The 230,686-nt window shown below is 63.1% G+C and carries 194 protein-coding genes, 2 tRNA genes, 1 pseudogene and 1 riboswitch (2 of these 198 running past the window's edge); of the genes and pseudogenes, 112 read left to right on the top strand and 85 right to left on the bottom strand.

The annotated features are described in order from the left end of the window. The 8 genes from ToN1_RS24380 to ToN1_RS24345 form a co-directional block, all read left to right on the top strand. Nucleotides 1-559 carry the end of a hydantoinase/oxoprolinase family protein gene (locus ToN1_RS24380; protein WP_169206742.1) on the top strand. 1,538 nt of this gene lie to the left of the window's left edge, so 559 of the gene's 2,097 nt are visible here — the last part of the coding sequence; the start codon falls outside the window, past its left edge; its stop codon occupies nucleotides 557-559. A 10-nt stretch (nucleotides 560-569) separates the two neighbouring features. Further along, a complete protein-coding gene (locus ToN1_RS24375; RefSeq protein WP_169206741.1) occupies nucleotides 570-2,378 on the top strand; it encodes a hydantoinase B/oxoprolinase family protein in 1,809 nt (602 codons plus the stop codon). 162 nt (nucleotides 2,379-2,540) lie between these two features. Further along, complete coding sequence (locus ToN1_RS24370) at nucleotides 2,541-4,049, top strand: NCS1 family transporter (protein ID WP_169206740.1); 1,509 nt, start codon at nucleotides 2,541-2,543, stop codon at nucleotides 4,047-4,049. Between the two features lie 39 nt (nucleotides 4,050-4,088). Next, the gene (locus ToN1_RS24365) at nucleotides 4,089-4,898 is read left to right on the top strand and encodes a DUF5020 family protein (protein ID WP_169206739.1); all 810 of its coding nucleotides are present in this window, start codon (nucleotides 4,089-4,091) and stop codon (nucleotides 4,896-4,898) included. Nucleotides 4,899-5,191: 293 nt separating this feature from the next. After that, nucleotides 5,192-5,878, top strand: coding sequence for an isochorismatase family protein (locus ToN1_RS24360; RefSeq protein WP_169206738.1), 687 nt, complete (start codon nucleotides 5,192-5,194; stop codon nucleotides 5,876-5,878). 154 nt (nucleotides 5,879-6,032) lie between these two features. Beyond that, a complete protein-coding gene (gene dctP, locus ToN1_RS24355; RefSeq protein WP_244860897.1) occupies nucleotides 6,033-7,058 on the top strand; it encodes a TRAP transporter substrate-binding protein DctP in 1,026 nt (341 codons plus the stop codon). A gap of 76 nt (nucleotides 7,059-7,134) precedes the next feature. After that, complete coding sequence (locus ToN1_RS24350) at nucleotides 7,135-7,662, top strand: TRAP transporter small permease (RefSeq protein WP_169206737.1); 528 nt, start codon at nucleotides 7,135-7,137, stop codon at nucleotides 7,660-7,662. Beyond that, complete coding sequence (locus ToN1_RS24345) at nucleotides 7,659-8,948, top strand: TRAP transporter large permease (RefSeq protein ID WP_169206736.1); 1,290 nt, start codon at nucleotides 7,659-7,661, stop codon at nucleotides 8,946-8,948. Before ToN1_RS24350 ends, ToN1_RS24345 begins: the two co-directional genes overlap by 4 nt. 154 nt (nucleotides 8,949-9,102) lie before the next feature. Here ToN1_RS24345 and ToN1_RS24340 read toward each other — a convergent pair whose 3' ends face one another. Beyond that, nucleotides 9,103-10,014, bottom strand: coding sequence for a LysR family transcriptional regulator (locus ToN1_RS24340; RefSeq protein WP_169206735.1), 912 nt, complete (start codon nucleotides 10,012-10,014; stop codon nucleotides 9,103-9,105). Between the two features lie 150 nt (nucleotides 10,015-10,164). Here ToN1_RS24340 and fabF point away from each other — a divergent pair, with 150 nt between their 5' ends. Next, nucleotides 10,165-11,478, top strand: a complete 1,314-nt coding sequence (gene fabF, locus ToN1_RS24335) for a beta-ketoacyl-ACP synthase II (RefSeq protein ID WP_210147928.1) — start codon at nucleotides 10,165-10,167, stop codon at nucleotides 11,476-11,478. A 109-nt stretch (nucleotides 11,479-11,587) separates the two neighbouring features. Continuing rightward, nucleotides 11,588-12,928: an MFS transporter gene (locus tag ToN1_RS24330; protein WP_169206734.1), complete on the top strand. Its 1,341-nt coding sequence runs from the start codon at nucleotides 11,588-11,590 to the stop codon at nucleotides 12,926-12,928. Nucleotides 12,929-12,942: 14 nt separating this feature from the next. On the opposite strand, the gene ToN1_RS24325 is transcribed toward ToN1_RS24330, so the two are convergent. After that, nucleotides 12,943-14,091: a cytochrome P450 gene (locus ToN1_RS24325; RefSeq protein WP_169206733.1), complete on the bottom strand. Its 1,149-nt coding sequence runs from the start codon at nucleotides 14,089-14,091 to the stop codon at nucleotides 12,943-12,945. A gap of 313 nt (nucleotides 14,092-14,404) precedes the next feature. Between ToN1_RS24325 and ToN1_RS24320 the strand changes: the two genes are divergently transcribed. From ToN1_RS24320 to cobD, 11 genes are all read left to right on the top strand, one after another. Further along, on the top strand, nucleotides 14,405-17,299 hold the full coding sequence (locus tag ToN1_RS24320) for a bifunctional diguanylate cyclase/phosphodiesterase (protein ID WP_169206732.1): 2,895 nt from the start codon (nucleotides 14,405-14,407) through the stop codon (nucleotides 17,297-17,299). A 195-nt stretch (nucleotides 17,300-17,494) separates the two neighbouring features. Beyond that, nucleotides 17,495-18,757 (top strand): serine hydroxymethyltransferase, encoded by a 1,263-nt coding sequence (gene glyA, locus ToN1_RS24315; protein WP_210147905.1) that lies wholly within the window; start codon nucleotides 17,495-17,497, stop codon nucleotides 18,755-18,757. 22 nt (nucleotides 18,758-18,779) lie between these two features. Next, the gene (locus tag ToN1_RS24310) at nucleotides 18,780-20,159 is read left to right on the top strand and encodes an L-serine ammonia-lyase (RefSeq protein ID WP_169208892.1); all 1,380 of its coding nucleotides are present in this window, start codon (nucleotides 18,780-18,782) and stop codon (nucleotides 20,157-20,159) included. Nucleotides 20,160-20,177: 18 nt separating this feature from the next. Further along, nucleotides 20,178-21,428 (top strand): sarcosine oxidase subunit beta family protein, encoded by a 1,251-nt coding sequence (locus tag ToN1_RS24305; protein ID WP_169208893.1) that lies wholly within the window; start codon nucleotides 20,178-20,180, stop codon nucleotides 21,426-21,428. A 16-nt stretch (nucleotides 21,429-21,444) separates the two neighbouring features. After that, entirely contained in the window at nucleotides 21,445-21,744 is a 300-nt protein-coding gene (locus ToN1_RS24300; RefSeq protein WP_169208894.1) for a sarcosine oxidase subunit delta, read from the top strand. Next, nucleotides 21,741-24,770 carry a sarcosine oxidase subunit alpha family protein gene (locus ToN1_RS24295; RefSeq protein WP_210147927.1) on the top strand — a complete coding sequence of 1,010 codons (3,030 nt, stop codon included), beginning with the start codon at nucleotides 21,741-21,743 and terminating at the stop codon, nucleotides 24,768-24,770. The genes ToN1_RS24300 and ToN1_RS24295 overlap by 4 nt, the downstream gene beginning before the upstream one ends. Continuing rightward, nucleotides 24,763-25,458 (top strand): sarcosine oxidase subunit gamma, encoded by a 696-nt coding sequence (locus tag ToN1_RS24290; RefSeq protein WP_244860894.1) that lies wholly within the window; start codon nucleotides 24,763-24,765, stop codon nucleotides 25,456-25,458. Before ToN1_RS24295 ends, ToN1_RS24290 begins: the two co-directional genes overlap by 8 nt. A gap of 176 nt (nucleotides 25,459-25,634) precedes the next feature. Next, the gene (locus ToN1_RS24285) at nucleotides 25,635-26,027 is read left to right on the top strand and encodes a dihydroneopterin aldolase (RefSeq protein ID WP_169207002.1); all 393 of its coding nucleotides are present in this window, start codon (nucleotides 25,635-25,637) and stop codon (nucleotides 26,025-26,027) included. A gap of 53 nt (nucleotides 26,028-26,080) precedes the next feature. Then, a complete protein-coding gene (gene pabB, locus ToN1_RS24280) occupies nucleotides 26,081-27,247 on the top strand; it encodes an aminodeoxychorismate synthase component I (protein ID WP_169207001.1) in 1,167 nt (388 codons plus the stop codon). A 127-nt stretch (nucleotides 27,248-27,374) separates the two neighbouring features. Then, entirely contained in the window at nucleotides 27,375-27,665 is a 291-nt protein-coding gene (locus ToN1_RS24275) for a hypothetical protein (protein WP_169207000.1), read from the top strand. 16 nt (nucleotides 27,666-27,681) lie between these two features. Further along, nucleotides 27,682-28,719, top strand: a complete 1,038-nt coding sequence (gene cobD / locus ToN1_RS24270; protein ID WP_244860892.1) for a threonine-phosphate decarboxylase CobD — start codon at nucleotides 27,682-27,684, stop codon at nucleotides 28,717-28,719. Between the two features lie 179 nt (nucleotides 28,720-28,898). Here the strand turns inward: cobD and ToN1_RS24265 are convergent. From ToN1_RS24265 to ToN1_RS24245, 5 genes and pseudogenes are all read right to left on the bottom strand, one after another. Beyond that, a pseudogene (locus tag ToN1_RS24265) lies at nucleotides 28,899-29,039 on the bottom strand (IS110 family transposase); the annotation flags it as partial. Nucleotides 29,040-29,555: 516 nt separating this feature from the next. Next, a complete protein-coding gene (locus ToN1_RS24260) occupies nucleotides 29,556-29,927 on the bottom strand; it encodes a hypothetical protein (RefSeq protein ID WP_169206999.1) in 372 nt (123 codons plus the stop codon). After that, nucleotides 29,924-30,409, bottom strand: coding sequence for a hypothetical protein (locus ToN1_RS24255; protein ID WP_169206998.1), 486 nt, complete (start codon nucleotides 30,407-30,409; stop codon nucleotides 29,924-29,926). The genes ToN1_RS24260 and ToN1_RS24255 overlap by 4 nt, the downstream gene beginning before the upstream one ends. A gap of 3 nt (nucleotides 30,410-30,412) precedes the next feature. After that, the gene (locus ToN1_RS24250; protein ID WP_169206997.1) at nucleotides 30,413-31,138 is read right to left on the bottom strand and encodes a hypothetical protein; all 726 of its coding nucleotides are present in this window, start codon (nucleotides 31,136-31,138) and stop codon (nucleotides 30,413-30,415) included. Next, nucleotides 31,135-31,272, bottom strand: a complete 138-nt coding sequence (locus ToN1_RS24245; protein ID WP_169206944.1) for a hypothetical protein — start codon at nucleotides 31,270-31,272, stop codon at nucleotides 31,135-31,137. Before ToN1_RS24245 ends, ToN1_RS24250 begins: the two co-directional genes overlap by 4 nt. Before the next feature lie 163 nt (nucleotides 31,273-31,435). On the opposite strand from ToN1_RS24245, the gene ToN1_RS24875 reads away from it, so the two are divergent. The 8 genes from ToN1_RS24875 (at nucleotide 31,436) to ToN1_RS24215 (ending at nucleotide 36,400) form a co-directional block, all read left to right on the top strand. Then, nucleotides 31,436-31,651 (top strand): hypothetical protein, encoded by a 216-nt coding sequence (locus ToN1_RS24875; protein WP_244860890.1) that lies wholly within the window; start codon nucleotides 31,436-31,438, stop codon nucleotides 31,649-31,651. Between the two features lie 84 nt (nucleotides 31,652-31,735). Beyond that, entirely contained in the window at nucleotides 31,736-31,966 is a 231-nt protein-coding gene (locus tag ToN1_RS24870; protein WP_244860889.1) for a hypothetical protein, read from the top strand. A gap of 51 nt (nucleotides 31,967-32,017) precedes the next feature. Next, nucleotides 32,018-32,233, top strand: coding sequence for a hypothetical protein (locus ToN1_RS24865; protein ID WP_244860887.1), 216 nt, complete (start codon nucleotides 32,018-32,020; stop codon nucleotides 32,231-32,233). A gap of 79 nt (nucleotides 32,234-32,312) precedes the next feature. Then, nucleotides 32,313-33,938, top strand: coding sequence for a cbb3-type cytochrome c oxidase subunit I (locus ToN1_RS24235; RefSeq protein ID WP_169206996.1), 1,626 nt, complete (start codon nucleotides 32,313-32,315; stop codon nucleotides 33,936-33,938). A gap of 3 nt (nucleotides 33,939-33,941) precedes the next feature. Continuing rightward, complete coding sequence (locus tag ToN1_RS24230) at nucleotides 33,942-34,547, top strand: cbb3-type cytochrome c oxidase subunit II (protein ID WP_169206995.1); 606 nt, start codon at nucleotides 33,942-33,944, stop codon at nucleotides 34,545-34,547. After that, complete coding sequence (locus tag ToN1_RS24225; protein ID WP_244860886.1) at nucleotides 34,544-35,155, top strand: c-type cytochrome; 612 nt, start codon at nucleotides 34,544-34,546, stop codon at nucleotides 35,153-35,155. Before ToN1_RS24230 ends, ToN1_RS24225 begins: the two co-directional genes overlap by 4 nt. 19 nt (nucleotides 35,156-35,174) lie before the next feature. After that, nucleotides 35,175-35,792 (top strand): SCO family protein, encoded by a 618-nt coding sequence (locus tag ToN1_RS24220; RefSeq protein ID WP_169206993.1) that lies wholly within the window; start codon nucleotides 35,175-35,177, stop codon nucleotides 35,790-35,792. Beyond that, nucleotides 35,789-36,400 (top strand): hypothetical protein, encoded by a 612-nt coding sequence (locus tag ToN1_RS24215; RefSeq protein WP_169206992.1) that lies wholly within the window; start codon nucleotides 35,789-35,791, stop codon nucleotides 36,398-36,400. The genes ToN1_RS24220 and ToN1_RS24215 overlap by 4 nt, the downstream gene beginning before the upstream one ends. 457 nt (nucleotides 36,401-36,857) lie before the next feature. On the opposite strand, the gene ToN1_RS24210 is transcribed toward ToN1_RS24215, so the two are convergent. Together ToN1_RS24210 and ToN1_RS24205 are read right to left on the bottom strand one after the other, a co-directional pair. Next, nucleotides 36,858-38,057: a CaiB/BaiF CoA transferase family protein gene (locus ToN1_RS24210; RefSeq protein WP_169206991.1), complete on the bottom strand. Its 1,200-nt coding sequence runs from the start codon at nucleotides 38,055-38,057 to the stop codon at nucleotides 36,858-36,860. A gap of 192 nt (nucleotides 38,058-38,249) precedes the next feature. Next, nucleotides 38,250-39,773: an alanine/glycine:cation symporter family protein gene (locus ToN1_RS24205; protein WP_169206990.1), complete on the bottom strand. Its 1,524-nt coding sequence runs from the start codon at nucleotides 39,771-39,773 to the stop codon at nucleotides 38,250-38,252. Between the two features lie 271 nt (nucleotides 39,774-40,044). On the opposite strand from ToN1_RS24205, the gene ToN1_RS24200 reads away from it, so the two are divergent. The 3 genes from ToN1_RS24200 (at nucleotide 40,045) to cbpB (ending at nucleotide 43,461) form a co-directional block, all read left to right on the top strand. Then, on the top strand, nucleotides 40,045-41,568 hold the full coding sequence (locus ToN1_RS24200; RefSeq protein WP_169206989.1) for a sigma-54-dependent transcriptional regulator: 1,524 nt from the start codon (nucleotides 40,045-40,047) through the stop codon (nucleotides 41,566-41,568). A gap of 94 nt (nucleotides 41,569-41,662) precedes the next feature. Next, a riboswitch (cobalamin riboswitch) is annotated at nucleotides 41,663-41,852 on the top strand. A 56-nt stretch (nucleotides 41,853-41,908) separates the two neighbouring features. After that, the gene (gene cbpA / locus ToN1_RS24195) at nucleotides 41,909-42,085 is read left to right on the top strand and encodes a modified peptide precursor CbpA (RefSeq protein ID WP_244860884.1); all 177 of its coding nucleotides are present in this window, start codon (nucleotides 41,909-41,911) and stop codon (nucleotides 42,083-42,085) included. Next, nucleotides 42,082-43,461 (top strand): peptide-modifying radical SAM enzyme CbpB, encoded by a 1,380-nt coding sequence (gene cbpB, locus ToN1_RS24190; RefSeq protein WP_169206988.1) that lies wholly within the window; start codon nucleotides 42,082-42,084, stop codon nucleotides 43,459-43,461. The genes cbpA and cbpB overlap by 4 nt, the downstream gene beginning before the upstream one ends. 229 nt (nucleotides 43,462-43,690) lie before the next feature. Here the strand turns inward: cbpB and ToN1_RS24185 are convergent, their stop codons facing one another. After that, on the bottom strand, nucleotides 43,691-44,032 hold the full coding sequence (locus ToN1_RS24185) for a CPBP family intramembrane glutamic endopeptidase (RefSeq protein ID WP_169206987.1): 342 nt from the start codon (nucleotides 44,030-44,032) through the stop codon (nucleotides 43,691-43,693). A gap of 80 nt (nucleotides 44,033-44,112) precedes the next feature. Continuing rightward, entirely contained in the window at nucleotides 44,113-46,212 is a 2,100-nt protein-coding gene (locus tag ToN1_RS24180; RefSeq protein WP_169206986.1) for a DUF1631 family protein, read from the bottom strand. Between the two features lie 282 nt (nucleotides 46,213-46,494). Here ToN1_RS24180 and ToN1_RS24175 point away from each other — a divergent pair, with 282 nt between their 5' ends. After that, the gene (locus ToN1_RS24175; RefSeq protein WP_169206985.1) at nucleotides 46,495-47,379 is read left to right on the top strand and encodes a DMT family transporter; all 885 of its coding nucleotides are present in this window, start codon (nucleotides 46,495-46,497) and stop codon (nucleotides 47,377-47,379) included. A gap of 38 nt (nucleotides 47,380-47,417) precedes the next feature. On the opposite strand, the gene ToN1_RS24170 is transcribed toward ToN1_RS24175, so the two are convergent. Further along, nucleotides 47,418-47,966 (bottom strand): gamma carbonic anhydrase family protein, encoded by a 549-nt coding sequence (locus ToN1_RS24170; RefSeq protein WP_169206984.1) that lies wholly within the window; start codon nucleotides 47,964-47,966, stop codon nucleotides 47,418-47,420. Nucleotides 47,967-48,064: 98 nt separating this feature from the next. Between ToN1_RS24170 and ToN1_RS24165 the strand changes: the two genes are divergently transcribed. Genes ToN1_RS24165 through ToN1_RS24150 form a run of 4 tightly spaced genes read left to right on the top strand, consistent with a single transcriptional unit; the run spans nucleotide 48,065 to nucleotide 51,268 of the window. Beyond that, entirely contained in the window at nucleotides 48,065-48,910 is an 846-nt protein-coding gene (locus tag ToN1_RS24165) for a 23S rRNA (adenine(2030)-N(6))-methyltransferase RlmJ (protein WP_169206983.1), read from the top strand. Further along, complete coding sequence (locus ToN1_RS24160) at nucleotides 48,907-49,263, top strand: nucleotide pyrophosphohydrolase (RefSeq protein WP_169206982.1); 357 nt, start codon at nucleotides 48,907-48,909, stop codon at nucleotides 49,261-49,263. Before ToN1_RS24165 ends, ToN1_RS24160 begins: the two co-directional genes overlap by 4 nt. A 60-nt stretch (nucleotides 49,264-49,323) precedes the next feature. Further along, the gene (locus ToN1_RS24155) at nucleotides 49,324-50,907 is read left to right on the top strand and encodes an inorganic phosphate transporter (protein WP_169206981.1); all 1,584 of its coding nucleotides are present in this window, start codon (nucleotides 49,324-49,326) and stop codon (nucleotides 50,905-50,907) included. Between the two features lie 31 nt (nucleotides 50,908-50,938). After that, complete coding sequence (locus ToN1_RS24150; RefSeq protein ID WP_169206980.1) at nucleotides 50,939-51,268, top strand: DUF3301 domain-containing protein; 330 nt, start codon at nucleotides 50,939-50,941, stop codon at nucleotides 51,266-51,268. 16 nt (nucleotides 51,269-51,284) lie between these two features. On the opposite strand, the gene folE is transcribed toward ToN1_RS24150, so the two are convergent. The 3 genes from folE to fabI are packed head-to-tail and all read right to left on the bottom strand — an operon-like array spanning nucleotide 51,285 to nucleotide 53,346. After that, nucleotides 51,285-51,926, bottom strand: a complete 642-nt coding sequence (gene folE / locus ToN1_RS24145; protein ID WP_169206979.1) for a GTP cyclohydrolase I FolE — start codon at nucleotides 51,924-51,926, stop codon at nucleotides 51,285-51,287. 29 nt (nucleotides 51,927-51,955) lie between these two features. Next, complete coding sequence (locus ToN1_RS24140) at nucleotides 51,956-52,552, bottom strand: hypothetical protein (RefSeq protein WP_169206978.1); 597 nt, start codon at nucleotides 52,550-52,552, stop codon at nucleotides 51,956-51,958. A gap of 14 nt (nucleotides 52,553-52,566) precedes the next feature. Further along, a complete protein-coding gene (gene fabI / locus ToN1_RS24135) occupies nucleotides 52,567-53,346 on the bottom strand; it encodes an enoyl-ACP reductase FabI (RefSeq protein ID WP_169206977.1) in 780 nt (259 codons plus the stop codon). A gap of 182 nt (nucleotides 53,347-53,528) precedes the next feature. On the opposite strand from fabI, the gene ToN1_RS24130 reads away from it, so the two are divergent. Further along, on the top strand, nucleotides 53,529-54,032 hold the full coding sequence (locus ToN1_RS24130) for an HAD domain-containing protein (RefSeq protein ID WP_169206976.1): 504 nt from the start codon (nucleotides 53,529-53,531) through the stop codon (nucleotides 54,030-54,032). A 9-nt stretch (nucleotides 54,033-54,041) separates the two neighbouring features. On the opposite strand, the gene ToN1_RS24125 is transcribed toward ToN1_RS24130, so the two are convergent. Further along, the gene (locus ToN1_RS24125) at nucleotides 54,042-55,034 is read right to left on the bottom strand and encodes a serine/threonine protein kinase (RefSeq protein ID WP_169206975.1); all 993 of its coding nucleotides are present in this window, start codon (nucleotides 55,032-55,034) and stop codon (nucleotides 54,042-54,044) included. 149 nt (nucleotides 55,035-55,183) lie between these two features. On the opposite strand from ToN1_RS24125, the gene ToN1_RS24120 reads away from it, so the two are divergent. From ToN1_RS24120 to paeA, 4 genes are all read left to right on the top strand, one after another. Continuing rightward, a complete protein-coding gene (locus tag ToN1_RS24120) occupies nucleotides 55,184-55,963 on the top strand; it encodes a hypothetical protein (RefSeq protein ID WP_169206974.1) in 780 nt (259 codons plus the stop codon). A gap of 54 nt (nucleotides 55,964-56,017) precedes the next feature. Further along, a complete protein-coding gene (locus ToN1_RS24115) occupies nucleotides 56,018-56,563 on the top strand; it encodes a YaeQ family protein (protein WP_169206973.1) in 546 nt (181 codons plus the stop codon). 135 nt (nucleotides 56,564-56,698) lie between these two features. After that, a complete protein-coding gene (locus ToN1_RS24110) occupies nucleotides 56,699-57,637 on the top strand; it encodes a hypothetical protein (RefSeq protein WP_169206972.1) in 939 nt (312 codons plus the stop codon). Between the two features lie 182 nt (nucleotides 57,638-57,819). Continuing rightward, the gene (gene paeA, locus ToN1_RS24105; RefSeq protein WP_169206971.1) at nucleotides 57,820-59,124 is read left to right on the top strand and encodes a polyamine export protein PaeA; all 1,305 of its coding nucleotides are present in this window, start codon (nucleotides 57,820-57,822) and stop codon (nucleotides 59,122-59,124) included. Between the two features lie 15 nt (nucleotides 59,125-59,139). Here the strand turns inward: paeA and amaB are convergent, their stop codons facing one another. The 4 genes from amaB to ToN1_RS24085 all read right to left on the bottom strand — a co-directional run bounded on the left by amaB (nucleotide 59,140) and on the right by ToN1_RS24085 (nucleotide 62,524). Further along, on the bottom strand, nucleotides 59,140-60,660 hold the full coding sequence (gene amaB, locus ToN1_RS24100) for an L-piperidine-6-carboxylate dehydrogenase (protein ID WP_169206970.1): 1,521 nt from the start codon (nucleotides 60,658-60,660) through the stop codon (nucleotides 59,140-59,142). 54 nt (nucleotides 60,661-60,714) lie between these two features. Beyond that, nucleotides 60,715-61,002 (bottom strand): hypothetical protein, encoded by a 288-nt coding sequence (locus tag ToN1_RS24095; protein ID WP_169206969.1) that lies wholly within the window; start codon nucleotides 61,000-61,002, stop codon nucleotides 60,715-60,717. Between the two features lie 95 nt (nucleotides 61,003-61,097). Continuing rightward, on the bottom strand, nucleotides 61,098-61,967 hold the full coding sequence (locus ToN1_RS24090) for a class I SAM-dependent methyltransferase (protein WP_210147926.1): 870 nt from the start codon (nucleotides 61,965-61,967) through the stop codon (nucleotides 61,098-61,100). Further along, nucleotides 61,964-62,524 (bottom strand): DUF1415 domain-containing protein, encoded by a 561-nt coding sequence (locus ToN1_RS24085; RefSeq protein ID WP_169206968.1) that lies wholly within the window; start codon nucleotides 62,522-62,524, stop codon nucleotides 61,964-61,966. The genes ToN1_RS24090 and ToN1_RS24085 overlap by 4 nt, the downstream gene beginning before the upstream one ends. 88 nt (nucleotides 62,525-62,612) lie before the next feature. On the opposite strand from ToN1_RS24085, the gene ylqF reads away from it, so the two are divergent. After that, entirely contained in the window at nucleotides 62,613-63,521 is a 909-nt protein-coding gene (gene ylqF, locus ToN1_RS24080; protein ID WP_169206967.1) for a ribosome biogenesis GTPase YlqF, read from the top strand. Here the strand turns inward: ylqF and ToN1_RS24075 are convergent. Then, entirely contained in the window at nucleotides 63,487-63,696 is a 210-nt protein-coding gene (locus ToN1_RS24075; protein ID WP_169206966.1) for a dodecin, read from the bottom strand. The genes ylqF and ToN1_RS24075 overlap by 35 nt on opposite strands. A gap of 239 nt (nucleotides 63,697-63,935) precedes the next feature. Between ToN1_RS24075 and ToN1_RS24070 the strand changes: the two genes are divergently transcribed. The 6 genes from ToN1_RS24070 (at nucleotide 63,936) to ToN1_RS24045 (ending at nucleotide 73,179) form a co-directional block, all read left to right on the top strand. Further along, the gene (locus tag ToN1_RS24070) at nucleotides 63,936-65,135 is read left to right on the top strand and encodes a YbfB/YjiJ family MFS transporter (RefSeq protein WP_169206965.1); all 1,200 of its coding nucleotides are present in this window, start codon (nucleotides 63,936-63,938) and stop codon (nucleotides 65,133-65,135) included. A 55-nt stretch (nucleotides 65,136-65,190) separates the two neighbouring features. Next, on the top strand, nucleotides 65,191-66,816 hold the full coding sequence (locus ToN1_RS24065) for an NAD(P)/FAD-dependent oxidoreductase (protein ID WP_169206964.1): 1,626 nt from the start codon (nucleotides 65,191-65,193) through the stop codon (nucleotides 66,814-66,816). Beyond that, on the top strand, nucleotides 66,813-67,016 hold the full coding sequence (locus ToN1_RS24060) for a SlyX family protein (protein ID WP_169206963.1): 204 nt from the start codon (nucleotides 66,813-66,815) through the stop codon (nucleotides 67,014-67,016). Before ToN1_RS24065 ends, ToN1_RS24060 begins: the two co-directional genes overlap by 4 nt. A gap of 79 nt (nucleotides 67,017-67,095) precedes the next feature. Next, on the top strand, nucleotides 67,096-67,341 hold the full coding sequence (locus ToN1_RS24055) for a CDGSH iron-sulfur domain-containing protein (protein WP_169206962.1): 246 nt from the start codon (nucleotides 67,096-67,098) through the stop codon (nucleotides 67,339-67,341). A 130-nt stretch (nucleotides 67,342-67,471) separates the two neighbouring features. Continuing rightward, on the top strand, nucleotides 67,472-71,980 hold the full coding sequence (locus tag ToN1_RS24050; RefSeq protein WP_244860882.1) for a PAS domain S-box protein: 4,509 nt from the start codon (nucleotides 67,472-67,474) through the stop codon (nucleotides 71,978-71,980). Between the two features lie 8 nt (nucleotides 71,981-71,988). Beyond that, complete coding sequence (locus ToN1_RS24045) at nucleotides 71,989-73,179, top strand: EAL domain-containing response regulator (RefSeq protein WP_244860880.1); 1,191 nt, start codon at nucleotides 71,989-71,991, stop codon at nucleotides 73,177-73,179. Nucleotides 73,180-73,258: 79 nt separating this feature from the next. Here the strand turns inward: ToN1_RS24045 and ToN1_RS24040 are convergent, their stop codons facing one another. From ToN1_RS24040 to ToN1_RS24030, 3 genes are read right to left on the bottom strand one after another with little or no spacing between them, the layout of a single operon-like run. Next, the gene (locus ToN1_RS24040) at nucleotides 73,259-74,290 is read right to left on the bottom strand and encodes a CobW family GTP-binding protein (protein WP_169206960.1); all 1,032 of its coding nucleotides are present in this window, start codon (nucleotides 74,288-74,290) and stop codon (nucleotides 73,259-73,261) included. Nucleotides 74,291-74,313: 23 nt separating this feature from the next. Next, on the bottom strand, nucleotides 74,314-74,508 hold the full coding sequence (locus tag ToN1_RS24035; protein WP_169206959.1) for a YbdD/YjiX family protein: 195 nt from the start codon (nucleotides 74,506-74,508) through the stop codon (nucleotides 74,314-74,316). A 4-nt stretch (nucleotides 74,509-74,512) separates the two neighbouring features. After that, complete coding sequence (locus ToN1_RS24030) at nucleotides 74,513-76,582, bottom strand: carbon starvation CstA family protein (protein ID WP_169206958.1); 2,070 nt, start codon at nucleotides 76,580-76,582, stop codon at nucleotides 74,513-74,515. Nucleotides 76,583-76,822: 240 nt separating this feature from the next. On the opposite strand from ToN1_RS24030, the gene ToN1_RS24025 reads away from it, so the two are divergent. Both ToN1_RS24025 and ToN1_RS24020 read left to right on the top strand, forming a co-directional pair. Beyond that, nucleotides 76,823-78,193: a cache domain-containing protein gene (locus tag ToN1_RS24025; RefSeq protein ID WP_169207006.1), complete on the top strand. Its 1,371-nt coding sequence runs from the start codon at nucleotides 76,823-76,825 to the stop codon at nucleotides 78,191-78,193. Continuing rightward, nucleotides 78,190-78,834, top strand: coding sequence for a response regulator (locus tag ToN1_RS24020; RefSeq protein ID WP_169206957.1), 645 nt, complete (start codon nucleotides 78,190-78,192; stop codon nucleotides 78,832-78,834). Before ToN1_RS24025 ends, ToN1_RS24020 begins: the two co-directional genes overlap by 4 nt. 15 nt (nucleotides 78,835-78,849) lie before the next feature. On the opposite strand, the gene ToN1_RS24015 is transcribed toward ToN1_RS24020, so the two are convergent. The 10 genes from ToN1_RS24015 to ToN1_RS23970 form a co-directional block, all read right to left on the bottom strand. Then, nucleotides 78,850-79,692, bottom strand: a complete 843-nt coding sequence (locus ToN1_RS24015) for a DMT family transporter (protein WP_169207005.1) — start codon at nucleotides 79,690-79,692, stop codon at nucleotides 78,850-78,852. A 59-nt stretch (nucleotides 79,693-79,751) separates the two neighbouring features. After that, entirely contained in the window at nucleotides 79,752-80,462 is a 711-nt protein-coding gene (locus ToN1_RS24010; protein WP_169207004.1) for an ABC transporter ATP-binding protein, read from the bottom strand. After that, complete coding sequence (locus ToN1_RS24005) at nucleotides 80,462-81,292, bottom strand: ABC transporter ATP-binding protein (protein WP_169206956.1); 831 nt, start codon at nucleotides 81,290-81,292, stop codon at nucleotides 80,462-80,464. The genes ToN1_RS24010 and ToN1_RS24005 overlap by 1 nt, the downstream gene beginning before the upstream one ends. Beyond that, nucleotides 81,289-82,590, bottom strand: coding sequence for a high-affinity branched-chain amino acid ABC transporter permease LivM (livM, locus tag ToN1_RS24000; RefSeq protein ID WP_169206955.1), 1,302 nt, complete (start codon nucleotides 82,588-82,590; stop codon nucleotides 81,289-81,291). The genes ToN1_RS24005 and livM overlap by 4 nt, the downstream gene beginning before the upstream one ends. Continuing rightward, on the bottom strand, nucleotides 82,590-83,504 hold the full coding sequence (locus ToN1_RS23995; protein WP_169206954.1) for an ABC transporter permease subunit: 915 nt from the start codon (nucleotides 83,502-83,504) through the stop codon (nucleotides 82,590-82,592). Before ToN1_RS23995 ends, livM begins: the two co-directional genes overlap by 1 nt. A gap of 157 nt (nucleotides 83,505-83,661) precedes the next feature. Beyond that, nucleotides 83,662-84,759: a branched-chain amino acid ABC transporter substrate-binding protein gene (locus tag ToN1_RS23990; protein WP_169206953.1), complete on the bottom strand. Its 1,098-nt coding sequence runs from the start codon at nucleotides 84,757-84,759 to the stop codon at nucleotides 83,662-83,664. Then, nucleotides 84,756-85,454 (bottom strand): GntR family transcriptional regulator, encoded by a 699-nt coding sequence (locus tag ToN1_RS23985; protein ID WP_169206952.1) that lies wholly within the window; start codon nucleotides 85,452-85,454, stop codon nucleotides 84,756-84,758. The genes ToN1_RS23990 and ToN1_RS23985 overlap by 4 nt, the downstream gene beginning before the upstream one ends. 129 nt (nucleotides 85,455-85,583) lie before the next feature. After that, nucleotides 85,584-85,796 carry a hypothetical protein gene (locus tag ToN1_RS23980; RefSeq protein WP_169206951.1) on the bottom strand — a complete coding sequence of 71 codons (213 nt, stop codon included), beginning with the start codon at nucleotides 85,794-85,796 and terminating at the stop codon, nucleotides 85,584-85,586. 30 nt (nucleotides 85,797-85,826) lie between these two features. After that, the gene (locus ToN1_RS23975) at nucleotides 85,827-86,225 is read right to left on the bottom strand and encodes a thioredoxin family protein (RefSeq protein WP_169206950.1); all 399 of its coding nucleotides are present in this window, start codon (nucleotides 86,223-86,225) and stop codon (nucleotides 85,827-85,829) included. A 136-nt stretch (nucleotides 86,226-86,361) separates the two neighbouring features. After that, nucleotides 86,362-86,973 (bottom strand): hypothetical protein, encoded by a 612-nt coding sequence (locus ToN1_RS23970; RefSeq protein ID WP_169206949.1) that lies wholly within the window; start codon nucleotides 86,971-86,973, stop codon nucleotides 86,362-86,364. A gap of 265 nt (nucleotides 86,974-87,238) precedes the next feature. On the opposite strand from ToN1_RS23970, the gene ToN1_RS23965 reads away from it, so the two are divergent. Further along, a complete protein-coding gene (locus ToN1_RS23965; protein WP_210148162.1) occupies nucleotides 87,239-88,351 on the top strand; it encodes a PQQ-dependent sugar dehydrogenase in 1,113 nt (370 codons plus the stop codon). Nucleotides 88,352-88,366: 15 nt separating this feature from the next. Here the strand turns inward: ToN1_RS23965 and ToN1_RS23960 are convergent, their stop codons facing one another. Beyond that, entirely contained in the window at nucleotides 88,367-88,795 is a 429-nt protein-coding gene (locus ToN1_RS23960) for a thioesterase family protein (protein ID WP_169206948.1), read from the bottom strand. Nucleotides 88,796-89,003: 208 nt separating this feature from the next. Here ToN1_RS23960 and ToN1_RS23955 point away from each other — a divergent pair, with 208 nt between their 5' ends. Both ToN1_RS23955 and ToN1_RS23950 read left to right on the top strand, forming a co-directional pair. After that, complete coding sequence (locus tag ToN1_RS23955; RefSeq protein ID WP_169206947.1) at nucleotides 89,004-91,169, top strand: DUF1631 domain-containing protein; 2,166 nt, start codon at nucleotides 89,004-89,006, stop codon at nucleotides 91,167-91,169. 113 nt (nucleotides 91,170-91,282) lie between these two features. Further along, nucleotides 91,283-92,218, top strand: coding sequence for an HDOD domain-containing protein (locus ToN1_RS23950; RefSeq protein WP_169206946.1), 936 nt, complete (start codon nucleotides 91,283-91,285; stop codon nucleotides 92,216-92,218). Between the two features lie 9 nt (nucleotides 92,219-92,227). Here ToN1_RS23950 and ToN1_RS23945 read toward each other — a convergent pair whose 3' ends face one another. After that, entirely contained in the window at nucleotides 92,228-92,737 is a 510-nt protein-coding gene (locus ToN1_RS23945; RefSeq protein ID WP_169130841.1) for a helix-turn-helix domain-containing protein, read from the bottom strand. A gap of 200 nt (nucleotides 92,738-92,937) precedes the next feature. Here ToN1_RS23945 and ToN1_RS23940 point away from each other — a divergent pair. The 4 genes from ToN1_RS23940 (at nucleotide 92,938) to ToN1_RS23925 (ending at nucleotide 95,955) form a co-directional block, all read left to right on the top strand. Beyond that, a tRNA-Val gene (locus ToN1_RS23940) sits at nucleotides 92,938-93,012 on the top strand. Between the two features lie 27 nt (nucleotides 93,013-93,039). Then, nucleotides 93,040-93,114: transfer RNA gene (locus ToN1_RS23935), tRNA-Val, on the top strand. A gap of 138 nt (nucleotides 93,115-93,252) precedes the next feature. Then, nucleotides 93,253-94,650 (top strand): glutamate--tRNA ligase, encoded by a 1,398-nt coding sequence (gene gltX, locus ToN1_RS23930; protein ID WP_169206945.1) that lies wholly within the window; start codon nucleotides 93,253-93,255, stop codon nucleotides 94,648-94,650. Nucleotides 94,651-94,764: 114 nt separating this feature from the next. After that, nucleotides 94,765-95,955 carry a nuclear transport factor 2 family protein gene (locus ToN1_RS23925; RefSeq protein ID WP_210147925.1) on the top strand — a complete coding sequence of 397 codons (1,191 nt, stop codon included), beginning with the start codon at nucleotides 94,765-94,767 and terminating at the stop codon, nucleotides 95,953-95,955. A gap of 94 nt (nucleotides 95,956-96,049) precedes the next feature. On the opposite strand, the gene ToN1_RS23920 is transcribed toward ToN1_RS23925, so the two are convergent. After that, nucleotides 96,050-96,517 carry a DUF4124 domain-containing protein gene (locus tag ToN1_RS23920; protein ID WP_210147924.1) on the bottom strand — a complete coding sequence of 156 codons (468 nt, stop codon included), beginning with the start codon at nucleotides 96,515-96,517 and terminating at the stop codon, nucleotides 96,050-96,052. A gap of 199 nt (nucleotides 96,518-96,716) precedes the next feature. Here ToN1_RS23920 and ToN1_RS23915 point away from each other — a divergent pair, with 199 nt between their 5' ends. The 23 genes from ToN1_RS23915 to ToN1_RS23805 all read left to right on the top strand — a co-directional run bounded on the left by ToN1_RS23915 (nucleotide 96,717) and on the right by ToN1_RS23805 (nucleotide 119,665). Then, the gene (locus ToN1_RS23915; protein WP_169205569.1) at nucleotides 96,717-97,613 is read left to right on the top strand and encodes a helix-turn-helix transcriptional regulator; all 897 of its coding nucleotides are present in this window, start codon (nucleotides 96,717-96,719) and stop codon (nucleotides 97,611-97,613) included. A 579-nt stretch (nucleotides 97,614-98,192) separates the two neighbouring features. After that, a complete protein-coding gene (gene bzdN, locus ToN1_RS23910; protein WP_169205570.1) occupies nucleotides 98,193-99,332 on the top strand; it encodes a benzoyl-CoA reductase, bzd-type, subunit N in 1,140 nt (379 codons plus the stop codon). Between the two features lie 26 nt (nucleotides 99,333-99,358). Further along, nucleotides 99,359-100,663, top strand: coding sequence for a benzoyl-CoA reductase, bzd-type, subunit O (bzdO, locus tag ToN1_RS23905; protein ID WP_169205571.1), 1,305 nt, complete (start codon nucleotides 99,359-99,361; stop codon nucleotides 100,661-100,663). Between the two features lie 28 nt (nucleotides 100,664-100,691). Then, nucleotides 100,692-101,501 (top strand): acyl-CoA dehydratase activase, encoded by an 810-nt coding sequence (locus ToN1_RS23900; RefSeq protein ID WP_169205572.1) that lies wholly within the window; start codon nucleotides 100,692-100,694, stop codon nucleotides 101,499-101,501. Between the two features lie 38 nt (nucleotides 101,502-101,539). Then, nucleotides 101,540-102,445, top strand: a complete 906-nt coding sequence (gene bzdQ / locus ToN1_RS23895) for a benzoyl-CoA reductase, bzd-type, subunit Q (protein WP_169205573.1) — start codon at nucleotides 101,540-101,542, stop codon at nucleotides 102,443-102,445. 62 nt (nucleotides 102,446-102,507) lie between these two features. After that, on the top strand, nucleotides 102,508-102,792 hold the full coding sequence (locus tag ToN1_RS23890) for a ferredoxin (RefSeq protein ID WP_169205574.1): 285 nt from the start codon (nucleotides 102,508-102,510) through the stop codon (nucleotides 102,790-102,792). A gap of 40 nt (nucleotides 102,793-102,832) precedes the next feature. Further along, on the top strand, nucleotides 102,833-103,132 hold the full coding sequence (locus ToN1_RS23885; RefSeq protein WP_244860879.1) for a hypothetical protein: 300 nt from the start codon (nucleotides 102,833-102,835) through the stop codon (nucleotides 103,130-103,132). Nucleotides 103,133-103,183: 51 nt separating this feature from the next. After that, the gene (locus tag ToN1_RS23880) at nucleotides 103,184-103,636 is read left to right on the top strand and encodes a GNAT family N-acetyltransferase (RefSeq protein WP_018991502.1); all 453 of its coding nucleotides are present in this window, start codon (nucleotides 103,184-103,186) and stop codon (nucleotides 103,634-103,636) included. A gap of 30 nt (nucleotides 103,637-103,666) precedes the next feature. Beyond that, complete coding sequence (locus ToN1_RS23875) at nucleotides 103,667-104,308, top strand: CehA/McbA family metallohydrolase (RefSeq protein WP_169205576.1); 642 nt, start codon at nucleotides 103,667-103,669, stop codon at nucleotides 104,306-104,308. 58 nt (nucleotides 104,309-104,366) lie between these two features. Then, nucleotides 104,367-106,916, top strand: coding sequence for an FAD-dependent oxidoreductase (locus ToN1_RS23870; protein WP_244860877.1), 2,550 nt, complete (start codon nucleotides 104,367-104,369; stop codon nucleotides 106,914-106,916). A gap of 12 nt (nucleotides 106,917-106,928) precedes the next feature. After that, on the top strand, nucleotides 106,929-107,111 hold the full coding sequence (locus tag ToN1_RS23865; protein ID WP_018991499.1) for a hypothetical protein: 183 nt from the start codon (nucleotides 106,929-106,931) through the stop codon (nucleotides 107,109-107,111). 47 nt (nucleotides 107,112-107,158) lie between these two features. After that, nucleotides 107,159-107,938, top strand: a complete 780-nt coding sequence (locus ToN1_RS23860; RefSeq protein ID WP_169205577.1) for an enoyl-CoA hydratase/isomerase family protein — start codon at nucleotides 107,159-107,161, stop codon at nucleotides 107,936-107,938. Nucleotides 107,939-107,995: 57 nt separating this feature from the next. Then, nucleotides 107,996-109,063: a 6-hydroxycyclohex-1-ene-1-carbonyl-CoA dehydrogenase gene (gene had, locus ToN1_RS23855; RefSeq protein ID WP_169205578.1), complete on the top strand. Its 1,068-nt coding sequence runs from the start codon at nucleotides 107,996-107,998 to the stop codon at nucleotides 109,061-109,063. Between the two features lie 35 nt (nucleotides 109,064-109,098). Continuing rightward, nucleotides 109,099-110,232: a 6-oxocyclohex-1-ene-1-carbonyl-CoA hydratase gene (gene oah, locus ToN1_RS23850; protein WP_169205579.1), complete on the top strand. Its 1,134-nt coding sequence runs from the start codon at nucleotides 109,099-109,101 to the stop codon at nucleotides 110,230-110,232. A 155-nt stretch (nucleotides 110,233-110,387) separates the two neighbouring features. Then, nucleotides 110,388-111,134 carry an SDR family NAD(P)-dependent oxidoreductase gene (locus ToN1_RS23845; RefSeq protein ID WP_169205580.1) on the top strand — a complete coding sequence of 249 codons (747 nt, stop codon included), beginning with the start codon at nucleotides 110,388-110,390 and terminating at the stop codon, nucleotides 111,132-111,134. 145 nt (nucleotides 111,135-111,279) lie between these two features. Then, nucleotides 111,280-112,881: a benzoate-CoA ligase family protein gene (locus ToN1_RS23840; protein ID WP_169205581.1), complete on the top strand. Its 1,602-nt coding sequence runs from the start codon at nucleotides 111,280-111,282 to the stop codon at nucleotides 112,879-112,881. 63 nt (nucleotides 112,882-112,944) lie between these two features. After that, nucleotides 112,945-114,132 (top strand): ABC transporter substrate-binding protein, encoded by a 1,188-nt coding sequence (locus ToN1_RS23835; protein ID WP_169205582.1) that lies wholly within the window; start codon nucleotides 112,945-112,947, stop codon nucleotides 114,130-114,132. A gap of 180 nt (nucleotides 114,133-114,312) precedes the next feature. Beyond that, nucleotides 114,313-115,179: a branched-chain amino acid ABC transporter permease gene (locus ToN1_RS23830; protein WP_169205583.1), complete on the top strand. Its 867-nt coding sequence runs from the start codon at nucleotides 114,313-114,315 to the stop codon at nucleotides 115,177-115,179. Nucleotides 115,180-115,181: 2 nt separating this feature from the next. Beyond that, on the top strand, nucleotides 115,182-116,159 hold the full coding sequence (locus tag ToN1_RS23825; protein ID WP_210147923.1) for a branched-chain amino acid ABC transporter permease: 978 nt from the start codon (nucleotides 115,182-115,184) through the stop codon (nucleotides 116,157-116,159). Continuing rightward, nucleotides 116,152-116,913 (top strand): ABC transporter ATP-binding protein, encoded by a 762-nt coding sequence (locus tag ToN1_RS23820; RefSeq protein ID WP_169205584.1) that lies wholly within the window; start codon nucleotides 116,152-116,154, stop codon nucleotides 116,911-116,913. The genes ToN1_RS23825 and ToN1_RS23820 overlap by 8 nt, the downstream gene beginning before the upstream one ends. Next, nucleotides 116,906-117,622: an ABC transporter ATP-binding protein gene (locus tag ToN1_RS23815; RefSeq protein WP_169205585.1), complete on the top strand. Its 717-nt coding sequence runs from the start codon at nucleotides 116,906-116,908 to the stop codon at nucleotides 117,620-117,622. The genes ToN1_RS23820 and ToN1_RS23815 overlap by 8 nt, the downstream gene beginning before the upstream one ends. A gap of 73 nt (nucleotides 117,623-117,695) precedes the next feature. Further along, nucleotides 117,696-119,054, top strand: a complete 1,359-nt coding sequence (locus tag ToN1_RS23810; RefSeq protein ID WP_169205586.1) for an MFS transporter — start codon at nucleotides 117,696-117,698, stop codon at nucleotides 119,052-119,054. Nucleotides 119,055-119,308: 254 nt separating this feature from the next. Further along, nucleotides 119,309-119,665 carry a DUF423 domain-containing protein gene (locus tag ToN1_RS23805; RefSeq protein WP_169205587.1) on the top strand — a complete coding sequence of 119 codons (357 nt, stop codon included), beginning with the start codon at nucleotides 119,309-119,311 and terminating at the stop codon, nucleotides 119,663-119,665. 9 nt (nucleotides 119,666-119,674) lie between these two features. Here the strand turns inward: ToN1_RS23805 and ToN1_RS23800 are convergent, their stop codons facing one another. The 8 genes from ToN1_RS23800 to ToN1_RS23765 all read right to left on the bottom strand — a co-directional run bounded on the left by ToN1_RS23800 (nucleotide 119,675) and on the right by ToN1_RS23765 (nucleotide 126,013). Continuing rightward, nucleotides 119,675-120,214 (bottom strand): TPM domain-containing protein, encoded by a 540-nt coding sequence (locus tag ToN1_RS23800; protein WP_169205588.1) that lies wholly within the window; start codon nucleotides 120,212-120,214, stop codon nucleotides 119,675-119,677. 31 nt (nucleotides 120,215-120,245) lie between these two features. Beyond that, entirely contained in the window at nucleotides 120,246-121,139 is an 894-nt protein-coding gene (locus ToN1_RS23795) for a TPM domain-containing protein (RefSeq protein WP_169205589.1), read from the bottom strand. Nucleotides 121,140-121,182: 43 nt separating this feature from the next. Further along, on the bottom strand, nucleotides 121,183-121,803 hold the full coding sequence (locus tag ToN1_RS23790; RefSeq protein ID WP_210147922.1) for a LemA family protein: 621 nt from the start codon (nucleotides 121,801-121,803) through the stop codon (nucleotides 121,183-121,185). Between the two features lie 151 nt (nucleotides 121,804-121,954). Beyond that, complete coding sequence (locus ToN1_RS23785) at nucleotides 121,955-122,383, bottom strand: hypothetical protein (protein ID WP_169205590.1); 429 nt, start codon at nucleotides 122,381-122,383, stop codon at nucleotides 121,955-121,957. Between the two features lie 97 nt (nucleotides 122,384-122,480). Next, the gene (locus tag ToN1_RS23780; RefSeq protein WP_169205591.1) at nucleotides 122,481-123,140 is read right to left on the bottom strand and encodes a peroxiredoxin; all 660 of its coding nucleotides are present in this window, start codon (nucleotides 123,138-123,140) and stop codon (nucleotides 122,481-122,483) included. Between the two features lie 16 nt (nucleotides 123,141-123,156). Next, the gene (locus ToN1_RS23775; RefSeq protein WP_169205592.1) at nucleotides 123,157-124,125 is read right to left on the bottom strand and encodes a PLP-dependent cysteine synthase family protein; all 969 of its coding nucleotides are present in this window, start codon (nucleotides 124,123-124,125) and stop codon (nucleotides 123,157-123,159) included. Nucleotides 124,126-124,148: 23 nt separating this feature from the next. Continuing rightward, nucleotides 124,149-125,600, bottom strand: coding sequence for a molybdopterin-synthase adenylyltransferase MoeB (gene moeB, locus ToN1_RS23770; protein ID WP_169205593.1), 1,452 nt, complete (start codon nucleotides 125,598-125,600; stop codon nucleotides 124,149-124,151). Further along, nucleotides 125,597-126,013, bottom strand: a complete 417-nt coding sequence (locus ToN1_RS23765; protein WP_169205594.1) for a M67 family metallopeptidase — start codon at nucleotides 126,011-126,013, stop codon at nucleotides 125,597-125,599. The genes moeB and ToN1_RS23765 overlap by 4 nt, the downstream gene beginning before the upstream one ends. A 420-nt stretch (nucleotides 126,014-126,433) precedes the next feature. Here ToN1_RS23765 and ToN1_RS23760 point away from each other — a divergent pair, with 420 nt between their 5' ends. The 3 genes from ToN1_RS23760 to ToN1_RS23750 all read left to right on the top strand — a co-directional run bounded on the left by ToN1_RS23760 (nucleotide 126,434) and on the right by ToN1_RS23750 (nucleotide 129,505). Continuing rightward, nucleotides 126,434-128,461 (top strand): DUF6351 family protein, encoded by a 2,028-nt coding sequence (locus ToN1_RS23760; protein ID WP_244860876.1) that lies wholly within the window; start codon nucleotides 126,434-126,436, stop codon nucleotides 128,459-128,461. A 445-nt stretch (nucleotides 128,462-128,906) separates the two neighbouring features. After that, a complete protein-coding gene (locus ToN1_RS23755; protein WP_169205596.1) occupies nucleotides 128,907-129,176 on the top strand; it encodes a ribbon-helix-helix domain-containing protein in 270 nt (89 codons plus the stop codon). Beyond that, nucleotides 129,173-129,505 carry a type II toxin-antitoxin system RelE/ParE family toxin gene (locus ToN1_RS23750; protein WP_169205597.1) on the top strand — a complete coding sequence of 111 codons (333 nt, stop codon included), beginning with the start codon at nucleotides 129,173-129,175 and terminating at the stop codon, nucleotides 129,503-129,505. Before ToN1_RS23755 ends, ToN1_RS23750 begins: the two co-directional genes overlap by 4 nt. Nucleotides 129,506-129,613: 108 nt before the next feature. Here the strand turns inward: ToN1_RS23750 and ToN1_RS23745 are convergent, their stop codons facing one another. After that, the gene (locus ToN1_RS23745) at nucleotides 129,614-130,720 is read right to left on the bottom strand and encodes a DNA-binding protein (RefSeq protein WP_169205598.1); all 1,107 of its coding nucleotides are present in this window, start codon (nucleotides 130,718-130,720) and stop codon (nucleotides 129,614-129,616) included. Between the two features lie 179 nt (nucleotides 130,721-130,899). On the opposite strand from ToN1_RS23745, the gene ToN1_RS23740 reads away from it, so the two are divergent. Then, nucleotides 130,900-132,084 carry a tyrosine-type recombinase/integrase gene (locus ToN1_RS23740; protein ID WP_169205599.1) on the top strand — a complete coding sequence of 395 codons (1,185 nt, stop codon included), beginning with the start codon at nucleotides 130,900-130,902 and terminating at the stop codon, nucleotides 132,082-132,084. 286 nt (nucleotides 132,085-132,370) lie between these two features. Here ToN1_RS23740 and ToN1_RS23735 read toward each other — a convergent pair whose 3' ends face one another. From ToN1_RS23735 to ToN1_RS23725, 3 genes are all read right to left on the bottom strand, one after another. Further along, nucleotides 132,371-134,683, bottom strand: a complete 2,313-nt coding sequence (locus tag ToN1_RS23735; RefSeq protein WP_169205600.1) for an ATP-binding protein — start codon at nucleotides 134,681-134,683, stop codon at nucleotides 132,371-132,373. Then, the gene (locus tag ToN1_RS23730) at nucleotides 134,680-136,149 is read right to left on the bottom strand and encodes a metallophosphoesterase family protein (protein WP_169205601.1); all 1,470 of its coding nucleotides are present in this window, start codon (nucleotides 136,147-136,149) and stop codon (nucleotides 134,680-134,682) included. Before ToN1_RS23730 ends, ToN1_RS23735 begins: the two co-directional genes overlap by 4 nt. A 289-nt stretch (nucleotides 136,150-136,438) precedes the next feature. After that, a complete protein-coding gene (locus ToN1_RS23725) occupies nucleotides 136,439-143,062 on the bottom strand; it encodes a DUF3320 domain-containing protein (RefSeq protein ID WP_169205602.1) in 6,624 nt (2,207 codons plus the stop codon). 479 nt (nucleotides 143,063-143,541) lie between these two features. Between ToN1_RS23725 and ToN1_RS23720 the strand changes: the two genes are divergently transcribed. The 4 genes from ToN1_RS23720 (at nucleotide 143,542) to ToN1_RS23705 (ending at nucleotide 151,676) form a co-directional block, all read left to right on the top strand. Continuing rightward, nucleotides 143,542-144,663 (top strand): helix-turn-helix domain-containing protein, encoded by a 1,122-nt coding sequence (locus tag ToN1_RS23720; RefSeq protein WP_169205603.1) that lies wholly within the window; start codon nucleotides 143,542-143,544, stop codon nucleotides 144,661-144,663. Between the two features lie 13 nt (nucleotides 144,664-144,676). Then, entirely contained in the window at nucleotides 144,677-145,198 is a 522-nt protein-coding gene (locus ToN1_RS23715) for a hypothetical protein (protein ID WP_169205604.1), read from the top strand. A gap of 220 nt (nucleotides 145,199-145,418) precedes the next feature. Then, nucleotides 145,419-149,606, top strand: a complete 4,188-nt coding sequence (locus ToN1_RS23710; RefSeq protein WP_169205605.1) for a DEAD/DEAH box helicase family protein — start codon at nucleotides 145,419-145,421, stop codon at nucleotides 149,604-149,606. A 12-nt stretch (nucleotides 149,607-149,618) separates the two neighbouring features. Beyond that, complete coding sequence (locus ToN1_RS23705; protein ID WP_169205606.1) at nucleotides 149,619-151,676, top strand: hypothetical protein; 2,058 nt, start codon at nucleotides 149,619-149,621, stop codon at nucleotides 151,674-151,676. Between the two features lie 345 nt (nucleotides 151,677-152,021). Here ToN1_RS23705 and ToN1_RS23700 read toward each other — a convergent pair whose 3' ends face one another. Next, nucleotides 152,022-152,273 carry a hypothetical protein gene (locus ToN1_RS23700; protein ID WP_169205607.1) on the bottom strand — a complete coding sequence of 84 codons (252 nt, stop codon included), beginning with the start codon at nucleotides 152,271-152,273 and terminating at the stop codon, nucleotides 152,022-152,024. Nucleotides 152,274-152,889: 616 nt separating this feature from the next. On the opposite strand from ToN1_RS23700, the gene ToN1_RS23695 reads away from it, so the two are divergent. The 7 genes from ToN1_RS23695 to ToN1_RS23665 all read left to right on the top strand — a co-directional run bounded on the left by ToN1_RS23695 (nucleotide 152,890) and on the right by ToN1_RS23665 (nucleotide 163,367). Further along, nucleotides 152,890-155,487 (top strand): putative bifunctional diguanylate cyclase/phosphodiesterase, encoded by a 2,598-nt coding sequence (locus tag ToN1_RS23695; RefSeq protein WP_210147921.1) that lies wholly within the window; start codon nucleotides 152,890-152,892, stop codon nucleotides 155,485-155,487. Between the two features lie 435 nt (nucleotides 155,488-155,922). Further along, nucleotides 155,923-156,132 carry a DUF4926 domain-containing protein gene (locus tag ToN1_RS23690; protein ID WP_169205608.1) on the top strand — a complete coding sequence of 70 codons (210 nt, stop codon included), beginning with the start codon at nucleotides 155,923-155,925 and terminating at the stop codon, nucleotides 156,130-156,132. Nucleotides 156,133-156,596: 464 nt separating this feature from the next. Further along, nucleotides 156,597-157,196 carry a riboflavin biosynthesis intermediates N-glycosidase gene (locus ToN1_RS23685; protein ID WP_169205610.1) on the top strand — a complete coding sequence of 200 codons (600 nt, stop codon included), beginning with the start codon at nucleotides 156,597-156,599 and terminating at the stop codon, nucleotides 157,194-157,196. An 11-nt stretch (nucleotides 157,197-157,207) separates the two neighbouring features. Then, the gene (locus ToN1_RS23680; protein WP_169205611.1) at nucleotides 157,208-159,178 is read left to right on the top strand and encodes an HAD family hydrolase; all 1,971 of its coding nucleotides are present in this window, start codon (nucleotides 157,208-157,210) and stop codon (nucleotides 159,176-159,178) included. Then, nucleotides 159,171-160,277, top strand: a complete 1,107-nt coding sequence (locus ToN1_RS23675; RefSeq protein ID WP_169205612.1) for a phosphoribosyltransferase-like protein — start codon at nucleotides 159,171-159,173, stop codon at nucleotides 160,275-160,277. Before ToN1_RS23680 ends, ToN1_RS23675 begins: the two co-directional genes overlap by 8 nt. Beyond that, nucleotides 160,277-162,193 (top strand): ORC-CDC6 family AAA ATPase, encoded by a 1,917-nt coding sequence (locus ToN1_RS23670; RefSeq protein WP_169205613.1) that lies wholly within the window; start codon nucleotides 160,277-160,279, stop codon nucleotides 162,191-162,193. Before ToN1_RS23675 ends, ToN1_RS23670 begins: the two co-directional genes overlap by 1 nt. 1 nt (nucleotide 162,194) lies before the next feature. Beyond that, a complete protein-coding gene (locus ToN1_RS23665; RefSeq protein ID WP_169205614.1) occupies nucleotides 162,195-163,367 on the top strand; it encodes a hypothetical protein in 1,173 nt (390 codons plus the stop codon). A gap of 382 nt (nucleotides 163,368-163,749) precedes the next feature. Here the strand turns inward: ToN1_RS23665 and ToN1_RS23660 are convergent, their stop codons facing one another. Then, on the bottom strand, nucleotides 163,750-164,067 hold the full coding sequence (locus ToN1_RS23660; protein WP_169205615.1) for a hypothetical protein: 318 nt from the start codon (nucleotides 164,065-164,067) through the stop codon (nucleotides 163,750-163,752). Between the two features lie 145 nt (nucleotides 164,068-164,212). On the opposite strand from ToN1_RS23660, the gene tnpA reads away from it, so the two are divergent. From tnpA to ToN1_RS23640, 4 genes are read left to right on the top strand one after another with little or no spacing between them, the layout of a single operon-like run. Then, on the top strand, nucleotides 164,213-164,623 hold the full coding sequence (gene tnpA / locus ToN1_RS23655) for an IS66-like element accessory protein TnpA (RefSeq protein ID WP_210147920.1): 411 nt from the start codon (nucleotides 164,213-164,215) through the stop codon (nucleotides 164,621-164,623). Beyond that, nucleotides 164,620-164,967 (top strand): IS66 family insertion sequence element accessory protein TnpB, encoded by a 348-nt coding sequence (tnpB, locus tag ToN1_RS23650; RefSeq protein WP_169128055.1) that lies wholly within the window; start codon nucleotides 164,620-164,622, stop codon nucleotides 164,965-164,967. Before tnpA ends, tnpB begins: the two co-directional genes overlap by 4 nt. Nucleotides 164,968-165,019: 52 nt before the next feature. Further along, nucleotides 165,020-166,540, top strand: a complete 1,521-nt coding sequence (gene tnpC, locus ToN1_RS23645; protein WP_169205616.1) for an IS66 family transposase — start codon at nucleotides 165,020-165,022, stop codon at nucleotides 166,538-166,540. Continuing rightward, the gene (locus ToN1_RS23640) at nucleotides 166,492-166,797 is read left to right on the top strand and encodes a hypothetical protein (RefSeq protein ID WP_169205617.1); all 306 of its coding nucleotides are present in this window, start codon (nucleotides 166,492-166,494) and stop codon (nucleotides 166,795-166,797) included. Before tnpC ends, ToN1_RS23640 begins: the two co-directional genes overlap by 49 nt. Nucleotides 166,798-167,503: 706 nt before the next feature. Here ToN1_RS23640 and ToN1_RS23635 read toward each other — a convergent pair. From ToN1_RS23635 to ToN1_RS23615, 5 genes are all read right to left on the bottom strand, one after another. Continuing rightward, nucleotides 167,504-167,974: a hypothetical protein gene (locus tag ToN1_RS23635; protein WP_169205618.1), complete on the bottom strand. Its 471-nt coding sequence runs from the start codon at nucleotides 167,972-167,974 to the stop codon at nucleotides 167,504-167,506. A 298-nt stretch (nucleotides 167,975-168,272) separates the two neighbouring features. After that, the gene (locus tag ToN1_RS23630) at nucleotides 168,273-170,201 is read right to left on the bottom strand and encodes a di-heme-cytochrome C peroxidase (RefSeq protein ID WP_169205619.1); all 1,929 of its coding nucleotides are present in this window, start codon (nucleotides 170,199-170,201) and stop codon (nucleotides 168,273-168,275) included. Nucleotides 170,202-170,511: 310 nt separating this feature from the next. Beyond that, complete coding sequence (locus tag ToN1_RS23625; RefSeq protein ID WP_169205620.1) at nucleotides 170,512-171,084, bottom strand: DUF1353 domain-containing protein; 573 nt, start codon at nucleotides 171,082-171,084, stop codon at nucleotides 170,512-170,514. A gap of 281 nt (nucleotides 171,085-171,365) precedes the next feature. Then, nucleotides 171,366-172,307, bottom strand: a complete 942-nt coding sequence (locus ToN1_RS23620; protein WP_169205621.1) for a hypothetical protein — start codon at nucleotides 172,305-172,307, stop codon at nucleotides 171,366-171,368. An 11-nt stretch (nucleotides 172,308-172,318) separates the two neighbouring features. Then, nucleotides 172,319-173,767, bottom strand: a complete 1,449-nt coding sequence (locus tag ToN1_RS23615; RefSeq protein ID WP_169205622.1) for an alkaline phosphatase D family protein — start codon at nucleotides 173,765-173,767, stop codon at nucleotides 172,319-172,321. Between the two features lie 619 nt (nucleotides 173,768-174,386). Here ToN1_RS23615 and ToN1_RS23610 point away from each other — a divergent pair. Further along, nucleotides 174,387-174,758: an integration host factor subunit alpha gene (locus tag ToN1_RS23610; protein WP_018990567.1), complete on the top strand. Its 372-nt coding sequence runs from the start codon at nucleotides 174,387-174,389 to the stop codon at nucleotides 174,756-174,758. A gap of 278 nt (nucleotides 174,759-175,036) precedes the next feature. On the opposite strand, the gene ToN1_RS23605 is transcribed toward ToN1_RS23610, so the two are convergent. From ToN1_RS23605 to ToN1_RS23575, 7 genes are all read right to left on the bottom strand, one after another. Next, nucleotides 175,037-177,370 (bottom strand): EAL domain-containing protein, encoded by a 2,334-nt coding sequence (locus tag ToN1_RS23605; protein WP_210147919.1) that lies wholly within the window; start codon nucleotides 177,368-177,370, stop codon nucleotides 175,037-175,039. Beyond that, complete coding sequence (locus tag ToN1_RS23600; RefSeq protein ID WP_169205623.1) at nucleotides 177,367-177,750, bottom strand: response regulator; 384 nt, start codon at nucleotides 177,748-177,750, stop codon at nucleotides 177,367-177,369. Before ToN1_RS23600 ends, ToN1_RS23605 begins: the two co-directional genes overlap by 4 nt. Then, nucleotides 177,747-178,142 (bottom strand): response regulator, encoded by a 396-nt coding sequence (locus ToN1_RS23595; protein ID WP_169205624.1) that lies wholly within the window; start codon nucleotides 178,140-178,142, stop codon nucleotides 177,747-177,749. Before ToN1_RS23595 ends, ToN1_RS23600 begins: the two co-directional genes overlap by 4 nt. Continuing rightward, nucleotides 178,143-181,454, bottom strand: coding sequence for a response regulator (locus ToN1_RS23590; protein ID WP_169205625.1), 3,312 nt, complete (start codon nucleotides 181,452-181,454; stop codon nucleotides 178,143-178,145). A 376-nt stretch (nucleotides 181,455-181,830) separates the two neighbouring features. Then, a complete protein-coding gene (locus ToN1_RS23585; RefSeq protein ID WP_244860874.1) occupies nucleotides 181,831-183,054 on the bottom strand; it encodes an EAL domain-containing response regulator in 1,224 nt (407 codons plus the stop codon). Continuing rightward, nucleotides 183,051-188,231, bottom strand: a complete 5,181-nt coding sequence (locus tag ToN1_RS23580; protein WP_169205626.1) for a PAS domain S-box protein — start codon at nucleotides 188,229-188,231, stop codon at nucleotides 183,051-183,053. The genes ToN1_RS23585 and ToN1_RS23580 overlap by 4 nt, the downstream gene beginning before the upstream one ends. A 293-nt stretch (nucleotides 188,232-188,524) precedes the next feature. Further along, nucleotides 188,525-189,886: a sensor domain-containing protein gene (locus ToN1_RS23575; RefSeq protein WP_244860873.1), complete on the bottom strand. Its 1,362-nt coding sequence runs from the start codon at nucleotides 189,884-189,886 to the stop codon at nucleotides 188,525-188,527. Nucleotides 189,887-190,893: 1,007 nt separating this feature from the next. On the opposite strand from ToN1_RS23575, the gene ToN1_RS23570 reads away from it, so the two are divergent. After that, nucleotides 190,894-191,511: a response regulator transcription factor gene (locus tag ToN1_RS23570; RefSeq protein WP_169205627.1), complete on the top strand. Its 618-nt coding sequence runs from the start codon at nucleotides 190,894-190,896 to the stop codon at nucleotides 191,509-191,511. A gap of 388 nt (nucleotides 191,512-191,899) precedes the next feature. Further along, nucleotides 191,900-193,957 carry an ATP-binding protein gene (locus tag ToN1_RS23565; protein WP_169205628.1) on the top strand — a complete coding sequence of 686 codons (2,058 nt, stop codon included), beginning with the start codon at nucleotides 191,900-191,902 and terminating at the stop codon, nucleotides 193,955-193,957. A gap of 27 nt (nucleotides 193,958-193,984) precedes the next feature. Here the strand turns inward: ToN1_RS23565 and ToN1_RS23560 are convergent, their stop codons facing one another. The 11 genes from ToN1_RS23560 to ToN1_RS23510 form a co-directional block, all read right to left on the bottom strand. Next, the gene (locus tag ToN1_RS23560; protein WP_169205629.1) at nucleotides 193,985-197,359 is read right to left on the bottom strand and encodes an EAL domain-containing protein; all 3,375 of its coding nucleotides are present in this window, start codon (nucleotides 197,357-197,359) and stop codon (nucleotides 193,985-193,987) included. Nucleotides 197,360-197,388: 29 nt separating this feature from the next. Next, nucleotides 197,389-199,419, bottom strand: coding sequence for a sensor histidine kinase (locus ToN1_RS23555; protein WP_169205630.1), 2,031 nt, complete (start codon nucleotides 199,417-199,419; stop codon nucleotides 197,389-197,391). Nucleotides 199,420-199,423: 4 nt separating this feature from the next. Further along, nucleotides 199,424-200,320: an ATP-binding protein gene (locus ToN1_RS23550; protein ID WP_210147918.1), complete on the bottom strand. Its 897-nt coding sequence runs from the start codon at nucleotides 200,318-200,320 to the stop codon at nucleotides 199,424-199,426. A gap of 13 nt (nucleotides 200,321-200,333) precedes the next feature. Then, nucleotides 200,334-202,574, bottom strand: a complete 2,241-nt coding sequence (locus ToN1_RS23545) for an ATPase, T2SS/T4P/T4SS family (protein WP_169205632.1) — start codon at nucleotides 202,572-202,574, stop codon at nucleotides 200,334-200,336. A gap of 6 nt (nucleotides 202,575-202,580) precedes the next feature. Continuing rightward, nucleotides 202,581-203,768, bottom strand: coding sequence for a sensor histidine kinase (locus tag ToN1_RS23540; protein WP_169205633.1), 1,188 nt, complete (start codon nucleotides 203,766-203,768; stop codon nucleotides 202,581-202,583). After that, nucleotides 203,765-204,418, bottom strand: coding sequence for a GTP-binding protein (locus tag ToN1_RS23535; protein ID WP_169205634.1), 654 nt, complete (start codon nucleotides 204,416-204,418; stop codon nucleotides 203,765-203,767). Before ToN1_RS23535 ends, ToN1_RS23540 begins: the two co-directional genes overlap by 4 nt. Continuing rightward, nucleotides 204,418-205,014, bottom strand: coding sequence for a response regulator (locus ToN1_RS23530; RefSeq protein ID WP_169205635.1), 597 nt, complete (start codon nucleotides 205,012-205,014; stop codon nucleotides 204,418-204,420). Before ToN1_RS23530 ends, ToN1_RS23535 begins: the two co-directional genes overlap by 1 nt. Nucleotides 205,015-205,043: 29 nt before the next feature. Further along, nucleotides 205,044-206,369 carry a response regulator c-di-GMP phosphodiesterase, NosR family gene (nosR, locus tag ToN1_RS23525; RefSeq protein WP_169205636.1) on the bottom strand — a complete coding sequence of 442 codons (1,326 nt, stop codon included), beginning with the start codon at nucleotides 206,367-206,369 and terminating at the stop codon, nucleotides 205,044-205,046. 985 nt (nucleotides 206,370-207,354) lie between these two features. Beyond that, nucleotides 207,355-210,549, bottom strand: a complete 3,195-nt coding sequence (locus ToN1_RS23520; RefSeq protein ID WP_169205637.1) for an EAL domain-containing protein — start codon at nucleotides 210,547-210,549, stop codon at nucleotides 207,355-207,357. A 315-nt stretch (nucleotides 210,550-210,864) separates the two neighbouring features. Further along, nucleotides 210,865-212,541 (bottom strand): ATP-binding protein, encoded by a 1,677-nt coding sequence (locus ToN1_RS23515; RefSeq protein ID WP_169205638.1) that lies wholly within the window; start codon nucleotides 212,539-212,541, stop codon nucleotides 210,865-210,867. Then, on the bottom strand, nucleotides 212,538-213,914 hold the full coding sequence (locus ToN1_RS23510; RefSeq protein ID WP_244860871.1) for a cyclic di-GMP phosphodiesterase: 1,377 nt from the start codon (nucleotides 213,912-213,914) through the stop codon (nucleotides 212,538-212,540). The genes ToN1_RS23515 and ToN1_RS23510 overlap by 4 nt, the downstream gene beginning before the upstream one ends. An 835-nt stretch (nucleotides 213,915-214,749) precedes the next feature. Here ToN1_RS23510 and ToN1_RS23505 point away from each other — a divergent pair. Continuing rightward, nucleotides 214,750-215,361: a response regulator transcription factor gene (locus ToN1_RS23505; protein ID WP_169205639.1), complete on the top strand. Its 612-nt coding sequence runs from the start codon at nucleotides 214,750-214,752 to the stop codon at nucleotides 215,359-215,361. A 366-nt stretch (nucleotides 215,362-215,727) separates the two neighbouring features. Here ToN1_RS23505 and ToN1_RS23500 read toward each other — a convergent pair whose 3' ends face one another. The 7 genes from ToN1_RS23500 to ToN1_RS23470 all read right to left on the bottom strand — a co-directional run bounded on the left by ToN1_RS23500 (nucleotide 215,728) and on the right by ToN1_RS23470 (nucleotide 222,325). Beyond that, nucleotides 215,728-218,424 (bottom strand): NEW3 domain-containing protein, encoded by a 2,697-nt coding sequence (locus tag ToN1_RS23500; protein WP_210147917.1) that lies wholly within the window; start codon nucleotides 218,422-218,424, stop codon nucleotides 215,728-215,730. A gap of 55 nt (nucleotides 218,425-218,479) precedes the next feature. Next, entirely contained in the window at nucleotides 218,480-219,286 is an 807-nt protein-coding gene (locus ToN1_RS23495) for a fimbrial biogenesis chaperone (protein ID WP_169205560.1), read from the bottom strand. Nucleotides 219,287-219,295: 9 nt separating this feature from the next. Continuing rightward, nucleotides 219,296-219,760 carry a hypothetical protein gene (locus tag ToN1_RS23490; RefSeq protein ID WP_169205559.1) on the bottom strand — a complete coding sequence of 155 codons (465 nt, stop codon included), beginning with the start codon at nucleotides 219,758-219,760 and terminating at the stop codon, nucleotides 219,296-219,298. A 50-nt stretch (nucleotides 219,761-219,810) separates the two neighbouring features. Continuing rightward, nucleotides 219,811-220,314, bottom strand: a complete 504-nt coding sequence (locus ToN1_RS23485; RefSeq protein ID WP_169205558.1) for a hypothetical protein — start codon at nucleotides 220,312-220,314, stop codon at nucleotides 219,811-219,813. 332 nt (nucleotides 220,315-220,646) lie between these two features. Then, nucleotides 220,647-221,264, bottom strand: coding sequence for a response regulator transcription factor (locus tag ToN1_RS23480; protein WP_169205557.1), 618 nt, complete (start codon nucleotides 221,262-221,264; stop codon nucleotides 220,647-220,649). A 387-nt stretch (nucleotides 221,265-221,651) separates the two neighbouring features. Then, a complete protein-coding gene (locus tag ToN1_RS23475; protein ID WP_169205556.1) occupies nucleotides 221,652-221,939 on the bottom strand; it encodes a hypothetical protein in 288 nt (95 codons plus the stop codon). After that, a complete protein-coding gene (locus tag ToN1_RS23470) occupies nucleotides 221,936-222,325 on the bottom strand; it encodes a hypothetical protein (RefSeq protein WP_169205555.1) in 390 nt (129 codons plus the stop codon). Before ToN1_RS23470 ends, ToN1_RS23475 begins: the two co-directional genes overlap by 4 nt. Nucleotides 222,326-222,399: 74 nt before the next feature. Here ToN1_RS23470 and ToN1_RS23465 point away from each other — a divergent pair, with 74 nt between their 5' ends. After that, the gene (locus ToN1_RS23465) at nucleotides 222,400-222,846 is read left to right on the top strand and encodes a hypothetical protein (RefSeq protein ID WP_169205554.1); all 447 of its coding nucleotides are present in this window, start codon (nucleotides 222,400-222,402) and stop codon (nucleotides 222,844-222,846) included. Nucleotides 222,847-222,968: 122 nt separating this feature from the next. Here the strand turns inward: ToN1_RS23465 and ToN1_RS23460 are convergent, their stop codons facing one another. After that, a complete protein-coding gene (locus ToN1_RS23460; RefSeq protein ID WP_169205553.1) occupies nucleotides 222,969-223,469 on the bottom strand; it encodes a hypothetical protein in 501 nt (166 codons plus the stop codon). A gap of 588 nt (nucleotides 223,470-224,057) precedes the next feature. Between ToN1_RS23460 and ToN1_RS23455 the strand changes: the two genes are divergently transcribed. The 3 genes from ToN1_RS23455 to ToN1_RS23445 all read left to right on the top strand — a co-directional run bounded on the left by ToN1_RS23455 (nucleotide 224,058) and on the right by ToN1_RS23445 (nucleotide 225,506). After that, on the top strand, nucleotides 224,058-224,324 hold the full coding sequence (locus tag ToN1_RS23455; RefSeq protein ID WP_280516657.1) for a type II toxin-antitoxin system MqsR family toxin: 267 nt from the start codon (nucleotides 224,058-224,060) through the stop codon (nucleotides 224,322-224,324). A gap of 36 nt (nucleotides 224,325-224,360) precedes the next feature. Beyond that, entirely contained in the window at nucleotides 224,361-224,762 is a 402-nt protein-coding gene (locus tag ToN1_RS23450; RefSeq protein WP_169205552.1) for a type II toxin-antitoxin system MqsA family antitoxin, read from the top strand. Between the two features lie 375 nt (nucleotides 224,763-225,137). Next, nucleotides 225,138-225,506 carry an integration host factor subunit alpha gene (locus ToN1_RS23445; RefSeq protein ID WP_169205551.1) on the top strand — a complete coding sequence of 123 codons (369 nt, stop codon included), beginning with the start codon at nucleotides 225,138-225,140 and terminating at the stop codon, nucleotides 225,504-225,506. Nucleotides 225,507-225,891: 385 nt separating this feature from the next. Here the strand turns inward: ToN1_RS23445 and ToN1_RS23440 are convergent, their stop codons facing one another. Next, complete coding sequence (locus ToN1_RS23440) at nucleotides 225,892-226,452, bottom strand: phasin family protein (protein ID WP_169205550.1); 561 nt, start codon at nucleotides 226,450-226,452, stop codon at nucleotides 225,892-225,894. Between the two features lie 216 nt (nucleotides 226,453-226,668). Between ToN1_RS23440 and ToN1_RS23435 the strand changes: the two genes are divergently transcribed. After that, nucleotides 226,669-227,283, top strand: a complete 615-nt coding sequence (locus tag ToN1_RS23435; protein ID WP_244860870.1) for an H-NS histone family protein — start codon at nucleotides 226,669-226,671, stop codon at nucleotides 227,281-227,283. A 92-nt stretch (nucleotides 227,284-227,375) separates the two neighbouring features. Continuing rightward, nucleotides 227,376-227,543: a helix-turn-helix domain-containing protein gene (locus ToN1_RS25055; RefSeq protein ID WP_425305841.1), complete on the top strand. Its 168-nt coding sequence runs from the start codon at nucleotides 227,376-227,378 to the stop codon at nucleotides 227,541-227,543. An 83-nt stretch (nucleotides 227,544-227,626) separates the two neighbouring features. On the opposite strand, the gene ToN1_RS23430 is transcribed toward ToN1_RS25055, so the two are convergent. Continuing rightward, a complete protein-coding gene (locus ToN1_RS23430) occupies nucleotides 227,627-228,781 on the bottom strand; it encodes a hypothetical protein (RefSeq protein WP_169205549.1) in 1,155 nt (384 codons plus the stop codon). A 107-nt stretch (nucleotides 228,782-228,888) separates the two neighbouring features. Between ToN1_RS23430 and ToN1_RS23425 the strand changes: the two genes are divergently transcribed. Further along, nucleotides 228,889-229,143: a helix-turn-helix domain-containing protein gene (locus ToN1_RS23425; RefSeq protein WP_169205548.1), complete on the top strand. Its 255-nt coding sequence runs from the start codon at nucleotides 228,889-228,891 to the stop codon at nucleotides 229,141-229,143. A 516-nt stretch (nucleotides 229,144-229,659) separates the two neighbouring features. Beyond that, nucleotides 229,660-230,052 carry an antitoxin Xre/MbcA/ParS toxin-binding domain-containing protein gene (locus ToN1_RS23420; protein WP_169205547.1) on the top strand — a complete coding sequence of 131 codons (393 nt, stop codon included), beginning with the start codon at nucleotides 229,660-229,662 and terminating at the stop codon, nucleotides 230,050-230,052. Between the two features lie 389 nt (nucleotides 230,053-230,441). On the opposite strand, the gene ToN1_RS23415 is transcribed toward ToN1_RS23420, so the two are convergent. After that, nucleotides 230,442-230,686: the 3' portion of a helix-turn-helix transcriptional regulator gene (locus tag ToN1_RS23415; RefSeq protein WP_169205546.1), read on the bottom strand. 250 nt of this gene lie beyond the right edge of the window; only the last 245 of its 495 coding nucleotides appear in the window; the start codon falls outside the window, past its right edge; its stop codon occupies nucleotides 230,442-230,444.

The following is a 230,686-nucleotide window of genomic DNA, read 5'->3' as shown; positions in this document are numbered from 1 at the left end:
ACCCGCAATCGACAAGCTCAATCGCGTCATCGACGAATTGACGTCCCTATGCCGTGAGCGTCTCGACGACGACGACGTGCCACCCGACAACCAGCATTTCGTGCGCATCGCCGAGTGCCGCTATCACGGGCAAGGCTTCGAGTTGCGTGCGGAAATCCCCGACGGCCGGGTCGACGGCGAGAAGCTTGCCGCGGTCAAGTCTAACTTCCAGGCGCAGCACAAGCGGGACTATGGCTGGTCCTTCGACGACGTCGATGTCGAGATCGTGACGATCCGCATCATCGGCATCGCCCGCACGCGGCCCCTTGCGTGGCCGGAACTCGAGGATGCCGCCGGCACCGGACCCGAGGCCGCCCTCATGTACGAGCGGCCGACGATCTTTGATGACCGGAAGACCTACGCAACGCCGCGCTATGACCGCAAGAAACTGAAGGCCGGGCATGAACTCTCCGGGCCCGCGATCATCGTGCAGCACGACTCGACGACGCTGGTGCCGCCGGGTTACGTGGCGAAGGTGTCGACGAAGGGCAACATCCACATCAATGCGCAGCGCGTCTAAGGAGAACGAGATGAATCCGTCGAGCACCAAGGTCGACCCGATCACCCTCCAGGTCATCAGTGGCGCACTGCACACCATTGCCGAAGAGATGGGCCACGTCCTCTACCGTATGTCTTTCTCGTCGATCATCCGCGAGTCCCAGGACATCGGTGCGGGGCTCTTCGACCTGCAATTCAATACGCTGACCGAGTCCGAAGGCTCGCCACTGCATATCGGATCCATTCCGGCCTACCTGCGCGGCATCAGCACCTGCCTCCAGGGCGGCACGTGGAACGAGGGCGACGTCGTCATCCATAACCACCCGTACTATGGATCGAGCCACAGCCCCGACCTGTGCATCGTCGTGCCGGTGTTCTGGCGCGGCGAACTCGTCGCCTTCGCGGCGAATACCGCGCACCACGTCGATATCGGCGCAGCCACGCCCGGGCTCATCATCGACATCCCCGATGTCTTTGCCGAGGGGATGCTCTTCGCCGGTATCAAGCTCTACGAGGGGGGCAAGCGAAACGAAGGTTTGTGGCAGTACATCAGCCACAACAGCCGCACCGCGAAGCAGACCAAGGACGACATCGACGCGCAGATTGCCTCGGCGATGCTCGGCGCGCAGCGCATGCAGGAGCTCCTCGACTCCTACGGCAAGGCAACCGTCTTCGGCGCGGCGAACCAGCTGATGGACTACACGGAATCGATGATGCGCAGCCGCATCGCCGAGATTCCCGATGGCGAGTACTTCGCCGAAGGCTATCTCGACGACGACGGCGCGAATCGCGACAAGCGCCTGCCGATCAAGGTCTGCGTGCGTGTCACCGGCGACAGCGTCGAGGTCGATCTCACCGGCTCGGCCGATCAGGTGCCGACCGGCTTCAACGTCCCGTTCGAAGGCTCGACGAAGCCGGCCTGCTACTGCGCCTTCCGCGCGATGCTGACTGACACGGCATTGATGGAGGTGAAGCTGCCGCCGAACGAGGGCTCCTTCAGACCGATCAAGGTCACCGCGCCGAAGGGTTCGATCTTCAATCCGATCTACCCGGCGGCGGCCGAGGCGCGCTTCACGCAGTGCAACCGCATGATCGATCTGATTATCAAGGCGCTTGCGCCGGTGATGCCGCAGCGGGTCACGGCCGGCAACTCGGCGACGCTGTCCTTCGCGGCGTATTCGGGCATCAAGCCCGACGGCGACTACTGGGTGTTTCTCGAGGTAAATGAAGGCGCCTACGGCGGCCGGCCGCATTCGGACGGGCCGGACTCGATCGACAACCTGATGGCGAACACGCGCAACAACCCGATCGAGGACCTCGGCATGCACCTGCCGATGGTATGCGACCGCTACGAGCTGCGCGACGACGTGATGCCCGGGGCGGGGCAGTTCCGCGGCGGCATCGGCGTCGTCAAGACTCAGCGCCTGCTCACCGACGGGGCGATCACGCACGAATCCGAGCGGCACCTCGACGTGCCCTGGGGCGCCTTCGGCGGCACCGAAGGCGCGGCGGGACGGGTGGAAATCTTCCATGCGAACGGAACGAAGTACGACACCTACGCCAAGTTCTCGAACCTGCGCGTGGCGGCGGGTGGCGGCATGTCGTACTACGCGCCCTGCGGAGGCGGCTATGGCGATCCGCTCGATCGCCCCGCGAGCCAGGTGCTCGAGGACGTGATGGACGATTTCTGCACCATCCAGAATGCCCGAGATGTCTATGGCGTCGTGATTTCCGGGGACCTCGTCCTCGATGTGGCGGCCACCCAGGCCCGCCGCACGCTGCTCCGCCTGGAGCGGCAGATGGCCGCAAATCCGCGGTCCTCCGAGCCGTCGCCCGCCTGATCCGCGCGCCCGGCTCAACTTCCTAGCAAGCAGTCAGTAGCTCCGCAACTCACCCGGCCGAAAGGCTGGGTGGGGAGGCGTGCGCGCGTGTTCCGGCGCCTGCCTCCCGGTTTTCGTTCGTCATTCAAAAAATACGTCCCATCACCAAGGAGGAGTTGCATCATGCACAATGTCGAAGCGGCCATTGCCCCGGCCGCGGGGGCCACCCGGTCCCACCTTCTCGAAGAGTCGATCCTGCCCGTTCTCAGCACCCAGCGCACGATCGGTACGCTTGGCTTCGTGTGGATCTGGATAGGCTTGGCGGTCATCATCGCGACCTTCCAGCTCGGCGCTACCGGCGTCGAATCTCTGCCACTGTGGCAGGTCGTCGCCGTGATCCTCGCGGCCAACGTCGCTCTCGCTCTGCTGATGACCTTCACCGCCGATATCGGTACCGAGCACGGCCTGTCGTTCGCAGTCTATCTGCGCGCCCCCTTCGGGACATCGGGCACGCACCTCCCGGCGCTGTTTCGCGGCGTGGTTGCGGCGGTCTGGTTTGGTATCCAGACTTACTTGGGCGCGCTCGCGATCAACGGTATCGTCGAGTATCTGACCGGCTTTTCGAGCTGGCCGTTGTGGTATGCGGTGTTTGCGGTCGTGCAGATATGGAACACCGCTTGCGGCATCAAGGCGGTGGAGAAGCTCGCGGATATCGCGGCGCCGGCGATCATCGCGATCTCGATCTGGATGTACTACACGCTCGACGTGATGGCGCAGACCAAGGGTCTCAACATCTGGAACTGGGTCGGCGGCAAGGACACCACGATCCTCACGCTATTCCTCGCCAATATGGCGTTCTGGTCGACGCTCGCGATCGACATTCCCAACATTACCCGCTTCCTGAAGGTGGAGGAGGGCACGAAGAGCTTCGTGCGGCGCAACCGTCATGTCTTTCTCGCCCAGCTCGTCGCGTTGCCGTTGACGCAGACGTGGGTGGCGGTGATCGGTGCGGCCTCCTTCGTCGCGGCCGGCAATTGGGATCCGATCACGGTGATCCAGGGCAGCGCGACGGGTTTCTCGCTCATCGTGCTGCTCATCATGGTGGTGCTCGCGCAGTGGTCGACGAACAATGCAGCGAACCTGATTCCTGCTGCACTCACGTTCGTCAATGCGGGCGCGCCGCGGCTCGGGTACCGCACCGCCATCGTGCTGGCTGGGATCATCGGCACGCTGTCGATGCCCTGGCTGATCCTCGACAACCTGTTCAGTTTCCTGTTCTCGTACGGATCCTTCCTGTCCACGATCGGCGGGATCATGGTCGCGGACTACTTCGTAATCCGGCGTCGTCGCTTGAATGTACCGGAGCTCTACGAAGTCGATGGCCAGTTCCGTTTCCTCGGTGGGGTCAATCCGGCCGGCGTGGTGACGTGGCTCGCCGGTGGTGCGGTGGCGTTCTACTCGGGCTCCTGGGCCTTCATCGTCGGCTTTGCGCTCGGCTTTGCCCTCTATCTGTTGCTGATGTGGGTATGGGTCCTGCCGCGCTACCCACAGGCCGAGGTCACGTCCCGGTACAGCGACCGCTTCCTGGCTACAAGCGTCGGCCACAACTGGACCTATGCGCCCTCTCGCGGCTTTTCGCGTGTGCCCTCGTATCAGCTGAGCGACGCCCTTTCGCGCCGCGAAGACCTGTAAATCCCTGGCTGCCCAAAAATGAAAACTGGAGAATATGAAATGAGACAGCTCTTGGAAGGCCGTAAATCCCGCGGTTTGACTGCGGCGACCGCGCTGGCCTTCGCACTGGCCGTTGGAGCGGGGCAGGCGACCGCTGCGGACTGGAGCGAGACCGACGTGCAGATGATGAACGGGACGAGCTTCCGCGATCCGGGGATTCACGACGACGTCACGAAAACCACAATCACGCTGCAGCACGTGAGCGGCTATGCCTACGGGCGCAACTACTTCTTCGTCGACTCCTATTGGGGAACGAAGAATGCCCCGCGCTCGAACGACATCTACGGCGAGTATTACCACTACCTCAGTCTTGGCAAGACCACCGGTGCGACGTTCGGCGGTGGCATTCTCAAGGACGTGAGCCTGACTGCCGGCGTAAACGCGGGCGCGTCGACCGGCGGCGCGGGTACGCGAATCCTGCTGTACGGTGTGACGCTGGACTTCGCGGTGCCCGGCTTCAGCTACTTCAACGTGGATCTGCTCGCCTATGACGACCGTTCCCAGTTCAACGGCGTGCAACCCCATTACCGGAACAGCTACCAAGTGACCCCGGTATGGCGGCTGCCGTTCAGCATCGGCCCCACGCAGTGGACCTTCGAGGGCTTTTGCGACTACATCGGAGCGCGCGGGCAGGGGACGGTGAATCAACTGCTATGTCAGCCGCAGCTGCGTCTGGATGTCGGTCAACTCGTGTCGGGTCGCCGAGATGCGTTCTACGTCGGTACCGAATATCAGTACTGGCGCAACAAGTACGGCATCGATGGTCTCAATGAGAGCTTCCCCAACATCATGGCAGTCGTGAAGTTCTAAGCGGCCCTTGGCGGCACGGCCGGATCCTTGGCGATCCGGCACTCGCGAGCGCGACGCGCGACGACCCGGTCGTCGGCATCGCGCTCGCGCCTCTTTATCCGGGCATCGAATCATTCACGGCAGCGCACGCATCGGTCGGAGCCTGGCCAAACCTGTCGATGATTGTAATTGTCGTTATGGGCAATAATTGAATCTTAACTGTAAATAGATCAAGCAATAGTATTGGCTAGTATTCCTCCAGACAAAGACGCCTTTGTCGCAACCCCGAAACCCACACTGTCTGGAGACGACACATGGAAAGCCAACTCAACGACATGCTCAAGCAAGCCTTCGCCGAAGCCACCAAGCTGTACCAGGACCGCGGCTTCCAGCGCCGCGTGGGCTTCGGCAAGAAGCCGGCGCTGATCAACGTCGACCTCGCCAACGCCTGGACCCGTCCCGGCAACCCCTTCACCTGCGAGAAGATCGACGACGAGATCATCCCCGGCGTGCAGCGCCTGCTGAAAGCCTGCCGCGAGAACAACCATCCGGTGATCCACGTGACGACCTGCTACCAGGTCACCGACCGCAAGAATCCGCATACCGACATGGGCCTGTGGCACAACAAGATCCCGGTCGACGTCGTCAATCAGGAAGACGAGAACATCTGGGCGATCGACTCGCGCATCGCGCCGATCGCCGGTGAGCAGGTGCTGATCAAGAAGCGCGCGAGTTCCTTCCACGGCACCTATCTCGCGGGTTTCCTGCGCGCGGCGGGCGTCGACACCATCCTCGTGACCGGCGTCACCGCGTCGGCCTGCGTGCGCACGACGCTGTGCGACGGCCTCGCCGAAGGCTTCCGCACGATCGCCGTGCGCGAGTGCATCGGTGACCGCGTGCCTGGCGCGGTCGAGTGGAACCTGTTCGACATCGACGCGAAGTTTGCGGACGTCGAGTCGGTCGACCGCTGCGTCGATTACCTGTACTCGATGAAGGGCTGATCGGGTACGCGGCGGGGGCGCACAAACCCCCGCCGGCCCGCCGTGTTTCACCGCCCGCGAGCCGGGACCCGCAATAACGAAAACAAGCGACGACCGACGCGTGGCGGCAGGCGCGCGCGATCGGCGCGCGCCTGTCACCAAAGGAGTGTTTGTCATGAGTGGTTTGTCGATTTTCAGGAAGCTGCTGCTCGGCGCGCTGTGCATCGTGGCCGGCAGCGCGGCGGCGACCGAGACGATAGAGCTGAAGATGCACAGCCAGATCGTCGAGTCCCGCCCCGAGGCGAAGTACCTGCAGCAGTTCGCTGAGGACGTTGCGGCACGGTCGAACGGCCGGCTCAAGATCAACGTCTTCCATGCCGGCTCGCTCGGCCTGAAGGATGCGGATCTCCTGCGCATCATGCAGGCGGGCGCCGTCGATATGGCGATGCTGTACGGCGAATACTTCACGCGCGATGCGCCCGAGCTGGGCGTCGTGTACGTGCAGGGCGCGATCCGCAACCCGCAGCAACACCTGCAACTCCTGCCGACGATGCGCGCGATCTACGAGGAAGGCTACTCGAAGTGGCGCATCCACACCGTCGGTGGCGTCGTGAGCCCGGTGTTCAACGTCGGCGTGCACTGCAAGGAGCCGGTGAACAGCCTCGCGCAACTGAAGGGCAAGAAGCTGCGCGTGTGGGGCAGCCACCTCGTCGGCACCTTCCAGGGCCTGGACGTCGCGGCGCAGGTGATCCCGCAGAACAGCATGTACATGGCGCTGCAGACGGGCGTCGTCGACTGCGCCTACTACCTGTCGACGGTCGCCAAGACCGTGTCGATCCAGGAGGTGGCGAAGTACGAGGCCTACATGCACCCGTGGGCAGCGGTGCCGTGGATGTTCGGCGTCAGCGACAAGGCGTGGTCGCGCCTGCCCAAGGACCTGCAGGCGGTGCTGGTCGAAGCGGGCGAGGCGATGTGGGCGAAGACGCGTGACGCCGCGGTGAGCGCCGATCGCGAAAACGCCGCCATCGAGGAGCGCAAGGCGCTCGGCATCACGATGCTGCAGCCCTTCTCGCAGGGTGACGTCAGCACCTTCGTCGCCGCATCCGACAAGGCCTGGGCCGACATGGCGAAATCCGCCGGGCCGAAGGGCATCGAGTACTACCAGCGCATGAGGGAGGCGATCGCGAAGCTGACGCCCTGAGCGGCGTCGCAGGGGCGGCTGCCGCGATACGTGGTGGCCGCCCGGATCGTTCCGGAATCAATCGCTGGAGACCAAGATGCATTTCCTGATCCGCTGCCTGGAAGGGCTCGCGCTCGGCATGAACCGGCTCGCCGCCGTCGCCGCCGTGCTGATGAGCGTGTTCGTGTTCCTCGGCGTCGTAATGCGCTACTTCGTCGGCGCGCCCTTCGCCTTCTCCGATGAATTCATCGGCCTGCTGTTCGCCACGATGGCCTTTCTCTCGATGCCGCTGGGCCTTGTGATGCGCCGTCACATCATCCTCGACATCGTCACGCGCGGGCTGCAGGGGCCGCTGCGCCACTTCGTCGACATCGGCGCGACCGTGATCCTCACGACCTTCAGCGTGTGGTTCCTCGCGCTCTCCTACGATTTCGCCGATTACTCGCGCCTGCTCGACGCGCGCTCGGACATCGGCTCGATGCTGCTGTGGCCGTGGATGGCAATGCTCCCGCTGTGCACCGTGGTGCTGGTGCTCGTCAGCGTCGGCCAGTTGTTCGACAGCCTGCGCCAGCTTGCCGGGCACGACTCGCTGTTCGCGCTTGCCGGCGAGGAGGAAGGGCTATGACCTGGGGCATCCTTTCCACGAGCATGCTGGTCCTGATGGTGACCGGCGCGGTGCTGGGGGCGGCGCTCGGGCTCACGGGCCTGATCCTGCTGCAGTTCCAGGTGGGCGACGCGAGTTCGCTCGCGGTGCAGGCGGTGTGGAACACCTTCACCGACTTCACGCTGAGCGCCGTGCCGCTGTTCATTTTCCTCGGCGACATCCTGATGGCGAGCGGCATCTCGGGGCGCATCTACAACGGCCTCACGCCGTTGTTCCATCGCTTCTCGGGCAAGCTGCTGCACACCAACATCGCGGTGTGCACGGTGTTCGGCGCGGTCAGCGGTTCGAGTTCGTCGACGGCGGCGGCGATCGGCTCCGTCGGCTACCCCGAGCTGGTGAAGCGCGGCTACGACCCGGCGACCGTCATCGCCTCGCTCGCGGCCGGCGGCACGCTCGGCCTGCTGATCCCGCCCAGCCTGTCGCTGCTGATCTATGGCGCCACGCAGGACGTGTCGATCGGCAAGCTCTTCCTCGCCGGCATCGTTCCGGGCCTGCTCATTGCCGGCCTGTTCTCGGCCTACATCGCGGGTCTGTGCTACTTCCGCAAGGACCTCGCGCCGCGTACCGACGAACGTCCGGGCTGGGGCGAGATCCTGCATGGCCTGAAGGCGATCTGGCCGCTGCCCATCCTCATCTTCTTCGTGCTCGGCACGATCTACATGGGGCTCGCGACGACGACCGAGGCGGCCGGGCTCGGCGTGGTCGCGGCCACGGTGCTGGGTTTCCTGTGGGGCGACCTGACGCTGCCGAAACTGTGGCAGTCGTTCAAGACCTCGGTGCTGATGTTCGGCACGATCGCGATGGTGCTGCTCGGTACGCTGATCCTCGCGCAGGCGATCAGCGTCCTGGGCCTGCCGAAGGAGCTCGTCGACTGGGTCGCGAAGATGGGCCTGAGCCGCTACGAGGTGCTGCTGGCGATCGTGTGCGTGTATCTGGTGCTGGGCTGCTTCTTCGACGGCATCTCGCTGCTGCTGATGACGCTGCCGATCGCCTTCCCGCTGATGATGTCGATGCAGTTCGACCCGATCTGGTTCGGCATCGTCGTCACAATCCTGATGGAGGTCGGCATGATCACGCCACCGGTGGGGCTCAACCTCTTCGTGCTGGTGACGATCTCCAAGCGCAAGGTGAGCCTCGGCGAGGCGTCGTGGGCGACCGTGCCCTACTGGCTGATCATGCTCGGCGTGATCGGGCTGTTCACGGCCTTCCCGGAGATCGTCACCTTCGTGCCCAACCGGTTCTTCTGAGTCCGGACATCTTTCTCCCCCCTTGGCGATCCGCGGGTTCTCCAGGCCCGTGGGTCGCTTTTTTCGTGCAGGGGCGGCGCGAGACGACTATTGCGTCCTGGAATAACAATAGCGACACAAGCGGCAACAGTCGCTGTGCGGTGCGCCGCTATCCTCATCCCTCCTGCGCGATGCCGAATTCCTCGGCGTTGTCGTTCAGGAACTGCGCGAATCGGTCCACGGTGGGAGTCGGAATGTCCTTGCGCCAGCACACGAGCGTCTCCATCGGCGGATTGCGGCCCGCCAGCGGCCGGATCACCAGTCCCTTGCGCTGGATGTTCTCGACACAGCGCGCGTACAGCGCGACGCCGATGTTCGCGGCGACCAGCCCGAAGATGCCGTCGCTGGTCGAGGCTTCCTGCGCGACGAGGGGCGAGAAATTGGCCGCGTGGCACAGCGCAAAGAAGTGCGCGCGGAAGGCTTCCCACGAATCCTTCGAGCCGAGGATGAACTTCTCGTTGGCCAAGTCGCGGATTGAGATCGACGGCTTGTCGGCGAGCGGATGCGCGGCCGGCAGCAGCACGACCAGCTCCTCGCGCGCGACCAGCAGCTGGCTCACGGTGGGCGACTCGAACGGGCCGATCAGGAAGCCGATGTCGATGCGCGATTCGAGCAGCGCGTCCTTCTGCTTCGAACTCGGGATGTGAAACAGCTCGACCTTGATGCCCGGATGGGTGTGCAGGAACTTCTCGATGATCATCGGCAGCTTGCCGTTGATCGCGAAGTCCATGTACGCGATGCGCAGGTAGCCGACCTTGCCGTCGGCAGCCGCCTGCGCGAGCAGCGATGCCTTCTCGATGTGCCCGAGCGCGAGGCGGCATTCGTACAGGAAGGTGCGCCCGGCTTCGGTGAGCTGCACCACGCGCGTCGTGCGCGACAGCAGCTCCGCGCCGACGGCCTCCTCTAGGTGCTGGATCGTGCGCGTGAGCGCCGATTGCGTCATGTGCAGGCGTTCGGCGGCGGGGCGGAATTGCAGCTCCTCGGCGACGGCGATGAAGGCGCGCATGTGGCGGATTTCGAAGCGCATGGGCGGGGGCTCGGGTGAGTGGATAGTAATTGCTGGAAGCAATAATCTGGAATCAACTGTAAATAATATTGGAAATAGTGTCGACTAGGATTCACACATCAGGGGCGGTCGCACGCGCGGTCGCGCAGCAGGTTCATTCGAGGAGGCGGGATGGCGGTAACAGGTGAGGGGGGTAGGGCGCTGCGGCGCGTGGTCGTGACGGGGTGGGGGCTCGCAACCCCGCTCGGCGTCGGCGTGGAGCGCACGTGGGCGCGGCTCCTCGCCGGCGAGTCGGGCATCCGCGCGATCGACCGTTTCGAGGTCGCCGACCTGCCGTCGCGCATCGCCGGCCTGCTGCCCGAAGGCGCCTATGCGGACGGCGGCTTCGACGCGGACGAATGGGTGCCCCCGAAGGATCAGCGCAAGATGGACCGCTTCGCGATGTACGCGCTGTGCGCCGCGGAGCAGGCGCTGCAGGACGCAGGCTGGCATCCGTCATCGCAGCAGGCGCGCGAGCGCACCGGCGTGCTGATCGGCTCGGGCATCGGCGGGCTGCCGGCGCTCGCCGAGGGCGCCCTGACGCTGGAACGTCAGGGCGCGCGGCGCATCTCTCCCTTCTTCATTCCGTCCGCGCTGGTGAATCTCGCCGCCGGCCAGGTCGGGATCCGTCACGGCCTGCAGGGGCCCACGCACGGCGTCGCGACCGCCTGCGCGAGCGGCGCGCACGCGATTGGCGACGCCGCGCGCATGGTGATGCTGGGCGATGCCGACGTGATGGTCGCGGGCGGCACGGAGGCCGCCGTGTCGCGCCTGGGCATCGCCGGCTTCTGCGCCGCCCGCGCGCTGTCGACCGGCTTCAACGACACCCCGCAGGCCGCCTCGCGCCCGTGGGACGCCGCGCGCGACGGCTTCGTGATCGGCGAGGGTAGCGGCATCGTCGTGCTCGAGGACTACGAGCACGCACGGGCGCGCGGCGCGCGCATCCACGCCGAGGTCCTCGGCTACGGCCTGTCGGGCGATGGCTACCACATCGCCGCGCCGCCCGAGGACGGCAGCGGGGCCCTGCGTGCGATGCGCGCCGCGCTCGCGTGGGCGGGTGTTGCGCCGGAGGAAGTGGACTACGTGAACGCCCACGCGACCTCGACCCCGCTCGGCGATCTCGTCGAGCTGCGCGCGCTGCGCGAGGTCTTCGGCGAACATGCCACGCGCGGCGGGGAGGGCGGGTTGTCGGTGTCCTCGACCAAGTCGGCGATGGGGCATCTGCTCGGTGCCGCGGGCGCCGTCGAGGCCATCGTGTGCATGCTCGCGCTCCGCGACCAGATCGTGCCGCCGACGCTCAACCTCGCCGAACCCCCGGCGGAGTTCGACGGCATGGACTTCGTTCCCGGCGTCGCGAAGCGCCGCACGGTGCGCACCGCGCTGTCGAACTCCTTCGGCTTCGGCGGTACCAACGCGGCGCTGCTCTTCGGCGCCGTTAAGGACTGAAGGGAGGGCGGAGCTGAATTGAACCGCAGCATGGGCGGATGTGCCGGCCATCACCGGCGCGTCGTCGATCCACACCGATTCGAAAAAATATTCGAACGAGGAGACACGAATGACTACAACGGTGCTGGAGATGCCCTGCGCCGCGGGGTCTCGTGAGGGCGTGCTGGAGCAGACGGTGGATGCGACCTATCGCAAGATAACCTGGCGCCTGATGCCCTTCCTGTTCATCTGCTACGTCGCCGCCTACCTCGACCGCATCAACGTCGGCTTCGCCCAGCTGCAGATGAAGGACGCGCTGGGCTTCAGCGACGCGGTGTACGGCCTGGGCGCCGGCATCTTCTTCGCCGGCTACTTCCTGTTCGAGGTCCCGAGCAACCTGATCCTGGAGAAGATCGGCGCGCGCAAGACGCTCGTGCGCATCATGGTGCTGTGGGGGCTCACGTCCGCGGCGATGATGTTCATCACCTCGCCGACCGTCTTCTACGTGCTGCGCTTCCTGCTCGGCGTGTTCGAGGCCGGCTTCTTCCCCGGCATGATCTTCTACCTCACCTGCTGGTACCCGGCGAACCGCCGCGCGCGCGTCATGGCGCTGTTCCTCACCGCGGTCGCGACGGCGGGCGTGGTTGGCGGCCCGCTGTCGGGCTGGGTCATGCGGACATTCGACGGGTTCAACGGGCTGGGTGGCTGGCAGTGGATGTTCCTCATCGAGGGGCTGCCGTCCTGCCTACTCGGCGTGATCGCGTACTTCTACCTCGACGATCGGCCGCAGCAAGCGAAGTGGCTCAGCGCCGACGAGAAGGCCGTCGTCGTCGCCGAACTGAAGCGCGACCACGCCGCGCGCCCCTTCTTCCACAACCACTCCTTCGGCGACGCCGTAAAGTCGCAGCGCGTGTATGCGATGGCGCTCGCGTGGTTCACCTTCATCTGCGGCGTGTATGCGATCAGCTTCTGGTTGCCGACCCTGATCAAGGGCGCAGGCGTCACCGACGTGCTCTCGATCGGCCTGTACTCGGCGATCCCCTACGGCATCGCGGTGCTGACGATGATCCTTGTGTGCCGTCACTCCGACCGCAGTGGCGAGCGCCGTCGCCACACCGTCGCCTGCGCGCTGATCGGCGCCGCCGCGCTCGCGACCATCTCGCAGACCGCCGGAAACCTGCCGCTGTCGCTGCTGGTGATGAGCATCGCCACGGCCGGCATCTTCACGCTGCAACCGCTCTTCTGGGCCATCGCGACGGATTTCCTCGGCGGCACGAAGGCGGCGGCGGGCACCATCGCCTTCATCAACAGCCTGGGCCTGATCGGCGGTTTCGCCAGCCCGACCATGCTCGGCTGGGTGAAGAGCACGACGGGGAGCCTGAACAGCGGCCTCTACCTGATCGCCGCACTCCTGACGATGGGGGCGGTGATTGCGGCGGGCTTACGGGAGCAGGGGGCGCCCGGCAGGTGATCTTCGCGGCGAGGCTAGGCCAGCACGACCGCCACCTTGGCCCATCCGCCGACCGGGGATGCCGCCCGTTCGGTGGATTGCTGTGGATCAAGAGCGATCGACGACGTTGCGGCGAGGAGTTCCTGCAATGCGATGCGCATTTCCAGCGTCGCGAGCCATCGCCCGGGGCATGCGTGCTTTCCGATGCCGTACACCAAATTTCGATCGGCGTTGCGTTCCGGATCCATGGAATCCGGGTTGCCGAAGGTCGCCTCGTCCCGGTTTGCGGAGGTCCAGTTCAACTTCACACGTGCCCCTTGCGGCAGTTGCACGCCCCCGATCGCAACAGGACACGTCGTCACACGGCGATTGGACAGGAACGGGTCGTCGATCCGCAGGATCTCGTCGATGATGGCATCGATCTCGGCGTCGGGTACGCCGGCGCGTAGGTGATCCTGCACTGCGGGATGTGTCGCCAGATAATGAATCAGCACGCCGACACACTGCGCGATGGAGCCCAGGTCTCCACCCGTCCAGTTCCGAAGAACCGACACGATCTCCGCATCGGTCAGGCGGCGGCCGCTCACTTCGGTCTGCATGAGCCGCGCGGTAAGATCGTCAGTGTCATCCCCGCGCGCCGCGCGGCGCGGCTCGAGCACCGAGAGGATCAGGTCGTCGAATGACTCCGCCACTTTCTGTGTCCAAGCCTTGTCGCCCGAGCGTGTCGCGGCGTGGTTTTCGGCCACCCAGGCCACGAGGCGATCTTCGAGATCAGCCGGCCAGCCCAGCCATGCGCTTTGCGCCCGAACGGCGAACCGGACGCCCACCTGGGACACCGCGTCGACGGCGACGTCCCTGGGCAGCGATGCGACCAAGTCGGCCGCCACCCGACGGAAGCGCTCATGGAAGGGGGCGAGCGCATCGGGCGTGAGGAAGCGATCCAAAGCGTCCCGGTATGCCGTGTGCTCGTCCGAGTCCATGCCGTTCGGAATCTGGAGATGGCTCGATACTGCGTTGGAAAACCGATCATCGCTCAGCGCCGCCTCCACGACCAGCTCGTGCCTCAGCAGCACCCACTCGCCTTGCACATTGCGCACCACACCGTGCCGGGGACGCAATTCGTCGGTGTAGGCCCTCATGTCCCTGCCCACGGCTGACAGGTCGTCAGGCATGTGATCGGTCATCCTCATCCCCTCTCATTGCGCCCCTGGCCGACGTCGGTCGATGCCCGGGTCGTTAAAACAAAACCGCCGGTGCCATCCGGATCGCATCGCCAAAGGGCGATTCGCGAACAGCTTGCCGATACATTCTAACGTCCGCCCGCCGGCGTCCGGCCGAGAGCGAGTGATTGTCTGTCAATTGTGACGGCGTCGAGCGGGTGCATCTTGGCGACGACGATCGTCGAACTCGGCCGCCGTGGGGCATCAGGCTGGTAAGATGGCACTATCTCACTGGCATCCGATATACCGCATCTAAAACGGCGAGAGTAGGTCGGCGATGGCCCACACGCAGGACGCTTCCTATTCGCACGAACGGACCGGCATGCCCAGCCCGGCGCATCTGCTCGGCGTGGCGGTCGCATTATTCCTGTTTCACGCGGTCGCGCGTTACGACTATGTGTTGTTCCACACCGCGATCGAGATCCTGCGTGTCGTGGTTCTCGGCGGGATCTTTATCCTCGCCTGGCACAGCCGGTTCTGGAGCAGGAATACCTTCCTGCGCGTGATCGGGATCTCGTCGCTCGCGGTCGCCGGCCTGGAGCTCCTGCACGCCCTGAGCTATCGCGGGCTGGCCTTGTTCCCCGGCTACGACGCGAACCTCCCGACTCAGCTCTGGATCGCCTTCCGCTACATCGAGAGCGTCTCCTTTCTATTCGCCGTTCTGGCGATGCGCGCACCGATTCCGTCGTCCCTGCTGCTCACCGGCTACGGAGCGATCGGCCTGGCGCTGAGCGGGGTGATCTTCACGGGCCATTTCCCCGACAGTTTCATCGAGGGGCAGGGGCTGACCCGGTTCAAGGTCGTGAGCGAGTTCATCATCGTGGGGGTTTTCGCTGCCGCCGCAGTCGCAATGTATCGGCGGCGCAGGGATTTCGATCGCGGAGTTATGCGCCTGCTGCTGTGTGCCCTGATGACGGGCGGGATCACGGAATTCGCCTTCACGCGCTATGTGAGCGTATTCGGCTTCGCCAACGAAATCGGTCATTACCTGTTGGGCATTTCGGCGTGGATCCTGTACCGCGCGGTCCTCGTCACGGGGCTGATCCGGCCTTTTGACCTGCTGTTCCGCGAACTGCGGCAGCGCGAATTGAATCTCGAATCCGAGGTCGCCGAACGCACGGCGAGCCTGCGCGCGAGTCAGGCGCTCAATCGCGCATTTCTCGAGAACTCGCCGGCGATCTCGGTGTTGAAGGATGCCTCGGGGCGTTACACCCTCGTCAATCGTGCCTTCGAACGTTTCGCCGGGCGGTCGCGCGACGAGATGATTGGCCGTACCGTCTACGAACTGCTTCCGGAGGCGGTTGCCCGAAAGCTCGACAACCATGATGCGCAGGTCCGCGACCGTGTCGAGCCGCTCGTGATGGTCGAGTCGATTGTTGCCGGTCAGGTCGACCGGATCTTCGAGACCGTGCGCTTTCCGGTCTTCGACGACGACGGGCACCTCAATGGCACAGGGGCCATCCTCACCGATGTAACCGAACTGCGCCTCGCGGAGGCGCGTCACGCCATGATGCTGCGAACCTCGATGGATGCGCTCGTCGTGCTCGACCCCGAGGGGCGCTTCATCGAGGTGAACGATGCGACCTGCGCACTGAGCGGTTACACGCGCGAGCAACTGCTTGCGATGCGTCTGGCGGACGTGGAGGCGGTCTACGACGAGCGGGCGCTACGCGTGGAACTGGAGCGGATCGCGCGTGCCGGCTCGGCGCGTTTCGACAGCCGCTGGCGCCGCGCCGATGGCTCGGTGCGGGATATCGAGGTCAGTGTCAACTATGTGAACCACCCGGTTGCGCCGTGCTACTTCAGCTTCGTGCGTGACATCACGGAACGCAAGGCCGCCGTCGCGCGGATCGAGCATCTCGCCCACTACGACCAACTCACCGGCCTGCCCAACAGGCTGCTGTTCGAAGAGTACGCCCGCGCCGCGCTGCAGCGTGCGCAACAGGCGCAGCGTGCGTGTGCGCTCGTGCATCTGGATCTGGACAATTTCAAGGTCATCAACGACACACTCGGGCACGTCGTCGGAGACGGCCTGCTGCGGGAGATCGGCGCGCGGGTCCGGAAACTGGGCATGGACGAATGTTGCTCCTGCCGATTCGGCGGCGACGAATTCCTGATCCTCGTCGAAGACGTTGCCGACGATTCAGCACCCGCGCAGTTCGTGCAGCAGGTGCTCGTCGAGTTCGCTCGACCGGTGGTGGTCGAGATGCACGAGCTCGTGAGTACCGTGTCGATCGGCGTGTCGATGTTTCCGCGTGATGGGGCGGATTTCGACACATTGTTCAAGAATGCGGACACGGCGACCTACGTCGCGAAGGCCGCCGGCCGCAATACCTACCGTTTCTTCGAATCCAGCATGCAGGCCGATGCGCTCGAGCGCATGCGCCTACTCGCCAGGCTGCGCACGGCGATCGGACGCGGGGAACTCCGGCTCCATTTCCAGCCGCAACTCGACCTGCTGACCGGCGCGGTGATCGGAGCAGAGGCCCTTGTCCGCTGGGAGCATCCTGAGCTTGGTCTCGTCTTGCCTGCGCGCTTCATCCCGCTTGCCGAGGATAGCGGTCTCATCGTGCCGATCGGCACATGGGTATTGCGCGAAGCCTGCCGCCAGGCCGCCGCGTGGCAGCGAGATGGGCTCCCGCCCATCGTGGTTGCGGTGAATCTGTCGGTGGTGCAGTTCCGACACGGTGATCTCGTCGAAACGGTGACGGATGCGCTGCGCGAGAGCGGCCTCGATGCGCGCTTTCTCGAATTGGAAGTGACCGAGTCCATCCTGATCGGCGATGCCGAAACCGTATCGCGCACGGTGACCCAGCTCAAGTCACTGGGATTGAAGCTGTCGATCGACGATTTCGGAACCGGCTATTCCAATCTCGCCTATTTGAAGCGTTTTGCGTTCGATAAACTCAAGATCGACCAATCCTTCGTGCGCGACATGGACTCGAATGCCGACAGCTGCGCGCTGGTGCGTGCGATCGTGCAGATGGCCCATGGGCTCGGCCTGCGCACGATTGCGGAAGGTGTAGAGCGCGCTCTTCTCGTCGAGCAACTCGTCGCCCTTGGTTGCGAGGAGGCTCAAGGCTATTTTTTCGGGAGGCCAGTGCCGCCCGACGAGTTCGCCGAATTCCTCGCGCGTAACACCGCACGTCTGATCGCCCCGACAGGATCGTAAGCCGCGGCGCACTTCGCAAGTGCTATTGCCTGGCGCATGCAGGCGTTTAGTCGTGTCGGTCCGTAACAAGCAAACGCGTGACGGATACAGGCAAAAGTCCCATCGACGGAATTCCTAACATCTCCTCCCATGAAGCCGCCATCCGTTGCGGCTGCCACCGGAAACGGTGGCGACATACCCGAGGAGACAGGACCCATGTTTGCACTGACCGACCGCATTGCCGATTTCGACGACGAGCTGCAGGCGGCGATGGAGGGCGAGTTCGAGCGCCAGGAATCGCACATCGAGCTGATCGCTTCCGAGAACTACACCAGCCCGCGCGTGCTGGAAGCGCAGGGCAGCGTGCTCACCAACAAGTACGCCGAGGGCTATCCGGCCAAGCGCTACTACGGCGGCTGCGAGCACGTCGATGTGGTCGAGCAGCTGGCGATCGACCGCGCCAAGCTCCTCTTCGGTGCGGACTACGCCAATGTGCAGCCGCACTCGGGCTCGCAGGCCAACGCCGCGGTGTACATGGCGCTCCTGGAGCCGCACGACACCGTGCTCGGCATGAGCCTCGCGCACGGCGGGCACCTCACGCACGGCGCCAAGGTGAACTTCTCCGGCAAGCTCTACAACGCCATCCAGTATGGCCTCGATGAGGCAACCGGCGAGATCGACTACGCCCAGGTCGAGGCGCTGGCGAAGGAGCACAAGCCGAAGATGATCGTCGCAGGCTTCTCCGCGTACTCGCGCGTGGTCGACTGGCAGCGCTTCCGCGAGATCGCCGACCAGGTCGGTGCGTACCTCTTCGTCGACATGGCCCACGTCGCGGGCCTCGTCGCCGCCGGCCTGTATCCCAACCCCATCCCCTTCGCCGACGTCGTCACCACCACCACCCACAAGACCCTGCGCGGCCCGCGCGGCGGCCTGATCCTCGCGCGGTCCAACCCGGATCTCGAGAAGAAGCTCAACGCGGTCGTCTTCCCCGGCATCCAGGGCGGCCCGCTGATGCACGTCATCGCGGGGAAGGCGGTCGCGCTCAAGGAAGCGCTGCAGCCCGAGTTTCGCGCCTACCAGCAGCAGGTGCTGAAGAACGCGCGGACGATGGCGGGCGTCTTCATGGAGCGCGGCTACAAGATCGTCTCGGGCGGCACCGACGACCACCTCTTCCTCGTCGATCTCGTCGACAAGGGCCTCACCGGCAAGCAGGCCGACGCGGCCCTCGGTGCGGCGCACATCACCGTGAACAAGAACGCCGTGCCCAACGACCCGCAATCGCCCTTCGTCACCAGCGGCATCCGCATCGGCACGCCGGCGATCACCACGCGCGGCCTGCAGGAAGCCGAGGCCAAGGAACTCACGCACTGGATCTGCGACGTGCTCGACCACATTGACGACCAGTCCGTGATCGCCGCCGTGCGCGAGAAGGCGAAGGCCTTGTGTGCGCGCTTCCCGGTCTATCCGGCCACCCGCTGATCGGCCCCCGGAGCGACACGCCATGGCGATCAGCGTATTCGAGATGTTCAAGGTCGGGATCGGCCCGTCCAGTTCCCACACCGTGGGGCCCATGCGTGCCGCTCTGACCTTTGCGTCCGGCCTCAAGGACGAGGGGCTGCTGCCGCGCGTGCGCCGCATCCGCGCCGAGCTCTACGGCTCGCTGGGGGCGACCGGCAAGGGCCACGGCAGCGACAAGGCGGTGCTGCTGGGCCTGGAAGGGGAGGCGCCCGATCTGGTCGACCCCGACACCATCGATGCCCGGCTCGCGCGCATCCGCGAGGGCAAGCGCCTGACGGTGCTGGGCCTCCACCCGGTGGACTACTGCGAGAAGACCGATCTCGTCTTCCTGCGCCGCCAGACGCTCCCCTACCACCCCAACGGCCTGCGCCTGATGGCCTTCGGCGAGGGCGAGGCGGAGCTCGCGAGCAAGGTGTACTACTCGGTGGGCGGCGGCTTCGTCGTCAACGAGGAGGCCGCGGGTGCGGACCGCATCGTCGAGGACGCGACCGAGCTGCCGTACCCCTTTCACAGCGCCGACCAGCTCCTGACCCAGTGCGCGGTCAATGAACTCTCCATCAGCCAGCTGATGCTGGAGAACGAGAAGGCGTGGAGGAGCGAAGCCGAGACGAGGAACGGCCTGCTGCACATCTGGAAGGTGATGCAGGCCTGCGTGCGCCGCGGCTGCGAGGTCGAAGGGACGCTCCCCGGTGGCATGAAGGTCAAGCGCCGTGCGGCGGAGATGCACCGCAAGCTCTCCGGCACGCCCGAGGCGAGCCTGCGCGATCCGCTCACGACGATGGACTGGGTGAACCTCTACGCGCTCGCCGTCAATGAAGAGAACGCCGCGGGCGGGCGCATCGTCACCGCGCCCACCAACGGCGCGGCCGGCATCATCCCGGCGGTGCTGCACTACTACTACCGCTTCATCCCCGGCGCGACCGAGGACGGCGTCGTGCGCTTTCTTGCGACCGCCGCCGCGATCGGCATCCTCTTCAAGGAGAACGCCTCCATCTCCGGCGCCGAGGTCGGCTGCCAGGGCGAGGTCGGGGTGGCGTGCTCGATGGCGGCGGGCGCCTTGGCCGAAGTGATGGGCGGCACCCCCGAGCAGGTCGAGAACGCCGCCGAGATCGGCATGGAGCACAACCTCGGGCTCACCTGCGATCCGGTCGGGGGACTGGTGCAGGTGCCGTGCATCGAGCGCAACGCGATGGGCTCGATCAAGGCGATCAACGCTGCGCGCATGGCGCTGCGCGGTGACGGCAAGCACTTCGTGTCGCTCGACAAGGTGATCAAGACCATGCGCGAGACCGGGCGCGACATGAAGGACAAATACAAGGAGACGTCGCGCGGGGGACTCGCCGTGAACGTCATCGAATGCTGAAGACGAGGAGATAACATCATGCAGCATTACTCAGGATTCGGGCTCGTCAAGCACGCGCTCAGCTACCATGAGAACTGGCAGCGCGCCTGGCGCAATCCGACGCCGAAGAAGAAGTACGACGTGATCGTCGTCGGCGGCGGCGGCCATGGGCTCGCGACCGCCTACTACCTCGCCAAGGAACACGGCATCACCAACGTCGCGGTGGTCGAGAAGGGCTGGCTCGGCGGCGGCAACACCGCGCGCAACACCACCATCGTGCGCTCGAACTACCTGTGGGACGAGGCCGCGTGGCTGTACGAGCACGCGATGAAGCTGTGGGAAGGCCTGTCGCAGGATCTCAACTACAACGTCATGTACTCCCAGCGCGGCGTGATGAACCTCGGCCACACGCTGCAGGACATGCGCGACATCCACCGGCGCGTGAACGCCAACCGCCTCAACGGCATCGACGGTGAGGTGCTGGACGTGAAGCAGATCCAGGAGATCGTGCCGATCATGGACTGCTCGAAGAACACGCGTTACCCGATCATGGGCGCCTCGTGGCAGCCGCGCGGCGGCGTCGCCCGCCATGACGCGGTGGCCTGGGGCTTTGCGCGCGGCGCCGATGCGCTGGGCGTGGATCTCCTGCAGCAGACCGAAGTCACCGGCATCCGCAAGAACGGCAACAAGGTGCTGGGCGTCGAGACGACCCGCGGCTTCATCGCCGCCGACACGGTGGGGGTCGTGACTGCCGGCAACTCCGGCGTGCTCGCCAAGATGGCGGGTTTCCAGCTGCCGATCGAATCGCACCCGCTGCAGGCGCTGGTGTCCGAGCCGATGAAGCCCATCCTCGACACCGTCGTGATGTCGAACAAGGTGCACGGCTACGTCAGCCAGTCGGACAAGGGCGACCTCGTCATCGGCGCCGGCATCGACGGCTACAACGGCTACGGCCAGCGCGGCAGCTACGCGACCATCGAGCACACGCTGCAGGCCATCGTCGAGATGTTCCCGATGTTCTCGCGCGTGCGCATGAACCGCCAGTGGGGCGGCATCGTCGATACCTGCCCGGACGCCTGTCCGATCATCTCGGCCACGCCCGTCGGCGGCCTGTTCTTCAACTGCGGCTGGGGCACGGGCGGCTTCAAGGCCACCCCCGGTTCCGGGAACGTCTTTGCGGCGACGCTCGCCGCGGGCAAGGCGCATCCGCTCGCCGCGCCGTTCTCCATCGACCGCTTCATCAGCGGCAAACTCATCGACGAACACGGCGCCGCGGGCGTCGCGCACTGAGGAGGAGCAGGACACCATGCTGCACATCTACTGCCCGCACTGCGCGGAAACCCGCGAGGAAGAAGAATTCCGCCCCAAGGGCGAGGCCCACATCGCCCGCCCGGTGGAACCGGAAGCGACGAGCGACGAGGACTGGGGCAACTACCTCTTCTTCCGCAAGAACCCGCGCGGCCTGCACCACGAGCTGTGGTACCACGCCGCCGGTTGCCGCAAGTTCTTCAACGTCACGCGCGACACCGTGAGCTACCAGATCCTCGAAACCTACAAGGTCGGCCAGAAGCCCTCGGTCACCGCTGACAAAGGAGCGGCCAAATGAGCCAGCAGAATCGTCTCGGCACCGGCGGGCGCATCGACCGCAGCCGCCCGCTGCGCTTCACCTTCAACGGCGTCGACTACCAGGGCTTCGCCGGCGACACGCTCGCCTCGGCCCTGCTCGCCAACGGCGTCGATGTCGTGGGCCGCAGTTTCAAGTACTCCCGCCCGCGCGGCATCGTCGCCGCCGGCGCCGAGGAGCCGAATGCGATCATGCAACTGGGCGCGACCGAAGCCGGCCAGGTGCCCAACGTGCGCGCCACGCAACAGGCGCTCTACGGCGGGCTGGTCGCCGCGAGCACCAACGGCTGGCCGAACGTCGAGCGCGATCTCATGGGCGTGATCGGCAGCGTGGGCGGCAAGTTCATGCCGCCGGGCTTCTACTACAAGACCTTCATGGCGCCCGCCTCGATGTGGCCGAAGTACGAGAAGTACATCCGCAAGGCCGCGGGCCTCGGACGCGTGCCCAAGGAGAAGGATCCGGACATCTACGACCACATCAACCGTCACTGCGACGTGCTGGTGATCGGCGCCGGTCCCGCGGGTCTGGCGGCCGCGCTGGCAGCCGGCCGTTCCGGCGCGCGCGTGATCCTGTGCGACGAGCAGGAAGAGATGGGCGGCTCGCTCCTCGATTCGCGCGAGCTCATCGACGGCCGTCCGGCTTCCGCCTGGGTCGCCTCCGTGCTCGCGGAACTGGCGACCCTGCCCGACGTGCTGATCCTGCCGCGCACCACCGCCAACGGCTACCACGATCACAACTTCGTGACCCTGCACGAGCGCCGCACCGAACACCTCGCCGACCTCGCGCCGAGCGTGAACGGCCGCCGCCAGGTGCGCGCGCGCATGCACCGCGTGCGCGCCGGTGAAGTGATCCTCGCCACCGGGACCCACGAGCGTCCGCTCGTCTTCGCCAACAACGACGTGCCGGGCTGCATGGTGGCGGGCGCCGTGTCGACCTACATCCGCCGCTACGCCGTCGCGCCGGGCCGCCGTCTGGTGCTGTCGACCGCGAACGACCACGCCTACCGCGCCGCGCTCGACTGGATTGATGCCGGCCGCGAAGTGGTCGCGATCGTCGATGCGCGCGAGCACCCGGACGGCGACCTCGTCACCGAGGCGCGGTCGCGCAACATCCGCATCATCCCCGGCAGCGCGGTGATCGAGGCGCAGGGCAAGAAGCGCGTCTCCGGCGCGCTCGTCGCCCGCATCGACATCGGTTCATTCCGCGTCACGGGCCGCGTCGAGACGCTGTCGTGCGACACCCTCGCCAGTTCCGGCGGCTACAGCCCGGTCGTGCATCTGGCGGCGCACACCGGCGCCCGCCCCGAGTGGCGCGACGATCTCCTCGGCTTCGTGCCCGGCAAGGTGCCCGGCATGACCCCGGTGGGCGGCGTGCACGGCAAGGGTGCGCTCGGCGACGCGCTCGCCGACGGCGCCGCGGCCGGCACGGCTGCCGCCCAGCGCACCGGCTTCCAGATCGAAACCCCCGCACTGCCCAAGGTCGCCAAGGTGCGCGAAGGCAAGGCCGCGGCGCTCTACCAGGTGCCGCACGTGAAACCCGCGATGCGCGCCCCGAAGCAGTTCGTCGATCCGCAGAACGACGTCACCGCGGCCGGCATCGAACTCGCCACGCGTGAGGGTTTCGAGTCGATCGAGCACGTCAAGCGCTACACCGGCATGGGCTTCGGCACCGACCAGGGCAAGCTCGGCAACATCAACGGCATGGCCATCGCGGCGCGCTGCCTCAAGCAGACCATCCCGCAGACCGGCACCACGGTGTTCCGCCCGAACTACACGCCGATCACCTTCGGCGCCATCGCCGGCCGCCACTGCCGCGAGTTCTTCGACCCGCGCCGGTTCACCGCGCTGCACGCCTGGCACGTCGAGCATGGTGCGAAGTTCGAGGAAGTGGGCCAGTGGATGCGCCCGTGGTACTTCCCGCAGGGCAACGAGACCATGCACCAGGCGGTGCAGCGCGAGTGCCGCGCCGTGCGCGAAGGCGTCGGCATCCTCGACGCCTCGACGCTGGGCAAGATCGAGATCCAGGGCAAGGACGCGCGCGAGTTCCTCAACCGCATCTACACTAACGCGTGGACCAAGCTCGACGTCGGCAAGTGCCGCTACGGCCTCATGTGCAAGGACGACGGCATGGTGATGGACGACGGCGTCACCGCCTGCATCGCCGAGAACCACTTCCACATGACCACCACCACCGGCGGCGCCGCCGCGGTGCTCGACTGGATGGAGCTGTGGCACCAGACCGAGTGGCCGGAGCTGGAGGTGTACTTCAACTCGGTGACCGACCACTGGGCGGCGATGGCGATCAACGGCCCCAACGCGCGCAAGCTGCTGGCCGAGCTCACCGACGACATCGACCTCTCCAAGGACAACTTCAAGTTCATGGACTGGCGTGCCGGTACGGTGGCAGGGGTGCCGGCGCGCGTCTTCCGCATCTCCTTCACCGGCGAGCTGTCGTTCGAGATCAACGTGCAGGCCAACCACGCGGTGCACGTGTGGAAGGCGCTCTTCGACAAGGGCGCGAAGTACGGTCTGACCCCCTACGGCACCGAGACCATGCACGTGCTGCGCGCGGAGAAGGGCTTCATCATCGTCGGCCAGGAGACCGACGGCTCGATGACGCCGGAGGACCTCGGGATGCAGTGGTGCGTGGGCTACAAGAAGCCCTTCTCATGGATCGGGCGGCGCGCGCTCACGCGCCCGGACACGAAACGCGAGGATCGCAAGCAGCTCGTCGGCCTCAAGCCGCTCGACCCGCAGCTCGTGCTGGATGAAGGCGCGCAGATCGTGCTGGAGAAGGAGATCAGGATCCCGATGCCGATGGTCGGGCACGTCACCTCCAGTTACTTCAGTCCCACGCTGGGCCACTCGTTCGCGCTCGCGGTCGTCAAGGGCGGCAGCCAGCGCCTGGGTCAAACCGTTTATCTGCCGATGGCCGACGGCCGGGTGCATGCGGCCGAGGTCGTGAGCCCGGTCTTCTATGACGCAGAAGGAGCACGTCATCATGTCTGATTACGCACAAATGGAACTCAATCCGCGCGGCGCGGTGAAGTCGGAGTCGCCGCTGGCGAGGGTGCGTCCCGCGGTGGTGCAGGCGGCCTCGCCGCAGGACGCCCGCGTGGTCGTGTCGGAGAAGGCCTTCCTCGGCCACCTCGTGCTGCGCGGCAACGCCGGCGACGAGGCGTTCCGCAGCGGTGTCGAGCGTGCGCTGGGGCTCGCGCTGCCGCTCGAGCTGGGGCCGATCTCGCTCGACGAGGCGCGCGGCGTGAGCCTGCAGTGGATGTCGCCCGACGAGTGGCTGGTGATCGTGCCGGCCGGTCTGGAGTTCGAGGCGGAAGCCGCCCTGCGCCGCGAGCTCACCGGCCACTACGCGGTGATGAACACGAGCGGCGGGCAGACGGTGCTGGAACTGGCCGGTCCCGGCGTGCGCGAGCTCTTGATGAAGTGCACGCCCTACGACGTGCATCCGCGCGCCTTCCCGGTGGGGAAGGGTGTCACGAGCGTCTTGGCGAAGGCTTCGGCGGTGATCCGGCGTGTCGGCGACGAGCGCTGGGAACTGGTGATCCGGCGCAGCTTCGCGGACTACCTGTACGCCTGGATCCTCGATGCGGCCGAGGAGTTCGGGGTCTGCGTCGCGCCGGGCGAACCCGTCGGCACCAGCGAGCGTAGCCCGGTGCGCGCGGCAGTGCTGCACGGCTGAACGTCCGTCTCGGCGCGCACGCGGAAACGGAGTCGGTGAGCACCACCGACTCCGTTTTCACGTGAAGCCTGCCGAAACGCCTCGTCGCGGGATTGCTCGCGGCTGTCGCAAGACGGCATGTCAAGGTCCGGTCGCTGATTTATCTTGGGTTTTCGCAACATCAAACGGGAACGAACATGAACCAGATCTTCATCGACGACATCTGCGCAGACGCGCAGGTCGGTATCTACCCGCATGAGCTGGTCGGTTCGCAGCCGGTGTCGATCACCCTGCGCCTCGGCATCGGTGGCCGCGCGGCGCGCAGCGACCGAATCGAGGACACGATCGACTATGCGGAGCTGGTCGCGCGCCTGCGCAAGTACCTCGCCGAGCGCCGTTTTGCGTTGCTCGAACACCTCGCCGATTCGCTGGCCGGTGTGATCTTCGACGAGTTCCGTCCGAGCTCGATAAGCCTGTCCGTGCATAAGCCCCGGGTGCTCGAAGGCGTCGGCCGCGTCGGCGTCATGATCGAACGCAGGTACGACGAATACGTGGCGCAGGTTCCTATCCCGCTGCAGCAGGCGGCCTGATCCGCATTTCGAAATGCCAAAGACCTCCTGATCGAGTTCGCCTGAGAACGACCATGGGACGCCGGGAAGATGCCGTGCCGAGTGACGAAGCCGTGACGCGCGTGCGTTTCGACTTTCCGAACCTGGATGGGCACGAAGGGCCGCTGGTCTTCGAGCAGCCGTCCGAGACCATCGAAGCCTGCGAGGTGTCGCAGGTCCGCGAGGCGGTTGCCCGTGCGGATCGTGCTGCCCGAGAAGGGAAGTGGGTCGCGGGTTTCGTCTGCTATGAGGCCGGTGCGGCCTTCGACCCGGCGTTTCGTTTCCGGGGCCGGGCCGAACTGCCGCTCGTGTGGTTCGGCGTCTTCGACACGCCGGTCGGCGCGCATGCCCGAACGCAGGCGTCGACGCCAGCCTTCGACTGGGACTTGTCGGCCGGGCGCCCACGATACGAGCAGGATATCGCGACGATCCTCGAGCACATCCGCGCGGGCGATGTGTATCAGGTCAACCACACGCTGCGCCTGGCTGGACACTACGTCGGCGATTGGCAGTGCCTTTACGAGGGGCTGCGAGAGAGACAGGCGACAGGGTATTGCGCCTGTATCGAGCTGGGTCGGCACCGCATCCTGAGCGTTTCGCCCGAATTGTTCTTCTCCCGCGAGAAGCAGCGCCTGACCTTCAAACCGATGAAAGGCACGGCCCGCCGCGGCGCGTCGGAGGAGCTGGACCGCGCGCTGCGGGATTCGCTCGTGACCGCGGAAAAGGAGCGGGCCGAGAACCTGATGATCGTCGATCTCATCCGCAACGACCTGTCACGAATCGCGCAGCCGTATTCCGTGTCGGTGCCATCGATGTTCTCCGTCGAGGAATATCCGACGGTATGGCAGATGACCTCGACCGTGACGGCCGACATTGCGCCCGATACCGGCCTGGAAGAGATCTTCGCGGCGACCTTTCCCTGCGGATCGATCACCGGCGCGCCGAAAATCGAAGCGATGAAGATCATCGCGGAACTCGAAACGGGGCCACGCGGAATCTATTGCGGCGCAATCGGAATGTTGCGCCCGGGCGGCGATGCGGTTTTCAACGTCGCGATCCGTACGCTCGCCGTGGATGTCGTTTCCGGCACCGGCCAATACGGTGTCGGCAGCGGCATCACCGCCGATTCGATCGCCTGCAACGAATACGACGAAGTCCTCGCCAAATGTCTGGTGGTGCAGGACTTCGTTTCCAGCACATGAGGTAAATCCGGTTTATGGAAAGACGCCGACGAGCACACGAAGGCAGTTCTCCCTCTCCCCCCTATGCTCCCTCGCGTGTGGCGTCTTTCCTTTTTATTCACGACAGCAATAGCCCCAGGAGAACACTGTGCCCAGGGATGTAGCCAAGAAACTGAAGCAGGCTTTCAGCGCCGCGCAGGACGAGGCGCAACGCAATGCCGCGGTCCTGGCATTGCTGAGGCACAGTCTCGATTTGGGGCACCGCCGGCTATCGTTGAAGCGCCTGGAGGCCGCGGTCAGTTTCGGGGCCGTGCTCGACGCGGAGGACCTGCACCGCTGTGCAGATCTTGCGCTGGGGATCAGTGATCCGCGCATTCATGCTCGACTGGCGCTGCTGAGCCGTCAGCTTGACGGCGCGCGTTGTTTCTCGTCGTTGTGAGCAAGGCAATTCGCTCATGCAGATCGAAGAGATGATTCCGAGCCCGAGTCACAAAGCCCCGGAGCATGGAGGCAGGCTGCGGGCCGCGGCTGTCCGCTATGGCATTCCACTTTCAGAATGGCTCGACTTGTCAACCGGGGTAAGTCCCTTCGGCTGGCCGGTGCCCATGCTCTCCGCACGCGCATGGGCACGATTGCCGGAAGAGGACGACGGCCTTGAAGATGCGGTCGCAGCCTACTACGGAAGTTCGAACGGGCTTGCGGTGGCCGGCTCGCAAGCCGCGATACAGACGCTTCCCGCCTTCTTTCCGCGTAGTTCGGTGGTCTGCCTGTCCCCCCTCTACAATGAACACCCGCATGCATGGAGGGCACACGGACACGCTGTCCGTCTGCACCCGTCCGGCGACCTGCGCGGTGCGTTGGCCTTCGGATCGCAACACATCGTCCTGTGCAATCCGAACAATCCGACCGGTCATCGCTATGGAGGGGGCGAATTGCTCGAGACGGCCGCATCGCTCCGGGCGCGGAATGGCGTTCTCGTTGTCGACGAGGCCTTCATCGACGTGAGCCCTGAAGTGAGCCTTGCCCCGATTGCAGGGTCTGAGGCTGCACCGAACCTTATCGTCCTGCGTTCCCTTGGCAAATTTTTCGGTCTGGCGGGCGCGCGGGTCGGGTTTCTCTTTGCTTCAACCGAGTTGCGCCACCGCATTGCATCACGCCTCGGCCCGTGGGGGATTGCAGGACCCTCGCGCGAGGTCGCTCAAATGGCATTGTCGGATTTGGCGTGGCAGCGCGACATGCGCCCATGCTTGCGCAGCGCCGGGTTGCGCCTGACGCGATTGCTTGAGCCGATGGGCGTGGTAGGCGCGACGCCTATGTTCACGACGGTCGCTCCTGCACGAGCGAGCATGATTCATGATTTTCTCGCCCGAGCCGGCATCCTGACCCGGTATTTCGACGATGGCGCCTTGATACGTTTCGGGTTGCCTGCCTCCGAGGATTCATGGGGCAGGCTTGAGACGGTACTCGCCTCGGCGCAGCATCACGTGATTTGAGCAGTGGCCTCATTCGCGAACGGCTAGAACTGATCTCGAAGTGCTCATCGGCGAGGGGCGCGCATGAGGGCGTGCCGTGAAGCCATCGGGGCGTACATGGACGCCCCCGATTTGCCCAGCATTCACGTGATGATGGTTAGAGGGCAAGCTTGCAGCCGTACATTCGGACTTTCGCTGCGGCAAAGCCGCTGTCTGGCCATGAAATTAGCGACTTGGTCGCGCTTGAGCTGTTTGCGCAGGACCGTCTTGCCGTACCGATCGACCCCGTGCACCTGGAATACGCTCTTGGCCAGGTCAACTCCGATCGTCGTAATCTCCATGCTGGACGCCTCCTTCGTTTCGAGTGGTTGATCAGCGCTTCCACTCTGGCACATCGATGCCTACTCGGGTGGGGGCGTCCATTCCATTGATTCAATTGATGCCGTTGGGGATCGGGTGAAAGGTACGCTACTGATGCCCCGTGGGTGGCGTGTGATCTGATGGAAAACTGGAAACCCACAGGAATCCGTCGTAGCGCCCATCGACTAGAAATACCCAGAGAAAAATACGATGAGCATCTCCTACGCCCGATAAAGATGCCTGGCTTTCTTCAAGATAGTATGACCACACGGTCCGAGCCCGGGCATGAAATGGCAGCCACTCCCGTCCTACGCCAAGTGGTTCGCCCATTACCTCACGGACATCTTTCTCGGTTGAGCGTCCCAAGACTAAGCTGGACTCGAGCAATGACGGGGCGACTGGAGCTCCAGCGCGAACCTTGATCTCTCCGCAACCCGAAAGCAGCATAGTCGTTAGGGATAGGGCAAGCAGACCTGCTCTGAAGGAACTGCGCATCTTCATTCTGCCTTACCCCCTGAATACTCTTTCAGGTTGCTTGAATCAGCGAACCACATATGTCCGTCATAGATGTCGTTAGCGAAAAAGATCAAGAGCATTGTCAACTTGATGTCCTTGCCTTCGGCCACGGTGTGTTCATAAAGCCAAACGCTCTGTGGATTGAAAGTGGGGTCAAGGCGGGCAGCACCATAACCGCGAGGCTCGCCAAGCGTGAGCAGCACATCATTCTTTGTCGAAATTCGCGGTGTAAGCTGAGCTAGGCGGTCCACCCGGGGCGGTGCACCAATTTCTAACCGCGAGGCACAGCCCTGAAGCCCTGTTACCATCAAGCACGCGGTCAAGAACACAGAACAAATCGAGCTCGATTTCATCGCCCTACCTTTCCTTGTAAGCTGTCCTTGACCCACCCTGTTGCCGTCTCGTCATTCGAGAACCACATGAACCCATCAAAAAACCCATCACGAAGTATTACTAGCAGAACTTGCTGTCGTACCTTTAGATCCAATTGCCCTTTAGATCCCTTAATGTCCGTCAGCTCGATATCCTGGTAAAACCACATCTCCTGTGGGCTTTCCTGCACACTAGCCATGAAGACCGCTCCGGTTCCCGTCGGCTCGCCCAAGATTCGCTTTACGTCCTCCTTGGTAGAACGTCCTTTGTTGAGTTCGGTCTCAAGGCGTTTCGTATCACGGAATGCTTCAACCGTCGCGAATTTTTTTTGATCGCTTCCACAAGCTGGAACGACGAGTGCTATCGCGAGTATCAGCAATGATCTGAACTTCCATCCGCGAATAGAATTGGCCCCTCGATGCCGAATGCCGATATCACACGCTTCCTTCTGGAATTCTTCCAACGTCTAGTCCCCTTTTCGATGCATTTCCGCTAACGCGTTAGCGGCAGCGAGGCCGAACCGCTCACAACCTCTTCCCTCATGCAATGATTGGGCCGCGAGAGGAAGCACTTGAAATAGAGCGAACCATGACCGCCCAGCCGCATCGAATGCTTGGGTTTGCTGCTCGTCACCTCTTCTTAGGTCCAGAATCAAGGCAGAAAGGCGTGATTCGTGATCCCACCACAAGAGCCCAAGACACAGAGCAGCTGGTCCGCCCCCCACGCATCCGACTCCTCCTTTCGTTTCGGATGTGCGGGTTTCACCTCCAACTATTGCCAGGTAGTCGATTTTTGCAGCCTCGATGCGCTCCCGGAATCTTGGTTCAGGAATCAGTGCGTGCAGCGTCTCAAGCTTGCGGGGTGCCGATCGAGGATCAAGATCAGGGAAAACTGCCGCGCGAAACTCGGTACCGGTAATTACCCTTACAGAAACACCCTGCGAAGAGGCTGCAGTCCTTAAGCAGGCAGCGAACTGCTCCTCGGTGTCGCGCTCCTCTTTGCGCACTTCCCACGCGAACCCGCGCGGGTCATCCTCCAGCCATGTCCGGTTGATCAGGACAGCGACAGTGGGCGAAGATGAAACCTCAATGCCGGACAAACTCGCACATCCAGCCACGCAGAACAACAAGGCACCCAGAAGAAGCTGAATATTCAGCACACTTAAACTTCCCCACTGCTTCGGGCACTTCATTTCTCGCTCCTCCCAGTAGCAGCATAGTACTTCGGGCCCAGTTGGTTACCGAAACAGGGCATCGCGCACGCGCGATCCAGCGCTTCGCCGGCCAGGATCGCGTCGCCCAGAATTGCCGCGAACCATTGCTCCATGGGGTCTCCGTCGCCGAGTCCAGCCTGCTGTCAGTTTACGCAGCAACCGGCGCGATCGTTACCGTCTCCCTGGACTGACATTCCAATCGACGTGAACGTTGGAGAACGAGGAGTTGCGCGTGAATCTGCAAATCGTATCGGGCATTCATCTCGAGTTGACGTCGTGCGAGATTCCCGACAGCGGCGCAGACCTGTCGATCTTGACCGGAGACATCCCCGTCCGCGGGAAGCGATCGAGTGGGCGTCCGCGCTGAAGCAGCCGGCGATCAATGGGGCGGGCAATCAGGCGTATTACGGGTCCAGCATCCGCACGACGAATCGCTTGCTGCACGAACTGTCGCGCGAGACCCAGGTGACCGTGCTCGACTGTGAGGACTAGCACCTCGGCGCTGTACTCATCCTCAGTGTGACGCAGTGGACGGACTTGCGTCTTGCGGGAGAAGGCGCGTCGCGCGAGCAGGCCATGGACGAAGCTGTGCGCTTCAGCCGCGACTTCAGCCGCATCGCGATCGATGAAGACCCGAAAGAGGTCTTCAGACCGTCGCATTGCGCGGCGCCGTTCGAGCGCCATGCAAGCTCGCTGAAGGCCCGGCTTGCGGATCGGTTCGCTGGCGTCACCGTGGTCGTTAACCGTTTTGCGCCGGCTCGCAGCAGCATCGCCGAACGCTTCGCCGGTTCCCCCCTTAATGCCTGATTCGTTTCCGACCTCGAGGCCCTCGTCACGGGCAGCGGTGCAGCGCCGTGGATGCACGGCCACACCCACGACAGCTTCGACTATCGCGTCGGTGCCACGCGCATGCTCGCCAACCGGCGTAGTTATGTGCTCGAGGGCGTCGCCGAAAACGCCCGCTTCGACCCTGGCCTGACGGTCCAAGTGCCCCGAGGGCAGCACGCCGCGTCGGCGATCGGCCGGACGAGCGAGCGGTTTGTCCATAAGATGAATCAAAAATATTGCTTTTGACGGGGCGGGGCAATAACATATCTTTGCACAAACATAATTCTCAAAAAATATTCTGACCCCACAGAGGTGACTGTTCGTCATGGACATCCCGTTGCTGTTGCTTTCGTCGTTCATCATTGCCGTCACAGGCTTGTTCTTTTTCATCTGGTCCCTGCGGAAGGGGCTTCTCGACCCGCATGCCGCCGCGGCGAAGGTCATCTTTTCATCTGGCGAGATCGGCCGGGTCGAGGAGCCGGCCGCAACAGCGGCGAAGCAACGGGACCTTCAGCGGGCGATGACGGCTTCGCACTGCGAACCGGATGCCACTGAGCTGCAGGCGCGCCTCGCGGCGGATGCCTCGTCGGCGCGCCCGGCCTTCGTGCTGCTGGGTTTCGCGGTCTTCTGGCTGCTGGTGGCCTCGCTCGCTGGCCTGACGAGCTCGATCAAGCTCCATGAGCCCGACTGGTTGACGCAATACGCCTGGCTCAGCTTCGGGCGCATCCGCACGATCCACCTGAACGCGGTCGCCTACGGATGGGCGCCAATGGCAGCGCTCGGCGTTGCACTGTGGATGATGCCGCGGTTGCTAAAGACCCGGCTGGAAGGCGCGCGCTTCGCGGTATGGGGCGCAGTTCTGTGGAACATCGGCCTCGCGATCGGCATCGGCTGCATCGCGGTTGGCCTCAACGACGGCATGGAGTGGCTGGAGATCCCGGGGCAGGTGGGCATCCTGTTCGCGGTCGGCGGCGCGATGATCGGCCTGCCGCTGGTGTTCACGCTGCGCCGGCGCAAGGTCGAACACCTCTACGTGTCCGTCTGGTACATGGGCGCGGCGCTCTTCTGGTTCCCCGTGCTCTACATTGTTGCGAAACTGCCCAACCTGCATTTCGGCGTCGAGCAGGCGACGATGAACTGGTGGTTCGGCCACAACGTGCTCGGGCTTTTCTACACGCCGCTGTCGCTCGCCGCCGTCTATTACTTCCTGCCCAAGGTCATCGGCCGGCCGATCCAGTCCTACAACCTGTCGCTGATCGGTTTCTGGTGTCTCGCCTTCTTCTATGGCCAGGTCGGCGGTCACCATCTCGTCGGCGGCCCCGTTCCGGAATGGCTGGTCACGCTGTCGATCGTGCAGAGCATCATGATGATCGTGCCCGTCGTCGCGTTCTCGCTGAACCAGCACCTGACGATGCGCGGGCACTTCGCCGCCCTGAAGCACTCGCCGACGCTGCGCTTCGTCGTGCTGGGCGGGATGATGTACACGGTGAGCTCGATCCAGGGTTCGTTCGAAGCGCTGCGCAGCGTCAACACCGTCACCCACTTCACGCACTTCACCGTCGCGCACGCGCACCTCGGGCTGTACGGTTTCGTCACGCTGGTGATGTTCGGCGCGATCTACTTCGCGATGCCGCGCATCCTGTCGCGCGAATGGCCGTATCCGAAGCTCATCGCCGTGCATTTCTGGCTTGTAGCGATCGGCTTTGCGATCTATTTCGTGTCGCTGACGACCGCCGGGCTGCTGCAAGGCTTCGCGATGGTCGATGCAAGCAAGCCCTTCATGGAATCGGTGCGCGTGACGCTGCCCTGGCTGCAGGGGCGCTCGATCGGCGGCGCGTTGATGACGCTCGGTCATCTTGCCTTCGCCGCCCACTTCCTGCTGATGGCGCTGGCCCGCGGGCCGCAGCGCAGCGGTGCCGCCATTCTCCGTCCTCTTGCCCCGACCGCCTGAACCATGGAAAACCACGTCAAACTGATTTCGGGCGCGATGGTGACGCTCGCCATCGCCACCGCCTCGCTGGTGGTGCTGCCCTACCTGCAATTGCGGCACGAACCTCCGACGCCGGGCCTGAAGCCCTATACCGAGGTGCAGTTGCGCGGACGCCAGGAGTACATCCGCCAAGGCTGCGTCTACTGCCATTCGCAGCAGCCGCGCGATCCCTCGCAGGCGCCGGACGACAAGCGCGGCTGGGGTCGGCCCTCGGTCGCGGGCGACTACTACTACGACAGCCCGCATCTGCTCGGCACGATGCGCACCGGCCCGGATCTCCTCAACATCGGGGCACGCCAGCCGAGCGCGGACTGGCAGCTCGGCCACCTCTATCAGCCGCGTGCCTACACGCCGGGCAGCATCATGCCGGCCTATCCCTTCCTGTTCGAGATCAAGAAGGAGGCCGCGCCGGGTGACAAGGTCGTCGCACTGCCGCCGCAGTTCGCCCCGGCCGGCGGGGTCGTCGTCGCCACCCAGGAGGCGCAGGACCTCGTGGCCTATCTCCTCTCGCTCGACCGGACCTTCCCCGCGCTGGCGCCGCTCGCCGACGCAGGCCCGGCCTCCAAATGATCCGCAGCCACGTACCCGATATGCACGCCAAGACCCGCAACGACGAACCCCAGCGGCGCGAAAACCTCGATCCGCATGAATCCTTCAACCCTGTGCCTCGCCTGATGCTGGGCCTGATCGGCCTGTTGCTGATTTGGGCCGTCTACTACATCTACACGGCGCATCCCACCACCCGTCCCGCCCTTGGCGACCGTCGCAACGTGGAAGTGCTCGCGGCCGTGCCTTCCAAGGCCGTGGATGGCGGCCAGATCTTCGGCGCCAGTTGCGCCGCTTGCCATCAGGCGACAGGCACCGGCATTCCCCAGGTCTTCCCGCCGCTGGCGGGGTCGGCCTGGGTCAATGGCGGCGAACAGGTCCTGATCCAGATCCTGCTGCATGGGATCAACGGCAGCATCGAAGTCGCTGGCAACACCTACGACGGCGTGATGCCGGCCTTCGGCGACAAGCTGGACGATGCGGAGATTGCGGCGGTCGCGAGCCACATCCGCAGCCAATGGGGCAACCAGGGCGCGCCGGTGACGCCGGAATCGGTCGCGGAGCAGCGCAAGCGCACCGCCGACCGCAGCGCCCCGTGGAACGGCGGCGCCGAACTCGCGACGCTGAAGTAGGGGGGGGGGCGCACGAGCCATGCGTACTGCCGTCACCTGCGCGCTGATCGTGCTGTCGGGCCTCGCGGCGTTCTCGGAAGTCAGCGCCGGCTTCCGGGTCGTCACGAGCGAGGCCGCGCGCCGCCTCGCCGTGCGCGAACACGCGCCACAGATCCCGGATGCGATGCTTGCCGGCGCGACCGCCCACTCGCTGCACGACGATCTCGCGCGGGACGGCCGCATTGCGCTCGTCGACTTCATCTACACGCGCTGCGAAACGGTGTGCAGCGTGCTCGGCACGGAATTCCAGCAACTGCAGCAGGAGCTCAAAAGGCGGGGCCTGCAGGACCGCGTACGCCTCATCAGCATCAGCTTCGATCCCGCGGACGACGCGAACGCCTTGGCGCGCTACGCAAGCCGCGTGCACGCCGATGCCTTGGTCTGGCGCTTCGAAAGGGTCGCCGACCCTCAGGCCCTGCGCCGGCTGCTCGACGCCTTCGGCATCGTCGTCGTGCCGGACGGTATGGGCGGCTTCGTGCATAACGCCGCGATCCACACGCTGGCGCCCGACGGCCGACTGATCCGCATCGACGACGTCGGCGAGGCCCGCATCGCGTTGCGCTCGGCGCTGGCCCGCGCGCAGGTCGCACCACGATGAGGCCGCCCCGATATGCATTCCTCGGCGCGACGCTCCTGGCAACAGGCACTGCGCCGTCGCTGCGCCTCTGGCTCGAAGCCGACATGGCGCGTCACATGCTCGTGCAGTTTCCGCTGCTGATCGTCGCCGGCGCCGCATTCGCTTCGACGTTGCCACCACGTGTGCGCGCCGCGGTCGCGACCATCAACGCGCACGGTCTCGCAGGCCTGCTGTTGTGCCTGCTGGTATCGGCCTTCTGGATGATCCCGCGCGCTCTTGATCAGGCCCTGTTGTCGCCCCCGATGGAAATCGCCAAGATTGCGACGCTACTCGCGGCCGGCGGCGCGCTGCAACTATCGTGGCGCCCGGCCGGCATCGTCGTCCAGATCTTCTTCATCGGAAACTGGGCCTGGATGACCGCGGTGGTCGGACTCCTCTATCAGGACATGAGCACGCGCCTGTGCAACGGCTATCTGCTAGACCAGCAGATCATCGCCGGACAGGGACTCGTCGTCCTGGCGATCGCCCTGCCGACCGCATTCATCGCGCTTCTCGCAAAGCGGGGAGTGCTCGCAGGCGACGCGTCCGAAACGACTCAGGGTTGCCCAACGGGAAGCACTGTGCAGTAGAGGAATTCAGTCGCCAGGATTGTTGAGCGCTTCGCCCACCGCCCGCGCGAACTCTTCGGCAAGCGCGCAAATTTCGGCACGATCACGAAGTCCGGATAGCCCACGATACTCACGATCCGGTCGAAGCCGGCTTCCTCCGGCGCATCCTGCACGATGCCGACCGGAGGTCCTCACGCGAATTCGCCCCGAATTGGCACGGCGGCACGCCGTGAGATCCTTCCTCGCTGACGGGTAAGGTGTTTCGATAGAAATGCTGTACCAATCAACTGTTCCACTTATGGGCATGTTAAGTGGGGCTTCTTGCGGAAAAATGGTTGTAAAACAGTTGCTTGCGGAGTTTTGCGGAGAGTCCCGATCTCTCCGCTAGAGCACCTGATAAAGCCCTGATTTTCAGGGCTTCATCTTTCGCCTTCTTCGGTACGCCCTCGGTGGCCTGCTTCGCAAATGCCGGGGCGCCTCAGATCGCCCCGGCTGCGCGTAGTGCGGCGATGGCCGTTGCGTCGTAACCGAGCTCGCCAAGCACGCTGTCGGTGTGCTCGCCCAGCGCCGGTCCGATCGTTTCAGCGCCGCCGGGCGTGAGCGAGAGCTTGGGCACCACGCCCGGCATGCGGCAATCGCGCCCGCCGGGCAGGGTCACCAACTGCAGCATGTCCCGCGCAAGGAATTGCGGGTCAGCGAACATATCGGCGACCGAGTAAATGCGCGACGCGGGAACCTCCGCGGCGGCGAGTGCGGCCAGCACGGTGGCTTCGTCGTGTTCCGCGACCCAGGCGTCGATCAGTGCGTAGATCTCGTCCCGCCGTGCGTCGCGCCCGGCGTTGTCTGCCAGCGTCCGATCGTCGGCCAGATCGGCGCGGTCCATCGCCAGCATCAGCCTGCGGAAGATCGCGTCGCCGTTGGCGCCGATCGCCACGTGCTTGCCGTCGCGCGTCGTGTGCGTGTTCGACGGCGTGATGCCCGGCATGATGTTCCCGGTGCGTTCGCGCACGAAACCGAACACGTCGAATTCCGGTACCAGCGACTCCATCATCGCGAACACCGCTTCGTACAACGCCACGTCCACGACCTGCCCGCGACCGCCATTCACCTCCTTGTGGCGTAGCGCCATCAGCGCGCCGAGTGCCCCCCACAGTGCCGCGATCGAATCACCGATCGAGATGCCGGTCTTCACCGGCGGTCGGTCCGGGAAGCCGGTCACGTAGCGCAGCCCGCCCATGGACTCGCCGATCGCGCCGAAGCCAGGCTGTTGCGCCAGAGGGCCCGTCTGCCCGAAGCCGGACAGGCGCAGCATCACGAGGCCGGGGTTGATCGCCGACAGCGACTCCCACCCCAAGCCCAGCTTTTCCAGCACCCCCGGACGGAAGTTCTCGATCACGATGTCGGCCTCGGCGACGAGCCTGCGAACCACCTCGACGCCATCCGGTTGCTTGAGGTTCACCGTCACCGACTGCTTGTTGCGCGACTGCAGGTACCACCACAGCGAGGTGCCTTCATAAAGCTTGCGCCACTTGCGCAGCGGATCGCCGCCGTCGGGCGATTCGATCTTGATCACCTCCGCCCCGAATTCACCGAGGATCCGTGCCGCAAAGGGCCCGGCGATCAGCGTACCAAGTTCGACGACCTTGATTCCGGCGAGGGGTTTGGCGGTGGAGCTCATTGCAGGGTGTTCCTCGTTCGTTGGCGCGGTGCGTGCGGCAGGGAGCCCGAAGGGTAACGCCATTCTTGTCCTGGCGAGGCGGTTACATGATCGGCGCCGCGCCGGCATGGCCAAAAAAACGGGGCCGCAGACGGCGGCCCCGGGGAAGTACCCGCTTTTGCGACGGGTTGAGAGAACGAGAGGGTGGGGCGCTCAGTCGCGCGCCGCGGCGGGACTCACTTCGAGACCCACAGGCACATGGTTCGCGGGTTGCGCATGCGGCCGGCGCGCATCGGCGACGTTGCCGGCGGGGCGCTTCCAGTGGTCCGCATTGCGGATTCCGAGCTTTTCCGGATCGAAGACCGGTTCCAGGCCGGCGGCCTTTTGCGTCTCATAATCCTTCAGCGCGACGAGAGCCGGTTTCTGCACGATTAGGATCGCAACGATGTTCAGCCACGCCATCAGGCCCACGCCGACGTCGCCGAGGTCCCACGCCGCGCCCGCGCCATTCACGCAGCCGTAGGTGACGGTCGCGATGATGCCCAGCTTGAGGACGAATGACAGCCAGGGACGATGGACCTTGCGGTTGATGTAGGCGATGTTGGTTTCGGCCATGTAGTAGTAGGCCACGATGGTCGTGAAGGCGAAGAAGAACAGCGCCAGTGCGACGAAGCTCGAACCGAAGCCCGGCATCACGGTCTCGACGGCCGCCTGCGTGTAGGCGGGGCCGGTTTCGACACCCGGCAGTCCATTCACGATCATCGTGCCGTCAGGCGCCTTGACGTTGTACATGCCCGTCGACAGCAGCATGAAGGCGGTCGCCGAGCACACGAACAGGGTGTCGATATACACCGAGAACGCCTGCACGTAGCCCTGCTTGGCCGGGTGCGAGACTTCGGCCGCGGCGGCCGGATGCGGCCCCGTGCCCTGGCCGGCTTCGTTCGAATACACGCCGCGCTTCACGCCCCATTGCACTGCCATGCCGAGTACCGCGCCGAAGCCGGCCTCGAAACCGAAGGCGCTCTTGAAGATCAGCGCGATCATCGAGGGCAACTGGTCGATGTTCAGGAAGACGATGACCATCGCAACCAGGATATAGGCGAGCGCCATGAAGGGGACCACGATCTCGGCGAACTGCGCGATGCGCTTGACGCCGCCGAAGATGATGAAGCCCAGCAGGATCGCGATGCCGGCGGCGCTGACCGCGGTGTCGATGCCCCAGGCGTTGTTCAGGCCCGCGGCGATGCTGTTGGCCTGGACGCCGGGCAGCAGCAGGCCGGTCGCGATGATGGTGGAAACGGCGAAGATCCACGCGTACCACTTCTGCCCCATCGCCTTCTCGATGTAATAGGCCGGGCCGCCGCGATAGAGGCCCTGGTCATCCTTTTCCTTGTAGATCTGGCCCAGGGTCGATTCCACGTATGCGGTGGAGGCGCCGAGGAAAGCGACCATCCACATCCAGAACACCGCGCCGGGGCCGCCGAAGGTGATTGCGGTGGCGACTCCCGCGATGTTGCCGGTGCCGACGCGGCCCGAGAGCGACATCGTCAGGGCCTGAAAGGACGAAACGCCAGCGTCGGAGCCCTTGCTCTCGAACATCAGGCGGATCATCTCCTTGAAGCCGCGTACCTGCATGAAACGTGTGCGGATGGAGAAATAAAGGCCGACACCCAGGCACAGATAGATCAGCGCCGGGCTCCAGATGTAGCCGTTAAGCGTGTTGATGATTTCAGTCATTGTTTTGGTCTCCTCGCGAGTGGAACGCCGATCGGTCGCCGCTGCGAACCGGGCCGGCCACCGCCAGATAGCAAAGGTAATGCCAGCAAAAAAAGTATCGATGAAACAATTGGTTATACGGATTCTCCGTCTGACTGGATGTGTTGGTGTTACGATTACGTTCCACTGCACGGCTCGCGCACTTTAAGAAATCGCCTTGAAGCTTGATTTACAAGGCGTATCCGCGAGTGTAGCGTTAACGTTACGCCGTTTCTTATTCGTGACACTCCGCATGCGTATCGTCGTTTTCTTCGATGACCGGGTCGGCATCGCACAGGAACTCCTCGCGGTGCTGTCGAGCCGCGACGTCAACGTCACGGCCGTGGAAGTCGAACCGCCGCACATCTACATCGAGGCACCGACGCTCGACGAGGCGGCGTTCTCGCGCCTGCGTCGCGTGCAGGGGGTGAGGTCGGTCGAGGTCGTCGACATGCTCCCCGGCGTCCAGCGGCGCCTCTACCTGGAAGCCTTGCTCGCGTCCCAGGCCGATCCCGTCTTCGCCATCGACGCGGTCGGGGTAGTCGTCATCGCCAACGGGGCGGCGGTCGCCGCCAGCGGCCTCAGCGAATCGGCCCTGCTCGGGACGTCGATGGCCGAACTGCTCGGCGACGCGGACTTCGGGAAGCGCCTCGTCGTCGAGGGCTACCACCTGCCGGTGCGCGAGATCGAGCTGAACGGCGAGTCCTTCATGCTCGAAACCCTCCCTCTGCACGAGAGCAGCGGCCGGGCCGCCGGCGCGATGCTGACGCTGCACGCGCCGAGCCGCATGGGCGAACGGCTGAGCGCCCTGCAGAACTACGGGGCCGGCGGCTTCGATACCATCGTCGGCACCTCGTCCGAGATCGAGCAGCTCAAGCAACGTGCCGCCCGCATGGCGCTGGTCGACGCGCCCCTGCTGATCACCGGCGAAACCGGCACCGGCAAGGAGTTGCTGGCACATGCCTGCCACGCGGGCAGCAATCGCAGCACCCAGCCCTTCTTTGCGCTCAACTGCGCAGCCCTGCCGGAGAGCCTCGCCGAGAGTGAACTGTTCGGCTACGCCCCGGGGGCGTTCACGGGTGCCCTGCGCGGCGGCAAGCCCGGCCTGCTCGAACTGGCCGACGGCGGCACCGTGTTTCTCGACGAGGTGGGCGAGATGTCGTCCTACCTGCAGGCCAAGCTGCTGCGCTTCCTCAACGACGGCAGCTTCCGCCGCGTGGGCGGCGACCGCGAGCTGAAAGTGGACGTGCGCGTCATCAGCGCGACCCATCGGCCGCTCGAAGACATGGTCGCCGCAGGCCACTTCCGCCAGGACCTGCTCTTCCGTCTCAACGTCCTGAACCTCCACATGCCGGCGCTACGCGAACGCCCGGGCGACATCCTGCCCCTCGCGCAACTCTTTCTCGCCCGCGCCTGCGCCCAGGCCGGTCGCCCTTCGATGCGACTCGCGCAGGACGCCTGTGCGGCGCTCCTCGCCAACGCGTGGGCGGGCAACATCCGGCAATTGCAGAACGTCATCTTCCGCGCCGTGACCATGGCGGAACGTAGCATCATCACCGCCGACGACCTGGAGCTCGCGCAGTCCGATCGCACGCCGGACATGCCCGTTGAAATCGGCGTGGACACGCTCGAGTCGGCCGTCGCCGATTTCGAGCGCAGGCTGTTGCAGCGCCTGTACCTGGAGTTTCCCTCGACGCGCAGGCTCGCGAAACGCCTGGGCACCTCGCACACGGCGATCGCCGCGCGCCTCAAGCGCTACGGCATCGGGCAGGCTTGATCTCGATGGAATAGGCCCGCCGTCGCGGCCAGTGCGTATCGGGGCTTTCGATCGCATCCGCGAAGACTGTTGACCGGTGCAGCCCGACTAGGCAAAAATTCGGCTTCCTTTCGGTTCGACGAAACGGAACACGGTGCGAATCCGTGGCGGGCCCGCCGCTGTATCCGGGGACGGCCGCTGCCAGGTTGAAGAAACCAGCCACTGACGGGGACAACCCCGGCGGGAAGGCGCAGCGATCCGGCTGATCCGGTAGCCAGAAGACGTGTCGAACCGATCTGGAGCCAAGGCAAGGGCTCCGGCTGACTGCATGCTCAAAGCGTGCCGTGAGCCGGAGCCCTTTTTGTTTTTCTATCTCGAGGAATGGATCATGACCCAAAATGTTCAAACGCAAGCCCAAAGCCAACAGGCAGCCCCGGCGCAGAACGCCGCTCCGACCATCGCCGTCCGCAAGAGCTGCAACCCGGAGGGCATCGGCCTGTCGCACTATGTGCTGATGGACAGGAAGGCCGCCAAGTGACGGCCGCCCTCCCGAGCCGGGCCCTGGCGGGCCCCGCCTTGATCCCGGTGGACATCGGCCACGCAGTCTATGCGGCGGTGACCGACCCCCAGACCGCCTTCTGGGCTTTGGTGGACAAGAGCCGCCTGGCCGAGTCGCTGGCCGATGGTCCGTTGCTGGAGGCCTATCGTGGACAGGCGGAAGCCTTCGGGCGGGAACTGCATGCGCTGCGCTTCGAATTGAAGCCTTCCGGCGTCTATCTCAATCCGACCGAGCGCTGCAATCTCAATTGCACTTATTGCTATCTCCCGGGCAGCCAGCGCAAGTCGGGGCAGCACATGCCGGTCGAAACCCTGGTCGCATCCCTGGGGCGGCTGCGGGAGTATTTCCGCTCGGTCATGCCCGAGGGCAGGAAGCCGCGCGCGATCTTCCACGGCGCCGAGCCGCTGATGAACCAGGCTGCCGTGTTCGCTGCCATCAGCGAATTCGCCGACGATTTCGCCTTCGGGGTACAGACCAACGGCACCCTGCTCGACGATGCCGCGGTCGAATTCCTGACCCGTCGCAATGTGAGCATCGGCCTTTCCCTGGACGGCCCGGTGGCAGACATTACCGATGCCACCCGCCGCACCTGGGGCGGCAAGAGCGTGCACGAGAAGGTGCTGGCCGCGATGGCGAAGTTGAAGGGGTATGGCTCGTGGAGCGTCATCACGACCTGCACCACCGAGAACCTGCCTTATCTGACGTCGATGGTCGAGCTGTTCCATGCGAACGAGGTGCCGACCTGCATGCTCAACACCTTGCGCTGCACGCTGCCCGGGGCGCGGGGGGTGAAGCCGGCGGACGGGGAGATGGCCAAGGCGTTCTTTGCCGCGCTCGACCGCAGCCATGAGTTGTATCGCGAGACGGGGCGCAAGCTGGTGGTGGCCAATTTCGCCAATATCCTGATCGGCATCCTGGCGCCGACGGCGCGACGGCTGATGTGCGACATTTCGCCCTGCGGCGGTGGTCGCGCATTCTTCGCCCTGGCGGCCGACGGCAGCCTCTACCCCTGCAGCGAGTTCATCGGCCTGCCGCGCTTCAACGGCGGTTCGCTGCTGGTCGATGGCGGCGTGGAGGCGGCGCTGGCGTCCGACGCCTTCAGGACGGTGACGGGGCGTGACGTGGACAAGTTCAGTCCCTGTGGCGACTGCGCGATCCGCCATTTCTGCGGCTCGCCGTGCCCGGCCGAGGCGCATGAGATGAACGGCGGGATGGAGAAGATCGGCGCCTTCTGCGAGTTCTACAAGGAGCAGGTCAATTACTCCCTGCGCCTGATCGCCGACGGCAAGGCCGACGACTATCTGTGGGACGGCTGGGACGAGGGCACCGAGACGGTGTTCAATCTCTCTCTGTGAGCTTTTGCAGGGTCGCGCAGATGCAGCAAAGGCCGGCCCATGCCGGCCTTCTTCGGGACACGCAAGCGCGTCCTGCGATCCGTGGCGGCGCTGCGGATCCTCGCAACCGCCACCCATATTGTTGCGGCTCGCGCCTTGCCACAGGCTGCAATCTGCCGCTTTCGTCCAGGCCCTTGATTCACGAGGCGGAACGCCAGAGCAGGCAAAGCGGCAGATGGTGCTGCCAAGGTCATTGGCGTGGGGCGTCGCGATCCTCTTCGCGGATTTCGCGCAGCACTTCCCCTTCAATCACCAGATTGTCGGCCGGCGGCGGGCCGCGCCGGGCCGAACCTTCCGCCTGCGCTTTCTGCATTGCCTTGCGCAGATTGCGGGTCTTCCACCAAACATATCCCCAGATCAGCCCTCCTGCTGCGACGACGACGGCAAAGAACAGGATGGAGAAGGTCAATGCCAGGCCGAACACGAGTACGGCAGCGGCTATCGCCGCGACCTTTTGCAGCGGACCGACAGGCTTGGGCGGGTTTTGCTTCAGGTTGTTGAAGAGGGCATCGAGTCTCGGATCGCGTTGCATGCAGGTTCCTGCTAGTGGAGTGGCTTGCAGATGGACGGGAGATGGCGACGAGAGTTCCGCCAAGGTGGAACCGATCCCGCTCAGGCGCGTTGGTCGAGCGACCTGATCGCGCCGTGGATGGCACGCTCGAAGATCGGCCGGTCGATCTTCACGATCTGCGCCGTACCGTTCTTGAGGCGCACCGCGAGCGCTTCCGGGGTGATCGAGATCGCACAGGGCGAGGCGCTGTTGCTGAACAGGAAGAGCGTGCGGCTGCGGTTGATCCAGGTCAGGCGCTCACGGCGGGTTTGCCGCGCGGTTGTGAAGTCCACCCAGTCGCCTCGCACCAATTGCCGTACCCGGCGAAGGTCAGCGCGGTCGGGCGTGTTTTCCCGGTCGAGCCCCTCGCTCTTCGGTAGCGAGATGTCCTGGACGCGAATGCCGAGGTCCGTTGCGTGGCTGACCTGAAGGGTCGGCCCGCCGCCGCGCGTGCGTGAGGGCGAGGAACTCTTGCGCACCCCGGGTTTTTTCGCGCGCATGGCGGCAAGTTGCAGGTCGAGCAGGCTGTCGAAGAAGGCCTTGCGCTCGGTTGCTGCGGCTCCGAATTCGTCGAAGCCGGCGTTGATCCTGCTCAGCAGTGTCGGCACCCCGGCGGCCTGCCGCTGCTGTTCTTCCGCAAGGTGCTTCGGGGTGACCGACCACAGCAGATCGGTTGCGACCTGCATGGCCTCGGCAGTGGGGGCTCCCTCCTCACCGGATTGCGAGATCCGGTTCTGGACAACGTCGCGCCAGTAGCTGCGGAGGAACTCCTCGATCTCGGGTGGCGTCTCCGGCTGCAGCACGCGGGCGATGCAGGCGTCGGCCAGCTGCTGCGCACGGATCTGGGCTTCGCGCTTGAGGCGCATGTCCTCCTCACGAGCGAGCACCGCGTCGGCGAGGGCGCGGTTCTGCTCCTCGTCGCGTTCCTCGCGCTCGGTGAGGAACGCGTCGAGCTCTGCGTTGGCGGCATCGAACACCGCCATATCGCCGTCATACGTGCTTTGCACCTTGTCGACGAGTTCCGACAGCTTGAGATAGAACGGATCCTCGGCGTTGATGACCTTTCCCCAGCGCACGGCGACGATCGAGATGCTGTCGAGAAAGCGCCGTGCCGGGTGGCCGCGGTCGGCGAAGAAGCGCTGGTTCAACATGGCCGCGCGGAGCACCGGCGTCTGCAGGCGGGCGACCAGTGCCTTGATCCCCTCGGCGACGTTCGGGTCGCTGAAGATGAGGTCGAACAGCTTGACGACGATGTCGAGGGTCACGGCCTCGAGCGGCATGACGTTGCGCGCGGCACCGCTGTCGCGCACCATGCGCACGACGTTGGTGTGCGTACCGGGGGTTTGCGGCGTGGCGCCGGCCTGCAGGGTCTTCAGGGAACTGAACAATTCCTGGCTGATGGTTCCCGGCCTGGGCGTGTCTCTGGTGGCGGTTTCCTTTGTGCGCGCCTGAACGAGGCGCTCGAGGGTGCTCGCCAATTTCGACGATTCCTCCGCAACCTCATTGGCATCGACCGGGGTTGTGTCGCGATAGCTGCGTTTGAGCGACGGCAGGATGTTCGCCTCGATCATGGTTTCATTGACCACCCGGTAGAGTTGCGGCATCTCCGTGGCCATCTGTTCGCCGACCAGTTGCAGCAGCAGGATAAGGGCGCCCGTATCGCTCGTCAGCTCGGCGCAGGCGGCTTCGATGCAGGACCACAGCGCCGCGACATTGAACGTCTTGTCGCCCGGTTCAATCACCCTGCGCAGCACCAGGTAGTTGATTCGTCGATCGAGTGGCTTGGTCTCGTCGCGGCAGGCGAGGGTCACCCGGTCGAGGACCTCGCGCATTGCAAACTGGACAGATTCTTCCGCCGCACTCACGAGGCGCAGGTTCGCCTGGTCGACCGAATCGAATTCAGACCGCGCCACACGCACGGCGCGCGAAGTGAGATTGGCTTTCAGGGAAGCGGTCACCTTGTCCCAACGCTTTGGAACGTCTTGCATGAGCGACGCGACGGCGATGCTCCGGGCGCGGTCGCGGCCGGCGTTACCGCTCTCGGTCGCCGCCTGGATCAGCGAGGGCCCCATTTCCTCGAACAATTCGCACAGGTCGTGTTCCAGCTGGGTACGGCAACCCGCCACGAGGCTGGCGAGTGGGGAGGCCTCATTGTCAGTCATGTCGGACCGGATTGCGGGGATCGTCATGGCCGATTATTACATTTGCCCATGGAGAAAACCGCGGGGGATTTACGTTTTTCGCGGTTTCGCACGCTGGTTCGGCGAAGAGCGGAGAGCAAGTCGAATGCGATGGGCCGCTTCTCACGCGCGAAGCGGGTAGCCCGATAACGCGCGCGGACAGATCCGTCGACCATCGCGAGCGTCGCGGATACGCGCATGGGCCGACTGGATTGACCGCGTCGCGCGGCTTCGGCAAGCTTCGCGGTTTTCCGGAGCGGGTGAATGCAGAACGAGCGCTTGGTCGGCGCGGCATACGTGGCCGTGTCCGCAGCGGCCTTCGGTGCGATGGCGATCTTTGCCCGATTTGCGAGCGGCAGCGGTGCTGACGTCGTGACGGTGTTGTTCCTGCGCTTCCTCATTTCGGCCGTGCTCATGTCAGCGGTGATGCTGGCGACCCGGCGCCGCTGGCCTTCCGCAGGTAATGCGGCGGTTCTCGTCGCGATGGGGGGAATCGGCTATGTGGCGCAGTCGTACGCCTTTTTTGAGGCCTTGAATTTCGCCTCGGCAGGCCTGGTTGCCCTCTTGCTATACCTTTACCCGATTCTCGTGACGCTCCTGGGCGCGGTATTCCTGCGGCAACGTCTCACGCGAGGGCGCGTGGTCGCAGTGCTGACTGCCCTGGCGGGTACGGCGCTGACGATCGGAGGGGAATTGAGCGGACGGCCGCTGGGGATCATCCTTGGGGTGGCCGCAGCCCTGATCTATTCCATCTACATTCTTGTCGGCAATCGTGTCATGGCCCGGGAGGCGCCACTGGCGAGTGCGACCGTGGTCATGATGGCGGCAGCAGCGGTGTATGGCGGGCTGGTCGGGGTTGCCGGCGCCACCTGGCCGCAGGGGGTGACAGGCTGGGTGGCGGTGCTGCTGATCGCAATCGTGTCCACAGTCATTGCGATGGTCAGCTTCTTCATCGGGCTGCAGAAACTGGGCGCGGCGGATGCCGCGAGCCTGTCAACACTGGAGCCGGTCGTAACCTTCGTGCTTGCGGCAATCTTCCTTGGCGAGGCGATCGAGTTCAATCAGGTGATCGGCGGTGCAGTGATCCTCGCCGCGGTGATCTGGCTTGCGCGTCACCCGCCGGCGGCGGTGGCAGGGGCGCGCGGATGACGTTCCCCCTGCGCCTGGCCGGCGGCTTCAGCCCCGGTTCAGTCGTGGCGCTTCGGCAGGTCGGGCGTGATGTGGCGCAGGTCGGCCGCATACATGCGCGCGTTCTGCACGTAGTTCTTGGCATTCTGGCGCAGGTCGGCGATGTCCTCGTCGGTGAGTTCGCGGATGATGCGGCCCGGCGATCCGACCACCAGCGAACGGTCGGGGATGACCTTGCCTTCGGGAATGAGGGCGTTGGCGCCGATGATGCAGTTCTTGCCGATCACGGCGTGGTTGAGGACGACCGCGTTGATGCCGATGAGCGTGTCGTCGCCGACCGTGCAGCCATGAAGCATGACCATGTGGCCGACGGTGACGCCGGAGCCGATCTTGAGCGGCACGCCGTCGTCGTTGTGCAGGACGGAGCCGTCCTGGATGTTGGTGTTGTCGCCGATCGTGATCGGGTCATTGTCGCCGCGGATCACGACGTTGTACCAGACGCTCACGTTGGACCCGGCTTCCACGCGCCCGATCACCGTGGCGTTGTCCGCAACCCAGCACCCGTCGCCAAAGCTCGGGGTATGTTCGCCCAGGGCGTAAATCGCCATATTTCCTGTCTCCGTTGGAGCCGGCGGTGCGCGCCGGCAGCCCGCAATCATAGCAGGCAGTGTTAGCATTCGGCGCCTGACTCCGTTCCGCATCCTCCATGCTCAGCTACCGCCATGCCTTCCACGCCGGCAACCACGCCGACGTCCTCAAGCACTTCGTCCTGATCGAGCTCCTGCGGTACTTCAACCGCAAGGACAAGCCGTGGTGGTACATCGATACGCACGCCGGTGCCGGCTGCTACGCGCTCGACAGCGAGCAGGCGGGCAAGAACGCCGAGTTTGCGGGCGGGATCGGACGCCTGTGGGGGCGTGATGACCTTCCCGAGGCCTTGCGTGCCTACATCGACGCCGTCGCCCAGTTCAATCCGCACGGCAGGCTGACCTTCTATCCGGGTTCGCCCGCGCTGGCGATGACGCAATTGCGCGAACAGGACCGCATGCGCCTGTTCGAGCTGCATCCGGCCGACGTCTCGCTGCTCGAACAGACCTTTGCACGCGACACGGACCGGGTACTGATCCGCAAGGCCGACGGTTTTGCCGGATTGCGCGGACTCCTGCCGCCGGCCGCGCGCCGTGCGGTGGTGTTGATCGACCCGCCGTACGAGGTGAAGGAGGACTACCGGCGCGTGGTCGATACCGTTGCTGACGCAATGAAACGCTTTCCGGGCGGCACTTACGCGGTGTGGTATCCGATGCTCGCGCGTCCCGAGGCGCGGCAGCTTCCGGAGCGTCTGGCCGGCCTGGGGGCGGAGAGCTGGCTCGACGTGCGGCTTGCGGTGAACAAGCCCGCGCGCGACGGCTTCGGGATGTTCGGCAGCGGGCTCTACATCATCAATCCGCCGTGGGTGCTGCCACAGACCCTCGAATCGGTGATGCCGTGGCTGGTACGCGCGCTCGGCGAGGACGAGGATGCGGGTTTCGACCTGGAGCACCACATCGAATGAACGGGCAGGACAGCCTTGACGCGCTGCGCGACGCGCTGCGCTCATTTGCCGCCGAGCGCGACTGGGAGCGCTTCCATACTCCCAAGAACCTGGCAATGGCCCTGTCCGGCGAGGCCGGCGAGGTGATCGAGCATTTCCAGTGGCTGAGCGGCGAAGAGTCGGTCGCGCTGCCCGAGGCTGCGCGCGCCGAAGTGGCGCTCGAACTGGCCGACGTACTGCTCTACCTTGTGCGTCTGGCTGACGTGCTCGGGGTCGATCTGGCCGACGCCGCGCGGACGAAGATGCGCATCAACGCCGAGCGCTATCCGGTCGACAAGTCCCGCGGGCGGTCGGACAAATACGACCGCCTCTGAGGCGCCACCGGATTCTGCGAGAATGAACAATTCCGCGTTCGCATAGTGGTCGGCTGAAAGTTGGAACTCAAGCATATCGACGAAATCGACAAGGCCACGCGCCAGGGGCACGGCGAGCTGCTGCGCCTGGGGGCGACCATGCTCTTCGTCGTGGGTGTGATGCTGTATGCGGCACTGAAGGGCGGTACCGAGGGCGGGGTCCTGGTGGTGGTCGCCGCCGTGCTCGGTGCGTACATGGCGATGAACATCGGCGCCAACGACGTTGCGAACAACGTCGGGCCTGCCGTGGGCGCACAGGCGTTGACGCTCACCGGCGCGCTCGGTCTCGCGGTGGTGTTCGAGGCGTCGGGCGCCCTGATCGCGGGGGGCGACGTCATCCGCACGATACGCAGCGGGATCATCGATCCCGCGAATATCGGCGACGCGTGGACGATGGTGTGGGTCATGATGGCGGCGCTTCTTGCCGGCGGCCTCTGGATCAACGTGGCGACGGCTTTCGGCATGCCGGTGTCGACGACGCATTCGATCGTCGGCGCGGTGCTCGGCGCCGGCGTCGCCGCGGTGGGGCTGGACATCGTGAACTGGAAGGTCGTCGGCGCGATCGCCGCGAGCTGGGTGATCTCGCCGGTGCTGGCGGGGTTGTTCGCCGCGCTGTTTCTTTACCTGATCAAGCGCCTCATCACCTATCAGGTCGACATGGTCGCGGCGGCGCGGCGCACACTCCCCGGGCTTGTGGCGTTCATGGCGTGGTCGTTCTGGACCTTCCTGCTGATGAAGGGCTTCGGGAGCTTGTGGGCGGCCGATTTCACCGTGGCGGCGGTCAGCGGCTTTGTCCCCGCGGTCGCCGCGTACCTGTATGTGCGGCGCGCGCTGTCGAACCCGAACTACATCATTGCGAATACCAAGTCGGGCGTGAATCGCCTGTTCAATTCGCCGCTGATCTTCGCCGCCGCGCTGCTGTGTTTCGCGCACGGCTCGAATGACGTGGCGAACGCGGTGGGGCCCTTGGCGTCGATCGTGGAGTCGCTCGCACACCTCGACGGGCCGATCGCCCGCCTGACCCCGGTGCCGTTCTGGGTGCTGCTGACCGGGGCGATGGGGCTGGTGCTGGGGCTCGCGCTGTTCGGGCCGCGGGTGATCCGGACGCTGGGCGAGGAGATCACCGAACTGGACCAGATGCGCGCGTTCAGCGTGGCCCTGTCGGCGACCGTGACGGTGATCGCCGCCAGCGTGCTGGGGCTTCCGGTCAGTTCGACGCACATCGCGGTCGGCGCGGTGATCGGCGTCGGTTTCCTGCGCGAGTACCTCAAGGGCAACTACGCGCGCATGGTGGCGGAGATGAAGGCGCACCATCCGGCCGGTGAGCAGGGGGCGATCGATCAGTTTCTCGGCCGCTTCGAGCGCGCCGCCGTGCCCGAGAAAAAGGCGATGCTCGCGGATCTGAAAGCGCGCTCGAAGCAGAAGACAGACCCCGCGAATTTCTCCAAGCGGGAGCGCAGGGTGCTGCGCGAGGTTTATCGGAAGGAACTGGTCACGCGCACGCAACTGCAACGCATCTTCGCGGCGTGGCTGCTGACGGTGCCGTTGTCCGCGCTGCTCGGCGGTTTGTTTTTCTTCGTGATGCGCGGCATGGAGCTTGAATGACGGCGCATCCGGTTTTGCGGAATTCCCGCCAATGACATTCGCCGAGTTGCTCGCCCTGATGCTGCTGTGCCTGTGCGGCTGGTTCTGGCTGGACAGCGCCCGGACGCGGGAAATCGGCGTGCAGGCGGCGAGGGCGGCATGCCGTCGCGAAGGCGTGCAGTTCCTCGACGAAACCGTGTCCGGCCGTTCGTTGCGCTTCGTCCGCGATGAGGACGGCCGGCTCTGTCCCCAGCGCGTTTACGAGTTCGAGTATTCGGTTTCGGGCAACGATCGTGTGCACGGTTCGGTGACGCTGCGCGGCAAGGATGTCGTGATGCTGGAGATCGGCCCCCGCGGGGCACCGACCTTCACCGTCCACTGATCGCAGGGAGTCGGCCTCAGCGTGGGCCCCGCCCTCCGACGGCGTGCAGGAACTCGCTGCGCAGATGCTCGCGCGTCTCGAATTCGCCGGCAAAGGCCTGGGTCACGACGCGCTCGTCGCCGCGGCGATCCTCGCCCAGCAGCAGGCACAGTTGTTCCGCTTCGATGATGCATGCGGCACCCCGGGCACGACCGTGCGTGAGCAGCGCGTCGGCGATGTCGCGGGTCATCCATTCCTGATAGGTGAATCGGTGCCCGATGGCATCGACGAGGCGGGCGATCCGCCCGAAACCGTGCAAGCGCCCGCCGGGGAGGTAGGCCACGTGGGCGACGCCGCGGAAGGGTACGAGATGGTGCGGGCACACGCCATGCACCGCGATGCCGCGGATCACGACCATGTCCGAGCGCTCGTCGGGAAAGCCGTCGCCCAGGGCTTCGGCGGGGTCGAGCTCGTATCCGCCGAGCAGGCGCTTCTGCCACAGTTCGCGCACGCGCATCGCGGTGCGACCCATGTGTGTGGTGTCGGGGGCGATGCCGCAGGCGGCCACGAGATCGTTGACTGCGCGCTCGAACGCGGCCGGGTCAAACTGTCCCTGGCGCGGGATGCCGGCGCCGGTGCAGGGGCCGTGGGGCGGGTGGTGCTCGTCGAAATCGCTCATCGTGGCCCTTTGTACCTTGGGAAAAACGCTCAGGCGATGAATACCGGGTCGGAGAATACCAGCGTGCCGTCCCTGCGCACCATGATGTTGTCCGCGTTGAGGATGTCCGGCAGCACCTGGTATTCCTCGACGAAGTCCGACAGCGCCCTCAGCGCGAGCTTGAGCGATTCGCCGATCGCCGGGGGCGCCAGGCTCACATGGTATAGCGCGATCCGGCCCATGTCCCCACCCAGTTGCGCGCGCTGGACGCAGGCCGACCAGTAGGCGTCGATCAGCAGGGCTGCCTGATCGGCGGCGGGTGTTCCATCCTGCAACGGGTAGAGCCGCTCCATCTCCAGCAGATGGAAGGGATAGCCTGAGGCCGCGCGCCCGATCACGCCGTGGTGTGCGTACACCACCGGGAAGTGCGGACCGCGCGGACGGTCGTCTGCTGTGTAAAGGAACAGGTCGGCCGGCGAACTGACGACTTTATAGACGCGCTCGGGGTCGGGATGTTCCAGCACGATGCTGTATTCGCCCCGCCCGATCTCCCGCAGGCCCGCGAGCAGGGCGTGTGCGGGGACCGGGTCGGGCAGGCGGAGGCCGATACGACCGAGTCGGGCGCGCGCTTCGGCGAGATCGATCACCGCCGCCTCGCGTGTCAGGCCATGATGTTGTAACCGGCGTCCACGAAATGGACCCCGCCGGTGACCAGCCGTCCCGCGTCGGAGACCAGGAAGGCCGTCAGCGCGCCGATGTCCTCGGGGGTTACAAGGGCGTGCATCGGCGAGCGCTCGACCGCGGTCGCCATCAGGCCGTCGAAGCCGGCGATGCCCGAGGCAGCGCGCGTCATCAGCGGACCGGGGGAGACCGCATTGACGCGGATGTTCTTGCCGCCGAGTTCGAACGCCATGTAGCGGGTCGCGGCTTCCAGCGCGGCCTTGCACAGGCCCATCACGCCGTAGTTGGGGATCACCTTCTCGCTGCCGAGGTAGGTCATCGTCACCAGCGAACCGCCGCCGGCGCGCTCCAGCAGCGGTTCGACCATCTTGGCGAGGCGCACGAAGGAGTGCGTGGAAACGTCCATTGCCATCGCGAAGCCGTCCGGCGAGGTGTCGACCACACGCCCGTGCAGGTCGTCGCGCTTGGCGAAGGCCATGCTATGGATCGCGAAGTCGAGCTTGCCGTGGCGCGCTGCGATCTTCTCCTGCACGTCGGCAAGGGTCTCGGGGCGCGTCACGTCCAGCAGATACACGTCCTCGACGCCGAGGCGATTGACGACGGGTTCGATGAAGGCGCGCGTCTTGTCGTTCTGGTAGGTGATGATGAGCTTCGCGCCCGCCTCCGCGCACGCCTCGGCGACGCCGGTGGAGATGGACTTTTCGTTGGCGATGCCGGTGATCAGACCGACTTTGCCTTCGAGATTGACGAGCGGCTTCATGGGAATTTCCTCGGGAATGCTTGAAAAATGATGCTGCGCAGCATTTAAATGCCGCGGATATATCTTTGAAAGTACGGGATAACCGCAATTAGCTGTTTATACGGGCTACTTGCGAGATTTTGCGCAATGCAGCATTCTAGCATCTGGCGTGCCTTCGCGCCGTTACTATCGGCAATCAATCAATGACTCGGCATAGCTACATTTTCATGGATTTCGACGGCGTCACCCACCCTTGGGGCGAGGTCGAGGATTTTCGCTGCCTGCCGCACGTCGAGGCGGTCGTGCGCGACTATGAAGAGGCGCGCATCGTCATCACCTCCGACTGGCGGATGCTGTTTTCGCTCTCCAAGCTGGTCGGGCGCTTTGCCGAGGACATCCGCCCGCGGGTGTGCGGCGCAACCCCGCATGTGATTCCCAAGAACGGCGCCGAACTGCACGGTTTGCGCGAACGCGAGGCCATGCTGTGGCTCGGGCAGCACGTGCCGGACATAGCGACGGCGTCGTGGTGTGCGGTGGACGACGCGCCGGGCAACTGGATGACGCGCTCGCGCCTCGTCCTCACCGACTTCAAACGCGGCTTCGGCGAAGAAGATGCGGCCGCATTGCGACGCATGCTCGACAGCTTCCGCTCCGGCTCCGCATTGCCGCCGAAGTCGCGCGAGCCCTCGTTCCTGCGGCGCGCCTGAAAGGCGCCCTTAGATTGACCAGAGCGGCGGTTCGTCCATCGCAGCGACCTGTTCGCGCAACTCCAGCACGCGGTCCTGCCAGTAGCGCTGCGTGTTGAACCACGGGAACGCGCGTGGGAAGGCCGGGTCGTTCCAGCGTCGGGCGATCCAAGCGGAGTAGTGGATCAGGCGCAGCGTGCGTAGCGCCTCCAGGAGATGCAGCTCACGCGGCGCGAACTCGTGGAAATCTTCGTAACCGGCTAGCACGTCGCCGAGCTGACGGCTCATTTCCTGGCGCGAGCCGGAGAGCAGCATCCACAGATCCTGGACCGCGGGCCCCATGCGGCTGTCGTCGAAGTCGACGAACTGGGGGCCCGGCGCTGCGGCCGACTCGCTCCATAGCACGTTGCCGGCGTGGCAATCGCCGTGCAGGCGGAGGTGCGCGACCGTGCCGGCGCGCTCGAAGCAGCGTCGCACGCCGTCCAGCGCCTGGTCCACGGTGGTCGTCCACGCCGCAAGCAGGTCGACGGGGATGAAATCGTTATCGAGCAGGTAGCGCCTTGGTTCGACGCCGAAGGAGGCAATATCCAGCGTCGGCCGTTCGCGGTAGGGCTGCAGGGCGCCGACGGCGTGGATGCGGCCGATGAAACGGCCCATCCATTCGAGCGTCGCGGGGTCGGACAACTCCGGCGCGCGCCCGCCGGCACGCGGAAAGACGGCGAAGCGCTGGTCGGCAAAGTGGTGCAGCGTGGCGCCCGCCAGCATGAGGGGCGCGATGACGGGAATCTCGCGCGCGGCCAGCTCGGTCACGAAGGCATGTTCCTCGGCGATGGCGTCGTCGCTCCAGCGTGCGGGGCGATAGAACTTCACGACCAGCGGCGCTGCGTCCTCCACGCCAACCTGATAAACGCGATTCTCATAGCTGTTCAGCGCCAGCATGCGGCCGTCGGGGTGCAGTCCGACACTCTCGAGCGCGTCGAGTATGAGGTCGGGAGTCAGGGACTCGAAAGGGAGGTCGGACATGGTTGTCGGCGTTCGGGTGGGGGGCACATTCTGTCAGGAATGGCGTAATGCACAAGGTTGGCTGCAACGGCGTCTTGCGACATTTGCCGTTCGCCCGCGCCGGGCTCAGAATACGCCCCCTTTCCAGTGCCTCTTTTCCGGACCGCAACATGACGCAAGACGTATCCGCCGAAACGATTCCGGTCGACTCGCTCGCCGCCCTGGCAGCGGTTGATGTGCAGAAGCTCGCTGCGCGCATGGCGCAGGACGGATTTGCGCAGGTGTTCCGCCTGACGCTGGACGAAGACGATGCCGGTCGTGCCCGCGGGGTCGAAAGGCTGGCAGAGGCCATCGGGAACTGGAGTCGGGCAGCTGCCGACCACGACGCTCGTGCGCTGCGCCTGGCGATGCTCGTATCCGGGCTGGATCAATGGGGGCTCGCCTACAGCCAGGCTTTCGGGCTGGTCGCCATTCCCGGCCTGTCGGAACTCCTCGGAGCCCTGCGCACCGCGCTGGATCCCGAGCAGGATGCGCGCTTCCAGCGCCAGTTTGCTGCGATCGCCGACGGCGAGGGCAACGCGATCGACTTCAAGATCGACCTCAGGCGCGGCATCCATCTCGCCCTGTGGCACGCCATGATCGCGAGCGACGATCGCGAGCAGGCGACGGCGATCCTGACGCGGCTCGGAGGGATGATGTTCGCTCTGACCGAGCTGATGCCGGTGCTGGGCTGGCGCCTGGTGGCCGATGCGGTCGCGCACATCCAGATCCAGTGCCTGGCCGAGGGCCTCGCGGCCGAGGGACTCGCGCGCGAGATGAACGAGGCGTTGTTCGGCGCCTTGTCGAAGGAACTGCCGGTGCAGTTCCGCGACCGTGTGATGGCGCACGCAACGCAGGCGGTGCTCGCGTGGCAGCAGGCGCGCCGCGCAGCCGGCAATTCGACGCATTGACGCGACGCCCAACCAATCAACAGCGGCCCGAGGCCGCAGCGAGAAGTGAACGAAATGGCCCTCAAGGCAACCATCTTCAAGGCCGAGGTCGTGGTCGCCGACATGGACCGCAACTACTACGGCGACCACAACCTGACGATTGCACGCCATCCGTCGGAGACCGACGAACGCATGATGGTGCGCATCCTCGCTTACGCCTTGTATGCCGATCCCGCGCTCGCATTCGCCAAGGGACTGTGTGTCGACGACGAGCCGGATCTGTGGCAGAAGGACCTGACCGGGCTCGTCGAGCGCTGGATCGACGTGGGCCAGCCGGACGAGAAGTGGATCCGGAAGGCTTGCGGCCGCGCCCGCGAAGTGGTCGTCATGAGCTACGGGCGCGCTGCGGACATCTGGTGGAGCGGTATCCGCGACAAGCTCACGCGCCTGACGAATCTGACAGTGCTCAATCTCCCGGAGGACGTTGCCCCCGCGCTGGCTGCGCTGACCGCGCGCAGCATGCGTCTGCAATGCACGATCCAGGATGGGCAGGTGTGGATCACGGACGGGACCGAAACCGTGTCCGTCGAGCCGCAGCGCATGATGGGACCGCGCGACTGATCGCTGGCGGCAGGGAACCATGCGGCATTCGTGACCGGATTCCCGCAGTCCGTCGTTGCGTGATCGCCTTTTTTGCTCGCACGCCGTAGATTACAGAGAGGTGTCTGCTTTCCGATTGCTGCAGGAGGGTTGGCCATGAGGCGCAGTCTGGCGGGTTGCATGCTTCTCGGGTATCTGGCGAGCGGGTGGGCAGCGGAGGCGTCGTCGCCGGCCGAGGCAGAATTTCCGATACTCGATCGCAGTCGTGCGATGGTGCATGACTTCACCGAAGGCGTTGCGCGGCATGTCGACGGCTGGTTCGGTGACAAACCGTTCGAGCAGGGGGGGATGGTGTCGGGCTCCATCGGCTTCAAGTTTCTCGGCCGGCAACACGAAAGCCCCGATGCGAGCTTCCGTTTCGGCGCGAAGCTCGACATGCCGAACGTAAAGGAAAAGACCTATCTCTTCTTCGGCCAGGAGAATGAGCGCGAACTCCTCACTGATCAGCCCGAGCCCTTCACCCGGCGCGAACTGCTGCTCCCAGAGGACCGCAGGGAGGACCAGACCCTCTTCGCCGGCATCGGCTACGCGCTCCGTGACAACATAGACTTCCGCGCAGGCCTGCGCAGCGGCATCAAACCCTATGCCCAGGCGCGCTACAGGAAGGGCTGGGTGCTGGGCGAGCGCAACCGCGTCGACTTCCGCGAGACGCTTTTCTGGAACCGCAAGGATGGCGTCGGATCGACGACCTTGCTGAGCTTCGGCCACGGCTTCTCGCGCTCCCTTGCGTTCCGCTGGAGCCTCGCGGGTACCATCTCCGACGAGACCGACGGCTTGGCATGGTCGAACAGTATGGGTATCTTCAAGACCTTCGGTGACCAGCGCAGCCTGTCGTTGGAGGCCCTGATCGGCGGGACGACTGCGGGTTCGGACAATGTCTCCGAAACCGGAGTGCGCACGATTTGGAGGCAGCCGGTGTATCGCGACTGGACCCTCGTCGAGGTCAGCTTGGGGCATTTCTGGCCGCAGGGCGACGCGAAGGACGAGAACCGGCGCGGTTGGGCTCTGGGGGTCGGTTTCGAGATCCTTTTCTGAGTCTGCGATCAAGGCGGCAATCGCATATCGGCGTTCGTCCAAGGTCCCTCGGCTTCGTTCAGTAACGGCTTGCCCAACTACCTTGGCTTCAGCCCGAAGGGTGTCGAGTGCCGGAATAATGGTCCGTTGCTGGGTTTGTGCGGCGCAGGGCAGTCCGCTGCGGAGGAGTTCGGGGTTTTATCGTGAGTCTGTCGAATCAGTTGCTGGTCATTGCGGCGCTCATTGCCTTGAGCGCGTTCTTTTCGATTTCCGAAATTTCCCTCGCCGCGGCGCGCAAGATCAAGCTGCGACTGATGGCCGACAGCGGAGACCTTGCGGCAGCGCGGGTGTTGGCGCTGCAGGAAAATCCGGGGCATTTCTTCACGGTGGTGCAGGTCGGTCTGAACGCCATCGCCATCCTGGGCGGGATCGTCGGCGAATCGGCGCTCTCGCCGGCGATTTCCGGCGTGATCGCGCTTGCCTATGACGGACCGATGCTCGACACCCTGAGCTTCGTACTGTCCTTCGTCGTCGTCACCTCATTGTTCATCCTTTTCGCCGACCTGATTCCGCGGCGCTTGGGGATGGTCGCGCCGGAGCGGGTCGCGGTGGCAGTGGTGAAGCCGATCCAGCTGTTCCTGGTCGCGTTCGCGCCGGCCGTGTGGTTCTTCGACGGGCTCGCGAACCGCCTATTCGCGCTGTTCAAGCTGCCCAACGTGCGCGCCGAGGACATCACGTCGGAGGACATCGTCGCGATGGCCGAGGCCGGCGCGCAAACCGGCACGCTGCTGAACCAGGAGCGCGAGCTGATCGCGAACGTGTTCGAACTCGATACGCGGACCGTCGGCTCGGCGATGACGAACCGCGAGAACATCGTCTTCTTCACGCTGAACGAATCCGAAGAGAGCATCCGCACGAAGCTCACCGAGCAGCCGCACGGCAAGTTCCCGGTGTGCGAGAACGCGATCGACAGCGTGGTCGGTTACGTGGACCTCAAGGACATCTTCGCGCGCATCCTTTCCGGGCAGAAACTCTCGCTGCGCGCGGACCCGATGGTGCGCAGCGTGCTCGTCATTCCCGATACGCTCACGCTCTTCGAAGCGCTGGACCGCTTCCGCGCGGCGCGCGAGGACTTCGCGCTGATCGTCAACGAATACGCCCTGATCGTCGGCCTGCTGAGCCTGCAGGACGTCATGAACACCGTGATGGGCGAGCTCGGCAGCACGCTGCAGGAGGAACTCATCGTCAAGCGCGACGCCGATTCGTGGCTCATCGACGGCATTGCGCCGATCGAGGACGTGATGCACGCGCTGGAGATCGACAGCTTCGAAGGCAGCGAGAACTACGAGACGCTCGCCGGCTTCATGATGTACATGTTGCGCAAGGTGCCCAAGCGCACCGATGCGGTGAGCTACGGCGGCTACAAGTTCGAGGTGGTCGACATCGACAATTACCGCATCGACCAACTGCTGGTGACGCGCGAATCCGCCGTGGGCGCCGACGGCTAGGGGCGGCCTGCCGGCTCAGCTTTCATCGAGCCCGAAGCGTATCCCCTGCGCGAGCGGCAGCGTGCCGGAATAGTTGATCGTGCAGGTCGCTCGGCGCATGTAGCCTTTCCACGCATCCGAGCCAGATTCGCGCCCGCCGCCGGTATCCTTCTCACCGCCGAACGCCCCGCCGATTTCGGCACCCGAGGGGCCGATATTCACGTTGGCGATCCCGCAATCGCTCCCGGAGGCGGACAGGAAGTGCTCCGCCTCGGCAAGGTCGCGCGTGAAGATCGACGATGCCAACCCCTGCGGTACGTCGTTGTGCAGCGCGATCGCCTCGTCGAGACTGGCATAGCGCATCGCGTAGAGAATCGGGGCAAAAGTCTCGCGGCGGACAATGTCGCTCTGCGCGGGCATTTCAACCAGCGCCGGGCGCCGGTAGCAAGCGTCCTCGCAGCCGCGCACGATCACCGCCTGGCCGCCGAATACCTTGCCGCCCGCAGCCTTCGCTTCGGCGAGCGCGGCATCCATTGCCGCTCCGGCGGTCGGATCGATGAGCGGGCCGACCAGCGACGAAGCGTCGAGCGGGCTGCCTACGGGAATGCGTCGCCAGGCCGCGCGCAGCCGTTCGAGCAGCGTATCGGCGATCGATTCATGCACGATGAGACGACGCAGCGTCGTGCAGCGCTGTCCGGCCGTGCCCGCCGCGGCAAAGAGGATGGCGCGCTCGGCGAGCGCGAGATCGGCGCTGGGGCACACGATGGCGGCGTTGTTCCCGCCCAGCTCGAGGATGGAGCGTGCCAGCCGCGCCGCGACGCGCGGCGCCAGTGCGCGTCCCATGCTGCAGGAGCCGGTCGCCGAGAAGACTGCGATGCGCTCGTCGTCCGCGAGCGTTGCCGCATGTTCACGGCCGCCGGTCACGACTTCGAGCAAGCCCGCCGGGGCCTCGGACATGCCACGGCACGCGCGCTCGAACAGCGCCCTGCAGGCGAGCGCGGTGAGGGGCGTGCGTTCCGAGGGCTTCCATACCACGCTGTCGCCGCACACCCATGCGAGCATCGCGTTCCATGCCCATACAGCGACCGGGAAGTTGAAGGCCGAGACGACGCCGACCACTCCGGCCGGATGCCACTGTTCCATCATGCGGTGGCCCGGCCGCTCGCTGGCGATCGTGAGTCCGTACAGCTGCCGCGAGAGGCCGCAGGCGAAGTCGCAGATGTCGATCATCTCCTGCACTTCGCCCAGCCCTTCCTGGCGGATCTTTCCCGTTTCGATCGTGACGAGCGTGCCGAGATCGGTCTTGTGATCGCGCAGCAGATTACCGAAGCGCCGTACGAGCTCCCCACGGCGAGGGGCAGGAACGCTGCGCCAGGCGAGGAATGCATCATGTGCTCGGGCAATTGCGGCGTCGGTTGCGACGCGCTTCGTGGCGCCGACGCGGCCGATCAGGCTGCCGTCGATCGGGCTACGGACGGCGAGCTCGCCGCCATCGAAACGTTCCTTCTCGACGCCTAGCGTGGCGAGCAGCGAGGATGTCAGGGATGCGAGTTCCATGAACGGCCTCCGGGACCATGATGCCGCGTTGACCCGCACCGATGCGGAATCGTTCTAGAGCGGGCCGGACGTTCCTCGTGTGTAGCGGAACAAAAGCTTGTCGCACTGCGCGCAGGCGACGACGCGACGGTCGTCGCCCGAATCGTTGAGGCCGAATTCGCGCGTGTCTATCGAGCGGCAGTGCGCGCACGCGACCGAATCCAGGCCATGAGCGGCGAAGTATTGATCGCGTTCGGGCAGCCTGCGCTGTGCCTCCTGCTGCCGCATGAACATGTGGAGGATGGCGAGGGTGCCGAACAGGAAGACGGCGGCGACCAGGACGGGGAACGGGACATCGGACATGGGGGGCTCCCGCGGTCAGTGTGTGAACCCACAGCCTACCAGCGCACAACCGGTGCGTACTTCACCGGGATCAAGTTTGACGCCCCGTGTGCGGTTCAGTAAACGAAGCGATCGTGCAGGTCTTGGAGGTTCAGCTCGGCCAGGATGCTCTCCAGCCGCTCGCGCGCGTTGCCGCGGCGCTGCCCGGTGGCGCGCGCAATGATGAGTTCGTTCTTCATCGAATGCTCCCAGCCGACGAGCTCCGTGACGGTGAGTTGGTAGCCATGCGACTCGAGCAGCAGGCAGCGCAGCACGTTGGTGATCTGGCTGCCGAATTCGCGCGTGTGGATGGGGTGGCGCCACAGCTCGGAGAGCGGGGTGCGGCCGAAAGATTCGTTCTTGTGCTTGCGCAGCGTGGCTGCGACTTCGGCCTGGCAGCAGGGCACCAGCACGATGAAGCGCGCGTGTTTTTCCAGCGCAAAGCGGATCGCGTCGTCGGTCGCGGTGTTGCAGGCGTGCAAGGCCGTGACAATATCGATGTGTTCGGGCAGCTCGGTCGAGCGCGTCGATTCCTCGACCGACAGGTTCAGGAAGCTCATGCGCCCGAAACCCAGCCGGCCGGCGAGTTCGCGCGAACGGGTGACCAGCTCCTCGCGGGTTTCGATGCCGTAGATGTGGCCGCTCTCGCGCGCCTTCAGGAACAGGTCATACAGAATGAAGCCGAGGTAGGACTTGCCCGCGCCGTGGTCCGCCAGTGTGAGGTCGCCCCGTGCCGCCATCACTTCCTCGAGCAGCGGCTCGATGAAGTTGTACAGGTGATACACCTGCTTCAGCTTGCGGCGGCTGTCCTGGTTGAGCTTGCCGTCGCGCGTCAGGATGTGCAGCTCCTTGAGGAGCTCGATCGACTGCCCCGGCCGCACGTCAGGGATCCCGCCCGGGGCGGCGGGAGCCGCGGGCGTTGCAGGCTTGTTACGCGTGCGGTTCACTTTTTGTCGACCTCCGTCCCCGGAATGCCGAGCGCCTTCCAACCGTCCAGGCCGAGCCTCTTCATCGTCTCGATGTTGCGCTCGTAGATCGAGTCGGCCTCCGGGTAGGCTGCCACCGCGCGCTCGATGCTGTCCTCGCGCAGCAGGTGCAGCGTGGGGAAGGGCGAGCGATTGGTGAAGTTCGTGATGTCGTCCTCGGGCGTGTCCTCGAACTGGAAGTGCGGGTGGAAGCTGGCGACCTGCAGGATGCCTTCGAGCTCGTGCTCTTCGACCGCCTCCTCGGCGATGCCGGCGACTTCGTTGAAGTCGAGGAAATCGGGGAACAGGGTCGGATGCACGAGCAGGGTGGTGTCGACGTCCTGCGGATCGGCGGCGGCGAGGAATTCCAGCTCACGATCGAGATCCTCGAGGAAGCCGTCCACATGTTTCGCCTCGCTGACGACAATGCGCACCTGGTTCTTCACATGCACCGACTTCGCGAACGGGCACAGGTTGAGCCCGATCACCGCCTTCTCGATCCACTGCCGCGTCGCTGCGATCACTTCGTCACGATTCATGCACCACCCCTCGAAAGGCCGCCATTTTGCCCCAATCGCGGGACGAAGGAGGCGATAATGCGCGCCTTGTCCAATACTTACTCTCCAGATGTCCATCCAGTGGTTTCCCGGTCACATGACCTCGGCGCGCAAGAAGGCCGCCGAGACCATGGCCATGACCGACGTCGTGATCGAGGTGCTCGACGCCCGCATCCCCGAGGCGAGCAGCAACCCGATGATCCGCGAGTTGCGCCTGTTCCGGCAGCGTCCGTGCCTCAAGCTGCTCAACAAGGCCGACCTCGCGGATCCCGTCGCGACGCGCGCCTGGCTGGATTTCTTCAACGCGCAGGCAGGCGTGAAGGCGGTGGCCCTGTCGTGCAAGAAGCCCGGTGACGTCGCGCGCGTCCCTGGGCTGTGCCAGGCGCTTGCGCCGCACCGCACCGACGGCACGAAGCCGCTGCGCATCATGATCATGGGCATTCCCAACGTCGGCAAATCGACCTTGATGAATGCGCTGCTCAAGCGCCGCGTCGCGGCCGTGGGCGACGAGCCGGCGGTCACGAAATCGCAGCAGACCTTCGATCTCGGCTCGCACATGACAATCACCGATACGCCGGGCCTGATGTGGCCGAAGATCGACCACGACTCGGACGGCCTCATGCTCGCGGCGAGCCACGCGATCGGCCGCAATGCGGTGATCGACGAGGAGGTTGCGGCCTTTCTCGGCGACGTGCTGGTGGAACGCTATCCGGATCTCGTCGCGAAGCGCTACGGCATCGCGCCCGAGCGCATGGAGGCGCTCGACGGCGTCGGCGTGGTCGAGATCGTCGCAGCGCGGCGCGGCTGCCGCCTCAAGGGGGGCGCTCTCGACCTCGAAAAGGCCGCGCAGATCTTTCTCACCGATTACCGCAGCGGCGTCCTCGGGCGCGTCAGCCTCGAGACGCCCGAAACGCGCCGCGCGATGCTGGAGGCCGACCGCGGCCTCACTCCTCCAGCCGGAACCCCACCTTCAGCTTGACCTGGAAGTGCGCGACCTTGCCGTCGGCGATGTGGCCGCGGATCTCGGTCGCCTCGAACCAGTCGAGATGACGGATCGTCTTGCTTGCCGTCTCGATCGCGTTGCGGATCGCCGCATCGACGCTGTCCGGGGACGAACCGACGATTTCGACGAGCTTGTAGGTGTGGGCGGACATCGCGTTCTCCTCGAGGATTGAACGGGCAGCGCTCCCAGTATAGAGAAGCCTTCCGGCCTTGCCCGCTCGCCGATGTGTGACGATCCGTGCAGCGCGTGGCGTGCGTCACACCGCGGCAGTCGTATTCCGTCCGGTGCGTGCTCGTGTCGTATCAAGGGTGTTTATGTCGGAATCAGGATAGCTTGCGCTGCCGCTGTCCATACCATACCGTATCGAGACCAACGACAAGGACAACCGCGATGAGAGAGCAGATGCAGCGGATGAAGGTCCTCGGGGCGGGCATCCTGAGCCTGATTCTGGTGATGGGCGTCGCGCGCTTCGCCTACACGCCGCTCCTGCCGCTGATGCAGCAGCAGGCCGGTCTGGGTGTGGCCGACGCCGGCTGGCTGGCGGCGTGGAATTACGCGGGATACCTCAGTGGCGCGCTGATCGCGTCGATGATCAGCGATCTCGTGCTGAAGGACCGCCTGTACCGCATCGGGCTGGTCGTCGCGGTGCTTACCACAGTGATGATGGGCTTCACGACCAGCGTCTTCTGGTGGTCGGTGTCGCGCTTCCTTGCGGGCCTGAGCACCGCCTCCGGGATGCTGCTGGGCACGGGGCTGATCCTCAACTGGCTCATCCGCCACCAGCACCGCTCCGAACTGGGCATCCACTTCACCGGCATCGGCCTCGGCATCGCGGGCTGCGCGGCCGCGGTCGCGCTCATGACGCAGTGGCTGGACTGGCGCACGCAGTGGTTCGTGTTCAGCGCGCTGGGGGGGCTGCTGCTGATTCCCGCGTGGCGCTGGCTGCCGCGGCCCGACACCACGCCGCTCACGGTCGGCGGACAGAAGATGGAGGACCACCCGCCCGGGGCCGCTTTTCTGCGCGTCTTCATGGCGGCCTACTTCTGCGCCGGTATCGGCTACGTGGTCAGCGCGACCTTCATCGTTGCAATCATCGACAAGCTGCCCGGCCTGGGCGGCCGAGGGGCGCTCGTGTTCCTCGTGCTCGGGCTCTCGGCGGCGCCGGCCTGCATCGTGTGGGACTTCATCGCGCGCCGCGTCGGCTACCTGAACTCGGTGCTGCTGTCCTTCGTGCTGCAGATCGCCGGCATGCTGCTGCCGCTGGCGGGCGGGCTGATCCCGGCGTTTGCCGGCGCGATCCTGTTCGGCGGCAATTTCATCGGCGCGGTGAGCCTCGTCCTGACGATGGCCGGCCGCTACTACCCGACCCGTCCGGCGAAGATGATGGGCAAGATGACCATCGCCTACGGGGTCGCGCAGATTGCCGGGCCGGCGGTCACCGGCACGATTGCCGCGCATGGTGGCAGCTACGCCGACGGGCTCTACATGGCCGCGGGCGTGATGGCGGTCGGGACGGTGCTCGTCCTGGTGCTCAGGGTGATGGCCGCGCGCGGGCGCGAAAACACGGTGACGGCGGGCAATCCCGTTTAAAATCGCGGCCTTCGACGTGCGCGGCACGTCCCCGCGAACTTGTAACGGAATCACCATGCTGCGAATCAACGAACTCAGGCTGCCCCTCGACCACCCCGAGGACGCACTGAGGGACGCCATCGTCGCCCGTCTTGGCATCACGTCCGCCGACCTGGGCGCGTTCACCGTGTTCAAGCGCAGCTACGATGCACGCAAGCCGAGCTCGATCACGCTGAGCTACACGATCGACCTGGTGCTCGCGGACGAGGCGGCAGTGCTGGCCAGATTCGCGGGCGACCGGCACATCGGGCCCACGCCCGACACGAATTACCGCTTTGTCGGCAAGGCTCCCGAGCAGCTCGCCCATCGGCCGGTCGTCGTCGGCTTCGGCCCTTGCGGCATCTTCGCGGCCCTGATCCTGGCGCAGATGGGCTTCCGCCCCCTCGTGCTGGAGCGCGGCAAGGCCGTGCGCGAGCGCACCAAGGATACCTGGGGGCTGTGGCGCAAGAGCGTGCTGAATCCGGAGTCGAACGTGCAGTTCGGCGAGGGCGGGGCGGGCACCTTTTCCGACGGCAAGCTTTACAGCCAGATCAAGGACCCGAAGCACTACGGCAGGAAGGTGCTCACCGAGTTCGTGAAGGCGGGCGCTCCCGAAGAGATCCTGTATGTGAGCAAGCCGCACATCGGCACCTTCCGCCTCGTCGGCATGGTGGAGACCATGCGCGCCGAGATCATCGCGCTGGGCGGCGAAATCCGCTTTCAGCAGCGCGTGGCCGACGTGCGCATCGAGGACGGGCACTTGCGCGGCGTCGTGCTCGCGAACGGAGAAGAGATCCGCTCGGACCACGTCATCCTCGCGCTGGGTCACAGCGCGCGCGACACTTTCGAGATGCTGCACGAGCGCGGCGTGTTTATGGAGGCCAAGCCGTTCTCGGTGGGGTTCCGCGTCGAGCATCCGCAATCGCTCATCGACAAGGCGCGCTTCGGCCCCAATGCAGGGCATCCCGTGCTGGGCGCCGCGGACTACAAGCTGGTCCATCATGCGAAGAACGGCCGCTCGGTCTACAGCTTCTGCATGTGCCCGGGCGGGACGGTGGTCGCGGCGACCTCCGAGCCGAACCGCGTGGTCACGAACGGCATGAGCCAGTATTCGCGCAACGAGCGCAATGCCAACGCCGGCATCGTCGTCGGCATCACGCCCGGCGATTACCCGGGTGGGCCGCTTGCCGGCATCGCGTTCCAGCGCCACTGGGAATCGCGCGCCTACGAGCTGGGCGGCGGCGACTACATCGCGCCGGGCCAGCTCGTCGGCGACTTCATCAAGGGTCAGCCGTCCAGCGTGCTCGGCTCGGTTGAGCCCTCGTACAAGCCGGGCGTGAAGCTCGGCGACCTGTCGACGAGTCTGCCGGACTACGCGATCGCCGCGGTGCGCGAGGCGCTGCCCGCCTTCGAGCGCCAGATCAAGGGCTTCTCCATGCGCGATGCGGTGCTAACGGGGGTCGAGACACGCACCTCGTCGCCGCTGCGTATTACGCGTGACGTGGATTGCCAGAGCCTGAACGTGAAGGGACTTTATCCCGCGGGCGAGGGAGCAGGCTACGCTGGGGGCATTCTTTCGGCCGGCGTCGATGGCATTCGCGTTGCCGAAGCGGTCGCCAAGTCCGTCTTGGGCGACGTGACCGTCGTGGAGGAGGAGGCATGACGGAAGACCGCCTGGATCGCATCGAGAGCAAGCTCGCACTCGCCGAGGACGCGATCGACGAGCTCAACATGACGGTGTTCCGCCAGCAGCAGCTCATCGACCGCTTGCAGAAGCAGATCGTCGAACTGCACCGCCAGATCGCATCCGCTCCGCCCGGCGAGCGGCGTGACCTGCGCGAGGAAATTCCGCCGCACTACTGAGCCGTTTTTGGGGCACTGGACTAGATTGGAGTGTGCGGATCGCATCGAGGTTGTCCGCATGCATATCGAGGAGAATGCCATGAACGATCCCGTTCCGAACATCGCGCAGAAGGGGCCTTACGCCGTTGAGCTCGAGGCCGGCAAGGACTATTTCTGGTGTGCGTGCGGCAACAGCAAACATCAGCCTTTCTGCGACGGCTCGCACAAGGGCGGGCCGTTCGTGCCGGTAAAGTTCCAGGCTGCTGCGACCGGCACAGCCTATCTCTGCGGATGCAAGCGTACGGGCAACAAGCCGTACTGTGACGGGACCCACAGCAAATTGTAGCGATCGCTGATAGCGTTCGATGTGTGAGGAATTTCACCCACTGATGTTGAATGGGTGATAGCATTGCGCGAATACTGAATTACAGCAGCATTTTCGTCCCTGTGCTCTCCGGTTCGCGAGGCGCACCCTGATGGCCGATTCCGATCCCCGGCTGCGGGCCGAGCTCGATCACCCTGGTCCTGCTTCGCTAGCGGCAAAGCCTGCGGCTGGCGTGCAAATGGCCGTTTCAATCGGGCCTGCCGCTTTCTTTTCGCGCATCGCAGCGCTCGCCGCGATGTACATCCTTGCGGGTCTGCTGGCCGGCGTCCTGACGTCCTCTGCCGGCTATGCATCTCCGGTTTGGCCAGCGGCGGGCGTCGCACTGGGCTGTCTGATCGGCTGGGGGCGGCGTTGCTGGCCCGGTGTCTGGCTGGGCGCGTTCATCGTCGTCTTCCTGCTCGACCGAACGCCCGTTGGCGCGGTGGTGGCAGCGCTGATCGCCACGGGGGCGACGGCACAGGCATTGTTCGCGTGCCGGCTGGCCAGACGTTTCCTGCGTATGTCGATCGATGTTGCGCGCGCTCGCGATCTGGTGCGATTTCTCCTGCTTGTGGGGCCGGCTGCATGCCTGGTGGCGTCTAGCATCGCTGTGGCCACTCTGCTGACCTTTGGACGGATATCGGTGGCGGAGGCGGCAGGCGTCTGGCTGGCATGGTGGGCCGGCGACACGCTCGGCGTGCTGTTGTTCACGCCACTTGTGCTCCTCGTCTGGCCGGGCGCTGGGTCCGAGTGGGCGCGCATGGGGGGCAAGGCGAGAATTTCCATTCTGCTGCTCGTCGTGGTGGTGCTGCTCTCGGCGGGCAGTTTTGGCGTCGACCGGCTGGCCAGCTACCGAAAGAACATCGAGATCTCCGGAGCGATGGACCAGGTGTTCGAGAACGGCTTGCTTCCGGTACCCGGCGTCATCGCGCCGCTCGAGGGTGTCGAGCGCTTTATCAACGCCAGCGAGCAATTCACCCGGGAGGAGTTCGCGATCTTCACGCGCTGGATCACCCGGCATCCGGCGCTGATGTCGATCGATTGGGCGCCGCGAGTGTTGAGCGGGGAGCGCGAAGGATTCGAGCGTGAGGTTCGAGCCGAAGGTGTCCGGGATTTCCATGTGTTTGAGCTCGGTGTCAATGGTGGTCGTAAGAGGCCCGCCCTTCGAGCCGAGTATTTCCCGATTCTGTTTAGCGAGCCGCAGGAGGCTGGGCGCGACATTCTCGGGCTCGACCATGCATCCGATACGCATCGGCGCGTGGAGATGCGGCACGCACGGGAGAGCGGCGCGCCACACCTTGTCCGAACCACGCCGCTGCTTCGCACCGAGCGGCAATCGCTGCTCGTGTTCCAGCCTGTGCATGGGATTGTGCGTGGATCATGGGTCAGCCCCGGGCGGGTTGGAACTCGTGACCTGCTCGGCTATGTGGTCGGCGTGTTCGACGTCGAGCAGCTGTTTGAGCCCTTGGCAGCAGTGGCACGCGCACGGAACATCGGTTTCCGCATTTCCGATGTGACGACTGGCGATCCCGTGCAGACCTTGCTCGATGAAATGCCTGCGGATGCAACACCGCTGGCGCGCAGGGAAATCGGACTCGGCGGGCGGACGCTGAGACTGGAAATGGCGCCAGAAGATGCTACGAGCTATTCCGGTTACCGGATAGAGGAGCAGATCTATCAGATATTTTCCGTGTTGGCGGCATTGCTCGTGGCCTATGTCGGCTTGAGCAATGCCGGCCATACCGCGGCCATCGAGGCCGAGGTAACGCAACGGACTGCCGATCTCCGGCGCGCGCTGGATGCACGGCTTGCCGCTGAGGATGAACGTGACCGCATTTTCGACTTGTCGCTCGACCTGCTCGGCCTCGCAGGCGTGGACGGTTATTTCAGGCGAGTGAACCCGGCATTCGGTCGGACCCTCGGATGGAGCGACGAGGAGTTCTTGTCGCGCCCCTTCCTCGATTTCGTGCATCCGGACGATGTCGAGGCAACGCTCGCCGAAGTGGATCGCATTGCCCACGGGCAAACGACGGTGGGCTTCGAGAATCGTTATCGCTGCAAGGACGGTACATGGCGCTGGCTGGAGTGGAAGGCCTTGCCGCTGCCGGACGGACTGATGCTCGTGACGGCGCACGACTGCACGACGCGGCACGAGCGCGCCCAGCATCTGCGCGATCTGAACGCAGAATTGAGCCGTCGCGTCGGTGAGCGCGAGGCGGCGTTGAATGCCCTCAACGCAAAGAAGGAAGAAATTCGAGCGGTCGTGGACAACCTGCTCGAGTGCGTCGTTACGATCAATTCGCGTGGGATCGTGCAGGCAGCCAATCCGGCGGTCGAGACCGTGTTCGGCTATCGCAGCGAGGAGGTCATCGGCCGGAACGTGTCGATGCTGATGCCGTCACCGCACCGCGAGCATCACGACGATTACCTCTCGCGCTACCTGGCGAGCGGTCAGAGGTACATCATCGGCACGACGCGGGTGGTCGAGGGGCTGCACAAGCTGGGCCACCCCATCGTGCTGGAACTCAGCGTGGCCGAGTACCGCGTGCATGACGAACCGTTCTTCATCGGCACACTTCGGGACATCGGCGAGCGCAAGGCCTTGATCGAGGCACTGACGCAGGCGCGTGAGGACGCCGAGCAGGCAAACGTGGCGAAATCGGCCTTCCTGGCCGCGATGAGCCATGAGATTCGAACTCCCATGAACGGGGTGCTCGGATTGGTCGAGGTGCTGGCGCGCACTCACTTGTCCGAACATCAGGCGGATCTGGTGGCGACCGTTCGCGAGTCGTCGAACACGCTGCTGCGCATCATCGACGATATCCTCGATTTCTCGAAGATCGAGGCAGGACGGATGGAACTCGATATCGGGCCGGTGTCGATCGAAGAGCTGGTCGAGGGCCTCGCGGGTTCGCTGCTTCCCGTGGCGGCGCGTCGCAATGTCGACCTGTCTGTGTTCGTCGCCCCGGACATACCCGGTCGTCTTCAGGGTGACGAAATCCGTCTGCGGCAGATCCTGTACAACCTCGTGGGAAATGCGATCAAGTTTTCTGCGGGCCGTCCGCAAATCCGCGGCCGCGTCTCCGTCCGCGTGGTCGCTGCAGGCACTGCGCCCACGAGACTCGCCTTTACGATTGCGGACAACGGAATCGGTATCGATCCGGCACAGATCAAGGAGTTGTTCCATCCTTTCACACAGGCTGAGACATCGACCACCCGCCGTTATGGCGGCACTGGGCTGGGATTGGCGATTTGCCGTCGCTTGGTGGACATGATGGGAGGCCAGATCGAGGTTTCCAGCGAACCGGGTGAGGGTGCGACGTTTACCGTGACGATTCCGTTCGTGGTTTCCGCCGAACAGCCTGCGCGGGCGTTGACCGAGCTCGGCGGCGTGAGTTGCGTTCTGGCGGAGGGGGCCGAATTCGATATCGACGACTTGTGCGCGTACCTGGAGTACGCCGGCGCGCGGGTGTTCCGGACCGACAACGAGGACGCGACAGGGGCGTTACTCGCCGACCTGGAGCCGCCGGTGGTCCTGATCGGGTTCGGCAACGAAAGGGCGCCGGCGGGCCGTCCGGAAGGTGTGGCTGCGCACGCTGTCGCTCGCGTCAGGATCACTCATGGCAGGCGCCGTCGGCCGCGTATTGCTGCGCCTGACACTGTAGTGGTCGACGGCAATGTGCTGCGTCGCCAGTCCTTGCTGCGGGCAGTGGCGGTCGCGGCGGGGCGGGCATCGCCTGAAATCTTCCAAGCCGGATTCACGGAAGGCGCAATTCAGCGTGGCAAAACGGCACCGAGTGTGGAAGACGCGCGGAAGCAGGGGCGGCTGATCCTCGTCGCGGACGATGATGAGATCAACAGGAAGGTGATCCTCGAACAACTGCGGCTGCTCGGTTACGCGGCGGAGGTTGCCAGCGACGGGGCCGAGGCGCTGCGGATGTGGCAAGTGGGGAATTACGCATTGATACTGACCGACCTCCACATGCCGAACATGGACGGATACAGCCTGACGAAAGCGGTTCGCGAGGCGGAGGGGCCCACGGCACGCACACTCATCGTCGCGCTCACGGCAAACGTGTTGCAGGGGGAAGCGCGCCGGGCACTGGATGCAGGGATGGACGCGTACCTTACCAAACCGGTCAGGCTAGATGCGCTCGATGCGAAACTCGCGACCTGGCTGCCCTTGCAGGAAATGCCGGTGCCGGGGACGGTGCCTCCGCAGGGGTGCGCGACCGTGGTGGCTGCCTCTGCGGCCGAACTGCCGATCCTGAACGTGTCGGTCCTCACCGGGCTGGTGGGTGATGATCCCGCGGTGGTTCACGAATTCCTGTGTGACTATCGCGCTTCGGTCGCGCTCCTGACCGCGGATGTGCGGCGGACGTTCGTCGCCGGTGACATGGGTGCAGTGGCCGGTAGTGCGCACAAGTTGAAGTCTTCCTCGCGCACGGTGGGTGCTCTCGAGCTCGGAGAGTTGTGCAACCGCATCGAGGCGGCCGTGCAGGCGGCGGACCAGGGGGAACTGGAGCAGGCAATGAGCCGCTTTGACGAGGTGGTTGGCGCGGTCCAAGCCGCACTCGACAGACAGTTGAATGAAGCGACCCGGATCGGGGGCTCGGGATGAACATACTCGTGATCGATGACGAGCCCTTCGTGCGCAAGCTCCTCATCCATCAGCTCGGTCGCATGGGTTTCGAGCGCGTGCAAGCTTGCGCGAGTGCTCAGGAGGCCTTGTCGGTGCTTGAAGGGGGTGGAGCCAAACCCGAGCTGATTTTCTGCGACTTGCAGATGCCGGAGATGGACGGAGTCGAGTTCGTGCGCCATCTGGTGCGTGTGGGCTATGAGGGTGGGCTGGTGCTGGTCAGCGGCGAAGACGAGCGGGTCGTGCAAACCGCTGCGAAACTTGCCCGGGCGCACAATCTCAAGGTGTTGGGCGCGCTGACCAAGCCGGTGTCGATCGAGACACTGAAGCAGATTCTTGCCGGTGACGTGGCCCAGGGCCCTGCACAAGGGCACAAGGAGCGCAAGACGTACTCTGCAGAGCGCTTGCGGTGCGCGATTGCCGATGGCGAACTGGTCAATTACTACCAGCCCAAGGTCGAGTTTGCATCGGGCGCCGTCGCCGGATTCGAGACCCTGGTGCGTTGGCGGCACCCGCAGGACGGATTGATTCTCCCCGACCAGTTCATTCCCCTCGCCGAAGAGAGCGGACTGATCAACGAACTCACGCGTTCCGTGCTGCGCACGGCCTTGCGTCATGCGCGCGCGTGGGGCGATGACGGCTACGCGCTTCAGGTGGCGGTCAACGTGTCGATGGATAACCTGGTGTCGCTGGACTTCCCGGATTTCGTCGAGCGCGCGCTGGGCGAGGCCGGGATCGCGGCAAGCGGCCTATTGCTGGAGGTTACGGAAAGCCGCCTGATGAAGGATCCGCTGACGCCGCTGGAGGTGCTGGCGCGCCTGCGGCTCAAACGCGTCGGATTGTCGATTGATGATTTTGGCACCGGACACTCGTCGCTTGCGCAATTGCGCGACATCCCGTTCAGCGAACTGAAAATCGACCGCGGCTTTGTTCATGGTGCATGGCGCGACGCCTCGCTGCGCGCGATCCTGGAGGCGAGCCTCGGGATGGCACGCCAGCTCGGCATGAAAACGGTTGCGGAAGGGGTGGAAGACAGGGAGGACTGGGACTTCCTTCGCAACAGCGGCTGCGAGCTGGCGCAAGGCTGGTTCATCGCCAAGGCATTGCCGCACGATCAAATCGCGGACTGGATCGCCGACTGGGAGGTGCGGCGCCCGACGGTTGTGGAATTCAGGTCCTGAACGGAGTTCCAGTCGCAAGCATTGCCCGGCCGCTCATCCGCGTCGTCAATGACACAGGTTGCCACACAGGCGGTTTTGGCTAGGCGTTGATCACACACTCCGCAAAGCCGGCGCGCAATTCGTCTTCCTGCAGCCGGCGGCCGATCACGACGATGCGCGAGCGGCGGATGTCGTCGTTCCATGCAGCACCGTAGTCGAAACCGGCGAGACGGTGCACGCCTTGGAACACCAGTCGGCTCTCCTGGTCGGGAATCGCTAGCACGCCCTTGTAGCGGAGCAGATCGTCGCCGTGGCGGTCGAGGAGCCCTTGCACGAAGGTGCCGATGCGCTCGAGGTCGACGTCGCCCAAATGTTCGAGCAGCAGCGAGCCGATCTCGTCGTTGTGTGCAGCCCCGCCGAATATCGTTCCCGGCTTTGCGGCAGGGCGAAAACGCGGCGTCGCGGCGGTTTCGTCGGCGAGCAGACTTTCGTTCAGGTTGAAGCCGCGAATGTCGAGCAGGAAGCCGAAATCGAGCTCGCCGGCGACCAGCGGGCGGATCGGCGCCCGTGGATTGATGCGCGTGAGCCGATTGAGCAGTGCTCCGAGCGCATCGGCCGCGATGCCCTCGCTCTTGGAGACGAGCAGTCGGTCGGCAAAACCGATCTGCTTCAACAGTACGGGATGCTCATCGAGCTGGCGCGGGGCATGCACGGCATCCACCACCGTGAGCACCGCATCGAGCAGGTAGGCTTCGGCGAGTTCGGGCTCCGCGAAGAATGTCTGGATCACCGGCCCGGGATCGGCGAGGCCGGTGGTTTCGATGACGATGCGGTCGAAGGCGAGCTCGCCCGCATCGCGTCGCGACTTCAGATCGAGGAGGTTTTTCGCCAGGTCGCCGCGCACGGTGCAGCACAGGCAGCCGTTGGTCATCTCGACGACCTCGGCGCTCTGTTGGACCAGCAGTTCGCTGTCGATATTGACCGGCCCGAACTCATTCTCGATCACCGCGATGCGGTGGCCGTGGGCCGTCGTCAGGATGCGGTTCAGCAGCGTCGTCTTGCCGGCACCGAGGAAGCCGGTGAGCACGGTGACGGGGATCGGGAGTCGAGGGCTGGGGTTGGGGGCGCTCATGTCCGGCACCTTTTAGTAGTGTCTCAGCAGCAGCGGCCAGCGCCGCCGCCGTAACGTGCTTCCTGACGTTCGCGGAAGAATTCCTCGTAGCTCATCACCGGCCGGTCCGGGTGCGTCGCCTTCATGTGCGCGACGTAGGTGTCGTAGTCGGGCAGGCCTACCATCAGACGTGCGGCCTGGCCGAGATACTTGCCGAGTTTGGAGAGATCGTTGAACACGGGCTTAGGCTGCGGCGCCCTGCGAACTCGTGACCGGCGCACCGACTTCCTGCGTGGTCGGGTGCGCCGCGCGATAGGCGTGGAGGCAGGTGCGTGCGCCGAACACCAGGATGCTGAGGACGACGAGCATGAAGAACGCGGTCAGGCCGGCATCGATTTGGTTGTTGAGAATGATCTGGTGCATCTGGTCCAGCGTCTTGGCCGGTGCGAGCAGTTCGCCGCGGGCGAGGGCGTCCTGATAGCGGGACGATTGGGCGAGGAAGCCGATCTTGGGGTTGGCGTCGAACACCTTCTGCCATCCGGCCGTGAGCGTGCAGGCGAGCAACCACACCATCGGCAGGACCGTTACCCACGCGAAGCGCTCGCGCTTCATCTTGAACAGCACGACCGTGCAGAGGACCAGCGCGACGGCGGCCAGCATCTGGTTGGCAATGCCGAACAGCGGCCACAGGGTATTGATGCCGCCCAGCGGATCGACCACGCCTTGGTAGAGGAAGTAGCCCCATGCGGTGACGCACAGTGCGGTCGCGATCGCATTGCCGGCCCAGGAGTCGGTGCGTTTCATCGCGGGTACGAAGGTGCCGAGCAGATCCTGCAGCATGAAGCGACCCGCACGCGTGCCCGCATCGACCGCGGTGAGGATGAAGAGCGCCTCGAACAGGATCGCGAAGTGGTACCAGAAGCCCATCATTGCGGTTCCGCCGAACATCTTCGAGAAGATCTGTGCCATGCCCACCGCCAAGGTCGGCGCGCCGCCGGCTCGCGCGATGATCGAATTTTCGCCGACCGCCGCGGCGGTGTCGGTGAGTGTTTCCGGCGTCACCACAAAGCCCCAGTTCGAGATCACCTGTGCTGCACTCTCGGCCGTGGGCCCGAGCACCGCGAGCGGGCTGTTCATCGCGAAATACACGCCCGGGTCGATGATCGACGCGGCGACGAGCGCCATGATCGCGACGAACGATTCCATCAGCATGCCGCCATAGCCGATCAGCGGCATGTGCGACTCGTTCTCGATCATCTTCGGGGTGGTGCCGGACGAGATCAGCGCATGGAAGCCGGATACCGCGCCGCAGGCGATGGTGATGAAGAGGAAGGGGAACAGGCTGCCCGACCAGGCGGGGCCGGTGCCGTCGATGAAGCGCGTGACCGCCGGCATCTCGAGGTCGGGCGCGACGAACAGGATGCCGACCGCGAGCGCGAGGATCGCGCCGATCTTGAGGAAGGTCGACAGGTAGTCACGCGGTGCGAGCAGCAGCCACACGGGGAGCACGGAGGCAACGAAGCCGTAGCCGATCAGCATCCAGGTGAGTTGCGTACCCGAGAAGGTGAATAGCGCCGCCAGCGTGGGATCGGCAGCGACCTTGCCGCCGCCCACGATCGCCCAGATCAGCAGCACGAAGCCGATCACCGAGATCTCGCCGATGCGGCCGGGGCGGATGTAGCGCGCGTAGATGCCCATGAAGATCGCGATCGGGATGGTCGCGGCCACCGTGAAGGTGCCCCACGGGCTTTCGGCCAGGGCCTTCACGACGATCAGCGCGAGCACTGCGAGGATGATCACCATGATCATGAAGGTGCCGAACAGTGCGATCACGCCAGGAATCGGGCCGAGTTCGGATTTCACCAGATCGCCGAGCGAGCGACCGTCGCGGCGCGTGGATACGAACAGCACCATGAAGTCCTGCACCGCCCCGGCGAGCACGACGCCCGCGAGGATCCACAACATGCCTGGCAGGTAGCCCATCTGCGCCGCAAGCACGGGGCCGACGAGCGGGCCGGCGCCGGCAATGGCGGCAAAGTGATGGCCGAACAGCACGTACTTGTTGGTCGGCACGTAGTCGAGGCCGTCGTTGTGGCGCGTCGCGGGCGTCATGCGATCGGGATCCAGCGACATCACCCGCTTCGCGATGAACAGGCTGTAATAGCGATACGCGATGAGGTAAACGGACACCGCGGCGACCACGATCCACAAGGCGTTGATCGTTTCACCGCGATTGAGTGCGATATATGCGAGCGCGAAAGCGCCGAAAATGCCGACAAGCGCCCACAGCGCGTGTCTCGACAGCGTGGCCATCTATACTCCTCCTCTCTCCGGATAGGCCGTTGAATCAGGCTCTGGTCTTACCGGATCTGGTTCCGGGGCCCGGCAAACCTGTGCCGGGGATCACTAGGTAATGTCGCGGAACGGCGCCTGCGGAACCATTCGCACTACTACTTTCCGCGTCTGCGTAGTACTACGCAGACATGTCGGGGGACTGCTGCGTAGCACTACAATCGCGGGCGGGAAACGGGTGAAAAGCAGGGGAGAATGGGCTTGCGGCTCAAGCACAAAGTGATCGTCCTGGCCGTGCTTCCGCTCATCGCGGCAGTGGCGGCGATCGCGATCCTCGTTGCGATGCAGGCGCGCGACCTCGAGCGGCAACAGGAAAGCGTGCTGAACGAGGCGATGCTCGCGGCAAAGCGCGCGGAGTTGCAGCATTACGTCCAACTCGCGCAGACCTCGATCGACCACCTGTATTCGTCGGGTCGGGACGACGAGGCAACCAAGGCCGAGGCGAAGCGCATCCTCAGCGAGATGAACTACGGCGACGACGGCTACTTCTTCGCCTATGACATCACCGGTCTCAACGTCGTGCATCCGCGCCAGTCAGAACTGGTCGGCCGCAACCTTTGGGACAAGCAGGATTCCGAGGGGCTCCCCGTCATCCAGCGCCTGATCGCCGCAACCGTCTCCGGCGACGGGTTTCTCCAGTACAAGTGGAACAAGCCATCGACGGGCATGGAAACCGCCAAGCTGGGCTATGTCGTCAAGCTCGACCGCTGGGGCTGGGTGCTCGGGACCGGCATCTACCTCGATGACGTCGAGAGCATCCGCAGCAAGTTGCGCGAGCGGATGTCGTCGCGCATCGCGACGACTGTCGTCGGCTTCACCGTCGTGGGTATCGTCGCGGCGCTCATCGTGTTTGCAGGCGGCATGGCGCTCAACATCAGTGAACACCAGCTCGCCGACCGCCGGCTGAAGGCGCTCGCGCAGCGCATCGTGACCTCGCACGAGGAGGAGCGCACGCGCGTCGCACGCGACCTGCACGACGGCCTCAGCCAACTGCTGGTATCGGTCAAGTTCCACCTCGAACTCGCCAGGGAGCGCGCGCTGGCAGGGCGTGACGACGTCGCGGAGCACATCACCAAGGGCCTGGACGGGCTGGGGGTGGCGATCGGCGAGATCCGCAGCATCTCGCACAATCTCCGCCCCTCGCTGCTCGACAACCTCGGTCTGTCCGCTGCCCTGCGACAGCTGCTCGACGAGTTTCACCTGCGCACCGGCATCGTCGTCGAGGCCGACATCGGCAAGGTCGATCTGCTCGCCGACGAGGCGGGGGCGACCACCCTGTATCGCATTGCGCAGGAGGCATTGACGAACATCGAGCGTCACGCCGACGCCCATCACGTCCGTCTCGCGCTTGCGTCGGGTGGCGGGGCCGTCCGGCTCGTGATCGCCGACGACGGGCGCGGCTTCGACACGTCCCGGATAGACCACCCGCGTAGCGGTGGCATCGGCCTGCGCAATATGCGTGAGCGCATCGAGCATCATGGCGGGCAGCTTGCGGTCAGTTCCGTGCCCGGCCATACCGAGCTCAGTGCGCTGCTGCCTTGCCCGAATGCGAAGAAAGGAAGCATGTCATGAGCGATACGACCGATTCCGTCGCGCGGATTCGTCTGCTGTTGGTCGATGATCATCAGTTGGTCCGCGATGGCCTGCGCGCACGGCTGGGCGACATCGCAGAGATCGACATCGTCGGTGAAGCGGCCAACGGCGCGCAGGCACTGGCCGCCGTGGAAACCCTGCGCCCGGACCTCGCATTGGTCGATGTCGGCCTGCCCGACATCAACGGCATCGAACTGACCACGGCGCTCGCGCAGCGGTGTCCGGAGCTGCGCGTGCTGATCCTGAGCATGTACGACAGCCAGGGCTACGTGATATCGGCGATGCGTGCCGGCGCACGCGGATACGTGCTCAAGGACGCGCCATCGGCCGAGATCATTGCGGCAATCCGTGCGGTCGCCGCCGGCGGCGCCTACTTCAGCAGTGCGCTGACGGCCGCGCTCGCGACACAGTCGGATGACACGGCAGTTCTGACGGAGCGCGAAAGGGAAGTGCTTATCCTCGTCGCCCAGGGCGACAGCAACAAGCGCATTGCGCAGAAGCTGGACGTCAGCGTGCGTACCGTCGAGACGCACCGCCTCAACTTGCGCCGCAAACTCGGAATCGAGACGGCTGCAGGTCTCGCCAGCTACGCGCTGAAACGCGGCTGGATCAGGGGCTAGCGGCGGGGATGAAACTCAGGACTTCTCGCCGCGTGCCGCGAGATAGATGCCTGCAAGCAGCAACGCAAAACCGCCGAACTGAAGCGGCGCGAATTCCTCGCCAAAGATGACGAAGGCCATCGCCGCGCTGGCTACGGGTTCACCGAGCGTGACGACTGCAACGAAAGTCGCCGAGACATGGCGCAGCGACCAGTTGTAGGCGGTGTGCCCAAGTAGCTGCGGCCCGAGCGCCATGCCGGCAAGTACCGCCCACGCGGTAAGGCTGAAGCCGCTAAGCGGGGAGCCGCTGCCGCCATTCACCACGGCGAGGAACAGTGCGGCGACACCGTAGGCAAGCCATACATAGGCAGGCAGCGGTAGTCCCGCGCGCAGCCGCCGCCCGATCAGCAGATAGGCGGAAAAGCACCATGAGCCGACCAGCGCGAGCAGGTTGCCGAGCATCGGGTTCGAGCCGGCGCCGGTGTTCTGGCTGTCGCTCCAGAAAATCAGCAGGCTGCCGCCGAAGGAAAGGGCGATTCCGCCCAGCATCATCCGGCTCGGGCGCTCGCCGAACAGCACGAAGGACGCCAAGCCGATCCACAAGGGGTTCGTGGTGACCAGCGCAGTGCTGGAGGCGACCGAGGTGTACTCTAGCGAGGTGATCCACGTGCCGAAATGCAACGCAAGGAAGAAGCCTGCCGCCAGGGCGAGAAGCCCCTGGCGGCAGTTGATACGCGCGAGCGCGTGACCGGACTGCCACAGCGCGATCGGCGTGACGACCAGAGCCGCCAGCCCCAGCCGCCAGCACGCCACCGCGAGCGAGGGGACCCCCTCAGCCTGCGCGAAGCGCGCGAAGATCGCACCGAAGGACACCGCCATGAGCCCGATGCCCAGCACGACGAAGGGTAACCAGCGTGGCGGGGCATCGGCGCGCTCAATCAATGCCCGCCCTCCAGATAGGCCGCGCGCACTTCTTCGCTCGCGAGCAACTCCTGACCCGTCCCCGCCAGCACGATCTCGCCGTGCTGCAGCACGTAGCCGCGATGGGCGACGCGCAGCGCGTGGTGGGCGTTCTGCTCGACGAGCAAAACCGTCATGCCGTGCTCGGTGTTGAGTTCGCGGACGATTTGAAAAATGCGCTTGATGTAGATCGGCGCGAGGCCCAGCGATGGTTCGTCGAGCAGCAGCAGCTTGGGGCGGCTCATCAGCGCACGTCCGATCGCGAGCATCTGCTGTTCGCCGCCGGACAAGGTGCCCGCGCGCTGCGACGCCCGCTCCTCGAGGATGGGGAACATCGCATACACGCGCTTGATGTCGGCGTTGAAGTTCGCCGGGTCGGCAAAGGCCGTGCCCATGAGCAGGTTCTCCAGCACCGTCATGCGCGGGAAGATGCGCCGGCCTTCCGGTACGATTGCGATGCCGCGGCGCGAGATCAGGTGGCTCGGCACGCGGGTGATGTCCTCGCCGTCGAACACGATGCGCCCCGAGGAGGCCCCGGGCTTGCCGAACAGGCTCATCATCAGGGTCGACTTGCCGGCACCGTTGGCGCCGATCAGGGTGACGATCTCGCCGACCTGCACCGTGACATCGACGCCGCGCAGCGCGTGAATATGGCCGTAATGGGCGTGCACGCCCTCCATGTGCAGCATCATGCGGCTTTCTCCCCGGATGCGGTTTCCTCGTCATCCTCGCCGAGATAGGCCTTGATGACTTGCGGATCGTTGCGGATTTCCTCCGGCGTGCCCTCGGCGATCTTGCGGCCGTAATTCAGCACGCAGATGTGGTCCGAGACGTTCATCACGACGCTCATGTCGTGCTCGATCAGCAGGATGGCGATGCCTTCCTCGCGGCACAGCGACAGCAGCAGCGTGTTGAGCTCGGCCGATTCGCGCGGGTTGAGACCCGCCGCCGGCTCGTCCAGGCACAGCAGCACCGGATCGACGCACAGCGCACGCGCGATCTCGATGCGCCGCTGCGTGCCGTAGGGCAGGTCGCCCGCGGCGACGTCGGCAATGTCGGTCAGCCCGAGGCGTTCGAGCCAGTGGGCCGCCTTCTTCAGCGCCGCCGCTTCGGCGGTCCGGTAGGAGGGCAGGCGGAAGATGCCCGCCAGCGAAAATCCGGAGGCCTTCTGCAGGAAGTTGTGCTGCGCGACGATCAGGTTCTCCAGCACCGTCATCTTCGGGAACAGGCGGATGTTCTGGAAGGTGCGCACGACCTGCGCATCGCGCGCGACGCGGTGGCCGGTCATCGTCTCCAGACGCATCTCGCCCTTCCTCGGATGCACGAGGCGCACGCTGCCCGTGGTCGGTTTGTAGAAGCCGGTGAGGCAGTTGAAGAAGGTCGTCTTGCCGGCGCCGTTGGGGCCAATGATCGCGGTGATCTTGCCCGCCGGCACCGACACCGACAGGTCGTCGATCGCCGTCAGGCCGCCGAAGCGCATCGTCAGGCTCTCGACGGAGAGCAGGGTCGCGGCGCTCATGCCTCACCTCCCTTGATGGCAGCCTGTTTTAGACGGATCGTCGGCTCGCGCGAGGCGAGCAGGCCGCCTGGTTTCCACACCATGATCAGCACCATCGCGGTGCCGAACAGCAGCATGCGGTACTCGGAGAAGTTGCGTCCCAGTTCGGGCAGCAGCACCAGCACCAGCGCCGCGAGCACGACGCCGAGCTGGCTGCCCATCCCGCCCAGCACGACGATCGCGAGGATCGTCGCCGACTCCGTAAAGGTGAAGCTCTCGGGCGAGATGAAGCCCTGGCGCGCAGCGAAGAACACGCCTGCGAAGCCGCCCAGCATCGCGCCGATCGCGAAGGCCGAGAGCTTGACGTTGGTGACGTTCATGCCCATCGCCTTGCAGGCGATCTCGTCCTCGCGCAGTGCTTCCCAGGCGCGACCGACCGGCAGCTTGCGCAAGCGCGCCACGAAGACGTTGGTCAGCAGCGCCAGTACCAGGATCAGGTAGTAGAGGAAGACGATGCGGTGCATCCCCGAGAACTCGAGCCCGAAGAAGGTCGCGAAACTCTGCGTGCCTTCTGCCGGGTTGCGCTCGAAGGGGAGGCCGAACAGAGTCGGGCGCGGGATCGAGCCGATGCCGTTGGGGCCGTTGGAAAGCTCGGTCCAGTTCACCAGGATCACGCGGATGATCTCGCCGAAGCCCAGCGTCACGATCGCGAGATAATCGCCGCGCAGGCGCAGGATCGGATAGCCGAGCAGGATGCCGAACGCGGCGGCCATTGCGCCGGCCACCAGCAACGCCTCCCAGAAGGTCCAGCCGAAGTGCGAGAAGAGCAGCGCGTAGGTGTAGGCGCCGACCGCGTAGAACGCGACGTAGCCGAGGTCGAGCAGGCCTGCCAGGCCGACCACCACGTTCAGGCCCCAGCCGAGCATCACGTAGATCAGCACCGTCGTCGCCGTGTCGATGACGTAGCGGTTGTCGGAAAAGACGATCGGCAGGGCGATCGACGCGCCGAGGACGGCCCAGCCGATCACTTTCACCGCTTGCGGGGTGCGGTCGGCCTTCGCCACCGCGGGCTTCGCCGCACGACGGTTGCGGACCATGTCTATGATCCAGCGGAAGATGAACCGGCCGACGAAGGACGCGCCGACGAAGGCGCCGAGCATGCCGAAGCGGGTCTGCACGGTCAGTGCGCCCCCCTCGTCCACGGTCGTCAGTCCGACCATCGGGATGCCCAGCAGCAGGGCGATGAAGGCGACCCAGGCAGCGTCCTTGAAGCGTTCTGCGGGCGTGCGCGCATGGCGCGCGATGATCACGGCGCTCATCAGACCTTCTCCACTTCAGGACGGCCGAGGAGACCGCTCGGGCGGAACATCAGTACCAGGATCAGGATCGCGAAGGTCGCGACGTCCTTGTACTCGGGCGACAGGTAGGCCGCCCAGAAGGCCTCGATCAGGCCGATGATCAACCCGCCCAGCATCGCGCCCGGCAGCGAGCCGATCCCGCCCAGCACCGCGGCGGTGAAGGCCTTGATGCCGGCGACGAAGCCGATGAAGAAGTCGACCACGCCGTAATACACCGTCACCATCACGCCCGCGACCGCGGCCAGCGCCGCGCCGAGCATGAAGGTCGCCGAGATCGTGCGGTCGACGTTGATGCCCAGGAGCGCCGTCATCGTGCTGTCCTGCTCGCAGGCGCGCTGCTGGCGCCCGAAGGCGGTCTGGGTGATCAGCCAGGTGAAGCCCACCATCAGCGCGATCGTGACCACCACGATCATGATCTGTGTCCACGAAATCTGGACCGTGAATCCGCCGGATTGCCAGATCTCGATGCCGCCTTCGAGCACCGGCGGGATCGGTTTGACTCGCGCCCCCTGCGTGAGCTGGACCATGTTCTGCAGGAAGATCGACATGCCGATTGCGGAGATCAGCGGCGCCAGGCGGGTCGAACCGCGCAGCGGCCGATAGGCCATGCGCTCGACCGCCCAGCCGTAGGCCGAGGTGAAGAAGATTGCGGTGATCAGCACCGCGGTGAGCGCCAGCGGCAGCGACGTGATGTCGAACGCCGCGAGCAGCGTGAAGGCGGTGACCGCGATGAACGCGCTCACCATGAAGATGTCGCCGTGGGCGAAGTTGATCATGCCGATGATGCCGTACACCATCGTGTAGCCGATCGCGATCAGGCCGTACACGGCCCCCAGCGTCAGGCCGTTGATGAGCTGTTGCAATGCATATGCCACAGCAGTCTCCTTTGTCGTTTTGCGTGTGTCGCGCGAGCGGCGCAGACGGGCAGGGCGGCAGCCCGTGCCGGGAACCGTTCGGCGAGAGTGCGCCGCCGGCCTTATGGACCGGCGGCGCGCAGGCCGGGCTGGTTACCCGGCCATTTGAAACGGAGGATTACTTGGCGGCGTAGTCGTACTGGCCGCCCTTCCACTGATACACGACGAAGCCCGGCTGCTTCTGGTCGCCCTTGGCGTCGAAGGCGAGATCGCCGATCACGGTCTTGAAGTTGCCGCCGCGCAGCGTCTTCTCGAGATCCGCGTATTTGGTGCTCTTGGCCTGGGTCGCGGCGTCGGCGAAGAGCTGCATCGCCGCGTAGGCATACATCACGTAGCCTTCCGGCTCGACCTTGGCGTCGCGGAAGCGCTTGACGATCGGCGCGGCATCCGGGTTCTTGCGCGGGTCGGGCGAGAACGTGAACATCACGTTGTCGGCGGCGGCGCCGGCCGCGGTGACGAGCTCGGAGTTGGTCATGGTGTCGCCGCCCATCACGGTCAGCTTCAGGCCGGCCTGCTGCGCCTGGCGCAGGATCAGCGCGACTTCGGTGTGATAGCCGCCGTAGGCCAGCACTTCGACGCCGGCCTGCTTGAGCTTGGTCACGATGCCCGAATAGTCCTTCTCGCCCGCGGTGATCGACTCGCGCAGCGTCGGCTTCAGCCCCTTGGCGGTCATCGCCTTGGCCATCTCGTCGGCCAGCCCCTTGCCGTAGGCGCTCTTGTCGTCGAGCACGGCGACCTTCTTGCCCTTGAACTTGTCGGCGATGTAGCCGCCCGCGACCATGCCCTGCTGGTCGTCGCGCCCCATGATGCGGAAGATGTTCTTCAGGCCCCGCTCGGTCACCTGCGGGTTGGTCGACACCGTCGCCATCGGGATGTCGGCTTCCGCATAGACTTCCGACGCCGGGATGGTCGAGCTCGAGCACCAGTGTCCGTGCATGAACACGATCTTCTTGTTGACCATGGTGTTCGCGACCGACACGGCCTGCTTCGGGTCGCAGGCGTCATCGCCGACTTCCAGCTTCAGCTTCTGCCCGAGCACTCCACCCTTGGCATTGATGTCGGCGATTGCCATTTCCGCGCCGCGGCGGATCTGGTCGCCGGCCGAGGCGTACTGGCCGGTCATCGGGCCCGCGATCGCCACCGTCAGGTCGGCGTGGGCGAGCTGGGCCTGCGCGCCGAGCGCGAGGAAGGCGGTCGCAATCAGGGTCTTCTTCATGTGTTTCCTCCGTGGTGTCTGTGGTCCTTCAGGTACTGCACGAGCGACGCCCCTGCGTCGAGCACATGGGCCCGCGTCAGGGACGCCGCAGCGTCGGGGTCGCGCCGGGCAAACGCATCCAGAATGGCGGCGTGCTCGCTCTGCGTCTTGGGCATTTCGGTCTGCGCCGTCATCGCCAGCAGCGCGCGCACATAGCGCTCCAGCTTGTCGTAGAGCGCGCGGATCTCGGCCAGCAGTATGGGCCGGTCGGCGTCGGCGTAAAGCGTCGAATGGAACAACCAGTTCAGTTCGCCCCAGCGTCCGGGGTCCTGCGACGCACCGAATTCGGCCAGCTTCTGGCGGGCGTCGTTCAGGCGTTCGTCGCTGATGCGGGCTGCAGCCAGCCCAGCCGCGCGTGCCTCGAGCATCGCGCGGATATCCATGTATTCGAGGATCTCGGCCGGCGACAGGCCGGCCACCACTGCACCACGGTTTTTCGTGAAGCGTACGAGGCCCTCCGCTTCCAGCCGCTTCAGTGCCTCTCGCACCGGAATCTTGCTGACATGGAAGCGGGATGCGATCTCATCCTGGCGGAGCACCACGCCGGTCGCGAGATGCCCCCCGACAATCGCGTCGCGCAGCGAACCGGCAATCTGATCTGATGCCGAGAGACGCAAGACACGCGGGACTGCGAGTTGATCGAGTGACAATGCCATGGATGGTCTTGTGTAAGATCGTATACGTTATACGGAGAGGCGCGAAAATACCTCCCCGCGTAACGGAATGCAAGCTGCACTGCAATATCGAAATTTACCGATGTGCCCGCGAGATATCGAGCGGGCGGATCAGCCCTCGGGGAGCTTCAGTTCGGCCCACATGACCCACTGGCCGCAGGCGTTGCGCGGGCTGCGCTGGGTGCCGTGCCATGGTCCCTCGTTGCATGGGCCGCGTGCATCGTCCTCGTATTCCACCTCGCCGGGATTGACGCCAGGCTTGCGCGCGCCGCCCCAACGCTTGCAGGAGACGCAGCGCTTGCGGTCGGCGGGTTGGACAGGCATTGAAGTGAGGCGGAGGAGGGCGGCGCGGACTCAGGCCGCCTTGCGCACGAGATGCTCTGCCAGCGCAGGGCGGAGATTGCATTCCCGTTGCCAGGAGCGCCGCTCCTCATTGGCGGAGGCATACGCACGCGCCTCGTCATCGTCGAGGGCCGTGAGGGTCTCCAGCGTGCGCTGGAGGAAGACATGCTGCGGCAGCATGGTGCCGAAGAAGAGCACCAGGTCCCCGCGCTGGATCAGCAGCGTGGGGAAGTTCTCGATGTCGAGGTCGCCCACGACCTCCGCATCGTCCTCGACGTCCACCCAATGAAAGCCGGCCTGCGGCCACTGCGCCGCGAGCCCCTCGAATCCGGCCCGGTATTCGCGGCACGTGCCGCACCATTCGGCGCACAGGCAGACGACAAGAAGTTCGGGAAGCGGCAGGGCGTTCATCGGAAGAGATTCGTAAGCGGGCGGCCCGAGGCTAGCACATCCGGCACGACGGCACACCTCATGCGCATTCCGCAGTCTGAGTCGGCCGGACGTCGAGCCCGGCCGGTTCCAGCCCGCCGGCGGGGGAGCGTTCGCCTCAGCTCGCCGGTTCGATGCGAAAGACCGCCGGGTCGTCGCCGTGCTCGATCAGGATCCTGCGCACCCGCTCCTGCCACAGCCGGCCGAAGCGGGCGGACAGCTCCAGGTCGTCCGGCGCCTGCAGGCACCGCGCGAGCAGCTCGGGCGTTTGCGGATCGGCCGGGACCGACGAGAGGTCGGCCTGTGCGTCGACGGCCGCCCCGATGTCGAGGCGGGTGAAACGCATCGCCAGGGGCTGATCGGCCGCAAAATCGAGCAGGCCACGCCGCACAAAGCGACCGCCCAGGCCCTTGAAACCGCCGTCCTGCGCCGCCCCGGTGAGCAAGGTGATCACGCTCGCGATCACGCCCGTCACGCCCTCATCCAAGCGCCCGCGAAACGCAACCCGCAGGCCGCCGCGCTCGGGCAGGCGGTCCGGGTAGAGCGCGCGCAGCGCATGCACGCACAGCAAGTAGGCCGACGCCACCGTCGGGCACGAATGGCCGGCGAGCTTCACCGCATCCTCGTAGCCATACTCGATGACGCCGCCCTCGCTCGCACCGAGGAAGGCAGCGAGCGGGTCGCGCAGCTCGATGCGACGCACTTCGGCAAAAAAGTCGGGGAACCTCATTTCAGACCTCTTATCCTTGCGTTTCGGGAAAAGCCCCGTCCGGTGTCCTGACCGTATGGGGCGCAGTGGTGCAACTTCCTGTATCACGCAAGGATCTCAGCAAGGCTGCACTCGTCTCATTGATGCCCATCAACCGGCCGTTGGCGAGTGAGGGCTTGCGGGTGGTTCGAATGGATCGGGGGATTTCATGACGCACTTCTTGTCTTCGCTGTCGCGTCTTGCCGAGGGAGCCGCTTCTCGCGTCAAGCCGCACATCGCACGCATCATGGTCGCGGTGCTGATGGCGTCCGTCATCTGCCTGTCGCCCGCCTCGGCGCAGACGGTGGTTCGGAGCGAAGCGGGGCCGGTCCGCGTGACCGAGGTCGCGCGCGGTCTCGATACCCCGTGGTCGCTTGCCTTCCTCCCGGACGGCAACATGCTTGTCACCGAAAGGCCCGGTCGCCTGCGCGTCGTGACGCCGGAGGGCAGGCTCTCGCCACCGCTCCAGAACGTGCCCCGTGTGCATGCGACCGGACAGGGCGGATTGCTCGACGTCGTGGTCGGATCGAATTTCGCACGCGACCGCCTCATCTGGCTCTCTTTCGCCCAACCCACACAGAAGGGGGCCCGCACCGCGGTTGCCCGGGCGCGACTGGACGAATCCGCCGAGAGCCTGCAGAACGTAGACATCGTCTTTGCGCAACGCGAAGATCCGGACGGGCGCAATCACTGGGGATCGCGTCTCGTTTTCGACCGCGAGGGTAGGCTCTTCGTCACCCTGGGCGACCGCCAGTCCTATCGCGACAGCGCGCAGGACGTGGGCAGCCATCTCGGCAAGATCGTGCGGATCGCACCCGACGGCAGCATTCCCGCCGATAACCCGTTCGTCGGCACGAGCGGCGCCTTGCCCGAAATCTGGTCCTACGGTCACCGCAACGTCCAGGGCGCGGCGCTGCATCCGGTCAGCGGCAAACTGTGGGCGCACGAGCACGGGCCGCAGGGCGGCGACGAGGTCAATGTCGTGCGTGCCGGCGCCAATTACGGCTGGCCCGTGATCGCGTACGGCAAGGAATACGTCACCGGCTTCAGCATCGGCGAGGGAACGCAGCGGGCCGACGTCATCGCCCCGGTTCGCTATTGGGTCCCTTCGATCGCGCCCTCCGGCATGGCCTTCTATACCGGGGACGCATTTCCCAAGTGGAAGGGCAACCTTTTCGTCGGCGCCCTGCGCGGACAGGTTCTCGTGCGGATCGAGCTGGACGGCGAAAAATTTGTTCGCGAGGAACGCCTGCTCACGGAGCTGGGCAGCCGCATCCGCGACGTTCGCCAGGGCCCCGACGGGAGGCTCTACCTCCTCGACGAGAGCGAGGGCCGTATCCTCCGGCTCGATCCGGGCTGATGCCGGGGTGGCGCGTCACGCGGCAGCGAGTCGCTCGAGGAAACGCGGCGGAATCGGGGCAACCTTGCGCGTCGTGTAATCGAAGAACACGAAGCCCAGCTTCGCCCGCGCGACCTCGCGCCCGGATTCGCGCTCGCTGACCTGGCAGACGATGTCCCCGCCGTACTTGTTGAAATCGTTGGCCGCGAACCGGAACACCAGCGTCTCGCCCTCGAAGGCTTCGGAAACGTATTGGAACGCTGCGTCGGTAATCACGGTGCCGACCCCTTCCACTTCGATATGCGTGTAACCCAGGTCGACGAAGAACGCCTCGCGCGCATTCGAAATCAGCACCACCATTTGCGCATTGTCGACGTGACCGGCGCGGTTAACGTGTTCAGTCCGGACGGGAAGCTGGTCATGGTAAATGAAGCGTTCGGGCAGTTCGACTTTGATTCGTGGCATGGGGAAAAAGCTAAAGAGATCGCTCGCAGAGCCGTAAGTATAAGGAAAGCTTCGATGCGCCGGTACGCGTCCGCCATTCGTGCCGCAAGGCGGGCCGATCGTCGGAATCCCCCGTCGCAGCGTTGTTTGAAGCATCCAAGCGGCGAAAGAATTGTGTCAAACTGATCTTGTTTGAGATTCGCCCTCAGTCCGGCGACGGTGATCGCCCTTGTCCCGTACCGCCATCGAAGCGGAGCGTCTCGTGACCACCCTACAACCATCGCGCCATACCGGAGCTTCCGATGCATTCCGTCCGCATCAGGGGGTGCTGCTCGAATGCCGCGACTTCGTCAGCCAGCGCGTACGCGAAGCGCTCGCCCGGGCTGTCGGCGAACTCGGAGATGAACTCCAGGCTCGTCGCCTGGGCGCGAAGACCGCCGACGAAGCGCAGAAACTGATCGAGTTGCAGGCACTCCTGCGCGGCATCGGCGCCGACATCGACCGGGCTTTCAGCGCCGGCTTCGAGGATCAATTCCAGGAGCGCGCCAAGAGTTCGAACGTCAGCGGCTCGTTCTACGAGGGTGACAACGGCTTCTTCCCGGAACTCTCTCTCGTCGATGAAACGGAAATCGACGAAACGCTGGCCGTGAAGAACCTCGCAACCCGGCTCGAACGGGCCTGCGAGGCCGAAAACCAGGATCTGCAGACGCGCGTCGCCTTCATTCTGGGCGAAAGCGACGTCGACAACGCCACGAACCCGATCGGCCCGACTGCGATCTGCGAAGCGCTCAAGGACATTTGCTGGGGGCAAGAGGCATCCGGCGGCCTGCGCGCCACTGCCCTCGAATTGCTCATCGGCAGGTTGGCGGGGGAGCTTTCCAACGTTTATCACGACGTCAATGCGCTGCTCGTCGCACGGCGCGTGATGCCCAATGTCCGCCCGCGCGCGCGACGCGGCAAGGCCTCGGAGCGCATGGCCATGCGCAAGAGCGCGGCACTTCCCGGCGAGCCCGATCCGTCCGATGTCGTGAAGGAGATCTTCACGGCCCGCGCCGCAGCGGCCGAAAGGGCCGATTGGCGGCAACGCGCAGGTACGGTCGACCTGATGCAGCTTCTCGATGGCCTGCAGCAAGGACGTGCAGACTTGCAGTTCGGCGGGCAAAACTTTGCCCTCCCGCCCGACGGCCAGCCCTCCGGCAATGTCATCAACGCCCTCATCGAAGCCGGACTCAGCAAACAGGCGAGTTCCATCGACGGCATCGTCATCGACGTCGTCGCGACTTTGTTCGACTACATCTTCGACGACTCGCGCGTACCCGACGCGATGAAGGGGCTCATCGGGCGCCTGCAGATCCCTGTCCTGAAGCTGGCGATGATGGATCACGGCTTCTTCTCCAATCGCACGCATCCGGCCCGTCGCCTGATCAACCTGCTGGCACAGGCAAGCGTCACCTGGGACGGCCCTCTGGCCGAGGACAGCTCGCTTTACCGAATTGCCGAAGGCATCGTCGTCCGCATCCAGAACCAGTTTGCCGACGACCCAAGCGTCTTCGCCGGCTGCCTGCAGGAATTCGAGAACTATCTCGTCGAGCAGGAGCGCTATGCCGATGCACGCGCGGCCACCCTGACGGAGCGCCTGCGCGAGCGCGAGCGCATCGATCTCGCGCGCAAGCTCGGCGAAGACGCTCTGTCCGCGCACCTCGGCAACGAAGACATCCCCGATGTCGTGCGCGACTTCATCCGCGACAGCTGGACACGGGTGCTGGGGCATGCAGCCCTCGAGGTCGGCGCAACGGCGGCCCCCGTCAGGAGCGAGCGCTGGTCCAACGCGATGGCCGCTGTCGACGAGCTTGTGTGGAGCGTCCTTCCAAAAGAGAGCATGGAAGAGCGCCAGCGCATGGTGAAGCAGCTCCCGGTGATTCTGCGCAACCTGAAGGCGAGCATGAATGGCGCAGGGATCGAGGAAGCAAGCCAGAAGGCTTTTTTCTCGGAACTCGTGAAATGCCATGCGGCAGCCCTGAAGGCACCGGTCGGGGCCGCGCAGGCACCGGCCCGTCCCGCTCCCAATGCGCCCGCGCGACCCTCCGGCCCCTTGCCCGGCCTGCAACCGATCGGCGAGGAGCCCACGCCGGAAATGCTCGAACTCGATCTGCTCACCCGTGGCAGCTGGCTGGAACTCCGGGACGAATCCGGCGAGGTGCGGCGCGTGCGCCTGACCTGGATCAGTCCCGCTCGGACGATGTACCTGTTCGCCAACCGGCAGGGGCAGCGCGCGCTCGCGCTGACTCGCACCGAACTGGGGCGGCGTTTCGCGAGCGGCGAAGCATCGACCGCCGATCAGGAACCCCTCCTGGATCGTGTCGTGGACGACGTACTCGACGAATTGCGGGGCTGATCCCGGGAGCGTCCGAACCGGGACGAAATCACACAGAATCCAGCAGGCGGGCAATCAAGCCGGCGACATCACGGAAACACTCGCCCGACTGCGCTGCATGAGAGGTAAAGGGAATGAATTCAGCCAGCAACCAGCGAGACCGCCGCCAGGTGACCGGAAACATCCGCGACTTCCTGCTCGCTGCCGACGAACTGCCCAGTCCGCGCGGCGCCGCGCTACAGCTCATCGAGCTCGCGCGCGATCCCGACGTGCGCATCGACGCCGTCGTGCGCGTGATCCGATCCGATCCTGCATTGTCGGGTTTCGTGCTGCGCGCTGCGTCCGCAGCACGCTTCGGGCGCACGGAACGCTCCCTCGACCTGCAGCAGGCAGTGATCAGGCTGGGCATGAACATCGTACGTGCGCATGCAGTCGCGTTGTCGCTGGTCACGAACCGCCCGAAGGTCACATCGAAGCGCTTCAACTACAACGCCTTCTGGACATCGTCGCTGCTCAATGCGGCCGTGATGGAAGCGCTGGCCCGCCACCGCGGCGACCTCCCGGCGGCGGAAGCATTCACGCTGGGCCTGCTGAGCGAGATCGGAACGCTCGCATTCGCCACGGGGGCCCCGGCAACCTACGACCTGACGCTGGAGCAGGCTGCGCGCGGCGCCGAGCCGGTCGAAACAGTGGAAATCGCCACCTTCGGCTTCGATCGTCACGAACTGTCCGCAGTCCTGCTGGCCGACTGGGGGCTGCCGACCTCGCTCGCCGACGTCGTTTACTGGCAATGCGATCCCGAAGGGGGCGGCTTCGAGCCCGATTCGCGTTCCTATCGTCTCGCTTGCGGCCTGCAGTTGGCGACCAAGCTCGCCGACACCTGCCTCGCCGCGCAGCCCGATCCGGATTCGGTGGCGACGATCTACCTGCGCGCCGCGATCCTCGACCTCACGCCGGAAGAGACGCGCAAGCTCGCAATGGATGCCCTCGCCGAACTACCGATGTGGACCGATCTCGTGCGCCTGCCCAAGCCCGCGATCACGGCCCTGCCATCGTCCTGGGTGGATTGACCGGCCGGCTCAGAGCACCTTCAGCAGGTCGGTGCGGAGGTCTTCTGCACGCCGCTGGCCGGAACGGCTCTCCATGATCATGCGAAACCACGCGGGGTAGTGCGCGCGCAGCTCCTCATGCGTTCGTGCCCCGTTGATGCTGGTCATCAGCGAGACCGGCGCATGGATGCTGCTGAACGTCTTCAGCGTGTTCAACATGAAATTGCGCGCCATCTCCAGTTCCTTTGGATTGGGGGGCGTCGGCAGCGACCGGAATGCCGTGATGGACGGCATCGGGCCGGAAGGCTCTGCCTCGGCGCCGTCGGCCGCTCGGAGCTTCTTCACCTCGATGAGGCCCAGCTCTTCGAGCGTACCAAGCGTGTGCGTCAAATCGTTGGCCGAGACCAGGTCGCGCAGTTCGGACACCGTCCTGCGACCATCCACGAGAATCAGGACTCGGCGCACCCGGGGCGAGAGTTCCCCGCTTCGGCTGGCGATCTCCTCTTGCCCTTTCTCGGTCTTGGCGAATACCACTCCCATCAATGTCTCCTGTTTATTCTGTGTGCAACGTCCGTCGAGGGGCGCAACGCGATTCTGGCATGACTTCTGTCCATGCAGCGAGAGTTGCCGGTGGCAGGATGCCGCAGGCAGGGCTCCGGTCGCCGGCAATAAGAAAAGTCTCCCGCCATGCTTGACGAAGGAATTCGCGTCCCTCTACAATCGCGCCTCTTCGCCACACTGGGCGGTTAGCTCAGCGGTAGAGCACTGCCTTCACACGGCAGGGGTCACTGGTTCGATCCCAGTACCGCCCACCAGTCGATGACGAAGACGCACGGAATTCCGGGCGGTTAGCTCAGCGGTAGAGCACTGCCTTCACACGGCAGGGGTCACTGGTTCGATCCCAGTACCGCCCACCACATGCAAGGCCCTGGAACTCCCGTTTCAGGGCCTTTGTTATTTTGCGTGCGGATTGCAGCCGTCACCGCCTTCGCGTGGTGAAGGAGGGCCGATGGCGTAGAATCCGCGTCTTTAGATCCGGTCCAGAGTCCTCATCGATGGCTTCCAACGTTCGCACCCGTTTCGCCCCCAGCCCCACCGGCTACCTCCATATCGGCGGCGCGCGTACCGCGCTCTTCTCGTGGGCCTTTGCGCGTCGCCATGGCGGTACCTTCATCCTCCGCATCGAGGACACCGACGTGGCGCGCTCGACGCCCGAAGCGGTGCAGGCGATTCTCGACGGCATGGCGTGGTTGGGGCTCGATGCCGACGAGGGCCCGTTCTACCAGATGCAGCGGATGGAACGCTACAAGGAAGTCATCCAGCAGATGCTGGCTGCCGGCGCCGCATACTACTGCTACACCTTGCCAGAGGAACTCGACCGCATTCGCGAGGAGCAGCGTACACGGGGCGAGAAACCGCGGTACGACGGCCGCTGGCGGCCCGAACCGGGCAAGGTGCTGCCAACGCCGCCCGAAGGCGCGAGTCCGGTCGTGCGTTTCCGCAACCCGGCGGACGGCGTCGTAGCGTGGGACGATCTCGTCAAGGGACGCATCGAGATCGCCAATTCCGAACTCGACGATCTTGTGATCGCACGTGCCGACGGCACCCCCACCTACAACTTCTGCGTCGTGGTCGATGACCTCGACATGGGCATCACCCACGTCATCCGCGGCGACGATCATGTCAATAACACGCCGCGGCAAATCAACATCCTGCGCGCGCTCGGTGCCCAGGTGCCGTTGTACGCCCACCTGTCGATGATCCTCGGCGACGACGGCACCAAACTGTCGAAGCGGCATGGCGCGGTGAGCGTGATGCAGTACGACGACGACGGCTATCTGCCCGAGGCGGTCGTGAATTACCTTGGCCGTCTGGGCTGGAGCCATGGCGACGACGAGATCTTTTCGCGCGAACAGTTCGTAGGGTGGTTCGATCTCGACCACATCACGCCTTCGGCCGCGCAGTTCAACACCGAGAAGCTCAACTGGCTGAACGCCCATTACATCAAGCAGGCCGACAACACGCGTCTTGCGGCCGAGGTCGCGCGCCGGCTCGCACGTCGCGGGGTGGATCCCGAAGCCGGGCCCGCGCTGGAATCGATCGTCGCGCTATACAAGGAACGCGTCGCCAATCTGAACGAACTGACCGACTCGGCGGAGCTGTACTGCATCGAAGTGCATCCGGCGCCCGAACTCATTGCCCAGCACTTGAGCGAGGGCGCGCGTGCCGCGCTCGCCGCGCTGAAAGGGCGCCTCGAGGCCGCCGCATGGGAGAAGGCTGCGCTCAATCAGGCGATCAAGGACACGATGGCCGAGCATGGGCTGAAGATGCCGCAAGTCGCAATTCCGCTCCGCGTGGCGACCCTGGGTGTTGCGCAGACCCCGGCCATCGACGCAGTGCTCGAGGTTCTCGGGCGCGAGCGCGTGCTCGCGCGCATGGCACGCTACATCTGACGCTAGCCTGCGGAGGCAGTCGACAAAAAAGGCTGCCCCGCGAACCGTCATCTCTCCGACAGGGGCGCCAAGGCGCCCCTGTCGCGTTGTATTGACCGGCCGCGGCCGGCACGGTTGACGACGATCAAGATGTCGGCAATTTCCCCGTCTCCACGCCGCACATCGGGCCGTTCGCAGGTGCAAGAGGCGTTTCGGCATTTGTTAGAATCCGCCCCTCCCGCTATTGGTAACAAAATGCAACCCAAAGCCTTGCATCGTCGCGCAAACCTGCGTCCAATCGCGGTGTTCGCCGGCATCGCGTTGTTCGGATTCAACGGTCTGGCGCTCGCGACCGCTGGCAACGCCACGTTCGTCAAACCGTTCCGGCCGGAGTTCAATCCCGTCGCCCGCGTGTCCTGCCCGCAATCGGGACCCTTGCCGCGAAACCTGATCGACGCGGCGGCTTGCGGGGACATGGTCCGCCTGCGCGCCCGCATTGCCGAGGGCGCCGACCTTGCCGCGACGGATTCGCACAAACCGCTTCATGGTCGGACAGCACTCCATCACGCCGCCCAGCGTGGCGACCGGGAGGGGGTTGACGCACTGCTGGCCGCCGGCGCGCGTCCCGATGCCGTAGACGCTGCGGGGAATGCTCCGATGCATCTTGTGGCGATGCGCCGGCGCATGGATTCCGACGTGGCGATCGTCGAGTCCCTCATCAAGGCCGGAACCGACGCCCGACTGCGCAATGCGAAGGGGCGTACGGCACTTGGCGAGTTGTTGAATTTCACGGCATACCGCATCGATCCCCTGCGCGTCGGGGTGGAGAAGATCGGGAGCATGCTCGACGATGCGGAAGCCAAGGGGCCGGTGAAGGTCGTGCAGCCCGAGGGGGGCCAGGCGGGCGAGGGGCAGGTTTCCGCTCCGGTTGCGAGTGCGGGTGACGAGTCGCCGTCGGGCGAGGGGCGGGCCAACGATCCGCTGCAGGCCGAAACGGCCGTACGCGAGGCGCTGGAGGCATGGGCCCATGCGTGGTCCGCACGCGACATCGATTCCTATCTGAATCATTATGCACCCGACTTCCGACCTGCCGACGGACGGCCGCTCGAGCAATGGCGCACCCTGCGGCGCGAACGCATCGGTGGTGCGTCATCCATCGACGTGAAGCTGGCGGAAGTGAAGATTCTGCTCGACGGAAAGCGAGCGATCGCGCAATTCCGCCAGGATTACCGCAGCGAGGCGCTGAATTCGGTAGACCAGAAGATCGTCGTATTCGGCAGGGTGACAGGCAGTTGGCGCATCATCGAGGAACGGACCGCCAAATAAGGCCCGCCGGCGACAAATCGCCGCCCTAAGTATCGACCGCGGGATTCGTTCGCCGCAAGGCGGTGATGCTGTCGCCCCGGTCGGCGGCCGGCCTTCAGTCGGCCGCGAAACACTCGCTGAAGTAGCGGTCCCGCAGCGCGCGCGCACGCGATTCATGGTCGCGTTTGTAGCGGTTTCGCCGCAGATGCATCCTCGCGTCGGCATCGGCTCGCTCAGCGCGTTCCTGATAGCTCGCACAGCGCGCGGCGTGTGCCTGACGCTCGTCGTCGCGCCGCTTGAGTTCCACACGTGCGCTGCGCTTCGCGGCTTCCCGTCCGGACTCGATTTCGGAGACGAAACCTTGCTCCTTGCGTGCACGAGCCTGGGCGGCGGCGCGTTCCCGTGCGGTGGGGGCGTGCGCGGGGAGATCGACACGCGCCCCATCGTTTTCGCACGGGAGCGCCTGATAGCTGGCCTGCCCGCTGGCCGACACGCACTTGAAAACTTGCGCCCGGCTCGCGGCGGGCACAAGGGCGAACGCCGTCGCGACGACAGCAATGGCATGCAGTTTTCCGCGGCTCATGACGATAGTGAATTGGCGAGAATGCACATAATGCCATAAGCATTTTTCCACGTCGCGTGCGCGCGATCACGGAGGCGTTTGTGGAATTTTTGCGGATAATACGAATGCCTCTTGATGCAACTGCATGTTGCAATCGCGCCCAACCTTGAGCACTATAATTCACCGGCACTTTATTGCCGCTCAAATAGGGGTAGCGCCAATGTCCAACGATGAGAACTCGTCACGGCTAAAACGCCCGGACCTGTCGCTGGAAGAGAACAATTACCTGCTGATGCTCGGGGACCGCATTCGCGACCTGCGTGCGCAACGGGGCATGACGCGCAAGATGCTGGCCCATCAATCAGGGGTGTCGGAGCGCTACCTGGCCCAACTCGAAACGGGGCACGGGAACATCTCCATCATCCTATTGCGGCAGATCGCGCAGGGGCTCGGGTTTTCGATCGTGGATCTGGTGCGGGAGGAGGCGGAGCAGTCGCCCGAGCTGACGCTGCTGATCCAGTACCTGAGCCGTTTCCCGCCTAAGACGCATGAATGGGCGCGCCGACTGCTGCAGAACGAGCTCGAATCGTCCGGGCGCAGTGCGCGCAGGCAGCGCATCGCCTTCATTGGCTTGCGCGGGGCCGGGAAGACGACGCTCGGCACGATGCTCGCGGAGCATCTCGGCGTGCCTTTCCTCGAACTTGCAAAAGTGATCGAGCAGGAGGCGGGTGCCGACCTGTCGGAGATCTTTTCGCTCTATGGACAATCGGCCTACCGCCGCTATGAGCGCCGCGGGCTGGAGTCGGTGGTTGCGAACAACGAAGCCTTCGTGCTGATCGCTGGCGGCAGCATCGTCTCCGAGCCCGCGAACTTCGACCTGCTGCTGTCGTCGTGTTTCACGATCTGGCTGTGTGCGTCCCCCGAGGAGCATATGGCCCGCGTCATGGCGCAGGGGGATTACCGCCCCATGCACGGCAACCAGGAGGCGATGGACGACCTGAAGCGCATCCTTGCGGGCCGGACGGCCATGTACAGCAAGGCAGACGCCATCATCGATACCTCCGGCCGAACGGTCGAACAATCTTTCCTGGACATCATCGATGTCCTTTCGCGCTGAGCGTGCGTCGATGATCCGGTAGCCGGACGCCGCTCGGGCCGAGCCCGCTGTATTCCGGTTGTTGTCCTTCGACGCGATTCGAACGACCGGCGCTCCTTGATTGCCTTCTGTCTAAGCCCTCGCCGTTCCGCACCTGCCGGGTGCGGAACGATGTCGGAAGAAGGGCGCAACGACGCGGAACCACCGCGTGCCTGCAAATCTCCGGAAAACTCGGTGCGGCAGTGCAACATCGTGCATGAGCCGTCTCCAGTCCTTTCCCCTATCGCCCCATTTTTCCTGAAGATCTTGCCCGGACTGGGTTTTTGGCCGGCTATCGGTCGGAATTCGACGTTTGTTTTCCCATAAATCGAGTTCTATATTGAACCGTAGTGCACTTATTGGTGCACTGCGGCATTAAAGCCTCGAATTTTGCCGATAAAAACTGCAGTCCAATGCATGCAAACCTGCTTCGGGTTTGACTTAAGTCAACATCGCCTGCACTGCAGTGCGTAACATGCGACATCATGCAGGACCGGCAAGATAATGCAGCAAAGGCGGACTCAGGGACGGGATCCGCAACACATCAGAGGAGATAGTTCGATGAGCGATGGTTTGTTCGACCAGTTCAAGACCTGGTACGAGAAGCGCCACGATTATGCACGCGACTGGAAGGCGCGGACAGGTGGCCAGGTGGTGGCAACGATGTGCACCTACACGCCGGAAGAGCTGCTGATCGCGGCCGGCATGTTGCCGGTGCGCGTCCTCGGTGCGCACGAGCCGCAGAACGTGACCGAGCCGCACATCTTCGGCATGTTCTGCCCGTTCTGCCGCGACTCGCTCGCGCAGGGTCTGCTGGGCCGCTTCGACTACGCGGAAGGCGTCACGCTGACCCAGTCCTGCATCCAGTATCGCCAGACCTTTGGCTCCTGGCGCCTGCACGTTCCCACCGTCAAGTGGGACTACTACGTGCCGATGCCCAACGAGGTCCAGTCGCAACATTCGCGCAAGGCTCACCACGCAGAAGTGCAGTCCTTCCGCGTGTTCCTGCAGACGCTGATCGGCAAGGAAATCACCGATGCGATGCTGAAGGATGCGTTGGCCGTGTGCGACGAGAACCGCCGCCTGCTGCGCGAGCTGTATGAATTCCGCAAGGAAGCCGACCCGAAGGTGACCGGCGTCGAAGCTCTGTACGCATCGCTGACCGCTCAGTTCATCGACAAGCGCGAGCACAACGAGATGCTGAAGAAGGTGCTCGCTGCGCTGCCGACCCGCAAGGTCGAGCGCAAGACCGGTGCCCGCTTCATGACCATCGGTTCCGAGAACGACGACATCGCGTTCATGGGCATGGTGGAGTCGGTCGGTGCGACCATCGTCGTTGATGACCAGTGCTCGGGCAGCCGCTACTTCTGGAACGCCTCGAAGCCCGAAGACGACGTCATCAAGGCCATTGCCGATCGTTACTGCGATCGTCCGGCCTGTCCGACGAAGGATTACCCCGCGCACACCCGTTTCGACCACGTTCTCGGTCTGGCCAAGGACTACGGCGTCGAGGGCGCGATCTTCCTGCAGCAGAAGTTCTGCGATCCGCACGAGGGCGATTACCCGGATCTGAAGCGTCATCTGGAAGATAACGGGATTCCGACGCTGTTCCTGGAATTCGACATCACCAATCCGATCGGGCCCTTCCGCATCCGTATCGAGGCATTCCTCGAGACGCTGAGCGAAGAAGAGCTGTTCTGAACTGACGGGAAAGAGGGATAAACGCCATGGCAAATCTGTATCCGACCGAGCCGCTGAAGCTCTGGAAGAAGGCGAAGGAGCTTCGCGAGCAGTACTACATGAACTACGCCCGTGCGAAGGAGAAGGGCGGCATCCGCTGGTCCGGCTCGGCCTGGGCGCTGGATGCGATCCCCGCCGGCCTCGGTGAGGACGTCTATTCGCTGACCGGCGAGCCGTACGCCGCAGCCGTCGCCCACGACCGCAAGTTCGCCAAGGAGTGCATGGACGCGGCCGAAGCTTACGGTTTCGCCCGTGACCTGTGCTCGTACATGCGGATTTACTGGGGCGGCATGCACCTGAACAAGTACGCCTTCGGCGGCGAGTTCCCGAAGCCCGACTTCGTCTTCCAGACCCAGATCTGCTGCTCGCACTCGAAGTGGTACCAGCACGTCGCGAAGGAAGAGAAGATCCCCGAGTTCTACCTCGACGTCGGCGTCGGTCCCTATAAGGACATGACGGACGCCCGTCTCGACTACGTCGCCAACCAGCTGCATGACGGCATCGAGTTCGTGCAGAAGGCAAGCGGTCGCGAGTTCAACGACGAGCTGTTCATCGAGGCGGTGAAGAACGAGATGCGTTCGACCTCCCGCTGGGCGGACATCTGCGCGCTGAACAAGGTGAAGCCCGCTCCGCTCGACGAGAAGACGATGTACTCGCTGTACGTGCTCTGCACGCTGTCGAAGTCGTCGAAGTGGTGCGCTGACTTCATGGACGAGCTGTACGAGGAGGTGAAGGATCGCGTCGCCCGTGGCATCGCAGCCGTGCCGAACGAGACGATCCGCCTGATGACGGACACGCAGCCGCCCTGGTCCTTCCTGAAGATCTTCCGCTACCTGGAGACCTACGGTGCGGTGTCGATCGGCTCGCTCTATACGTTTGCGCTGGAAGGCATCTGGGAAGAGAAGGCTGACGGTACCTGGGGTGGTCGTACCCTGCCGTGGAACAAGGGCGTCGAGATCAAGGATCGTGCCACCGCCGTGCGTCTGTATGCCGACTGGAACCTGTCGAAGCCGCAGTGGCAGCACTTCTACGATCCGCGTCTCAAGAGCGACATGATGCTGCGCATCATCAAGGAATGGCAGGTCGACGGCGTGATGCTGCACCTGAACCGCGGCTGCGAAGGCCTGTCGGTCGGCATCATGGAAAACCGTCTCGCTATCGCGAAGTCGGGTACCCCGGTGATGACCTTCGAAGGAAACATGGGCGACGAGCGCGAGTTCGACGAAGTGCGTACCCAGGCACGTGTCGACGCCTTCATGGAGCAGCTTGGCGTGCGTCGCCAGGCAGCCTGATCGGTAACAGAGCCAAGAGGAGACGAGAATGATTACCGCTGGAATCGATATGGGGTCCCGCAGCGTGAAGGTTGTGCTGCTGGAGCAAATCAAGGTTGAAGGCGCCAAGGAGCCGAGCTTCGCGGTCAAGAAGGCTCACCTGATGCTGCCGGGTGACCTCGACGCCGACCAGGCTGCCGAGAAGGCCTTCGATGCCGCTCTCGCCGAGGCTGGCGTGACGCGTGACCAGGTGAAGTCGATCTTTGCGACCGGCGCCGGCCGTGGCCAAGTGGCCTTCGCTACCGAAGGCATCACCGAGATGACGGCCGGAGCGCGCGGTGCGGTGTACATGTACCCGCAAGCTCGCACGGTGGTTGACGTCGGTGCCGAGGAAGGCCGCGGCATCAAGACCGATCCGGACGGCAAGGCGATCGACTTCGCCGGTAACGAGAAGTGCGCCGCGGGTGCCGGTTCCTTCGCCGAGGCGATGAGCCGCGCGCTGCAGCTCACGCTCAAGGAGTTCGGCGAGGCCAGCCTCAAGTCCGACAAGAGCATCCCGATGAACGCGCAATGCACGGTGTTCGCCGAGTCGGAAGTGGTGTCGCTGATCCACTCCTCGACGCCGAAGGAAGACATCGCCAAGGCGGTGCTGGATGCAGTGGCGAGCCGTGTCTGCGCGATGGTCCGTCGCGTCGGCATCGAAGGCAACGTGGTGCTGATCGGCGGCATGGGCCACAACCCCGGTTTCGTCCAGTCGCTGAAGACCGCAATGGACGTCGATGAGGTTCTTCTGCCCGAACTGCCCGAGTTCGTCAGCGCCCTGGGTTGCGCGCTGATTGCAGCCGAGCGAGTGCACTGAACCGAAACGCGAACAGATACGGATTAAGGAGCGATCAAATGAATGCAGAAGTTGCTGCCGCCACCGCCGCCCCCGAGAAGAAGGAATTCTGGCGCTGGCAGGAAAACACCTGGTACGACGAGTCGAAGAACTGGAAGGACGCCAAGATCATCACCTGCGGTATCGACGTGGGTTCGGTGTCCTCGCAGGCGGTGCTGGTCTGTGATGGCGAGCTGTACGGCTACAACAGCATGCGCACCGGCAACAACTCGCCGGACTCGGCCAAGAATGCGCTGCAGGGCATCATGGACAAGATCGGCATGAAGCTTGAGGACATCAACTATGTCGTCGGCACCGGTTACGGCCGGGTGAACGTGCCCTTCGCCCACAAGGCGATCACCGAGATCGCGTGCCACGCCCGCGGCGCGAACTACATGGGCGGCAACAAGGTGCGCACCATCCTCGACATGGGCGGCCAGGACTGCAAGGCCATCCACTGCGATGACAAGGGCAAGGTCACGAACTTCCTGATGAACGACAAGTGCGCAGCCGGTACCGGCCGCGGCATGGAAGTCATCTCCGACCTGATGCAGATCCCCATCGCCGAGCTGGGCCCGCGTTCGTTCGACGTCGAAACCGAGCCGGAAGCCGTGTCGTCGATCTGCGTCGTGTTCGCGAAGTCGGAAGCGCTGGGTCTGCTCAAGGCCGGCTACACGAAGAACATGGTTATCGCCGCCTACTGCCAGGCGATGGCCGAGCGCGTCGTGAGCCTGCTCGAGCGGATCGGTGTGGAAGAGGGCTTCTTCATCACCGGCGGTATCGCGAAGAACCCCGGCGTTGTGAAGCGGATCGAGCGTCTGCTGGGCATCAAGCAGATCGATACCAAGATCGACAGCCAGATCGCTGGCGCGCTGGGCGCCGCGCTGTTCGGCTACACGCTGATGCAGAAGCAGGCCGCCAAGTAATTGGCGCGAAGGCCGCGGCGATCCGCAAGGGCGCCGCGGCGCATTGAATCCAGGAGAGGGAAATGATCGCGAACTACGGTTACAAGGACGGTTCCGGCGAGTACTACATCAGCATCGACACGGACAAGTGCATCGACTGTGCGGCCGAGCGGGCTTGTCTGAAGGCCTGTCCGCAGCAGATGTTCGAAATCATCACCGATGACTACGACGATGAAGTGGCGTGGGTGAAGAAGGAAAAGACCCGGGCACTCGCCTATGACTGTGCCGCGTGCAAGCCGGCCGGCGGCTACACCAGCCTGCCCTGTACCACCGCCTGCACGCCGGGCGCGATCAAGCATTCCTGGTAAGGAGTAAGCCATGTTCCCGGCGATGACGGAGGGTTCCAAGATGAGCACGAAGAAGACGATCCCGATCAAGCTGGCCGGTGCCGCATCGCGCGAAGAGGATGTCGAGGAGCGCCTGTTGCGGGAAGGCTGGAAGCGCCTGACGACAATCGGCGAGCCGCGGTTGTCGGAAATCGCCGAAGCGTACCGGGGCATGGGCTTCGAGGTGCACGTCGAGAGCTACCAGACCGAGGGTGACGGTTGCACGACCTGCCTCGACACCGACCAGGAAATGGGGAAGGTCATCGGCACGGTATATACCCGCCGTTCGGCCGCGCCCCAGCAGGAAGACGAACTGTTCTGAGAGGCGGTGACGCGAACGGACGCGGAACTGCCAACCAAAGGAGATAGGTAAATGTCTGACCAGAAGCGTGTGATGCGGGTGCTGAAGAAGGAAGACCTGAATGCGATCGTCGAGATCGACGCTGCAGGCTCCAAGCAGAATCGTCGCGAGTACTACGAGCGGAAGCTGGAAGGGGTTCTCAACCCGCAGCACAACATCAACTCCTCCCTCGTGTGCGAGATTGACGGCAAGATCGCCGGTTTCGTGATGGGCGACGTGTATTTCGGCGAATTCGGCATTCCCGAATCCACCGCAACCATCGACACCATCGGCGTCGATCCGCGCTTCCAGAACCGCGGCGTGGCAAGCGAGCTGCTGGACCAGTTCATGATGAACATGAAGGCGGCGGGCGTGAAGAAGGTCTACACGCTGGTGAACTGGGACGACTTCGCGCTGGAGAAATTCTTCTCCCGTCAGCGTTTCTCGCCGTCCAAGCGCATCAACCTCGAATACACCGTTTCCTGAGCGGCCAGGCCGGCGCGCGGAGTCCGTCCCATGTGGATCGATTGCCATTGCCATACCAAGTACTCCTACGACAACTGGCTGGAGCCGGTGGATCTGATCCGCCGCGCGAAGGAGCTGGGACTCGACGGGGTGTGCATCACCGAGCATTACTCGTATGAAGCGTCGCTGCCTGTCGAGCAGGTGGGGCGCGACGAGGGTTTCCTGGTGTTGCGCGGCGTGGAGATCGCGACCGATCGCGGGCACATGCTGGCTTACGGTATGCAGGATGACGGCTGGAACATCTGGGGGCGCGACAACTACCTCCCGATCAACGAAGTCATCGAGCATATCAACAGCATTGGCGGAATCTGCGTGCCGGCCCATCCGTTCCGCGAGGTCGGGGTCGCGAGCCTGCTCCACGGGCTGCTCGACATCACCGGGATTGCGGCCGTTGAAACGCATAACGGCGGCAATCTCGACAGCGACAACGATCTGGCAATCAGTGCCGCTCGCCACATGACCCTGCCAGCGCTGGGCGGCAGCGATTGCCACAAGACGATTGCGGTCGGGAAGTGCGCGACGAAGTTCTCGCAGCCCGTCACCGACATGGCGAGTTTCATCGCGGCTGTACGCGCGGGAGCCTGCCAGGGGAGTTACTACCCGGGCTATCTGCAGCTTGCACAGGCGGCGTAAGAAACAGCTCGGACCGGGCAAACGCTAAGCCCGGAGCAAAACAGAGGACGAGAGAGACATGGAAGCCGTACAGACATCGGAAATCAGGTGGTGGAAGGCGAGCAAGCCGGTCGAGATGGCCGAGTTCGGCGCGCCGGTGAAACTGAGCATCGATGGCGTCGAGGTCGAGGCGCCGGCAGGTGCGTCGGTCCTTAACGCCGCGACCGCCGCGGGTCTCTACATTCCTGCGCTGTGCGCGCACCCCGACCTCCCGCCTGCCGGCCAACGTGGCGCCGGCGACGGCGGCTGCAATCTCTGTATGGTCGAGATCGCAGGCGTCGACGGAGTGGTGAAAGCTTGTTCGACCGCTGTCACGGCCGGCATGGTCGTCACCACGAAGTCGCAGGCAATCCAGGAAGTGCGCCAGACCAGCCTCGCGAAGATCCTCGGCCCGCACCCCCATGTCTGCCTGACCTGTCCGCAGCGCGACGGCTGTTCGCGCTCGCAGTGCTCCTACGGCAACCCGCAGGAGACGCGCTGCTGCACGATCTTCTCGTCCTGTGAGTTGCGCAAGGTTTCCGACTACATCGGTATTCCCAACACGACCCCGCCATACAAGCCCGTTCAGCTGCCGATCATCAAGGACGAGCCCTTCTTCGACCGCGACTACAACCTGTGCATCGACTGCCGCCGCTGCCTCGTCGCTTGTAACGACGTGCGGGGCGTGGGCTGTCTGGAAGTGAAGGAAGTTGAGACGCCGCAGGGCAAACGCACCTATGTCGGCACCATCGCACCGACGCTGATCGAATCCGGCTGTACCTTCTGCCAGGCCTGTGTGACCGTGTGTCCGACCGGCGCACTGATGGACCGCACCCTCGACCCCGCGAAGCGCGAGGAGTCGATGGTGCCGTGCAAGAGCGCCTGTCCGGCCGGCATTGACGTGCCGCGCTACGTACAGCTCGCCGCAGAAGGCAAGTACGGCGAGGCGATCGCGGTCGTTCGCGAGAAGCTCCCGTTCCCGGGCATCCTCGGCCGCGCCTGTTTCGCGATGTGCGAATCGGCCTGCCGCCGCAAGGATCTGGACGATCCGCTGTCGATCCGCAACCTGAAGCGCATCGCCGCCGACAACGACACGGGAATCTGGCGCGAGCATGCGAAGAAGCTGCCGGCGACCGGCAAGAAGGCCGCGGTGATCGGCGCTGGCCCTGCCGGCCTGACGGTGGCGTATTACCTCGCCAAGCAGGGGCACGGCGTGACCATCTTCGACGCACAGCCGGCCGCGGGCGGCATGGCGCGCTATGGCATCCCGTCGTACCGCGTGCCGGCCGAAGTGATCGACAACGAGGTCGCGGAAGTGTCTGCGCTCGGCGTCGAGTTCCGCTACGGCGCCAAAGTGGAAAGCGTCGATACGCTGTTCAATGACGGCTACGGTGCGGTGTTTGTCGGTATCGGCGCACAGGGCGGCGACAGGCTCGGTATCCCGGGCGATGACCTGCCGGGCGTGGTCGACAGCCCGACCTACCTGAAAGCCGTGACGATGGGTCTCGTGAATACGCCCGAGGGCATCCAGACCGGCAAGAAGGTGGCGGTGATCGGCGGCGGCAACGTCGCGACCGACAACGCGCGTTCCTCGCGCCGCTTCGGCGCCGATGTGGACATGGTGTATCGCCGCACTCGCGAAGAGATGCCGGCGCGCCTGGAGGAATTCGAGGGCTGCGTGGAGGAGGGCGTGAATATCCGCTACCTGCTCGCACCGAAGAAGATCGAGCCGGGCACCAACGGCTTCCGGCTGCAGATCACCTACGCGAAGATGGCGCTCGGCGAGGCCGATGCGTCGGGCCGCCGCAAGCCGGTCGAGACCGGCGAGGAGGTGGTCGAAGGCGTGGATCTGGTGATCGCCGCGATCGGACAGTTCCCGAACCGCTTCGAAGGCTTCGGCGTCGAGACCGACCGCAAGGGCCGTATCACGGTGCGCGAGGATTCGATGCTGACGAGCCGGCCCAAGGTCTATGCCGGTGGCGACTGCGTGCTCGGACCGTCGACGCTGATCGAGTCGGTCGCCCAAGGGCGTGTCGCGGCTTCCGCGATGGACATCGTGCTCGGTGGCGACGGAGACATCTCCGAAGTGCTGTTGCGCGACGGTTGGGACACCAGCCCGTACATCGGTCGCAAGGAAGGTTTCAACAAGATCCGCAAGTTCCACCCGATCATGCTGGCGCCCGAGCAGCGCACCGGCTGGGACGAGGTCGAGCTGGGCTTTGACGACGCGACTGCCCGGGCAGAGGCAGCACGCTGCTTCAAGTGCAACCTCGCGCCGAAGATCGCTGAGGCGGTGCTGCCGCCCGAGTCTTCGCTGAAGTTCGACGAGGCGACGATTGCGTCGGTGCCGACCGAGTCGGGTGTGTTCCAGCTCCTCGATGCCGAGAAGAATGTGCTGATGATCAAGGGCGTCGAGAACCTGCGCGACGGGCTGATGGAACAGCTCGAACGCGGCGGTGACGCGACGAACTTCGTGTTCGAGGAAGCAGCGCTCTTCACTTCCCGCGAGAGCCAGATGATCCAGGCCTACCTGCAGCAGTACGGGAAGATGCCGGGCGGAGGATCCGACGAACTCGACGATCTGTTCTGATCGGAGGCCGCCATGGGACAGGTCATCGATTTCTGGTCGGCGGAGGAGGTCCGCCCGGCCATCAAGCCGGAAGCCAAGTGCCGGTGCACGAACTGCGGCGCGGATCTGTGGCACATCCGCTGCGACGGCGAGGTGTGCTGTGCGGACTGCGATGCGGTGTGTCCGTACCGGCTGCAGATGAAGAACGAGAACTGAAGTTACGCGAACACGCGCTGAGCGAACGAGAACGAGGGGACACATCAATGAGTAATGCGCAATTCCAGTTCATCACCTACGGCGTGGCCGACGGCCTTGCGACGCTGACGATCAACCGTCCGCCGTTCAACGTCCTCGACATCCCGACGATGGAGGAAATGAACGTCGCGCTGGACCTGTGTCTGGCCGACAACAGCGTGAAGCTGCTGATGCTCACCGGTGCGGGTGAGAAGGCCTTCTCGGCCGGCGTCGAAGTGGCCGACCACACGCCGGACAAGGTCGATCGCATGATCGAAGTCTTCCATGGCATTTTCCGCCGCATGCAGCAACTGCAGATCCCGACGCTGGCGGCGGTAAACGGCGTGGCACTGGGTGGCGGCATGGAAGTGGCGATCGCGTGCGACATGCTCGTCGCCGCGTCCAACGCGAAGTTCGGCCAGCCCGAGATCAAACTGGCGGTGTTCCCGCCGATCGCGGCGGTGCTGCTGCCGCGCCTGGTGCCGCCGGCCCGTGCCCTCGAACTGCTGCTGGGCGGCGAGAACATCGGGGCCGACGAGGCGAAGGCGATCGGCCTGGTGAATCGCGTGTTCGCCAAGGAAACGTTTGCGGCCGACGTGCAGGCCTTTGTTGCCCCCTTCATGGGACTGAGTCGTGCCGCGCTGGCGAGCACCCGCAAGACGATCCGCGCTGTTGCAGACAAGCCCTTCGGTGCTGCGCTGGACACCGCCGAGAACATCTATCTGAAGGAACTGATGAATACCGACGACGCGAAGGAGGGGCTCGCGGCCTTCCTCGAGAAGCGCAAGCCGGTATGGCGCAATTCCTGATCCGGTAATCCCAATCATTTCCCCACTCACGAACGACATTCACAAACGGAGACAAGCGTGATTCCGGAATTCATCGATACCTGGCAGATGACCGAGCCCGGCAAGCTGCTGAAGACCCGAGTACCGATGCCCGAGCTGCAAGCGGGCGATGTGGTGGTGAAGATTGCAGGCTGTGGCGTGTGTCACACCGACCTGTCGTACTACTACATGGGCGTGCCGACGGTGCAGAAGCCCCCGCTGTCGCTGGGACACGAGATCTCCGGCACCGTGATCGGCGGCGAGCCGTCGATGATCGGCAAGGAAGTGATCGTGCCCGCGGTGATCCCGTGCGGCGAGTGCGAGCTGTGCAAGACCGGCCGCGGCAACCGCTGCCTTTCGCAGAAGATGCCGGGCAACTCGATGGGCATCTATGGCGGGTATTCGAGCCACATCGTCGCGCAGTCCAAGTATCTGTGCGTGGTCGAGAATCGTGGTACCACGCCGCTGGAGCACCTTGCGGTGGTTGCGGACGCAGTCACCACGCCTTATCAGGCAGCGGTGCGCGCGGACCTGAAGAAGGACGATCTCGTGATCGTCATCGGCGCAGCAGGTGGCGTCGGCAGCTTCATGGTGCAGACGGCCAAGGGCATGGGTGCGAAGGCCGTCATCGGCATCGACATCAATGAAGAAAAGCTGACGATGATGAAGGACTTCGGTGCCGACTTCATCATCAACCCGAAGGACAAGAGCGCGAAGGACGTCAAGGAGCTGTTCAAGGGCTTCTGCAAGGAGCGCGGCCTGCCGTCGAACTACGGCTGGAAGATCTTCGAGGTCACCGGAAGCAAGCCCGGCCAGGAGCTCGCGCTGTCGTTGCTGTCCTTCACCGGCAAGCTCGTGATCGTTGGTTACGGCACCGCCGAAACCACCTACATGCTGTCGAAGCTGATGGCTTTCGATGCGGAAATCATCGGTACCTGGGGCTGCCCGCCGGACCGCTACGCCGCGGTGCGCGACATGTGCCTGGACGGCCGCATCAAGCTCGGACCTTTCGTCGAAACGCGTCCGATGAGCCAGATCGAGCAAGTGTTCGACGAGGCGCACCACGGCAAGCTCAAGCGCCGGGTCATCCTGACGCCCGATTTCTGATCACGCACACCACTGGATATAACAGGAGACATCACATGGCACTCGATTGGCTGCCCCGCGACAACGAAACCAAGGATCACGCCCTGCTCGGTCACGAGCATTTCGGCACCGAGGCGCCCTCGGTCATCTTCGAAAAGCGTCCCGTGACGGACCCCCAGGGTAATCAGGTTCCGGGCCTGTACGCCGCGTGGATCATTCTCAACAACCCGAAGCAGTACAACTCCTACACGACCGAGATGGTCAAGGGCGTCATCGCCGGGTTCCAGCGTGCCTCCGGGGATCGCACGGTCACGGCGGTGGTGTTCACCGCGATGGGCGACAAGGCGTTCTGCACCGGCGGCAACACCGAGGAATACGCGTCCTACTATGCCCGCCGCCCGAACGAGTACGGCGAGTACATGGATCTGTTCAACGCCATGGTCGACGGCATCCTGAACTGCAAGAAGCCGGTGATCTGCCGCGTCAATGGCATGCGCGTCGGCGGCGGCCAGGAAATCGGCATGGCGACCGACATCACGATCACGTCCGACATGGCGGTGTTCGGCCAGGCCGGCCCGAAGCACGGCAGCGCGCCGGACGGTGGCTCCACGGACTTCCTGCCGTGGATGCTCAACATGGAAGACGCGATGTACAACTGCATCTCGTGCGAGCCGTGGAGCGCGTACAAGATGAAGTCGAAGAACCTCATCACCAAGGTCGTGCCGGTGCTGAAGAACAAGGACGGCGAATGGGTCCGCAACCCGCTCGTCCGCACCGATGCCTACGTCGATGACGGCGAGCTGGTCTACGGCGAGCCGGTCGCGGCCGACAAGGTCCAGGCGGCAAAGGAGCTGATCGGCCAATGCACGACCGATTTCTCGCGCCTCGACGCGGAAGTCAATGCACTCGTGTGGAAGTTCACGAACCTCTTCCCGCAGTGCCTGATCAAGTCGATCGACGGCATCCGCGGCAAGAAGAAGTTCTTCTGGGACCAGCTGAAGCTCGCCAACCGGCATTGGCTCGCGGCGAACATGAACCACGAGGCGTACCTCGGCTTCACTGCCTTCAACAACAAGAAGGCGACCGGCAAGGACGTCATCGATTTCATCAAGTTCCGCCAGCTTGTCGCCGAAGGCGCCATGTTCGACGACAACTTCGCCGAGCAGGTCCTGGCAAAGCCCAAGGCCTGATGCCTGGGCAGCTAAACGTTTTATAAGGTCTCTCCCTTCCCGGGGTGGTGGATGCAGCATCGGCTGCCTCTTCCCACCCCGGCCTTTTCTCTACCGGGGGAGCATTGCAGTTCACCGGCGGTTTGACGACCGCCATGCAGTGATAGGGGACTCGCATGCAGTTGAAGGACAGGGTCGCAGTTGTGACCGGAGCGGGACAGGGCATCGGGGCGGCCGTTGCGAAGGCCTATGCAAAAGAAGGTGCGAAGGTTGCGGTGATCGATCTCGATCAGGCGACCGCAGACCGCGTGGCCGGACAGATCGTCGAAGCCGGCGGACAGGCGATCGGCGTAGCCTGCGACGTTTCGAATCGCGAGCAGGTGGAAGCGATGGCCGCGAAGGTCAATGCCGAATGGGGCCGCATCGACATCCTCGTCAATAACGCCGGCATCACGCGCACGGCGATGCTCAACAAGATGACGCCGGACCAGTGGAACCAGGTGCTGGGGGTTCACCTTACCGGGGCGTTCAACTGCCTGCAGGCCGTGGTCGGCGGCATGATCGAGCGCCAGTACGGACGCATCATCTACGTGACTTCCACCGCCGGCGTGCTCGGCACGATCGGACAAATCAACTACAGCGCGGCCAAGGCCGGCGTGCTCGGCATGACCAAGAGCACCGCGAAGGAGCTCGCGCGCTACAACATCACCGCGAATGCGATCGCGCCCGGAGCGGCCACGCCGATGACCGAGACGATCCGCACGGACGAACGATTCAAGGAAAAGTACCTCGACCGAATTCCCCTCGGGCGCTGGGCCGAACCGGAGGAAATCACTCCGGTGTTCGTGTTCTTCGCATCCGACGCGTCGGGCTATGTGACAGGACAGATCCTGGCAGCGGACGGTGGATTGACGATTCACTGAGATATCCGCAGCGCCGCCCGGGTCAGTGATCCGGTTGTTAAGACATCCGTTCGCCCTGAGCTTGTCGAAGGGCGGTGGTGGGCTTCGACATGCTCAGCCCGAACGGCAGTTGTCTGTCGACCCAGACCAAGCAGAGGAGGAGCAAATGGCAGAACTCAGCGTCGCGGATCAAAGTGTCAGTCCTCCGCGCATCACCATCCCGCGCGAGTACAACGCCGCGCACGACCTCATCGAGCGCAACCTGCGCGCGGGCCGTGGCGGCAAGACCGCAGTGATCGACCGCGCGGGAAGCTATACCTATGCGCAACTTGCCGAGCGCGTCGATCGCTTTGCGCACGCCTTGGGCGAAATGGGCATGCGCATGGAAGAGCGGGTACTGCTGTGCCTGCTCGACACCATCGATTTTCCGACGGCCTTCCTTGGCTGTATCAAGGCCGGGGTCGTGCCGATTCCCGTCAACACACTGCTGACGGCATCCGATTACACCTACATGCTGCGCGACAGTCGTGCGCGCGGCCTCGTGGTTTCGTCGGCCCTCTTGCCGGCCTTTGCCAATGCGATCGAGGCGAGCCCCTTCATCAAGAACGTCGTCGTTTCCGGCGGCGATTCGGGCACGCGTGGCGGGCATGTCGACTTCGCCGAACTCATCGCTGCCCCGCGGCCGCCGTATGAGGCGGCACAAACCTGTTGCGACGATCCCTGTTTCTGGCTGTATTCGTCGGGTTCCACCGGTGCGCCCAAAGGCACTGTGCATCTACATTCCAGCCTGATCCAGACGGCCGAGCTTTACGCGAAGCCGATCCTTGGCGTGTGCGAGAACGATGTCGTATTCTCGGCTGCGAAGCTGTTTTTCGCTTACGGACTGGGCAATGGCCTGACCTTCCCGTTCGCGGTGGGTGCCACGGCCGTGCTCATGGATGAACGTCCGACGCCGGATGCGGTTTTCCGCGTGCTGCGCGAGCACCAGCCGACGATCTATTGCGGCGTGCCGACGCTATATGCATCGATGTTGGCGAGCCCGATCCTGCCGGGACGCGAGGAGCTGTCGATCCGGCGCTGTACCTCCGCCGGCGAAGCCCTCCCCGCCGAAGTGGGCAATCGCTGGACTGAGCATTTCGGCGTCGAGATCCTCGACGGACTGGGTTCGACCGAGATGCTGCACATCTTCTTGTCGAACAGGTCGGGGGACGTTCATTACGGCACCAGCGGCAGGCCGGTGCCGGGCTATGAGCTGCGCCTGATCGGCGATGATGGGGAGGACGTGGCTCAGGGCGAAGCGGGCGAACTCCAGGTGCGCGGCCCGACTAGCGCCGCTCTTTATTGGAACAACCGTACGAAGAGCCGCGAGACCTTCGTCGGCCAATGGACGCGCAGCGGCGACAAGTACAGCCAGGACGCAGAAGGCAACTACGTGTACGCCGGGCGCAACGACGACATGCTCAAGGTCGGCGGCATCTACGTCTCGCCGATCGAGGTCGAGTCTGCCCTCATCACGCATGCCGCGGTGCTCGAAGCGGCCGTGGTCGGGAAGGCGGACGATGACGGCCTGATCAAGCCGCTGGCTTTCGTCGTGCTCAAGCCCGGCCGCATGCCCGCATCCGAGCTGGCGGACGAGCTGAAGCTCCACGTCAAGAGCAAGCTCGCGCCGTACAAGTACCCCCGTTGGCTGGAATTCGTCGACGAGCTGCCCAAGACGGCCACCGGAAAGATCCAGCGATTCAAGCTGCGTTCGCTGTCAGGGGCGTAGATCCCGCGCGAAAAAAACATAACCAGAGCCGCTCAAGCGGCCTCACCAAAGGAGGAGTGTGAAATGGAGCAAGGATTCAATCGCCGTCGTTTCCTGCTGTCCACTGCCGGTATCGCGGGGGGCCTCGCCCTGCCCGGGGCACCACTGTTCGCCCAGAGCGCCAACAAGATCCGCGTCGGCCTGATGCTGCCGTACACGGGAACCTACGCGGCACTGGGAAATGCGATCACCAACGGGTTCAAACTCGCCGTGGAGCAGGGCGGGGGCAAGCTCGGCGGGCGTGAGATCGAGTACTTCACCGTCGATGACGAATCCGACGCGGCAAAGGCGCCCGAGAACGCCAATAAGCTGATCAAGCGCGACAACGTCGACGTCCTCATCGGCACGGTGCATTCGGGCGTGGCGCTCGCGATGACGCGCGTGGCGCGCGAGACCAAGACGCTGCTGATCGTGCCGAACGCCGGCGCGGACGAGATTACCGGTCCGCTGTGTTCGCCCAACATCTTCCGTACGTCCTTCTCCGCCTGGCAGCCTGCCTACGCGATGGGGCAAGTGATGGCCGAGAAAAAGCACAAGAACGTCGTCACGCTGAGCTGGAAATACTCCTTCGGGGAGCAGTCGGTCGCGGGCTTCAAGGAGGCCTTCGAGAAGGCGGGGGGCAAGGTCGTGAAGGAAATGTACCTGCCCTTCCCGAACGTCGAATTCCAGCCCTATCTGACCGAAATCGCTGCGCTCAAGCCCGACGCCGTGTTCGTGTTCTTCGCGGGTGGTGGAGCGGTCAAGTTCGTGAAGGACTACGACGCCGCGGGTCTGAAGAAGACCATTCCGCTGTATGGCTCCGGTTTCCTCACCGACGGGACGCTGGAAGCGCAGGGCGATTCGGCCGAAGGCATCCTGACCACCCTGCATTACGCGGACGGGCTCGACATCGCGAAGGACAAGGCTTTCCGTACCGCCTACGCGATGGCGTACAGGATGCAGCCCGATGTGTATTCCGTGCAGGGCTATGACGCGGCGCAGCTCTTCGCCGCGGGCCTGGCCGGCGCTGGCGGCGACGTCACGAAGCGCGAGGCGCTGATCGCGGCGATGGAGAAGGCGACCATCGACAGCCCGCGCGGACGCTTCACATTGTCGAAGGCGCACAACCCCGTGCAGGACATCTATCTCCGCAAGGTGGAGGCGAAGCAGAACAAGGTTGTTTCGGTCGCTGCGAAGGCACTGGCCGATCCGGCACGCGGCTGCCGGATGTAACCCGGTTGCCAGCCCCGGCGGGGCTTGTGCGGGCGCGTGCAACAAAGGGGGCGCCCCCGCGCGGAATAAGCCTCGCCGGCGCGGCACCACTGCCTCGTCAGGCGTTCGCCCGTGTGGTGGCGAACGCCCGCTCCGCTTCACCTTCACTCGGGTGCCAGAGGCACCCGGAGGGATATGGCGATGGATTTCTCGACCTTCCTGATCCAGCTGCTGAACTCGCTTCAATACGGGCTGCTGCTGTTCCTGGTGGCCAGCGGACTGACGCTGATCTTCGGCATCATGGGCATCATCAACCTCGCCCACGGCAGCTTCTACATGATGGGCGCCTACATGGCGTTCTCGCTCACGTCCCTCTCGGGGAATCTCCTCGTCGCAATTCTGGTGGGAATCGTGCTGAGCGTGCTGATCGGCTTCCTTCTGGAATGGGCGCTGTTCAGCAGATTGTATAAACGCGACCACCTCGATCAGGTCCTCCTCACCTATGGCTTGATCCTGATCTTCGAGGAACTTCGCAGCCTGCTCGTCGGCGACGACGTGCATGGCGTACCGATCCCCGAGCTGCTGTCGGCGTCGATCCAGCTGAGCGACACGCTGAATTATCCGGTGTATCGCCTGTTCATGTCCGCCGTCTGCATCCTGCTTGCGATCGTCATGTACTGGTTGATCCGCTACACCCGCCTCGGGATGATGATCCGCGCGGGCAGTTCGAACCGCGAGATGGTGCAGGCGCTGGGCATCAACATCGACCTGATCTACCGCATCGTATTCGGACTCGGCGTCACCCTCGCGGCATTCGCGGGGATGCTCGCTGCCCCGGTGTCATCGGTTTATCCCGGCATGGGCAACCAGGTGCTGATCATTTGCTTCGTGGTCGTCGTGATCGGCGGCGTGGGTTCCGTATGGGGGGCGCTGGTGGCGGCGCTGCTAATCGGCCTGGCCGACACTTTCGGCAAGGTGATCGCACCCGATTACGCGGGCCTCGCCGTCTATGTGCTGATGGCCGCGGTGCTGCTGTGGCGGCCCGAAGGCATCTTCCGGAGGATCTGACCATGCCGCTGCCCGCAAGGAAGAAGCGCAACTACCTGCCGCTCGTGCTGCTGGTGCTGGCCCTGTTCCCGATGTTCGGCTCGGGCTACTACAACGAGTTGATCGCAAAGATCATGATCATGACGATCTTCGCGATGAGTCTGGACCTGTTGGTCGGCTTCACGGGGCTCGTGAGTTTCGGCCACGCGGCGTTTTTCGGGGTGGCCGCCTACAGCGTGGTGCTGCTGTCGCCAAAGTACGATCCCGCAAATCTATGGCTGGTGCTGCCCGCGGCCATCCTCACCGGTGCCGCGGTCGCCTTTGTCGTAGGGCTCTTCGTGCTACGCACGAAGGGGATCTACTTCATCATGGTCACGCTCGCCTTCGCGCAGATGATCTACTTCGTGTTTCACGATACGCCGCTGGGCGGGGGCTCGGACGGCGCCTTCCTCAACGTGAAACCGGAGCTGCGCATCGGCGAAACGGTGCTGCTCGACCTCAACGAGCCGATGCAGTTCTACTACGTCGTGCTGGCCTTCCTGGTCGTGGCCTACGTGTTCCTGCGCGTGCTGCTGCGTTCGCCGCTCGGGCACGCGCTTGCGGGCATCCGCAGCAACGAGCACCGCATGCTGTCGCTGGGCTTTCCGGTTTTCCTGTACAAGCTCGCTGGTTTCGTGACGGCGGGCGGAATCGCCGGGCTGGCCGGCTTCTTCTCCGCCTGCCAGTACGGTTTCGTCACTCCGGAAATCCTCTCCTGGCACCAGTCGGGCAACGTGCTGCTGATGGTGATCCTGGGAGGCATGGGCACCCTCAACGGCGCCGCGATCGGAGCCTTCGCCTTCGTCGTGCTGCAGGAGGTGTTCTCTGCGCTGACGAAGCACTGGCAACTGCTGATGGGCGCCGTCATCGTGACCGTGGTAATGGTGCTGCCGGGGGGGCTGTCGAGCCTTCCCAAGCGCCTCAAGGGCCTGCTGATCGGGGGAGGCAACCGCAATGGCTGAGCTCGTTCTCTCGGCGCGCGGCATGTCGCGCCGCTTCGGCGGTCTGTACGCCAACCGGGATGTCTCGCTGGACATGCACAAGGGCATGCTGCACGCCGTCCTCGGGCCGAACGGCGCCGGCAAGTCGACGCTGATCAACCTGCTGTCCGGCGACCTGCCCCCGACGGCGGGGCAGATCCTCTACCGCGGCCAGGACATCTCGGGCTGGAGTCCGGACAAGCGTTCGCGTGCCGGGATCGGCCGCAGCTACCAGCGCACCAATATCTTTCCCGCCTTCACGGTATTCGAGAACTGCCGCCTCGCCGCACAGTCGCGGGCACCGCGCGCGCTGCGCGTTTTCTCGAAAGCCGTATCGTTCGCCGACCTGTGCGACGCTGCTGACCGCGCCATCGAGCAGGCCGGCCTTGCCGCGCGGCGCGACGTGGTCGCGGCGACCCTCAGCCATGGCGAGCAGCGACAGCTGGAAATCGCGATGGTGCTCGCGACCGCGCCATCGGTGCTGCTGCTTGACGAGCCCCTTGCAGGCATGGGCCCCGAGGAGTCGCAGTCGATGGTCGCACTGCTCAAGAAGCTCACGCCGGATCACGCCATCCTGCTCGTCGAGCATGACATGGATGCGGTCTTTGCGGTCGCCGACGTGATCACGGTGATGGTGACGGGGCAGGTGCTCGAAAGCGGCCCCCCGGACCAGATCCGCGACAGTGTCGCCGTTCAGGAAGCCTACCTGGGTGAAGGGGAGCCGGACGATGAGTGATGTACTTCTGGAGGCGGAAGGGCTGCACACCTTCTACGGCAGCAGCCACATCCTGCACGGCATCGATTTCCGTATCAGCCGCGGCGAGACGGTCGGCCTGATGGGGCGCAACGGCATGGGCAAGACCACGCTCATCCGCAGCATGCTCGGTCACGTGCGCCCGCGCCACGGTCGGGTTGCGGTGCGCGGCAAGACGATGACTGGCGCGCGGCCCTATCTCATCGCGCGCAAGGGCGTCGCCTACGTGCCCGAGGGCAGGGGGATCTTCCCGAACCTGTCGGTGCGCGAGAACCTGATCATGGCGGCGAAAGCGGGCGTCGATGGGCGGCGCGACTGGACCTACGAGCGCGTGCTGGATACCTTCCCGCGGCTGGGCGAACGGATCACGAACGGCGGTAACCAGCTTTCCGGCGGCGAGCAGCAGATGCTGACGATCGGGCGCGCGCTGATGACGAATCCGGACCTCCTGATCCTCGACGAGGCCACCGAGGGGCTGGCGCCGCTGATCGCCAAGGAGATCTGGTACATCGTTCGCCAGATCCGTGCCACCGGCATCGCCACCATCGTGATCGACAAGAATCACGCTGCGGTTACCTCAATCTCCGATCGCAACGTCATCCTCGTGAAGGGCAAGGTGGCCCACGAGGCGAGCAGCGCCGAACTGCGCGCGAACCCGGAGCTGCTTCACAAACATCTGGGCGTGAGCTGACCGCCCATCACAGAACTGCGCGGCTCCGCGAGAAGCCCAGCGGTATTACAACGATATCTGGAGACACGGCGGCATGAGAAACATCGATGTACATAAGCTGATAGACGAAGCGAAGTTCAATCGCTTCCACTGGCAGGTCCTGTTCTGGTGTGCCCTGATCATCATCTTCGACGGCTACGACCTCGTCATCTACGGCGTGGTGCTGCCGGTGCTGATGAAGGAATGGGGGCTGACGCCGATCCAGGCCGGGACGCTCGGCAGCTACGCCTTGTTCGGCATGATGTTCGGCGCACTGATCTTCGGTCCGATGTCCGACCGCTTTGGACGCAAGAGGGTGATTGCGCTGTGCGTGACCCTCTTCAGCCTGTTCACGTTTATCAACGGCTTCGCACGTGACGCCACCGAATTCGCGGTCTGTCGCTTCATCGCAGGACTGGGAATTGGCGGCGTGATGCCGAACGTCGTCGCCCTGATGACCGAGTATTCACCGAAGAAGTTGCGCACCACGCTGGTCGCGATCATGTTCAGCGGCTACTCCGTGGGCGGCATGCTGTCGGCGGGGCTGGGGATGTACCTAATCCCGGCGTACGGCTGGTCATCCGTGTTCTTCGTTGCGGGGCTCCCGCTGCTGTTGCTGCCGGTGATCTTCTACCTGCTGCCCGAATCCATTGGTTTCCTGCTGCACGCCAAACGTGACCGGGAGGCGGCCATCCTGCTCGCGCGCGTCGAAGAGCGCTTCGTTCCTCAGCCCGGAGACCGTTACGACTTCCCGACCGGAAAGACCGGCCATGTGCCCTTGGTGGCGCTGTTCAAGCACGGCCGCGCGCTAAGTACGATCATGTTCTGGGTGGCCTTCTTCATGTGCCTGCTGATGGTTTACGCGCTAGCGTCGTGGCTGCCGAAGCTGATGACGCAGGCGGGGTATGGTCTCGGCTCCAGCCTGTCCTTCCTGTTGGTGCTGAACCTCGGAGCCATCTTCGGCGCAGTGGGAGGCGGTGTCGTAGCGGATCGTCTGCACCTGAAGACGGTGTTGATGATCTTCTTCGTGATCGGCTCTGTGTCGATCAGCCTGCTCGGCTACAAGAGCCCCACCTCGGTGCTGTACGTGCTTGTCGCGCTCGCCGGAGCGACCACCATCGGTTCGCAGATCCTGCTGTACGCGTATGCGGCGCAGTTCTATCCGATGGCGATCCGCTCGACCGGCATCGGCTGGGCCTCGGGCGTGGGCCGCAGCGGTGCGATTCTCGGTCCCATCGTCGGCGGCACGCTGCTCGCCATGGCGATGCCGCTGCACTTCAATTTCCTGTTCTTTGCGATTCCCGGAGCGATTGCGGCGTTCGCAGTGTCGCTGATCGCGCGCAATGCGCTGCATGCGCCCGATGAAGAGGAGCCGCTCGCCTTTGCCGGTGAACTCGGCGTCGTGACCGAGTAAGAACGGCGAAGCTGCTCGCCCGATGGCTAGGGCGGGCAGCTTCATGCATTTGGGGGTCTGGCCCGCACCCCGCATGTCGCACGCGATCCGCACCAGGGCGCAGAGATTCAGGAACCGGCTGCTACCGGCCAGGCATTGCGCAGGTGACGAGGTCGGCGGACACTATCGTCCTCCGGCGTAGCCCTTGTCCTTGCATCGGCCCGTCTTTAGCTGCGCGGTGCGCGCCGTGCGGAAAACCGACTCATCACGAAACCATGAATCGATCCATCCTGATTGCGGGCAGCCTGCTCGCCGCGCTCGGGGTAGCCCTCGGAGCCTTCGGCGCCCACGGCCTGCGCAACGTGCTCGGGGCAGCCGAGCTCGGGTGGTGGAACACCGCAGTGCAATACCAGATGTGGCACGCGACCGGCCTGCTCGCGCTCGGTGCCTGGCGGCTACCGAACGCGGGGTCTGCCGCGGTTCTGCTGGTGCTCGGCACCCTCGTCTTTTCCGGCAGCCTCTACGTCATGGCACTGAGCGGCTGGCGAATGCTGGGAATGATCACCCCGATTGGCGGCACGCTGATGATCGCCGGCTGGCTGCTCCTCGCGTGGCGGGCGCTGCGCGGATAGGGACGCTGCTCAGCGCACCACGGGTTGGTTCGGCAACTGGTTTGCACGCCCGCTGCCTTCGGCACCGGCTTCCGTCGAGGGAAAAGCCATGCGTAGCACCGCATCCACTGCGTCGATCGTGCGTTCCAATCCTGCCGCGTAGCGACCGGCGCGAAAATCCGGAGTGGCCTCGTCGATCATGCGTCGCCATTCGTCTTCGCTCACGGTCCGCGCCACGGCGCGGTCGGCCACAATCTCGATGCGGTGCTCGGCGAGCTGCAGGTAGATCAGGACGCCATTATTGAGTTCGGTATCCCACACGCGCAATTTTCCGAACAGCGTCACTGCCCGTTCCCGCACGACGGTGGCGATCGGGGCGCCCCTCAGATGGCGCCACAGATAGCTCAACGGCAGACTGGCCTCCACGCACACGCAGATTTCCCCCGTGTGCTGCCGTTCGCTGTCGCGCACGCGCACCTCCAGGCGCTGCAGCGTGTCCGGCCCGACGATCCGCCGGGCGTCGCCGGCGTCCAGCCAAAGGTGACGGAACAGGCGGGCGAGGGCGCTCATCACCATCCCTCCGTCATGGCGTTGATCCTCGTTACCATCGACCCGACGCGCCTCCGCCGCCAAAGCTGCCGCCTCCGCCCGAACCGAAGCCCCCGCCCCCGAAGCCGCCACGACCTCTGCCGCCCCAGATGATCGGTCCGCCGGGACCGCCGCGGCCACCGCGTCCGCCCCCGCCGGTGCCGAGCACGAAGACGAAGATGATGGCGAGCACACCGACGATGATGCCCAGCACGAGGCTGCCGAGCAGAAATTTGGCGAGGAAGCCGAAGACGCCCCCGGTTGCCAATGCGCCGAGCTTGCGGCCAAGCACCGCGACGAGCATGCCGCCGACTATGGGCACGCCGAACATGAGCAGGACTCCGATGTCCTGAAACGATCCCGATCCGCCCGAGTCGCGTCCGTCCGGTTCCGGCAGGGCCAGGTTCTCGCCGCGGATGCGTGCGAACAAGGCCTCGACACCGGCCTCGATACCGGCGGCGAACTGACCTTGGCGGAAGGCCGGCGTGATGGCGCGGTCGATGATGTGGAAGGCTGCCAGGTCGGGAACCGCTCCTTCGAGGGCGCGGGCGACCTCGATGCGCACGCGCCGGTCATCCTTGGCGACTACCAGCAGGAGGCCGTCACCGATATCGCGTCGGCCGATCCTCCATTCGGCCGCCACGCGATTGGCGAAGGCGGCGATATCCTCGGGCGCGGTCGTCGCCACGATCAGGACGACAATCTGGCTGCCGCGCTCGGTTTCGAATCGGCCAAGCTTGTCTTCGAGCGCTTGCCGTTCGGCGGACGACAGTGTTCCCGTCTGGTCGATGACGCGCGCCGTCAGCTTCGGAACGGGGATCAATTCCTGCGCGCCGGCAGCGCCCGCCCAGAACCCCAGCGCGAGCATGCACAAGGCGAGGCGCAGGGCGCATCCGATCGCGCGCATGGAAGGGAGGAGGGCCGGCATCAAGGGCAGGGGAGTGGGCGCTTCAACGCTTGGGCGCACTGCCACTGAAATCGACTGCGGGAGGGCTCGAAATCGCCTGCTCGTTCGCGACGGTGAACCCTGCCTTGGGAGCGTAGCTGAAGACCATCGCCGTCAGATTGGTCGGAAAGCTGCGAGCGAGGACGTTGTATTCCTGGATGGCCTTGATGTAACCGTTGCGCGCGACGGTGATGCGGTTCTCGGTGCCTTCGAGCTGGACCCGCAGGTCCTGGAAGGCCTGGTTGGCCTTCAGGTTCGGGTAGTTTTCGGCGACGACGAGCAGGCGCGACAGGGCGCTGCCCAGCTGGCCCTGTGCTTGCTGGAAGCGTTCCATCGCCTGCGGGTCGGCAAGCATTTCGGGGGTGACTTGGATCGAAGTCGCCTTCGCCCGCGCTTCGATCACCTTCGTGAGCGTTTCCTGCTCGAAGTTCGCCTCACCCTTGACGGTGGCGACAAGGTTGGGAATAAGGTCGGCCCGCCGCTGGTACTGGTTCAGCACCTCGGCCCAGGCTGCCTTGCTTTGCTCGTCAAGCCGCTGGAAATCGTTATAACCGCAGCCCGCGGTGCTCAGCGCAACCGCGACGGCGGCGACCGAAGCCAGTCGGCGCAGAAAGGATCTCGACACGTCACACTCCCAGGATCAGGTTTGCCGCGCAAGGCGGCGCGCGGTGTGGCGCACCGCCAATGTCGGACGTCACACCCGATATGCGGGAGTAATGATACCCCGCCGCGTGCCGCTTGCACCGGTGGGATAAGCGCGCCGACCCCTTGGCCGCTCAGTCGCCGCGCTTCTTGTCGAATCCGTGAGGCATCACGGTATCGATCGAAATCACGTTGCTGCCACCCATCCACGGCAGGGTCGGGACGCGCAGGCGCATCGAAAGCCTCGTCGCCTCGGCGCCGGGCTCGTCCTCCGAGCGGCAGAACGGGATTACCGTGGACTCGATCTTGGGTACCCACGGGAGCTCGACCTGTCGACGTTCGGGGCGTGGCGCACGCACTCGCCCGGTAGCAGGCGTCCGCTCGATTTCCGGCCCGTGCTGTCCGAGCCATGTTGCCCAGGACTGTATCCATAGGTTGATCCACGGCATCCCCGTCCACACTGCAGCAATATCGCCGAATGGCCATGCAGCGCGGGATTCGTCGGAAGTGGCGTCGACAGGGGGGGCATGTGCGGACTCGTGGGCTACGGCTTTCTTCGGCATGGTCGGCTCCTCTGCATCGGGATTGGCAATTTCCTGTATAGAGCAAATCATTGACCGACAGCAAGCGTTGCCCAAGGGCTGAGTGGCCGCACGTGCGCTATCTGGGCTGCGGAACGATGCGCAAATAGGGCTTGGGTGCCTCCCATCCGTCCGGGAAGCGGGTTTTTGCTTCCTCGTCGGAGACCGACGGCACGATTATCACGTCCTCGCCCGGTTTCCAGTTGACCGGCGTCGCCACCTTGTACTTCGCGGTGAGCTGGATCGAGTCCAGCACCCGCAGGACCTCGTCGAAGTTGCGGCCGGTACTCATCGGGTAGGTGAGCATCAGCTTGATCTTCCTGTCCGGCCCGATCACGAACACCGAACGCACCGTCAGGTTGTCCTGCGCCGTTCGGTCCTGAGCGCTGCCGCTGGCGTTGGGGTGGATCATGTCGTAAAGCTTGGCCACCTTGAGGTCCGGGTCGCCGATCAGCGGGTAATTGATGCGATGCCCCTGCGTCTCCTCGATATCCTTCGACCAGCGGTCGTGGTCACTGACGCAGTCCACACTCAGACCGATGATCTTGGTGTTGCGCTTGTCGAATTCCTCCTTGAGTCCCGCCATATACCCGAGTTCCGTGGTGCAGACAGGGGTGAAGTCCTTCGGATGCGAGAACAGGATTGCCCACCCGTCCCCGATCCACTCATGAAACCGGATCGTTCCCCGCGTCGTTTCCGCCGTGAAGTCCGGCGCGTCGTCGCCTAATCGCAATGCCATGGCAAACCTCCACGCATTAGTGGCTCCCTGTCCTTCCCGTCTCCTGTTGTACGTCTGTGCCCGCCCAGAGCCCGGTCGATACGTAGCGTTCGCCGGTATCCGGCAGCAGCGTGGCAATGCAGCGCAAGCGATCTTCGAGCGCGACCCGGCATGCGACATGCACCAGCGCGCCTGCGGACGGGCCGACGAACAGGCCGGTCTTGGCCAGCTTCCGGCACATCGGGATCGCATCCTCCATGCACACCGGCAGACGGCGGTCGATCAGGCTCTCGTCGAGGATCGCCGGCACCATGTCGCCCGGATGGCCGAGCGGCTTGAGGCCCTCGATGCCGGGGAATTCGTCGGGGATCGCCGCGATCACGACCGTTGCCGGATGCGCTTCCTTCAGCCGGCGCGCGACGCCCGTGAGCGTGCCGCCGGTGCCGATGCCGGCAACGAACGCATCCGGCGGCCTGCCGGTGCTCGCCATAACGCCCCGCAGCAGTTCCGGACCGGTAGTGTCGTAATGTGCACGCCAGTTCTCAGGATTCGAATACTGATCGCAGTACCAGTAGCGCTCGGGGTGATCGCGCGCGAGGCGGCGCGCCTCGGCCACTGCAAAGTCGTAGCCTTCGAGCGGATCGGTGAGGATCAGTTCGGCGCCGCTGGCGCGGATGCGGTCGAGGCGTTCGCGGCTGGCGTTGCCCGGCACGACGAGCGTAACCGGCACACCCAAGGCCGCACCGTACAGCGCGTACGAGATGCCCGCGTTGCCGGACGACGAATCGAGCAGTCGCCGGCCGGCGTCGAGGCGGCCGGTCTGCAGGGCCTTCATCAGCATGCGCACGACTGGTCGGTCCTTGATCGATCCGCCGGGATTGACGGCTTCGAGCGTGGCGAACACGCGGCAACCCGGCGCCTGCTCACGTACGGCGTGGATCTCGACCAGCGGGACGTGACCGACGCCGGAGAGCAGGGCGGATTCGCGGATCGGGATCGCTGCCATGTCCGTCTTCCCTTGCGACGCGCTTAAACCGCCGTCGCGCAGAACGCTTCGTAGTCGACGTAGCCGGGGAATGCACGCCCTTCGGCGCACAGCTCGCAATCCGGCCTTGCGGATAGCCGATACTCGTCGAATCGGGCGCGCAAGGCGTCGTAATGCAGCAGCCGCCCGACCAGCGGGTCGCCCAGATCCAGCAGCAGCTTGATCGTCTCGACCGCTTCGAGCAGCCCCACGACCCCGGGCAGCACGCCCAGCACGCCCGCGTCGGCGCACGAGGGCGCGAACTCGGCGGGCGGCGGTTCCGGATAGAGACAGCGATAGCACGGGCCGCGGCGGGCCGGGTAATGCGGCCAGAATACCGTCACCTGGCCCTCGAAGCGGTACACCGAGCCATGCACGCACGGAATCTGCAGGCGCACGCTGGCGTCGTTGACGAGGTAGCGGGTAGGGAAGTTGTCCGAGCCGTCGACCACCACGTCGTAACCTTCGAGAATGCGCTCGACGTTGGACGCACTCAGGCGCTCGAGGTAGGTCGCGACCTTCACCGCGGGATTGAGGCCTTGCAGCGTGCGGCGCGCGGAGTCGACCTTGGGCTGGCCGATGCGCTCGTCGTTGTGGAGGATCTGCCGCTGCAGGTTGGAGCGATCGACGATGTCGTGATCGACGATGCCGAGGGTGCCGACGCCGGCCGCGGCGAGGTACAGGGCCGCCGGAGACCCGAGGCCTCCGGCGCCGACCAGCAGCACGCGGCTGTCCAGCAGCCGTCGCTGCCCGGCTTCCCCGACCTCCGGCATCGCCAGATGCCGCGCATAGCGCTCGCGTGCGTGCGAATCGAGGCCGCGCGGGGTCTCGAAGGGCAGGCCTTCGGCCTTCCAGCGGGAGAAACCGCCCGCCACCGACGCGACCTTGCGATAACCGAGCCGCTGCAGGCCTTCGGCGGCGAACAGGGAGCGCACACCACCGCCGCACAGCACGAGCAGCGTCCGCTCGGTATCGGGGATGGCTTCCTCCACGCGCAGCTCGAGAAATCCGCGGCCGATGCGCAAAGCGTCGCGGGGGCTGCCCTGCGCGATCTCGTCCGCCTCGCGCACGTCGATCAGCGCCGCCCCTTGCGCTTGCAGGGCGAAAGCTTCGCGCGGATCGATCTCCGGTATGCTCGCCCTCAGTTCCGCGATCCGCCGCTCGCGTGCGCCGCCGGCCCCACCGGCTACCGCCGGAACGATCGCGAGCACTGCGCCGTCATGGGGCAGGGGGGCAGCGAGTCCACCCAAGTCTCGTACATTGTCCGATCCGAGGTAGATGTTCACGAAGGGGCGCAGTGATCCGTCCCCCGCGCACACGCGCGGCAGCAGTCCTTCGTGACGATGGGCCAGAGCCTGCAGCGCGTCGCCGACCGTGGCGGCGTCGACCTCGACTTCGTCTGCGCCACCGGTGTAAGCGCGCAAGGGAGTCGGAATGCGAACGATGACATGGCTCATGACAACACCTCCTCTTCGCCGAACGTTTGGCCCTCGAGCCGCCATGAGCGCAACTCGGTGGCCACGCCGGCCTTGACCGAGACGATCGGATAGGACCAACCCGCCCACGCGAATTCCCGGTCCGTAACCGAAGGGTGGGGCGGGTGGTCGGGATGGGAATGCCAAACGCCAACCACCTGCAGTCCGCTGGCGGCCGCCGCGTACTCGGCATCGAGATAATCCTGCGGTTCGATCAGGAACCGATCCGCGGTGCGCTCCGGGTGAACATTGCGGGCGGCACGGACCGCGCACACAGTCACGGCTTCGCCGTCCTGCCGCCCCAGCAGGATTCCGCACACCTCATCGGGGTAGCCCGTCTGCGCGGCGGCGATGATCGTGTCGCGCAGAGGGGGAGGCAGTCGCAAGCTCGCCATGGCGGGACCCTCGTTACAGAACGCAATAACCGACTAAATCCGTCTACTTTGGAATGCGATCGGGCCGCCTGAGTTCGCGACGCGCGCCCTCGCGGAGCAAATTTCGGTCGGAGTGGCACACCGGTCGTCGTTCATTGCGGCCAATCGCCCGTGATCTATATCTGAATCATGGACGGCTCAGCCGGACGGGGCAGGGCGCACGGCAGGACATCGAAGATGAAGCGAAGAAGGTGGCTGTGGCCGGGGCTGATCCTCGTTGGCGTCGCTCTTGGTGGCCAGTCCGACGGGGGCGGACAGCTTGGCCATCGGAAGGTCGCCGGCTTGCCGCCAGGGTTCGACGCCGGGGCGCCCACCGAGCCGTATGCGGGACCGCACCCTTCGCGCCTCGAACGACCGGCCGAAACCTTCCGTTTCCCGATCATGCTCGGGCAGGTCGGCCCGAGCGAACCCTTGTTCGCCGGACCGAATCAATATCCCTTCATCTGCGACACCGCCAGTTCAGGCTTGGGCCAGCCCCTGGCGGACAATACGGCGGGGACCGGCACACCGGTTGTCTCCGCCGCTGACGCCGCCGGGGACAGGCCGACGGCACGGGCGTTCAGCAAGGATTGCCTTGCGCCCACGAAGGCCTGGTATTTCTACAAACCGGTCGGGGAGAAGCACTTCGCGCGGTGGAACGGGCAGTCGGAGGAGGTCGACACGGTCACCATCAATGGCGCCCGCGTGCCCTTCATCGTCCGTGTCGAGATAGGCACGATCAACCGCTTCATCTACCTCATCGCCGCGATCAAGGGCGCGCGCGAATTCATCGACAGTCCCGCCGCCGATCGTTGGAACCGTCGTTTGATCTACCAGTTTTATGGAGGCGTCGGAATCGGTCATCGACAGGGCAGGGCGAACGTGAAGGCCGTCCTCGACGATCGCCGCGATCAGCTCGCGCAGGGCTACGCGGTCGTCGCATCGACCGGAACCACCAGCCGCAACCACTTCGACATCTGGCTCGCGGAGGACACCGCGCTGCGCGTCAAACGGCAGTTCGTCGCGCTTTACGGCGAGCCCGCTTACACGGTGGGCGTGGGCGCTTCGGGCGGCGCCATCCAGCAATATCTGCTGGCGCAGAACCGCCCCGGCCTCATCGATGCGGCCATCGCCCAATATTCCTATCCGGACATGATCACGCAGACGATTCCAGTGTTCGACTGCGAACTGCTCGAGTATTACTTCGACGTTACCGACAGGGACAACCGCACCTGGCGCAAGGCCGAGAACCGGCGCTGGATAGAAGGTTTCAACGCCAGCAATCGCCATGAAAGCTCCGGCGGGCTGATGCGGATCCAGGTCGCGTCCAGGGTTGCCTTCATGATGCGCGGCGAAACCGTACACGACCGCAAGGGCGAAACCGAGTGCGTGGTCGGCTGGCGGGGCCTGACGCCGCTGGTCCTGAATCCGCGGTTTGCGCATTTCGAGTCGCATCTGGCACGCGACGTTTTCCAGCAGGTGCGCTGGAGCTACTTCGAGGACCTCAAACGTTTCTTCGGCACCGACGCGAGGGGGTACGCACGCATTCCGTGGGACAATGTCGGTGTGCAGTACGGCCTCCGTGCGCTGCAGCGGAAACAGATCGGTCCGGAGCAGTTCCTGCGCCTGAACGCAAGTATCGGCAGCTGGAAGTCACCCGCGGACATGCAGCCCGAACGCTACTGGCTGATCGACGGCGGCGAGAGCGAACTGCGCGACTTTTCACCGTGGAGCGCCCACAACATGAACATGGGTCGAAACCGCGATCACCCGGCGCCGCGCTTTGCCGGGGGCCTCGAAGCGATCGCGGCCGCCTACCGTTCGGGGCAGGTTTTCCTTGGCAGCATCGATATTCCCGTCATCGACGAGCGGCTGTATCTCGAAGCCGAGCTCGACATGCATCACACTGCCGCATCGTTTTCCGCTCGGGCCCGGATGATTGCAGCCCAGGGCGATGCCGGGAACCAGGCGATCTGGGTGAGCGACAAGGCTTACGATCCGACACCCAAGGCCTTCACCACGATCGATCAGTGGCTGCGTGCGAAACACGCGCGTCCCCAGCTTTCGTGGGCGGAAGCGCGCCCGGAGAGCGCCAGTGACCGCTGTTTCGACGCTCGCGGGCGGATCATGTTCAAGGGCGACCGGGTCTGGGACGGCGACTGGAACGAGCTCCCGACGGGCGCGTGCATGCGCGTCTATCCGATCTACGCGAACTCCCGCATGGTCGCCGGGGACGGGATCCGTGGCGACCGCTTCAAGTGCGCACTGCAAAGCGTATCGTCCGCGCTCGACCGTGGCGTCTACAAGCCGGTGGACATGCAGCCGTACAAGGCACAGCTCGAGCAGATTTTTCCCGATGGTGTGTGCGATTACCGCCAACCCGACCAGGGACGTCCAAATGATGTGATGGGCGGCGAGGTGGTGAGATAGGTTCCTTGGCGACAACGAAGACTTGTTCGGGTCGAGTGCAGTGGTGTCACGACCGTCGCCCGGCGATCGGCCGGCGCATCTAAAACCACCATAATTGGTATTATGTTAACTATATAATGTATCAAGCGTGCGACTACAATCCTCTTGTCGACGGGTTACAGAAAGATGGCACCATTTTTAACAGAAAAATGGCGACAGCCAGACGAAGCAAAGCCGCTGAACAGTACAGCGATGCTTCTAGGCGTGAGCAATATCAATCCAACCCTGTTTGTATTCTAGACTCGCTGACACGAATGAGAGTATCGAGCCGTAGCGCCTGTGCGGTCGGGTTGTTCTCGAAAGCTATTCCGCTTGCCGTGGCGCGAAATGACGAGCGTCGAGGAGGCTGGACTGCTGACCACGACGCGAGTAGGATTAAATCCTATCGAAGCCAAAGGAGGCCGCTATGCGAACCACCCAGCAAATGAGCATCACCCTACCCAATGACATGGCGGACGTGGTGAAGGCGAAGGTGCGAACTGGCGAGTACGCCAGCGAAAGCGAAGTGATCCGGGATGGCCTGCGGGCGCTGATGGCGCGTGATCGTGCCGTCGAAGCCTGGCTTCACAACGAGGTCGGTCCGGCCTATGACGCCCTGAAAGCCGATCCCACCCGCGCCGTCACCGCCGACCAGGTGCGTGCCCGCCTCGCGGCCGAACACGCGAAGGCGCGATGAACTATCAGGTCGTTTTCTCCCCCGAGGCCGAAGAGCAGCTTGCCGAGCTGTACCGCTACATCGCGGCGGCCGCCTCGCCTGAAGTTGCCGCGCGCTACACCGAGGCAATCGTCTCCTACTGCGAAAGCCTGCGCACATTTCCGCAGCGCGGCACCAGGCGCGACGATGTGCGGCCCGGCCTTCGCATCACGCACTACAGAAAGCGCGCCGTGATCGCCTTCGACGTCGCCGCCGATCTGGTTTCCATCATCGGCGTGTTCTACGGCGGCCAGGATTACGAAGCGATCCTGCACGACGATCTGGACGACAACAGCACGGGCGGTAAGTGAAGTAAAAGTGGTACTGATTTGGAAGTAATCATGAAAATGTCGCTCAAGCAGCGACGTTTAACTGAAGCGAAAGTGAAAATCCGCGACCAATCGCGCGGCGATCCTCATCTAGCGAGCTTTCGGGGGCGGTGTTGTGGTTACAGCACCCGCAACTGCAACCGGCGACGAGGGTTTCCGCTTTCGCGCCTTCGGCTTCGGGCTGGGGCGTGCATCGCCCGGTTCTGGCGCGGGCCGCATTTGCTGCGCCATAGTCTTGATCTTCTCGTCACGGAGCTCTAACTCGCGCCGCAGGAGCGCAGCCTCGGTTGTTCGCTGTGAAAGCTGCCCGCGCATTGCGTCGATCTGTGCGATGTGCTGCCCCGCGACCTCCTTCATCTTCATGAGACTGCCTTCTGCGGCTCCCAGGTTTTGACGGATGTCTCCCAACTCGCGTTGGAGGGCACCGAGTTCGTCGTGCTGCCGTTGAACGAGATCCGCATTCGCCAGCCGCATTTGAGTCAGTTCCTTCTGCATCTTCGCTGTGGCCGTGCGCTCGCGGTCGATTTCCAGCAGAGCCCGCTTCTCGGCCGCTTCGTAGCGATCCTCCGCACGCCGCAAGGCAGCGCGCAGCTTTTCGAGCTCGGACGCAAAGTCCTTGCGTGCCGCGGACAATTCCACTTCGAGCGCCTGGTGCTGTTGCCGTGCTTCCGAAAGCTCCCGGGCAAGCGCCTCCTTTTCCGCGCGCTCCGCTGCCACAGCGCGCTCCAGTGAAAGGTTGCGCTCCGAAGCCCCATCCAACGCCTCGTGCAGATGCTCGAGCTCGTCGTTGGCAGCCTGCCGGTCGTGCTCGAGGCGCAGCGTTGCAGCCTCGGCCGCGGCAACGCGAGCGTCGGCCTCCTGTCGGAAGGCGCTCAGATCTTCCTGTGCAGCCGCTTGGGCATCGTTCCATAGGCGGCCGACCAACTCCCCGGCCGCCGCTTTCAGTGTGTCGGGAAGGTCAGGGTGTTCGATGCGGACCCGGCTCTTCTCTCGCAACTCCTCCCAGAAACGCGCCAAGGCTTCCGCCGGCGCAGACATGCTCCCTTTTCTGACGAAGTGATAGAGCTTGTTGGCGGTCGGCGTGATGCCGTAGCGGAAGAACAAAAGCGCGCAAGCCTCTCGATACAGCTCTTGGGTGTTCGCCGTCGTGTCGCGCAGCGCGTCGATGGCCTCACGGATTTCGCTTTCGATGTTCATGGCTGCGACTGGGCTCCACAGGACAAGCGGCGATGTTTGACGGGAGTGTTAGGAATAATACAACGTAACACGTACTATTTCGTGCGATCTACCCATACTATTTGACATTATGACTCTACTGTCGAATTATGTCGGGGGCTTTATCATGAGAATTGGGCACACCTGCGAAGGCTCCAGTAATGACCGACCTAGTACGGCTTGGCGCCGTTGCGCCGCTCGAACTTGTCCGACTTCATAACGATCTCGACGGCAGCGCCGGCGCCAACCGCGCCGTCGGCATCCGGCCGCAGATTGCCGCGCAGAACGATATCGAGGCGATCAAGGCGTGGCTCGCGCGCTTCGCCGATACGCGCACGACCTTCGATAGTTACCGCAAGGAAGCGGAACGGCTCCTGCTGTGGGCCGTGACGGAGCTTGGTAAGCCTCTCTCCGCCCTCACCCACGAAGACCTCCTGATGTACCAGCGATTTCTGGGCGATCCGCAACCGGCTGAACGCTGGGTCATGAAGGCGGGCCGCAAATGGTCGCGCTTCGACCCCGAGTGGCGTCCCTTTGCCGGACCGCTGTCGCCTACGAGCCAGCGCCAGGCGATTGTGATCCTCAATACGCTGTTTTCGTGGCTCGTGAATGCCGGTTATCTCGCCGGCAATCCCCTATCGCTATCCCGTCAGCGCCAGCGCAAAGCCAAGCCGCGCATCATCCGTTTCCTTGATGAGGAGCTCTGGACCGAGGTCAAAGCCACGATCGAAGCGATGCCGCGTGAGACGGATCGCGAACGCGCGCACTACTTCCGGGTTCGATGGCTCTTCAGCTTGCTCTATCTGTGTGGCCTCCGGATCTCGGAGGTGACCGCAAATACCATGGGCGGATTCTTTGCACGGCGGGACCGGGATGGCGAGGAGCGCTGGTGGCTCGAAGTGACCGGCAAGGGCGACAAGACGCGGATCGTGCCCGCGACCAACGAGTTGACGGTGGAACTGGCGCGCTATCGTCGCGAAAACGGCCTGACGTCGTTTCCGCTTTCGGGCGAGCCCACTCCCCTCCTCCTCCCCATCGGTGGACGACAACGATCACTGACGCGGAGCGCCGTCCATCTGATTGTGAAGGAGGTTTTTGAGCGGGCAGCCCAGCGTCTTGAGGCACGCGGTGCGGAGTTTTGCTCGCGCGCTCAACTCCTCCGCTCAGGATCGGCGCATTGGCTGAGGCACACCGCCGGTTCGAACATGGCCGACAGCGACATGGACCTGCGGTTTGTGCGGGACAATTTGGGCCACGAGTCCATCTCGACAACTAGCAAGTATCTCCATTCCGAGGATGACCAGCGCCACCAGGCCACCGAACGCAAGCATCGGATCGGCTGGTAGGTGGAAAGTGAAGCACCTTCTGCACGCATTGTTGCTCCAGGAGCAGGATTAGGTTCTCACACCTCACGCCCCGCTCCTTTTCGGGACCCAACAAACAGATGCTTCTTCGTCGGCCTGAACAGCCGTCCAGACCCCTCGGCGTGAATGGTTGCGTTTGCTTACTTCTGTCAGCCATCAAACGTGAACATGCGTACAAACGGTCACAAGTAGTGGTTCTCCAATGGCCGCTGAGCGAATCGGAATGCGACCCCGTACGCGACACCAACTGCATGCGGTAGCGTCCCATTTATTTTCTATCGATGTACAGCAACTCGCATCGTACATCCAAGCGTTTTTTCTCACCTGACTCTGGAACGAAGCTGCTCTCAAGGTGAGTTGGTATCGGAATGAATATCCGGTTCTTCATGACAATTGTGCAAGTTTCAACAGCGCCTCCACCTGACACGGTACTCACCGGAAGCATCGTCTGAATCTCATAGTAAAGCCCGAAATCCCCTGAGTGGTGCTCAAAAATGAAGAGTGCCTTTTGTCCTCCCCAGACGATCGAGGTGCGATGCGGCTGGAGGAAGAAATCTCCCCGCTCGTCACGAATCCTTTCCGTCAGTGCGAGAAAGCATCGATAGCCTCGCAGTGCAGGTTCTCTCGCCCCAATAGTCAGAAGCTTGCGAGGAGTCTCGATATCGAGACGCTCAATTGGTGGCTGAGCATCTAGATTGCCTCTTTCGCCAGGTATAACCTGCTCGTTCTCGATAACATCTGGCACTACCTCGGCGATAGGGCCAGCGGCGGCGGCATCAATAACCTGACGGCTACGCTTGGCCATCGCATTAACGCGCGCCGCTGCCTGGGGCTGGGTGATCTTGCCATCAATGTAGTCGTTCCAAACCTTCGTCAAGCTTTCGACATCATCGTACTCGTATTCGAATACCTCTCGGTTGCGTTGAATAGTGTTTAGGAAGGCTTCAGCTCCCTGACGAGTGGCGCTTGGAACGAGAGACGAAATCTTAGGAAAAATGATATTGCGAACAAAGTCCTTCACCATATGCTCGAAAGCACCATATTCCTTCTCATATACCCGCTTCATCATCTGAAGTGATGGGCTGGAACGTTGAAGAACGATTTGCACAGGCTTTAACTTGTCCTGCACAAGGACTGGTAAACCGTGAGAGAGTTCTCCGAAGCGGATGTCGGTTGAGACAAAATAGTCGCTCGATACTATTGTCGAGAGGCGAAACGCCAAAGCGGATTCCGACAACGAGTATTCACTTTCGGGGACGACACTCAGAACTTTCGGCTCATTGCTAATCTCTTCGATCGAGCAAAATTGTGTGAGATATTGGTACTCACAATCTCGACGGGCGGTTTGCCGCGCAAGGATGACCATTGGCTGTTCATCGGAGCCCAGGTTAATGATTGACTGATCATTGCCCGCATACACAAGAAGAGGCTTTATGAGCGAGCGCTTCTTCAAATTATCAAGAGTCTCAGAATCTCCTGGCTCAATGCGAGCCCGCATGAAGCCGCACAACTCATAGCGGCGATGTGCGTGAACCCACGCAATAAAGTTCGCATTTTGGTTGGCTTCCGGCCTCTTCGCCAATTCTAAAGAGACGAACTCATCAAGAGGCCCCAGAATTCTCTGGAGCATTGCGACACTTCCTGTGGTCAAGGCTTCTCTTCCTGCAGTCGGCTTAAAAAACAGAAAGTCCGCGACGCCACCAAAGTTGTATCGGCTCGCTACCGCTGCAGTCGCTAGGCCAAACGCGTTACGATAGGTCATGATGCTCCCCGCGTTTTCGCGGAGGATAACGCGCCCTTCTACGGGAACCGAATCAACTGTAACGTTGGATAGCGCAATTCGGGTCTCACCAGTCCCGGCCACCTCCAGTTCAAAATCGCCGGTGACGCCATGTCCGAATGAGATCCCGCCTCCGCTGCTTTTCCAAGCCTGCGCGAAGCTAGGGACTGCGCTACTCATATCGCTGAGGCTTACGATAACCCCGTTTACCCTTACAGGAAACCGCAAGTATTTAACGAATTCGCGGATGTATTCAGTCGCACCATGCACATCGACCTCTGAGCCTCTTGCGATGCTAGCGCGAATCGTCGTGCCGAATTGACCAGCAGGCTCAAGTGATTGGAATGTTATGCATTCCTCAGTCACAGATAGCTTCGCCTTCTCCGCCGAGCAAACCGTTCGTTCGCGTGTCTGGATGCTCTCGGTCTCAACCGACAGTGAACTCGCGATTCCAAAGTTCGCCATCGCACCGATGCCAAAAGTCCCAACGACACCTGCCGCCTGAGCCTCCGGGGTATTCTTGCTGCTCGATCCAGCCTTCCAAAAATTGTTTCTAAGCTCAGCAACTGACATCCCCTTCCCGTTATCGGTGATCGTGATTTCTTGCGGTGTAATCGTGACATCAATGAGCGGCTCGAAAATGTCGCCCGCGTGCAGTCGCTGCAAAATGGCATCAAACGAGTTCTGGATGTTTTCTCGCAGCAGAGCTAAAGGGGATGGATAAATTTGTGCAGCTAGGAGTTCGATCATCTTGCTGATGTCGACCTCAAAGACGATTTTGTCGATTGCCTGTGCGTTCATTTCTTTCTCAACCCTTCTTCTGCAGCGATACGGGCCAATAACTCACTCGCCTGATGCGCAGGAAGTTGGAGGCGGGGTGTGTATTGGGCTACATGTGCTTTGGCGGCTGCACAATCACCCATACGAATTCGCGCCTCAACGCCAAGGACCAATTCTTCGATGCTGCCCGGCTCAAGTGTCAGTTCGACGAGAGGGGGCCAGTCGCGGGCGGCTTCGGCGGCGGAGAGCAAGAGCTTGCGGCCATACCCTGAAAGCTGATTGCGTAGAGGCCAAAGTTTGGTCACAGCATCAGCATGACATGATGCCTTCACAAGCCGCTCGGCTACTTCGACAGCGGTTGTGAGAGCCCTTTGCTCGGTATCAATCGGCGCTCCAAGGGAGTTCGTTGGCCGGTCCCAGGTGACTTCCATGGAGCTGCGGCGGCCAAACGACGGCAGCGAGGCAGGCCCGAACATGTCGGACGCCATGACTTCACGTACGTGCACTAGAGCACTGCAAAGGTCGTCGTTGATTTCGATGATGCTGTATTGCCGATTACTGCCGCTCGGTAGATCCGCCCCTCCGGCGCACAAGGCACCAGTCCCAAGAATTGCCATAGTCTCCGACGCTGCGAGTCGCAAGGACTGCGCGGACACTTGAGCACGGTGTTGGTGGCCGTACATCCCCACCCGAAAGCCGCGGGCGATCATTGCGCGGACAATCTCGATGTCCATATAGTCCGTTCTGTAAGGAGGACCCTCTAGATTGTGGTGCCACACTGCGATGGAAAGCTCAAAGGGTCCAAGACTACGCATATCGAGATGCGTCTGCGAAATCACCTTGGCAGGAATAGAGCCGTGAAAGGTAAAGCAGTCGTTGCCGTGGCAAGAATTGAATGCCGCCACACCAATCCGCCCACCATGCAATGAGTACAGATTGGCGTCGCTTCCGGTCTTAACCCGAAGCAACCCGGCAACCTCGAAATAGAACGACTCAAAGAACTTCCAGAAAGCGTCTAGCCGCTTGCCATAGAGTTCGGTATCGAAGATTTGGAACACCTCCCTCGTGGCCCACGAGAAGCGATATAGGCTGCTCGGTTCCTGCAAAGCACCAAGCACATTCGCCGGTAAATCGCCCACCTCAACCAACTGCATTGCTTGTTTTGCTAGCTGCCAATCTATGTCGTGGTTTCCGGGAACGATGATGACCCGGGAGTGATCGCCCTCGACCAATTCCGCGGCGAGTTTTCGCAGGAAGTCCTCGGCCTCGTCATACTGTGCCTGCAAAGTTGCCTGACCGTTCGGCGCCTTCAGTGGTACCCCTTGCACGATATCCCCGCTCACTACAATCGCGTCGGGCGAGCGAATGGGGTTGTCGCCCCGTGTGTAGGAGTCACGGTCCCGGATGAGCGCCGATAGAAGCTCCTCATTTGAAATCTTCGCATTGGGGGTGCGATGAAGGTCAGAGATGTGAAGTATTGAGAACACAGGTGAGAATTCCTTCCTCAGGCAAGCAGTCGCTCATAGTGTGTATTGAGGGCTCATGTACTCCGGATTCTATGACGATTAATAGCTTTCACACCATATTGGCAGCTATGACTAAAAGTGCCGGGCGGTCAACGGTGACCAATTCCTTGGAGGCGACCGCTGAGCTACTGCGGATTCATTCCGAACGTAGATGGCTCCGGTCCCCAATGAACAGTCAGGCCGAGGACCAGTAGCTGAGGGCGGCATTCGCGTTCTACTTCGATTGACATTCCCGATCATGGTGGCGCTCCTACATCGGTCGATGAGAGACTGCATATTGCAGCGCCTTCTCCAAGCGGGCGCGACTTGGCGCCCTGAGCGCGTGCAAGCCTGCCCGGCGGGCCATTGCGACGACGCAGTCATCCTCCGGTGCGCCATCGGCCAAGACTTCGTGCGCCAGCGCGACAAGCTCCTCCAAACAGATTTCGTCGACCGCCCGCGCAGCATCGGTCGATCGCCGGAAGACGACGGGAGTTAGGGGATCGACGCTATTTGGCCAGTAGAACGTCCCGACGTCTTCCTTGGTGGTCGAGTACGTCTGCGCTGCCAGCGCCTCGATCCGCTCCCTGATGCGCGAACCGGTCCTCAACCAACCGTGCGCGCGGGCGATGCGGCGGGCGAGCACGGCGTCCAACACGGGTCCCTCGACGGTCACGACGTGTGCAATCTGCGCGTTCAGCGTAATGTCATAAGCTGCCTCGAAAAACGCGTCCGGATTGACGGCCGGAACCACCGACGCCGGGTCCGCTTCGACGAAGACGGCGGTCGCCGCAGGTGGCGATGCCGCCGCGTTCCTGGCATATGTCGCGGAGGCGATCTCCGCATCGCGATGACCATTCCAGGTGTCAGCGTCCAATGTGGCGCCGTCCGCTGGAGTCCCCGCCGAGTCGGCTTCCTCGGGAGAGGCCGGTGTCGCATCCGCCGTCTCCTTGACCCGGGCGATCACGGCTTCGGCCACGAGCCGTGATGCCTCTGTCCTCTCCGCCTCCGCGGCGCGCTTCGCGCTGCTCGCCTCGAGGAGTGCGCGCAGATGGGCATCGAGCGCGTTCAGGGTGCCCTCGGCATCGATCCACCAGTCGGTGGACCAGACCCGCAGGATTTCCCAGCCCAAGCCGCGCAGGACCTGCTCGCGGAGCTTGTCCCGATCACGGGCCGTGGCTGAGCGGTGGTAAGTGGCGCCGTCGCATTCAATCCCGGCGAGGTAGGAGCCCGCTGCTTCGGGATGTACCACCGCGAGATCGACGCGGAAGGCGGAAACCCCGACCTGTGTGTGCAGTTGCCAGCCCTTGTGGGCAAGCGCGGCGGCGACTCCCGCCTCGAACGGGCTTTCGAAGCCGCCTAGGCTGCCGATGGAGGCTTCCGCTAGAGCGCGCGGACCTCGCTCGGCGAACTCCAGGAAGTGCTTGAGATCACGCACGCCAGCAGCCTGGGTGCGAGCAAGATCCATCTGCTCGGCCTTGAGACTGGAGAAGACCCGCAGCTCGTGACGGGCGCGGGTAATGGCCACGTTCAGGCGCCGCTCACCGCCGTCGCGATTCATTGGGCCGAAATTCATCGAGACCGCGCCGGCGTGGTCGGGGCCGTAGGTGATCGAGAAGTACATGATGTCGCGCTCGTCACCCTGGACGCTTTCCAGATTCTTCACGAACACGGGCTCCAGCGCCGTCTCGGCGAAATGGGGTTCGATGGAAGGATCCTTGCGGCGCTCCTCGTCGAGCAGGTCCTCGATCAACGCCTGCTGCTCCGAATTGAAGGTGATCACCCCGATCGTGAGGCCCGACGCGCTGAATCCCGGCGATTTCAGCCGCGCGATCAGGTCTGCGACCAGCGCCTTCCCCTCCGGCTTGTTGATGCGGGCGCCGCCTTTCTCATACACACCGCTGACGTGGTGAAAGCTCACCGCTCGGTCCTCGGTGACTGGCGACGGGAAGGTGACGAGCGAACCGCCGTAATACCGATGATTGGAGAAGGCGATCAGGCTCTCATTGCGGCTACGGTAGTGCCACGCGAGATTCATCGTTGGCAGATTGGCCCCCAGGCACTCGTCGAGGATACTCTCCAGGTCCCCTTCCACGTCCTCGTCGTCCAGATCCGACTCGGCACGGTCGAAGAAACTGGTCGGCGGCAACTGCTTCGGGTCGCCGACCATGACGACCTGCTTGCCGCGGGCGATCGCACCCACCGCATCCCATACCGGGATCTGCGATGCCTCGTCGAAGACCACGACATCGAAGGCGCAGGCATCGGTGGCAAGGTACTGCGCGATCGACAGTGGGCTCATGAGCAGGCATGGCGTGAGTTTGGGCAGCGCGGCTGGAATTCGTGACAGCAGCTCGCGAAGCGGCAAGTGCCGTTTCTTCTTGCTCATCTCGTGGCGCAGGGTGCCCCACTCCGAATTACGGGTGACACTCTCCTGGGTGGGAAGCTCCGCACACAGCGCGGCGCGGATGCTGGCCCGCGTCAGCGCGGTGAAACGGTCGTCCAGCGCCCGGAAGTCGTCGATGCGCTTCTCGTGCTCGGCCGAAACAAAACTGCGGATCACGGGCTCTTCGTCGACCACCGCGTTCAGCCACCAGCGGCTGTAGTTGGTTTCGAAGGCGCGACGCACGCTCCCTTCTGCGACGGTGCCCTGCTCGATGCCCGCCACGAGCGACGTCAGGCCCTGCGCCACGGCCTGGTCGCGCGTCTTGCGCCATGCGCACCAGGCGTGAAGACGGTGCTCTGCGTGGATGATGGCGGTGCAGCGCGTCACGAGCTCGTCGAGTGCTCGCTCGCCGAACTCGTTCTTGGTGCTGTCGGAGAAGTACCCGGCGCCCGCGAGGTGGTCGATAGCCGGTTGTAAGCAGCCCCATGCCTCGAGATAGGTATTGCCGGATTCGGTGATCGCGCCGCCGGCAGCCAGCAGGGCATTGCCCTCCCCGATGAGGCGCTCGAGCGGCGCCTTGACCGCGCTGATCTGCTCCGGTGTGCTCGCTAGGCTCGCCACCGCGGCCGAAATCGCGCTCTGGAACTTCAGGGCCTGTTCGACCTCGTCGATGCGGGTCTTGAGGCCGTTCCACAGCCCAGCCGTGCGCTCTCGCAGGTCATCGTAGTCGGCAAGCTGACGTTCGAGCTCGGCGCGCTCAAGCAATTGCCGAAGATCGCTCGCCAAGACGGCGCCGCACGCGCCCTGGGCCACCGCCTCGTGATCGCCGGACAGCCGCCCCGATTCCCGCACCTCCTGCACGGCGGCAAGGAAACGGAGTGCGGCAGCGAGATGATCGGTGTGGGTTTGCAGGCCACCCCACAGGCCGCTGGTGGCGGCGCCGAGGTGATCCAGCGCTTTCAGCTCGCCATCGAGCGCCCGCAGCGCCCGCAGCTGGGCGAGCGCCGTGGCCATGCGCTCGCCACAGCGCCCTTCGGCGATGGGGTCGAAGCCACTATCGTCCCACGGCTCCTCGTTCCGTGCGGCATGCAGCGCGCCTTGAAAGCTCAGCGCGCACTGGGCGAGCTCCGCACGTGTCCGCAGGCCGGCCCAGACGCCGTCCGTCGCAGCACCGATTTCGAGGGCGGCGACCTCGGCACGCAGCGCGCGGATCCGGACGAGCGCGCGCAAGTCCTTCGCCACATCGGGCTCTCCCTCACCGGCGACGGCGCCATCCAGCTGCTTGCGGATGCGGCGTTTCCCAAGCCACGACAGGGGCCAGATCGCCTTCTCCGCCTTGGCCCATTCGCGCTGGAGCTGGCTTACGTTGAGTAACTCGACCCCTTCGCCGTACTGCACCGAGAGTTGCTTCGTCGTCTGGAGCATCTCGTCCAGAAGCCCGATGCCTTTCCGCAGCTCATCGGCCACGTTACTTGCCCACGGCTGGGGGATGTGGGCCAGTGTCTTCCGGCGTTGTTGCAGGAGCTGCAAACCCTGCAGGCATGCGGCAACCACCCCCTCCGGCCATTGCGGTGAGAGCGCGTCATTTGCAGGCCGGTGCCGGGCCAGGAGCGCGGCACCGGCCTGCAGCCGTTCGCCGATCGAGCGCGCATCGGCCCGTAACACGAAGCGCCAGTCGCGCCCCGCGGCATTCGGCAGGGTACGAGCGAGTACGGCCACGGCGCCACGGGTCCTGCGGTCCAGCGTGATGGGCGAAAGTCCGATCGCCTGCAGGAATCGCTCAGCGGCCTGCTCGACCGCCGCGGCCGTGGAAACGACAGCGCGCGCCGCATCGAGCACGGTTTGCTGCCAATTGGGTGACCAGTCGCCTTGCGCGATGGGCGCCAGCGGATTGCTGAGGAGATGGTCATACCCGACCGCCCGGGCGTTTACTTCCAGACGGTCGGCGATGTCGCGCAGCGTTTCCAGGGCGGCAACGTCATGCACGCCCGGCGTGTTCCAGGACATGGCCAGGGCGGGCAGATTCGCCCCATCGACGACGCGACCAATCGCTTCGAAGATCGTCATGCCGTTTCGGTGCCGGTAATGCAGGCGCTCGACATAGGCGTTGAGTTCGCCGCGCAGCCTGTTCAGCCGCGCCGCCTCCGTGCGCCATACTTCGGGATCGACTTCGCCACGGGTCTCCCAGGCTCGCTGGAGCTGGGCCAGTACATCGAGCTTGCGGGCCTTGCTGGAGTGCAACTCGAGGCAGAACTCCCCCAGGCCGACCTCCCGCAGACGGCGGTACACCACGTCGAGGGCGGCAATCTTCTCGGAGACGAAGAGTACGCGCTTGCCCTCGGCCAGGCACTGCGCGATGAGGTTGGAGATCGTCTGGCTCTTGCCGGTCCCCGGCGGGCCGATCAGGACGAAGTCCTTGCCGCGGGCAGCGGCCATGACTGCCGAAAGCTGCGATGAGTCGGCCGGGAGGGGGCAGAAGGTCTGCTCCGGCGCGAAATCATGATCCAGGCGCTTGGGATTCGGGAAGGCCACGCCCGAGGGATAGGGCTCGCGGGGCGTGTCGATAAGGTGACGCACCACCGGATTCTCGCGTAGTTGATCGGTGCGCTCGGTCAGATCCTTCCACATCAGGTACTTGGCGAAGGAGAACATCGCCAGCGCGACGTCTTCCGTCACCTCCCAACCCTTGATGTCCTTGATCGCCTGCGAGACCGTCCGCCAGATGGCGGCGACGTCGAGACCGGCCTCGTCCTTGGGGAGCTCGCCCTCGGCAACGCCGAGATTGAGCTTGAAGTCTTGGCGTAGCATTTCGATGAGCGTCGGATTGAACCGTGGCTCGTCGTCATGGAGGGTCAAGGTGAAGCCCGAACGGACGCTCTTGCGGTTCAGCGTGACCGGCACGAGGATCAACGGCGCGCGGTAGCGCTGGCCGGCTTTGTCGTCGCGCGTCCAAGACAGGAAGCCCAAGGCGAGGAACAGCGTGTTGGCGCCGCCTTCCTGCATGGTGTTACGGGCTGACCGGTACAACTCGACCAAGCGCGCGTCCAGCTCATCCTGCGCGAGACCGACGAACACCTCACATCGCTTCAGGGCGTCGAGGGCGTGCGCCCGGCGCAGGTCCTCGCGCTCGCGCGCCTCATAGATCGCCTGACTGCGCGGGTCCGAACCGTCCATGAGGTCGGGCCGCGCCAGGAGCTTGACGGACTGTCCCCCGGCCAGGAGGTCCTCGAGCGAGGACGGATCGGGCGCGTCGAGTCGCAGCGATTTCTTTCCCGCCCTGAAGTTCAGCAGGTTGTTACGCAGCGACAAGTCGAGGAGCTTCCGCTGCCAGCGTGCGAGTCGATCCTTGGGATCGAGCGTGGCCGGATCTGCCTCGACGGTGATGTCTTCGTCGGGCAGATCCGGAGCATCTTCGACCGGAAGCTCGACCACAGGGGGCGGCTCGGCCGGGGCAACGGCGACAGGCTCCTCGTGGCTTGCCAGCGGTTTGATCCGCTGCAGGCGGGCACGACGGATATCCACCGCAAGCTCGAAGCCTTCTTCCTTCGCCTCGGAAATCTGCTGTTCGCCGAGCCGGGCGGCTTCTGAAAACAACGGTGCGGGGCGTTGAGTAACGACGGTCGTTTCAAACAGCACGAGCTCTTTGAGCTTGACGCGCTTGCGCAGTGCGGTGACATCGTCGACCACCGTGGTTGAGAACTCTTCGGCTTTGAGCCAGACCCCGGTGAAGGCATGCCCCTTGGTGAAGACCAGTAGCGGATTCAAGCCCGCCTGTTCGAGGGCCGAGCAAAAGAGCAAAGCGAGATCGAGGCAGGTCGCCAACCCGGACTCAGCGATCTGCGCCGGACCGCGCACCTTCTGCCCGGCGTGTTCGAAGCTCGCCGGCGGCAATGCATAGTCGAGGCCCATTGCCGCAACTGCGCTCCAGATGCCGGAGACGAGCTCCCACGCCCGCTTCGGGGCACCGTTGTAGCCGTCCAGTGCCGGATTTCGACCGTTTTTACGGAGAATCTCAGCCGCCTGCTTCAGCAGGCGCTCGACGGCCGGCTCGTTTGGCTGGACGAACGCCGCCACAAGGTCCGGTAGATGGGACAGCCCGCCCCACTGATTGCGCGGCAGAAGTTCGACGATGCAGTCGCGGCGAGCCAGTTCGTCCGGGATATCGCCAGCGCGTCGCAGTCCAAACGATAGCGTGGCCTTCTCGGCTTCAGTCAGGCGCGACAGCAGCCCGCCATCGAGTTCCACGTCGAGGTCGGTGACGTGATACCGGCTACCCGCGGCGACGGCGTCGATCCGCCAGAGTTTCGGTTTAAGAAAGGCCGGGGCCGATTCGAGGCGAAGCTCGAGGCCGGTGATGGCCTCGGCAGCGTCATTCGCGACGCTGAGCTCTCGCAGCAGCGGGATTGCGTTCTGGAAGTCCGCAAGATTCAGCTTCGCGACCAATGTTGCATCGATGTGATGCGCGTGGTCTACAGGGGCAGTATTGCCTTGTATCTGCCGCTCTTCCATTTTTTCCCCCCGCCGAGTGAGCCGCTGGCGCGGCACTCTTCATTTGCTGGCTGCCTTCCGTGCCCCCTGGGCCATGGTCCGACCTTGCACGTCCAGATGGCAAGACAGTGCTTTTATCATACTGATATGCGAAGGGCGAGTTGCGTCCGTCACGGCAAGCACGACATTGGCGTGCAACAGGACGACGGGCTGCCCACCAGCGTTGGTCGGTGATGACCGGGGCCGCTCATCGCTGACCTCCTTCTGCTTCGATAGGGCCGCGGCGTGGGGGGCAATGGGCGCTGCCGGCTTATCCCCATGCACGTCCAGCACTGTGATCGTGGGCGCGAAGACTTCATTCGAGATCGTGCCCGCCTTGTGATTGAGCAGGTGAGCTTTGGATCTCGACGCTTGCACATGTTAGTTCGCGTCAAATTCTTGCGAAACATAGTTCGCAAGAATAGAATGTTCAACCGACCCCAGTCAGAGGAGTCCCCGCCATGCTTGAACAACTTTCCAATCGCCTCATCGGGTATCGCGTCAAAGCTGCACGCGAGGCCGCCGACTGGAATCAAGAGCGACTGGCGGAGGTGCTCGGGCTCAAGGATCGGCAAAGCATCTCCGACATCGAAAACGGCAAGCGTCGCCTCCACCCCGATGAGCTGGTCACGCTGTCGGATGTCTTGGAACGCGACGTGGAGTATTTCCTGGATCCCTTCGCCGTGGTCGGTGAAGCCGAGTTTTCCTGGCGGGCATCACCCGCGCTTCCCGAAGACCCTCTGGACGATTTCGAACTGCGCGCCGGGCAGTGGATCGGTCTGCTGCGTTGGTTGCGCGAAGGGGAACAGGGTCGGGTCAATCCGCTCAAGCACAGCCTGCGACTGACGACGCAGTCTACGTTTGAAGAGGCAATCGCCCGCGCGGAAGACTTGGTTCAGGCCCTGAATTTGGGCAAGGTGCCGGCCGAACGTCTGATCGAGAGCATCGAAGAGAAGCTGGATATCCCGATCCTGTTCGTCGACACGGTCACGACCCTCGGGGGAGATTCGATCTCGGGTGCGACGTGCCATCTGCAGGACCTTGGGGTCATCCTGATCAACCGAAACGAAAGTGAAGCCCGCCGCTTTTATGACCTGGCTCACGAACTCTTTCACGCGCTGACGTGGGACGCAATGCAACCGGAACACCGCGAATCGAACTCGTATGAAGAGCGTGGCCGTACCCGGCGTATTGAACAACTGGCCAATAACTTTGCCGCTGCGTTGCTCATGCCAACTGCCTCGCTTGAGCATCTCATCGATAAGCGCCACATCAACGATACCGACCATCTGGCTGATATCGCTGCAGAACTGCGTGTTTCGCCAATGGCGCTTGCTTGGCGTCTGTACAACATGAAGTGGATTGGCGAGGAGACTCGCGATGCGCTGAAACAGGAGCGGCAGCGCCCAACGACATCGGGCACCCCCAAGCGACTGTCCGTCAGTTTCGTCACCATGCTGCATGCAGCCATCGACAAGGGACGTCTGTCGGTCCGCAAGGCTGCTAAGGCGCTAGGCATGACCCTGCCACAGTTGGCCGACCTTTTTGCTGAGCACTCACTGGCAAGCCCCTTCGAACAATAAGAGGTTGTCGCAGATGAGCAAGCGCCGCGTCTTCGTCGACACCAATGTCATCCTGGAGGCGTTTCGCACGGGCTGCTGGACGGCAATCTGCCAGCACTATGCCATCGAAACCGTCGAGAAATGCATTGAAGAAACCCAGACCGGCGACCCCACTGAACCCGGTCGAATCGTCGTTAATCACGATGAGCTCATCAACGGACTTGCTGCCCGGCACGCGGTCGGCAAACGCGACCTTGCGGTCTTCGCGTTGCAGCATCCTGAATGCCAGGCACTCGACGATGGCGAACTTCACCTGCTAGCCTGGTTGAATGCACAAGGGTTACTGCCTCATGTCCTCGTGCTGGTGTCGACGGCTGACAAGGCCGCCATCGTGGCGACAGGACGGCTGGGCGGTCTCGACTCCCTAGTTTCGCTGGAGCAACTCGCACAAACTTCGGGGGTCGCCCGGGGGCAAGTCAGCAGCCTGAAGGAGCATTATCGGAACGGTTGGCTCGACGAAATCAAGGTCAAGGTCCGATTTGGGATGATTCCCTAGCCGACAACACACGCACGAAATGGACTCCCCCTACCCCACTTCGGTCAGGTCCTGCGCGCCCGCCTTTCTTGAAATTTCCCCCTATCTCCCTTTTCTTTCCGCCTTCGTTCTTCGACCTGCACTTTTGCAAAACTGAAAATTATACCAATGTGATTTGCTATCGTGCCGAGATGTCACCCCTGCTAAGATAGTTTCAGTCTTTTCTGTGAAGGGCTTTGTCATGCGCACCTCTCCGCGACCGAAATTTCCTGACGAAGCCTTCCAACTTCCCCTATTGGCATGGAATAGCGCTCAACATGCGCTCCTCAAGGGGGTATACCTCCCCACCGGAAGCGGAAAGACCTACGCCGCTCAATCGTTGGTGATTGACATCTTCGCTGGGGCTCGCGCCATACCGGTGTACGTTGCGCCCATAAAGAGGCTGATCGAGGACTTCGAGCCGGGCGTGCGCAAGCTCATTGCGGAGCGCGGGCTCACGATCCCGGTCTATCGTATCTATGCTCGCGAGGACTTCGCGAACGACGATACCCTTCTGACGGAAGCGGTGCCATTCTGCGTGGCAGCACGCAGGTACCTCGCCGGAGCACATGATCTCCTCGATGACGATTTCGACGAGTCTCCGGCCGACGGAGAAACCGCGTCACGCGGCCATTCCGCGGCTGACTGGTTGCGCCGCACCGAAAATGCCGTGACGCGCTACCGGCGGCTGCACGAATTCCTGCGCATCAGTCCCACAGACCAGCAACTGAGCGAGGAGTTGCGCCAAGCCATGGGGACGATTCTCGGCGGATTGAATGCTCTGAGCCGCAAAATCGTCCTCCAGGAAGTCATGAATGGCTACCGGGACAAGCTGTTTGAAAACCCGGACCTTCGGCCGATGCTGCTCAAGTTGCGGCCGCTGGATCTGTTTCAATACCAGCCCGGCATCATCATCGCCACGACCAGCAAATTCGCCAGTCGCTGTATCCAGTACGAACTGATCACTGAAAAGCTGGGCATCGCCAAGGCTAAATCCAACCCCTATGAAACGTTCTTTGAGTGGGCGTCGAAGTGCCACGAACGTTTTGCGCTGCTGATCGACGAGGAGGAAGAAGCGCACGAATTTCTGTTCAGAGCCCTCAAGCGCGACCTCACGAATCGCGACGTCGATCTGCATCGCGTGATCTACGCATTCTTTCATCACTTCGATCTGTCGGGTTTCTCGGATTACGCAGATTACGAAAGCGAAACCTTCGCACGTCGCCTGTTTGACTCGTCTGGCGCGATCCGTGCCAACTTGGGCGCCATCCGCAAGACTCTGCTCGAATCATCCAGCAGCGAGGATCAGCTTGCACGACTGCAGGTGCTGCCTTGTTTTGCCGGCTTCGAGCCGGCCTGGCTGCAGGTGCTGGCGCAAGACTTCTTTGCCAAGCACGACATCCACAACAACTTCACGAAGCTGCGGGAAAAGCTCAAGATCATTGACGCCATCAAGATTTTCGCGCGCGAAGCGGTCCAGCCCTGGCCGGATGCGACGGTGCCGCAGAGCGAGTTCGAGGTCTATCGCAGACTCCAGCGCGTGTTTCACGACAAGAAGCATATCCTCGCAAACGCCGCAACTTTGCGCGATTTCAGCGGCGAACTGGAGTACCTATTTTTCAACGAGCGGCTCGAATTCTACGAGCATCAAGTCCTCGAACGCATCCGTCTCGTGCCGTCCGTCGCGCACAACAACCTTGAACTGGTGAGCGCCGATGCACTCCACCAGGAGGGGAATCTGCGTCGGCAGCGCAACAGCTTTTCTCTGGGCGAGTTCCTGCGTTTCGTGATGGCCATCACCCGCATACTGCTGCACACCCCGATCAAGGCCCCCGCGAAGGAGAAGACCGCGAAGATCACAGACCATCAATGGAACGTGCTGCGCCGATACCGGCAAAAAATCGGGAGCTGGAAGCTCAACAAGGACGACCTGCCGAGCCTGACGCAGCGCGCGCCCGATGAGCCGCTCACCGACGACATTGTCTTCCGGCGCAGCAAATTCGCCTTGAGTATCGTTGAAGACACGGTGCTGCGCGAGGAGTACGCCAACGACCTCCGCATAATGTCGATTGCGACAACCGTCTTGCGCAAGACCCCCGAAGACTTGCTGGACGCCTTCCTCACGGCGAAGCGCCGCGAGTTCGAGCATCTGCCCGGCAATATTGCCTACCTGATGTCGGCCACCGGCGGCATGCATGGGTGCCGAGGCGGGTTCAACCTGCCCTATCTTGCGACTCGCCTCAAGGACGTTGATGGCCGAGTCGAGGGGGCAAGTGATGCGGAGTACCGCTTTATGGCGGACTTCAGGCATTACCGCCAGGCGCTACGCGAGACGCGCGTTCAGGACTTCGATCGTGACACCTTCCTTTCCCGTATCGAGCCTGGCGCACTGTACCGTCGTCTCGAGCGCGAAATGATGAACGAGCTCGAGGCCGCCGAGCCCGATGGTCGTGGCGAACGCAATCCCTACAAGCTCGATGAGCTGCGCTACTTCGCTGCCCTGCTTTGCCGTCTCGCCACCGGCCAAGAGCGGTCAGCAATCGCATTCACGCAAACAGTTAGCAAGATCCGCGCAATCGTTGACGGGCTTGCTCGTCGTCAGATGGGTGTCACCGCAGACGAAGTCGTCCGGGGGCTCTACACACTGAATCCGGTCGCGTTCGGCCAGCCAGGTGACAAGGTCCGCCTGATTCTCTACACCGCGGGTTTCGGCAAGGAGCCTGGCCGCATCGTTGACGGGGAGTTCCGACGCTTCGGTGAAGACGATATCGACGAGGAAAACGACGAATCGATCCTCGAGGGCCTGCTCGACGAAACGGAGCACAAGGTACTCATGATCAGCGGCTTTCGCTCGGCGTCGCGTGGTTTGAACCTCACACCCAAGCACTCGGGGCCGGACGGGCGGGAGAAGAACGGCACGTGGCGCAAGGATTTTGACATCCTCATGGTGGCGATGTCGCCCTATTACGACGGCCTGTATCGGGTGCCCGACCTGTCCCTGGTGCACATGGAACGTCTGCAGGCGATGCTGCAGCACCTCTACCTCGAGGACCGCTTGGTCGATTACACCTATCAGGAATTGCCAGCGGCGATCGCCAATGAGCACGAAGAGGCGTTCCGCGACGAATATTTCCGCAAGATCGGTCGCGACATGGTGCAGACGATCGGGCGCGTCGAGCGCGTTGAAACCGGCGTTGCAGCCCAAAGCATTCTGCTCAACCACGAGATCGTGCTCGAGCTCGCCCAGTTCTACAAACTCGAACCCGATTTTTCGCGAAGACTCTCGGCTGGCAATCATGCGGTGTACGAGCACGTGCAAGCTTTCATGAAACGAACCTCGATGTTCAGCAACGAGACCGGCTGGAATGAATACGTGCGTCAGGAGATCGTACTGGGCGCAAGCTTCCTGAAGGCAAGCCGCCGGATCTACCGCGGCTTTCGCAACAACGCCTATCGTGAAGCCTGGGTGCAAATCCGCAGCCCGCTGATGTTTACCGATCCGGCCACCTACCTTGAATCGCTGCAGTCGCCGCCGGCGGGTGTCGATGAACGCGCCTGGCGCAGCTTTGTCGATTACGCCTTCGTGGCAAATGACCATGCCGACCGCTACATCCTGCGCGCCGACAAGGCGATCGAGGCCATCGATGATGCTGAAAACGCTCTAGGTGAGGCCGTTTGCGACGTAGCGCAATCCGTGCGCGGGCAACTCGCGTTCTATGCCGATCTCCATCACAGCAAGGGACGACGCTTCGATCCAGGCAGGCAACTGGCGCCTGTGGGCTTGCGCGCCACGCCGGAATTCCAGGAGATCATGAAACGCCTAAAGATCGATCTCGATCATCTGTTTCAGGATCACGTGCCGCGAGCGCAATTTTTTAACGACTACGTGAAAGGCTACTTCGCCGAGCTCGTAATGAGCGAGCTGCTGCGCCGGCGGGGCGTTGCGACGATCGACGCAGCGACACATCCGCATGCAGAAGAACTATTCGAGCGCTTTGACGAGTTCGTCGAAACGGAGTCGTGTGTGTACGCAATCGACCTGAAGAACTGGAGCCGGCGCGCGGATCGTCTGGCGGGGCGTTCCCTGCGTGACAACGCTCCTCGCAAGGCCGAAATCGTGCAGGTCGCCATGCAAATTCCGCTGACCAGTCAACGCAAGGCCCTCCTCCGTGCAAAACAGGTCGAGCGTCTGCTCGGCAACAAGCCCGTGGTGCCGCTGTACGTCAATCTGTGCGGTGAACGCCCGTACGGTACCGAAGTGCTCGAAGGTCGGCGCATTCACTTCTTCAACCTGTTCGTAGCCGAACCCGACGACGATGGATGGACCCGCTACCGGATCAATGACCGCCTGCTTCGTCTGCTTGATCCGGCCAGCCCCCATCACGCCTGAGGAAGATCCTCCATGTTCGAACCACTCACTCCTTCAGTTCCGGCGGCCTGGACCAACTTTCTGACCATCACCGAACCGACCGACATCGCCGCGGCCGAGAAGCTCCTACGCCAGCTCGCCGCGGGCGGTCAGCGCTGGCAACTGCGTTCCACCGAAATCGACAAGACACACCGAAAATCGCCGGCGGTGCCCATTCAGGCGCGCAAGCGCGAAATTGCCCAGCGGACGGGCCTGGAGGCGCACCATATCCCGTTTCTCCGTGGGCGACGGGCTGGCCAGTATTATTACCTCGAGCCTGGCGCTGACCCTGCGGTGCCGGCGATCGAAGCCGGCGACGCGCCGCTGATCATTCAGTTGTGTCTACTGGCGGCGCTCCTGAATCGTTCGGCTCCGGGGCTGCTTGCTGACGCTGTGGGCCCCTCCGTGTATCTGGGTGCGCGTACATTCAAGGCTGCCGCGGGCGCGACCGGCGTCGAGGCGTTTCTGCTCGAGACCAACTACCTGCATCGAGAAGTCCAGGTCATTCTGGCAGCCAAGGCCATGCAGGTGTTGCCCGGGGCGATGAAATCAGGAGACGTCCTGACGCCGGACGAAACCGGCTTCTCCCTGTCCCTGGTTTCCCCTGATCGCATCCGTAAGTGGGATGGACGGAAAACGCACTTGGATGACATCTCCTTCAAGCAATCCGCCATGACGGGTTCGCGCCTGTACCTGCTGAACCGCCTCACCGAGACCTTTTCGGACATCCTCAAACAAGCCGGCGTGGCGCATGAGCGCCGCGCCTTCGCGCCCACCCACGCCACGACCGTGCCGAGGGTGCAGCTATCGGATATTGCCACTGTCTCGCGGCCACTCGTCGTCATCAACAATACCAGCGCGTCATGGCCGGCCGAGTCCCACGGTCGTTTGCTCGACGCACTGAAGGCCGATGGTGTGACGTTCCCGCAGGTGTCCTTCCATAACGGGGGTGGGCCAGCGCGAGACCGGCAGTGGATGAATCATCTCGATCGAGGTGCCGCTTGCCTGGTGCTCAATCGGCGCGCAGAAGTGAGCGGCACCAGCATCCAGGTCGAAACCACGCGCTTCGACCGTCCCTGGGATGCCTACCATGGCCTTGCACAGGACATCCTGCTGGCCGACGACGTCGATGCCTATACTTGGGCCAAGTTCGATCGCCTGTACCGTCGTCGCGGCGCTTATCCGGTTCTGCAGGGGATCGACCTCGAGATTGAAGACGGCAACCTACGCCTACCGGAGAACATGGCCGCCATTCGGCGTTGCGCGGTGGAGCTGGCGATCAAGGACAGCTTTTCCCGCAATAGGATCCCGGTCGACATGAGCTTGCCCGAAGGCCGATTCACGCTGCTGCACACCGATCGCATACGCCTGCGCCCGGACACGTTCAATGGCGAAATCCTTTCAATGGCCGCCATCGTCCAGTTCGAGATCAGCGACGGCGCATTGCACCTTCGCAACACAGAATTCTTGCCCGACATCGCCCCCGACGAGCTCGGTGCCCTGCATAAACGATTCCCGTGCCTCGGGGGCAAACTGAAAGGCGACGACTTCTACCTCATCGACAACGAGCGACCGGTCTTCCTGCGTCGCTTCACTGGCGCCATCGTACCCAAGATCCTGCTCAATGCCCGCTACTGCGGCATTGAGGAAGCCCTGACGGACATGACGGCTGCCGGTGGCGTTTCTCCTTCTGGACTCTATAGCCGTGCAGCCAACTGGCTCCTGCTCCCCTACTACACCGGTGTCGGAGACGCTCAGCTGAAGAAATGGCGGCAACTGTCTTTCATCGAGGATCGCGGCGCCTTTGTACGTTACTTTGTTCCGGCCTTGCTGCCCGCGAACGCCTCGATGGGCTTCTCCAATCTGCACGATCTCATGGTGTACCAGGAGACGGATGGCACGCGTTACGAGGCGGTTTCTGCAGGGCTGCTCGACGACCGTCTCATTCAACTCTACCTAGGGACACTCACCAACGGCGTCATGCGCCTTAATGAAAGCGGAAAGACGTCCCTGCTCGAGAAGCTCGCGAGGCTCGCTGGCATGGATACCTGAACCGCGGTTTTCAACGGATTACTATGCAGGTAAAAGGGTTCCGGATTGAATGCGCTGGCGACGAGGCCACGATGCCACTCAGTGGGCGCCCCGCCCCTCCGCGAACAGTTGTTTGACATTACCCCCCAGTCTCCATGGCGGGTGGACACATGAACACGCTGATCCAGCCAGCTTCGCCGATATGGCGCGCGCGGTGTGGTACGGGCTCAGATTGCCGCGGCGTGCCAGCAGCCAAAAGTGGCGATCGCTGGCGCGCGACGAATCGTTGGATGGAGCCCACCGACGAGTTAGCCGGACCTAAGATGAAGTGATCATGGGCCCTGGTAGGGTCGACTTCGAAACCGCCTACTTCTTCTTGCCTTTTGCCTGGGCTAGTGCGCTGGCAGCAGCGGTTTTCGATTGAGCGCTGGTCCGGCCGTCCTGAAGGACTTTGGATGCTGCGGATGCCGCAGGCGCCGAGGTTTGCTTTTTCGGTGCGCCCGTTTGTGACAATGTGCTCGCGGCAGCGGTCTTCGATTTTGCGCCGGTGGAATTGCTCTGTAACGTCTTCGACGCCGCCGTTGCGGCCTTGCTGCCAGTGGTCTTGTTGTTTGCCATGTTCCATCCTTCTGACAAGGTCAATTTCGGACTGCGGAAAGGGGGGATGCCGCTTGAAGTAGCTCGCCGTAGCAGGACACGGCTGCTGACAAGAATATACCTCTTTCATGAGGCATCCGTCCCATGCCCAAAGTCTGAATCGCGCGTCATGCTGTGTCGGTCGTGCTACCCCGCCCTACTCTCCGCCACGTCCTTCGCACCGTCAGAACTTGACCTTAACCCCCAGGTCAGCAACCGACCCGCTCCGGCCGTCGGGATCAGAGTGGCAACAATAACAGCATTCCGATTGGACCATCCGTCCACATATTATGAGCGCAACTCGGTCCTGCCCATTACGCGTCTTGTAAATTCGCCACGACCGACGCGAATGCATATGTCACTTCAGCGGCGCCGCAGCTCCGAGCAGCCGGACTACAAAGATACGACGAGACTATCCTTGATTTCAGACAAGAGCGAAGGCAATTGACACGGGATATAATCTTAGGCCCATCCGGCATAACAAATTAACACATTGGAATGGATTAGAGGGTGATCAAACGAGCCACACGCGCGATCACTTCCGCCGGGATACGGCATACGTCATCCAGCAAACGGCATAGCAGGCGGGAGTATCGTATTGGCCAGGACACTCAAAGGCTTCGGCTTCGCGACGATCACGACCGTCGCCGTCATCGTTTTCCTCGCGACAACGCTTGCCGCATCGCTTCTTTACGAGCGATTGATCACCGAACAGGCGCGCGAAACCTCGCGCGCGATCGCCGTGCAGACCTTCAATACGATGTTCGAGGTGATGCGGAAGGGCTGGACGCGCGAGGATCTCGCACGATTCCTTGACTCGGCGAGAACCTCATTCCAGGGTACCGCTCACCGGGTCACGATCTACCGCGGCCCGCTCGTGGAAAGCCTCTTCGGCGCGATTGACCAGCCGCCCCCCGATGCGGACGTCACGGCCGCCTTGGCTGGCCCCGCCGAGATTGTGCGGGAAGACGGCGGTGCGCTACGTTACGTGTACCCCCTGGTTGCCCGCGACGAGTGCCTCGGTTGCCACGTCAATGCCACCGTGGGCCAGACGCTCGGCGTGATTTCGGTCGAACACGATCTGCGTCCGATCACCAACGAAGTCCGCCAAGGGTATGTCGTGCTGTTCATCGGTTTCGCCGCAGCGCTCGTCGCCGTCGCCGCGATTTCCGCCGCCGTATTCGCACGGCGCATCCGCAAGCCGATCGATGCGGTGCGTGAGCGCATCGAGCAGGTCGAAGTGGTCAAGGACCTCAGCAGGCTCGATCTCGAAAGCGTCGATCTCGGTTTCGACGAAATCAACGATCTGTTTCAGCACATGGGGGCGCTTGTCGAGCGCATGCGTGCGATCGCCGTCGACAAGGACATTCTCGAATTCGAAATCAAGATCCTCGGCAAATTCATCATCACGTCAGACATCGTCCGCGACTGGAAGCGCTACATCCGCGATCTGCTCATCGACATCGACGAGATCCTCCCAGCGTATAGCCTGTTTACTATCTTCAAAGTCGACGATGACGCCCACGAACTCGACATTTTCTGGACCGGATCGCCTACGCCCGAGACGCGCTCGTTGTTTGAGGAGATCATCCGCGCGCGAATCGCGGAGCACACCCACCTCGATATGTCGCCGAAACTCCACATCGAGCATGTGGTCGCCGATCCCACCCGGCAACTCGATCCTATCCCGAGGCATGCGATCGAACTGCAGACCAAGTCGCTGTTGCTCGACACCCCGCGCATCGGCGGAGTGGTCGGCATTGGCATGCAGTCGATCATGGCCGAGGATTCGGTCCGCCTCATTGTGATCGACAGCATCCTGACGACGATGCTGAACGTAGTCGGCTCGGTTAAGGCGATCTCGCGCTACACCAAGGACCTCGAGTACTACGCCACCCGCGATCCGCTGACCGACCTCTTCAATCAGCGCGTTTTCTGGGAACTTCTGGAATACGAAATCATGCGTGCCGGGCGGCACGGCTACCACTTCGCCGTGGTGGTCATCGACTTGGACAACTTCAAAACTGTCAATGACCTGCACGGCCACGAATTCGGCGACCGTTACCTGCAGGCCCTCGCGGTAGAAATGCACCAGGCCTTGCGGCAGGGGGACCTCATGGCCCGTTACGGAGGTGATGAGTTCACCTTGATTCTCCCGGAAACCGGCGAGGAGCAGGCCTATCTCGTCGCGCAGCGCCTGCTGCAGCACGTCGAGCGGATGTCGCTTGTCGCCCCCGACGGTTCAACGGTCAAGGCCACTACCTCGATCGGCGTCGCCGTCTTCCCCGACCATGGCAACGACGCGCGCGACCTTTTCATGGTTGCCGACAACATGATGTACAAGGCCAAACACGAGGGCAAGAATGCAATTTGCATCGCCTCTGCCGACGACATGGTAGGCCTGTTCCGTGAAATGGGCGAAAAGAGCCAGCTCGTGATGAATGCGTTGGCGGAAGGGTGCATCGTCCCGTTCTTCCAGCCGATCTGCGACGCCCGCAACTCGCGCATCGTCATTCACGAGCTGCTGATGCGCATCGAAGCGGACGGGAGGATCATCCCCGCCGGCGAGTTCATCGAGGTCGCGGAGAGCCTCGGCATCGCCCACAAAATGGACTACATGCTAATCGAGAGGGCCTTCGCAGCGGTGAAGGCGCAGGGTTACGGAGGTATGCTGTTCATCAACCTGTCGCCGAAGGCCCTTATCGTAGGCGAATTCATTTCCAGGATACAGAAACTTGCGCAGGACGCAGGCATCGATCCGCAGCGCATCGTCTTCGAGATCACCGAACGCGAGACGGTGCGCAACATCACCCTGCTCGAAAAATTCGTCATGGCCCTCAAGCTCGAGGGGTTCAAGTTCGCGATCGATGATTTCGGGTCGGGTTTCTCGTCCTTCCAGTATGTCAAACGCTTCCCTATCGATTACATAAAAATCGAGGGGGAATTCATCCGCAACATGCTCAAGGACGACAAGGACAGGGCGCTTGTGCAGAGTATCATTGCCCTCGCGCGGGGACTCGGTGTCAAGACCATCGCCGAGTATGTCGAAGATCTGGAGATCCTCGACGCCGCAAGAAGGGAGGGGATCGATTTCGCGCAGGGCTATTTCATCGGCAAACCGCATCCACAACTGCTTCCGGTGGGGAGCACGGCCGCGCACATGCAGCAGGAAATTGCGTCCGACGCGATCGCTTAAGCCCGACGTCTACCGGCGCGCGTTGAATTTTGACCCCCCGGAGGTGCGTACGAATACATGGACGAACTCCTTAAGAGTCGAAGTTTTCGTCCGCACCACCCTCCGGTCGAGGACCAAAAGTTGGACGGAGCGCCCCCCTACCCCACCTCGTTTGACATTACCCCCCGTACGTCTTGAGGGATTCTTGAGCCGTTGGACGAATGCCCTGCTTCCAATCTCCCCTTCGCGGCCCATGGTGACCTCGACTCTCAGGCCCACCTTCGGCAACAATACGGTGGTCACCTGCGGTTCGCCCGCTTGAGGCCACCTCCGATGTCCGACAGTAAGCACTTGCGTCGCCTCGAAGGTATTTCAGCAACGGCAAGCTCAGGACCGGTTGGCGCTGCGGTTGCGATGTATCTAGACTGCTAAGGTGCGCTATTTTTCGAGATTGCGATGAAAACCCTCGATGTGGTAGCCACTCTGCGGGAGTACCCTGAGCAGCATATTGGGAAAGGTCAGGTTGGGACCGTGGTCGAGCAACTTGATGGCGACCATGTTCTCGTCGAATTCGCCAACTTCGACGGGATCGCTTACGCGATCTTGCCTATCCCGGCGGAACATTTGATCCAGCTGAAACACCCACCCACTATTCCGTGGGCCTGATCCGGCGCGTGCCGTAACAAGCTCGCGCCGAGGAAGGTCATCGTCTCCCACCCGGCCGCAACGGTCATTGATGACTCATCGCTTAGATGGCCGCTCAGGGCCGGTTACAACTCATAGGCTGAAAGTTCGTTCGAACGACAGCTTCCCTTTTCGGCAAATTTTGGATGGAACCTCTTCGAACAACATCACGGCATGATTCGGCGCCCAATATGCACTGCAAAGTGCAGTACATTAACGCTCCGGTGCTTGCTCTCAATATCGTCTGCCTATATGACCACCACACGACGTCCGAAGGTAAAGACCGCCACCCTTACAGTTCGGCTTGATCCCAAGATCAAAGCCGCGGCCGAGGCTGCGGCGGAGCATGAACACCGCAGCCTCACCAGCCTTTTGGAAGTGCTCATCGTCAACCATTGCCGGACGCTGGGCCTCAGTCCCGAACACTATGTCAAGGTATCTCGTCAATGACAAAGACACGACAGGCGGCGTGCGAGCGCCCCACCGATAATACGGCCGCTGCCCCGGAGATTCGCTTCTATCGCGCCAACGAAAAGCCGTATGGCGCCTTCAGCAATCTGTTTCAGCGCCCCATCGACTTTGAGGGGACCACCTATCCCACATCCGAGCACGCTTACCAGGCGGGCAAGGCCCGCAAACCCGCGGTTCGCGATTGGATCCTCAGTGCCCCCACTCCCGCCTTGGCCGCCATGGCGGCCCACGGTCTTTACGTCTGGGACGTGGTGCCCGACTGGGCGAAGATCAAGTTCGATCGCATGCGCGCCGTGCTACGCGCGAAGTTCGATCAACACGCCGACCTACGGGATCTGTTGCTGTCGACCGGTGATGCGAGGCTCGTGGAAGCCGGGACCGTCAACAACGCCGTTAACCGGCTGTGGGGCGAGGTTGATGGCAAGGGCGAGAACATGCTCGGTGTGATGCTGATGGAGCTGCGGGCAGACTATCGTCAGCAGCCGGCGCAGAATACCAAGTCCAAGACCTCGGCAGCAGGCAAGACGCCGGGAAGCATCAAGACCGCGTCCAAACGGGCGCCCGCAACGGCGTGACCGGGCAGAATATGCAGACGGTCGCCAGCCATTACGAAGACGAACTCGCGCAGCTCGGGCACAGTTATTCGGCGGCGTGCGCCGCCGATATCGACTCGTTGAAACTCGCGATTGCCAGCACCGCCGAGTCCAGCATGATCGGCGTGGGTTCCGGCGGCTCCTTCACGGTGGCGTCGCTGCTGTGCAGTCTGCACGAGGCCTACACGGGGCGAGTCTCACGCCCCTCCACGCCGCTGGAGATTATCTGTAGTCCTGCGCTGGCTTCTTCCAGTCCAGTCTTTCTCGTTTCGGCCGAGGGCAAGAACCCAGATATCGTGGAGGCGCTCGAGCGGGCACGGCGTTTCAGCCCCCGCACGGTCCACGTATTGACCAATCGGCAGGACAGCGTGCTGATGGAGCATGTGCATGCGCTTCCGGGGGTGAAGCCGTACGTCTTCGAACTCGACAAGAAGGACGGCTACCTCGCGACCAACAGCTTGCTGCTTGACGCTGTCTTGGTAGCCAGGGCGTATGGCGAGCTTAACGGGCACTCTGAACCGATGCCTGCAAACATGGCAGCGCTTCGGGTCGGCAATCAGCCCGTGGATGCTTGGCTTGACTCGGCAATGCCATTCGTTACCGAAGCAGTGCGGCGGGGAGCACTCACCGTCGTTTACTCGCCCCTTCTGCGCCCCGTCGCCGCCGATCTGGAGTCGAAGCTCTCCGAAGGAGCGCTCCTGCACACACAGTTGGCCGATTTGCGGTCCTATGCACATGGCAGGCACCTCTGGCTGGCGCAGCGCCCTCAGGATTGTGCGATCCTCGCCCTAGTCGAGCCCTCCCTAGACAAGCTCTGGGAAGGCATGCGCAGCAAATTTCCTGCCGACATTCCCACGCTTGCCATGCCGCTATCCAGTGTTGCCCCCGTTCACATGATCGCGGGACTGGTTGCGCAGATGCACTTGGTGGCGGCGATCGGCCGCGCACTGGGCAAGGATCCCGGGCGACCGGATGTGCCGAGCTATGGGCGGGAGATCCACTACGCGAACCTGCGTGACGTGATCCCATTGCCGAAGGCGCCAGGGCCTGACGAGGAGCAGTCCAAGTACGAAGTTCTCGGAGCCCATTGGCCGTCCCAGAGGAATCACGGCACGATGCGCCGGGCGGCGCAGACCTTCGCCGACACGATCCGCGCGCAGCGCTTCAAGGCGGTGGTTTTCGACTACGACGGGACCCTGTGTAGTTCGCAGAGCAAGGACGGCCCACCGTCGCAGGATGTTGTTGAGCACTTGGTGCGACTCGCCCGCGCCGGCATTGTCGTTGGCATCGCCTCAGGACGGGGCGGCTCGATCCAGACCTGCCTTCAGGAAGCCGTACCACAGGACGTCCTGCCGAAGATACGGCTGGGGCTTTACAACGGAGGCTGGATTTCCACGGCGGATGTACCTCCGGCGCCGCCGCAGGAGACAAGCGAGTTCCTCAGCCACGTGACCCGTATTGTGGTGCGTTTGAAGGCGCTGGGCGTGCCAATCCTTGCCCACCGCACCACGCATCCATACCAGGTGAGCGTGCGCTTTGGCGAAGGAATCGCGACCGATGCTATGTGGTTTGTGATTGCCGACGCCTTGCGCCAAGCGGGGCTAGATCTGTCGACGATGGTACGCAGCAAGCACTCCGTGGACATCCTCGCTCGTGGCGTGAGTAAGTCGGCACTTATCGCGCACATCATCCAGCAAGACAAGATCGATCCCTATCAAGTCCTCACCATGGGTGACCAGGGTGCTTGGCCCGGGAACGACGCGGCGCTCCTAGAACACCGGTACTCACTGAGTGTCGACGTTCCTTCGCGCCGCCTAGACCGCGGATGGAAGCTGGCGCCGACCGAGAAGCGGGACGTCGATGCCACGCTGTGGTACCTCGAGCGGATGACGGAAGAAGGCGAAGGTGTGTTCCGCGTGGACCTCCCGCGCGACCGTGACCGTGGGAGCGACGGCGATGCGTGACCAGAATGCTGCCAAAATGCTGGCGAAGGTAATGGGGTGGGAGGACCTGGAGGCCGTGCCACAGGTTCTGCCAACCCTCCAGTTGCTGGCCGACTTCAAGTATGACCACTATCAGCGCTTTGGCCCGGGCCGCCGCTTCATCGAAAGCCTTGCATTGTGGCTCCACCAGTTCGAACCTCAAGATCGATCGACAGCGCTGAGGCTGGTCCTCGACCACTTGGTGTTCATCTCCGACGCCGAGCTCTCGCACCTCGTGCGCACGGCATATCGCGACTGGATCGTACAGGAACGGATGCGTCTGGTATCGGAGGAGCACGAGATCCCGTCCTTCAAGGTCCAGGAGATCGCACGGCATCGGCGCTTCGAACAACTTCGTCTGACGTCGCTGTACCTCGGTCTGAGTGACGGCGCCCGCACCAATGAGCTGCGCCGTGCCAGCGACGGGGAGATCGGCAACGAGCAGATCTGGCAGGCCTACGAGTTGGGCGACGAGAAGGCCGGGGATATGCTCGACGAGCTCGCAGCGTCGTTGCAAAAGGCAGGCTTCCCGTCCGATGCTCCCCACTTCAACCTGATCTGGTTACTTGACGACTTCTCGGGTAGCGGCAACACCTACATTCGGTACGACGGAGCGTCACGCAGGTTCAAGGGCAAGCTGCCGAAGATCTACCAGCGGCTTCACCAGAGAGGCATGGTGGATCCATCGCACTACGAGGTGTTCCTGATGCTCTACACTGCAACGCGTCAGGCGATCGACCATATCGAGTATTGGTCCGAACGCTTTACGACAGACCACGGTTTCAAGCCCTTACAGGTGCGCATTCTCTGCCCGATAGAGTCCGAAGTTTCCTTATCTCGGAGTTCCGACACTGAACTGCAAGCCCTGCTGGCGAATCCTGCGTATTGCAATAACAGCGTGGTCGACAAAAACTTTCTCGTCGGGGGAACGGACGATGCCGGTTTGGGCTTCGCCGGGTGCGCGCTACCGGTTGTACTGGGCCACAATACGCCAAACAACTCGGTTTTCCTGCTGTGGGGGCCGGAACAGTTCAAGCCGCATGGCTTGTTCCCCCGTGTCAGCCGCCATCGAGAGTTCTGATGGCCTACAACACCAACCCCTTCCTGGAGCGCATGTCCGAACGCACCACCTCAGACATGGAGTTCGTGCGGCTGTTTTCGCCCAAGATCCTTGAGAAGCTGGATGAGGACGCGTTCGATGGCGCAGTGCACATGTTCCGCAGCGCGCCCGGTGCCGGAAAGACGACGCTGCTGCGCGCCTTCACGCCGTCGGCACTACGGGCGTTCTGGAACTCCCGCAATCGGCCAGAGTTGTCCGAGTCGTTCCAGAAGCTGCTCAACCGCGGATTGCTGACCGAGGACGACAGCCCTCAGCTGCTCGGCGTTTTCCTCAGCTGCGCTTCTGGTTTCGCCGATCTGCCCTCCAGCGAGGGCCTGCAACAGGAAGGGCTGTTCCGGGCGCTTCTGGATTGCCGCATCGTGTTGCGCACGCTGCGTAGCCTAGGTGCATTGCTTGGACTCAGCGCGCCGGAGCAACTGGCCGAGATCTCGCTTGACTATGCCACAGTGCCGAGACTGCAGGGCATTCCGGAACGGCGCAATGCTTTGGAACTCGCCACCTGGGCTGAGGAGCACGAGCAGCGCGTCTATGCGCAGTTGGACTCCTTCATTGAGCCCACCAGCGCGACTTTGCCAAGCCATTTACGCTTCGAGGGGGTGCTGTGGTTGCAGTCAATCCAGTTCCTTTACGAAGGTCGAGTTGTTGCCGGACAGCGCTTGTTAATGGTCGATGACATGCACAAGTTGCGACGCAGGCAGCGAGCCCTGTTGATCGACGATCTGACGGTGATGCGCCCATCCATTCCGGTCTGGCTCGCGGAGCGCACGGTGGCGTTGGGAACGGAATTGCTGTCCCAGGGCGTGCGCGAAGGCCGCGATCTGCGCGAGTACAATCTGGACAGGATGTGGAGCGATCCTAAGGGGGCGAACCAGTTCGTGTCCTACGCACAGAACATTCTGGATCGCCGGATGAAAAACCAGGACGCGGTGCCGGCGGGGTCGTTCACGCAATGCCTGCGAGACAAACTGGTCAGTAGCGAGGTGCGCAGCCAAGTAGCCGATGGCATTCAGCGTTTTCGCAACGAAGTGGAGCGTCACCAATCCAACTTGCGCTACGCGCAATGGCTTGCGCGAGCGGACCAGTACACCGTTGACCAGAACTTGGAATCGCTGCTGGAGCTCTACGTCACACGTATCCTGCTGGTTCGCGACGCGTCCAAGCGCCAGTTGTCTCTAGACCTGACGTTGACCGAGGAGGAACTCGAAGATCGCGACAGTTCCCAGCTGCGCGGCGCAGCCGAACTGTTCATGCACGAGGAGTTGGGCATTCCGTACTACTTTGGGTTCGAACGTCTTTGTGTTATGGCAACGAACAATGTTGAGGAACTGCTGGCTCTTGCCGCGGCGCTCTACGTTGGCCTGCAGACCAAGCAGGTGCTGCGCAAGTCCGAGCCGATCTTGTCTCCCCTTGAGCAGGACAAACTCCTGCGCGAGGCGGCTGGTCGCAAGCGCGAGTTCATCCCCAAATCGCATACCGAAGGCACACGAGCACAAAGGCTTCTGGATTCCATTGGCGCGTTCTGCTATGAGCAGACCTTCGCGCCGAACGCTCCCTATGCACCGGGCGTCACTGGCGTGCGCTTGTCCCGTTCGGAATTGACGAAGCTCACCGCTCCCTCCAATCCGCTCGGACCCAACGGCATCATATTGCAACGGGTACTGGCGGAGTGCGCAGCGGAGAACCTGCTGGTCCAACGCGAGAGCCAAGCCACGGGTTCGCGCGACAGCGGCACCGTATTCTATCTGAATCGCTCATTGTGCGCGCACTACGGCCTACCCCTTCAAATGGGCGGATGGCGGGATGTTTCCGTCGGCGAACTGATGAAATGGATGGAGCGCCGCTTGACACCCATCCGCAAGAGCCAGGAGGCGATCTAGCATGCTCTGGGACCACTACGTGTTCCGTCGCGGCAACGCAGTGCACGAGCTGTGGGACAGTTTGTTGCAGGACCGCCCCGCCAAGTTGCTGTACATTGCAGGTCGTGGTTTTGACGTTCGTGCACAGGCGGTGATGCGCGAATTCGTGGCGGGACAACGGGGAGCCGGACGCCGAACGGTGAGCGCCAAGCTGCTGTTGCTCGGGCTCGACGGCTACGAACTGGACAAGCGAATTCAAGAGCTCACCGACGAGAACGCTGCGGCATTGAAGGCGGCGTTCTCACCGCTTGGTGAGACGACCACTATCACGATCGAGACGCCGGAGGGGGAGGAAGAGGCGAGTGCCAGCGATGCGCTGCGCCAGCGCGTTAAGACGGTTCTGGATGAGATGGGTGGTAAGACGGACATCATCCTCGACGTAAGCTCCTTGCCGCGCGCAACGTACCTCGCCCTGCTCACTAACATCCTGCAAAAGCTCGTCCCCAACAAGACGGCTGTCGAAGGTGGGGCTCACCCCTTGTATGCCAATGGGGTTAACTTCCAGGTATTGGTCGCGGAAGACGCCAAGCTGGATGGACAGATCCGGGCCGAAGATCCGAGCAACGATCTGCTAAACATCCCAGGCTTCTTCGCTGCATGGCAGGCGGAGCGTGTTCAGGACTGGCCCCTGGTCTGGTTTCCTGTTCTTGGCGAAGGGCGAGTGAACCAGTTGCAGAAGATCGCAGGCTCAATACCGACGGAAGCGGAGGTCTGTCCGGTCGTACCCCATCCCTCCAAGGATCCGCGGCAGGCGGATCGACTGCTTGTGGAGTACCGCGAGCCACTGTTCGACAGCCGCAAGACGCCGACGTCGAATATCCTCTATGCCCACGAGTTGCAGCCGTTCGAAGCCTACCGGCAGCTTTTGGGCGCGATGCTGCGCTACCAACACAGCATGACGATTCTGGGAGGTTGCCGACTGGTGATGACCCCACTGGGAAGCAAGCTCATCACCCTGGGTGCCGGCTTGGCGTGCTTTGAGATGCGTCCCTCCGACTTGAACGCGAAGTATGGTGTGGCGATTCCGCATGCAGAGCCGAGGCGGTACCTCGCTTCCGTCGAGTTGCTGCAGCAGTCGAAGCCTGATGTCTCGCTGCTGCTTTTGACCGGAGAAGCATACAGTGCCACAGGGTGAGCTGGGCAGCCGACCCGTCCGCCCCCGGTGAGCGACGCTAAGACCGCCTTCAAATGGGATGGAGAGTTGCCCGAATCGATAATGCTTTCGGTTACATTGCAACTTGTATGGCGGGTAACTACTCCTGACAGGCCATTGCGCGCAAAGCGAGTGGATGACAGCTCCGGCCAACGACCGGAAAGCTGGAGCGCCTCCCCTGCCCTACTTCGTTTGACATTAACCCCCAAGACACACGTTTCTGCCGCCGCTGGGATTGGCGTGCCTGCGGGACGCTGCGCTGCCATCATAAGCTGCTCGCCCCTGCCCCGCTTTTCGACCACGACCGACATGATGAGGAATCTCACGACCTACAGCTTTCCCCAACCCAAACGGCGGAACGCCCTCACACGCGCCCCTCATCGATGAGCGCCTTGAGATCAACGCCGGCCGTTGGTGGCGCAGCATGCATGAAGCGTCTCATTTGTTCGACCGCCGCACCGCGGTCTGCGAGTCGCGTCTTGAGACGGGCCAGACGCGCTTCCTGCGGTGAGAGGCGCCGCGAGATCACAAGCCGGTTCCCTTCCTGCTCGACCGTGAGTTGCGCGGGATCCGCTCCGAGCGTGCGCAGGAGCAGTGGCCGGATGAGGATCATCCGGCCCGGGCGAATGCGAACACGCACCTTTACCGACAGGCGCTTGTTTTGTCCGGTGGGCTGACGCATGGGCTCCCTCCCCCCAAAAATTCGCTCGCTTGCCGCTGACAGCAGACACACCGCCGTGAGTGGTAAGCGTCCGCCCAGCACCGTCTTCCGTCTCTGATTGAGATCGCCCAGAGTGGCGCCCACCAAATATTTGGTGGGGACCACTTTGGCTACGAATGGCATCACGCGGGTGACCCGCAAGGGGCGTCCGAACTATCCGGTCGACGTCAAACGCCACCTCGCCGGTCTCGCGTGCGAGGCGGGGATCTCAGTCGCGAAGCTCGCACTCGAGCATGGCCTCAACGCCAACCTGCTGTTCAAGTGGCGCCGCTACTACCGCGCCGGACTGTTCGGCAGGCCACAGCCGGAGCATGTAGCTGGGATGCCTGGCAGGGGCGTGATGCCGAAACTGCTACCGGTGGTGACCTTGTCGCCCACCGCGGGCCAGGACTTGGAGGAGGCGAAGCAGTCGGCGGCGCTCGAGATCGTCATCGGCAGTGCGACCGTGCGGGTGCTCGGCGAAGTCAGTCGCGAGGCGCTGCGCACGGTCCTCGACTGCCTGGACGCGCGGACATGATCGGGCTGCCGGCGGGCACCCGGATCTGGCTCGTGGCCGGCGTCACCGACATGCGCCGCGGCATGGACGGTCTGGCCGCGCTGGTGCAAGGCGCGCTGGGGGAGAATCCGTTCTCGGGGCACGTGTTCATCTTCCGCGGGCGGCGCGGTCATCTGGTGAAGCTCTTGTGGTGGAGCGGCGACGGGGTGTGCCTCTTTACCAAGCGGCTCGAGCACGGGCGCTTCGTGTGGCCGCAGGCGACTGACGGCGCAGTCCATCTCACCGCGGCGCAATTGTCGATGCTGCTCGAAGGCATCGACTGGCGTCGGCCCCGGCGCAGCTGGCAGCCCGAATGCGCCGCATAGCAGGGTTGCCGGGGGGCTGTTCACACGGGGCCGACTCGCGTAGACTCGCCTCATGGACTCGACCTCGCCCCTGCCCGATGATGCCACGCTGCTCAAGGCGATGGTCGCGGCCCAGCAGGTCGAGATCGAGCGACTGAACTTCATCATCGCGAAGCTGCGCCGGGCGCAATTCGGCCGCCGCTCCGAGCAGCTCGACGAGACGATCGGCCAACTGGAACTCTCGCTCGAGGAGTTCGAGGCGGTGCGCGCCGAGCGCGCCGTCGCCGTTTCCCCGAGCATTCCCGGCACCGAATCCGAACGCGCCGCGCGCGAGCCGTTGCCGGCGCACCTGCCGCGCGAGCCGCTCGAACATGCGCCGCAGGCGAGCTGCTGCCCGGACTGCGGCGGCGCGTTGAAGCGGCTCGGCGAAGACGTGAGCGAAATGCTCGAGTACGTGCCCGACTCCTTCCGGGTGATCCGCCACGTGCGCCCGAAGCTTGCCTGCGCCCGCTGTGACGCGATCGTCCAGGCGCCGGCACCGAGCCGCCCGATTGCCCGCGGGCGGGCCGGTGCGGGACTGCTCGCCCATGTCCTCACCGCCAAGTACTGCGACCACCTGCCGCTCTACCGCCAGAGCGACATCTACGCCCGGGCGGGCGTCACGCTCGAACGCTCGACGCTCGCCGACTGGGTCGGCCAGTGCAGCGCGCTGCTGCGCCCGCTCGTCGAGGCGCTTAACCGGTACGTGCTCGCAGCCGCCAAGGTCCACGCCGACGACACACCGGTGCCCGTGCTGGCGCCGGGAGAAGGCAAGACCCGCACCGGGCGGCTGTGGACCTACGTTCGGGACGATCGCCCGGCCGGCGACCGCGCGGCGCCCGCCGTATGGTTCGCCTACTCGCCGAATCGGCGCGGCGAACATCCCCAGGCGCACCTCAAGGCATACCGAGGCATCCTGCAAGCCGACGCCTTCGCCGGCTACGAGCCGCTGTATGCCGACGGAGACATCGTCGAGGCCGCCTGCTGGGCGCATGCCCGGCGCAAGTTCTACGAGCTCGCGAAGGCGCAGGCCTCGCCGATCGCCACCGAGGCGCTCACGCGCATCGGCGCGCTCTACGAGATCGAGGCCGCCATCCGCGGGCAGCCGCCCGACGTGCGACGCGAGGTGCGCCAGGCGCGCGCCGTGCCGCTGCTCGACGAGCTCCAGCACTGGCTCGGCGAGACGCTCACCAAGATCTCGAAGCGTTCGGCGCTGGCCGAGGCGATTCGCTATGCGCTCACGCGTTGGCCGGCGCTCACCCGCTACGCCGCCGACGGGCGTATCGAGATCGACAACAACGCCGCCGAGCGGGCGCTGCGCACCGTGGCGATCGGCCGCAAGAACTACCTCTTTGCCGGCTCGGACGCCGGGGGCGAGCGCGCGGCCGCGATCTACAGCCTGATCGGCACGGCCAAGCTCAACGATCTGGATCCGGAGGCCTACCTGCGCCACGTGCTCGCGCGCATCGCCGAGCACCCGGTCAACCGCATCGAGGAGTTGCTGCCATGGAACGTCGAACTCGCCCCGGTCGAAGCAAACCAGGAAGCCGCGTAGCGCCAGGCCCGGCGGACGATCCGCTGGCCGGCCTCCCCAACGTCACCTCCCTGATCGAGACCGAAGGGCAAATCACCCTCGGGCAGTTGTACCCCGTCGGCTGCGTCGCCATCGCCAACGACGACCACAACTGCTTGGCTATCCTCCAGCGCCGCGACGGCGAAACCCTCTACGAGCTCCTGATCCGGCTTGATGCCGCCATCAGCCGCGCATTGCGCGACGGAGAGTTCACCGACGAGATCAACGCATCGGACTGACGCCTGCGCAAGACGGTCGGCACCGGACGCTTACCGTGAGTGGTCATCACAGGTATGTCCAAAATCTGGACTTGATCGGGTTCGGCCTCCAATGAGCTCAACCTGTGCAAGATTTGCACGAGTTGGATGGGCGATGACGTCTGTCAGCCCTGCGCCCTCTGCATTCAATTGAGGCTTGATATTATCCCCCAAGCGTCGAAAATCCCCACCACTCCCACTACAAGACCACCTTATCCTCGGCCCAGAACGCAATGTCTTCGAAGCTGTTCACATCGCACAGCACAGACGGCGATCGCCAGGAACTCCCGCAGCTCATGGCGATGCGTATAGCCCGCCCGGCGTGGGTCTTCAATTTGGGCAAGACAATTCATCAAGTGTATCGGCGCCGGTGTTTCCATTCTCGTAGCCCAAAAGAGAGTGGAAGCCTTTTGAGAAAGGCTCACAAGATGCCTGCGCAAGTGCTTGAGTATGAATGCCTTTCAATGACGAATAATGCGATGTGGGTTAGTCTGGCATATCGATGACAATTGAATGCTTTAGCACTGACTGCCACTCGAACTGTCAAAAGTCGTCCGGCAGGTATCAAAGAGGCGCAGTTACCCGGCACTGCGTTCTATGGACAGCAACTCGACCAGATGAAAATCTTCATTGCCTCCTCCTCGACCAACCGCTCCGAAATGGGCTCTGGAGGCAGCCAGTTGCCGAATCACTGGTCTGGCCTCACTTTCGTTGGTACAGCCTTGTTGTCGTCAGCCGTCGAGATGCCAGGCAAACCGTGCTCCCTACTGCGAACACCAGACAATTCTCCGCGAAATTTGTCCAAACGCGATCCACGCTCCATTGGTTCGACCGTTTCTAAAATGAGGAGATGATCAAGCAGCGTTCGATATGAATTTTCCATCTCGATATGAAATCTCCACCTCGGCCCAAAACCGAGCGTTCGATCCAGCGCTACCAAGAACATACTTAGGACGGCTAGAGATTTCATAAACCAGAACAAAAACCCGCCTTCCGCACCCGGCAATGTGGACAAAAGAGCGGTGCATAGGAGAACGACGCCAGTAGTATAATTATACAACGTTCCATCCAATCCACGCAGCTTGGAGTGCTGTGCAATTTGGAATCTGATCTCCTCTCGGTATTCCAATAGCACACTGCGAAACTGCTCTTCAGTCATGAATGCTCCCTATTGCCCGTGCCGCCAACGACTAAGTTCAGAGGCGGATTGAACCCGAGTCGCCTCCGACGATACGTGAGGCAGGATTCGCCGATTGCTATGCATAGGAAGCGGCGATTCCAATAAATGTCGGCAGAAAACACTCCAGACAAACGCGCTCGTATTTGCGGGCAGCGACGACGGCCAGAGTCGCGGTTCAGTTACTTCTCGCTTGTTCAAATTCTAGATAATCTGTCCGCCCCATTTTGTGTTGACTTTTAATCGAGCCACTTTGCGGAGCAATTTCAGGGGCGAGCCTCTAGGGAGCGATTCTATTGCCGTCTCGATGACCGCCCACGGCCTTCATATATTCCACCAACGCCCAACGGTCCTCATCGGAAAACTGCCTATTGCCATAATCGTGTCCGGCGTTCGAGTTTCCAGGAATTTCGGCACCAAAGCCATCGAAGGCCCGAAACTGAAATATATTTTTTTCAATTGCCTGCGGTGTGCGGTGTGGATCACCCGAGAACTCATTAACATAGCCGACCTTTTCTGGATCAAACTCTCTGGTGCCCAGCGAGAAATACCTCGGCCGGGACTCTGGTGGCAGCAGCAGGTCATAGAGTGTTGGCACTGAACCATTATGCAAAAATGGGGGAGTCGCCCAGATACCAGTAAGTGGTCGGGCCTTGTATGCCAGCAGTGCATTTTTTTCTGTCATGCAGCGCTGTAGGCGTGCAACTTTTCCAGTTTCCAGTTTCATGCTTGCTATGTTGGACAACACTTGAACGACGTCTCCGCCACTACGAATTTCGGAAGAGATATCTTGATCCGACGAAGCCTCAAGTAAAAATGGATGGCTGGCCTTTAATGCTGCCCGCACACTTCCCAGCAGTTCTGTCCTTTTATAGTAGATGGATCCGACAACGGTCGCACTTAGCAAATCAGCTAAAGGCGCTTTTTCTTCAAATGGCGAACTGGAGAAAATTATGAACCTCCTCGGTGTTCCCCTCAGGATGCCTGAGTAGGCCTGATACGTGTATGCGTTGCACGCCATCCAAGGGTCGGTGCCAATGGCTCCTTCTCCACTCAGTTTGGTCATTTCCACATTTACCGACGTTGTTAGATCGTCGTTGCCGATAACACTATGGCAGCTGACACAGCCTCCAGAAGGGGCAAGGAAAAGAGCTTTTCCGCGCTCCCATCGTTCCACATCAATGGTTGGGAATGCGTCGGGCCAACTTGGTGGCTTGAGTTGTGCTAGCTGCCCTTCCAAGCGCATTAAATTCTTGAGCCGAGCGCTAGTTACATATCCATTGACTGCCGGACCAAAGCGAAATAGCTTCAGATCAGCAAATACGCCGGTTACTTCACCGACATTGCGCCCAAGCGCTCCGATCGCAATGTTTTCAAAAGTGGTGTTAGCCGCGATACCGTTCCATTGGACTTTATCTTGTTGATGGGTGTTCCACAGAAATGGATAACTTACCGGGGCATCAGCTGGATTATTCAGCTGCGTTCTCGCACGTAGACTCAGTAAGATTTTGTTGTATATGTGCCCGAAGGCGTCGAGTCGTCCAAAACCGTATTCGATGGCAGCTTTGTTCGCCGTCTCTTCTTCAAGCTGCCATTTGATCAATCGATCCATGGCATTTTTTAGCAAACTCAGGTTCTCTTTGCTCCTTTCGCCAATTCCTAGGACGGACTGGGCAAATCTATCGAACTTCGCACTGTCGTTTCTTGTCTCAATGAGTGACCTATTTAGCGCAGAGATAAAGCTTTGGAAGTCGGCAAGAGTTGGGCCGCCATTAATTCGAAAACGCCTTCCTTGGTATGTCAGCTCCGCGGTGTGGCAAGCTGCACAATTCAGACCAACCCAGGGCTCACGATCGGCTTGCCCTGCCTTCCAACGCAATCTAGTTCTATCAGAGAAATGCCGATCGCTTTGAGTATCGATCGCAAATCCAATTGGCAACTGATTCATTGCTGCCGGCTCAGGCCATAGGTATCGAAATTCCTCAATATATCCGCGCGTTAGGAATGGATCGGAGGAGCCCGGTTGTTCGAGGGCACGGAGCCAATCGAGCGGCAATAAGCGTGAGCCTTGCGAAAGCGTGTACCAAACCGCCCTTTGTTCCGGAGACCAGCCTTGGTCAAGGTAAGCGACTGACCGCTCCTCGGCCCCCGCCGAAGATATCGAGAAGGCGGCAAGGGTAATCAAGGCGCGTCGAACTACTGAAACCATTGGTGCCTCCTTTATTACTCGACGTCTTCGATGTTTAATTGTGACGTAACCGGCCTATTTCGGTGTATTCCGATTTCAATCAGCACTTGCGATGGCTCGTCTAAATGCTCCCGAGATCGAAGGAGACTTTGCCGACCCAGTCGTCGGCGTCACCTCACAATCTGGAGCAAGAACCACTGACCTGTTGGCCAAACTGCGGACTCGAATGCGTCAAATGTTTTTTTACATCATGCCCTGTGACTAAGCTACAGAAAATTGATCCGGAGCAGAGTGCAAGGCAAACAAACCGACTCGCAACATTGGGAATGTGTTACTTAAATTGTATTCTCATGATCAGTTCGCCAGGCAAGACCGTCTCTGGAACTGCAAAAAGGTCGATTGGCGGAGGCTTGCAGGAGCCGTCCTCCCATAACCTCTTTGCGATAGGGGAGCCAACCGCCGCAATTACTGAGTCGAACACAAAGTAGTTTCGATACTCCGGGCTTTCCTCCATCAGCGCCTTTAAACTCTCACCCATTACTGCAGTCGAATCAGCGAAGGTGTATCGACTGTCCGACGCGTAACCACAGTGGTGCGCTTCAAAGATCCAATCGTGGATGATGTAAGCAGGCGCATAGCCCCACGGTGAGTAACCTTCGATTCCCCACAAAAATCGCGGAATCGAACCTCCATCGGTGTACATCGGTCCTGGACGGATCACGCTTCCATCCCTACGGGTAAAGAGGAACGGGTCGTCTTCATTCGGGGTGAATAGAAAGTAGTCGCTGCGTATCCATCTTACGTCGATCGCCCCCGAGAATCGGCCTGCTTCGGTGCCGCGGTATAATTTTGAAGCGCAACCAGACGCAATGAGAATCAGAATAGCGGTAAGAAGGAGTCGCATTCCCATCTCTACATTAAGAACGTCCAATTTTTTAATGGAAGGTCACAGTTTTTTGCTTCTTCACATCAAATCTAGTTCGTCACATGGACTCGAGACTTAGGGCGCCTATTGCTTAGCCGCCTTCAATCGAGGGCGTGACTCACTTTATCGCGCCCCAAAGGCTGAATGCCATCGCGCAGGCTGGCTACAAGGTGCTCTCGGTCACCCCCTGCCTCGTGGTGACGCCCTTGACCTTGCCGTACAGCCTTCAACCGCTTGGTGCGTCCCTCACACTGTGCCCCTCAGCCAGAAGTGTTCCCAACAATGTGCTCCAAACTAAACTCAAGGAGTACCTCCGGCGGCGCCATCAAACAGTAGGGATCCCGCACGCAGTACCATAACTGAATAGACCGCTGGGAAAGTGCTTTCGTCTTCTCCTCCCAGTAGACAGCACGGCCAGGCAACCGGCGTGCGAGCGACCAAAAGTGTTCGGGTGTGGATGTCCCCTGAATTGCGGTGGGAGCAAGATCGATGTTGGCTGCGTTGTACGCCATTTGCACGTAGGCAGACGAGGAGATCGGATTCCCCTGGGTCAGCGGGTTGGGCACCTCCGCCGTGTTGGTTAGATGCTGGAACCACATCCCCGCCAAGGCGAGGAGGTCGTACTGAAGGCGCGCGGCGTCCGGTTGAAGGGCGGCTCGGCGAATAGCCTCCCGCTCGGCCTGCGTCATTGCAATGGAAATCACTGCAATATTAGGAACACTGCATTCAGCCAACCAATGGAATTCGGCTCGCGCGTAGTCCGAGACTCGCCTTGGCGCTACGCCATCTTTGTATATCCAATCGTTCAGCGACTTAGGTGGATGTATCGCGCACTCCAGGAGCCACGGACTGTCCTCCCCGCGCAAGCGATCCTCGTCGGGTGAAAGGTTCCCGTGGAACAGAAATGCGTGGCTCCAGTACGAAGGTCCCCGGTCGAAGCGAACAATCTCCTGACTCCGACGGAGTCCATAACCGAACAGACCGTACCGCCCGATCAGGCCGATGGCCATAGACCCGTCTCTTGCGTGTTCCAACTTGTTCTTGGGACGTTTCTTGATCGCCTGAAGGTCTAATGCGACCCTCGCGAGGAAGCTCGCGTTGTCCTTCTCCGCAAACTCCTTCGTCATGTCGATCGCCGCATAACCGTTCTTGGACTGCCCGTCGTCCAGCCGCTGGGGTACAAAAAATTGTCTACTTGTCATAGCCAGGTTCCCTAAGCTATCTCGAACTCCACCTTCATCTTTCGGCGGAACAAGTCTCCCCAGCCGGGATAAACGTCGGCCAAGGAGATTGCTCCGTTCTCGTCAAACTGCCACCACTGGACGGTGCATTTCAGGCCGCCACGGGCGCCAGCGGCGAACGTAAGGACCGCGAAATTCTGGGCCGCGTTGCTGTCTGCTAATCGAACCGCGGTGGCAACACGTGTATTCCCGAGCTTTGTTTGGGTTCGCACTCGCCCCAATGAGGCCGTCGGGTCGTATAGGGCAATGCGAGAGATCGCCGATGATACGACCTCGTAGTGAGGGACCGCCCCGGCTATGCTTGCAATCTCCTGAGCTCTGCTCCAGTGAATGTCACCCGTGAGCAACGTCAGCTGATGTTTGCTGGCCTGGATCGCATGCCATAGGTCGAAGAACTGATTCTTGAAGTACGCGAGGTCTGTCTCAGACTTGCTGGGTTCGCCAAGCAATGGCTGTGAAGTAACGAGGAATCCTGGGCCGTTGCGTTGTTCAATCCAGTCGATTGCCCGACGAAGCCACGCCGCCTTGGTGAACCCTCCCTCAGGAGACTCTGCTCGTTCAGTTCGAGTATCGAGAAAGAAGGCGCTGAACCCGCGTGTGAACTGAGGGGTGGTCGCCGGGTTCGGGAACTCAAAACATTTCAAGTCATCTGGGTCGAGTAATGCGACAGGATTCGCCAGTAGGTGATCGGGGTCCGCATTGAGGGCAGCCTGATAGACGAGGAATCCCCAGTGCATTTCATCAATGACTTCCCGAGCAGGAATCTTGAAGATTGAGGAGGCAAACTTCGCCAGGCGGATCTTCTTCGGGTAGTTGTTCCAAAATTCATGGTCGTCGGCCATGCAGATGTTAGGTCCGGAACTCAACCAAGCGAGAAATTTTGGGTCACGCCACTGGCGTGCGTAGTCGTCCCACGGATTCTTCATATTAAAGACCGGCAAGCCGACACCGCTGAGATCGAGGTAGATCTGGTCGCCGCTAAGGATCTTCAGATGAGGCGGCGGGTTTGGCGGCATGAATCGCTTGGGCAGAGGCATAGCGCCCGTCATTCGATTGTTCTGCCGGTAAAAGCAGCTTGCCAGGACGATTTCAAGGGTATCCGGAGTTTCGGGTAGGGTCCTAGAGCGTGCAATGTTGCTCGTCTGGCCCGCGCAAGTCACTCGTAGCTGGTGCGCTGTGCCCGGCTTCTGTCCCGCATGCGATGTAATCAGCAGAAAACTTCGATCGGCAGGAGAGCCGGAGGGGCTCCCTCCCAGGCCGGTCAACGGAATCAACCGGACGGAACCAGCCTCCACTGTGATCGGGCTACCATCGAGCTCGAACGAAAACTGATCCAGACTGCTCGTCGGCCCTTGAAACCACCACAAAAGACCATTAAATCCAGGCCTTCCTGGCACTGTGATGACTGAGCTGTTAGCCATAAGAAGAAGCTCCGGGCAGCACAACTTCTACGCAAACTCGCTAATGCCCCTCGCGGCATCATATGCCTAATAGGAAGAGCACGGCCGACATCATCATTGCGTCGCTGAATCCACCGAAAAACGTTGACATTACTGCGCGAAGGCCGAAACGCCCTTTCCTCTCGCACGGCTTACGCCCCTGCCCGCCCGATTTGACTATGCGAGATGGGCGGCAATGTCTTCTAGCATTGTGTCGGTATAGCACCGGATTGCAGGACAGCAAGCGACGTTTTTGGGTGGCGAAGGCCAAATGCACAAGTTCGTGAGCGCGATTCGCGTACGGTGCATCGATGGGACTTTCTGGGCCGTTGTATCTATCGGACGGCACTGCTCGCATCAACGCCGTTCCTTGTCTTAAGCGTTGTGCTGATGGACCCGCTTTCCGAAAGTCATAGTGGGCGACATCGATGGTCCGGGGCCGGTCGGATCGTGCGATCGCTCGCGGCTGGCCTGCTCCCGCCGGCCGGTTCAGTCCGAGCGCCGTCCGACCTACCCGATGGCAGAGGTAGGTTCCCGGTCGAGCGCCTATGGCAGAATTCGGGCATCTCACTCACAACACGCGTACAAGGGCAGAACCGCCATGACCTTGACCAGGGTCGACCTGATACAACGCATCATCGACACCATCGGCCTCAACAAACGCGAGGCGAGCGAACTGACCGATGCTTTTTTCGAGGAGATCAGCGCGGCGCTTGAAAAGGGCGAGGACGTCAAACTGTCCGGCTTCGGCGGTTTCCAGTTACGCGACAAGTCCTCGCGCCCGGGGCGCAATCCCAAGACCGGCGAAACGGCCGTGATCACCGCACGCCGCGTGGTGGTGTTTCACGCCAGCAACACGTTCAAGAAGAACATTGAGGCACGGATGCCCGCGTCTGACAAATCATCGCGCGGCCTTCCCCGCCCTGTCGGCATGTTGGACGCCGTCGAGCGCGAAGCCGACGAATTTGCCTGACTTCGAGCCGACAAGCCTGCCTAGGCCCGGCAAGGCCCCGATTCACCCTGTCGGGCACATCCTTGATTACGTCACCAGCGAGTACGCACTGCCCTGTACGTACGTCCATCGCCTAAATAGCACAGTCGACAACAAGGGTGTTGTCGGCTTCGTGCGGGCAATGAAATCTACATTCGTCGTGGTAGAGGGCGCAAAGCGGAGTCCCATGTCACGTGCGGTGCGCACATCCGGCGACACTTGACAGGCAAGGGCGCCCGACACGCGCCCCTTTCCCGTCTTTAGTGGCGACCGTGTGCGGTGGCCGATCGCGCCGGCGACGGAATCGAGGCGGCGAGCACGGTCGCCAGTCTCTCCGTCAGCACACGATTCTGCTGCGCCAGCTCGAATATCCCGAAAGCCTCGTCGATGATTGAGCGTATTCCCTCATCCTCCCAAGGCTTGGTCAGAAACTTGTAGATTGCCCCGTGGTTCACCGCTTCGATCACCGCGCCGAGTTCCGTATAGCCTGACAGCACGATGCGCACGGTGTCCGGATGCAGGGCCTTCACGCGGCGCAGAAATTCGGTGCCCGACATGCTGGGCATGCGCTGGTCGGACACCACCACGCCGACAGGGTGCCGGGCGAGCAACTCGAAGGCTTCGTGCGGGCTGGTAGCGGTGAACACCTGCACACGCTTGCGGTGGAACACTCGACGCAGCGCGTTTAGCACGTTGGGCTCGTCGTCGACCACCAGCAGGATGCGTTTGCCTTCCGTCGCGGCGTCGCCCGACGCCATGCGGCACCCGTCACGCAACAGATTGACGAAAGCGTCGCCGGGAAGCGGCGGACTGAACAGGTAGCCCTGCATGGCTTCGCAGCCGAGGCCGCGCAGGTACCCGAGTTGCCCCTCCGTCTCGACTCCTTCAGCGATCGCCGTCATGCCGAGGCTATGCGTCATACCGACGACCGCGCGGGCGATCGCGCTGCTGTTGGGATTGCTGGTCAGATCGGTGACGAAGGAGCGGTCGATCTTGATGCGATCCACGGGCAGCCGCTGCAGATAACTCAATGACGAGTAGCCGGTGCCGAAATCGTCGAGCGCGGTACCGATGCCGTCACTGCGTAACTCACGCAGGCAGCGAATCACGCTGTCGGCATCCTGCAGGACAATGCTTTCGGTCAGTTCAAGCTCGAGCAGCCGCGGATCGAGGCCGCTGCGGTCGATCGCGTGGCGCGCCACGGCACCGACGTCGCCGTCGCGGAACTGGCGCGCGGAGAGGTTCACGCCGACCCGCAAAGGCGCTCCGCCGAATTCCTGCCAGTCGCGGCAGCTGCGGCAGGCCTCGTCGAGCACCCATTCGCCGACTGCGCCGATGAGCCCATTGCTCTCCAGCACTGGAATGAACTCCAGCGGCGACACCAGTCCGACGCCGGGCCGATTCCAACGCAGCAGGGCCTCGGCGCCGATGACCTCACCGCTAGCGAGGTCCACCTGCGGCTGGTAGTGCAGCAGGAACTCGCCGCGGTCGAGCGCCCGGCGCAGGGCTGCATCGAGATCGAATCGCCGCAGCGAGCTGTTCGCCATTTCACCGGCATAGAAACAGTAGCTGGCATCGGCCGTACCGCGCCGACGCCCCGCCGCCACCACGGCCTGGCGCAGCGTCTCCTCGGTCGCCCCGTCACCCGCATGGAGCGCGATGCCGACAAAAGGGGCGGCATACAGATCCTGCCCCTCGATGCGCAGGGCCGGTGCGAGCAGTTCGCCAATCCCCAACGCTACCCTCGCGGCCATGTCACGGGTCTCCTCGTCTGCGGGCAGCCCCGGAACCCACAGCGCGAAGGCGTTCTCGGCAATGCGCGCGACGCCGGCCTGCGGAAGGCCCGCCTCGAGCCGACGCGCGGCCTCGCGCGCGATGAGCACGGCTCCGCCTGGACCGAAGAGGCGCGCAGCATCGTGGAACACGCCCAACTCGACCACGAGGATGGCGAGGCGCTCGCCGCGCGTCGTCGCCTCGCGCAGCCGCCGCTCGCACAAAGCACGATTGGGCAGGCCGGTATGGGCATCGTAATAGGCGAGGAACTCGATGCGTGACTGATCGGCGACGCGCGCCTGCTCGCGATGCAGTGCGGCGAGCGCGTAAGACACATCCGCCGCGACTTCGTCGAGCAGGCGACGGTCAGCCTCGGTGAACCCCTGCGGCTGCTGCGTGGCGATGCCAAACGCTCCGACCAGTTCCGTACCGTTGTGCAGCGGCAGCGCTATGCTTGCGCGCAGGCCGGCGTCGCGGGCCAATGCACGCCAGCCCACCGCGGATGCGTTGGCGGCAAGATCATCGAGGCGGCAGGGCTGTCCCGCACGCAGCGGACATTCATCGCCGCAAGCCGCGCACTGCGGCGAAGGCACGCTAACTCCGGCGCGCGCATTGATCCGTGGCCGGTTTTCGCCCGGCTCAAACAGCCCGATCCAGGCAGCAGCGAATCCCCCTTTCTCGACCGAAATGCGGCATGCCTCCGTGAACAGCGACTGGACGTCGTCGCTGCGCACGATCGCCCGGTTCACCGCACTAAGCATCGCATACAAGCGGTTGAGATGCTCAAGCTCCCGCAGCGCAGACGAATCGTCGGCCATCATCGTTTCTCCAGGAGGCGCCCGAGGCAGGCACGCAGAGTCCAGCGTTCGACCGGTTTCCCAAGCACGTCGACCACGCCGGCGGCGGCCAGGCGCGCGCGCGAGCCCGCATCGTCGATCGCCGTCACGGCGACGATCGGGATGGTCTGTGTCGCCGCATCGGCGCGCAGTCGGCGCACCACTTCGAAACCGTCCATTTCCGGCATCATCAGGTCGAGCAGGATGACCGCGGGCGGTTCGGCGCCGACCGCTGCCAGCGACTCGCGCCCCGAGCCCACGCTGACGACCCGGTAGCCCTCGCCGGCCAGCATGGCTTCGAGCACGCGCCGGTTGCGCGGATCGTCATCGACGATCAGCAGATACGGGGTGTTGGGTGTGTTCATGATCTGCCCACGGGGTTGTTCTCATTGTTGTTCTCCAGCGCGCGCGCGACCTCGCCCAGCAACTGCTGATAACGGATGGGCTTGGCGATATAACCGTCGCAACCGGCCGCGCGGATACGCTCGGCATCGCCCCGCATCGCGAAGGCGGTGAGCGCGATAACTGGAATGGCGCGCGTCGACGGGTCGTCTTTGAGCTGGCGTGTGGCGGTGAGACCATCCATCCCGGGCAGCTGTACGTCCATCAGCACGAGCGCCGGCTGGCGCTCTCGCACCAGCACCAGCGCCTCGTCGGCGCTCGTCGCGCACAATACGTCGTGCCCGCCCTGCGCCAGCACGAAGGCAGCGAGCTTCATGTTTGCCGGGTTGTCTTCGACGAGCAGGATGGTTGCCATCTAGATCTCCGGATGCCGCTGCAGCGCGCGCCGGACCTCCCCGACGAAGCGTCCGTGGTTGAAATGGGCCTTGCCCACGATCCTCTCAACATGGCCGTTGAGCGCTGCGCGATCTTCCACTGTCAGTTCCTTGGCGGTCAATACCATGATCGGGATCGTCGCGGTAGCGGAGTGCGACTTCAGGCTTTCGACCACCTCAAAACCACTCATCTCCGGCATCAGCAAGTCGAGAATGATCAGCGCGGGATGCTCGCGCTGGGCCCCCTCGACCGCTTCAGCGCCGCTGTAGGCGCGGCTCACCGCAAATCGCGCCTGTTCAAGGTGGCTGGCGACGATTTCGACCGCATGCGGATCGTCGTCCACCACCAACACCCGCCGCGGCCGCCCCCCATCTTCGACGAAGCCCAGTCGTCCCAGTGCGTCGAGCAGTTCTTCACGACCGACCGGCTTCTGCAGCACGTCAGCGGCGCCCAGCGACAGGCCGCGCCGCGTGTCGGCGACCACCGAGATGATCACGACCGGCGTGGCGGCGCGCGCAGGATTACCCTTAAGGCGTGCGAGCAGTTCCCACCCATCGACGCCGGGCAGAAGGATATCGAGGATGATCAGATCAAACTTCGTCTGGGCAAGCAGCTTCTCGGCGATCTCGCCCGTCTCGGCCTGCACGGCCTCGAGACCTTCGTCCTCGAGTTGACTGCGGATCAGCCCGAAGGCCGCGGGATCGTCCTCGACCACCAGCACGCGCGACCCCGACGGCGGCGCGGCCACCACCCGCTCCATGGCCTTCGTTTCCAAAGGCAGAGCGGTCTCACGCACCGGTAGCCAGACGAAGAAAGTGCTGCCCTCGCCGGGGACGCTATCGACCGCCACGGCGCCGCCATGCAGCTCGATCAGCTTGGCCACCATCGCCAATCCGAGGCCGGTGCCGGCGTAGCGCCGCGACAAGTCGCTGTCGACCTGGGTGAAGGGCTGGAAGAGCTTGCCGAGGTCGGTGCCGGCGATGCCGATGCCCGTGTCGCGCACGGCGATCTCGACGAAGCGGCTGAAGGCGCCTTCCGCGACCCCGCGCGCACGCCCCGGCCGGTCCGCGAGGGCGGCCTGTACGTCTGCGGTTCCGCATAGTCGGGCGCTAACGCAGACTCGACCGCCGTCGGGCGTGAATTTCACGGCGTTGGAGAGCAGGTTGTAGAGAATCTGTTTGAGCTTGCGTGGATCGGCGACCAACTCGGCGGGACTGTCGCCCAACTCCAGCTCGAGGGCCTGCCGATGCGCGTTGGCCTGTTCCTTGACCACGGAGAGGCTGTTGCGCAGCACTTCGCCCAAGAGCACCGTTTCGAGCTCGAGATCCATCCGCCCCGCCTCGATTTTGGATAGATCCAGGACGTCGTTGATGAGCGCCAGCAAGTGCCGCCCGCTGCCGAAGATCTCCTCGCAAAACTCGAGCTGCCGCGGCGCGAGCTCGCCGGCCATACCGTCCTTGAGAATTTCCGAGAAGCCGATGATCGCATTGAGTGGCGTGCGGAGTTCATGCGACATCGTGGCAAGAAATTCAGACTTCAGGCGATTGGCCTCTTCAAGCTGGGCGTTCTTGGCGCCGATCTCCTCACCCCGCGCGCGCAACTGGGTCGCCAGCAGTCGCACGTCTTCGTACTGGCGCAGGTTGTGCAGCGCGACTGCGAGCTGGGCGCAGAGTCGCCCGATGAAGGTCCGGTCCCGATCGTTCGGCACGCGCGACGCGAGCAGAACCATGAGGCCCAGACGGCTTTCCTGATAAACCACTGGAGCGATCACGACGGCCGCCGGCACGAGGTCGACAATCCCCGCCTCAAGTGCGAACCCTTCCATCGTGGAGGGAGACTCGACGACGACCACCTCTCCGCGCCGCGCCGCCTCGCCGAGCAGGCCCTCGCCGGCGGTAAAGCGGCGGGCGAGCCGGGCGGAGACGCCATACCCCGCCTCGAAGGCGTAGTCGCCGTGCCATTCGTCAAATGCGTACACGGCACCGGCGGGGTAGGCAAAACGCTCGGCGAGCAGCGCCAGCACCGCTGCGAGCAACGCTGGACGGTCATGCAACGTGTTCATCAGGCGCAAGGCCTCGCCGTGCCCGACGTCGTAGTTCGCCCCCTGCACGAGCTCCCGGTTGGCCTCCTCCAGCGCGGCAGTGCGCTCGGTGACGCGGCGTTCGAGATCGCGGTTGAGCGCGGCGAGTTCTTCCTGGCCGCGCCGGGTTGCCGCAAGCGCGTCCTGCAGCGCTGCGGTCGAATCATCGAAGGCGTGAGCGAGCTGTCCGAGCTCGTCGGGCGAATGCGCCAAGCCACTGCGCGCCGCAAGGTCGCCGGTGCGCAGCCGGCCGGCCATGGTGGTGAGGCTCTGCACCGGGTGCACGATCATACGCCGGCTGCTCGCCGCCGCCGCAGCGAGGGCGAGGACAACAATCAGCGCAAGCCATCCCATCCGCTGGGCGAGCCGCACCCACGCATCGGCCACCAGATCCTCCCGGTCGATGCCGACAATGGCGTAGAAAACCGGCTCCTGCCGTGACCGCACCGGTGCGAAGGCATGTAGCCGGAAATTGCCGTCGAGGCCCTTAAGGTCGGCGAGACCCTCGCCGCGCGCAAGCACCTCGCGGATCAGCGGCGCCTCGGGAAGTTGGCGGCCTACCCAGCGCTCGCCATCCTCGCCGCTGCGGGAGACCACCGTGCCCGTGCGATCAATCAGCGTCAGGCGCGCATTAGCTGGCAGACGGGTGTCGGTAACAAACTCGGCAAAGGCCGCGGTGCTCATCGGCGCGATGAGCACCGCAGTGACCGCGACGCCATCGCCCGTCAGCGGATAAGCGAGATTGATCGATGGACGCCCGGTCGCGCGTCCGATCTGGAACTCGCCGACGGCAAACTCGCGCGTCTCGAGGGCGCGCTGGAAATACGGGCGGCCGGCTGCGGTAATCGCACTCGCAAGGGGTCGCGACCCGCACCGTACCGGTCCTTCGGGCGCCGCGACGCTGAGCGCGAGAAACTCCGGAAGCACCGAGTGAGCCCGCGCAAGCAACGCCGCGCACTGCTCGAAGGGCAAGTTGCCGAGCTCACCTGCCTGGGCCAGCGTGAGGAGGGACTGGCGCAACCCACCCAGGTGCTCCTCGATGCGTAGCGCCGTATTGGACGCAATGCGTTGGGCGGTGGTGCGCGCGCGCGCCTCGGCCTCACGGAAGTCGTTCCAGCTCCAGTAGGTGAGCAGCAGCAGTAGCGGCGACAGCGTGAGCGCAACCACCACCTGCAGGCGGTTGGCCAGACCGATGGGAAGACGAGCAGTCACGGACTAATTCCTCTCCGGCTGGAAGGGCAGCGTTGTTGGGACACCGAAGAAAAAAATGGGCCAAGCGATACGTGCCACCTGTCCCGGCATCACGGAAATTCCGAGTCTTATTGTTTTTAATTAGCGCTTTATAGTCATGTTATGCCCATTTTGGGCTGCGACGGACCGCAGTAAAGCGATTCGCGTGACAAATTCCGCGCACCGGAGGGTGCGCGGGAACACCGCTCCGAACAGTGCGCCTGCACAAAACGGCTGGCGTGGCAAATAGCGCTGCAACCCTTGATGCCGATCGATCAGGTCTCTAACTCATCGAGCAGCCATTTTCTCACCGCATCTGCGACGCCGTCGGTGGCGCCCGCGATCCGTGTGTTCGCACTCATTGCGGCCTCCCCAGCAAGACGGGACGGCGTAGCTCCCACGCCGCGATCCATGCGGACAAGTCGTCCGCCGGCATCGGCTTGGCGATGAACCAGCCCTGTGCGACATCAACTCCCCTGGCGCGCAGGAAGTCCCAGTCCTCGAGGTCTTCAACGCCTTCGGCCACCGTCGTCATCCCGAGCTGCTGCGCCATGCTCAGACTTGCCTCGAGGATCGCCCGAGCCGACGCGTCGTTTGGGGCTCCACGGACGAAGTCGCGATCGATCTTCAGTTCGGTAAACGGGATATCGCGTAACTGCACGAGCGACGAGTGGCCAGTGCCGAAGTCGTCGATCGACAGGCCGAACCGTTTGAGGCGCAGCCGCGTCAGGATATCCAGCGACTCCAGCCGATTCTTCATCAGCCGGCTTTCGGTCACCTCCAGCGTGAGATAACTTGGGGCGATGCCCGCCTCGGCCACCCGCTGCTCCACGAGTTCGGGAAATTCGAGGCGTGTGAGGTTGTCCATGGAAACGTTGACGGCCAACGGCAGGGACAGCTCCGCCGCTTGCCAACGGCGGGCCTGTTTCAGCGCGCTGTCCAACACCGTCTGCGTCAGGGCATCGATGAGGCCACATTCTTCCGCCAGGTCGATGAACTGATCGGGAAAGACCAGGCCATCTTCGGGGTGGTCCCAGCGTACCAAGGTTTCGACCCCCGTGATGGCTCCGGAGGCAAACGCCACTTTTGGCTGATAGTGGTTGATCAATTGCCCACCCGCGATGGCGAGTCGCAACTCCTCGGCGCTATAGCGTTTGCGGTGCGCGCGGGGCTTTGGCGTGGGGCGGTCGGACATGTGGGCGAGAAGCTGCTGCAACTGGATCGGCGAAACGGGTTTCTGCAGTCCGCCGAGCACATCCAGCCTGTGCGCCCGGGCGAGCCGTTCCGCCGTTTGGAGAATTCGCGCATCTTCGCCGCTGACCAATACCAGGCACCCTGTGAAACCGATCCGCACGAGTTGCCGGACGAACTCGACGCCGTCCATTTCCGGCATCTGCAGGTCGCAAAAGATCAGATCGACGGCGACTCCGCGCTGGTCGAGGACGACCAGCGCGTCGCGCGCCCGCTCGCAGGACGTCACCTCCCCCGCACCGAGTCGGGACAACTGGTGCGCGAGCAGCCTGAGCATGATGGGGTCGTCATCGATCAGCAGTATGTTCATCATCGCCTCCTGATTGTTCATGACGTGTTCTGTTCAATGAGTACCGCGATCTCGGCCAGTACTGTGCCGAGGATGAGATCAAACTGGGCGATCCGGTGTGCGATGGCCTCCCGATCTTCGGCACGCCCCGCATTCTCGAGTTCCGCACAGAGATCCCCCAGCGCTGCGGCGCCGACCGCGCGCGAGGACGCTTTGAGACGGTGCGCAAGCGCGCCGACGGTACGGATGTCCCCGTCGGCAAATGCGGCTTGCAACTCCGCCGCCTGTTGCCTGGCGACGACCAGATAGTCCCCAAGAATGGCGCACACGGTTTCCTTGTCGTCGCCAACGAGCGCCCGCAGAACCGCGACGTCCACAACAGGCGTCGGGGATGCTGCCCGGGTGGATGCGGTCAGGGGGGGCGCCGCATGCGAGGCTCTGGGCACCGGCAGCCATTTCTCCAACGCGGCGCGAAGCACATGGATCTGGATCGGCTTGGTCAAATATTCGTCCATTCCCATCGCGTGGGCCCGATTCGCCTCGCCGCGCAACGCGTTGGCTGTGAGGGCGAGAATGGGTATGCGTCGCCGCCCGGCCTCTTCCCGACGAATCGCTTCCGCGAGCGCGTAGCCATCCATTTCGGGCATGTGAAGATCGGTCAGCACGAGCGCGTAATGCCCGTTGCGCCACATCCGCAGCGCCTCGATGCCCGTGGAGGCGACCTCGGCGGCAAAACCGAGTAGCGCGAGCTGTTGCAGGACGACCTTCTGGTTGATCTCGTCGTCTTCCGCCACCAGAATCAGCCGACCGAGAGCGCGGGCCTCAGCGACGGATGGCGGCGGCGCCTCGTCGTCCTCCTGGACGCCACTGCCACTGTCGTGGACGATTTCGGGCGACGCACGGCCCGCCGCCACGGCCACCGCGTGCAGGAGGGCCTGGCGCCTCAAGGCATCGCCGTCCAGGATGACCCGATCCGGTCCCGCCACCCGGGCGCGCCGTCGGCGCCCGTGCGTGATGTACAACCTGTGCGCATTCGGGATGTCCTTCAGGACATCGCTAGTCTGCTCGCGTCGGTGGTCGGCATACGCGATCACGACCGCCGGTCCCGCCACCCGGGCGGCCTGCTCCGCCGCGGCGCGCTCATCGCTCGCCACGAATACGCGGGCGCCGGCGTGTTCGAGGTAGGCACGCAAGTCGCTCGCATTCAGGTCTGCATTTTCGATCAGGATGCAGTCGATCGCTTTGAGGTCCGGGAGTGCGCGCGCAGGTTGTTCGCCGGCGATTTCGAAGGGGAGCGTGACGGTGAAGCGGGAACCAGCCCCAGGCAAACTCTCGACCACGATTTCGCCGTCCATCAGGTCCACCAGTCGGCGGCAAATCGCAAGGCCGAGGCCGGTACCACCAAAACGGCGAGTGGTCGAAGCTTCCGCCTGGCTGAAGGGGGCGAACAGGCTGCCGAGGGTCTCCGGTGCTATGCCGATGCCGTTGTCGGCGATGCGGATGGCGAGGCGGAACGGCATCTGCTCCGCGACCTCGACGCGAACCGACACGCGGCCACGCACGTCGGGACGGCCGGCGGAGAACTTGATCGCGTTGCCGACAAGGTTGTACAGCACCTGGCGCAGGCGTACGTCGTCCGAGAGCACCCGCTCCGGAACATCGGGCGAGATGAACAGGGCGAGTTCGACGCCTCGACGGGCCGCCACGGGAACCAGAGAATTGCACAACCCTTCGACCAGATCCGCGATCGACAGCGGTGCCCGTTCGATCTCCAGCCTGCCCGCCTCGATCTTGGAGAAATCCAGAATGTCGTCGATGATCCCGAGCAAGGCGGAGGCGGACTCTCGGATCGTCCGGATGAGATCGGACTGGTGTTCCGACAGGCGGCTGTTGGCGAGCACGTCGACCATGCCGATCACCCCGTTCATCGGCGTGCGGATCTCATGGCTCATCGTGGCAAGGAACGCCGATTTTGCCCGGCTTGCCTGCTCGGCATCGGTCCGCGCTGCGCTCAGTTCGGCAATCAATGCCTTGCGCTCGCGGATGTCGCGGAGTGTGCCGATGAAGAAATGCTCGCCACGCAGTGCGTATTCGGCGATCGACAGTTCGAGCGGAATGAGGCGTCCATCCTTGTGCAGCCCTTCGACCTCGCGGCCGATGCCGATGATATGCGCTTCGCCGGTCTGCCGATAACGGTCAAGGTAGCGGTCATGCTGGCTGCGATGGGGTTCGGGAATGAGGCAGGATACGTTCTGCCCAACGACCTCCTCGGGCCGGTAACCGAAAATGGTCTCCACCGCAGGATTGACGCCGACCACTTTGCCCCGCGAGTCGATGCGGACGACGCATTCGAGGAGGTGGTCAACCACCGCTCGGATCTCCTCCTCCTTGGCATTCAGGGCGTCCAGCGCGGCAGTACGCTCAACGACGCGTCGTTCGAGTGCCCGATTCATGTGCGACAGGCGTTGTGCTGCATCATGCTGCTCGGTCACATCACGCGCCGTCGCATAGATCAAACCGTCAGGCTGGGGCAACGCCTTCCATTCGAGCCAGCGCCAAGCGCCATCCTTCGTACGGTAGCGGTTCTCGAAGTTCTGCAATGCGTCCCCGGCGGCCAACCGTTCCATTACCTGCGCGGTTGCTGGCACATCGTCAGGATGCACCAAGGCCATGAACGGACGGGCAAGGATCTCGTCCTCGCTCCACCCCAACACCCCGCTAAAGGCGGGATTGATCCGTTTGAAATAGCCATCCATGCCCGCAATGCACAGGAGATCGAGCGAGAGCGCAAAGAAGCGATCACGCTGCTCCTCGGCCTGCCGGCGCGCCGTGATGTCCTGAAAGAGCACGAGCGCGCCCACGCGTCCCTGGTGTTCGTAGGGAACTGCCGTGACTTCTCCATAGAACCAAGAACCGTCGAGGCGAATCAATTTCTCCTCGATCGAAGAGGCTAACTGCCACTCGGCGTTGAGGCGTCGAATGCGCTCGGCTGCAATACCCCGATCCTCTGGATGGATGAAGTCCAACACCTCCCGCCCAATGAACTGCTCCTCCGATCGCCCCCCCAGCATCGCAATGGCCTTGGGGTTAAGAAACTTGAATCGCCCATCGCACTGCAAGAACACGCCGAATGGCGACAGTTCGATAAACTGGCGGTAGCGCGCTTCGCTAGCCGCGAGCGCCACTTCGGCTCGACGCTCATCGGTCACGTCGCGGAACACCAGCACGACGCCCTGCACCACCCCTGCTGCATCGACGATCGGCGCGGCGCTGTCGGCAATCGTATGTTCACGGCCATCGCGGGCAATGAGGACGGTATGGTTGGCCAAGCCATGGATCTCCCCGGTCCGGAGGACCTCGTCGATCGGGACTTCGGTCTGACGGCGCGTTTCCTCATTGATGATCCGGAACACCTCCTGGACGGGATGCCCAATCGCTTGATCCAGCGACCAACCCGTGAGCCGCTCGGCGATCGGATTCAGGCGTGTGATGCGCCCGTTCGCATCTGTGGCCATCACAGCGTCCCCGATCGAGTGCAGCGTGATGTCCAAGTCCTTTTCGCTTTGCTGAAGCGCCACTTCGGCGGCCTGCCGTGCGCGGAGTTCCTGCTCGAGTTCTGCCGTCCGCTCGGCAACCAGCGCCTCGACGGCCGCCTTGCGCCCCGCTGTGCCAAGCCCGACAAGGGTAATCAGAAACGCGGCTACCACCGAGAAGCCGAGGAAGGCGCGCGACCCCAGGCTGGCTCCGGGATTCCAAAGCCCGGTCACGTGCTGAAGTTCCAGGCGCCAGAGCCTTCCGCCGAATTGCACATCCCGATTCCAGTTCGGGGCGACATCGACCGCAAGCGTGCCGGCGAGGACACGGGCTTCGTCTCCGGGCGTAACGTCAGAAACCCGGAAGCCAAGGCCGCGTTCCTGCGCCGCACTTGCGAGCGGGCCAAACAAAGCCTCGAGTTCGAACGACCCCATGACGAATCCGCGCAACGCCGCTCGCCGTGCGGCGACGGACGTGCGATCCGTCGCTGCGTCCTGCCGATAGACCGGAATGAATACGGGCACGCCGATCCGTCCGTTCTGCACGAGCGGAAGGACTTCGGTCGCGACCGGCTGCCCAGTGTCCCGAGCGCGCTCCATCGCCATACGTCGGGCAGCCTGTGAGGCGAAATCGAATCCGCGGGCGGCCCGATTGCGCTCCAGCGGTTCGATGAAGAGTCCGGGAAAATAGACGCTGCGCGCGGCGGCATCCGAAAACCCGCCGTCGGGCGCCCGCTCGGTGATCCGGAAATCGCCCAGTCTCGCACCTCGCAACGCGGCCTCAAAAGCCGGCCGCTCCGCTGCCTCCACGCGGGGTAGCCATGCGAGAGCCAGCAGACCCGGCCGACTCATCACATGAGTGGCGAATACGGAAAACTCGCGCGGGGTGACCTCGCCCATGGCAGCGAAGAGACGCTCGACGTCGATCAGGGCGTCGATCGCCGAGGGCAGCGGCAGAAAGCCGAGTTGATGCGCTTCAGTCTTCAGCCGCTCGGTGGCGCGTTGCGCCTTCGTTTGCTCCAGACGGGCGAGTCCGACATTTCCCGCCGCGATCAGCGCAACGGTCATGACGATAGGTAGCGCGGTCGCGCTCCGATCGCGCGCCCAAGGATGATGCGCACGCGGCCACACCAAAAGGGCGAGCGGCATGCACAGCAAGACGCCGACGACATCGCCAGCCCACCAGACCATCCACTGGTTCAGGATCTCCGCGTCGCCCAAGCGGCCGAAACCGCGCAGCGTCAAGACCCCGATCGTCGCCGATGCCACGCATGCGAGCGGACCCGCTCGAAACAAAAGCCGCCACAGCTCGCCATGGCGGGGATGGGGACTCGTTTCCTCGACGAAGCGCCGGGTCAGCCAGAATCCCAGAAGCGCCTGAATTGTTGCCCCTGAGGCGGTGATTGCCGCCACTGCGCCTCCCGTTGCGGACCGATCCAGCCACAGGTCAAGGAGAAACGCACCGACCCAGACACCCGGCCAGCACCGTACGCCGAGGACGAGAACAGCCGCAAGCGCCAGCCCGGCGGCGGGCCACGCCGGCGCGGCATAGCCAGGCGAAAGCGCGAGGAGTCTTCCCGCCAGCCCCCCCGCGACATACATCGCCCCGGCGAGAGCGATGTTCAGCAGCACATTGCTGCGCGGACCGGACCGGGCACTCCAGACTAATCCAGAAACGATGTCCATGCGTCAGCCCCTTCGCCACCTGACACCTTGACTCGAGCAGGGAGCGTCGTGCGGGGAATCGGAACGCCCGACACCGCCTCACGCTCACGTGCGCCGCCCTCGTCATGCAGCAATGCTCCGCGCGTCCGTCCCATGCTGCGCTCGAACAGTATTGCACGAACGCATACGCGAATATCCTTAACTATTATAGGTATTTAGGGCGTTTGGCGATCGTCGGTCCGACGTTGCGGGACCCGAATGCAGCGGCGCTACCGTTGGGCGGGCGAGCGAGCGCAAAACTGTATGCGGCGTCCTCACCGATCGGCCGGACTGGAACCCCCGATGGGATTGGGCGGCGCGGGATACGTCAGTACCGCGCCGGTATTGCGTTTATCGGAGTACATGGCCTCATCGGCGTGTTTCAGAAGTTGTTCAAGCTCTTGGCCGTGCTCGGGATACAACGCAACTCCAATACTCAGCTGTATCCGCAGTGACTGACCGCCGATATCGAGCGGCGGCAGCATCGCGTCACGAATCTTGACTACGACAAGCTGAGCGTCACCCTGCGTCGCGACGCCTTCGAGCAGTACCACGAATTCGTCTCCTCCAAGTCTTGCAACGGTATCTGCCCCACGTACGCAAAGTTGCAGTCGGCGTGCGATGTCCTTAAGCAACAGGTCTCCGGTCGCGTGTCCGAGCGCATCGTTGACCTGCTTGAAGTCATCGACGTCGATGTACAGAACCGCCATGGAGCCCCGGCTGCGGACACATCGGGCGACGGCGGAGTTGATACGGTCCTTGAACAGGCGCCGGTTGGGCAAGCCGGTCAGTTCGTCGTATCGGGCCGCGCGCAGCAGTTCATCTTTCATCTGCGCGCGGTCGATCGCGATCGCAACCTGCTCCGAGACGAAATGGAGCAGGCCCCTGTCCTCGTCCGAGTGATGTGTTTCCGGATCGCTTTTCAGCACCAGGACCCCAATCGTTTCGTGCTGCGCGATGAGCGGAATTGCCAGCCAGCCGGTGCGGTCGTGACGAGAGAGGGCTTCGCCCGATCGCGCGCGCAGCATCGTATCCGGCAGCCGCATCGGACGACCGCCACATATCACTTGAGCACAAAACTGGCACGCCAGCGGTTCGTCGAGGACCGGCAAGCTCCCATCCCGATCCATCTGGTAGGAAAAACTCAGCTCCTTTGTGCGCCGGTCGCAGGTGGCGATAGCCAGGCCCGCCACCGGCACAAGCCGCGCGACGATCTGGTGAATTTGACGCAGGAGACCATCGAGGTCGGTCGCGTTGTGTGCGGCTTCGGAAATCGCGTAAGTGGCATGCTGAATAGCCTCCGTGCGCTTCAAATGGGTGACGTCGCGCGCAACGCCGATCCGCAACTGGTCCTCTGCAGACCAACAGGCGGACCACATGACGTTCACGTAACGGCCGTCTTTACGGAGGTAGCGATTCTCGAAGCCGACTCGAGGGCACCCCGCCATCACATGCCGGGCCTCCTCCTGCGTTCTTGCCCGGTCGTCCGGTGCAAGGTAATCGAACAACAGCTGCCCGATGAGCTCCTCAGGCGCGTACCCGAACATGCGCTGACACGCGGCATTCACGTACACGATGCGCCCGCGCGGGTCGACGAGGAAGGTCGTGTCGAGCATCAGATCCACGAAGTCGCGCAAGCTGCCCTCCTGCGTACATGTGCCCCCGCTGCCAGGCCACTGCCGATTCGCAGCAGGGGCGCGCGCCCATACGATCCGCTCGGTCGCCCCGCCCGTGTGGCATATGTCGCCGGCTTCCGATCACCATAAATGAAATACGGGTTCCGAGCGTCTCTCGAGGATATTCAGTTTAGGGCGACGCGGTCCCTTCGAACAGATCCGCTCTCTGTAACTTGAAGCCGACCGTGCAGCGCATACCCTGTTTCGCAACACGCATCACGCAGAGACCGACACCAGCCGCCCGGGAACGTATCCGTTCACCGAGTCCGCGCCGAGAGGCGCGCTTCCGATCGCATACTCCCGAATGACTTCGCCCCGCTCAAGATCCACAAGTCGTACGAAGATCTTCCGGGATTCCGCCGAAACGACGAATTCCAGTGCTTTGGCGTGGGCCTGCGGCAGTTCATTCGTGACGCTAACGCGCTCATGCAAGCCAGGCTCGAGCGTTGAGCCCGGGACCGCGGCGGATCGATCGTGTTGCACCCGCATTGCGTTGGCCGTCTTCCGATGCGTCGTTGCATCGTCGAGCTCGCCACGAAGGAGGTCCGAAGACGCCCCGCGCCGATTGGATGCGCCTTCCAACATAGCGATGCTGATCGCGCTCGTCGCTGATAGTCTCCCTAACATTTTTGTCCCCCCTGCCCCCGTTGCGATCCTCGCTTACTTCCGAGGTACGCGACAGCAGCCGTTGCTGCGTCAAACCAACTGCACCTTGAACACGCTGAACTCCGTTATGGGATCGGCGTCGACCGGCCCACATAGTCATGAGGCCATAGGTGCGTACGCCGGGATCAGAATACGAAAAGGAGGCCAGCGGGAATATTCGCAGAGACGCGTGAGCGTCTACGCAGATCTACCTAGAAAGTAGGCAGCAGTGACGGTAGAGTGACGATTCTTCTCATATCACTTGCCTGAGCGAAGTACCGTTTCGCGGGTTGGTGCGCAGGCGACGAACGCAGGGGGCATTGATGAGTGGTGACCAGTCGGTCGTGATCGTTGATGACGACGATTTTTTTCGAAAGGCACTCGAACGCATCTTCCACTCCGCCGGCTTTCGCGTCGAGAGCTTCGCTAGCGCGGAAGCGTTTCTCGCTGCCTACATTCCGAAGGAAGAGGCTTGCATCATCCTTGACCTGCGGATGCCGAGAATTGGGGGGCTCGAACTCCTCGATCGCCTGAATGAGCGCGGCATTGACGTTCCGGTCATCATCTACACGGGCAATGCAGACGTTCCGGTCACCGTCCAGGCGATGCAGGCGGGGGCCTTCGCCGTCGTCGAGAAACCGCTCAGCAGCGAGCTGTTGATCGCACGCGTACGAGCGGCGATTGCCGAAACCCGAGCCGGGCGGACTCGGCGGATTCAGGTCGCGGCGGCGCGTGCCAAACTTAAATTATTGACTGAACGGGAGGTCGAGGTGGCACGACATCTGACCGAAGGCCGGTCATCTCCGGAAATGGCCGACATCCTCGGGATCAGTTCACGGACGGTCGATGCGCACCGGGCCAACTTGTTGCGCAAGCTGGAAATCAAATCCATCGCCGCACTGACGCGCCTCTTCGTTCTGGCCGAACTCGGCGACTCGTAATACCCAATAATGACATGAAGGACATGTCTTGCTCATTGTTCGACAAGGTCAGGCGCCGACCGGGAGTCTTGCGCCCGGCAAAAGTAACTCTGAGCCCTCGACGGGTTCCGAGGTAACGGTCGATGAGCGCGAAAGAGACGCCCAGATGGGTGAACTGCGGCCGATCTGGCGAAATAACGTCCGAGCCGACCATCACCAATCAGGGCATGCCCCTCGCCCGATTGACACGTACGAAGGTGGTCCCGGCGTCCCGGTCCTCCACGCCCTCGACGATGGACTTCAAGTAGCACGGTCGTGTGCGTGTATAACTTTCGGCATACTGGGTTCACTGTAGTCAGTGCGTGGTGAATGCCGTACCATCCCTAGCCACCTCACGACTGCACGAACCATGGCGCGACACTTCAGCATTCGCAGACGCCTCGGCCTTCAGGCTGTCTTCACGGGCGCGGTGATGCTGTGTCTCGCCGTCGCGTTCGTGTGGGCCCAGCAGGCAACGGACCGTGCCTTTCTTCGCGTGGTCGAAAGTGAAATGCTCCCCGCGATCGAATTGCGTGCGATCGGAGCGCGACTTCAGTCGATTCATACCCGAATCCAGTCCGTCCTCTTGGGTCAGGCGTCGGCGCTCGGTGCGCTGGAGCTGCTGCTTAAGGAACGACCGCTCTTGCTGACGGCGTGGGAAACCTTCCGCCGAGATCACCGCAACTGGCTCGAGGATCCCGACGAGGATGCCCTCATTGCGGACATCGAATCCGCTCTACCAACACTTTTGGCATTTCTCGACGACACCGAGCGGGCGTACGAGCGGCACGACCGGGAGCAATTGTCGCACTTGGCTGAGACCGGCTGGTATCAACTCCAGCAATCTCTCATTCAAAATCTGCAGGCCCTGTCCGCCTTGCAGGAGCAACATGCCCTTACGGCAACCCAACGCCTGGAACGATCGATTCTGCATATCCGGCTTGCCGTCTCGGCAGTCCTCGGTACCGGATTGCTGTGCCTCGGTTTCTTTTCGGTGCACCTCGGTCGACACATCATGCAGCGCATTGTCGGCATCGAGCAGGCCTTGGACGCAATTGCGCGCGGGGAGCAATCCGTTCAGATCCCTTACCTAGAGGGTGAGTCGGAAATGGCGCGGATTGCGTCGGCGATCAATCGCACGATTGCGCAGATAGCCGACGACCGCCTCGCGCTCACCGCCTTGATGCGTCAGCTGCAGACAGTGTTGAATTCAGTCGCGGAAGGGATCTATGGCGTTGATGGGGAAGGCCGCATCATGTTTATAAACCCCGCGGCGTTGATCATGCTCGGCTATCAGGACATCGAGGTGATTGGCCAGACTTCCCACTCGCTGTTTCATCACCATCATGCGGACGGGCGTCCTTACGCGCTCACAGACTGTCCGATTGCCCGCTCGCGTCAAGATGCGCACGTTGAACATCGGGACGATGAGGTCTTCTTCCGCAAGAATGGCAGCAGCTTCCCGGTCGAATACACGAGTGCCCCGCTTCTCATGGACAGCGAGCGCGCGGCGGGTGGAGTGGTCATTTTTCACGACATCACCGAACGTCGAGAGCACGAGCGACTGCTGAAGGAAACCGTAACTCAGCTACGGGACACGAATGCGCGTCTTGCCGAAACGCAGGTCCAGCTCATTCAGGCGGAGAAGCTCGCTGGTTTGGGGCAACTGGCCGCCGGGGTTGCTCACGAGATGAATAACCCCCTTGCCTTCGTCAACTCGAATTTCGCGACACTCGAAACCTATGTACACGACCTCCTCAATCTGATCGAGGGCTACGAGGGCGTGATCGCGGCGACGGAGGACTCCTCGGCACGTGCGACGGCCACGCGGCTGCGCGAATCAACCGATCTCGACTTCCTCCGCGACGATCTCCGGGCCTTGATTCGCGAGAGCCGTCAGGGCCTGCAAAGAGTGGGCCGCATCGTAGGCGATCTAAAGGACTTCTCTCGAATTGACAGTTCGCCTGCCGAATGGGGAGACGTGAACCTCAACCATTGCCTTGACGCCACGCTCAAGGTGGTGGCTGGGGCGATTGGCGAGAAGGCGGAGGTAGTGCGCGATTACGCGACCCTGCCGCCGGTACGCGGCAATGCCGTCCAACTCAACCAAATCTTTCTGAATATACTGCTCAACGCCGTCCATGCGATCGACCATCATGGAACGATCACACTGCGCACGTGGTGTCGGCTGGACGAGGTATGCGTCGAGATTGCCGATACCGGCTGCGGCATGGCACCTGACGTCAGCGATCGCATGTTCGATCCTTTCTACACCACGCGCCCCATCGGACAGGGAACCGGGCTCGGTCTGTCGGTTGCGTACAGTATTGCGCAGAAACACGGCGGGCGCTTCGAGGTGGATAGCACCCAAGGACAGGGCACTTCCGTCCGACTGTGGCTTCCGATCGGGGACACGCCGGCAGGCTAATGTGCCTCTTAGCCGGCAATGGGCGCGTCAGCGGCCCGGCGTGAAGTGGTTTGCAGCGCCGGTTGCGCGCGGCTCCAATACCGCCTCGTAGTAGCTGAACGCATCGCGAAGGTGATCACGTAGCGCATTGTCGTCCCAGGGCTTCGTCAGGAACTTATATAAAGCGCCGGTGTTGACCGCCTGCATGATCGATTCCAGCTCCGTATAACCGGATAACACGATGCGCACCGTACTCGGATGAAGCACCTTGACGCGGCCGAGAAACTCGGTCCCATTCATCTCGGGCATTCGCTGGTCGGACAGAATAACCTGCACGGGTTCCCTGGCGAGGATCTCCAAGGCTTCTCGCGCGCTACCGGCCGTCAGCACTCGGTAGCCCTCACCCCGCAGCAATCGCCGGATCGCGGAAAGGATGTTCGGCTCGTCGTCGACGAGCAACAGGGTTCGCGTGTCGGTGACTGGTGCCATGATCGGCAGACAAGTCTCCTGGCGTACAAGTTCGCTAAAATCGTCTGCCGGTAGCGGCTTGCTGAAAAGATAGCCCTGCATTTTGTCGCACCGATTCTTCCGTAAATAACTCAGTTGAGGCTCGGTTTCCACGCCTTCGGCAACGACATCGATGCCCATACGATGGGCAAGCCCGATCACCGACGTGGCGATGATCGCCGAACTGGGATCGGACACGATGTCGGTGACAAAGGAGCGGTCGATTTTCAGTTGATCGATCGGAAAGCGACTCAGGTAACCGAGACTCGAATACCCCGTGCCAAAGTCATCGAGCGACAGCCTGACCCCCAGTCGCTTCAGTTTCGTCAAGCGCTTCACCGTCTCGTCGGGGCGCTCCATGAGCATGCTCTCCGTCAATTCGAGCATCAGCAACTCGGGCCGGATGCCGTGGCGAGACAGTGCACTCGCCACCGTCGCTTCAAGGTCCTCGCCGCGGAACTGCCGCGCCGAAACATTGAGCGCCACACTTACTTCGCCGAGTCCGGCATCCGACCATGCGCGCATCTGACGACACGTCTCTTCGATCACCCACGCCCCCAGCGGCACGATCAGACCGCTACGCTCGGCTTGGGGAATGAACTGCAATGGGGGTACCAACCCATGCCCGGGTCGCTGCCACCGCACGAGCGCCTCCGCGCCGCAAACATGGCCGCTGAAGATATCGACCTTGGGCTGATAGTGCAGCACGAATTCGCCGTGCTCAAGCGCACGCCGCAGCGCGCCTTCAAGCTCCAATGTGTTCAGTGCCTGGGTATTGAGCTCGCCCGTGTAATAGCTAAAATGGTTTCCGCCGAGCGCCTTCGCCTGATGTACCGCCGTGTTTGCCTTATCCAGCAATACGGACGGCGCAGTGCCATCCTCGGGGCACACGCTGATACCGACACATGCGGTCAGGTAGACGTCGTGCGCGTCGAGAATGGTGAATGGAGACTCCAGAAGCGCCTGCATGTCACGGGCCATCCGCTCGGCATCACGAAAATCTGCCAGCCCCTCCATCACAATGGCGAACTGATCGCCGGCTAGCCGCGCGAGGGTGTCTTCGCTGCGTAGACGTCCACGCAAACGCAGCGCTACCGACTGCAGCAAGTGGTCGCCCGCAGCATGGCCCAAGCTGTCATTCACATTCTTGAATCGGTCGATATCGACGACAAGAACCGCCACGCAGTGCCCGTGACGTTTCGCTCGCTCAAGCCCATGCTCGAGTCGCAACTCGAACAAGACCCGATTGGGTAACTCGGTGAGCACATCGAAGTGGGCCAGCCGACGTAATTTTTCCTCGGTGTGCTTGAGCTCGGACAGGTCGCTGGCGACCGCAACGTAGTGCGTCGGCTGGCCAGTCGCATCACGCACGGTGCTGATCGATAACCACTGTGGAAACACCTCCCCGTCCTTGCGCCGGTTCCATACCTCCCCCTCCCAGAAACCGGTTTTGGTGACTGAATTCCACATCGCCCCAAAGAAAGCCTTATCGTGGCGCCCGGAACGCTGGATATTGGGATTCCTTCCGAGAACCTCCGCCTCGGTGTATCCACTCATGCGGGTAAAGGCGGGATTGACGGCGAGGATCCTGGGGCTGAGATCGGTAATAAACACCGCCTCACGACTGCTTTCGAAGGCAACACCGTAAAGGCGCAGGCGCTCCTGAGTGTCGCGTTCGGCGGTGATGTCGTTCCAGGAACCTATGACCTGCAGCGGCGAATCCTCGCCTGCCCGGGCAAGCACGCGCTGCTGGTCGCGTATCCAGCGGATCGAGCCGTTCCGATCGTAAAACCGATACTCGGTAACAAGGTTGCCTTCGGCGAGCAGGCGCGGCACCAGCGCGAAGAGTCGACCGAGGTCGTCCGGATGAACATGCGATGGCCACCAATCGGATTGTAGGCATTCCTCCAGCGAATACCCAAACACCCGCACGACATTTTCGCTGACCCAGGTCGGCACGAATCGTTCGTCTTCAGCGCGCAGTGTATATACGATTGCTGGACTGGCCGCGAGCACGTGCTTCAATCGGTCAGCCAACGCCCGCTCACGAACGTGTTCACGTCGTAGCAGTGCCTGTTGGTAGATTTTTTCGAGAAGTTCTGGCAGCCGCTCAAGACAAGTACTGTCCTTCTCGATGCAATCTGCAACACCGACGCGCAGCGCGGCGGCAACAACATATTCATCACCTCGGTCGATCGCGAGCACCACCGGCAAATCGAGACCACGCTCGACACGGACCGTCTTGATGATCTCGAGCGCATCGGCTCCCGGCAGTCGGTAATCGAGCAGAAGCACATCATAGGTCAGGGGTTCGGCGGCCGTTTCGGGAAGTCGCGCGAGGAGATCGGCCCCTGTAGAGACGAGTTCGAATTCGATATGCGGCGCACTACGGACGAGATGACGGCTTACCAGATCGATATCGACGGGCCCGTACGCTCCATACAAGAGGCGCAAGGAATGGCGTCTGATCGAATCTCGCGCCTGCCGGTGCGCGACAACCGCAGTGAGACAGGCCGCCAGACGCTCGGTATAGTCACCGCGCTTGGGAACATAGTCGTCGGCATCGGCCCGGAGAGCCGCGAGGGCTGTATCCTGGTCGCCCGAGGCTGTGAGAATCACCACCGGCAGGGCCAGGCCCCGGTCGCGTACATGGGCGAGCAACTCGAAACCGTTCCCGTCGGGCAGGCGCACGTCGACAAACATGGCGTCGTAGGGAGGAACTGGAGCGGTAAGCCGGGTACGTGCCTCGGCGACCGTAGAAACGAAGTCCAGCGCGACACCATGCAGCTGCCGCTCGAGCGCCCGCCGCGCGAGCGCGGCATCCATCGGGTTGTCCTCGACATAGAGGACATGCAGGTCCTTCACCGTCACTCCGCGTGCAACCCCGTTGTCAGCTTCGTCAGAATCTTCGTTCATGATGGATCGTGACGCGAAATTACTCTGACCTAATTTTCCACTGTTGACGGCGTGAGGGGAAACTCCAGAAAGAACGCGGCTCCTTGGCCTACCTCACCTTCCGCCCATGCCTGCCCCCCCATGCGTTGCATGGCCTTGCGCACGATGGCCAGACCGACACCGGTGCCGGGGTAGTCGCAATTTGTTTCAAGACGACTGAATATATCGAACATTTTGTCATGAAACCTCATGTCAAAGCCAATTCCATTGTCGCGTACCCAGAGAACACACGCAGTGGGTCCAATTCGTCCACCGATCTCGATCTGTGGCTGCGTGGCATGGCGACTGAATTTCAGGGCGTTATCGATGAGGTTCCGCAGGGCAATGGTCAATCCGCTTTGATCGAGCGGCACGGTCACCATCGGAATGTTTGCCCTGACGACAGCCCTTGCCGCATCAATCGTCGGCCGCGAGTCGCGGAGAAGGCGATCGACGAGGGCCGGAAGGTCCGTCGGTACAAGCGCCAGGGCGCCCCGCTCGATGCGCGCGTATGCGAGCAGGTCATCGATCAGCTGATGCATCTGCGTCGCCGCCTGATTGATCTGAACAACAAAATCCCTACCCTCTCCCGCAAGCTGGCCCCCGCACTCGATCTCCAGCAGGCGGCTGAAGCCAATAATGCCGCGCAGCGGCGCCTTGAGGTCGTGTGAGACGGCGTAGGCGAAAGACTCAAGCTCACGGTTCGCATCGCTGAGCTGCTCGGTGCGCGCAACGACTCGTTGTTCGAGTTGTGCGTTGAGTTCCCGGATCCGCTCGGACGCCTCGGCCTGCAGCGCCACTCGATCGGCCCAGCGCTGCTGGCGCGAATACATGACGATCAACGCGGCCACGGCCGCAATTGCGCAGACGCTCACGAGACTTACCCACCAGACAAGGTTACGTAGCGGCGCCATCACCTCCTCGTGGTCGATCTTGGCCACCAGATGCCATGGAGTATCCTCAACGGGCTGCGCTGCAGCGAGCACGTTGACACCCCGGTAGTCAATGCCCGTCATAGCAAGGCGTGCGCCACTGATGAACGATGATGCGGATGGAAGCGCCTCGGCCGTCAGCGGCATGCGCAGACTGAGGGGGGCGCCGGCACGATGACGCAGTTCATTGAGGTAGACCACCTCGTCCGCTTCGCGACGGACGAGGAAGGCTTCTGCCGTCGGGCTCGACGCATGCCAACTCGAGATCAGCGGGAACAGGGTGCCGTCTGGCTCGACGTGCAAGAGCACGAATGCGATCACACCGTCGCTCGCAGATTGCGGATTGCGGATAGGCACGATCCAGTCCAAATGCAACTGGCCGCTTTCATCCGTATACAGATCGCTGCGGACCACATCGCCGCTCGTCCGCCCCTGCTCCAACAAGGGTTGGATGGCGACAGGCACCTGCTGGCGTGGCCCGCTCGCATAGCGCTCTTGCCCCTGCGCATCGAGGAGCACGACTCCGGCATATGGAAGCGCTCTCTGCATGGACGCGAGCCGGTCTTGTACCGACTCTCGCGCCTCCCCCGCGCCCGTTTCAAGCCATTCTGCAAGTCGGAGTGCAAAACTGGAAGAGAGTCCCAGCGCCCGACCATCTCCATCGCGTTCCGCGAGCCAACTCCGAATCTGCCGGACTTTAAGGTCCACGATGGTCTGCAGGTTGGCGGTCGCTTCAAGCTCGGTTTGGCGTCCATGAAGCCGCACCACCGCAATCCCGACCAGCGCCACGATCACGGCGAGGCCCAAAAATGCGGCGATGACGAACCCGGTACGCGGGCGGCTCTCCGCCTCGGCCCACGACGCACTTGGTCGCCAGGAGTCGAGCAACAGGTATAACAGGAGTGTAGTCACCCCCACGTAGACGAAGCCCTTCGCGGAGCCAATCTGCATCCTCAGAGCTGGCTCCTCAACCAGCAAGGTCAACAGCGTGTCGGAGGCGGCGATCCACAGGCCGGAAAAGCATGCATAAATCAGTGTGACGAATGCGGCAGTACGACGTGGTGACATGGCGCAGTTGGTAATCATCCGGTCGTCATTGCGCTCAACCACGCAATCACTCACTGGGTTCGGGAGCATTCCCGGTAGGAAGGGTCACACGGAACGTCGTTCCTTCTCCGACTGCGCTTGTCAAAATCAGATTGCCTCCGTGGCGTCGGACAATATCATGCGAAATCGATAAGCCGAGACCCGTTCCCTTGCCGATCGGCTTGGTGGTGAAAAAGGGGTCGAAGACGCGAGCCTGAATCTCGGGGGGGATCCCCTTGCCCGTATCGCAGATGTCGATCCATACATGATCGGTCTCCGCACCGGTTCGCAGGGTAATGGTGCCAACCGCCTCGATCGCCTGGGCGGCGTTAATGAGCAGGTTCATGAACACCTGACTGATCTGGGCGGGAACGCAGCTGACGGACGGAAGCTCCCCGAACTCACGAACGATGTCCGCCTTGTACTTGATCTCGTTGCGTATGACGTTAAGGGTGCTCTCGAGGCAGCGGTGCAGATCCGCATCCTCGCGCTGCCCGTCATCGACGCGCGAAAAGTCCTTCAGATCATTGATGATCCCCTTGACCCGCGCGAGCCCTTCGATCGACTCGCTTAGCAGATCCGGGATGTCCTGACGAAGATATGCGAGTTCGGCCTCACGGCAAAGCTTGGCCACCCCCAGGCGCGCCGGATGTTCAGCAGGCAGTTCCTGCTCCATCCTCTCGTAAGCATCGAGGATCGCAAACAGACGTTCGATGTAGCTCTGCAAGGAGCCGAGATTCGAACTGACGAAGCCGACGGGATTGTTGATCTCGTGGGCGATCCCGGCCGCAAGCTGCCCCACCGCCGCCAACTTCTCGGACTGGAGAAGTTGGCCCTCGGTCTGTTTGAGCCGTTCGAGCAACTGCCGCTCGTCGAGGGCGTCGCCGATCGATGACTGCAAGGTCTGCACGCTCCCAGCGTTCATTTTGCGAGGTCTCCTATTCCGGTTCCGGACCGAGCACGCGCAGTACTTCCGCGAGCGTGGTGTCGCCACGGGCCACTTTGCCCCTCGCATCGTCCCATAGCGACTCGTGCCCCCCCGCACGGGCATGTGCGGCGAGTTCTTTTGTACTGGCGCCACGGGCGATCAGGTCACGCATCCCTTCGTCGGGCAGCAGAATCTCGTAAAGCCCTAACCGGCCTCGATAGCCCGTTCCGCCACACTCCGCGCAGCCGGCACCGCAAAAGGTCGGCGGTGGCATGTCACGGAAACGCGGGCCGAGCCGCGCCAGCGTCGCCGTATCGGGCGCGAGATCCTGGCGGCAGTGACGACAGATCCGCCGCACCAGACGCTGCGCGATGACCCCCTCGAGCGCGCTCGCGATGATGAACGGCTTCAGTCCCAGATCGAGCAGCCGTGCGATGGTGGCCATCGCGGAATTGGTGTGAAGGGTCGAGAGCACCTGATGGCCGGTCAACGCCGCATGGAAGGCAACTTCGGCGGTCTCGAGGTCGCGGATTTCGCCAATCAGAAGAACGTCAGGATCCTGGCGCAGGATCGAGCGCAGGACGACGGGAAAGGTGAGTCCGATCTTTTCCTTCACGAGGACTTGCCCGGCGCTGTCGAGGTAGTACTCGACCGGATCCTCGATCGTGATGTAGTTCTTGGCGGGCGATGCGTTAGCCTGCAGGAGTGAATAGAGGGTCGTGGTCTTGCCGCTGCCGGTCGGCCCCGTGGCCAGGAGCAGCCCCTGGGGTTTATCCACCATGACGCGCACCTTGGCCAGCCCGGTTTCGCCAAAGCCCAGTCCGGCAAGACTCAGGACCGCCGAGTTGCGGTCCAGGATCCGCATGACGACTTTTTCGCCGTTGATTGTCGGCAGCGTCGAGATCCGTAGATCGACAATGCGCAGGGGCGATTTCACCGTCAGCCGCCCATCCTGCGGGCGCCGCCGCTCTGAGATGTCGAGCTCGGCCATGATCTTGAGGCGTGACACCAAAGGACCGTGCAATGCATGCGGCACGTGTATCTTGTCCTGCAAAACGCCGTCAATCCGCAAGCGCACGACGACGTTCTTGGTGCGTGGCTGAATGTGGATATCCGAGGCCCCGAGCCGCATGGCTTCGAGAATGATCGCATTCACCAGGCGAATCGCAGGCGGATCGTTGGTCGATGCCAACAACTCATCGAGCGGAACGTCCTCGATGTCGTCGATCACGACTTCGATCCCCTCGTAGGGATCGACGCTGCCGACCATGGTCGCCAGATCGCGGATATCCATGCTGTCGCCGCGATCTCCGTACACCTCGGCAATCTTTGCACGGATCGCCTCAGTGTCGGCCATCACGACCTTGAGGTCGAGCCCGGCAGTGAACCGGACATCATCGATGAGGCCCGAATCCATCGGGTCCGCCACCGCCAAGAGCAACCGTCGTCCTTCGAGTTTGAGCGGCACCACCAGCTGCTTTTCGCAGAACCCTCGCGGGATCAGCTCGGTGACGGCTGCATCGACGCGGAATTCGCCGAGCGAAACCTCCTCGACGAGCAGATCTTCACGGAGAATCTTGCGCAAACTCTTCTCGCCCACCCATCCACGATCGAGCAGGAGCTTGATCAGCGGCTCCTTCTGCAACCCCTGTTGGCGCGTGAGTTCCTGCAGCTGAGCACTCGTGAGCAGATTTTTCTTGTGCAGCATCATCCCCAGTTGGCTGCGGTTGGAGACCGCCAAGCGCGAGAGGGCCGAGATCTCCTTTGATTTCTTGGCGTTCTCCTGGGTTAATGCGCGGTTCTTCTGGACGAGATCGAACTGCTCGAGAGCAAGCGAGACCGTGATCCGCAGATCATCGTCGTTCCATGGTTTAAGGATGAACTTGTAGACCGCACCCTCGTTGATGGCGCCCATGACTGCGCCCGTATCCGCATGGCCGGTCAGCATGATGCGGATCGTGTCAGGATAGAGCGTCTTGACTTGCTTGAGCAGTTCCGCGCCGTTGATGCCCGGCATCATGTAATCGCTGATGATGACCTGTACAGGGGCTTCGCGCAGCTGCGCCAACGCCTCGCTACCATTGCTCGCCGTGATGATTTCATACGCCTCGGCGCGGAATGTGCGCGTGAGCGCTTTGAGAATCGCGGGTTCGTCATCCACGATCAGCAAGCGGTAACGTGCCGCGGGCGCAGCCCCGCTATTTGCGGGGACCTCGCTCTTGCCAGTGAAGTAGGCGGCGTAATTGGTCATGTGCGGTCACACGGGGAGATTGACGGTAACACGGGTTCCACCTTGAGGCGGACAGATCACCGTTACCGTTCCGCTATGCGCAAGTATTATGTCACGAGCAACAGTCAAGCCAAGTCCTGTGCCACTGCCAACACCACGGGTGGTGAAGAACGGGTCGAAAATACGCGCGCGAATCTCCGGGGGGATCCCCCGCCCTGAGTCCGAGACTTCCACGGCAATCGCGCCCCCCTCCGTTCGGGTATGCACCGTTACGATGCCGCCCTCGGTTACCGCCTGCAAGGCATTCTGGAGGATGTTGAGGAAGGCTTGATTGAGGTGTCCGGGCAGACATAACAGCGGCGGCAAGGGGGAAAAATCCGTGCTCAGCGTGACGGACTCCGCCTTCTGACCCACCAGGACCGACATCAGGGTTTCCAGCTGCGCATTGAGATCCACAACCTGCTCCTGAGGCTGGTCTACGCTCGAAAAACCCTTCAGGTCCCTGACGATCCGCGCAATACGGTCGATGCCGGCACGTGAGTCCTTCAGCAACTCGGAGAAATCTTCAAACACGAAATCGAGATCACGCACTTCCCAGACCGGCGACGGGACCACGGCACGCAAGTCTTCCAGACTATGCAGATAACGTTCGGCCGCAGACAAGTTGCTGCCGATGAAGCCGAGCGGATTGTTGATCTCGTGCGCAACCCCGGCAGCGAGCTGTCCGATCGAGGCGAGACGTTCGGCCTGGTAGAGCTGGAGCTGTCGTTCGTCAATGACCTTGATCTGCTCCTTGACCTTGGCGTCCAGTGAGGCAGCGAGATCACGGTACTTGGCCTCGGAAGCCTTCAATGCTTCGTTCTGCTGCTGCAGCTTCGCGTAATCGGCGCGTACCGCCTCAAGGTGCAGATCGGAAACCATGCGCAGCCGAGCGCGCGACAACAGCCCCCATCGCACGATGCGCGCGGCACTACCGAGGGCAGAGGCGGTGCAATCCGCTGCGAGAAACCCGACGGGCTCCAGTTCGAGCACGAGTGGCGCACGCTCGCCACCGGGGGGCGGCACCATGCCCCCGAACGATCCTCCTCCCACATCGAGGATCGCCACCGGTGTTCCGAGCAATCCCGACAGCGTGTGGCACAGGTCATCCGCGTCGCGGGTGCTGAGAAGTTCGCCGAGTGAAAAATCGCGGTCAAAGCCGGTCATTTCTGTCATGCCTGCCCACCTCCCGCAGCCATGATGAAAGATTGCTCATCGAGTCCGTGCCGACTCTCCAGCTCCAATTCAGCAGCGTAGCGCCGCCAAACGCCATGCAGCAATTCGGTAAAGGTCTCGCGGACCCCACGCCCGTCGATCGCGGACGCAAACAGCAGCGGCCAGGGAGCCCCGGCGTAGCGTTCTCGAATCTCGTCTTCGGAGAGGATGTCGGAGAGGTCCCGCTTGTTGAATTGCACCACCAGCGGCAGATGCTCGAGATCTAGTCCGACGCGAGCGAGGTTCTCGGCGAGGTTCTGGAACGATTCCCCGTTGTTGGTCGCCTGCGTGCGCTGCGAGTCCGCGACGAATACCACTCCGTCGGCACGCGACAAGACGGCCTTGCGCGTCCCGTCGTGAGCAACCTGTCCGGGAACGGTGAAGAGGCGCAAACGTATGGTGAGTCCCGACGCCGCACGGAAACCCAAGGGAAGAAGGTCGAAAAACAGCGTGCGATCATGCTGTGTTTCGAGGGTCATGAGCTCACCCTTCATTTGTGCGCCGGCCAGTTCGTGCAGTTGCATCAGGTTGGTCGTCTTGCCGCCCTGGGCAGGCCCGTAGTACACGAGCTTGAAGGTGACCCGATTTGCCTCTCGCTCGAATTCCGGCATTAATGCCCTCCCGGCTTCCAATCGTCGGGCAGCGGTTCATCAAGCAGCGATTCGTCAAGGAGGACCGAGCCATCTGGCCCCCATTTCACCTCGGTGATGCCGGGTTCCTCGGCTTCAAGGCGGTTACGTTCCAGTTGCTGTGGTGAAATCCGTCCCATCGCCAGACGAGCCTCATCGGCAAGACGCTGGTTTTCCATCGTGAGCTCGCGCAATGCAAGTGCTTGCGCAATTGCCGCGACCAATTCGTAGTCGTTCCACGGTTTGGAGAGGAAGCGACTGATCCCCGCATCGTTGATGGCACCGATGAGTCCATTGAGGTCGGCGTAACCGGACAGGATCAGGCGTGCGCAATGAGGTTGCAGCTCGCGAAACGCCTTTAGAAACTGGACCCCGTCCATGCCAGGCATGCGGTAATCCGAAAGGACCAGATCATAGGCAGTGTTGCGAGCCTTCTCGAGTGCCTGTTGTGGCACGCTGAAACAATCCACGCCGAGCTTGAAGTGCTTGTCCCCAACCACACAGGGCGTGAGCATCAACAAGCGGCGCAAGGCCTTGAGAATGGACTCTTCGTCATCGACGATCAGAATACGGCTCATGGGTTCCCCGGATGTCAGCGCAATCGGTGTCATGTGCCTTCGGGCACGACACGTTTGTCCAAACGGATCTGTAGTACCAGTGCAGGCGCGTCGCGGCGCGCATATTCCTGGATCTGTCGTATCAAATTTGCATCGAGTATATAGTCAGCAGCCAGGAGCAGCACACCGTCACGGCCGATAAGGTCGCGAGCCAGAACCATGCCCGGCTGAAGGTCGGCGGGGCGTACCTCCTGGCCCCGGTTCGGATCCGGCTTGGGGCGTCCCAGCATTTCGAGCAGCGAGTCGACGACCTGGGGGTCGTAGCGTTTGCCGCGCGACTGGGCGAGCATCTCCATGGCCTCTTCGGCAGTGAGCCGCCTGTCTGCGAGCGTGCCCTGCTGGAGCCCGTCGTAATCGCTGGCCACAGCGAGAATGCGCGCGCCCAGCGGTATCGACAAACCGACGAGACCGTCCGGAAAACCCTGGCCGTCGAAGCGTTCATGGTGGGCCCGAACCAATCGTGCGGCCTCCTTCAATTCTTCGAGGGGCATCAGCGCCGACTCGCCAGCAATCGGGTGCTTGCGATACAGCGCGCGTTCCTCGCCGTTCATCCGTACAACGGGACGGGTAAGGAGCGTATCCGGGAACCCGATCTTGCCAACATCATGGAGCAGGCCTGCGAGAAAAATGTCCTGCACCGCCTTTGCTTCGATCCCCAGTTGCAGAGCGAGTCGTCGTGCGAGGTCGGCTACCCGGCGGGAGTGTCCCGCCATTGCACCACCACGCAGTTCCATGAGTCCCGTGAACATCTTGATGGAGACGACAAAATTCTGCTTCAGTTTGTCGTTTGCGACATTGAGGGCGCTATTGGCGTCTTCGAGTTCGGCGGTGCGTTCGCGCACCCGCAGTTCGAGGCTTGCGTTGAGCTCCCGCAGCGCCTCGTTCTGCTGCTGCGTCAGAGCGAGCAAGTGGGCGTTCTCGTGCTGCAGCCGACGACGCTCGAGGGCGTCACGGATAATCAGCGCGAGTTCGTTGTCATCCCAAGGCTTGGCGACGTAGCGATAGATCTCGCCGCGGTTGATCGCTGCGATGGTCGAGCTCATGTCGGCGTAGCCGGTCAGCAGCATGCGCGTCACCTCCGGCCAGCGCGCGCGTACCTGTTCAAGAAACTTCGCGCCGTCCATTTCGGGCATCCGCATGTCCGAAATAACGAGATCGACCGGTTCGCGCTCAAGCAGCTCAAGCCCGGCGCGTCCGCTCTCAGCTGTGTGGATCGTGTAGCCGGCCGGTCGCAGCAGCCGTCGCAACGCGGAGAGGATGCTCGGCTCGTCGTCGACCAGCAGGAGGGTGGCGGACGTCTTTGTCGTATCGTTCATGATGCACAGTGAAAGCCAAGACTTCCGACAACGCCGGAACCCATCGCACACGTAACCCGGGGGGTACCCCCAGCACCATTTTCGCAAGTCATCGGAATCCCACCTCCCGCCGCAACCCAGGCTGGTGGAGAGCCGCACCGGACTGCTTGTCTACGGTAGCAGACTCGCGCGCCCATATCGATTCTGAATTTTTACAACGCATGATATTCGTCATGTACGGCGGTCTGTATGAGAATGCTCCCGTGCTCTTCGCAGTGGCGATTCGTTCCCGAGGATATCCCCGTGCCCGCGCGAATCGAGCCACCAAAGGCTGCTCATGTCGTGTCTCCCGAGTACACGGCTGGCGCCATTCCCGGCAAACCCCTTCCCGACCGCACAGGCCCTCGTCGGGCTCGAACCGCGCAGAACCATTTCAGCTAGGCCGACGGGGCAGTTCGCGACCGTGCCGCGAACAACGCACTGGGCTGCCCGCGCAAGATCCGGAGTAACTCCACCCGTGCGCGGCTGCGCTCAATTCCGCGACTCACGAGCACCTCGATAAACGCCCCGAAGCGAGTTCGCCTTCGCATCCCGGCATCGCTATGGTCTCGACGATCTCGAAAGCAGTCCATGAGCGTAGAACCACAGACGCAGTTCCGAAAGAGTTCGACAATCACACACCCGTCATCGCCGACGGACTGCTTAAGGCCGCTCTTCCCGCTTGCGACGCGTTGCGTCTGGGCAATGTAGTCCTCCACGTCACGGTAGCAACGACCACACGCTCTGCAGTGCTTCGGAAACGCTCCTGCCGCGAGCTCCTGCAATCCCGCGTACAGTTCCACATCGAGGATGAGCCCCGCCGCATGCTCAAGATCTTCGTCCGACATTTTCACTCCACGGCCCTTCGCTCGAACCGAGCGTGCGACAAATACGCACGACGCCAAACTCCGGGGGTTCACATCACACAGTATTCCCAAATATTAAAGTATCACTATATGGCACGGCACTAGGCGGCCTGTGCGACAACCCGTACTTCGAAACGCTCGAACGCATCGCGGACCGACTCCATGAGCTCTCGGTCATTCCACGGTTTGTGCAGGTACCGGAATACCGCACCACGATTGATCGCTTCGGTGATGACGTTAACGTTTGAGTACCCGGACAGGACCATGCGGACAGTTTCGGGGTACAGTCCTCGTACTTTATCGAGAAACCGTATCCCATCCATGCCTGGCATGCGGTAATCCGAGATGACGACACCGACGGCATGCCTCGCGAGTAGATCGAAAGCCTCCGCGGCATCGCCGGCGAACAGTAGTGTGTAGCCTTCGCGACGCAAGAGCCGGCGCAGCGCTGACCGCACAGAAGGCTCGTCATCGACCAACAATAGCGTTCGCTCAGGCAGATCCTTTTGAACCGGAAACTCAAGCCATTGGCGCTCTGCGATCATCGTCGAAAGGTGCTCGGGCGACACCGGGGGTGCATAGAAATAGCCCTGCATCTCATCGCAGGCACGGCCCCGCAGATAAAGGAGTTGCCCTTCCGTTTCCACCCCCTCTGCGATCACGCGCAAATTCAGGCTGTGAGCCAACGAGATGATCGATACTGCGATCGCAGCGTTGCTCGCGCTCGTCGTCAGATCGGAAATAAAGGCGCGGTCGATCTTCAGGTAGTCGATTGGAAAGCGCTGTAGGGTGCTGAGGGATGAATACCCGGTTCCGAAATCATCGATCGCGAGTTTCACCTCCAGCGCCTTCAGGCGCTGCATCGTGGCGATCGCGCGTTCGGGGTCACCCATGAGAGTGCTTTCCGTAATTTCCAGCATCAGCGAGTGGGGGTCGAGCCGATATCGGCCCAACAGTGCCGATATGTCTGACACGAGATCATCCCGGTAGAATTGGAGCGCTGAGACATTGACCGCCATGCGGCGGCAGTCGATTCCGGTATCGAGCCACGCGCGCATCTGCGCGCAGGCAGTCTCGAGGACCCAGCGCCCCACCGCAAGGATCAATCCGCTACGTTCCGCAACCGCAATAAACTCGCTCGGAGGCACCGCACCCAACTCGGCGTGGCGCCAACGACACAAGGCCTCACTGCCCACGATTTCACCGGTCAGCAGATCGACTTTTGGCTGGTAGACGAGAAACAATTCATTGCGTTCGATCGCGCGACGCAGTTCGATTTCGAGGCGCAACTTGTCGGCAGCACGCTCGTTCATCGTGCTGCTGTATAAGCAGAACGTATCCCGCCCCATCGCCTTTGCCCGCAGCGCGGCGATGTTTGCGTTACGCAGCAAGGAATCCACATCCTGCTCCGGGCCGCTGCTTTCTGCGATGCCGACACTCACGGTAAGACAGAACTCTCGCCCATCAACGACAATTGGCTGTCGTAGTGTCTCCAGCACCCGGTTGGCCAGCGAGATCACCCCCTGTTGTCCAATGACAGGCTCGGAAACGAGCACAAACTCGTCGTGTGCGAGGCGCGCAATCGTGCCGCACTCCGACGCGATCGCCATGATCCTGCGACTGATGGCGACAAGCGTCCTGTCGGCAACCCGCCGCCCAAAACTGTCGTGAACGACGTGGAAACGATCCACATCCAGCCACAGAACGTGAACGCATCCGCTGTTGTGAGCAGCGTGAGCCAAGGCCTGCTCGAGACGATCATTCAATAGATTGCGATTGGGAAGGCCCGTCAGTTCATCGTGGTTCGCCTGGTAGGCGAGTTGTTTCACGTAGTGGTGGCGTTCGGTGATATCACGCAATTCGATTACTGCATGACTGAATCCATGTTCGCCCCCCTTCACGAGCGTGACGCCGGCCTCGAGCCATACCACTTCTTGCGCTCCCCGTGACAGACTGAGTGCAATCTCGCCCTCGCGCTGAGCGAAAAGCAACGCCAAAAGCTGCTCCCACCCCTCGTGGTCGAAGCCCCATGCCGCGACTGAGGAGAGACTCGCACCGACCAGGTTCGCCCCACCCGCGGCAAGCAAAGTGAGTAAGGCGGGATTTGTGCAGACGATCCCCGCCGGGGAACCATACCGGTAGATCAGTATTCCGTTTCGGCTCGACTGGATTGCGCGATCGCGCAGCCGCACCTCTTCATCAGCCGCCTGCAGTTTCGCCATCGCGTCCTGGATGTGCCCCGCCATCTCATTCAGCCCCCTCGCCAGATCGCCCAACTCCCCTTCGTCAGGCGGCAAACTGCAGCGCGCGCGCAGGTCTCCTGAACCCAACCGCCTCGCTGTTTCAGCCAGATCCTGTACCCGCCGCAACACCAGATGCCGCGCGCTGAACCAGCCGAACAGGATCACCAGTAAGCTGGCGCCCCCCAATAAAATCAGATTGCGACGTACGACCGCGTTCGCGGCCGCCTGTGCGACCGCCGTCGGAATTCCGACACGCACATACAGATCGTCTGCGCTTCGCATGATCGGCACGATGGCAGTCGTGCGGGTGACGCCGTCGAGCCACACCGATTCGACGGTCAAGGCGTTGGCGTCGCGTATCGCGGTTTTGAACTCGGCCAGTTCGGGAATCGCGTTACCAGCGATCCCGTCCGGATCGGGCCAGCGTGCGAGAATGATGCCTTCGCTGTCGACGACCGTGATCACCGAATTGCCCGGCAGTGACGTCTTGCGCAACATTCTTTCAAACGCCACGGGCGGTGCCCCCAGCCCCACGACCGCCACCACCACGCCTCGTTCGTCGAGCACCGGCAGCGCAAACACCACTACCGGCTTGCCCGTCACCCGGCTGAAACTGTAGTCGCCGACTGCGAACGCGCGGCTCGCGACCGCACGTCGGAAATAGCTTCGGTCCGCGATGTTGATGGCCGTGGCAAATGGTTGCGACCGGCAGACCAATTTGCCGTCTGGCGCGGCGACGAACAGGTCGCCGTAGAGCGGATTGAGCGTCGCGACTCGCGCCAACCAATCGTGGCATTCGCTTTCGTTCCTGAATGTGCGAACTTCGGGCGCGCGCGCCACACCGTTCAAAACCTCGTGCGCGTGCCGGATCATGTCCTGGTAACGCATCGCTAGCTGCTCTGCGCTCAGCAGCGCGAGGCGCCCCGAGGCAGCCAGCGCCTCCTGGCGTTGCACAAGGTCGGCATTGGCAATGATCCCAAGCGACGGCAGGGCGGCAAGCACAACGAGCAGCAGCAGGCGAACGTGCATTCGGGCAAGCCACTTGCGAGTCATATGCGAATCACCATATTGTTATTAGCTGCTGGAGCGAGCCCCCAGGCTCTTGCCGACGCTACCCACCCGCCCATGCGATCACAATCCCTTACAGCAAGTAACTGCAGCATTACTTCAACGTAATGGCGGTACGAAACCACATGCCGTGCGCGTTACGATGCCAACGCCAGTGCAGTTATCCTGACCCCAGATACTGAAGCGTTTGCGCTCTGTCCCTTGCACCGCAATGCCCGGCGGTCGAGTGTGATGAGAGCGGCGACAACCGTGAGCTGGGCTGCCCGCAGAGAAAAGGGGAACCGAGGTTTGCCCACGCACCTACTTGGACTCCGACGACTCGGCGGTGACCGTCCGCGGCAGGACCACGCGAAACACCGTTCCCTTGCCAAGTTCGCTCATGACGTCGATGTGTCCGTGGTGGCGGTTCACGATTCCATAGGACAGCGATAGACCGAGACCGGTACCCTTGCCCACAGCCTTGGTGGTGAAGAACGGCTCGAAGATTCGGCTCAGATGCTCGGGCCGGATGCCTTTGCCCGTATCTTCAATCGCAACCCAAATCTGGTTCTCGTCGTATCCGGTGCGCAACGTGATCCGACCATGATCCTCGATGGCGTGGGCCGCATTGACCAGCAGGTTCATGAAGACCTGGTTGAGTTGTGAAGGGAAGCATTCAATCTGGGGAAGTTGCGCGTACTCCTTGACCACGTCGGCCTTGTACTTGATCTCATTCCAAACGACGTTAAGCGTACTCTCCAGACCAGCTTCCAGACTTGCCCACTCTCGTTCGGCCTTGTCAACATGAGAGAAATCCTTGAGGTCCTGGACAATGCGCTTGACACGCTGCAATCCATCGAGTGATTCGTTCAGGAGGTCACCGATGTCGTCACGCAGGTAAGCCGCATCGATTTCCTTCTTGATGCATACGATTTCTTCCAGCTGCTCCGACGTCAGATCAAGCTCAATTCGCTCGTACGCGCTAAGCAAACGCAGCAAGTCATCCGCGTAGCGCTGCAATGTCCCCAGGTTGGAATTCACGAACCCGACCGGATTGTTGATCTCGTGGGCGACTCCGGCTGCCAGTTGACCAATCGATGCCATCTTTTCGGACTGGAGTAGTTGGTTGTGCGCCTCCTCGAGCTTGCGAATCAAGGTCTCCTGATGAAGCTTTTCAGCCTGCAATGTGGTATTCGCTTGCTCGAGTTCGGCAGTCCGTTCACGCACGCGATCTTCCAGACGGTCACGCGACTCCCGAAGAGTCTCTTCGGCACGAATGCGTTCGGTGATGTCGCTGTACCCATAAACCCGGCCCACGATCCGTTCGCCGATATATTGCGGGTGAGACTTGCACTCAAACACACGGCCGTCAGTCAAGCGAAGCAGATCCTCGGTCTCGGCGGTATCGACGGTTGCCCGCAAGCGTGCCCGACACAAGTCCGGCTCCATCACCTTTGCGGCAATGAACTCGAGAATTGCCGCATCGTTTCGCTCCAGCAATAGTGCGTCGGGAATCCCCCACATGCTGCTGAACAACCGATTCATGTTGGTAATATTGCCCTGCCAATCGATAACAAGAATTCCGTTACCGGTCGATTCGAGGGTTGCCCGCAATTGAGACAGTGTCTGCTCAAGCGTGTCCTCGACCTTGCGTTCGTGCCTCGTATCGCGCGCCAGCACAAGCATTAAAGGAAGGCCTTCGTGGGCGACGATGCGAATCGATTTCACCACCGACAACATGGTGCCGTCGGCGCACTGATACAGGCCTTCCTGCCCCTCGATCTCTTGATGCTGCCCGTTGTGTGCGTCCTCCCAATAGAAGACGTCCTGCAATGAGCTCTCGATGTCGGTAATCGACATGGCGACGAGATCTGCACGCGAGTACCCAAGCATCTGCGTTACAAGCTGGTTGCCCATCATGATTCGCAGGGTGCTCGGATCCACCAAGAGCATCATGTGCGTGCAGTGATCCAGCATCAGTTCTGCAAGGCTGCTCATCGGGCCACCGTATCCTGTCCAGATTTACCGGCGTCAAAATAGTAGCTGACGCGCTTGCGCGGGCTGAGATAATTGTAAATCTCTAGCGGCACCTGCGCAGGCCGGATTGCCTTCGCAATATTTAGATCCTGCTCGCGCGCCAGATCTGCCAGTATCGCTTCCTCTTTTGGAATATTCGCATCGTAGATCACGATGACGGGCTTCATCGGCTTGGCGGTATTAACCGTGGCCACCATCGCGATCACACCGTTGGATAATTGAACGATGGTCCCGGGCGGATAGACCCCGAGGCATCGAATGAACGCTTGCAGCATGCGAGGATCGAATTTCGCCCGCAACCTCGCGAACATCGTCGAAAGCGCCTCATGGGGCGTCAGTGCGGCCGCAAAATCTACCGGATTGCACAGTTCGTCATAGTAATTCGCTACGGCAACGATACGTGGCAATACCCCTATTGCGTCACCTTTCAGGCCGACAGGGTAACCGCTGCCATCAAAGAGCTCATGGTGTTCGCCAATGATCGCCAAAGCCGACTTGGAAAGCTGGAGTCGTCGACCGAGTTCCACCCCGTAGTGGCAATGCATCTCATACAGCTTACGCTCCGGCGGAGTAAGCGGTTCAGTCTTCATTAATATTCGATCTGGAATTTCCTTGCGCCCAATGTCATGCAGCAATGCTCCCATACCCAGTGCGCCAAGAGCTTCCTGAGGGACCCGGAGATCGCGGGCAATCATCATCGATAGCATCGTGACGTTGAGGGAATGAAAATAGAGCTCCTCACCTCCTGTCCGATCCCCCATCACATGGATCGCCAATTCCGGGGCGCACAGGATTGAGTCCGCAATCTGGGTGACGAGGTTCGTTGCGTGCTCGACCGTCTCCCTCGGATGCGAGTACAGGTTCTTCTCGATGTCGCGAATGGCCTTCGCGGCACTGACGAATGCACTCTCCACACGTGCAGCAGCCTCGCGCTGAATTCGAATGCGCTCAACGAGAGCTCGCTTTGCGGCAAGCGCTGGCAAGATAGCCGCATTCACGGTTTGGGAGTCCGCAGCCGACTCTTCCATATCCGTATCGGGGTCAGCCGGTACGCGCGGGGTTGTGATCGGCGCCGCGTCCGTGGACGGTTGCCGTGCAGCCATGTCGCTCAGCGCCGGGTTATACCGAACGCTATTCAATCCCAGACTACGGATCTCCCTTATTTGCTCTTCGGACTTAATCTTGAACTGACTGAAGGCAAAGGGATGCTGAAACCAGTTGAGATCGAGCATGACATATAGACCGACCCGCAACTGATCCATCGTAACCGTGTTATTTTCGGGCATGAGTGATCCGGCATCGATCTGTATTGATGACCGAACGGCAAGGAACATGCGCACGGGTCATGCCTTGGCACTTCAGGTCAGGGGCGTCCATGAAGGCATGAACCGGTGTCGCATCGCGCCTACCTGCTGATACCGACCGCGTCCTCCCCCCGCATACCGCAGGAATATCCAGGAAGATGGCGAAATTTGAGACCGCTCCCTCAATCATCGTGTCAGAGCTCTATGTTGACTTTCACTCGGACGTTCTCCGCTACAAAGGGGAATGTGTCCGTGTCGCAACTTCTAATTGGCATATGCTACCAGTAGCCCGCCCGATGCGATGCACCGACGCGAAAGATTACGCGAAGTCTTCGGGTGCCGACCAATGATTCTTCTCCGTTGCCATGTGTTACCTGTACGTTCAAGCTCGCGTACCTTCGATATGCACTGCGGCGACGCACGCCCCCCCAAGAGCGGATGGGTGAGGCACCTTGAGGCAGCAAGCGGCTTTCTACCTGGTCGCGGGCCGATTTCGTCGTTCTGCGTGAGGTGCTACGCGCGTATCGCCACTGAAAGCTCGCGGCATGCGGTCACAGACCCGCCGCGCCTCAGAGGATTGGACGCGCAAGGGTGAACGCGATGCGTCAGGCCTCACCCAGGATGAGGCGAACATCGGTGATTGCATGCATCCTGGCACTGCCCGTTTCCGTGTTGGTGCGCCGCCCCACAGCGACGGCGCCTCACCGTCAGCCGCCGCACAAGCGCCCCCTCTTCCGGGCCACGGCAGTATAGACAACGGCGTATCAGCCGATAATCCGTTAAACTGCTTGTCGGTCTAGGTGCTTTCACGTAGACGAATGACACGCGCAAGGGCGGCGTACCCCTGAGACCTCAAAGTTGTTCGATGTTTATGGAGCAGACGGTTTTCATCGTCGATGATGACGAGTTTGTGCGGAATGCTGCTCGACGCGCGTTCCGGTCCGCAGGGTTTGAGGTCGACACCTTCGACGGTGCGGAGTCATTCCTGGGTGCTTACGAAGCGCGTGACGAGGCGTGCCTTGTTCTCGATCTGCGGATGCCGCGAATGGGCGGGCTCGAGTTGCTCGAACGTATGAAGCAGTGTGGCATCGACCTACCGGTAATCATTTACACGGGAAACGCGGATGTTCCCGTCACCGTACGGGCGATGCAGGCGGGTGCTTTCGCCGTGGTTGAGAAACCCTTCAGCGACGAGTTGCTGATCGAGCACGTACGTGCGGCCATCGCTGCCAATCGGACTCAACGCGCCCGCAGAACTCAGATCATCAACGCACAGAAACGGCTGAACCAGCTTATTGAGCGCGAGCGCCAGATCGCGAAATGCCTCGCCGATGGGCTTACTACGCAGTCCGTGGCCGATCGCTTCACCATCAGTCCACGCACCGTGGAAGCCCATAGGGCGAACCTGTTCCGCAAGCTTGAGATCGGATCGAGCGCCGTACTCGCGCAAATGGTTTTATTGAGCGAATTGGGCTAGGCGAGAGCCTGCGTCTGAAGCTGCTGAAGATCGGCGCACTGGTGAAGATCAGCGTGTGTCGCATCCACATCAGCATGGCGACCAGCCATCCATTTCAAATCGCGTGGCGTCTTGCGCGGGCGCGCCTTGTGCCGGGTTGATCCGCCTGGCGCAGCGCCGCGGGTTGTTGATCAATCGCGACGTCGCGCGAGGCCAATGCTTGCCTGTCGGGGAGACACTCCACCCGCCATGCGCCATCAGAGGCAGAAAATTCCTCCCGCCGACATCCAGAGCGACCGCTGACTCCGCTGAGCGTCGCGGCTGATCGAGCGGCTCCGCCCGATAGCGCCTTTGCTCCGGGCTGGCCGGGCGGGTGAGAAATGCCGACTAGGGCGCGTTCAGTGCCGACACATTTGGAATCATCCTCATGCGTCTTGTTCTGGGAAGAAGCCTGAAGTCGACCGGCGTCTCTTCGCCGCTCCGGACGTCGAGCTGGAATTGCAGCTGCTCTGCCTGATACTGGCTGCCGGGCGGAAGCGAGCCCTCGTCAACGCTTACCAACCATTTCCCGGGGGGAAGTCCGTCGATCCGGAACCGCCCTTCGGCGTCGGCAAGGCGCCGGTATTCCAGCTCGCCCCGGCGAACCATCACCAGAGCACCGGGCACGCCGTCACCTTCGGCCATGGGGTCGGCGTCATTTCCGCCCCTGCGATAGGCCTGCGATGGCATTTCCACAACTGGCTCGTAGCGTCGGATCTGCCCCTTCACCGAGCCCGGAACGACGAACTGGATCTCCTGGTAGTTGTCGCCGTCCGTGCGAACCTCCATTTCGCGAGGAAACGGCGTGAGCGGCACCTTGCCCGCGGCCCCGCCCGCCCCGGCCAGCGTCAGGTAACGTCTGCCGGCGCGTGCAGCGTCGTAGCGGAAATAGCCTTGTTCATCAGTCATGACGATCGCTCCATCGAGGCTGAGAGGGACGTCCTTCAACCCGGCGCCCGTTTCCGCATCCAGAAGCCGGCCCGCGACCGGAGCTACGTCCGCGCGACGGACGATCGGAACGTCAAACGGAAAGCTGACACTGAATTGCGCGTCGGTCTGGTGCGCGAATCGCCCTGAGGTACTGCGCAGCAGCAGGGAAATGGTTTGCCCGCCACGCAGGGTCTGCTCGAAGCCCAGCATAAAAAAACGGTTCGCGTTCTCCGCCACGCTGCGCTGCAGATTCAACTGCAGCCGCGCCCGTTCCCACAGCTGGAAACTCGCACCTGCACCGGCGCTGGTATTGACCCGCTGCCGCACGGCGGAGTACGTGTTGTCGTCGCGAATGAGGTACAGGTTGTAGAAATGCCGCTCGGACGGATTCAAGTACAGCGACAGCAAGGCGAGTGATGTCGCGTAGCGTCGGTCGGACAGACAATCCTCGGTCGTTCCGAACTCGCCGCTGGCGCTGAGGCCCCAGTTGCCCGCCCCGTAGGCCCCATTGAGCCTGACGCTCGGATGAAGCAGATCGACGTTCGGATCGCGCCTCAGATCGCGCTTACGGCGCAGGAGCAGGTCCGCGGAAGAATTGATTCCGGCGGCAAGCGGGAACTCAAGACCCAGTGAGAGCTGTGATTCCTCCAGCGCGGGGCGTGTGGCGATGCGTTCCAGGTTCATCCGCTGCCACAAAACCGATGCGCGCAGCCCCCAGTCCTCTCCGAGTGGGTAGTGTCCGGATACGCTGACCAGCGCCTGATCACGGTAGTAGCCTGCGAAGCGGGGTCCGGCATACAGGGCCGTGGCGCTGTAGCGCAGCCCTCCGCGCGAATCGAACAGGTATCCGCGCACAGCCCGGTCGGGTGTCGCGCCGTCGCTGGAGGCAAGCTCGGTTTCGGCGGAGAACGCGGCTTCCTGTCGAACGGCCCGTAAGCTGTATATATTGGCCTCCCGCTCGCCCGATTTGGCGAGATAGTTGAGACTCAGGCGGGAGGCCGGCGACACCGCCCGGCTTGCACTGACCCCGAGCTGCCGGTTTTCCGTTCGGGTGAAGCGGTCGCCCATCTCATAGAGTTCGAAACCCCAATCGTCCGACATGACCTTTGCCTGCGCACCGCGGCCGTAGCGCCCGTACTCCGTCAGCGGCGTCAGTCCATAGGTGAGATCGCCGACTCCCGCCGCCACCCCTTTGCCGCTATATTCGAACCGGTACTCGTCCCAAGCGCCCAAAGCGCTCGCCTGCCGCGCATCAGGCCCCCGCAGGAGAATATTGATGCGGTGCGCGCCGGCTTCGTCCACGGCCCCGGCGCTGGTCAGCTCAGTCTGCCATCCGCCCGCCCGCTTGCCGTCCTCGTCCCGCGAAAGGAAAGAGAGCTTCACACGCCCGGGAATCGTGCGGTAGAGCCCCTCGCCTCCGCCTCCTAGCGGAAGGAGCTTCACGACTCGCATCGACTGGGTGGACAGCTCCGTGTCAGCGGAGACGGTCAGTGTCAGTTGGTCGAAGCCGGGCCGGGCCAGGGCTTCCGTGCGGACCTCCAGCGCAACTTCACGCGATTCCCGCGGCGCGAGTTCCAGCCTCCCCTGCGCAGGATCCACCGGATGGCCGAGCGAACTGCGCGCCTGGAAGTTCACGACGACCGGCGCGTTGCCCGCGTTTCGTACGACGAAAACGGCGCGGTACGGCTGGCCGGAGACGACCGCATCCGGAACGTCGAGCGCGGCAGCTTCCAGACGTCGAACGGCATTGACCCGTATGTTCACCGCGTGATGCGCCGACACCTCGGGCTGTCGGCGGTTCCGCGCCGTATAGCGCACCGCGTAGTCGGTTGCCGACGTACCCTCCGGAATGACGAAGGTGACGAAACGCACCGTCGATTCGCCCGGCGCCAACGTAAATGGCGCATCGGGAGTAACTGCCCGCCACCCCGCCGGCAACTCGAGGGTCGGCTCCAGGTCCTGCGGACGAGCCGAATCATTGGCAACCTCGAATGCGAGGGTCACGACCCCGCGCGGCTCAAAGGAAGCGAGTTCGTAGTCTACGGCACGCACTCGCAGCCCGCCGGCCTGTGCAAAGACCTCGGTCCAGCACAGCAGCAAGAGCCACAGGAACACGCAGAGGTGAGATGCCGCGCGAAACGCCCCTGCCCCCGGACGGAAGACCGCGCGCTCAGTGAATCTCGATTTTGAGTTCGGTGCCGTACAGATCTTCCTTTTCTCCGTCCGCCACGATTAGCGCCCTGTATTGCCCGGGGGGAACGTCGCTGATGTCGAAGCGGGCGCGCACCGAGGTGCCGGGATAGATCCGGTGTTTTTCCCCGTCGATCTTTGCTTGTGGGCGCCCTTGGTAGGTGTACAGTTCCAGCCAGAAGCGCGAACGGATCCAGCGCTCCCCATTGTTCGCGACATCCACGGAAAATAGCCTGCGTCCGTCCTTGACGACAGTCATCGGCCGGGCAAAGGCCAGTTCGGGTTCGGTCCCTTGTCCAATTTGAGTGACAATCTGTACGGCGAAGCGGACGACCTGGGCGAGCTGCACCGCGCGCTCTTTCGGCGCCGACACGGACTCTCCGCGCGACAGCGGCTCCACCATGACCATGCTCCAGTAGGTGCCTTTCAGACGCGCATCTTCGGGAACCCGGACTTCATACGGGGCATGGACGGTCTGCCCCGGCGCGATGCGGAACTGCGGCTGCCCCAGACGGATCCATCGGGCGTTGGAGCGCACGAGGCTCCCCGGCTCGGCGTAATCGTTCCGCCCCTCGGCATCGAAGCGGTAATCGGTCTGGTAAAGCTTGACCTCGACGGGCTCCGGCCCGGGATTGCGAATCACAAGCGTGCCGCGATACGTTTCGCCGGCGTGTGCGATCCTTTCCTCGGATAGCGTGCCTTCGACATTGATCCCTGCCTGGGCGGCGGCGGAGAGGAGGCACACTACTGCAACCCACGCCCGGATTGTTCGGCTCAATCGTGCCATGTGCTCCGCTCAGTAAATCGAATAGATGAGGCCGGTGGAGTAAGTGCCCGGTGCCGTGCGCACGGAAACCCCTTCGGTCCTGAGCTGTATCTGGATGCCGGTACGGTCACCGGTTCCGGTGAAAAAAAACTGCGGCGCGCCGTTCGCCGCGACGTACGCCGCGCCCCCCGAGATGCTGCCGCCGCCGATGCCGTCCGAGGTTCTTCGTGCGGCGAGTGCGACGCCTGCGGGCCAGTTGATATCGCTACGGGAGAGCTGGACCGTCCAGCCGGCACCGAGGGTATTCGTGATGTCGAGCGTGACGGATGAGCTCTCGATGGGAGTGCGCACGTCGCTGCCCGCCCCCGCCGAGAGATCGTTGCGGTCTATCGTCTCGAGCCAGCTTCCCGTGACGCCGATGTCGACGGCCTGTGCAAGCGGTGACGCCGCTAGCAGTACAAGCGCGCTCAGCCCCCCCGCCCGCAGACAATCCATGAAGCGCCCCGTCCGACAGGCCCCGGTCCGCCGGTGCAATCGCACCGCCGTCAGATACCCGCCGCGATGGTGAAGGTCACGGTCTTGCTGGCCGACGTGACCACCCCCGCCGCTGTGGTCGCCTCAAGCGAATAGGTGATCGTCTTTCCACTTTCATTCAGAGTGGAGATGCCCGTTACTGCGTCAACCGCTACGGCCCCCAGGGTCACGGCCCCCGCGGAAGTGGCCCCGGTCGGCGCCGCCAGATTGGCCTTCAGGGTCACACCGCTCGGCATCGCGGTATCGATCGCGGCGGTGATCTTTCGTGTGCTTTGGTTCGTAGTGATCGCGTAGGTCGTTGTCGCGTCGCTGACCGCGGTCGGCGCCGATCCCGCGGTCGCCGAGCTGATCGTCAGCGCGCCGGGGTTCCCCGACACCGACAGTTCGTTGATTGCCGTCACCTCGTAGGTCACGGTTTGCGTTGCCGTATTCGCGGCGAAGGCGGCCCCGGCAAGGCCGGTCATGGCGAGGGCGAGAGCGAGTTTGCGTGCGCCTTGAATCCTGTTCGTATTCATGATGTTCCTCCGCGTGAACGCGATTGATGGTCGTGGGGCTTGATGCCTTGAATCCGGTCTCCGGATGCGGAAACCCTGTCGGCGCCTAGACCATGAATTGCCTTTGACATCTTATTGCCGGCAATTTGCATATGCAATTAGTCTTGGAGCGTCACGACTAAAGATTATCAGCAGAGGAATGCGATGGATATTCGCAGCACCATCTACGGGTACGCGTAGAAACACTTAGTTCCACGGCGGCAGCGGACCGCTCCCGGATGCACGCAATGGCAATCCCGGACGGATAATGCGGGGCAAAGCGGCGCGACGGCTACGTGTCGCAGGGGGAGCGATTATTCGTCACCCAAGGCGGCCCAAAGCACCAACTGGGCAAGCGCGGCGGACGCGGAGATTTCCAGCTTGCGGAAAAGGTTGGCGCGATGAGCCTCGACCGTCCGCGCACTGATTCCCAGCCGGGCTCCGATCTGCGGCGCCGAGAGCCCGTCGGCAAGACACTGGGCGATCTCCCGCTCACGTTCGGTCAGGCCCCCGAGTTTGGCCCGCGCCGCGGCGATCGTCGCATTACGGGCGCGCCGTGTGCGGCTGCTGGTGATCGCCTCCCGCACCCGTGCGATCAGCAGTTCGTCGCTGAATGGCTTCTCGACCACCGCGAACGCCCCCGCCTGCATCGCGCGCACCGTGACCGGCACGTCCGCGTTGCCGGTGTAGATGATGACCGGGAGGTCGACCTGCTCTTGTCGCAGGCGTTCGAGCAGTTCGAGGCCGCCAACTTCCGGCATTCGCAGATCGAGAATGAGGCACGCTTCGTCGCACGGTCGGTAACCGGACAGAAAAGCCGTGGCGCTCTCGAAGGCCTCGACGCGAAAACCCGCGGAGCGGAAGACCCGCTGGGCCGCATTCCGGAACGACTCATCGTCATCGACGATGAATACCGACTGTTCGCTGATCATCCAATTATCCCTGTGCATACCTCGGCCATCTCTGACGCCACGTTTGCCGCAGTGTTGCACAGGTAGATCTACGTATGGAACTCCGAAATTTTTCGGATCACGCGGCAGCCGGTCTCGCTTCGACGCCACGGCCTTGGGCGACAGATTGCGAGGCAGGACCACTCGGGACACCGACCCTTTTCCGAGCTAGCTCCTGACCACGATGCATCCATGGTGTCGGTTTGCGATTCCGTAGGACAACGAAAGGCCGAGTCCGGTCCCCTTGCCGACCCAACCCTCTCTGCTTAGGGTTTTGTCATAGCGTTCAGCCGCAGCTTCACGACCCCAGATTCAGATGCGATAGTACCCACGTATTTCATTGTTCTATTTAGGCTTTTCCATGCCGCTCTAAATATGCCCAAACCGTAAACCTGCCGACCAACCTCCCGAATTCTGCGGCGTTTCTTGGAGGCCAACCGATGCGCGCCTCAGTTCTTCACCCGCTGCCGCGCCCTGCCCTTCGCCACCATGCTCGCGTTCCTGCTCTGCGGCGTGCGCAGTGCCGTGCAGGCGGAGCTCGACGGCTTCTTCGCCCTGCTCGAAAAGCGCACCCGGTTGCTGAGCGTGGTCACCGCGCAAGCCTTCTCGAAGGCGCGCCACCAGATTCGTGCCGATGTCTTCGAGCGCGTCAATCACGCGCTGCTCGCACTCGCCGGCGAAGAGATCGGCTTCGCCCGCAGGTGCGGCCTGCGCGTGGTCGCCGCCGACGCCTCCTCGACGTCGCAACGCATGCAGAACAGGATGTCGCGGTCGATGATCATCGGCACCAGCCACGCGCTCGGATAGCCGCGATCGAGCAGCACCAGATCGTCGCTGGCCATCGCATCAAGGTGCTCGACGAGCTTCTGGCGTTCGTCGCACACCGGCCCGTCGAGGGTGAAGCGCTCGACGAGTTCGCGATCGGGCAGGAACAGGCCGAAGGGCACGGCCTCCTTCAAGTAGCGCACGCGGCGCTTGGGGTCGAACAGCGTCAGGTGAGCGTGCGAGGGGTGGTGCGCCGCTTCATGCGTTCCGGACAGCATAAGGCGATCATCACCTTGTCACCGCCCGGCGCGCGCGATGCGGCCGACTACGATGTCCGCGCACCGCGCCGAGCGTGCGCCTGATCCGTCAAGTCACGCCCGAGGGCAAAGTGCGCGTGTTGATGACCTCACGTTTCGATGCCGAGCGCTTTCCCGCCGAGGCCTTCGCCCAGCGCTGGCGTATCGAGGAGGCGTTCAAAAGTCTCAAGCACCGCCTCAGCCTCAAACATACCGGCGGCCTGTCCTGGTTCGCCGCCCGACAGGACTTCGGCACCAAGGCCCTGTGTGACAACCTCGCTGCGCTGGCCGCGTGGTGCGCCGCCCGCCGCCACCTCGAACCCGATGCGCTCTGGCGCATCAACCGCACACTGGCCTTCACCGTCCTGCCGCGCGCACCGTCGCCGAGGTGCTCGCCGAGATCGCGCTCAACCTCCGAAAATTCGCCCCGGAACGCCAACGATCTCGCACCCCTCGCGACAAACTCCGCAAGTTCCATGCTTACAAGCCCGTGGTATGATTAATGCTTGCGCCCAGAGGATTGAGGATGAGCCTGGGCTAGCGGACGGTACTTCGGACCCTGCTTGGCTTCGCCGCTGATTCGCGTCGGTCCGGCACGCCTTGCTTCCGCGCAGGCGATTCAACGTCAGTTGAGCGCCGGATCCTCAAGCATATCCAAGGTCAAAGCGATCTCGGTCGGCGTATCGACGAACAGCACGCTGCACACTTTTTTTGCACCACACATTACTGCTTCCGCGAGTTCGCGCACAAACGCCCGATCATCAGATTCGGTAAACAGGGGAATTGTGATGGTCCGTCCGGCAAGCTTTCCCGGATCGGACAGGATTGTGCGCACAAGTTCAGGAAGTGGACGTCTGCCTTCCGGTACGGTGCCAAACTGGGCTGAGGGGGTCGAGGACGACGCCGCGCTTGAGGGGGCTGCCGACTCCTCGAGTCCAAGGCGACAGTGTACATGCGACCCCTTTGTATACCAGCATATCCAGGTCGCCTCGCCTGACGTGGGGGCCTGCGCCTCTGCGCCTGTGGCGGCGAGGGCCAACATCAGACCGGTCATCAACCGTTTCACCGGTATGACGCGGATCCATTGCGACTCGATAGTCGACTGCAGCAGGGACAGGAGTTTCATAGTGACCACCAGTACGCGATACCGAAGGGTATTCGGAACGCATGCAGGTAGAAATTCGCAAAGTTTCGTGACGTTCTGCGTAGAAGTACGTACACCCCCACTCCCGCTCCGGTCACTATGGAGCTGTGATTCGTGCGAAGCAGAGGCATCGAAGGTGTAGTCGTTCCCGTCCTCGTTACACCGCCCTCCAACGTTCTCTCCGCCGCTTTGGTGGAGTCGGCACGTCAGACACGGGGGACGTTACGAAGTCGTCTCCGGAAACTGCGCAGAACCAGCGTCGCTGGCGCCTACGTGATCGTGCGCATATTGGTAATTGCGAGTCCGATGTCGAAGTCAGATTCGTCGGTAATCATCGAAGTTTGGCGAAGTTTACGACATTACCGCGCATATTCACGCGTCGCTGCCACGTGATTCCCACCCGAAGCTTTCACCGGTAACGGCACGATATGTAGTGAAGTTTCACCCGAGCGAAAAGCGCAAACTGGGGTCGGCGCAGAAAACGGAGAACATCGTCCGCTCAACTGGAACCGCCGAAACCCCCTTGCTAACCAACTTGCCTAATATAACCAACTAGGTTAGTATCCGCCAATGGAGAAACGAACCCCGCACTGCAAGCTGGCAGTGGTCAAAGCTTTGGTCGAGGCGGGTATGGTGCGCACGACCCACGCGGCGCGAACTGGCGCGAACGAGTTGGGGCTCGAGTTTTCCGACATGCTGGCCGTGGTGATGGCACTCACGCCAGCGGACTTCTACAAGAGCATGACCACCCACGCCGATCATACGCTCTGGCAGGACGTGTACCGCCCAAACACGCGGGCGGGCGGGCGACGTGTACCTGAAGCTGACAGTCATTGATGACGTGCTGATCGTGTCCTTCAAGGAGCTATGAACATGAAATGTCCTGTGTGCGGCGCGGCGGAACTGATCCACGACACCCGCGACCTGCCCTACACCTACAAGGGCGAAACCACCACCATTGTGGCGGTGACGGGCGACTTCTGCCCGGCCTGCGCCGAGTCGGTCCTGGACGCAGCGGAATCGGATCGCGTCATGCGCGAAATGCGCGCCTTCTCGAAGCAGGTGAATGCGGCCATTGTCGATCCCAGCTTCATCGCCAACGTGCGCAAGAAGCTCGCGCTTGACCAGCGCGAAGCCGCCGAAATCTTTGGCGGCGGTATCAACGCCTTCTCGCGCTACGAGAACGGCAAGACCAAGCCGCCGCTGGCCCTGGTGAAACTGCTCAAGGTACTGGATCGTCATCCCGACCTGCTCAACGAGGTCAGAACCGCCTGACTGTCTCGAAACTCGCCGTTCTGCGCTTCGCCCAGCGAGAACGGTTTTCGAGAATACTCCTGCCACGTTGGCGCCAGGTTGAACTTCTCAGCATGGCTTCTCGCAGACCATCGTTTGCGAGAAGCCCTTGCCCTACGATTTTTCCCGTTTTCTGTGGGGCCCCTGATAAGACACATTCTGGGCGCGCTGACGTGTAACGTCTGCAGGCAAGGGGCGTGCGCGGGCTGCCTTGCACACTTCCGCGCTCATATTGGCCGTATGCCGTCACTAAAGCGGCTGTTTCCGCGACGACAATGCTGCGTAAACTCGGCCATGACCAGGCATCGACTGTGATGCGCACTCGCCGTCTTTCCAAACGGCACGAGCCGCCCCACCATGACCCTGACCAAGGCCGATCTCACCCAACGCATCGCCGACGCCATCGGTTTCAACAAGCGCGAAGCGAACGAAATGGTCGAAGCGTTTTTCGAGGAGATTGCCACCGTGCTCGCGGGCGGAGAGGAGGTCAAGCTGTCTGGCTTTGGCAGTTTCCAGTTGCGCCAAAAAGTCGCACGCCCGGGGCGTAACCCGAAGACCGGGGAAACGGCCGTGGTCCGCGCGCGTCGCGTCGTGGCGTTTCGCCCCAGTATCAAGCTCAAAGGTGCGGCGGGCACCGGCAAGCGACCGTCAGACGGAACCGGCACGGCGGCGGCTACGCATCGCGCGACGCACGGTGCCGAGGGCGACATCGAGGAGTTCGTTTAAGTCCTTGCGGCGCCCCCGTGCCGTGATGCCGAAGATGAGGTCTCTTTGACAGCCGTTGTGCGGACCGCCGGCACACGGCACCTGGCCGGCCAGTGAAAAACGCACGTTGAACGCGGCGTTCGCGCGCGCTTTTCGAAGCGCATGGCGGTTCTCAGCGCCGGCGGGGTCGATTTCGACCGTTTCACCGCCAAATTCGAGCCCGCTTCGTGCCTCATGTTCGCCTTTCGGCACCCTCGGGACGGATTCGCCCTACGCATGCTTGGCATCCCACCCTCGCATTGAGCCTCGGGAATGCACGCACGGACAAAAAAATGCCGCCCGGTCTTTGTCAGGGCGGCAGTATCGCGCGAGCGAGCCTGTTCAGCTCAACCCATGCGGTATGCGATCAGGCAGACTTCTTGGACGCCGCCGCCTTGCGCGACGCGCCCTTGACCGCAGTGCTCGCTGCCGTCACGGTCGCTTCGGCGATCTCGGTCGCTTGCTTGGTCGCCTTGCTGACGCTGTCGAACACGCTGTTGGCGGCGTCGACGGCCGACTTGAAGGCAGCGAACAGGGCTTCGGAACCCGCCGGAGCGGACTCGGCGGCCTTGTCCAGCGCGTCGGTGAAGGTCTGGTTCAGCTCAGCAACTCGCACTTCGAAAAGCTTCGCGATGTCCTGCTGGCCGTCCGTTGCGATTTCATACACGCCGCGACCGTAGATGACCGCCTTGTCCAGCATCGGTTGCGCCAACGTGCCTTGCAAGGCCACCAGATCCTGCGGGCTCTTGACCGCGAGCACGGTCTTCGTGGCGGCAACGCTGTCTTCCAGCACCGCGCGGGCGGTGTTCAGGTTCAGCTCGGTCAGGCGCTCGAGCTGGGTGAATGCATTGTTGGCAAGCGTCGTCAGGATTTCCACGCTGGCTTGGTTGGCGGAGGCGAACTGCTCGCGGGCGGCAAAGGCGTTCATTGTCAATTTCCTTGTGAGATCGGTCGCATCGTCAATGGCACCCGCATCGGGAATCCGGGCGCGTTCGTCATACTGCGCTGCAGTATAGGACCGGCGTCGATCAAGTCAACCGCCTGTTGCGGCGCAAAAAGTGAGACTTGCGTGTAAAGATCCACGCCGGCGCATTGACCTGCGTTCCGCGATCGCCATGGTGCGGAAACCGGCCATGTGACAGACATGACCACCTTCTCCAAGTGCTGCGCCGTCGTTCCTGTACCCGTGGCATCATTGGGATTCTCAAGTACCCCACCCGCCGAAGCCTCTCGGACCGATATGACCCAGAATCTCCGCCGCTACACCCTCCCGCAGCTCAAGCAACTCAGCGCCCGTATCGCGAAGGAAATCACCAGGCAGGAGTCGGCGGGGAAGGCGTCGATGCTCAAGCAAATACAGAAGATGGCACGTGAGCACGGCTTGTCGCTCGACGAACTCGTCGGGCCGTCCGGCAAAATTCAGACCAAACCGGCGACGGCCCCTACGAAGGCCATTCCCGCCACACGAGCTCCCTTGCCGGCAAAATATCGGCATCCCTCCAACAAGGAACTCGCTTGGTCCGGGCGCGGCCGCCGGCCGCTGTGGGTCGAGGCGTGGCTCGCGAACGACGGCGCGATGGAGGCGCTCGCCACCGCCACGCAGAAATTCGGCCAGCGGCAAGCCAAGCTCGAAGCTCCCGTCGAAAGCCGTCCGAGGGCAAACGCGGCCGTGCCGGCGGCAGGCGCGCGGACCGATGCACCGACTCCCGTGGAGTACGCTCCCGACACCCTCTCCGCTCAACGAGACGCAAGCCTGTGACCGCCAACACCCCCGCGACGAAACCGCGGAAACTGCCTGCGCTGCGCTTCAAGAGCGGCGATGAAGTGCGAGAGTTGCGAAAGAAACTCGGAATGAATCAGTCCGAATTTTGGAGCAGATTATCCGTCACACAGTCGGGCGGCTCTCGCTATGAAGCCGGGAGAACGATCCCGAGTCCGGTGCGCCTCCTGTTACACCTCACATACGGCACGGACAAGCAAGCGGGGGATCTCCTGGCGTGGCTGCGCAACAAGGGATAGCGCGCCGACAAGATGGATGCCGGCCCCTCCGCGGACGAAGCGGCGAACGTTGCATCAAGGGGCTTGGGTCTATAGCGACCGATTCACACCCCCAGCGGCTCGACAAAGCCCTTCTCGCCGATGCCGAGAAAGACGTCATACAAGACATGGCTGAGTTGTGAGCGCGGATAATTGTTGTTACGAGAGCCAGGCTCGAGCGCCCAACCCTCCGTTCTCGCTCGATCAGCCCAACGCTGACATTCGCCGACAAAGTAGTTCGCAGCGTGGCGCCGATTGGCCCGCTTGCGGACCACAAAATCGGATGTCGCGTGCGCACCTGCCCGGAGAATCCGAAAACACTGTGCCACTGAGAAATCACGGAGCAGATCTCTCAAAAGCGCGTCGGTGGCGACCTCGGGAGCGTCGGGCAAGCCCCCCTGCATGAGGCAAAAGTCCGCGAATTCTTGGCATTCCGCGAGGGCAAGCATCAGTCGCAGATCACCCAGCGCGTTGCGCCACGTGTCCGGCCATTCTCCACAAGCGGCCGCGTGTTCGATCTGCTCGACGAGCGACATCGGAGACGGGGCCAGGATGCGCCAGTACGTCACGTAGGGATAGGCAGGAAGCTCTACATCCGTCGCGCTGAATGCCTCGACGGGGGATTCCATATCGGGGGCAATCACTCGCGCCGCGACGAGCGACGACAGGAGTTGGCTCCCGAGCGGCCCCGCCGGGGCGAGCGGCACGGCCGAGTAGCCGACCGCCCCGACGCTCCCATTGGCTATCCAGCCGCCACAGCGCACAACGGTCAGCAAAGCGACCGCCTCGGCGAGGCGCAGATCATCCGGCGTGTGCACGCGTTCGGCATAATTCCAGCGCGCACGACAGTACGCCTCGTTCGCGGCACGTCGCTGCATCGCGTCATGGTGCAGCCCTTCGATGGCGCGGTCCACGCGGACGGTGCCCTCGCAAAATTCCGCCACGCGATGCGCACCCGCGGAGCCGCGGACGCTGCCTTCGCTCGCCGGTGCGCCGGGACGCGATCGGCACCCCTGGATCAAGGGGGCTGCGCACGCAACCCATTGCCGATCAGGCAGGCGTTTGGGGGGCAGCAGGCGAGAAAGCTGACTGGGCGCGCAGGGGATTTGAAATTCAGTGAGGAGGTCGATCACCTGCTCGCCGGCGTGGTAGCGGTCGATAAGGGCCGTCAGCTGTGCGGCATCCAGATGCGCAAGCCGTGGATCGATCTCGAAGTTCATGGGCGGTAACGAAAGGATCGAAGACGGGCCGCACTATAGGGGACACGCCCCTACGCTGTCACTCATAGAGCATGGCCCGATAGTGCGCGAGTTCCTAGCATCGCGCCATGCTGTCGACTGTCGCGCCGTCGTCTCGCGATCCCCTCCTCCTTTTCGGACAACGGCTGGCCACCCTGCGCCGCGCGCGCGGCGGGTCGCAGGAGCGTCTTGCGCTTGAAAGTGGGCTCGCCCGCAGTGACCTGGGCGGGGTCGAACGGGGACAGCGCAACATCGCACTGCTCAATATCCTGCGCCTTGCCGAGGCGCTCGAATGCCCGCCTTCCGAGTTGTTGAAGCTCGACCCTGATCGTCTCGCAGACTAGCTGGCGCCCCCCTTGGCGCAAGCGGCCTGGCGTCTGCGCGTAGTCGATAGGGGGGTGCGCGGAGAACTGTTTGTCCCTCTGGAACTTGGGCTACGGCTATTGTGTGGTTGTATGTGCCAAGGCGAGCCGAGCGGGCCCCGCAAGACAACGAGTGACGGGGATCTTGTCTCGACAGCGGCCATCGGAAGAGCGCGAACCATTGCAAATGTCTTCACATAAACAATAACTTATCTTCTCGATCTCGGAACGTCTCGACTCGCGGCCAGGCAGCGACCCCCGCGATGCCGGCACAAAGCTCGCCCCATCGGCACACGCCACCACACAATAGCCCCACATCGCAGACGCGGACGCGCACCGCAATCTGTCGCACCACCCCGATGCGGGGAACGTTCATGTAGACTGGGACGCTCGGCCCGCCTCGTATTGCCTCCGATGTCCGTCACCCCTGAGCCCCACACGGATCGCCGTCGCTCGCCGGCTTCCTGCGAACCGGGAACGCTGTTGCGTCTCGATCCGATGGACAGGATCCGAGTCTTGCGTGCCGGCATCGAGTCGGTCGTGCTCGTGGCGATCGCTCACGCGACCGGTCGCTCGCCCCCCGAATTGATCGACCTGTTGCAACTCATGCCTCCCTCGCCGGGCACCACGTTCCGCAAGGGCGCCCGGCTGACGACCGAGCAGAGCGAACGCGTGCTTGCCTTCTTGCGACTGATTGAGCGCGTCGAGGCGATGGTGACGAGCGGCGGCGACGACAGAGCCTTCGACGCGGCCCGTTGGCTGGGCGACTGGCTCACCACGCCCTGCCCGGCGCTGGGCGGGCAACGCCCCGCCGTCCTGACGGACACGCTCGAGGGGTACCGGGTCCTCGACCACCTGCTCGCGCAAATGCTATCCGGTGCCTACGCGTAGCTCGACCACCCCGGCGAACGCGCCGCCGTCCTCCGCTCGGGCTCTGTGCCCCAAGCGCCGCGCGATCCCGAGCATTTTTCAACGTCGGCCGAATTTTCCCCGGAAGTGTCGAAGCAAAATTCCCCACCCTGTGTTTGCGGTGATCAGCCGATTGGCCCACATTACCCGCACAGGGCACGATCAGCGTTGCGGACGGGCTCCCGGACCGAGCGACTCCGACGATGGCGACCCCGCTTCGTGGCTGAGCAGCTCAAGGTGACCATCCCGCCAGCCGGCCACCACCCGTCCTGCTGCGACCGCATGACGGGCAGCCCGTTGCGTGGCGACCCTCGCCAGTCGAATGATCTCCTCCAGTGGCAAGTCTGAAACTGAAACCTTCGGCGTGGCGCTCACGGCCTCTCCCTGAGTGCTAGACCGGGGCTCGCGGCAGTTGCGTCCGCGCCGCTCGCCCGCTCCTTTGCGCCGCACCCTGCCATGGCCACCGCAATCTCCTCCAGTGATCGGTCGAGCGTCTTTGCGAGCCTGAGGCACAGCGACAGCCGCGGATCCTCCGTCCCGGCTTCGAGGCGCGCCAGAACCGCTTCGGGAATCGCGCTCAACACGGCCAGGTTGCGCCTCGACAGCCCCTGCGCGA

The organism is Aromatoleum petrolei (assembly GCF_017894385.1).
Lineage (GTDB): Bacteria > Pseudomonadota > Gammaproteobacteria > Burkholderiales > Rhodocyclaceae > Aromatoleum > Aromatoleum petrolei.
Note: the sequence above shows the minus strand (reverse complement) of the source record. Positions and strands in the feature narration are given on the sequence as shown.

Coding starts and splice junctions, on each gene's coding strand:
- ToN1_RS24375 (WP_169206741.1), top strand. CDS start 570: ATGAATCCGTCGAGCACCAAGGTCGACCCGATCACCCTCCAGGTCATC.
- ToN1_RS24370 (WP_169206740.1), top strand. CDS start 2,541: ATGCACAATGTCGAAGCGGCCATTGCCCCGGCCGCGGGGGCCACCCGG.
- ToN1_RS24365 (WP_169206739.1), top strand. CDS start 4,089: ATGAGACAGCTCTTGGAAGGCCGTAAATCCCGCGGTTTGACTGCGGCG.
- ToN1_RS24360 (WP_169206738.1), top strand. CDS start 5,192: ATGGAAAGCCAACTCAACGACATGCTCAAGCAAGCCTTCGCCGAAGCC.
- dctP (WP_244860897.1), top strand. CDS start 6,033: ATGAGTGGTTTGTCGATTTTCAGGAAGCTGCTGCTCGGCGCGCTGTGC.
- ToN1_RS24350 (WP_169206737.1), top strand. CDS start 7,135: ATGCATTTCCTGATCCGCTGCCTGGAAGGGCTCGCGCTCGGCATGAAC.
- ToN1_RS24345 (WP_169206736.1), top strand. CDS start 7,659: ATGACCTGGGGCATCCTTTCCACGAGCATGCTGGTCCTGATGGTGACC.
- ToN1_RS24340 (WP_169206735.1), bottom strand. CDS start 10,014: ATGCGCTTCGAAATCCGCCACATGCGCGCCTTCATCGCCGTCGCCGAG.
- fabF (WP_210147928.1), top strand. CDS start 10,165: ATGGCGGTAACAGGTGAGGGGGGTAGGGCGCTGCGGCGCGTGGTCGTG.
- ToN1_RS24330 (WP_169206734.1), top strand. CDS start 11,588: ATGACTACAACGGTGCTGGAGATGCCCTGCGCCGCGGGGTCTCGTGAG.
- ToN1_RS24325 (WP_169206733.1), bottom strand. CDS start 14,091: ATGACCGATCACATGCCTGACGACCTGTCAGCCGTGGGCAGGGACATG.
- ToN1_RS24320 (WP_169206732.1), top strand. CDS start 14,405: ATGGCCCACACGCAGGACGCTTCCTATTCGCACGAACGGACCGGCATG.
- glyA (WP_210147905.1), top strand. CDS start 17,495: ATGTTTGCACTGACCGACCGCATTGCCGATTTCGACGACGAGCTGCAG.
- ToN1_RS24310 (WP_169208892.1), top strand. CDS start 18,780: ATGGCGATCAGCGTATTCGAGATGTTCAAGGTCGGGATCGGCCCGTCC.
- ToN1_RS24305 (WP_169208893.1), top strand. CDS start 20,178: ATGCAGCATTACTCAGGATTCGGGCTCGTCAAGCACGCGCTCAGCTAC.
- ToN1_RS24300 (WP_169208894.1), top strand. CDS start 21,445: ATGCTGCACATCTACTGCCCGCACTGCGCGGAAACCCGCGAGGAAGAA.
- ToN1_RS24295 (WP_210147927.1), top strand. CDS start 21,741: ATGAGCCAGCAGAATCGTCTCGGCACCGGCGGGCGCATCGACCGCAGC.
- ToN1_RS24290 (WP_244860894.1), top strand. CDS start 24,763: ATGTCTGATTACGCACAAATGGAACTCAATCCGCGCGGCGCGGTGAAG.
- ToN1_RS24285 (WP_169207002.1), top strand. CDS start 25,635: ATGAACCAGATCTTCATCGACGACATCTGCGCAGACGCGCAGGTCGGT.
- pabB (WP_169207001.1), top strand. CDS start 26,081: ATGGGACGCCGGGAAGATGCCGTGCCGAGTGACGAAGCCGTGACGCGC.
- cobD (WP_244860892.1), top strand. CDS start 27,682: ATGCAGATCGAAGAGATGATTCCGAGCCCGAGTCACAAAGCCCCGGAG.
- ToN1_RS24260 (WP_169206999.1), bottom strand. CDS start 29,927: ATGAAATCGAGCTCGATTTGTTCTGTGTTCTTGACCGCGTGCTTGATG.
- ToN1_RS24250 (WP_169206997.1), bottom strand. CDS start 31,138: ATGAAGTGCCCGAAGCAGTGGGGAAGTTTAAGTGTGCTGAATATTCAG.
- ToN1_RS24245 (WP_169206944.1), bottom strand. CDS start 31,272: ATGGAGCAATGGTTCGCGGCAATTCTGGGCGACGCGATCCTGGCCGGC.
- ToN1_RS24870 (WP_244860889.1), top strand. CDS start 31,736: ATGGACGAAGCTGTGCGCTTCAGCCGCGACTTCAGCCGCATCGCGATC.
- ToN1_RS24865 (WP_244860887.1), top strand. CDS start 32,018: ATGCACGGCCACACCCACGACAGCTTCGACTATCGCGTCGGTGCCACG.
- ToN1_RS24235 (WP_169206996.1), top strand. CDS start 32,313: ATGGACATCCCGTTGCTGTTGCTTTCGTCGTTCATCATTGCCGTCACA.
- ToN1_RS24230 (WP_169206995.1), top strand. CDS start 33,942: ATGGAAAACCACGTCAAACTGATTTCGGGCGCGATGGTGACGCTCGCC.
- ToN1_RS24225 (WP_244860886.1), top strand. CDS start 34,544: ATGATCCGCAGCCACGTACCCGATATGCACGCCAAGACCCGCAACGAC.
- ToN1_RS24220 (WP_169206993.1), top strand. CDS start 35,175: ATGCGTACTGCCGTCACCTGCGCGCTGATCGTGCTGTCGGGCCTCGCG.
- ToN1_RS24215 (WP_169206992.1), top strand. CDS start 35,789: ATGAGGCCGCCCCGATATGCATTCCTCGGCGCGACGCTCCTGGCAACA.
- ToN1_RS24210 (WP_169206991.1), bottom strand. CDS start 38,057: ATGAGCTCCACCGCCAAACCCCTCGCCGGAATCAAGGTCGTCGAACTT.
- ToN1_RS24205 (WP_169206990.1), bottom strand. CDS start 39,773: ATGACTGAAATCATCAACACGCTTAACGGCTACATCTGGAGCCCGGCG.
- ToN1_RS24200 (WP_169206989.1), top strand. CDS start 40,045: ATGCGTATCGTCGTTTTCTTCGATGACCGGGTCGGCATCGCACAGGAA.
- ToN1_RS24185 (WP_169206987.1), bottom strand. CDS start 44,032: ATGCAACGCGATCCGAGACTCGATGCCCTCTTCAACAACCTGAAGCAA.
- ToN1_RS24180 (WP_169206986.1), bottom strand. CDS start 46,212: ATGACTGACAATGAGGCCTCCCCACTCGCCAGCCTCGTGGCGGGTTGC.
- ToN1_RS24175 (WP_169206985.1), top strand. CDS start 46,495: ATGCAGAACGAGCGCTTGGTCGGCGCGGCATACGTGGCCGTGTCCGCA.
- ToN1_RS24170 (WP_169206984.1), bottom strand. CDS start 47,966: ATGGCGATTTACGCCCTGGGCGAACATACCCCGAGCTTTGGCGACGGG.
- ToN1_RS24165 (WP_169206983.1), top strand. CDS start 48,065: ATGCTCAGCTACCGCCATGCCTTCCACGCCGGCAACCACGCCGACGTC.
- ToN1_RS24160 (WP_169206982.1), top strand. CDS start 48,907: ATGAACGGGCAGGACAGCCTTGACGCGCTGCGCGACGCGCTGCGCTCA.
- ToN1_RS24150 (WP_169206980.1), top strand. CDS start 50,939: ATGACATTCGCCGAGTTGCTCGCCCTGATGCTGCTGTGCCTGTGCGGC.
- folE (WP_169206979.1), bottom strand. CDS start 51,926: ATGAGCGATTTCGACGAGCACCACCCGCCCCACGGCCCCTGCACCGGC.
- fabI (WP_169206977.1), bottom strand. CDS start 53,346: ATGAAGCCGCTCGTCAATCTCGAAGGCAAAGTCGGTCTGATCACCGGC.
- ToN1_RS24130 (WP_169206976.1), top strand. CDS start 53,529: ATGACTCGGCATAGCTACATTTTCATGGATTTCGACGGCGTCACCCAC.
- ToN1_RS24125 (WP_169206975.1), bottom strand. CDS start 55,034: ATGTCCGACCTCCCTTTCGAGTCCCTGACTCCCGACCTCATACTCGAC.
- ToN1_RS24120 (WP_169206974.1), top strand. CDS start 55,184: ATGACGCAAGACGTATCCGCCGAAACGATTCCGGTCGACTCGCTCGCC.
- ToN1_RS24115 (WP_169206973.1), top strand. CDS start 56,018: ATGGCCCTCAAGGCAACCATCTTCAAGGCCGAGGTCGTGGTCGCCGAC.
- ToN1_RS24110 (WP_169206972.1), top strand. CDS start 56,699: ATGAGGCGCAGTCTGGCGGGTTGCATGCTTCTCGGGTATCTGGCGAGC.
- amaB (WP_169206970.1), bottom strand. CDS start 60,660: ATGGAACTCGCATCCCTGACATCCTCGCTGCTCGCCACGCTAGGCGTC.
- ToN1_RS24095 (WP_169206969.1), bottom strand. CDS start 61,002: ATGTCCGATGTCCCGTTCCCCGTCCTGGTCGCCGCCGTCTTCCTGTTC.
- ToN1_RS24085 (WP_169206968.1), bottom strand. CDS start 62,524: ATGAATCGTGACGAAGTGATCGCAGCGACGCGGCAGTGGATCGAGAAG.
- ylqF (WP_169206967.1), top strand. CDS start 62,613: ATGTCCATCCAGTGGTTTCCCGGTCACATGACCTCGGCGCGCAAGAAG.
- ToN1_RS24075 (WP_169206966.1), bottom strand. CDS start 63,696: ATGTCCGCCCACACCTACAAGCTCGTCGAAATCGTCGGTTCGTCCCCG.
- ToN1_RS24070 (WP_169206965.1), top strand. CDS start 63,936: ATGAGAGAGCAGATGCAGCGGATGAAGGTCCTCGGGGCGGGCATCCTG.
- ToN1_RS24065 (WP_169206964.1), top strand. CDS start 65,191: ATGCTGCGAATCAACGAACTCAGGCTGCCCCTCGACCACCCCGAGGAC.
- ToN1_RS24060 (WP_169206963.1), top strand. CDS start 66,813: ATGACGGAAGACCGCCTGGATCGCATCGAGAGCAAGCTCGCACTCGCC.
- ToN1_RS24055 (WP_169206962.1), top strand. CDS start 67,096: ATGAACGATCCCGTTCCGAACATCGCGCAGAAGGGGCCTTACGCCGTT.
- ToN1_RS24050 (WP_244860882.1), top strand. CDS start 67,472: ATGGCCGATTCCGATCCCCGGCTGCGGGCCGAGCTCGATCACCCTGGT.
- ToN1_RS24040 (WP_169206960.1), bottom strand. CDS start 74,290: ATGAGCGCCCCCAACCCCAGCCCTCGACTCCCGATCCCCGTCACCGTG.
- ToN1_RS24030 (WP_169206958.1), bottom strand. CDS start 76,582: ATGGCCACGCTGTCGAGACACGCGCTGTGGGCGCTTGTCGGCATTTTC.
- ToN1_RS24020 (WP_169206957.1), top strand. CDS start 78,190: ATGAGCGATACGACCGATTCCGTCGCGCGGATTCGTCTGCTGTTGGTC.
- ToN1_RS24015 (WP_169207005.1), bottom strand. CDS start 79,692: ATGGCGGTGTCCTTCGGTGCGATCTTCGCGCGCTTCGCGCAGGCTGAG.
- ToN1_RS24010 (WP_169207004.1), bottom strand. CDS start 80,462: ATGCTGCACATGGAGGGCGTGCACGCCCATTACGGCCATATTCACGCG.
- ToN1_RS24005 (WP_169206956.1), bottom strand. CDS start 81,292: ATGAGCGCCGCGACCCTGCTCTCCGTCGAGAGCCTGACGATGCGCTTC.
- livM (WP_169206955.1), bottom strand. CDS start 82,590: ATGAGCGCCGTGATCATCGCGCGCCATGCGCGCACGCCCGCAGAACGC.
- ToN1_RS23990 (WP_169206953.1), bottom strand. CDS start 84,759: ATGAAGAAGACCCTGATTGCGACCGCCTTCCTCGCGCTCGGCGCGCAG.
- ToN1_RS23985 (WP_169206952.1), bottom strand. CDS start 85,454: ATGGCATTGTCACTCGATCAACTCGCAGTCCCGCGTGTCTTGCGTCTC.
- ToN1_RS23980 (WP_169206951.1), bottom strand. CDS start 85,796: ATGCCTGTCCAACCCGCCGACCGCAAGCGCTGCGTCTCCTGCAAGCGT.
- ToN1_RS23975 (WP_169206950.1), bottom strand. CDS start 86,225: ATGAACGCCCTGCCGCTTCCCGAACTTCTTGTCGTCTGCCTGTGCGCC.
- ToN1_RS23970 (WP_169206949.1), bottom strand. CDS start 86,973: ATGAGGTTCCCCGACTTTTTTGCCGAAGTGCGTCGCATCGAGCTGCGC.
- ToN1_RS23965 (WP_210148162.1), top strand. CDS start 87,239: ATGGTCGCGGTGCTGATGGCGTCCGTCATCTGCCTGTCGCCCGCCTCG.
- ToN1_RS23960 (WP_169206948.1), bottom strand. CDS start 88,795: ATGCCACGAATCAAAGTCGAACTGCCCGAACGCTTCATTTACCATGAC.
- ToN1_RS23950 (WP_169206946.1), top strand. CDS start 91,283: ATGAATTCAGCCAGCAACCAGCGAGACCGCCGCCAGGTGACCGGAAAC.
- ToN1_RS23945 (WP_169130841.1), bottom strand. CDS start 92,737: ATGGGAGTGGTATTCGCCAAGACCGAGAAAGGGCAAGAGGAGATCGCC.
- gltX (WP_169206945.1), top strand. CDS start 93,253: ATGGCTTCCAACGTTCGCACCCGTTTCGCCCCCAGCCCCACCGGCTAC.
- ToN1_RS23920 (WP_210147924.1), bottom strand. CDS start 96,517: ATGAGCCGCGGAAAACTGCATGCCATTGCTGTCGTCGCGACGGCGTTC.
- ToN1_RS23915 (WP_169205569.1), top strand. CDS start 96,717: ATGTCCAACGATGAGAACTCGTCACGGCTAAAACGCCCGGACCTGTCG.
- bzdN (WP_169205570.1), top strand. CDS start 98,193: ATGAGCGATGGTTTGTTCGACCAGTTCAAGACCTGGTACGAGAAGCGC.
- bzdO (WP_169205571.1), top strand. CDS start 99,359: ATGGCAAATCTGTATCCGACCGAGCCGCTGAAGCTCTGGAAGAAGGCG.
- ToN1_RS23900 (WP_169205572.1), top strand. CDS start 100,692: ATGATTACCGCTGGAATCGATATGGGGTCCCGCAGCGTGAAGGTTGTG.
- bzdQ (WP_169205573.1), top strand. CDS start 101,540: ATGAATGCAGAAGTTGCTGCCGCCACCGCCGCCCCCGAGAAGAAGGAA.
- ToN1_RS23890 (WP_169205574.1), top strand. CDS start 102,508: ATGATCGCGAACTACGGTTACAAGGACGGTTCCGGCGAGTACTACATC.
- ToN1_RS23885 (WP_244860879.1), top strand. CDS start 102,833: ATGAGCACGAAGAAGACGATCCCGATCAAGCTGGCCGGTGCCGCATCG.
- ToN1_RS23880 (WP_018991502.1), top strand. CDS start 103,184: ATGTCTGACCAGAAGCGTGTGATGCGGGTGCTGAAGAAGGAAGACCTG.
- ToN1_RS23875 (WP_169205576.1), top strand. CDS start 103,667: ATGTGGATCGATTGCCATTGCCATACCAAGTACTCCTACGACAACTGG.
- ToN1_RS23870 (WP_244860877.1), top strand. CDS start 104,367: ATGGAAGCCGTACAGACATCGGAAATCAGGTGGTGGAAGGCGAGCAAG.
- ToN1_RS23865 (WP_018991499.1), top strand. CDS start 106,929: ATGGGACAGGTCATCGATTTCTGGTCGGCGGAGGAGGTCCGCCCGGCC.
- ToN1_RS23860 (WP_169205577.1), top strand. CDS start 107,159: ATGAGTAATGCGCAATTCCAGTTCATCACCTACGGCGTGGCCGACGGC.
- oah (WP_169205579.1), top strand. CDS start 109,099: ATGGCACTCGATTGGCTGCCCCGCGACAACGAAACCAAGGATCACGCC.
- ToN1_RS23845 (WP_169205580.1), top strand. CDS start 110,388: ATGCAGTTGAAGGACAGGGTCGCAGTTGTGACCGGAGCGGGACAGGGC.
- ToN1_RS23840 (WP_169205581.1), top strand. CDS start 111,280: ATGGCAGAACTCAGCGTCGCGGATCAAAGTGTCAGTCCTCCGCGCATC.
- ToN1_RS23835 (WP_169205582.1), top strand. CDS start 112,945: ATGGAGCAAGGATTCAATCGCCGTCGTTTCCTGCTGTCCACTGCCGGT.
- ToN1_RS23830 (WP_169205583.1), top strand. CDS start 114,313: ATGGATTTCTCGACCTTCCTGATCCAGCTGCTGAACTCGCTTCAATAC.
- ToN1_RS23825 (WP_210147923.1), top strand. CDS start 115,182: ATGCCGCTGCCCGCAAGGAAGAAGCGCAACTACCTGCCGCTCGTGCTG.
- ToN1_RS23820 (WP_169205584.1), top strand. CDS start 116,152: ATGGCTGAGCTCGTTCTCTCGGCGCGCGGCATGTCGCGCCGCTTCGGC.
- ToN1_RS23815 (WP_169205585.1), top strand. CDS start 116,906: ATGAGTGATGTACTTCTGGAGGCGGAAGGGCTGCACACCTTCTACGGC.
- ToN1_RS23810 (WP_169205586.1), top strand. CDS start 117,696: ATGAGAAACATCGATGTACATAAGCTGATAGACGAAGCGAAGTTCAAT.
- ToN1_RS23805 (WP_169205587.1), top strand. CDS start 119,309: ATGAATCGATCCATCCTGATTGCGGGCAGCCTGCTCGCCGCGCTCGGG.
- ToN1_RS23800 (WP_169205588.1), bottom strand. CDS start 120,214: ATGAGCGCCCTCGCCCGCCTGTTCCGTCACCTTTGGCTGGACGCCGGC.
- ToN1_RS23795 (WP_169205589.1), bottom strand. CDS start 121,139: ATGCGCGCGATCGGATGCGCCCTGCGCCTCGCCTTGTGCATGCTCGCG.
- ToN1_RS23785 (WP_169205590.1), bottom strand. CDS start 122,383: ATGCCGAAGAAAGCCGTAGCCCACGAGTCCGCACATGCCCCCCCTGTC.
- ToN1_RS23780 (WP_169205591.1), bottom strand. CDS start 123,140: ATGGCATTGCGATTAGGCGACGACGCGCCGGACTTCACGGCGGAAACG.
- ToN1_RS23775 (WP_169205592.1), bottom strand. CDS start 124,125: ATGGCAGCGATCCCGATCCGCGAATCCGCCCTGCTCTCCGGCGTCGGT.
- moeB (WP_169205593.1), bottom strand. CDS start 125,600: ATGAGCCATGTCATCGTTCGCATTCCGACTCCCTTGCGCGCTTACACC.
- ToN1_RS23765 (WP_169205594.1), bottom strand. CDS start 126,013: ATGGCGAGCTTGCGACTGCCTCCCCCTCTGCGCGACACGATCATCGCC.
- ToN1_RS23760 (WP_244860876.1), top strand. CDS start 126,434: ATGCTCGGGCAGGTCGGCCCGAGCGAACCCTTGTTCGCCGGACCGAAT.
- ToN1_RS23755 (WP_169205596.1), top strand. CDS start 128,907: ATGCGAACCACCCAGCAAATGAGCATCACCCTACCCAATGACATGGCG.
- ToN1_RS23750 (WP_169205597.1), top strand. CDS start 129,173: ATGAACTATCAGGTCGTTTTCTCCCCCGAGGCCGAAGAGCAGCTTGCC.
- ToN1_RS23745 (WP_169205598.1), bottom strand. CDS start 130,720: ATGAACATCGAAAGCGAAATCCGTGAGGCCATCGACGCGCTGCGCGAC.
- ToN1_RS23740 (WP_169205599.1), top strand. CDS start 130,900: ATGACCGACCTAGTACGGCTTGGCGCCGTTGCGCCGCTCGAACTTGTC.
- ToN1_RS23735 (WP_169205600.1), bottom strand. CDS start 134,683: ATGAACGCACAGGCAATCGACAAAATCGTCTTTGAGGTCGACATCAGC.
- ToN1_RS23725 (WP_169205602.1), bottom strand. CDS start 143,062: ATGGAAGAGCGGCAGATACAAGGCAATACTGCCCCTGTAGACCACGCG.
- ToN1_RS23720 (WP_169205603.1), top strand. CDS start 143,542: ATGCTTGAACAACTTTCCAATCGCCTCATCGGGTATCGCGTCAAAGCT.
- ToN1_RS23715 (WP_169205604.1), top strand. CDS start 144,677: ATGAGCAAGCGCCGCGTCTTCGTCGACACCAATGTCATCCTGGAGGCG.
- ToN1_RS23710 (WP_169205605.1), top strand. CDS start 145,419: ATGCGCACCTCTCCGCGACCGAAATTTCCTGACGAAGCCTTCCAACTT.
- ToN1_RS23705 (WP_169205606.1), top strand. CDS start 149,619: ATGTTCGAACCACTCACTCCTTCAGTTCCGGCGGCCTGGACCAACTTT.
- ToN1_RS23700 (WP_169205607.1), bottom strand. CDS start 152,273: ATGGCAAACAACAAGACCACTGGCAGCAAGGCCGCAACGGCGGCGTCG.
- ToN1_RS23690 (WP_169205608.1), top strand. CDS start 155,923: ATGAAAACCCTCGATGTGGTAGCCACTCTGCGGGAGTACCCTGAGCAG.
- ToN1_RS23685 (WP_169205610.1), top strand. CDS start 156,597: ATGACAAAGACACGACAGGCGGCGTGCGAGCGCCCCACCGATAATACG.
- ToN1_RS23680 (WP_169205611.1), top strand. CDS start 157,208: ATGCAGACGGTCGCCAGCCATTACGAAGACGAACTCGCGCAGCTCGGG.
- ToN1_RS23675 (WP_169205612.1), top strand. CDS start 159,171: ATGCGTGACCAGAATGCTGCCAAAATGCTGGCGAAGGTAATGGGGTGG.
- ToN1_RS23670 (WP_169205613.1), top strand. CDS start 160,277: ATGGCCTACAACACCAACCCCTTCCTGGAGCGCATGTCCGAACGCACC.
- ToN1_RS23665 (WP_169205614.1), top strand. CDS start 162,195: ATGCTCTGGGACCACTACGTGTTCCGTCGCGGCAACGCAGTGCACGAG.
- ToN1_RS23660 (WP_169205615.1), bottom strand. CDS start 164,067: ATGCGTCAGCCCACCGGACAAAACAAGCGCCTGTCGGTAAAGGTGCGT.
- tnpB (WP_169128055.1), top strand. CDS start 164,620: ATGATCGGGCTGCCGGCGGGCACCCGGATCTGGCTCGTGGCCGGCGTC.
- tnpC (WP_169205616.1), top strand. CDS start 165,020: ATGGACTCGACCTCGCCCCTGCCCGATGATGCCACGCTGCTCAAGGCG.
- ToN1_RS23640 (WP_169205617.1), top strand. CDS start 166,492: ATGGAACGTCGAACTCGCCCCGGTCGAAGCAAACCAGGAAGCCGCGTA.
- ToN1_RS23635 (WP_169205618.1), bottom strand. CDS start 167,974: ATGACTGAAGAGCAGTTTCGCAGTGTGCTATTGGAATACCGAGAGGAG.
- ToN1_RS23630 (WP_169205619.1), bottom strand. CDS start 170,201: ATGGTTTCAGTAGTTCGACGCGCCTTGATTACCCTTGCCGCCTTCTCG.
- ToN1_RS23625 (WP_169205620.1), bottom strand. CDS start 171,084: ATGCGACTCCTTCTTACCGCTATTCTGATTCTCATTGCGTCTGGTTGC.
- ToN1_RS23620 (WP_169205621.1), bottom strand. CDS start 172,307: ATGACAAGTAGACAATTTTTTGTACCCCAGCGGCTGGACGACGGGCAG.
- ToN1_RS23615 (WP_169205622.1), bottom strand. CDS start 173,767: ATGGCTAACAGCTCAGTCATCACAGTGCCAGGAAGGCCTGGATTTAAT.
- ToN1_RS23610 (WP_018990567.1), top strand. CDS start 174,387: ATGACCTTGACCAGGGTCGACCTGATACAACGCATCATCGACACCATC.
- ToN1_RS23605 (WP_210147919.1), bottom strand. CDS start 177,370: ATGATGGCCGACGATTCGTCTGCGCTGCGGGAGCTTGAGCATCTCAAC.
- ToN1_RS23600 (WP_169205623.1), bottom strand. CDS start 177,750: ATGAACACACCCAACACCCCGTATCTGCTGATCGTCGATGACGATCCG.
- ToN1_RS23595 (WP_169205624.1), bottom strand. CDS start 178,142: ATGGCAACCATCCTGCTCGTCGAAGACAACCCGGCAAACATGAAGCTC.
- ToN1_RS23585 (WP_244860874.1), bottom strand. CDS start 183,054: ATGAACAATCAGGAGGCGATGATGAACATACTGCTGATCGATGACGAC.
- ToN1_RS23580 (WP_169205626.1), bottom strand. CDS start 188,231: ATGGACATCGTTTCTGGATTAGTCTGGAGTGCCCGGTCCGGTCCGCGC.
- ToN1_RS23570 (WP_169205627.1), top strand. CDS start 190,894: ATGAGTGGTGACCAGTCGGTCGTGATCGTTGATGACGACGATTTTTTT.
- ToN1_RS23565 (WP_169205628.1), top strand. CDS start 191,900: ATGGCGCGACACTTCAGCATTCGCAGACGCCTCGGCCTTCAGGCTGTC.
- ToN1_RS23560 (WP_169205629.1), bottom strand. CDS start 197,359: ATGAACGAAGATTCTGACGAAGCTGACAACGGGGTTGCACGCGGAGTG.
- ToN1_RS23550 (WP_210147918.1), bottom strand. CDS start 200,320: ATGAACGCTGGGAGCGTGCAGACCTTGCAGTCATCGATCGGCGACGCC.
- ToN1_RS23545 (WP_169205632.1), bottom strand. CDS start 202,574: ATGACCAATTACGCCGCCTACTTCACTGGCAAGAGCGAGGTCCCCGCA.
- ToN1_RS23540 (WP_169205633.1), bottom strand. CDS start 203,768: ATGACAGAAATGACCGGCTTTGACCGCGATTTTTCACTCGGCGAACTT.
- ToN1_RS23535 (WP_169205634.1), bottom strand. CDS start 204,418: ATGCCGGAATTCGAGCGAGAGGCAAATCGGGTCACCTTCAAGCTCGTG.
- ToN1_RS23530 (WP_169205635.1), bottom strand. CDS start 205,014: ATGAGCCGTATTCTGATCGTCGATGACGAAGAGTCCATTCTCAAGGCC.
- nosR (WP_169205636.1), bottom strand. CDS start 206,369: ATGAACGATACGACAAAGACGTCCGCCACCCTCCTGCTGGTCGACGAC.
- ToN1_RS23520 (WP_169205637.1), bottom strand. CDS start 210,549: ATGACTCGCAAGTGGCTTGCCCGAATGCACGTTCGCCTGCTGCTGCTC.
- ToN1_RS23515 (WP_169205638.1), bottom strand. CDS start 212,541: ATGAGCAGCCTTGCAGAACTGATGCTGGATCACTGCACGCACATGATG.
- ToN1_RS23510 (WP_244860871.1), bottom strand. CDS start 213,914: ATGTTCCTTGCCGTTCGGTCATCAATACAGATCGATGCCGGATCACTC.
- ToN1_RS23505 (WP_169205639.1), top strand. CDS start 214,750: ATGTTTATGGAGCAGACGGTTTTCATCGTCGATGATGACGAGTTTGTG.
- ToN1_RS23495 (WP_169205560.1), bottom strand. CDS start 219,286: ATGGCACGATTGAGCCGAACAATCCGGGCGTGGGTTGCAGTAGTGTGC.
- ToN1_RS23490 (WP_169205559.1), bottom strand. CDS start 219,760: ATGGATTGTCTGCGGGCGGGGGGGCTGAGCGCGCTTGTACTGCTAGCG.
- ToN1_RS23485 (WP_169205558.1), bottom strand. CDS start 220,314: ATGAATACGAACAGGATTCAAGGCGCACGCAAACTCGCTCTCGCCCTC.
- ToN1_RS23480 (WP_169205557.1), bottom strand. CDS start 221,264: ATGATCAGCGAACAGTCGGTATTCATCGTCGATGACGATGAGTCGTTC.
- ToN1_RS23470 (WP_169205555.1), bottom strand. CDS start 222,325: ATGCTGTCCGGAACGCATGAAGCGGCGCACCACCCCTCGCACGCTCAC.
- ToN1_RS23460 (WP_169205553.1), bottom strand. CDS start 223,469: ATGAAACTCCTGTCCCTGCTGCAGTCGACTATCGAGTCGCAATGGATC.
- ToN1_RS23455 (WP_280516657.1), top strand. CDS start 224,058: ATGGAGAAACGAACCCCGCACTGCAAGCTGGCAGTGGTCAAAGCTTTG.
- ToN1_RS23450 (WP_169205552.1), top strand. CDS start 224,361: ATGAAATGTCCTGTGTGCGGCGCGGCGGAACTGATCCACGACACCCGC.
- ToN1_RS23445 (WP_169205551.1), top strand. CDS start 225,138: ATGACCCTGACCAAGGCCGATCTCACCCAACGCATCGCCGACGCCATC.
- ToN1_RS23440 (WP_169205550.1), bottom strand. CDS start 226,452: ATGAACGCCTTTGCCGCCCGCGAGCAGTTCGCCTCCGCCAACCAAGCC.
- ToN1_RS23435 (WP_244860870.1), top strand. CDS start 226,669: ATGACCACCTTCTCCAAGTGCTGCGCCGTCGTTCCTGTACCCGTGGCA.
- ToN1_RS25055 (WP_425305841.1), top strand. CDS start 227,376: ATGAATCAGTCCGAATTTTGGAGCAGATTATCCGTCACACAGTCGGGC.
- ToN1_RS23430 (WP_169205549.1), bottom strand. CDS start 228,781: ATGAACTTCGAGATCGATCCACGGCTTGCGCATCTGGATGCCGCACAG.
- ToN1_RS23425 (WP_169205548.1), top strand. CDS start 228,889: ATGCTGTCGACTGTCGCGCCGTCGTCTCGCGATCCCCTCCTCCTTTTC.
- ToN1_RS23420 (WP_169205547.1), top strand. CDS start 229,660: ATGGACAGGATCCGAGTCTTGCGTGCCGGCATCGAGTCGGTCGTGCTC.